This window comes from Pseudoalteromonas sp. CnMc7-15, from assembly GCF_022347925.1.
GTDB lineage: Bacteria > Pseudomonadota > Gammaproteobacteria > Enterobacterales > Alteromonadaceae > Pseudoalteromonas > Pseudoalteromonas ruthenica.
The window spans coordinates 401,592-632,277 of record NZ_JAKRFT010000002.1; the positions used below are offsets into that span (position 1 = coordinate 401,592).

The following is a 230,686-nucleotide window of genomic DNA, read 5'->3' on the forward strand; positions in this document are numbered from 1 at the left end:
AAGCAAAGATCCATGGAATGGCCCTTAAGCTTTCCACCCCACCATTAGGGTTGCGCTTAGAAGGCCGCGATCCCAATGGCAACTTACCCAACTCTTGCTCTGGTGTGGCACTGCGAAAGTAAGGTACAAATTCAGGGTTCTCGCGCACAGTCGCACGATAATGCTGGCACGATGCGTCGCTAATTTTGGCCATAACGTCACGCCACTTAGGCTCAGGCTCTGGAGGTGGCAGCAGGTTCCCCTCGAGTACTGCGCTGGCATATAAATGCAGACTTTGCTTTGCGACACTCGCCAGTCCGAACTTGAAGCGGATCATCTCACCTTGCTCAGTCACGCGCAGGCCATTTTTCAAACTCCCTGGCGGTTGCGAGCGCAACGCTTGCGCAGCTGGGGCTCCTCCCCTACCAACAGTACCGCCGCGCCCGTGAAACAGCACGAGTTCAACGCCCTGCTCCTCACTAAGCTGCACCAAGGACTCCATAGCGCTATATTGTGCCCAGCCTGCGGCCATCATCCCTGCATCTTTGGCTGAATCTGAATAGCCAATCATCACATACTGATGAGTGCCTAGATGTTGGCGATACACATCATCGCTATATAAAGCCTGCATCACTTCAGGCGCACGGTTGAGGTCATCCAGAGTTTCAAACAAAGGTGCAACCGGCATGTTAAACTGACAGCCTGCTTCTTGAAGTAATAACTTAACCGCCAGCACATCTGATGCCTGACGAGCCATGGAAATAATGTAAATGCCAAAGTTTTCGGCGCGATTTTGGGCGATCACTTTAAAGGTGTCGAGAACCTCTAGGCTTTGTTCGCTTGGTTGCCAATTGCGAGGTAATAACGGCCGCTTGCTGGCCAACTCTGCTTTGAGAAACTCTTGTTTGCCTTGCTCATCCCACTGGCAGTAATCACCTAGGCCTAGGTACTCGGTCAGCTCACCAAGCACCTGTGCGTGTCTATCGCTGTCTTGGCGGATATCCAATTGCGAGAGCTGCAAATCAAAACACCGACAGCGGATCAGCGTATCGCGCAGCTGCCCCTGGGCGATGATGGCCATATTATTGGCATTTAACGAGCGCTCACAGGCCTTTAACACATCCGTTATCTGGGTGATATCCGTGATGATGTTTTCGCCGCGTGACGACTGCCCGGTTATTTTGGCCTCGAGATACTCGTGAGTGAGTGTCAGCTTTTCACGTAGTTGCTTTAATACGGCACGATAGGGTTCATGGGCTCCTTCAGCCTGTTTAGCTAAAGCATCATCGCAGGCGAACATCGATAATTCACTGATCAGCAGGTTGATGTCTTTAATATACAAGTCCAATGCCATCCACCGGCCATGGTCGAGTACGCTCTGTGTCACACTCGACGTTACAAAAGGGTTGCCATCGCGGTCGCCGCCCATCCATGAGGTAAAACGCACCGGCTTAGCATCACTTGCTAAACCAACACCCAACTCTTGAGTCAGTGTGTCATCGAGCTCACGCACATATTCTGGCACCGCTTGCCACAGGCTATTTTCAATGACCGCGTAACCCCACTTCGCCTCATCCAAAGGCGTTGGCCGTTGTTGACGAATTTCATCGGTATGCCACGCCTGAGCTATTAGTTGGCGCATGCGCGCGTGGAGTTTTTGTTGTTCCTGCGGCAGCAAGTCGCCCAGCTCTAACAGGTTTAAGCAATCACTTAATTGCACATGTTTGTTAATCAGTGTGCGTCGTGTCACTTCCGTTGGGTGCGCAGTTAATACCAAGTTGATATCTAGTCGTGCGATTGCCTCTTTGATGGTGTGCTCTTGCACATGGCTTTGCTTGAGGCGCAGCAAAGTCTGCTTTAATGGGTCAAGTTCGCAAAAACCCTGGTTACCCGAGCGCGACACAGTATGGTACTGCTCAGCAACGTTAGCGAGGTTGAGGAATTGGTTGAACGCGCGCACAACAAGCAGTAACTCATCGTCGCTTAGGGATTGTAACTCGCTGATCAGCGCCTCACGCGCCTGCTCATCGCCACCGCGAGAAGTTTTTGCCAACTGACGAATTGATTCAACTTTGGCCAAAGCCGAATCACCCAATGCCTGGGCAATGGTTTGTCCTAGCATCTGCCCTAATAAACCCACATTACTGCGTAGTGCTGCGTATTGATCACTCATATCCTCACTCCTGTGTCTTTATTTTTATCTTTTGTAGCATGGAAGTGCCTCGCTTTGAAAGGCTAAGAAAAGGAGAAAAACTAATTTGATAATAATTCCTATTTGCACTTGACACATTAAGCTATGCTAGTAATAATCATTATCAACAAGACGAAACGGAGTCTTTTGCTTTCTCTTGGTCTTGTTCATACGCACTCAATGCGATGAAAACTTTACTTGCTACATTGCTCATATCGGTGACGGTAGATATGACCCCAAAAACCCAAGCCTTGCTTGGGTTTTTTTATGGCTAAGCTTTGGACCCATACCAATAAACAGGCTAGAATCATAAAGATACGAGCCATACGCGGAGAACACAGATGTTGCGATACACACTATGCGCACTGACACTGAGCAGTGCACTTGCACTCGCGCCCGCAGCACATGCGGGGTTAGAAGAAGGCATTGCTGCGGCCAATGTGGGAGATTTTGAAACCGCCCTCAGCGAGTTTCAATATTTAGCAGACATGGGCTATGCCCCTGGAATCTATCAACTGGCACAAATGTACGAAAGCGGCCACGGTGTAGCGAAGAATCAACGTAAGGCTGCTCAGCTATATCAGCAGGCCGTGGATAAAGACTATGCAGACGCGATGTTTTCCTTGGCGGTCATGTACCAAGAAGGCCGAGGAGTAAAGCTAGACTTGCAACGAGCGGTCAGTTTATTCAAAGGGGCTGCCGAAAAAGGGCTGGCTGCTGCGCAATTTAACCTTGGCGTTATGTACACCAATGGCGAAGGCGTTATTAAAGATTACCAAAGCGCAATCGATTGGTATCGTAAAGCGGCAGCGCAAAATTATACCTTGGCTCAGTTTAACCTTGCGCTAATGTACTACGAAGGCCTAGGTGTAGCTAAAAGTATCGAAAAGTCTTATATCTGGAACACCATCGCGGAATACAATGGCAATGACGATGCCAGTACCAGCCGCAAACTCGACGAGAAAAAATTGCAGCCTGAAGAAATTGAACGGGCAAAGCAAAAGGCCGACGACATCTATGAAAAGATCCTCGCCGGCCGTTATGCAGGAGAAGGTCGTCGCCTATAAGTAAGCTGAGAGTGACTTGTTAATCGAGTCACTTCGCTCTATTAGCTTCTGCGCTGTACGATACATGCGCTTTTGCATTAATGCATGCGCTTTCGACAAATATGCAGAAGCGAGCGATTTCTTCAGTTTTACCATGGGCTGAAAATCTTCTGGCACTTTTTCTGCCAACGTGTTCACTTCTTCTTCCAGAGCAATTAGCTCTTTATGGTCATCCATATTAGTAATAGATACTTCCCAAGCATCAAACTGATCTTGGTAATACGCCGTGGCAGCCTCGTAAGGATACGGTGTATCCGGGTTACTCTCACGTTTATTGAAGTACTGTGCTAGCACCGTCATGGCTTCGCGTTTCGCTTCACCTTGTTGCAATAATTGCGCAATCTGCTGATTTTGCGCAAATACGGCCTCACCGACTTCGGCTAAGGTATCTAAAGTCGCAACGTCGTCTGCTTCAACGGCTGCTTGGTATTGCTCAAGGTATAAAGTGACCCCAGCTTCCATCGGTTGATAATCAAATTCAGGGGCAATGAAGGCTAGATCTTCAGAAAGCTTAACCAAAGAGTTGTCACCGCCCTCGGTTAGACGTCCTTGACTCAATAACAAGTCAATTTTTTCAACCACACCATCGAGCACCGATTGCTGCTCTGTTCGCGTATCTTGAATAAGTTCAGCCAACGCTAGTGAGTCAGGGAAACGAGGTTTGGCTTGATCGTACACGTTAATAATTGCAGTGAAGTTCTTGTATTCTTGCTCTTTATTCTGGCCTGCTAACTTCGCTTGTTGCTCCAACTGTGCCAGTAACTGGGGCTGGTTTTTAACCACCAAGCCTTGTTTTAGTACTTGGTACTGTGGCGGAATTTCACCTAATTTACTGAATAGGTTACTTGGCCCCCATCCCATCCACTGGTTAAGTTGCTCATTTTTGGCAACAGCATTGTCGTATTTAGCTTGCAACAAAGCGTAATCACTTTGCGCTTGGGTATGATAAGTAAACCCTAACCCTGCAACTACAGCCACAGTTGCCACCGCAGCCACTGCCGGCATGTGGTTAACTGTCAATAATTTCGACTTGAGTTCGCTAAAGCTCTTAAACCCTGGCTGCGAAATTGATAATGCTTTTTTCAGCGCGCCCCAACGTAGCATCGGCATCGACGCTGGCTTTTTCAGAGTATAAGTCGCTGGCACCTCATTGGCGGCAACCCGGTCATAAGGGTGGTTACTCGAGATAAGTTCATAGGCGATACACGCGAACGAAAAAATATCATCTTGCGGTGTCGGCTCTTGGCCATCTAATTGCGATGCGCTGGCGTAAGCTGGAGTGTACCCGGCAACACCATCTTCTGCCTGAGCGCCTTGATAAGCGTAAATATCATCGCCGCGATGGGCGCGAGCAACACCAAAATCTAGAATTTTTACGTCACCTTGGCTGGTGACCATAACATTGGAAGGCTTCAGGTCGGTGTGCACAACACCGTGGGCGTGCGCATAAATTAGCGCATCAATCATTTGCGTGAGAATGGGTTTGGCGTTGGCAAATTTCATGCCCGTTGGCCGTGAACGCTTGATAATTTGCTCAAGTGTCTCGCCCTCAATCCACTCCATAACGATGTAGTGAATCCCGGCCACGCTTGCACAATCATAAACGCGGACAATATTTGGATGCGATAATTGCTGACAGCGCTGGGCTTCTTTTTTCAACAGCGCCAATGCTTGCTCTGATTCTGCAAACTGAGATTGTAACACTTTAATAACGACGTGATGTTCGCCATCACTGGTTGAGAGGTGTAGGTCTTTGGCGCGGTAGATATCACTCATACCACCTTGGCCGACAAGTTCCTCCAGCAGATACCGTGCACCTAATTTCAAACCCTGAAGGTTGGCACTTTGAGCATTCTTTTGTGGGGCGTTACCTGAGTTTGCGATACCAGCGATTTGCGTTTTATCTTGCTCGCTTGCATTTTGCGGCTTGTCATCCATATTGGCTGTCCTTTAATGCGTTCATCCATTCACTGAGCGTTAATATATTAGATTATTAAATAAAAGGCTATAACAGATTGCGGTTTAAATGACCTTTTATACGGTTCAATAGTATAACCATCAGTATAATTGCAAAAACCACCACAATCTCTTAAGACCACTACAATGGTTACTTGAACTTATGCCACACCGGAGTAAATGTAGCGCTATTAGATACCGTCACTTTTATTGACAAAATCTAACTTAATATTTATCCTCGTGAGCTATTAACGTCGTCTTATGGAATAGAGTAAAGCAAATGGAAGCGACCTTTAACGTTATCAGCTACCACCGCCTATCCCCTGAAATAGAAACATCAAAGACTACCCAAGATAGCTTGGTATTTGGTCGTTCACAGGAGTGCGACTGGCACTTGCCAGATCCTGAGAAAATAATTTCCAGCACCCATGGCCGTATTGAGCGCTCTGGGTCGAACTTCGTTGTTCATGATTTATCAACAAACGGCCTATTTGTTAACCACAGTGTGACTCCTGTAGGCAAAGGCAATCAACAAGCATTGCAAGACGGTGATGTGCTCAGTATTGGCGATTATGAAATCGAATTTAAACTGGCGCAAAGCGCCGTCGCCGCACAAAACGCACCAGTAGCTCAACCATCGCAGCCGAGTATACCTGCGCAGCAAGCTGCACCTGCTTCGAGCACGAATAACGATGATTTGTTTGCAACGCAGATGCAATCCGCAAACGAACTTGACCAATCTTTCCAGATGCCCGGTCTAGAAACACCAGCGAGCGCCCCAGCAACCGGCTCTCAATCCGCAGCCGAAACCATTCCCGAAGACTGGGGGTTGGACTTAGCATTCGGCCAACCTGAGAGCGCGTCCCCTGCAAGTCAGCCTGCGCCTCAGCCAGAGCCACAACCAGCTCCTGCTCCTACGCCGGCACCAACAGCGCAAACGCAACATAGCATCGCTCCGACCCCAGAGCCAAAGGCGCCACAGCAAGCTGCACCACAAGCTTCGGCTACGCCGCAGCCAGCTCCAGCAGCTGCAGGGCAAGGTGAATTGGCAGCTGCTTTTTTGCAAGGTTTGCAAGTTGACGCGCAGCTTGCGAATGAATTAAACAACGCACAAACGTGGCAACAGATGGGGGAGAGTTTACGACTTCTATTGTTGGGCTTAGTTGAATCACTTAGACAACGCTCCTCGGTGAAACAACAACTGCGCTTGAATCACACTATGTTCCAAGCACAACAAAATAATCCACTGAAGTTTTCAGCAACTTTAGAAGATGTAATCCAGAACTTATACACCCGAAATAGCGCCAGCTTTTTAAATGCTGAGCAAGCTATTGCCGAGGCGTTTAAAGACACTCGCGACCACGATACGGCAATGATGGCCGGGACCGTGGGGGCCATTGAAGGATTACTCGATACACTTTCACCAGATCGCCTGAAAAGCCAAGCAAACGAACAAGGCGGTCTGAAAAAGGTTTTACCCTATCAATTAGAAGCGAAAAGCTGGCGTTTATTTAGCGCTATGCACCAAGACATGGAAAGTGAAATTGAGCGCAAAGGCAGTGGCGCGCTCGCTGATGATTTTGTTAAAGCTTACGATAGTAAATTAAAAACGCTTTAGATTAGTTATCCTAGAGGAAACAACATGAACAACAAATTATTGTCCGTATTGGTCGTAATTTTTACCTTAGCACTGAGTGCGTGTACTGCGGTGAATAAGATAGTACCGCCCTCCACCGACGTCACCTTTAATGTCGCGGCTGATATCAACCCAGATATTAATCAACGTCCTTCACCTGTTGTGGTTAAAATCTTTGAGCTGAGTTCACGGACAGTATTTGATAATCAAGATTTCTTCACCCTTTATGAAGATCCTGAGTCGGTGTTGGGCCCTGATCTGTTAAAAAAGGACGAGTTAGAGCTGCAACCTGGAAGCAAACTTGAGTACCCGATGTCGCTAGATAGAAATACGCGCTATGTCGGCTTTGTTGTAGCCTATCGCGATATTGACCAAGCTCGTTGGCGTGCAGTGTTAGCGGCCGATCCAACTGGCTATGATGATGTAACTGTTAATGTTGAGGAAATTGCTGTTTACGCCAAAGACTAAACAGCACTAAGAGGGAATTTACATGAGCGACCACAGCGCAATCGCATGGACCGAGGGGATGTTCTTACGTCCCCAACATTTTCAGCAAGCTGAGCGCAGCATTCGTCGTGCGATCAACCACAGCAGCCAGCATGTCCACCACTACCCGTGGGGGACTGTGTCGTTGGAAATAGACCAATCCTTGCTACCTTTAGGGCAAGTTCGTTTAAGCAAACTGACCGCCACCCTAGCTGATGGCACCGCCGTTGATATGCCTACGATCGACCCGCTACCACAAGCACTGTCGTTAACCAGCGAAGTACGGGACGAAGTTATCTATTTGGCGATTGCCAGTGATAAAACCAATGGCACAAATATCAGCGCTGATGGTGACGGTATGATCACCCGATACCGTTTTGCTGACCACACCTGTGCCGATGTAAGCTTAGGCAGCGATGCTCAGGAATCAGTGCAAATTGCCGCACTGCACAGCCAACTTAAACGCCATAACGATGACCGAGCTGGTTATATTTGTTTGCCTATCGCACGGGTAATCGAAGTATCCGACGAGGGCAACATTAAACTTGATAGCAAGTTTATTGCTCCTACCTTGAATGCCAAAGCGGTTGCGCCATTAACCAGCGTGGTACGCGAAATTCATGGCATGATTAAGCAGCGTGCGGAAGCGCTTTCTGCGCGGTTAACTCAAGGGCAAGCAGGTTCCACTTCGGTGGCTGACTTTATGATGCTGCAAGTGCTAAACAAGTACCAACCGGTGTTTAGTAACTTTGAAAATATGGATATGTTACATCCATTTATGCTTTATAACCGGGTGATTGAATTAGTCGGTGAGCTCAGTACCTTCAGTACCCGTGATAAACGAGTTCCCGAGCTGCCCCATTACAACCACAGTGAGCTGACTGCTGTGTTTGGCAATTTAATGGTATTAATCAACCAAACGCTGAGCCAAGTACTTGAACAAACTGCACTGGAAATACCCCTTGAGAAAAGCAAGTTTGGTATTTATTTTGGCGCAATTAATGATAAGTCATTGCTTGATAATGCTCACTTTATACTGGCTGTAAAAGCGAACCTACCTAACGAAGAAGTGCGTCAGCGCCTACCCGCACAGACGAAAATAGGTAGCGTCGAGACAATCCGCGACTTAGTGAATAACCAAATCCCAGGAATTACTCTTGCGACCTTGCCTGTCGCACCTAGGCAGGTGCCCTACCATGCTGGCTACCATTACTTCCAGCTGGAAAAAGGTAATGAGCACTGGCTTAAGTTAAGCAGTAGTGGTGGTATTGCACTGCATATTTCTGGCAACTACCCCGAACTACAAGTGGCACTTTGGGCCGTTAAGGGATAACTAACCAACAGGATACAATCATCATGGACAAGACGATTTTAAAGCCCCGTCCAGGAAGAAGAGGACTGGCACAAAATAATGGCGAGCCAGCTCCTGCAGGTGCTGGTGCTTCTGGCGCAGCGGCTAGTGCAGACACCTCTAGCGGGGATAAAACTGTAGTCAATGTGAACCAGTCAAAGCCTGTTGCTCGAGTGCAAGGGAACGCACCTATTTTTCAGTCCAAGCTAGTCGATTACGGTGCTGATATTTTTTCGCTGACAGTGGCAATCAATCGCATGAGTCATTGCGATGATGTCGATAAGCTTAAACAACAAAGCATTGATGCTGTTAAGAATTTTGAACAGTCTTTGCGTAACGAGCACCTCGATAGCCAGCTTATTGAGTCTGCACGATATTGCGTATGCGCGCTGTTGGATGAGACCGTGCTCAATACGCCGTGGGGCAGCGAAAGTGTGTGGGTGAATGAAAGTCTCCTATCCATCTTTCATAAAGAAACCTTTGGTGGTGAGTACTTCTTCACTTTACTTGATGAGGCACTGCGCCAGTCGAGTCATAATATCGACCTACTCGAACTACAATATTATTGTTTGAATCTTGGGTTCCAAGGCAAGTATCGTGTCAGTGCACAGGGACAATCTGCGGTCGATGATTACCGTGATAAGTTGTATCGCGAGATAAGCCTGATCCGTGGCACTGGTTCAAGCCAATTATCGATTAATTGGCGCAAACGCATTGCTAACGGCCTAGAGCTACGCCAGCAATTTCCACTCTGGGTTATATTAACCTTATTTGCTGCCCTCGCCCTGGTGGTTTACACCCTTTTTTCGTACCAACTGAATCGTTACTCCGATAATGTTTTCACAGAGCTTGATGCCTTAGTTCCCTATCAATTAGGCGAACAAACCACTGGTGATAGCATGGAAGCCAGTGTGCTGAACCAGTTGTTGCAGACAGAAATTCAACGTGGCGTGCTCAGTGTTACGTCACAATCTGACCGTGTACGTATTCGTATATCCAGTGAGTCGCTGTTTGATTCCGGCAGTAATATTGTTCGTGCTGATATGAAGCCGATTATTGCTAAAATTGCCCGTGCCCTTGAAGGCACACAAGGTAAAGTGCTGATCACCGGCCATACCGACAACACGCCGATTTCAACGCCTGAATATCCCTCTAATTGGCACTTATCATTGGCGCGAGCAACGCAAGTTGCCAACGCAATGGCGCAAAATGCGTCGTTAAGTGGCCGCTTATGGCCAGAGGGGCGTGGCGAAGCGGAACCAGTTGAAAGTAATGATACCGCCGCACAGCGAGCCAAAAACCGCCGTATTGAAATTGATCTGCTGTTTTAAATTTCAAGGAAGAGATTATGTCTATCAAAGAAAAAGCGAGGCTGCTCTCGTACAAACTTAAATCTCGAGTTGTAGTAACAACTTTGGGCTTTTTAGCGCTTGCCTTATTGATATGGTTTGGCGGCCCACTCATTGCCATCGCCGGTGCCGTTCCTTTGGCTTCAGCAGCATGGCGGTTAGTGTTAATTTTATCCATTGTCGTCGTGTGGTTGCTAGTGACTTGGTCGAAACGAGTCAAACAGAACAAACGCAATGAACAAATGGCCAATGAGCTCATTGATGGAGATGCCGACGCCAACAGTGATGTGAACGAGGAAATCGACACACTGAAAAAGCGTATGAGTGATGCCATTGATACGCTGAAAACCGCAAAGCTATACAAAAACCAAAATGTATACCAGCTGCCTTGGTATATTATGATTGGTCCACCGGGTTCAGGTAAAACCACTGCTATTAACAACTCAGGCCTTGATTACCCACTGCGTGAATCCATGGGTATCGACATGATCCAAGGGGTTGGCGGTACTCGCAACTGTGATTGGTGGTTCACCAATAAAGCCGTGCTCATTGATACCGCTGGACGCTATACCACACAAGATAGTCATGCCCGACATGATGCTCGTGCATGGCAAGGTTTTTTAGGGTTATTGCGTAAAAACAGACCATTACGCCCCATCAACGGCGTAGTTATTTCCATGGGCATTAGCGAATTAATGCACCAGACTAAGACCGAACGAAATCTTCACGCCCGCGCCATTAAACAGCGTTTGCAGGAACTGCAAAACCAGCTTGGTATGTCGTTCCCTGTATACGTTATTTTGTCAAAAGCTGATTTGATTGCTGGCTTTAATGAATACTTTGAGTATTTAACTGAAGAAGAAGCAGAACAAGTTCTAGGTGTCACTTTTGAATTGAATACGGCGGATAATGAACAAGCACCGGTGAATCACTTTAACCGGGAATTCCATGCGCTTATTTCTAACCTTGCAGCCAAGCTCAACCAACGCTTGATGCATGAGCGCGACCCGAAACGTCGTGGCATTATTTTTGAGTTTCCTCGTCAATTGCGTGTACTGCAAGGCATCGCCGACACCTTCCTAAAGGAAATTTTTACCCCTAACGCCTACGAGCAGCTGCCTATTTTACGGGGCGTTTACCTAACCAGTGCGACACAAGAAGGTGTACCGGAAGATTTATTGGCCCACAAGAAAGGTTACAGTGCTAACACAGGCGGTGAAAGTAGCCGTGCCTTCTTCATTAAGCGACTATTAGAGGAAGTGGTCTTTCCGGAGCAAAACTTAGCCTCAACTAACCGCCACCACGATAAACAGAACAAGTGGATGCGTATTGGTGCAATATCCACCGCTGCTTGTGCCACTTTAGCGCTGAGTATTAGCTGGTATCTTAGCTACTCTTGGAACAAAGAACTCATCAAGTCAACGCAAGGCGCTATTGATGAGTACCAGCTGCTCACGGCTGGCGGGCTAAACGGACAAACCGATTTACTCACTCTCACAAAAGCGCTAAACCGCCTGCGTGATCTGCCTGCAGGATATAGCGACCATATTCCGCTTGCAGACCCATCAGCCGTAGGCTATGACAAAGGCAGCGATCTGAAACAACCATCGGTTGAAGCCTATAAACGGGCACTATTCGCACACCTCGCGCCTTATATGGGCGAAGCGATGACCACAGAGATGAGTGAGCACAAAGAACACTTAGGGTATCTGTATGAGACCTTACGCGCTTATCTTATGCTGTATATGCCAGAACGCTTTAAGGCCGAGGATATTCAGGCTTGGTTCGCCGCGTACATTGAACGCGAGATGCCAGGTGATGCATATATTGCCGACCGACAAGCTCTTAACTCTCATATCGCAACGCTCTTAGCTGAAGGCTTTGAAGGTGTCGACCAAGACCTTGCTGCGGTTAAAAATGCCCGTGTAGAGCTGACTAAACTCCCCTTGGTTGATCGCGCCTACCAACGCTTAAAGACCGACTTTATCGACTCTAGCGTGGCCGACTTCAAACTCAGTGATGTGATCAGCTACAACAGTATGTATGCGTTTAGCTTTAAAAGTGGTCGCGACATAAATACAGGGATTCCGGGGCTCTATACCCACAGTGGTTTCCATGGCATTTTTAACATTGAGAAAAAGAAACTATTGAGCAACTTACTGCATGATAGTTGGGTGTATGGTGATAATCTCAGTGAAGTCGGTGACGATGCCAAAGCACGTATAGAGAAAGACTTAGAGTATCGTTATTTCCGCGACTATATCTACTACTGGGAAGAGTTTTTAGATGACTTAACGCTGCGCCCTTACAGCACCACAGAAGAAGGTGTGCGCGTTACAGAAATACTTTCTGGTCCAGAAGCACCCATTAAGAATATTCTTGCTGCCGTGCAAAAAAATGTCGCGCTCACCAAGATGCCGGTGTCAAAAAACCAAAAAGCAGCTGCGGCTGTAGCGGCTAATGCCGCCGATGTGGCAATGCAAAGCAAGACATCGCGATTAAAGCGCTTACTGCCCAATGAAATGCCAGATATCGAGATGCAACTCCCTGGGGCTGAAGTGGAACAAGCCTTTACAAAAATCCTCGAGGTTGACCCGGATTCGCTAGAAGATATCCAAACCAACTTGCGTAGCCTTAATCGCTATCTTGATAAGCTCGCCAATGGCGATCAGCAAAAGCTAAGCTTTAAAACTAAGGTCGCCAGTAATACCGACCCGAAATTTATTGCGACATTGCGCTCACAAAGCCGCTCTCTGCCCTACCCGTTTGATAACTGGCTAGAAGGCATGACTCACAATGCCGATCGCATTACCAAGGCAAGCGCTAATCAGCACTTAAATGAGATTTGGCGCTCGCAAGTGGTTCGTGAGTACCGAGTTGCCATTGCCGATCGCTATCCGTTTAACCCTATTTCTTCGCAAGAAGTACGGATGCGTGATTTCAGCCGCTTCTTCGGCCCAGATGGTACATTGGATAAATTCTTCAAGCGCTACCTCGCGGCTAATGTTGATACCAGTACCTCTCCGTGGCGCTTTGAGCGTGATATCGGTGTTAGTCAACGCAGCCTAGCGATGTTTGAGCAGGCCTCGAAAATTCGCCAAGCATTTTTCAGCGGAGGCAGTGATAAGCCCAGCCTACAGTTCGGGTTGAAACCTATCTCACTGGACAAAAAGGTCAGTAACTTCCGTTTAGAAATAGACGGGCAAGCGCTTAACTATCGTCATGGGCCGCTGCGTGTAGTCAATATGACCTGGCCAGGGGACAGTGCAGAAAGTGAAACACGCATCGTGTTTACGCCACCAGAGGGCGGGCGCTCAACGAATACCACCTACTCGGGTGAATGGTCACTGTTCAGAATGCTTGACGATATGAGCCAGAAACGTCCAGAAACTAAGGATGATCATCAGTTACATATCGCTTTAAGCGGTAACGAAGCTAAAGTGCAACTGCTACCTAGTAGCACCATTCACCCATTTTGGAGTGCCAACATAGAGAGTTTCAGATGTCCGACCAAGCTGTAAATATGGGCTATTGCGGAAAGGTCCCCTCCCGTGGGGACTTTATTGCGCATCAACTTGAGCGTAGTTTTCAGGTACCTTGGAACGAGTGGTTACAATCAGTGGTGGCGGTAAGTAAAGAGCAGCTTGGTGATATGTGGACTGAGCGTTACCTCACCTCCCCAGTGTGGCACTTTGCCTTATCAAGTGGTGCCTGTGGCGCTAATGCCATGTGTGGCTCGTTTATTCCCAGTGTTGATGCGGTTGGGCGTCACTTCCCGTTTACCGTCGCTGCCATTACCAATAGTAAGCCGCTGGATTGTTACAACAATGACTTTGCAACGCAAGAGTACGAAGATGCGGTGCTCAATGTGCTAGAGGATTCGGTTGATTTGCCCAGTTGGTTTAAATCAGTTAATGAGCAATATCAGCAACCTAAAGCAGACATTGAAGAGCTTTTGCTGACGCGCTCTGGCGATCCTAGCAAAGAGTCGTTAAGCGTCATGCTGGCTCCCAGTGCGGACGCTAACACCTTATTACACAATTTACTGAGCTCACGGTATGCGAACTATTGTCTATGGTGGACACATGGTTCCTGCTTGGTTGAGCCTTGCTTGCTGGTTACGCCCGGATTACCGGCGATAAGCCAATTTTCCGCCATGCTTGATGGACGATGGCAGCACTGGGATTGGAACCATAGTCAAAAATTAGACAGGGAAACTGCATGAGTATTACCAGTTACGCGCAGAGCCACCGTGGTGTAGTGCGAGAGATAAATGAGGATGCGTTAGTTGAGCTTCCACAGCACAATGTTTGGGTCGTCGCCGACGGTATGGGCGGCCACGCCGCTGGCGATTATGCCAGTCAGCTGGTTGTTGATGTGTTAAAGCGCCACCTCGATAGTGTGGGTAGTGGCAACGTCAATTGTAACGTCATCATCGCGGCATTAGAGGATGCCAATACTCAGTTGTACCAGCACAGCCAAGAAAATATGGACGGTAAAACCATGGGCTCGACAGCGGTGGTGCTATTTCTTCACGAACAAAGCTATTACTTCGTATGGGTGGGCGATAGTCGCGGCTACCTATTGCGTCGCGACCGACTCGAGCAGCAAACACGTGACCACAGCCAAGTGAATGAGCTAGTCGATGAAGGTGTTATTACCGAAGAACAGGCTGCCGTCCACCCACTGTCGAATGTTATTACTCGCGCTGTAGGTGTAGCCCCCGAAGTACAGCCAGAGGTTATGCAAGGCAAGTTACAAGATAAAGATGTATTCTTACTCTGTAGTGACGGGCTCACTGGAGAAGTCTCTGATCTCGAAATAGAGAGTTCATTATCCCCACTGAATATTATTGATGCCGGCATGGCACTTATGCACTCTGCGCTGGTGCGAGGAGCGAAAGATAATGTCACCTGCATTTTAGTGAAAAATAATGAAAATCATGTACAAGAGACGAATCAGTGCGATCAGGGTGACAAAACCGTACCGCTCTTCTAATATTTAACTATTGCCAAAAGATAAATAATCACATTTATACTATATAACCTTGTTTTAGGCACACTTATTATTTATCATGCATAAGACGCAACTAAGTTAAGCAATCAAGGGATTTTGAGCGTATATGTCAGGGACCGATCTTTTCGATTTATCACCACTTGTTAACGCTATCAGCGACGAGCAGCCGACCGGGGTAGACCCGCGTGAGGATGTATCGCCAACGTCAACGTACTACACGTTAAAAGACTTACGTAACACGCTGCGCGCGAATGAGCGCAATGCCCTCATTGACGATGAAAGTATTATCGCTGTTGCGCGAGATTGGCGACCCTTACTTGAACAAATCCCCGACGTCCTTTCACAACAGTGTAAGGACTTAGAGCTAGTCGCTTGGTACATAGAAGGGCTTTGTCGCTTACATGGTTTTGCCGGTTTAAGTCATGGCTTTGAACTTGCCGCACAGCTGATCGAATTATATTGGGATACCCTCTACCCCACCCCTGATGAAGATGACATTGAAGAGCGTGTAGCACCGATTGTCGGTCTCAATGGTATTGACAGTGAAGGCGCACTCATCATCCCATTGAAGAGCATCGCCATGACCGAAGGAGTATCTCAAGGTCCATTCTCGTTATGGGAATATGAGCGTGCTGTTGATTTAGAGCGTCTAGATGAAGAAAAGCGAGAGCGCCGAGTTGAAGAAGGTGCGGTATCGCTAGAGCAAATCACGACCGCCGTCAAAGAAACTCCAACCGAGTACTTTGTTGCTCTTGATAAAGAGATTGATGACTGTTTACAGGCTTTCACGCACCTAAGTGAGGCCATGGACGAGAAAGTAGGTTCGCCCCAACCTACCAGCTACATCACTAAGACTCTCGAACAATGTAGAGCTGCTATCAAGCACCTGGCTGGAGATCGTATCGAAGCCGCAAATGCTGTCGATGAACCGGCTGATGATGAGCAAGCAAGCGATGGCGACGCAGCCGATAGCGAAGAACAGAGCACTTCTAGCGGCAGCAAAGACGTTATTCAGGCGAGCATTAACTCACGCCAAGACGCCATAAAACAGCTGCAAAAAATATCCGATTTTTTTCGTAAGACAGAGCCTCATTCGCCCATGTCTTACACCATAGAGCAAGTAATCCGCTGGAGTGAATTAACACTGCCGGAACTACTTAACGAACTGATATCTGACAATGATGCACGCACAGGTTACTTCAAGTTGTCAGGCATCAAAGTCGAAGATAGCGAAACCTAGAATAATCTGAAAGGAGTTCTCGATGAGTATCCATGATAAGTTGAAAAGAGTAAGGAAGCCTCGCGTCCACATTACCTATGATGTCGAAACTGAAGGTGCAGTGGTCAAAAAAGAGCTCCCTTTTGTTGTTGGTGTTGTCGGTGATTTTTCCGGCCACAATAAAGAGGCACTAAAGCCATTAAAAGATCGCCGTTTTATCCAAATTGACCGCGACAACTTTAATGATGTGTTGAAGCGCATGAGCCCAACGTTGAGTCTTAAAGTTGATAACACTTTGGCCGATGATGGCTCCGAAATTGGTGTTGATCTAGAGTTTAAATCGCTGTCTGACTTTGAACCCGCAGCCATTGTGAACCAAGTTGACCCGCTGCGTAACCTTATGGACACACGTAACAAGTTACGTGACTTAATGACCAAGGTTGACCGCTCAGAGGAATTAGAAAACATCCTAGAAGACGTGCTGAGCAACACTCAAAACTTGGACAAACTTGCCAAAGAGTTAGACGTTGAGGAGAAAGAATAATGAGCACGGACGTTCAAGAACAACAACAGGAAGGCGTGGAAGAGCAAAGCTTTTCACTGCTAGAGCAGGCAATTGGCGCTACCAAGCAAACTGAAAGCTCACGCGCTCAGGAGCTTATCAAAACCTTAACTGAAGAAGCGCTAAAAGGCACAGTACAGTGGAATAAAAACCTGACTGTCACCTTTAATGAAGCAATTAAAGTCATTGATGAAGCGATTTCTAAGCAGTTGTCGGCCATTATGCACAATGATGAGTTTCAAAAGCTTGAAGGCTCTTGGCGTGGTTTGCACCACTTAGTGAGCAACTCAGAGACCAATGCCACACTCAAAATTCGTGTCATGAGCTTGAAGAAGAAAGAGCTGCATAAAGATCTCTCTAAAGCTGTTGAATTTGACCAGTCGCAAACCTTCAAGAAAATTTACGAGTCTGAATTTGGTACCCCAGGTGGTGAGCCCTATGGTGCTATCGTAGGTGACTACGAGTTTACTAACCACCCAGAAGACATCGAAACTTTAAGCTTGATGTCAAACGTCTCTGCTGCTGGCTTCTGTCCATTTATTTCAGCGTCATCACCTTCACTGTTTGGTTTTGACTCATGGACAGAATTAAGCAAACCGCGCGACCTTGAAAAAGTATTTGAATCGCTAGAATACACCAAGTGGCGCTCATTCCGTGACAGTGATGACTCACGTTTTGTGACGCTTACCATGCCACGTGTGCTAGCGCGTCTACCTTATGGCGAATCGACTAAACCAGTTGAAGAGTTTGGCTACGAAGAATTTGACGTCGATCCATCGACTTCTCGCTCTGGTAATACTGAGCATGATAATTATTGCTGGACCAATGCTGCGTATGCAATGGCAACAAATATGACTCAGGCCTTCTCAAAATACGGCTTCTGTACAGCTATTCGCGGTGCTGAAGGTGGCGGTAAAGTTGAAGGCCTTCCTACACATATTTTCACCAGCGATGACGGCGACCCAGATCTCAAGTGCCCGACAGAAATTGGCATTACTGACCGTCGTGAAGCTGAGTTAAGTAAACTAGGCTTCTTACCACTGTGTCACTATAAGAACACTGACTACGCTGTGTTCTTTGGCGGCCAAACTTGTCAAAAACCAAAGATATATGACAACCCGGATGCCACAGCGAATGCTGCAATTTCTGCTCGTCTACCTTATATGATGGCAACCTCACGTTTTGCCCATTACCTCAAAGTCATGGCGCGCGACAAAATTGGTAGCTTCATGGAAGCAGAAGATGTGGAAATGTGGTTAAACCGTTGGATCCTCAACTATGTCAATGCTTCAGAAGGGGGCGGTCAGGAAATTCGTGCTCGTTACCCACTTGCTGATGCAAAAGTCAGTGTTAAGGAAGTTCCTGGGGCGCCAGGTTCTTATAATGCTGTGGCATGGCTCAAGCCATGGCTACAAATGGAAGAGTTAACCACCTCTTTACGTTTGGTAGCAAAAATTCCAGAGGTGGGCTAAGCCCTCCTCTATACAAACTCAGTATTTTTGCAAAGGATGATGTGAATGAGTGCTGGTGAGTTTTCATTTGTTAGTCAGGATGTGTTCGAGCAGCAGCAGGAATCTGCTTCTCGACGCCTGCCAAATGATGTCTTTATGGAGCGCTTCGTGCGCCAAAAAGATCCGACTCATGCTTTGCTTTTATGGCTTGAGAATGCGCCTAACGCTCCGCTTCAACGCAATAATGAAAAAGTAGTTGCCTACTTAAGTCGCACTATCGCACTGATTGATGAGCTGTTACAAAAGCAGCTCAATATCATCCTTCACCATCCCAAATTTCAAGCGCTTGAGTCCAGTTGGCGTAATATCAAATACCTCACAGAAGAGGCCGAGCAATACGACAAGGATGGTAAGGTCAAAATCAAACTACTTAATTGCAGTTGGCAAACTTTGACCAAAGATGTCAGCAAAGCCATTGATTTCGATCAAAGCGACTTCTTTAAACAAATTTACTCCAACGAGTATGATAATCCAGGCGGTGAACCTTTTGGTGTCATCATCGGAGATTATCGTATTTCTCATAAGCCACGACCCGGCGTCGCTGGCAACGACATCGATACCCTGCAAGAGATAGTGCGCACGTGCGCAGCTGCTTTCTCGCCTTTCATTACCTCTGCAGAAGCGAATATGTTTGGTGTCGATAACTTTTCCGAGCTCGGTTTTCACGTTGACTTAAGCTCTCAGTTCGAGCAAATCGAATATATCAAGTGGCGTAAATTGCGTGATATGAATGATTCTCGATTTTTAGGAATTGCCGTACCCCGTGTATTGATGCGCGCTCCCTATGTTGAGGATGGTCAGCGTAGTGAGGGGTTCAAATTTCGTGAGGTGGTTAATAACCCTGATGAGGATAATCTCTGGGGTAATGCCGCTTATCCGTTTGCAGCAACACTTATTCGTGCATTTTGTAGCTCTGGTTGGTTCGGACAAATTCGCGGAATGCAGCCTGGTCAAATAAACCAAGGAGTAGTAACAAACTTGGCGCAGAGCCCGTTTGAAACTGACTTGTACCAAAAACAGCCGAAGCCTCCCGTTGATTTATTGATCACTGACCGAGCCGAAAAAGCACTCTCTGATAGCGGTTTTATCCCTCTCTCGCCACTGAATAAAAGTGGTAATTTGGTGTTTTTCAGTAACTCTTCCGTTCAACAACCTGCAAACTACGATGGTATTGCTGCACGTATTAACGCCAAGCTGTCCTCGATGATGCAATATATTTTATGTGTTTCGCGCTTTGCTCACTACATCAAGGTGATGGGCCGTGACCGAATTGGTTCTTATGCAACTCCACAAGCTTGTGAGCGAGACCTGCAGTCGTGGATAAATAATTACACCACCGCATCAGACTCTGCGTCTGATGAAGTGCGCTCCCGTTACCCGCTTTCGAGCGCCCGGGTCAATGTTAAGGAACACCAGGCCAAACCTGGACATTATTACTCAGTGATGCAGCTTCAGCCCCACTTTCAGCTAGACCAGATGGTGTCTAGCATCAAGTTAGTGACCGAGCTCTCACCCACTCACTACGAATAAGGCAAATAGACAGGATTACTATGAAGGAAATATTCGATTACATTCAACAAGGCAAGCTACTTGAAGCGATCAGCTACTGTGAGCAACAGTTGAAAGATGATCCCGTGAACTTTGATATACGCAGCCAATTCATAGAGTTGCTTTGCCTTAACAATGAGCTTGAGCGCGCTGATAAACAGCTTGACTACATGGTTCAGAAAAACCCTGATTTTGCTGTTGGCGCTATGAACTTGCGTCAATTAGTACGTGCTGAGCAAGCGCGTCAAGACTTCTATCAAGGCAAAGCTGCACCAAAACTATTTCATGATAACGATGACCTAGATGCTATTTTCTTGGAGCTACGTATCGCCTTAAACGAAGGCGATAGTGATACTGCACAGCGCCTAGCCAAACAGCTCGAAGAGCAGCGTGCCAACCCTACCCTAGCGATCAATGACGCTCCTTGTACTGATTTTAGAGATCTTGATGATAGCCTGAATAACTACATCGAACTGCTCGGCACCAATGGCGAGTTTTACCTCGCTCGCAGTGAAGAAATTCTCAGCATCGAGTTTAAACAACCCGAGTCACTGGTTGAGCATCTTTGGTTACGCGTAGAAATTGATATTAAAGATGGCCCAAGCGGAGAAGCTCATATTCCTGCTATCTACGGTGGTGATAACAATGAAATCGAGCGTTTGGGACAAGCGACAGAATGGCAACAGTTAGGTGACGAGCTGTACATAGGTCGCGGTCTGAAAATGTGGTTTGTTGATGGTGAAGCCGTGGCTATTAATCAAATCACCACGGTGGCTCAACAATCTGAGCAAGCGGCCTAAAGGAATAAACGATGCGCGTTCGCAGTGACCATCAGCTACAAGCTTCTATTTTAGACAGACTCATCGATGATGAGCCTGATAATCAGCTGAGCACTAGCCGTGGAATGGCAATTAATCTAAAGACTCTGCGCGCTAGTGTGCGCCGAGACTTAGAGGCGTTGCTGAACGCGCGGATCCATTGGCATACGTGGCCAAGACAGTATGAAGAGCTTGCCACCTCAGTGTTGACCTACGGCTTGCCTGATTTTTCAAACATGCCTGTTAGCAGCACCGAAGGCCGGGAGCTACTGTGCCAAAAAGTGCGCGACACGATTTTACGCTTCGAACCTCGCTTTATTGAGGTCGAAGTGAGCTGCCTAGAAGATGACTTGCCGCTGGATAGAATCATGCGTTTGCGCATCAATGCGCTGCTTTGGGCAGAGCCAGAACCAGAGCTCATTAGTTTTGACTCAGAAGTGGAACCGATTAATTTGGGAATGACAGTCCAAGAGACCAGCTTATGAATGACGAATTACTAAAGTATTATAATCGTGAACTGGCCTATATTCGTCATATGGGGGCCGACTTTGCCGACAAATATCCAAAGATTGCCGGGCGTTTAAAGCTTTCTGAAGAACAGATTGAAGACCCCCATGTATCGCGCTTGGTTGAGTCTTTTGCATTTATGACTGCACAGATCAGGCAAAAACTAGACGACAGCTTCCCAGAATTAACTGACGCCTTGATGGGTCAACTCTACCCTGATTATCAAGCGCCTATCCCGTCAATGTCTGTCATTAAGATGACTACTGAGAACCTTTCAACAACCGGGGTGGTGCTACCGCGCGACAGTGATGTTGAGTCTGATGTTGAGGGCATGAAAACCTGTCACTTTCGCACCTGCTACGACAGTTATTTATGGCCGGTCGAAGTTAATAACGCACAGTTTAACAACGCCCCCTTTAGTGCTCCGCGCCCAATTTGGTCTACCACTGCCAAGTCTGTAGTAAAAATTGAACTACAGGGTGAATACAAAGAGGTCGGCCTTAAAGAAACCGAATTAAACAAGCTACGATTTTATATTAATGGTCAGTGGCACCATAGTTTGAGCATTTATGAATTACTCTTTAAAAGTGCTATTGGCTTTGCCATTGAGGCTGAGGGTCATGAAGCTAAATTCTTCTCAACGCGTCACCTGCAAGAGGTCGGTTTTAGCGATCAACACGCCACCATTCCCTACAGCGACAAATCAGCGACCGGCTATCGCCTGTTGGCAGAGAACTTTATTTTCCCTGAGAAGTTTCTATTCTTCGACTTAGAGGATATCAACCAGTTTCTACCTGAAGATAAAGCAAACTGTAATCTGTACATCTACTTCGATGAAAGCTCTCAAGAGCTTGAGAAACAACTCGGTAAGCAACATTTTCAACTCGGCTGCACGCCTATTGTTAACCTGTTTGAACAGGAACTAGAGCCTGTTCGCGTCTCACTCAGCCAGTACGAGTACAAACTGGTACCGCGCTATATGGACGCGGATATCTCAGAAGTGATTCAAGTTGGTGAAGTCAACGCCTACGACCACAAAGATAACAGTTATCAGGTAACGCCTTTTTATGGGCAAACTCACCCGGCTTATCGCGATCAAGATCGACTTTTTTGGCATATCCGCCGAGAGTCTGCATATTGGGCTGGCGGATTTACCGAGCAAGGCACCGATACCTTTTTCAGCTTGGTTGATAGAGAGTTTGAACATTTTGAGCCAGACAGCGAACATGAAAGTTGGTTAGTTACGATAAAAGCACTGTGTAGTAACCGCAACTTACCGGCCAATTTGCCTTTCGGCGGTGATGAACCGCAGATGCTCGTACCAGAGCGTGCGGATATTATTAAGAAAGTCCGTTGTTTAGTTGCTCCCACGCATGCAGTTCGCCCTGAGCTTAGCGATGCTACACGGTGGCAGTTAGTGTCCCACTTGTCTTTGGACTATTTCTCTGGCCCTGATGCGCTTCGCAAGTTAAAAGAAACGTTACGCCTGTATGATTTTAAGAATGCACCTGAATCGAAAGCGCTTATCGACAATATCCATGGTGTTAATATTGAGATGACCTCGGCGCGGCTTGTGCAAGGTGGGCGTACGTGTTTTGCCAGTGGCAGCGCTATTACGTTGACCTTTGCAAAGGATGACTTCTCCGGCAGCGGAATGTTCTTTTTTGCTTCGGTGTTAGATCATTTCTTCGCGCAATTTGCCGCCATTAATAGTTTTACTCAGTTGCGGATACGTTTTAAGGATCAAGACAGTATTTATCATAGCTGGCCTCCTCGCTCGGGTAAGGTACCGCTGTTATGAGTATCGATAGCTTATATAAAACCCCCGGCCAATTTGACTTCTATCAAGCGGTGTTTATGTTGCAAAACCGTGCTGGAAGTCGTGGTCAGAAAGTAGGAGCTGATGCCTTACCTAACCAAGAGTTAGTGCGGTTCAAGTCTGTACAGCACTTAGGCTTTCCCGGCTCCCCTGTTGCTAAAGTCAAACCAGTCGCTTGCGAACAAGGCGGACAATATCATCAAGTAGATGTGACCTTTATGGGGCTCACAGGCCCAAGCGGAGCGCTGCCCCAACACTACAGTGAACTGGTGCTTTCTCGTATTAAGCAAAAAGACACCACAATGGTGGACTTTTACGACATGTTTAATCATCGCTTAGTGTCTTTGTATTACCGCGCCTGGGAGAAATATCGCCAAGCAATCAATTACTCCACGCATAGTGAGCATTTTGACCCATTTACTCGCGTATTAGGTCACCTCAGTGGCGGCAATGCACCTTACCGTTTGCATATGGCGGGTTTATTTAGCCGCCGAGTGCGCAGCGCGGTACAGCTAGAGCGTTTGCTCACTCACTATTTAGAACTTGATGTCGACGTAAAACAATTTGTCGGTACCTGGCGACCATTAGCGTCATCAGAGCAGACACGCCTAGGGACAAGAGAAAACCCCGAAGGGCAATTTGCTCGCCTTGGCTCTGAGGCTGCGGCCGGTAAATCCGTATGGGATGTAAATAGCGCTATTGATATTACCTTCCATTGTAAAGATAAAGCCAAAGCACGCGCGCTGTTACCACAAGGCCCGTTAAATGGGTTGCTCAAAGATATGCTCCATAGCTATTTAGGCTATGCGGTCAAAGCTAACATTAATGTAAAAACGCAATTAAAAAACCTACCTGTTATGAGGTTGGGACAACAGTCTTCAGCCTTGGGCCATGGGGGCGTAACCCTCGCTCGGGAACGGGTACTATCGCGTGATGTTTGTATTCAATTACGCGGACAATAAGGAAAAGGAAAACACCTATGTCATCTATGACCCTCAATAAACTCGTAGAGAAGCTCTCGCCAGAATGTCGAGGCTCCTTAGAAGCAGCGGCTGCGCTATGCCATAGTCGCAGCCACTTTACTGTGGAGCTTGAGCACTGGTTGCATGCCATGCTGGATAAAAAACTCGATGATGTGCGTATCATATTGGCGAGTTTCAGTATTAATGCTGACAGATTAATGGCCGAGCTAAACCAAGCTTTGGAAAGCTTTAAAACCGGTAATGAGTCTGCACCCAGCTTATCACCACATGTGATCTCTTTATTGCGTCAAACCTGGCTTAACACCAGTATCGAGTTTAACGATACGCAAATACGCAGCGCTTATTTACTTTACACGCTGGTAAAAGACGACACGCTTGGCTCTTTAACAATGCGTCATGCACCGCAACTGGAAAAAATTGACCCTTCTCAATTACTGCATGCGTGGCCCGAATTGGCCGGTCAATCAAATGAAAGTAATCAGCTCGCTGCATCTACATCAAATTCTGACAAACCGGCAACGCAAGCTTCGGGTAAGACGCCAAGCTTAGATCAATTCACCATTGATCTTACTGCGCAAGCAAAGTCTGGCAAGATTGACCCTATTCTAGGGCGTGATGACGAAATTCGACAAATGATCGATATCCTGACACGTCGCCGTCAAAATAACCCTATTCTGACTGGTGAGGCAGGTGTGGGTAAAACTGCTGTTGTGGAAGGGCTTGCGCTTCGCATCGCCGAACAAGATGTGCCAGAAGCAATTAAGAATGTGCGTATTCATACGCTGGATCTCGCGCTCCTTCAAGCTGGCGCAGGAATGAAAGGTGAGTTCGAAAACCGCTTAAAGTCACTAATTAGTGAAGTGAAAAACTCGGCGCAGCCCATCATTTTATTTATTGATGAAGCCCACACTATGATCGGCAGTGGCGGTCAGGCAGGTCAAAATGATGCCGCCAACTTGCTGAAGCCCGCATTAGCGCGCGGAGAGTTGCGCACGATTGCGGCAACGACATGGGCCGAGTATAAGAAATTCTTTGAAAAAGACGCCGCTCTAACTCGACGCTTCCAAGTCGTCAAAGTCGATGAGCCTGAGCCAAGCAAAGCCATCGCCATGTTGCGCGGACTTGTACCCGTCATGGAAAGCCACCATAGCGTCTTCATATCAGAACAGGCACTGGAAAGTGCAGTGAATCTATCGCACCGCTATGTAAGTGGCCGCCAACTCCCCGATAAAGCCGTTGGTTTGCTAGACACAGCCTGTGCTCGCGTTGCTATGAGCCAAGCTGCTACGCCTGGCCCGGTGGAAAACTTAAACCGCAAAGTGCAGCGCCTTGATGATCAAATGGCCATGTTGACGCGCGAAGCGAATGCGGGCTTAGACCATAGCGCTAAAATTTCCGAATTAGAACAACAAAAGACGGATATCGAAGCGCAGTTAGCCCCGCTCAAAGAGCAATGGCAGCAAGAGCAACAAGCTATAGCCCGTGTTGGAGAAATTCTCAGTGAACTACAGCAAGAACAAGCGGATAAAGAGACGCTCGTTGCTGAGCTCAATGATATTAAGGCCAACCTGAGTGAATATGAGCAAAATATGGTTCACTGGCAGGTCGATGAAGCTCTCATTGCCCAAGTTATTGCTGATTGGACAGGTATTCCTGTCGGTAAAATGCATGAAGATGAGATCAATGCGGTACTTAACTTAGCCGACAGCATGAAAGAACGTGTGGTCGGCCAAGATCATGCGCTTGACCTTATTGCTAAAACCGTTCAAACATCACGCGCGCAACTTGCTGATGAGAACCGCCCCAATGGTATTTTCATGCTTACCGGCCCAAGCGGGGTAGGTAAAACAGAGACAGCGCTTACACTAGCAAGTGAAGTATATGGCTCAGAAGAAAACGTCACCGTTATTAATATGTCTGAGTTCAAAGAAGAGCATAAAGTGTCATTGCTATTAGGCTCACCGCCGGGCTACGTTGGCTATGGCGAAGGCGGTATTTTGACCGAGGCGGTGCGTCGCCAGCCATACAGTGTGGTACTACTTGATGAGATGGAAAAAGCACACCCTGGAGTTCAGGATATTTTCTATCAAGTGTTTGATAAAGGGATGATCAAAGACGGTGAAGGCCGTGACATCGATTTTAAAAATACCATTATCATCATGACATCAAACGTCGGCACTGACACCACCATGAACTTGTTCGACGATCCGGAAACAGCCCCATCTATCAAAGGACTGCAAAAGGCGCTACGTGATGATTTACTAGAAGCGTTTAAGCCAGCTTTCTTAGGAAGAATTAACATTGTTCCTTATGTACCTCTGACTGATGAAATGCTCATCGACATTGCCAAAATTCAGCTCGCGAAAGTCGAAAAACGCGTCGCCAAAAACTATGGCGCAGAGTTTAGCTTCGAAAAAGAACTTACAGATTATATCGTACAACGCTGTCATGAGCCTGGTTCAGGTGCTAGGAACATTCATAATATTCTACAAAATGAAATATTGCCGAAACTGAGTGAAGAGTTACTCAACAGCATGACCAGTAAAAAGGACATTAATTCAGTATCATTGACTATCGAAGGTGATGAGTTAGTGATTGAGGTGGCTTAACCCACCTCAAATCGAATTGCAAAAATCAGAATAATATAATTTCTTATTAATTATATTCTTGTGTTAGATATCGCAATTAAATATAATTTACTCAGCGCATATAAAGATGCACTAGAGAAGGAATTATTTTTTGCTGACAAAGGGATTTATCAGTACCCACCCTTTACTTGCAGTTCAAAAGATAATGAAGTCGAAGCTATAAATTTCCGGTTCGCCGGGAAGTACCCTATCCATTTATGGATGTTAGTAAAATGCAAAAAGGAGCATAAGAAATGCAAGCAAATACTTATCTAAAGTATGGTTCAATTGTAGGTGAAACTACTGCTGAGGATTTCAAAGACAAGATCACTGTTTTGTCTATGGATTGGAATATTAGCCGTGAAATTTCAGCTCACACTGGTACCGCAATGGACCGTGAAGCAAGCGCGACCCGCCTAGGTGATGTAACTATCACTAAACTTCAAGATAAAGCGTCTCCGGACCTTTTCAAAGAAGCAACGATTGGTAAAGGTGTTCCAGCCACTTTCCACATCACTAAACAAGGCGACAAAGTAGAAGAAATCATGAAAATCGACCTGACCGATGCCATGATCTCTAGCTACAGCGTGTCTGTACAAAACGATCGTCCTATCGAAACAATCACCATCAGCTACACAGAAATGATGATGACTGTTAAGCCTACAGACGACAAAAACAGTGTTACTGCGCCGCTTGTATACGGCTACAGCGGTGTTAAAGGTCAACAAATGTAATTTATTTGTTGCCCCACTCAGCTTCGGCGCTCACGCGTCGGAGCTTACTGTATTTTGGATAACAATTGAGGCATGGAATGCAAAAAGCGACACAAGACAAAAATGTAATTAAAATCACCACAGCGGCTGGCAAGGATGCGTTTTATCTCACTAGCTTTAATGCTGCGGAGAGTATGTCCGAGCTGTTTGTTATCTCTGCTAATATGTTTACCATTGGCTCGCAAGTAAGCCATGATGCCGTAGTAGGTAAAGCGGCTGTTATTGAGTTACGCAATGCTAAAGGCGGCGGTGCGGCTCGCCACTTTCATGGTATCGTAAGTCAAATGGTGTCCTTAGGCACACGCACAGCTGATAAAGATGAGCAAAAAAATTACATCGATTATCAGGTTACTATTGTGCCTGTTGCTGCGACAATGCAACATCGCCAAAATTATCGAATCTATCAGCAAAAGAAGGTTACGGAAATTGCCGCTGATTTATTTGGTCAACATGGCGTTGCTTTTAGCGATAAAACTAAAAAGAGTTATCCAAAGTACGAGTACTGTGTTCAATATCAAGAGAATGACTTGGAATTTATCCAACGCTTATTCCAGCAAGAAGGTATTTACTTCTATTTTGAGCACTCACAAGGCAATCACACTTTAGTTTTTGCCGATGATGAAACCGTCTATGCTGATGTAGCAGACTCACCCGTAGCCCACTCCTCGGGCCATCTTAGTGAATCTCATATCAGCGCTTGGCAAGGTGGTCTCTCTCTGGCTCCGGGTAGTTATAAACGTTTAGGTTATGACTTTGAAAAACCGAGCAAATACCCAGACGGTGAGCAGAAAAAGCCTGAGCTGCCGACACAAAGCAGCGGCGAGGTATTCGAGTACACCGGCGAGGCAGAGTGCAACAAACGCGCCTCGGATCTCGCTTCAATTCAACTGCAAGCATTACAAAAAGACATGAACCTCAGTAGCGGTAAAAGTGACTGTCGCTCGTTTGTGCTCGGTGGTATCTTTGCGTTTAAAAAGCATGAAGACCCCCGCCTAGAGGGTAAGAAGTTTGTAGTTACAAAATTACGTACCTCTGCCAATGTTCCTAACCAATCGGGTGCTGGCCAAAGTGAAGGCTTAGTCTACTCAAACAGCTTTAGCTGCGTACCTAAAGATACTGTTTATCGCCCTACCCGCAGTTACCAAAAGCCCTTAGTTCAAGGTATACAAACTGCACTCGTAACCGGTGATCCAGGTGATGAAATCCATATCGATAAGTATGGCCGTGTAAAGGTGCAATTTGATTGGGACCGCGAGGGTAAAAAAGACTCCAAGAGCTCATGTTGGATCCGTGTAGCTCAAAACTGGGCGGGTAAAAAGTGGGGCGCGTTTTTCTTCCCTCGCGTTGGACAAGAAGTCTTAGTTGAATTTATTAATGGCGATCCTGATCAACCCATTATCAGTGGTGCGCTCTACAACGCCGACTTGATGCCTCCTTATGCATTGCCTGCGGATAAAACCCAAAGTGGTATTAAATCAAGGTCCACCAAAGAAGGTGGCGCCGATAACTTTAATGAAATACGCTTTGAAGATAAAAAAGGCAGTGAGCTTCTCTACTTACAAGCAGAGAAAGACCATCACTTACATGTTAAAAACGATCAGAAAGACACCATACTCAATGACCGCTTAAGTGATATAACCAACAACGACACGATCAAAGTCGGCAAAGATCGCAGTACAGATATAGGTAAAAACGACACCCTGAAAGTAGGTGACGCACTTAATATTGAAGCTGGTAAAGAGATTAATATTAAAACTGGCGGCGCGTCTATCACCATGAAAAGCGATGGCAGCATTGATATTAAAGGCACCAATATCAAGATCAATGGCAGTCAAATTGCCCTTAAAGCTGGCGTGATTAAGTTGAATTAATATGAACGCTTACCTTAGCAGCCACAACCAAGAAGCCTTGTTTTCACAAGGTATCGTGGTGTACTGCTGTTTTGGCGAGCCTCACTTAATATGTCGTCCAGAACATATCCCTGATGATCCCATGCTGGGGCCAGCAATGGCCGAGTTCAGTGCGGGGGTGGTGTTTGCAGAGCAGTTCCTTCAAGACTTGGACCCGTGGCGAAATAATCACCTTATCATTAGTGCGCTTTACGACTATTTAAACTTAACCTTACTAAATGGCGGCTCAAAGCCCTTGCATGTACAGTTGTGCGATGTGGCGCAAGCGATGACAGACGGCCGACTAGTTGTTTATCCACTAGAAGATATTGCCCAGCATCCAAGCGTTGTAAAACGTCAGCTGCAAAAATCTGACAAGACTCGTTCACAGCAATCCAGCGCTGAGCAACCAAAACGTAGTAGTGGTGCAGATTTGGCCAGTCCTCAAGGTAAAAGCACGCCTTCTAGCTCCAAAGCTGCAGTTCCAGCCTCAAGCTCGGCCGGTGTAATAGACAGGCCTTCGACAAACACCCCATTACCCCAAGTGGCAGAGGCCCCTGAACAGTTTGATGCTGTCGCAGCTAGGCAACAACGTTATCAGCAAAGAAAGACTCTAATTGCCGATACCCGCTCGCTACCTGGAGCAGAGCCTGCAGCGCAGCGTCTTGACTTTAATAATGACAATGTCGTTCGTGCTGAGGCCGCTCAGTATGTTTATCGCGTTGATGAATACAACCGAGGGCATATAGACACGCTGCCAGAACCGCCTGTGGGTTTAAAACACCTTAACGCAGAAAATACACCAGAATTAGCGGACGCGGTATTTACTGATAATGATTCGGGCTTCGGAGCCGCGTTATTTGAATCTGATATTACTGGTGAAAAAATGTTAACGTTCCGAGGAACGAACAACGGTGTAACCGGTGCAGCAGATTGGAAAACCAACTTTATGCAAGGCAGTGGTATGGAAACGACCCAGTACAACCAAGCGATGGAACTTGCACGAAGAGCTGAGCAATTATATCAGGATGATGTCATTATGGTCGGTCACTCTCTCGGTGGCGGACTGGCAACATCCGGTGTGGCTGTATCGGGAAATAAAGGCTATACCTTTAACTCCTCAGGCTTACACCCGAAAACGTCGGCACGTGAACAAGGGTTGCCTTTAGAAGAAGTATCAAAACTGATTGTTTCTCAAGCGGTTGATGGTGATGTTCTCACCATGGCGCAGAGCTTACCAGTAAAAGGCATACTCACTGGCGCTGCGGGATATCTGGGAGGCCCTGTCGCGGGCCTTGCTACAGCTGCGGCAATTGCCGGTTTAGACCTAATCCCTAAAGCGTCTGGTGATATGCGCAGTCTGCCAAGCCTTCAAGGTGGCACACCCATAGACCGCCACGGTATGGACCAAGTAGTTGAGGGAATTGAGTCGCAGAAGCAAGAAGATATAAACACCCTCAATACCATTAAAGACAATTACTTAGGCTAGGTGAACATGAAGCTTCTTTTTATTGCTGTGCCTTTGGCACTGATACTGATAGCCTGCATGGCATTGCCTACTCAAGGAAAAAATATGAAAGCTGAACAATTTTTTGAGCCCTCCCATGTAAAGTTGCTCAACGCCATTAAAGCGGGTGACAAGCAAGCCGCGCAAGCTATCATTGATAATGGCGTTGCACTGAATGTACGCGGCGAGCACGGTATTACGCCACTATTTTGGCTCGCCATGGAGACGGACAAAGAATCGTTACAGCTTGCGCTAGAACTCGGCGCGAATCCCGACTACCCGGCCCTAGTTAAAAAAGACCGGAACGAGCCAAAGAAAGAACAGCTTCTTGCAGCTTTAGCGGGCAGCGACAAAACAGATATGATGCAGGCTTTACTAGAGCATAATGCCTCTCCTAACGGCGTTGATGCCCATAAAAAGCCAGCTATTTTCAATGCTATTGCCAACGATAAAGACGACCAAATAGAGTTACTGCTAAAGCATGATGTTGATCTTAATGCCACAGATGCGATGAACACCAACGCCGCCAACTATGCGGCGCTCATGCTAAAGTACAAATACGCTTTACTATTTATTTCCAAAGGCGCCGACTTCTCTACCCCTTCGACCACCGGCGGCACGGTTGCCAACAGTATAGAAAAAGACTTGCGTAAAAAATTGGTTCGCCCTGGCACTGATAACTATGAGTATGTAATGGAAATCAAAGAACTGCTGATGGAAAAAGGCGTTTCTTTTCCTCCCCCCTCACCGAAAGAAGTTAGAGCGGCTAATTAAGGCTTTGTGTAGCTAAAAGGCCGCAACTGAATCACTGCCCGCTCTACTTTATTTGCTACCGGAAAGGAGTGATAAATCAATAAGCCTATTAACCTTGTCACACTCATTGGCTCAGACTTCGCGTAAGACTGACATTGACGTTCTCCAACTTTAACGTGGCACGCACATGGCTGTATGCAGTGCTACTTATATTTATGGCCATGCCCACACTAGCGCAAGGTATGAAAGCTGAACAATTTTTTGAGCCCTCCCATGTAACATTGCTCAACGCCATTAAAGCGGGTGACAAGCAAGCCGCGCAAGCTATCATTGATACTGGCGTTGCACTGGATGTACACGGTGAGCATGGTATTACGCCACTATTTTGGCTCGCTATGGAAACGAATAAAAAATCATTAAGGCTTGCGCTAGACCTTGGTGCTGATCCTGACTTTCCAGCTTATGTAACCCTAGACCGAAATGGACCGACTGAAGAGCAACTATTGTCGGCTTTAGCCGGTAGCGACAAAACCGAAATGATGCAGGTTCTGCTTGAATATAATGCCTCCCCCAATGCAGTAGATGCAAGCTTAGAGCCGGCTTTATTCAATGCGGTTGCTAATGACAAAGATGAGCAAGTAAATTTGTTATTAGCTTATGGGGTTGATCTTAATGCCACAGACGCGATGAACAATAACGCCGCCAATTATTCGGCGCTCATGCTAAAGTATAAATATACTTTACTATTTATTACCCAAGGTGGCGACTTTTCTGCGCCTTCAGCCACAGGCGGAACTGTAGCTAATAGTATAGAGCGAGATCTGCGAAAGAAATTACTTCGGCCCGGAACCAGTAATTACGATTATGCGATGAAAGTGAAAGAACTAATGATAGAAAAAGGCGTTTCTTTTCCTCCGCCCTCACCGAAAGAGGTAAGAAATAATAACTAAAGACTTTTTATGAGCAATAAAAGTTCACTTCAATTGGTTAAGCAACACTGCAAAAAATGAGACCGATTTTTTAATTTTAAATAACTAAGGCCATTTTCTCATCTAGTTTTAACAAAACTCACCAAAAAGCAACTGCACATAAAATAAAACCATTAAAATCCCATATTAATCAACAATGCGGATATATTAAAAGCTACAAATAGAGAGATAAAAATAATATACTCTGAGTACATCCTAGATTCGGAAAAGTTATAGACTTAAGTTTAGGTTTTAAATAATACAATTAAGCCATGTCATAGAATGACATCAATCGTAAACAAGGAGAAAAAAATGTCCCAAACGATCGCACTTTCAGATTTAATAAGTGGCTTGGACGCAACTGAGTTCGCACCTGAAATACCATTTGAGCTAGGTGGTGATTGCCCCTTGGAAAAGGTGTCAGCTTTTCGTCTTACAGATCCATGCGAACATTGGCTATACATAACAACTGGTCTCGCACAATTTGGTCAAGAGCTCACTTTACGCATTAAATCTTCCGAAGAAGCGGCACCTGAATGGCCTTTCGAGCTGCTTAAAGCTGTAGCACGTCGTATTTTCGGTCGCGAGGAGCCTATTGAAGCAAATAGTTTCTTACCATTGGGTAGCCCAATTGTTCGTGAAGCAGATTGCTTTTTAACGACATTATTTTTTACTCAAGACTGCGAATTAAAGGGCATGGATAGCATTGACTTTTTGCAGGTTTGTGCCATCACTCATGACGAAGAAATGGCTGCCCGTGGTTGGAAATTAGATAAGTTTGCACAGTTACTAACCCTGCAGGTTCCAAAGAATATTATTGATCTTAAGCGTTTCTCTTTATTAAAGAACGAGAATATAAAGGCGGCATTTCAACGCGGCCGTGATAAAGACGGTTCAGATACACAATTAGTTCCCTGCGGTCAGATTATGTTTCAAGTAACTGACGCAACCACTGCTTATATCCAAATTGATGCGCTCGCAGCTGAATACCTAGAATCTGTGCTGCCTGGACGTTTACCCCACGGTCAAGATTTAATCATAATCAGTGAAGAACATAACATAAAATTAATCCCTAGCGACACAGCCATGGTTAAAGGTGTCGATGATTGCTGGGCAGAAATATACCTCACTCCGAGCATGTACCAACAAATGATGGAGCAACTTAAACTTCGGGTTCAGGCGTTCTTCTTTGATGAATTTGAGAACATACGTTTTAGCATTAATGACTACCGCATCAAAGACACAGAAGGCAGAACTGTCGGTGTGAAACAGTGGCGTTAGGATTTGCTTTATAGGGGCTACCACAGCCCCTATTCTATATTTTGAGTAAGAAATTATCATAGTAAGCCCACTATAAGAGATCTGTCTAAACTTTAAATCCTGAGCTGTTATTCTCGATGACTCCCCCAGCTCCCTTTCTTATGTGTTAACCTTAGCAACCAAAACCATTATATAGGGACATAAGCTATGGGCATTGATATTAAATATTTACAACGAATCGTTGATGAGGTGCTAAAAGCGTCAGCACTAAAAGACATTACTTGGTCAACCTTAGCTTTGGTTCTTACTCGAGAAGATAAGGGGTTTGCAAACGCTGGCTTCTACTACCAAGACGATGGTTCAGCCACGCCATTTTACGTCAACTCCAATGAGCATTTGGTTCTCTCAGATATGGTGCAGGATATGCAGCAGGAAATTACTCGCCAAGGCCCCTTGCAAATTCAGCAATTATTGGTACAAATTCAACAAAAAAGCGGCTTTTTCAAAGCAGACTTCGAATTTAAAAACCATCAGCGCTGGGACTTTAATACCACGGAGCTTGAGCCATTGCAGGCCTTGTTGAAGCCTGACTTTTCAGAATAATCGAGCTGGGCATTCAATATACTTGTCGACGCACTATTAATCGGCGATAATATAGCCTTTCAGCGATTAAAAGGATGTGATCATGGGAAAACCCGCTTCCACTTTGACTCATATGCATGTATGCCCCAAGACTAATCCCGGCCCAGTTCCCCATGTCGGTGGCCCTATAATCATGGGCTCAGGCAATGTATTGATTGGTGGCCTGCCAGCGGCCAGAAAAGGCGATAAACTTATTTGCGTAGGTCCGCCGGATACCATTAATTCAGGCTCAGGTTCTGTAAAAATCAATGGTAAACCCGCCGCACGTATGGGCGATGGGACCGCTCACGGCGGGAAAATAGTAGTTGGTAATCCAACTGTATTGATTGGTGGCTAGGCTAAAGGATTGCACTCACGCATGGAAGCTTTGAATACCGCTCAACGTTTGCAAGAACTGGTGTGCTTACAATCACATCCTTTGGCTAATCGTGCCAGCTTTTTAAGCGCAGTTAATCGCTTCACCGTCGAATTGCGGCAGGCCAGCGCGGGTTTGCGAGATTTTTCTGATCCTCATTGCCCTTTTTCACTGAGTATAGCCAGCAAAACGCTGCTCGATGCAGCTTTTATAGTTAGCGATGAAACCAACTTCGAGCAACGAGTGCTTTTTTGCCAGCTATTGATCAGGCTACAACGATTAAGTCTGAAATCTGCACTGAATCAATTGTTACTTAGCGAATCACCAGAGCATCATGCCATCGCTTTAGAGCTGGCTTGGCGAGAGGGGGTGTTAACACATATTCCCGAGTCGGTGTTGCAGCAAATCGACACGACAGACTACAGCGACTATCGCGCGTTGCTCACGGGGCAAACCTTAAGTTGGCAAGCAAACGATAAACAAGACATATTGACTGCTTGCGAAGAAATACTGGCCCGTTATTCGCTCACGCACCCTTTAGCCCAACTATTTTTCTTGACCTGTTCCAATGATGATATTCAGCGTATTGCCAATACCTGGTCAAAAAGCCACAGCCCACAAGACATTGCACACCTATTCATGCTCGCGGGGCTGACAAAGCAGCTTCCTTTGATTTACCAATTACTGTGTGAGGAGCCCAATAACGAGCTTATCAACACCTTCATGAACTGTTACGGCGAGCATGTAGAAACGCTATTTACGCAAGAGCAACTGACCGAAGCTTGGCTTGCTCCCGATACCTTGGGCGACTTTCAAGAGCAACTATCAACACAGTGGCCAACCTTTTGCGAGCAGGTCGATTTTGGCAATCGACTACTGGCAGGGAAAGACATCTACACGCACCCGCTTAAAGACTATCAGTTCGATGCTATTACGCCTTACTTGGTGGCGCAGCTGTTTAATTTAATGCACAAAAAAGAGAGCCATATAGTTCATCCACTCTCCTTGGGGGTCACATGGCAATAACACTCACAGAGTTCGATATCGCCCTTCCAGGGCTCGAAAGTACCGAAGCTGCACTTCTTCTTAGCGAGCCAATGCCTGTAAGCGAGCAGTCGCAACAGAGCGAGGCAATGCCCTGGCCTATTTCTCTTATTGCGCCACTGAATCAGTTTTTAGCCCGCTTTGAGTTTGACCTCGAGGAGCCTATTTTTTGGCTGCTGCCTAACCTCGCTTATGATGAGCAACGTCTAAATACGCTTATTTCAGCCTTAAACGAAGTGGCTCCCAATGGCCGGGTACAACCAGGCCACTCCCACCCGGTAAACGAGTTTTTCGCGCACGGTGAATCGGCACTGCACTGCGCGCTCATTAAAGCGATGCAGCTTGCTAAAAATGTCACATTCATTGCCTTAGATGAGCAATTTTTACATCTAAATGAAGGTATCACACACAATAACGGCGCCGCATTCGCATTAGCACGAGTAAAATTTGGTGAAACAGGGCTGCACGTGCCCTTTTGTCACGGTGAACCTTGTTTCGATATCGAACAACACAATCCCTTCCCTACTTTACTCAGCCAAGCGGTAAAAGAAGTGCCCGCCCCAATAGAGCACATTGTAGCCCCCGCCTTAGGGGAAGAGCCTTGGCCTAGTGCCTGGCTTGAGGGGTATTTACAACTAAACGGTAAAGTGGTTGAGCAACCAAAGGTGACTCAAAGTGAATACGTTCATGGTCAGCTCGGCGCAGTGTTTGGCCTTTATTCATTTATTGGTATCTATAATGACTACAATTCGAGCATGCATCGTGATATTATTTTACACCTTGGCAGCACGCCCAAACTCTACCAAGCAGCTTCTGTGTATCAATGGATTGATTAAGGAATAACGTAAGAATATGGATATTCGTTCAATTGCCTTTCGCTCAAAACGCGGCTCAGTGTTAATTACCCTAGCCAATGATAAAGCCCCTGGTGGCTACGATCCGGTGGCGATAGACACCCCAGATGCGGCAGGCGCCCAAGTCAATCTATTGGCCGAAGATCTGGTCGGCGATATTCATAAACGAATTCAATGTGTGCATATGCTGCGCGCTGCGGGCGTGCATTCGGTTAACACCGCCACCGCGCGGGAAGTCGCCCATGGCCTAAGCTCGGCGTTAGCATCAGGCTCCTTACTTTGTTATAACCAAAAACCTAAACGCAGCATTCAAGTTAGCGACAATACCAACTCGGCCAGTGCCAGTGGCGGTGCCAAAGCGCAAAAAGATAAAAAGTCCCAACCCAGCGTGGTCAAAAAAGGCGGTCAATCCGAGGGCAACCCTAACAAAGCCCAAGTCAATGACACGGCCACTGAGCAAAGTGTAGATGAACAAGAGTGCCGCTCTGATCCTATCTCCATGCTCAGCGGTGAAGAAATTCTTCCGTTGGTCGATTTTACCCTTAACGCCCCCATGCCTTTAAAGTGGCAACGCCTATACCGCTCCAGCAAAAGCGATACCAATGTGGGCTTGGGCTTTGGCTGGCGCCATCATTTTGCTCTCAGCATTTTTGAGCGCTACGAAGCGCCACCGAAAGTTGGCCCGAAAACACCCGGGCGCTATTGGCTAGAACTCGTTGATGAACAAGGCCGCATACACGAGTTTGAGAAAGTAAAACCAGGGCAAACCAGTTATCAGCTTAGCTCACAACTTGCTTTACACTACCAAAACGATGGCAAGCAAACCTTAGTACGCCCTGATGACAGCCATTATACGTTTTTTGCTGGTTCCAAGGCCTGGTTACTCGAGAAAATCACCGATGCCAAGGGGCAAACACTCAGCTTTTTCTACGATGCCAACGAACGCCTAAGCCGCGTTGCTATTAATGATAAGCGCGGTGTAGTACTGCAATATAACGGCGATGATTTATTAACTAAGGTTGCCGCTTATCACATGGATGACAAAGACAAACGTCACATCCATGAGCCGCTGCTTGCTTGTTATCAATACAATGACGCGAAACAACTGGTGGCAGTGACCGATAGCCAGGGCAATATTGAGCGTTACAGCTACCGTGGCGATAATGTTATTAGCAAGCGTACCCGCGCCAGTGGCTTTAGCCACCACTTTGAGTGGCAAGGTGCAGGCGTTGATGCAAAATGTATTCGCCAGTACGGTGATAACAACACCTACGAGTACAGCTTTGAATACCCACGAGAGGGAGTGAGCAAAAGTACCGATAGTCGCGGTAATACCGAAACCTTTGTTCACAACAGCGACGGTAAGCTGATTGAATACACCGACGCGCGGGGCCATAGCTGGCGATACCGCTATGATGCCTTTGGCAATCGTACTCACACCCAGCATCCAGATGGCAGTGAAGAGCGCAGCGAATACAATGATCATGGTCAAAAAGTGGCCCAGTACGATGCTCAAGGCAATAAAACCACCTTTGCTTACAACCAACTGGGACAGCATGTACTGACTCGCTATGCCGATGGCGGTGAACTCAAGCGCGCGTTTACTGCAATGGGTCTGCTGCAATCGCAAACTCTGCCCGATGGCCGCACCAGCCATTATCAATACAATGACAATAATCAATTGACCACAGTGGTGCATGGCGATGGCCGCAGTGAACAGTTTAGCTGGAGTGGCCAAGGCGAGCTCTTAGCGCATCAACAAGGCGATGTCCTAACGCGCTTTAGTTACGACGAACTAGGCCGTGTTAATGCAACTCTAACCAACACCGGTCTATTAACCCAATTCGAGCGCAATGCCGCCGGCCAACTGAGCGCCAAAGTCATGCGCCAAGAAGGCGATGAGCACGCGGCGATTCGTATTGAGTACCATTACGATGCTGCTGGTCGCTTAACGGCGACCACCAATGGCAATGGCGAGCAAACTAGCGCTGATTACGCTGGATTAGCGCAGCCCGAACAAGTGCGTTTTGCCGATGGCAGCCACTTGCGCTACCGCTATGATAAAGAGCGCAACTTGATCGGTATTACCCGCAGTGATGGTGCAGAATACCGCATTGATTACGACGCTAATGAAAACCCAATTCGCACCACGGGCTTTGACGGTCGCGTGCAGCGCTTTGAGTTTGATGCTCATAACCGTGTGGTCGCACTCAACGATGCCGACGAGCGCTTTATTAAATTAAAACGAAACGCGCTTGGTCAAGTCATAGAGCAACAGGCTGCTCACCCCAATGCCAAAGACAGCACCCTGTGTAACCTGTCCAACTATTTTAGTTATGACAGTCAAGGACGCCTTCAGCGCGCCCATAACGGTGCCACCACTCTGACACAAGGGTTCGATCAAGCCGGTAAACTACTGGTAGCGACCCAGGGCCAACATACCCTTAACTACAGTTATGATGCCTTTGGCCGACGCAGCGCCTTAACTTTAGCCGACGGCCAAATTCTTAATTATCATTATGACGCCCAAGGCCAACTGGCGCGCATCGATCTCAATGGGCACACCCATGTTGAGCTCAGCCATCGACATGGTCAACTCAGTGAAATTCACTACGCCAATAACATCACCACCAAACAACAGTTTGATTGTTTTGGCCGTCTTTGCGAGCAGGAGTTATCGCATCCAGAAAATGCGCTCTATGCCAAACAAAGTTACCAATACGATGGCAACAATCAACTTATAGCCAGTCAGCGCGAGAGCTCAAACAGCGAACTAAGTAGCGATAAGCAATATCAGTACAACGCCATCAATCAGCTTATTGAGGTCAACGGCGACCAATCGGCGCGCTACCACTGGGACAGCTTTGGTAACCCGGAGCAAGCGACCGCATCGGATGAACCAGCACTGCGTCCAGTTGATAAAGAGCACACTTCCCCTGCCCTTAATAACAGCGGCGAGGATGTCTTTACGGGCACAGCCTGTATTGATGACCGCCTATACCACCTTGGCCAGGACGAGTTTGACTATGATGCCTGTGGTAACCAAGTGCATGTGCTTGGCAAAGGGCAGCGCCAACGCTTGGAATACAACGCCTTAAACCAGCTCGCAAGCTTTTATCATAACGATCAGCTGACTCGTTATGAATATGACCCACTCGGTCGACGCTGCGCAAAACTGACCGAGCAAGGGCGCATTGACTATATTTGGGATGGTAACCAACTGCTTGGCGAGTGCCAAAACGGCCAGTATACCTGGTATGTATCACTGCCAGGAGAATATCAGCCATTGCTGCTAATCAACGACAGTGGTGTGTACTATTACCATTTAGACCAACTCGATACTCCGCAGTTTGTGACCAACGCCCACGCCGAAGTGGTGTGGCAAAATAATACCGATGCCTTTGGTTACAGTGAACAAATCGAGCTCAGCCCAGAGCATATTACCCAGCCCCTGCGTTTTCAGGGCCAGTACTTTGATGAAGAAAGCGGCTTGCACTACAATCGCTACCGCTACTACAGCCCCAAACAGCAGCGCTTTATTAACCAAGATCCAATTGGCTTGGTCGGCGGTATCAACCACTACCAATATGCGCCCAACCCCATCAACTGGGTAGACCCACTGGGATTGAGTTGTAAGGAAAAATATATAGTACTTGGTGAAGGGCAACATGCAGTTGAAATTTATGCTGACTTAATGAGGAGTAAGTTCCCTGACCTTGAATTTAGAACGATTGGAAATGATTGGAAGTCTATAGTAAGGAAGTCTGGTGCTAGTCGAGAAAGTTTTGGTTCTAAGGAGTGGGAGAAAAAAGCTGTCAATGGAAATATACAATGGATTAAGGATATGCATGAAGAGGGCTATGTATTTATAGATATTGGTAATGACTCCTTACCTAATCGTAGCTCTTTTTATATTGCTGAGAAAGAAACACTTAGAGAGGTTGATGCTAAAGTACTTAAAGGGAGCAAACGAAATATAACCCTTGCAAGAAGTAAAGCTAAACCAAGTCAACGACCTCCATCAAAGTTATAGTAGGAATGATAATGGAAAACAACTGCATTTTATTACCTGTTAGTGATTTAGAAAAGGCTGATTATTATTATGAAAAAATTTTAGGCTTCAAAATTTTAGAGGACTATTACAAGACCCCGGAAGGTTTTGGGGATAGTCCTTTGTTTTTACTGGCTCAAAACTTTAAAGGTGAAAATGTCCTGCAAAACGATAGACCTAAGTTGTTTCGTTTACATTACACCGGAGACATCTTGCAATTATGCAAGTTATACACAGAAAAAAATGTCGATATCTTGACATTTTCTGAGTATCCAGGTGGATATTATATGTTAATACAAGATCCATTTAACAATAAGTTTGAAATATTAGCTGACTTTTTGAAAAAGGAACAAACAATAGATCCATCAAAATGGTCATTTTTTAATAGAATTTGAACTTTTAAGCGACTCCACTATGGCGAAAAATTCAACATCAATACTAAAAAACACATAACATTATAATTAAAAATGAATATTAATTTACAAAACCATTTTTATAAAATACCCCTTAAAATCACTCACAGAATTCGGTTGATAATTGCATCACTCATGATTAAAGGGTTGTAGACGTTCAATTGTCTGTTGGTGGTATTTGACCTTTCCCCTGAATTAGTACCATTCATTCGATGAGATAATTCATATTAAGTCGAATTAGATACTGGTTTAGCTCCCTCTTATATAAGGGTTAAAAAGCCATACAAGAGATAAATATAGAGATTTCTCAATGAGCTTAGATTCAAAGGCTATTACAATTAGAGAGGACATATCTGATATGTTAAAAAAAGAAAAATAAAAAACATATCAAGAGTGAAAAATGACCTCGCTATGAAGAAAAGAAAGCAAAAGAATCCAACTATTGAAGACAGTGAGATGTTTACCTACATAGGTGATGATATCGTAGTAACTCTCGAAGACGACAAGGAAATTGTTTTCAAAACAAATACTTTAAAATACAATGTGTCAGTATCTTTAAAACATGAGGAACCTTATCACTCAGATTTTACTAAAGATAGCTACATAAGCTATAAAGACGAAAAATATTCAAATCCAAATAAATGGGAAAAATTAATAGATGATAAAGTAAAGAATATTACTGTTTTCTTAGATAGCCATAAAAAGCATAGAACAATGCATCCAGACAGCAACGAAGTCGCTATTCTCTTTGAGACAGAAAATTCTAATTTTATAATATCAATTGGTTCAAAAGGACTTAAGTACTCAACGGCGATGTCTATATTCCAGCTGGAAGATGCAGATAGTGGATTCTTTGAAGGGAGGAAAAAAGAAAATATAAGTCCAGACTCGACTATAAAGAACACAATAAAACCAATTATAACCTCCCATAGAGAGTAGCAAAATAAATAAACCGATTAGATCTATTCAGGTCCATATTTCAGTAAGAAGAGTTACGTAAAACGGAGCTCTATCACGGTTAAAGCACAATTTTAGAAGAATAATTAGGAAGCATTAGCTGCGCTATTAAAATTAAATTCATACTGAATTTTTTACCCCTATAAAGAAAAGAAATCTGCAATAGTGAATCTTAGCAAATTTTCAGCTGAAATTTCCTTTATCTTGGGGCAGAAATTAACAACAGAAGCTATAAAATACCCTGATATTGTAGAGAGCAAGGGGCAGCATCTATCCGCTGATTTTATTGATGAGAGCTGCTTCGAATAATGTTACTACTCTCAACCCGCTAAATCTCCAATACCGAAGAGTGGTGAATGGATAAAAAAGACAAGATTCTATATTTGCTGAAAGAAGAAGTCATTTACCTATTTATATCATTGGCTTTTGGTATAATGACATGCACCAATCATGGCCTCCCGAAGTCATTAGAGATGTTTTTATATACCTACTTATTTTTCCAGCTCATCATATTAATATCTAACTGGGGATTGATATTCAAAAATAAGAATAAGCTATAGAGAATAAATCGAAATTTTTTAATTTAACTTGTACATAGTTATGTTTCGGGATTCGGCTATAGAATCGATGGTCACAAAACTGGGGAGTGTTAGCTGTTTGTTATTCGCAGCTTCAAGCTATGCCGCTGCAAGTCATGTACAAGTTATCTTTGATTGCCGCGCTGACAATCCAACCCCAATTTATGTCGTTGCGAGCAAGGTAGATGACACCTATGCACTCACCCAATTTGAGCATCCACAATTAAAGCTCGATATTGGATCTACCGCTGATAGCGTCAATAAGTCGAGTTATCACCGTGCGTTGGTTTCGGAGCACAGTATGCGTTTTAGTTACGATGAAAATAAGGTTGTTATTAGCGACTATCATAGTGAAGAGCTTGGAACGCTAACCCAAGAGTACTCGGTGACATTCACCCAAGGTGATAACAAGCAATACTGGCTTTGCAATGACAAAAGTGAAAGCACACTTCCAGCGATTGAGGATTTCGACTAAAAAATGACTAAAAGACCACAGAAAGTGCCAACCTAAATTCACTTCAGGAAGACATAAGTAAGTGATAACTATATAAGGAAATAGCATGAATAAAATAAACGAGGATGTAAATTACAGAAAGATGGCGGGTAACTCTCGGTTATTTATTATCTCAGAGTCCAGTCATCATCCCGCAGCATATAAATACGAAGCTATTCGCGCTCTAAAGGAGCTCAAAAAAGCTGGCTTCACTCACTTTGCTATGGAAATGTTGCCTCTTTCCTTGAGGGAAAAGGTCAACACATATCAGCAAACCGGTAAAGGACTTGAAACACTAAAGCATCATTTTGATCAGAACTGGAGTTGGACCAGTGGTGCCGCTACAGGCTATTTAGAATTAGTTAAAGCAGCTTCCTCACTTGGGTTAAAAGTAGTCCCTTTGGATATGCCTATTGAATTAATGGATATAATTGAGAATAAATGTAATTGGAATCAAGTCGAAAGCGAAGGGTGCCGCGATTCCCATACGCACAGAAACTATCTATGGGCAGAAATAATAAATGAAACTCTATCTAAGTCTCCGCAATACAAGGTAGTTGCTTACATGCACAGGTACCATGCCTTCAAAGCTGGTGTAAAACATTTAGGTATGGATTCAATTATGCGAGCCTCTGGAGTGAATAGGATTAGAGTTGTTGATTATGTCGGGGGCTTAGCTTGCTTTAGCAAAAGCTATTGTGAAGGACAATCGGATGAAGAAGGCTCACTTTCACAACAATACTTTTACAAAAAAGGCAGTGCTATTGATTCTCGTTTACCAACCTTCACCGTTCATTTGCCTGAGAGGAAGGTATCACAAGAAGGAGCCCTATCATGGTAAGGGCATTAGCGATGTTCCTAGCATTATTACCCAGCACTCTAATCGCAGCGGGCCCTCGCTGGGATCACTCTATTAAGATTGACGACCCCAAGCTTACCGTGAAAGAAGCTGCGCAGCAGTGCCACAAAAGTTTGATAAATGCACCAGAACTCTTAGAAGCATGGTGTGAAAAAGCCTATGAGATGGGTTACTGGTCTGCTCTGGTACCTATAAGTTTGCATACAGGTGACGGTACTAGGCTGGTAGCAGAGGCCAGTGAAAGACTAAAAAATAAAGAGCCAAAAGCATACACAGTGTTGGCTTGGCTCTATGGCTCAGGGCAGTTTGTAGAGGAAGATATTGAACGCGCAATATCTTTAAATAAAGAGCTGCTAAATCTTGCTCATGCCGGAGTTACACCAGCAATAAGAACCTCTGCTCATAAAGAGTTAGCCGATTTATATCAGCTACAGGAAAATTGGCCTGCGGTAATCAAACACGCTAGCTACGTCAAAAAGCACAGCCGCTTTAAGTTTGATATTGATGCTGCTCAAAGACAAATAGCCAAAGCGAAAAAACATACCCAACCAAGCACTCAATGACAATGTAATTTATCGCAGTACTTGCTCATACTTAGGTAGTATCCTCGCTTGATTTTTGTAAACAAGAGTCAAGCGAATCACTCCATATTTATTCATAACCGAACAGTATGTTGGAGGCTCAAAGATTTAAGTGGGCGGGAAAAGCGTAAGATACAAGTTGTACACTTTATCGTTATCTATTGGTTACTAAGACAATAAGGCTTTCACATGGTAGTAAACGCTCCTTGGGTAACAGTACCCTTGCTCTTTATTTCGTGTTTAGCGCAAGCAAATTGGCAAGAACCTGACGAAAATGCTCCAACACTCACAGCCGACAAACTCATGAGACTATGCGATAAAAGCTTTTATTATCGTCCCGACAGGGTGCTTTTTTGGTGTGAAAAAGCAGCCGAGGCTGGATTTGCACAGGCACTGCTTAATATTGGTTACCACACCAAAGATGGTTCGCGTTACATTGAAGAGTTAAATAAACGCATTAAGGCAGGTGACTCCGTTGCCCTACTTTCACTCGCTTGGCTTTATAAAAGTGGTACGTTTGTGCGGCGCGACGAGAGTCGCTCCTTAGCTCTTTATAATGATTACCTAGAAGGTATTGATCCTTCACAGCCATGGTATGGGCAAACTCATCTGGATTTAGCCAAAATATATCAAAAACAAAACAATTGGCCTCTCACTCTAAAACACGCAAGTGTTGCGGCCAAGTATATAAACGATAGTAACAAACGAGAGTATGCAGCCTCTATTATTGAAGCAGCTAAAGCTAAAATACACAGTCAAAAAGATATCAACTAAGGCCTGTAGAATGTCACCTTCACTCGTTCTCTGTATTATTTTGTTCGCGTTATATACGCATATAGCTATGGCAGCGGGCCCTCGCTGGGATCACTCTATTAAGATTGACGACCCTGAGCTCACCGTCGAAGTGGCTGCGCAGCAGTGCCACAAAAGTTTGATAAATGCACCAGAGCTTTTAGAAGCATGGTGTGAAAAAGCCTATGAGATGGGTTACTGGTCAGCTTTGGTACCTATAAGTTTGCATACAGGTGACGGTACTAGGCTGGTAGCAGAGGCCAAAGAAAGGCTAAAAATTAAAGCGCCTGGCGCTTATACTACGTTAGCTTGGCTTTATGGGTCAGGCCAATTTGTGAAAAAGGATATCGCTAAAGCAATAGCACTTCGTGAGGAGTTACTGGTCTTAGATAAAAGTTTTACCCCTAATTAAATTGCTGCAAACCATATGAAGTTGGCAGATTTATATATACAAGATAGAAACTGGAAGAAAGTAGCTATCCACGCTAAACATGTTCTAAAGCATACCCAATCAAACTTTCAGAAAAAGTATGCTAAGAGAAAGCTGGAATCTGCTGAGCGGCATTTATCCTCAAACGAGCTCTAACTTTTTATGAAGCACTTTCCCCCTGCTAGTGTTGCGTGATAAACGCTTAGCTAGCAGGGTACACTTAGTTTAACAACTAAAATAATACGCATTTCATTATTTCAGGCGCTAAATTAAGCATTCGCAAAGAGATAACCTAGACACGACTTATCGCTGAGCGTTTATATAGTAGTCACCCAAATAGTAAATCTATAAGTCTGCTCTATCGTCATAAGTATATAGCTTGTATTTGCCCGTGCACTCAGAGCCAAACCTTCCATTACCTCACCCATTATTTGCGCTAGATCAAAGTCTTTGCTGAGCAAAGTTTTCAGCGGGTCTGGACCTGATATAGATCAAATTTTTACTGGCCGTATTTGCTAAAGTTTGACCAATACATATAAGAACTCCAAGGACAGACAATGGCGCACTCAGACTTTCATACCCCAGTTGAACCTATGCCGCAGGCTACCGTAACCCCTATTGGCCAAAGTAGTGGCGAGCCTTCCCTGAGTGAGCAACTGCACCTTTACAAGCAACTGTTACAAGAAAAAGAGCGGCAAATTAAGCAGCTAGAACAAGCTCATGCCCCTTTGGTTCAGCAGATAAACCAAGCGGAATCATTAAATAAAAAAGCCCTTGCGCATATGGATAAAATGGCAGAGCAGATGCAGCAAGTGCAAATGCAGGCCAAACGCGATGTGCAAATTGAAATGGCCGAGCTTGAACAGCAACTTGAGGAAGCGAGCACCAGTAAGCATGTAATGAAGCATCATTGCCGTGACTTACAAGAGCGCAACAAAGAATTACATGAATTACTTAAAGCGTCGAACAGCCAAGTTGATGAACTACAAAGTCGATTAGATAGCCAAAGTATTGATGTAAAAAACCTGCGTGAAGAAAAAGTAAAACTGAGCATGCAAGTTATTGAACAAAGCGAACAGCTTAAACGTTGCGAACGGCAATTAAACGAGGCACTGCACGGTTATTACTCGGGTGTAATGAATAAGAATAAAAAACTCAGTAAAAACTTACCAAGATAGCTAACACGCCCCCGATAAAGGCTCTTGCGGTCATTACCTACTTGATGGCTAAAAGAGCCTTTGCTATTTAAAGTACAGTTGCGCTACTGCGATGGTGTTGTTTACAATAGTGGCTTAAGGATAAGTTCACCCCCCGAACAAGGATATGTCATGCTAAACATTGAGCGCCCTACTACAATTTCTGAAATTGACGAGAAGATAAACACCAGCCGCAAAAAGTACCAAGACACCCTTAACTTCGTGCATGTGCAGCGCGATAACCTGATGTGGCTCGCTAATCACGCACTCACTTTAGCGCAGTACCTTTCATATGAGCAAAGCCCAGAGCACAACGCAGAGGCGAAACAAGCCATTGCTCACTGTGCGCAGGCCTATGCACTATTATTTAGCCTCGCGAACGACCCTGAACGTATTGTAGAGCTAGAATTTAATGGTGAACAGCACGACACCCAGTACAACGGCGTCGGCCTAGTTGACCAAGGCCGGATCAATGCACAGAATTGGCAAGAAGCCGTCTTTTGTGCGCTCACAGTACGCGACCACGATGCCCTTTCCTCACTGTTAGCGTTTGATTTGTCTCACTTAAGAGAGAGCCGTGCCGTGTGCCCGGAGGTTGAGCTTATGTTAGCCGAGCTGCTGCAAAAAGTGTTGCTGGGAGAAGAGGTCTCGCAACCAGAAATCATCGCTCTGAGCCAGCAAATTGCCGCCGACACTAACCCGCTAGTTCAACATTGCACCAATGCAAAATTAAGCCTGATTAATAATGCCTTGATCAGTAAAGCAACTGATCTAGATGAGACCTTCCTAGGTGCATTAAATCATTATTGGCAATACCAAGGTCAGCACCTTTACGCCGACCATGCCCACACTAACTTCTACATGCCTATTGAGCTTTTAGGCACAGCCTGTTTAGTGCAAGACCAAGGCCGCAGTGTAGATATTGATACCGATTTTATGCCACGTTTTTATATTGTTAGTTAGCGTATATTTTTTTGGATTTATCTCAACTGCGTTGACTATATCGCTGTGAGTAAGCTACAGTGCGCAGCTGTATCTAAAATTAAACCATTAACGAAGAGATCCCTGAAAGTTCGTACGAACCTACTAGGAAGTGAAGCCACAGTTAAGGAAAATCCATGAAAAAGCTATCTGTCCTTGCCCTGAGTTTAATGCTTGCAGCGTGTCAAAATACCCAAGCGCCAGCACCTGCTGAGCCACAGACTAATACCGAGCCAAAAGAGCAAGTTGTTGAGGTAGTCAAGCCTGAGATCACGCAGTTAACCGTGAATACCACCCCTTCGGATTCACGCGTAAGAATTATGAATATTCGTCCGAAATACCACGATGGGATAGAGCTGCAACCTGGTGAATATGAGGTTGAAGTGAGTAAACCCGGCTACGAAACCTTCCGCGAATGGGTCATGGTAGAGAATAACACCGTGATTGATATCGAAATTAAACAGCTATAAATACGCTTAGGAGGGGTAACCCTCCTATTTTTTTAAGTAAAGCCAAGTCACTATTTTTAATAACCAAGGCGAGCGATGTAACAACAACTTCGCACGCGGCCACCAATGGGGTGTTTTGAGAACCGAGCGCGCATGGGAAAAAGTATAAAACCCCTCAATACCATGATACTGGCCAAATCCCGATGCTCCTACCCCGCCAAAAGGTAAATCAGTTGCACTGACTTGCATGAGGGTGTCATTAACCGCCAACGTACCACTTTTTACTTGCTCACTCACTTTTTGCCAATGGGCCCGCTTGGTCGCGAACAAATACAATGCCAATGGTTTGGGCTGCGCTTTTAACGCTGCACAGGCGTCTTCAATATGCTCATAAGTTTGGATAGGCAATAACGGCCCAAAGATCTCTTCTTGGCAAACACGCATGCTATCATCGACATTTAAAAGCAGGGTTAACACATGTTGATCCCCCCCATTAATGAGCTCCAAAGCCTTGGCTCCTTTGCTGATTGCATCCTCTTTTAACGCCTTTAGGCGATTAGCCTGAGCCTGATTAATCACCTTCGTTGGGCGGTGGCCTAGCTGCGCCACCTCTGCTTTGATGCAAGTGATAAAAGAATCTAATTGTGAGGTATGTAAAAGGACAAAATCCGGAGCTACACATATCTGCCCAGCATTAGTCGATTTACCAAAGGCAATCTGGGTTGCCGCATGATTGACCTGCGCACAAGGCAACATCACCGCCGGCGACTTACCACCGAGCTCTAGAGTTAAAGGTGTGAGATTCTCAGCAGCGCTGCGCATTACCTTTTTGCCGATATGACCGGAGCCGGTAAACACAAGGTGATCCCAAGGCTTAGCGCTAAACGCGGCCCCTACTTGTGCATCTCCTTCAATGAAGGCCACATAGCGCTTCAACTCAGAGCTAAGCAATGTTTTTAATACTTGATTCACAGCAGGCGTATATTCGCTCAATTTCACCACCACTCGATTACCCGCTGCGAGGGCAAAAGCAAGGGGCGATAACGCCAAATTCACTGGATAATTCCAAGGCGATACAACGCCCACCACGCCTTTGGCCTCATAATGTACGTGTAATGACGAGGGAAAGTGCGCAAAACCACCCTGGCGCTTTTCCGGTTTAGCCCATTTAGCGAGGTTTTTACGGCAGTAGTCCAATGCCTCTATCGTAGGAAGAATGTCGCTCACCAAGGTGTCAAAGCGCTCGCGATAGCCAAAATCTTCGTTGGCTGCTGCAATCAATGGCTCTTGTGCATCAAGTAGTGCATGCTTCAGCGCTAATAGCGCCTGCTTGCGTTGTACAAGACTCATTATTGGCTCTTGTTCATGGGCTTGTTTAAACTGCGAAAACACCTTATCAAGCACACACAACTGCTCGCTCACTAGAATATCCCTGCTCTTTAAAACTGATAAGTATAGGTTAGACTGGACTGACGTCCGTACCCGGGTACGCGGCCATCAAACACGCGCGCATCGAAGGTATCGTAATCTTTATCGGTAAGGTTTTCTACTTTTAAGCTCAGCCGTGTATGTTCATCCATCTGCCAATGCAGCGCTGCGCCGAGCAACACATACGCATCTTGATAAAAGCGCTTATCGTTAGCACCGAATACTTCAACACTATCGCGCCACAGGGCATTCGCGCTAAGTATCAATGTCTCAAGCTGCATATTCACCGCCACACTCGCAAAGCGCTTAAAGCTTGGACTAATGGGATCATCAAATAGCTGGGTATAATTGATTCGCACATCACTATATTGGCCTAGCTGCGATTGAGCACTCATCTCAATACCCTGCATAGTGGTGCTGAATACATTCGCAAAGGTAAAAGCTTGCTGCTGCTCGTTGACCATCACCAAATCAATAAAATCCTCTAGGGCATTATCAAACAATACCACTTCGCTTTTCCACTGTGTGCCTTGGGCTAACCACACCAGCTCGGTTGTTTTGATCACTTCAGAGGATAAATTGGCATTACCTGAGGTGATATCATCGTTAGAGTAAAGCTCATTGGTGACCGGAGTACGAAACGACTCGCCGTATTGCGCTTTTAAAACATGGCGAGTGTCGCCGCTGGGCAGCTCGTAAATAAGCGAGGCTCGTGGTGACCAACGTGCATCAATACCATTGACATGATCATAGCGTGCCCCGAAAAAGGCAGTGAGCCCAAAATCTGGAAGCTGTTGTTTCACTTGCACATAGCCTGCTTGGGCATCAAAGCGATGCTCTAAATCACTGAACTCACGATAGCGACTCAGTACTCGCGAAGGGTTTTCATAATACTCACTATTGAGCTCAATAAAGCCTGATTGGTCATTGAAATAGCTGGTCACAACGCCGGCTTGAGTTTGTTCGTCTCGGCGCAGCTCAACACCTGCAAATAACATACTGTTGGCATGAAGCTGATGCTGATAATCGCTGACAAACTTAAGCTCAGAGCTTTGCCAGTTAGGACCAACAAAATACGGCATGTTTTCAGGTAGATTAAGGCCCTCTACTAAGCCTTGCGCTTCAATATGATGCTCGGCATAACTCAACTGGGAGGACAAATCGTGGTCGCCTTGCAACCACTGATAGGCAACACTGGCGGCGTAATTATCACTGCGATGACGATTCTGAGGGCTGTACCCGCCTAAATTCAAGAATTCATTCAGCTCAGTACGCTGATAGCGCGCATTGATGGTTAAGCGCTCGGTACTAAACTGGGTATTGGCAAAAACAGAATACAGTGGGTCACGAACATTATCGGCAACGTCGTAATCTTGACCATTGGTTTTTTCCACCGCGATATTAGCAGAGAACCGCCCTAGTGACGTCGCTTGATACAACTGCCCTGTTAATTGCTGGCGAGCATTCTCACCTATGCCAACACTCAAGGCATTGTTATCGTCACTTAGGATAATATTCATCACCCCTAAAAACGCATTGCTGCCATACAATGCAGAGCCAGGACCGCGAATAAACTCTACTCTTTCAATTAACTGCGCCGGAATATAAGGTGTGTACACTGAGGCCTTACCGAAGGAAACTTCATTTAAGCGCTCACCGTTAATCATCACTAGAATATTGCCACTGTCCAAATGCACACCGCGCGCATGCTCTTTTGGCACGGCCCCGACCCAGTCGCCCCGAGTCAGCTGCATGCCGGGCACATAATTCATTAATTGATAAGCGTTGTGGACACCCAACTGGGCAATTTGTTGGCGGGTAAATAAGGTCACCGAAGAAGGGGCCAGAGATTGGCTTTCTGCACTTTTTGATGCGATATCTACTTGAACATCAAGTAGTTGTTCAAAGCTTAGAGAAAAGAGCTCATCGCTGCTCGCTTGTTCAGCCAAGGCTGGAAAGACAAACGAGCCTACGAGCGTATAATAGAAACAAAAACGGAACATCGCACATACGGTGTAAATCACTCATAAATTAAATAATTACACCATATTTACATAAAAACAAATGTAGTTTCACGCCAAGGTGTGTTTATGAGGCGGAATGCGCCGCTGAAAGCTTACTGGCTTTACGCGCTTTAATGTATTTATAGATACCAATGAGTGACGCCGCTATCCAGAAAATTTCGATAACGAAGCTGGCCAAGTTAAAGTTATAACAAAGGCTTATTAACAATAAAATGGCGCCTGATAGGTTCATTAGGTTGTAACCTAAGCCAGTTGCAGGCAGCTTATTCAACTGCAACAAAAAAAATGCACCTACCACTAAAAAGGTGCCCGACATGCCAATAACATCGAACAAAATATCCATTGTTTACTCCAGATGAAAACCAAACCGGGTGAGCTTAACAGTGGCCATTCATACACTTTAAGGACAAATGCCCGTATCTCTTGCAGGCTTATTTCATAAATACTTTTTGGCCGATCATTTTCAATGCGGGGGTGCCCCTGATCATCGTCTCTCGTGCGAAAACCTGCTGACATTGCGGACAGGTGGCGAGCTGCTCAGTGAAGTCCTCAGTTATGCGCTCGATAAAACATTTAATAAGCGCGCCCTTGCCGCCTTTGCGGTATTTGTAGAGTTTAGTGCGGCACTGCGAACAATGAATATTCACGGTGCGAACGGGGCCCTTTTTGTTCGGTTTAGCCATGCTCCCTCCCTTAAGACAACACAGCCTAGTCTACCATTGTCAGGCGCGATGCTCTAATGCCATAAGCCCAGAATAAGCCCCATCAAGGTAAACTGCACAGTATGGTATCCGGCATTAACTAAAAACAGCTTTAGAGGTCGCTGCTCGAAAATATAGCTAATCCCAAAGGACGTAGCCACCCACCCTAAACCCGCAGCAAAGCCTGCACCTACCGCAAACCCGAGCTCGGGCCGAGGGCCTAAAAATAACGCAAAGATAAAAGCAGCCAAAAGAGAGAGTATAAAGGCGATGGTAAAGACCTTTCCCATTGCCGCATTTTGCAAATCTATGTCCGTTAACCCGCACCCATCTAACCAAGCATTTTTAAACATCAGTGGTGAATACCACACGCCACCTAAGATAAACGTGGCAAGGGCTGCGATTAGCACCGCGATAAAATTAAAATCTGCAAAATTCATAGCGTGGCTCACAAATAATACACCCTACTAAGCGTAGCTTGCGAACACCGTACCAGCAAAATTCGTGCGTTGATCACTGGAGTGCGACATATTGCCGCACTGTGGCGGTTTGTTATTGCACCTCGTCCCTAAGCAATTGAAAATTCAGACATGCTTTTCAATTCTCAGTGGATATTATGAAGATAAAATCAGCCCTTGGCGCAACCATCACCGCACTTTTCGCAGTCAATAGTCAAGCCATGGAAGTGATCACCGTGCACTCGCAACACCATGATACAGGTGCCCGTTTAATGCAAATACCGGCACAAAAGTTTGCAACCGACACGGCCGATTGGCTCGATGGTGTTGTTGGTGCGGGTGTAAACAAAAATGGCCCGATAACAGGGTTAGCGCAATACCGAGGTATGTTTGCCCAGCGCATTAATGTTGCCAGCAATGGCCTCAACTTTAGTGGTGCAGGCCCCAACTCAATGGATACACCGCTCAGTTACACCCCCGCCATCATCATTGCGAACATGGACATCTATCGTGGTATTGCCCCGGTCAGTGCCGGTATCGACACGCTTGGCGGGGCCATTGACGTAAACATGCGCCGCGCTGAGCTCGATAGCCCATTGACTGTAAATGGCCGCATCGATGCGCAAGATAATGGCTCAGGATTCAATGCTAGCCTCGCTGGGGGCGCTGGCAATAGCCAATTTGCTTGGCTTGCTTACGCAGATACGCGTAACAGTGATGAACAAGACGCCAAGGAACGTGCAATTCCGAACAGTGATTACCAGCGTCACCAGTATGGTGTGCTTACCACTTCGGCCCTAAATCAAGGGCGCCTCTTCGCTAATATTCATCGTACCGATACCAAACAAAGCGGCACAGCCGCGCTGCCTATGGATATTGATTACATCGACACCACACGATTTGAGCTATCGGGTGAACACGAAATCAGTGACACAACGCTATTATGGGGTGTGGGCTTTCAAGATGGCGAGCATGGTATGGATAACTACCAACAGCGCGCCCTCAGTACCGCGCAAAAAGCACGTTATACCTTGGCTTTAGGGCGCAGTACCAGCCTCTTTGCCCACATACAAACAGGGGCTTGGTTATGGGGCTATGATGGCAGTATCAACCGTCATGATGCGGACATCACTAATCCAAACAATGACGCGTTTTTCGTGGAAAACTTTAATAATGTTGCTGATGACCGCCATAGCCTATTCACCGAGTACACTTTTAGCCATCGTAAGCTCAACACAACAGTAGGCGCACGGTTGAAATACAATGTTGCCGATGCCGATAAGGTAAGCTCCACCATGGCCATGATGATGCCAGCGGTTGCAACCTTACAAACTCGTTTTAATGATGCAGACAAAAGCGTCAGTGATACCACCTTCGATGTGGTCATCAATAATCGCTATACGTTGAATTCACACTCAGACCTCAGTTACGGTGTCGCTATCAAAGAGCGGGCTGCAAGCTATCAAGCGCGTTATTTATGGCTTCCCATGCAAGCAACCGGGGGCCTTGCGGATGGTAAAACCTATGTCGGTAATATCAACCTTAAACCTGAAACGGCGTACCAAGCGAATGTGGGTTGGTCATACACCAGTGAGCGGCTCTCGATAAAGCCTCAGCTATTTTATCAACGAATTGATAATTACATCCAAGGCACCCCCAGTGAAGACAGTGTGGTGAATATGGTGGCGATGATGATGTCTGGGCAAGGCGCGCTTCGCTTTAGTAATATTGATGCTCACCTTTACGGGGCTGATATGAGCGCCGAGTATCAACTCTCTCGGCAGTGGCAAGTTAATGCTCAGCTTAGTTATGTGCGCGGTAAACGCAGCGATGAGGTGAACGACAATCTCTATCGTATCAGCCCACTTAACGGCCAATTGAGTGCCCATTACTATGCCAATGATTACCAAGTGGCTGCGCGTTGGCGCTTCGCCCAGTCGCAAACGCATGTGTCGCACTATAACAACGAGCTGAGCTCACCCGGCTATGGTGTCGTTGATGTGAGTGTAGATTATGATATCAACAGCCATTGGCAGTTCAATGCAGCGGTTAACAACCTGTTTGATCATAGCTATGCGCCACATCTCAACGGCATAAACCGTGTTGATGGCCGGGAGTTAGATAAAGGACAGCGTTTGCAGGCACTGGGCCGTACTCTCCATCTAGGCGTTAGTTTCTCTTTGTGATAGCTACCAAAGGCCACGTTGTTATTGGCCTTTTTTCTTTTCTAAAGCCTCCTCAGCAAGATTAATTTGCCACCGGTTTTTTCTGCAACTTACGTTGCAAGGTCCGTCGGTGCATGTTGAGTTGGCGCGCTGTTTGCGAAATGTTGCCATTGTTGCGCGTCAACACCGCTTGAATATGCTCCCACTCCAAACGCTCAGGAGACATGACCTCATCGTCGTGCGAAACGTGTGAATGCACAATATCATCCTCCAAAGTTGCCAGTAAAAGTGCCATAGACACCGGCTTAGCGAGGTAATCATCAGCGCCGAGCTTCACTGCTTTAACAGCAGTGGCAATACTGGCAAATCCAGTTAGCAATATGATTCGTGCACTCGGCAGCAAAGCGCGCAGCGGTGCAAGCAGTTGCAGTCCAGACTCATTATTTAAATTCATATCCAAAATAATGTGACTGGGGCGCAACTGTCGTGCTTGGAACAGGGCACTTTGCACACAATCAGCATGAGCCTGCGCTTGGGTGTGCGCTTCTAGGCGCCGCATGAGTGTTCGCGCAAAGGCCAGGTCATCTTCAATCAGTAACAGCTTCATAGCGCCTCTTAGGAATAGTGATATCAATGCATGCACCGTGTTCATTGTTGGCCAATGCCAAAGTGCCACCAATGCGCTCTATCGTGGCGTTGGTTAGCCACAGCGCCACACCAAAACCATCACTGCTCGCTATCACTGCGCTGCCCAAGGAGGCCTGCATCTCAGCGCTAAACCCTCGGCCTTGGTCCTCAATTCGCCAATGAAGAGCAGAGTCAGAGTCGCGGATGGTAATCGTGATACGCTCTGCCCCAACCTCTTCGTTTGCCCGCACTGCATTGGCCAATACGTTAATCACAGCGGCGCTCAACAATGGGTCACTAATAATTTCAATATGTTCACCTTGATGTGGTAGCTGGCAATGCAGTTGCTGAGACGGATAATTCAGCGTGAAGGCTTGGCGGATCTCATCAACGAGCTGTAATAGCGGCTGGTAATGTGGCGCTCTTTCATGAGCATCACGCAGCTGCTGCGCCCGAGCACGAAACAAATCCAACTGCCGCTGACACTGCGTCAAAGGCACCGCCATATCATCAACCACAGGCTGTAACGTCGGACTGTCGGCGCTTAGCTCCCTTGCTTCATCATGCAACAGCGCCAAATTTGCAAGCGGTGTGGCTAATTGGTGGGTCGCTTGCGCTGCAGCGCTGCCCAAGGACACAAGCTGCTCAGCGCGAAGCTGCTCTTCTCGGCTTTGGGCAATAGCGCGCTGTTGTTTTGCCAAAGTGCGAGATAATGCGCTAACCAGAGTGGCGACCACAACTGCACTGAGTACGAAGTTTATCCACATGGCGATAAAATGGTGGCGCATTTGCATGCCATGCTCACCTTGATGATGCAATGGCATCATAATCACTAAGGCCGAGTAAGCAGCAATTGCAATCACGGTTAATAACACCGTTAAACGCCCAGGTAAGGTCACAGCAGCAATCATAACCGGCAAAAGCAGCAACGACACAAAGGCATTGGTCGCCCCGCCACTGTGCATAAGCAGCAAGGTTAAGAACAGGATATCAGCTAATAATTGCCACACTACGGTGGCGGCGCCCACCGGTGCGCGACTGTGGATGCGTCGTCGTAGCACCACCACACTCAGCAGCTGAAATAGCGACTCCACGGCGATGATGCTCAACAGCGGCAAAAGTGCTAACGCAAAATCAAGTACATAGTAAGCAATGAGCACCGCCAGTAACTGCAGTGCAATGGCGACACTGCGTAGCAATAACACACGGCGAATACTGGATTGTAATAGCAGGTCCAAAATAACAGCGCTAAGAGGGGATGAATAACGAAAGTCTATCGCTATTCTGGCGTTGAGAAAAGCACAGAGTGGGTGACTACGGCGACGTTACCGGATTAACTGGAAGGCCTCACAAGGCGTGCCTTGGTGGTAAACTAAACGCCAATCTTGGTTGCTATTTAGACACCATATCGACATCCTTACAGAGTAGTGCCATTGCCCTCCTTTGATGCGTCTGAGCGCACCTCGGTAAGAGAGCTGGGCGACATCAGCGCACAGCATGCGCCCTTCAAAATCTTGGTTGTGAAAGGTGGGTTTACGTCCCTTGGCTTGCTCTTTTGGTAGCCGAGCCAGCACATTGTCCTTATCAAAGCGCCGGCCGTCGGCCGACACCTCGATAAAACGTTCATCAAGCAACTCATTTAATCGCGAGGCATTGCTGCGCACCTCCTCACTCATTAAAGTTCTTTCTAACTCAATTAGTTGCGCCAACGTTTGCGCTTTAATCTTGCTCATGATGTTTGATGACTTTCCCTTCTTTCATGACAAAGGTCACTGCGCTTAGTTGCGAAATATCCTTTAATGGCGACTGCGCAACAGCAATTACATCAGCGTAGTATCCGTTTTGTAATTTGCCAACTTCCTTGCTCATATTCAATAGCTTAGGTGCTTGCTCTAAACTAGTCGCCAACGCTTCACGGGGCGACATACCATACTCGACTAACAATGCAAATTCGCGGGCGTTATCTCCATGGCGGGATACCCCTGAGTCGGTACCAAACGCGATATTCACGCCTTCATCTAAAGCCCGTTGGAATGATGCTTTCACCACCGGGGCGACCTGCGTTATTTTGTCTACAATAGCCTGAGGAACCTTATCATTGTGCTTCACTTCCTCACTCACAGAGATCCCTGCTAACAATGTCGGCACTAAGTAAGCGCCCGTACTTTTAAACAGCGCCACCGTTTCGTCATTAGCATAAGAGCCATGTTCGATAGAATCGACTCCGCTGCGAAGTGCAGCTGCAACCCCCTGGGCGCTGTGTGCGTGAGCTGTCACAGGGCGACCAAGGTTATGAGCGGTATCAACAATCGCCTTCATTTCCTCATCGGTCAGTTGCTGATTGAGCCCCGCTTGAGTGTTACTCAATACCCCGCCAGTGGCCGTGATTTTGATAACTTGCGCCCCGGCTTTAACAATCTCGCGCACCGCCCGTGTGCAATCATCGGCGCCATTGCACAAGCCCATGCGTGGAGCAAACGCATCAAGCACCTCTTGTCTATACCTATGTAAATCACCGTGGCCACCTGTTGGAGTCACCGCCTCACCTGCAGCAATAATACGTGGCCCCTGTATTACGCCATTTTCTACTGCTCGTTGCAGCGGAAAAATCACCTCGTTATAACTGCCCAAATCACGCACGGTAGTGAACCCCGCGTTGAGGGTATTGCCAAGAAATTGCGTAGCACGTAACGCCTGATCGGCCTCGACCTCCTTCAACCACCTTTCAGGGTCAGCCTGGGGATCACGTTCAAAACTAATATGCACGTGCAAATCTATCAGCCCCGGCATTACAAATTGCTCTTTAAGGTCAATAATATGCGCGTCGGCCAAGCCTAACGTCTGAGCATTAACATAGCCTTCATGAATGCCCTGGACACGTCCGTCTACTACTTCGAGGGTTTGCCGCTCGAGAACATCGGCATTGGCCGCTGGGAGTATTTTACCGGCATAAATCAATGTACTTTGCGCCCAAGCGCTTGCGCTTGATAACGCCAATAGTAAGCTTGCACATGTGATGAGTTTCATTGTTTTTCCTTGGTTATTATTTTCTTTTACCTGAACATACTTTGCCGGTGCAAACCAGTATAACTCGACCAAAACGCTGCATTTTGGTATAAAGTTGCCATAGCAAAGAGATCGGGCCAGCTGAATAAACAAACGTCCGACGCAGCAACCTTAGGAATTTTTATGCACTATGCAGAGATCACTGGCTGGGGCAAATGTATCCCACCAGCACGCATTACTAACGATGACATTGCCACCGTGGTTGATACCTCAGATGAGTGGATCAGCTCTCGCACCGGTATTAAAGCTCGCCATATTAGCCACGTAAGCACTGCCGAGCTTGCAACCGTGGCCGCTCAACGCGCGTTAGATTGTGCTGGCGTTGACGCCGAGCAGCTTGACCTCGTGCTGGTTGCCACTTGCACACCGAGTACCATGGTCGCCAACACAGCCTCGGAAGTACAACAACGCCTAGGCGCCAAAGGGGCCGCTACCTGTGACAGTAACGCCGCCTGCTCTGGTTTTTTATATGCGCTGCAAATGGCCACGGCTCAAATCCAGGCAGGCATGATTAAAACCGCTGTTGTAGTCGCCGCCGAGCGCATGCTGTGGTATGTCAATTGGGCCCTGCGTGACAGTGCGGTGTTATTTGGTGATGGCGCCGGTGCGGTGGTACTGCAAGCCAGTGAGCAACCATTAGGGTTACTCGCGAGCAAAAGTGGCTGTGACAGCAGCGACCGTTCCATTTTGCATATTAGTAACTTTGGCACCAACGTGAATAAATACCAGACCATTGGCGGGTCTGATTTAAACTTTGTTGGCCCGGAAATCTTCAAACGTGCCGTCAAAGGCATGAGTGTAGCCTGCGACGATGTGTTGAGTCAGGCACAACTTAGCCTCGATGACATCGATGTATTAGTACCACACCAAGCGAACTTACGAATTATCCAGTCAATTCAACAGCGCTTAAAAGTAGACGATGACAAAGTGATGGTTAATATCGATGAATACGGCAATACCTCCGCAGCAACCATTGCCATTGCCTTGTGTGAGGCTGTAGAAAGAGGGATGGTCAAACCCGGCGCGAATATAATGTCAGCCGCCTTCGGCGCAGGCCTGACATGGGCAGCCAGTTACATAAAGTGGGGTGAGCGTGTAACTCCAGTGCGTGACAGTCAAGCGGCTTTACCTGAGTGCTCGCAAACTGGGTTAGAGCTCATTGCCGAGGCGGTAACGGCCTGCCAACAAGGGTAACGCGACTATGGGCTGCAATGGCGGCCCAATTACTTTAAAACTTTCATAAATACCGCTATGGTTACCTTGAGCGTAAGCTATATAGGAACAGTGTTATGGCTAAAGACGGTTTGAAAGTAGATATAGAGCGCCACCAGCAGCGCGTCTATATCGCCTTAGTACTGACCGGTACGTTGAATCATGAGCATTATCAACTACTGACGCCATTATTCGCTTCGGCCTTGGCTGATATTGACGAGCCCATTGTCGATGTTTTCATCGACGCCAGTCAGCTAGACGGTTTTACAACACGAGCTATGTGGGATGACTTCAAGTTAGGGGTTATTCATCGTAAGCAATTTAAACGCATAGCCTTGTACGGCCATAAACGGTGGCAAAGCTTCGCGGCAAGTGTTGCAAATTGGTTTGTTAGTGGCGAAGTTAAATATTTCGACGACCCCCGCGCGGCAATCGCCTGGTTTTCTGAACATTAAAAAAGGCCGCTTACGCAGCCTTTAGTGTAACTTTTTTTGCTTAGCTACCAAAGCGCTGTTGCAACATAGTGTATGCAGCACGAATACCAAAGGCCTCACCACCAACCGGGCGGCCTGGTAGTGCGCGCACATTCCACGCCATAACATCAAAGTGCACCCAAGGTGTTTCTTTAGCAACAAACTCTTGCAGGTAAAGCGCTGCGGTAATGGCGCCGCCAAATGGCCCTTGTGAGCAGTTGCTCATATCCGCCACGTCGCTTTTCAACAAGTTTTTATACTGAGCAAACAGTGGCATACGCCATACTGGGTCTTGGCTTTGATAGCCAGCCTCTGTCAACGCCTGAGCGATGCCATCATCGCTACTGAAAAAACCGGGTAACTCGGTGCCAAGAGCAATTCGCATAGCGCCGGTGAGGGTGGCGAAATCCATAATAAGATCGGGGTTATCTTGCTGCGCTTCATCAAGCGCATCGCACAACACTAAGCGACCCTCGGCATCGGTATTGTCAATTTCAACGGTAATGCCTTTACGAGTTTTAACCACATCACCTGGGCGAAACGCATTACGTGATACCGCATTTTCGACTGCAGGAATTAACACCCGTAGCTGCACGTTTAACCCAGCTGCCATAATCATATTAGCAAGGCCCAATACATGCGCTGCACCGCCCATGTCTTTTTTCATTAAACGCATGCCCGCCGCAGGCTTTAAATCTAAACCGCCGGAGTCAAAGCATACGCCCTTGCCTACTAAAGTGATTTTAGGCGCTTTTTTATCGCCCCAGCGCAAATCAAGCAATCGCGGCTTGTTTTCGCTCGCACGACCGACCAAATGAATGGTCGGATAGTTTTGCTCTAATAGCTCATCACCGATCCACTGTGAGAATTGGCCATCGTAACGCTCAGCTAAGTCGCTCATGACTTCACTTAAGTGTTGAGGCATCATATCCGCCGCAGGCGTATTAACAAGATCGCGTACTAAGTTTGTCGACTCAACACTGGCTACCAGCTCATTGAACAACGCCTTATCGGTTATGAGTAAACGCGCTTTCGGTGCATTCGTTTGTTTATAACCGGTGAATTGATAGCCACCGAGCGCAAAACCCAGGGCAATATCACGTTCGTTAGCGCAGTCAGTCAGTTGATAATCGCCCTCTGGCAACTTGTTCACACTGTCTCCAGCGGCCCACACACTTTGCTCATTATCGCTGACTAAGACTGCCAGTTTAGGTTCGCCATTGTCGGTATTTGGCACAACACATAGACCTTGACCTCCACCGAGTGAACGCAATACCCAAGTTCGGGTAAAGTCGTCCTGTTGCTCAGACCATGTCTCTAAGTTGTTTTGATTGATAACATAAAAAGGGATTGGCGCGTTATCCTTACGCGGCGTATTTACCAAAAGATTCATTGCAGACTCATCGTTGGTTGCTGATAATATTCAGCATATCAAGTTCGCCTTATAATTGGTATAGGATGAGTAATGGCGTCTTCACTTTCCAGCCGACGGTTGTTTTTTGCTCTGGGTTTAAGCAATGAGGCAAAGTCTTCACTCGCGCACTGGTTACAACACCATGTCATTGCCGATAAAGCCTTTACGCAACCACGAAACTGGCACTTAACCCTGTTATTTCTTGGCAGTACCTCTTTGAATACAGAGGCTGCGCTGATTAAAGAAGTGAGAGCCCTGCAGCTTAGGAAGTTTAACTTAAAGGTGGCTGACATCGATTGGTGGCCCAGTAATGGCATTTTTCACCTTCGCCCCATCTCACCACCTGATGCGTTATTCACACTGCACAATGACCTCAAAGAGATAGCACAAAAACATCATATTGAAGATCCGCACCGGCGCTATCGCCCCCACATCACCCTAGCAAGAAACTGCAAAGCGATGCCCACAGTTGCTCAACCGATGCCAGCTTTTGATATGCAAGTGCATAGTTTTACATTGTTTGAGTCGACCCGTGATGAGCAAGGCTTGGTCTATCGCCCGATTGAACATTTTACGCTGTATTAGCGTGCTTTTAAGCAAATACATTGAGACTCTGAGGATGGCACACTATGCTAAAGGTAACCGGTTCCCTACATCGCATTACCAGTCAGAACCACGACTTTGAATTATCTATTTTCAAGGATCCATCATGACGCGATTTATTTACTTTCTTTTACTTTTTTCTTTCGTTGCCCACGCAGAAAATGTGCATGTCGGCGATTTTGGCGCCACAGCCGATGATCAACAAGATGACAGCGTAGCGATACAAAGCGCCCTCGACTCACTGGCCAAAGGTGACACGCTTATCTTTGCTGAGGGCACGTACGATGTGTGCACCACCTTAGTGTTGCAACACAGTGAGCAAATCACTTTGCGCTCTTTTACACAGAGTAAATTAAAAAAGTGTGCAAACTTTTCTGGAGAATACTTGCTTTACGTTAAACCAGCGCAAGACTTCACCCTGAGCTCGTTACATTTTCAAGGGCTCCATAACGGTCACCAAGTTAGCACCTGGGGCAAACAAGGTGTGTATATCGCCTCGGCTACAAATGTAAAAATTATCGGCAATGAGTTTAGCAGCTTTGGTGATGCCGCTTTGCGCGTGACCTCTGGGCCTGAAGCCGATTATTTCACCACCAATACCCGTGAAGTCATGATCGCCAGCAACCGCTTTAGTCAGTGTCGGCAAGTGACAACAACACAAGCACAGACAAACTCTTACGTGGGAGGGGTGAATGATATTGTGGTGTTGGACAATGAATTTGAGAGTTGTACCCTTAAGCTTTCAACTCGTGCGCCAGCACAAACTGCGAATGTGTTGTTCAATACCTTTAAGGATATTAACAAGACCGCATTTGAGGTGAGCTACTACTCAGATTTGTGGGTCGCTCATAATCGCTTTATGAACATTGATGGGTTTGTTATGAACTTATACCCGAACTCTCAAGCTCCCCGACAAATCCCGTGGGATAACATTATGTTTGAGAAAAACTTTATTCATAACACTCGATTTGGTCTGCGCCTAAATAGTCTTGGCAGAGAGCAACTGCGCCCTGTGTACGCGTTGACCGTGCGCGATAACCGTTTTGAGCAAGTCCACTTCGCCGAGGAAACCAACTGGCGTGATATTGTGCGAACCTACAGCTACTCTGATCACGCTTCTTTCGATGGAGTACATATTTCTGGAAACGAATATGAACTCGCCCCGGACAGCGATTTCCTCTACATTGATCCCCTTAGTCGCAATGTGTATATCGACAACAACACTGCCCTCCCCAGTCAACCGGGCAGTTAGCTGAGCCCGGGCTAGTTGGGCACTCCAGTGTCTAAACTAGTCCTTAGGAGGGGAACTGTCATCGCAGCGGGATGAATTCTTAGCTGGTGGTTTAGGGTGACTGAACGAGCTAGGTAACACCTCAACCCCTACCAGCTTGGCAATTTTAACAACAAGGGGGATGGTAATAGGAGCAAATGGCAGTATTGCAAACACGCCTAAACCCAGCCCCTTTAAAATATCTACAAACTGTTCATTCGCCACTTTGAGTTCATGCTTAGTGGCGTTACCACGCGTGTAGCGTCGGTAAATATCCAGCATCTCTTTTGTTTCTTGGCGTTCTTGCGCCAAGGCCCACTTCACCGTCACCATCGCGCGACGTAATTTCAATTTTTGTCGCCGCCGAGAAATAAGCAGCACGCGGATTGGAGCGCGATGGAATAAACGATAGATGCGCATAAGGTCTTCACTAAGTAGTTACTAAATGATTGTCACACAGATAACTTCTAGACGCTAGCACCATGCAATTTCTCCCACTTAGGTCTAATATTTTGTAACAAAAGTTATTGTTGTGTTGAATCTATTGTAAACAACATGTATAGATACCTTATACACAATGACAACAAAGAATCATAAATCTGTATACTAACTGGGGGATACAATATGAAGTTGAAATACAGAACTCTGCAAGCAGCCGTTCGCTGCGCACTTCTTTCCACATCAACGGTAGCGCTGCTACACACCGGTAATGCACTTGCTGAAGACGAGAGCAACGCTGAAAAAACGAAAAATATTGAAAAAATTGCCGTCGTAGGGTCACGTGCTGCGCCACGCTCTATCGGCAGTTCTCCTGTTCCGGTTGATATTATCGGCGGTGAAGAGCTCAGTAAGGTGGGTAATTCCGATATGTTAGAAGTGCTTAAAGGCACTGTTCCATCATTTAATGTACATAGTAACCCTATCAGTGACGCAGCAACGCTTGTGCGCCCTGCTAACTTGCGAGGTCTCCCCTCAGATAGCACACTCGTCTTACTCAATGGTAAACGCCGCCATCGCGCCTCGGTCATCGCATTTTTAGGCGGTGGTATTAACGATGGTGCACAAGGCCCTGATATTTCAGTGATCCCAAGCATCGCGCTGAAACAAGTAGAGGTATTGCGCGATGGTGCTGCGGCGCAGTACGGGTCGGATGCAATTGCTGGGGTAATGAACTTCGTGCTGAAAGATGCCAGCGAAGGGGGTACGTTTGAAGTACGCCATGGGCAGTACTACGAAGGCGACGGTGATAGCACCCAAATTGCGGGTAACATTGGTTTACCGTTCACTGATAACGGCTTCGCTAACTTAAGCTTCCAATATAAAAATGCTGATGCGACAAGTCGCAGTACTCAGCGCGCTGACGCGATTGCGTTAACAGCGGCGGGCGTTCCGGATATTGACGACCCTGCACAAATTTGGGGTACCCCAGAGATTGAAGACGACATTTCCATTTTTGGTAATGTTGGCTTAGAGCTAACCAATGATGATGAGTTCTACATGTTCGGTAACTATTCTGAGCGTGATGTTCGTGGTGGCTTCTATTATCGTAACCCGCATACACGCCCAGGTGTGTACTCCAACGATGGCGGTGAAACGCTGCTGGTGGGTGATTTAACTGGCGATATGAGCGGCAACTGCCCAACCAATATCCAAATCGACGATAACGTACTGGACAACCCAGAGTACATTAATGGCGTTGCTAATAACCCTGATTGCTTTGCCTTTAATGAAATTCTTCCTGGTGGCTTTACGCCAAACTTCGGCGGTAATATCGTTGACACCTCATTCACGGCAGGTGTGAAAGGTGAGTTTAGCGATGGCTGGCTCAAAGGTTGGCTCTATGATGCCAGTGGCTCAGTGGGCTATAACGCCTCACGCTACTTCCTCTATGACACCGTAAATGCCTCTTTAGGTCCGCAAACACCACGCGATTTCTCACCAGGTAAATACGAGCAGCTAGAGAAAACATTTAACTTCGATATCACCCGAACCTTTGATTGGGGCTTGTATTACGATGCCAACGTTGCCGGTGGTATTGAGTGGCGTGAAGAAACCTTCACCGTGATCGCTGGCGATGAAGATTCTTTTGAAATCGGCCCGCTGACAGAGCAAGGCTTCAGTATTGGTTCTAACGGCTTCCCTGGCTTTAAGCCTTCACAAGCCGGTGAATTCACACGCCGCAACTATGCAGCCTATATTGATATCGAAACACCATTCACTGAGAACTTTTTAATGGGCTGGGCGCTGCGCTATGAAGACTACGACAGCTTTGGTTCAACAACTAACTACAAAGTAACGGGTCATTACACTATTAATGACATGTTCTCATTGCGTGGTTCATTAAGCACTGGTTTCCGTGCGCCTACTGTTGGGCAAGCGAACGTTAGTAACGTGCAAACGAACCTAAGCAGTGGCGTGTTGGTTGATTCGGCGCTATTACCACCAACTAACCCGATTGCGGTTCAACTCGGTGGTGAAGAACTACAACCGGAAGAGTCTGATAGCTATACCTTCGGTGCGGTTTACCAAAACGGTGATTTCTATCTAACCATGGATTACTACAACATCGATGTAGAAGACCGTATCAGCCAATCAGAAAAAATCGTGCTTAGCGATGAAGATAAAGACATCTTAAAACAAGCAGGTGTGCCGAATGTCGACCAGCTTGCACAAGTCAGTTTCTTCACCAATGACTTCGACACCACCACTGAGGGTGTTGATATCGTAGCCAACTACAGCACTGATTTACTCGATGGTTTCTCAACCTTTAGCTTGGCGTACAACTGGAATGAAACTGAAGTGACCAGCTTCAGTGATATTACCGGCGACTTTAAAGTACAACGCCTAGAGGAAGACCTACCTAATCATCGTGGTACAGCAACTTGGTCACAACAATGGGATTCATTCTCTGGCTTTGTGCGCGTGAATTACTTCGGTGAGTACCAAGGTGTTCATGTTGACTTCGACCAAACAGCAAAAATGGCCGATGCCGCAGTAACGGTTGATGCAGAGGTGACTTACTACCCCACCGAAGCCATCGGTCTATCTGTGGGCGCACAAAACATCTTCGACCAAGAGGCAGAGCCTTTAGATTTCGAGGACCGTACAGGTATTCCTAATAACAATTGGGGTGGCTTGTACTATGAAACCTCGCCGTTTGGTTTCAATGGTGGCTATTACTACGTAAAAGCGACTTATAGCTTCTAATAGAAGCACATTAACCACATCACAGGCGGGCGTAATGCCCGCCTTTTTTATGCTTGCGTCGACACAGGCCGCACGGTATGTTGAATTAAAAAGCTTTACCGAATCACTATGACTATTTTAGAGCGCGCTAATCAGCTGCTAAGTGAAAACAAACTGAAGGAAGCCGAGTTTCATTTTAAATCGGCGCTTGAAGCCGACCCGAATCAAGGCGAAGCACTGTTTGGTTTGGGTCGCATTGCTATCCGCTTAGAGAAGTACCCTCAGGCAGTCTATTTGCTACAAAAAGCCTGCCAAAGGCTTCCTAAAGTACTCGACCCTTTATTTGCGCTTGCCGATGCATTTGACGGCCTAGAGAAACGTAGTGATGCTTATGAAGTACTGCACTACTGCACCAAAATTGCTCCTCATAACGGCGAGTCCTTTTATCGCTTAGCCCTGCACCACCTTACCTATGGCTATATCAAAAAAGCTAAGCAGGCTCTGCTCAATGGCTTGGGCTGCCCCGATCACCCAGTCACCCCATACATATACTATGAGTTAAGCCAACTGAAAGGTAATAATGTCACTTCTAAACAGATTGCTCATATGCACACTCTGCTTAGCGCAAGCCGCAGCACGCAAGCCAAAGTGGTGCTGCATTACAGCTTGGCAAAAAGCTATCATAACAGTGGTGACAAAACTCAGGCCTTTGCTCACTATCGTTTAGCCAATGAAATGCAATATACCTTGTGTACGCCTTTAGGCGAGGGCTTCGAGCAGTACATCAACACGCTCATAGCGCAGTTTTCAACAACCTTCATTGCTGAGCAACAAGACACCTTAAAGGCCAGCTTTATTCCAGTGTTTATTGTTGGCATGCCACGGACGGGTTCCACCCTGTTAGAGCAAATGTTGTGTCAGCACCCAAGCATAGCAAGCCTGGGTGAAAACGACGTTATTAGCGCCAAACTGATGGCTTATTTGAGCGCGGTCAATGAAGCTCCTTTCCCACAATGCATGGCCAATACGAACACCGATATTCGTAACCGACTGCGGCAGATGTACGTTGATGAACTGACCAAGCATCAACTCGCTCACCGTGTCGTGATCAATAAACTTCCCGCTAACTTTCAAGCTCTCGGAGCTATTCAAGCACTGATGCCGAATGCCGTGTTTATCGATTTGAGACGTAATTTCCAGCCCATGGCTTGGTCTGTATTTTGTCATTACTTTGGCGCCAATGAGCCCTTTTTCTGCCATATGGACACCTTAGCTCGTTACTACGAAGGCTATGATAACTTGATGCAACACTGGCGAGACACATTGGGTGAGAATCTGATCACGATACATTACGAACAATTAGTGCAAGAACCTGAACAGTCGCTACGTAAAATATTCAGTAAATTGGAGTTAAGTTACACACAACAATGCTTGCGCTATTTTGAATCACATCACGCGGTGACGACCTTGAGTCGCCATCAAGTGCGTGAACCCGTCTATAAAGATGCGAACAAAGCTTACAAAGAATATGAGCAAGCCTTTAGCGAATGCTTTAGCCGTAGCGTGAAAACCAGGCCAGTACATCCTGAAACTGATCCCGCTGCGCTTGGGGATGAGTAAGCATGTCAATATGACCATAGTCATGGTGATGGCCATGACTGCGCCCGTACAACTTAAATTCTTGGATGCCACAACCTGACTCTTGCATAAACTTCTTTATATCTATGGGTTGTGCCAGCGCTTTATCCTTCACCCCTGCGATGTGCAACGTTGGCGGTAACGCCAAGCGTTTAATGGCATGGCCATAATCAAAACCATCGTCGCTATCAATCCAAGGCCTAACCTTTGCCCACTGCATACTTTGATAGTGTGATTTAACGGTTTCGTCATCACTGCCCCACTTCAGTTTACGCGCAGGCAAATAGCCATATTTCTTCGCTTTTTTTGGCGCCAACCAATACCACACCAAATTACCTTTAAGGAATTTACTAGGGTGACGGTTATACAATGAGCGCTTGGATCCAAAATATGCACAGGCGCTGACTTTCTTTATGTACTCAGGAAAGCGAGCAAAGACACTGTTGAATAACACGCCGCCCCAAGAGTGAGCAACCCAAAAACGAGGAAATTCACCGGCATGCTCCGTTATTTTGCTCAAAAACGCTGGAATTTCATGACATATGGCCTCGGTTTGCCCATAACTGGCCCCAGGGCCTATTGATGGCTTACTTTCGCCACGACCACATAAGTCGGCGACATAACATCGATATCCATGTTTAGCTAAAAAAGGCGCTAATCCTTTATTCGAATGCGTATAAAAAATCTTGCCATTTTCAACAGCACCATGCATAAAAAAGATGGCTGGACCTGTAGCGTTATCTTGCGCAATATAACGTAAATGAAGGGTTTGCTGCTCACTGTAATCAATATATACCGACTGTTGAATAATATCGCTCATACTTGATACTGCTTATTCTTTTTTACTCATCGTACCAGCATCAAATGTTATCAACAAGTAACATAATTCAGTCACTATTTAGCCACAACAGCTATGCTCGCATGATGAATAGGCCAGAGGTGTAAAGAAAAGCAATGAAAGTTGCATTAAGCTTCGCTAGCCTTGTTGCGGGTTTAGCCTAGCATGCTCAAGTTCAACCACCGGAGCAGGTGAAACAAGAAAAAGTTTATCATCAACACAAGCACCCGCAAGCGGTGCACGAACGAGAACGGTTAGAAAGTCGATTGCCAACGATGCTGGTGAACTCTACTTTAGGTTCAAGCGTCGAAAGTAAAAATAAAATACCTGTATCCGGTCGATTTCAAGGGTGCAGATTAATTGCGTTCGGTGGTAGCTGCTATGGACAACTGTGGAGTTGAAATGATCGCTTTCCCTTTCCCCCTAGACTATCGCAATTATATCACAACCGCTATCGAGGTGGAGCGTTATCAGATCCGCAAACTGAAGACGGTTAGGGGTTATTCCCAAATGAGAGCAGCTTACTTAAAATAATACATTGTCTATTTATAATAAATAAACAATGTCAATCCAGAATCGGAGTACAGCACTGTTTCTACTGACGATTCACTGCAGCAGTGTCCAAGGTAGGCAACCAGAGTTCTGAACGCTCTAACGGACACTTATCGCTTGGAAACCGAAGATTGCCCGTTAGAGACTGAGCTAAAAGCTCGCATACTTTACAATATTAGGCTAATGATAATTATTTTCTGACAAATAAATTTTATTGTTGATACTGATAAGAATATCTAAATCCCCATCTTGATCTATATCTGTTAGTAAACTGCTTCGAACTTCGGTATCTAATGTCGACAGCTTTATAACTGCTGTGATAACGGGACGTTTAAGAAGCTCATTATATTCGTAATGAGTTAACAACCCTTCGTTAATGTTAATATCGAAAAAGTACGGTGATTGAGTACCGTAAAGATCTATGAAATGAGATATGCGCTCAAAGTCGTTTGCTTCAGCAATACCGTCTTCTTTAACTTCATACCAACGGGCTTTGGTATCTAACACTCGCGAGGAAGAGTTGGTCTGGATAGGGCTAGATAAATCCACGACCAGTTCTTGAGATTCATCATTGTCCACATCTAGTAACCTGAAGTTACTATAACTCCCAAGTTGATTATCCAACTCTTTGGGTGATGCATAACTATTGTCCGCTAATTGTTTCCGCCAGCTTAAAGTTCCGCATACGAAATAATCATAACGGTCATACTCTGGACATATCTCCGCTCCACTAATTTGAACAATATCTGTATTAGAGTCTGAATCGATATCAAATAAAACTTTTTCTACCTCTGTACTGCTGGCGTCGGTGTTAAGCCTGACCCAACTACTATCATACAAATCGTCGGGCTCATAAGAGTTTTTGAGTTCATTATATAAGCTCCATATACCAGTAGTTTTTAAGTCGGCATATCCGTCATCATTAATATCTTTCACGTCCATCAGAGTCGTACTCTCAGGATAACCTTCGCAACCTAAATCGGCTATCACTTCAGGCCCCATAAAACCACCTTGATAGCCGTAGTTTACAATAATAACGCTTTTCCACTCATCTGGCATACAGTAACCCTTTGCCGAGTCATAGTCTTTGTAATCACTCAAAGCGTCGACCAAGCCATCATTATTGACGTCATAGAATAAACTAAAGTTAATGACAGTAGAGAAATCAAAATCGACATTTTCAATCAGCATACCGTTATGATATTTTAAAGATCTAAGATTATAACTATCATCATAGTAAATTAAACTAGAGAAGTCGTCAGATAAATCAACTATTTTATGGTCGGCCTCATAAATCAACTCAGGCTCTGATAAAAAATTAACAACAGGAGAACTTTCAACTTTTATAACTTTAGAAGTAGAGTTACCATCTTCGTCTTCTATAGTTAAATTTAAATTAGTAGAAACAGTTTCACTAAATGCTTTAGGAAAATTAAACTCAGCCTTATTATTATCAATTAACTTTATGTTAAATTCTTCTTGATAGTCAGTAGTTAAACTAATATCTGCAATGGGCTCCCCGTCGACGTCCCAAGTGAGCATCGTAAAAGCACCGCTTTTACCATTAATCTCTTCAGTGACAGTAACTACTGGTTTTCGTGATATGGGTTGAACTTCGACAACTAAATCGGCACTCGCAACCGCCCCCTCACCGTCGGTAACCAAAACTTCAAAAGCAAGCTTTTGCACCCCTTGAAGCAAGGAAAGTGAAGGTGCTTTGAAGCTGGCATTTTCTTGATTAGGATTAGTTAATGTCACCGGTAACCCAGACTTCTGCTTCCATAAATAGCTTTCAATTGATTCGTCATCTCTCGCAATCACAGACAGAAAAACCGTGCTTCTTTCATTCACTAACGGCTGATAACTAACGGTAATTACTGGTGGATTGTTTGTTGGCTCCTCTTTATCATTTGACCCGCCACATCCACTGATAAGAAAGACAATCAATAAAGATAAAAAACTATAAAATTTCATATTGTTGCACACTTTTCATTAATATATTATTGAATTAAGAACCGGGCTAAAAATGCAGGGGCGAGCAAATAGCCACCTCTCATTCTCGGTTCTAACAGTTAATTATTTCATGAGTTATAAAAAATTTGATATAAAATGGGTTTTAATCCTTTCCTAACAACAGCTTTGCTTTAGACCGAGCAATAATCACATGGTCTTTGCGCTCGTTTTTACACTATGGTAACTTGGTATTGTAAAGGAGGGGCTAGCACATCTTTAAAGTAATCTATGGTCAGCTCCTTGCTACTATCCAATGGTACCTTCCACGTAACTTGCTTATGTCTCTCTTTATTGTCTATTTGACACAGCGTACCATCATCAATATTCATCCTCAGTCCGCCTTTAACGACACAATTTAAATTACACTAGTAAAGAACAGGATTATTATTGAAATTATCTATAGAATAGTCGAACGACACGCTCACCGAGCCAGGCGTTTTGATCTCTCGAATCACATTACTAATAGTGGCTTCACTTTGCGGTAATGAAGAATAAGGTGAAGCGCAACCGGCTAATAAAGTAAACGGTATAAAAAATTGATTCGTTTGTACATATTACTTAGTCCCTTAAGAATAGACACTCCTACTCTAACCAAAATGATTGATATCCACAACACCTCCCAACCTTTGTCATTTCGCTCTTCTAATCGGTAGTTTACTGAAAAGGAAAGGGGCTACTCCTATCCAATAATAGTTATTAATAGACTTACCACTATTTTGATTTTTTTCGTCTATATGGAAGCTGTAACTAGAGGAAACAAGCGCAACAAAAGTATCGGTCAAATACTTATATCCCAACATACTTCTTTAATATGCTCTGTGGGTGGTGAAAATCAACTAATAATCCAAGGTGGGTCGCATAAAGTAAGCTTTACAAGGTAAATAGCGCTCAGCAGCGTCCCATATTAACTCACTATCTTTGCAATAAACTAACTTCATAAAATGTACCTTTTCCTTATCGATAAAGTCATCACGAAAATAGACCACAACCAGGTTAAAATCCATTTGGGCTTTATCTACTTTGATATATACGTTTAGGTAGGACCAGATAGGACGTTTTTCCTTGAAGTTTGAGTGACACAGCTCATGCCAACGTGAATCTAAACATAATTTACACTATAGATTAACCCGATACCGAATTTAACGCTTTGGTGTTGCTGTAACCATCACACACATAAAAGCTGAACCACTATCTCCTTAGCAGAAAAGCTTCCAACATCGTCCGTCACAAAGCACTATAGCAACAGAGTGATTTTCTCTATAATGGTGCTTTTAGCCGAATAGAGTTTGCCCTTGCATCCGAAGAACCGTCACGCCAACGGCTATGATTTCGACGCCTTGTGTCGAAGCTTACCTAGCTTAGAGAACCACATTATTACTCGGCGCGATGGCCAGCCAAGTATCGATTTCAGCGATCCGAACGCGTTAAAAACACTTAACCAAGCACTGCTCAAGCACTATTATCACATTGATATATGGGATTTACCCAGCGGCTTTTTATGCCCCCCGGTTCCCGGGCGAGCTGATTATGTGCACCACTTACACGACCTACTTGCCAACGACAGCGGCTTAGATGTCGCGCATCATAAAGTAAGAGTATTGGATGTGGGGACCGGCGCATCGCTCATTTACCCTATTTTAGGTCATAAACTATTTAACTGGCAGTTTGTTGCCAGTGATATCGACCCCCAGTCTGTCAAGCTCGCTAAGCAGTTAGCACAACTCAATCAATTACCTATCAAGGTACAACAACAAAAACGTCCAAGTAGTTATTTTAACGGCATAGTTAAAGCCCAAGATACCTTAGTCGCCACCCTGTGTAATCCGCCTTTTCACGACAGCGAACAAAGCGCGCAGGCTGGGAGTGAGCGTAAATGGCGTAACCTTAAAGGCCAAGCAAAGGGGGCACACCTCAACTTTGGCGGTCGTGCCAATGAGCTATGGTGCCATGGTGGCGAACTTGGCTTTGTGCGCGATATGATTTTAGAAAGCAGCCATTATGCCGAGCAGGTACTGTGGTTTAGCTCATTGATTTCAAAAAAAGACAACCTCAGGGCCCTCAAAAACATATTGCGTAAGGCTGGGGCCATCAATATTGAGGTGGTGAATATGGCCCAAGGGCAAAAAGTCAGCCGCTTTCTTGCTTGGAGCTTTATGCCACAGAGTGAACGTCAAGCACGCTTAGAGCAATTGCTTTGCTGAGTGGTACTCGGGTCATTGAGCGCTTGCTTATAATGTTTACGACACACGGAAACATAGCGCTCGTTACCACCAATTTGCACTTGGTCGCCACTGGCAACCACCGCTCCTTCGCTGTCATAGCGCAGTACGTGGTTGGCTTTGCGGCCGCAGTGGCATACGGTTTTCAGCTCCACCAGCTTATCGGCCCAGGCTAATAAATATTGTGAACCGACAAAGAGTTCACCAAGGAAGTCACTGCGTAGACCATAGCATAAAACGGGGATGCGCAACTGATCGACAACCTCGGTCAACTGCCACACTTGCTGCTTTGACAAAAATTGGCTTTCATCCACCAACACACAGTTTACCGGCTGGATTTGATGCTGCTGTTGGATAAGTGCAAACACATCAGACTCACCGTCAAAGACATAGGCATCGGCCTGCAAGCCAATTCGCGAGGCAACCTTACCAACACCTGATCGGTCGTCTATCGCGGCAGTCATAATCATAGGGCGCATACCGCGCTCACGATAGTTAAAAGCCGATTGCAGTAAGGTTGTAGACTTTCCAGCATTCATCGCCGAGTAGTAGAAATAGAGTTGAGCCATAGTGATTGTTATCCATTTTTTTCGCGCGCCAAGCTTACACTAAGGCTCTATGAAAGTCATATCTCCTCTCAGAGAGCTTTAAACAACAAATACTAATTGCGAATTTGTAGATAGCGTCGGTAAATAGCAGTGGTATCCAAGCCTTTTAGCGCATCCCATATACGTTCCACTCTGTGCGGATAGGCCTGGTAAAATTTTGGGGCGAAGATAAGATAGCCATAGTGCACATCAAAAGGCGGATAAAGTGGGCTCACCCCTTGGATATCGGCGGGCTCAACATATAGGTTCTGATTACCAACTTGGCAAAAATCCATCACTGCGTGTACACGCCTGTTAGCCAGTAGCCGGTATGCGTCTTGCTGCGAAAAAACAAAATGCACAAAAACTGGCTGATCGTTTAAGCGCTGGGCAATAGCGTAACCATGCGGCAAGGCAATCGCCACACCTTGCTGTTGCAAATAGTGTCTTCTTGGCCAGAACTCATGAAATTCACGATTGCCAATAAAACAACTTCCCACTTTACTCAGTGCACGATCTGTATCAACGTCATCATTAATCATAGGATAACGCAGCCGAGAGAGTCGTTGCTTTCGATAGCTGCCTATTAATGCTTGCGCTTCGCCCTTTTCAACCATATCTAAACAGCGCTTCCAAGGTCTGCGAATAAATGCAAAACGCACGTTCTCTAGACGTGACTGCAATTGTTGGATCACTTCTATGTTAGCACCGGGATTGTGGGTAGGCACCTCTCGGGTTTGTCCCATGTAAAACGGCACCACCTCTTTGTCCTCATAACAAAGGGTTATTCGCAGATTGCTGTTAGCTGCCAATGCTACGCGGCAACAAACAACTGTTATAACCACCATGAAAAGGAAGAACCGGACCATTTAAGACCACTTAGCTGGATTAATTGTGTTTTAGTTTAGTCGTCGTAATGGGCCTGTTCAAACGCTAGCAACCATTGTTTTTTGTCCACTCCACCGGCATAGCCAGTCAAGGTGCCGTTGCTGCCGATAACACGATGGCAAGGCACGATAATACTGATAGGGTTTTTGCCATTCGCCGCGCCCACGGCGCGCACTGCGTTAGGGTTATTTAATAACTTGGCAATATCACCATAGCTGCACGTAGTTGCATAACCTATCGTCATCAATGCATTCCACACCTGATTTTGAAAATCAGTGCCGGCGACATCAATAGTCACATCAAATGTTTGCCGAGTACCATCAAAGTACTGCTGTAGCTGATAGAGTGCCTGATTTAGCAGGTCGTTGTTACAACTAAGGCCACTTTGGGCACGGCCCATATCAAATCCGACATAACACAGGCCATGATCGGTGGCTTGGATTAACAAGGCGCCTATCGGCGTCTCTAGCGTTGTTTGGTACATAGTCATAATTGTTGCCATAGCTGAAAGGTTAAATAAGAACGAAACGGCGCACAGGCTTCGGGGTCTAGGCTCGGCAGATGTTGCAGCGCTTTTTTGACCCCCAAGTCCCCCCCTAAATAGATATCAGGGTCGCTCAGACCACGCATTTTCGCATAGTTTACAGTCCAAGGGCCGATACCTTTTATGGTTAACCAAGCGTCTACATCGTCAATGCCATGGCTGCTCACATGCCGGGCTAAATCAATAAGCGCCTGTTTACGCCTTACGGGCATTTTAAAAAAGCTAAGCTCACTTTGCGCCACTTGGTGAGCACTTGGAAAATAGCGCCCTTCATCACCGAGCGATGCCACCAAGGTTTTGCTTAACTGTCTTGCAGCACTAACGCTGACTTGTTGCCCTAACACCGCCCTGATGCCCGCTTCAAACGGCTCCCAAATGCCTGGCAGCCTGAGCCCTTGTTTAAGCGGCAGAGACTCCCCGAAAGCACGATGTAGTTGCTGATTTATCACCTCGGTATCAGCATCCAAATCTAAAACACGGCGAATGTTCGCCACTACAGCCTGTAAATGAGACCAATCCGTGAGGGTAATATCAACCCAAAAGCCTTGTTTGGCCCGGTCAAAAACAGCATTAAACTGGCCTTTACAGGATGCATACTCAAAGGTGCGACCATAGCTGTTGGCGTCAACCCACTCTACAGGGTCGACCGCCCGCTTTGCTAAAAACTGTTGCATAGAAGGCCAGTCATAAGGCGGGCGAAAACTTAAAAACAAATTAATATGCTGCTGCGTAGGCGACTTTCGGCTACGAATATCACTCGGAGTGAGCTTTAGAAGCTGTTTAAATGCATCATTGAAGCGCCGAATACTGTTAAAGCCTGAAGCGAATGCAATGTCAGTAATTTTTAGCTGTGTTTGCTGCAATAGCTGTTTGGCAAACTGGCACTGGACAAACTGGGCGTATTGGCCAGGTGCGATACCATAATGTCGTTTGAATAATTGACTTATATAACTTTGCGACACCCCTAGGCGCGCCGCCAGCGCGGGTAACCCTCCCTCACGCCATTGCCCTTGATCAATTAACTTTTTGCCACGCAGTGCGGTTGTTTGCGCGCCCAGCCAAGGATAACTGCCTGGACTGGCATCGGGGCGACAGCGCAAACAGGGTCGAAAGCCGGCTAAGGCTGCCTGATGTGCATGCTGATAATACTGCACGTTATGCTCTTTTGCCGCAGGGGCTGGGCAAATAGGCCGACAATAAATGCCGGTACTACGCACTGCAACGTAAAAGAGCCCATCAAAGCGCTTGTCACGGCTCATCCGGGCTGTTTGGCAGATATCTGGGGGATACATGCTCTACACTCACTTTACTTTAAGTCTTGTGATCAGCTTATCGTAAAATGCGCGAATACCTAGCCAGATTTTACACTCAATATAAAATTAACTTAGCGCCCTGTTGCTTGATGAAAAAGCGCCTCCACCGCTGGCCAATCTATGACCTCATAAAAGGCTTCAATATATTCTGGTCGGCGGTTTTGGTACTGTAAGTAGTATGCATGCTCCCATACGTCCAAACCTAGAATAGGCGTTAATCCATCCATTAGTGGGCTATCTTGATTGGCACTGTTGACCACTTGAAGTCGATGGCTACTATCAACCACCAGCCATGCCCAACCACTTCCAAACTGCGTTAATGCCGCCTGCGTAAACTGCTTCTTAAATGCCTCCCAGCTCCCTAAGTCACTTTTGATAGCCTTAGCTAACGCACCTTGTGGCTCAGTGCCACCTGAGGGGCTCATCACCTGCCAAAACAAGCTGTGATTGGCATGCCCACCGACGTGATCACGGACCGCAGGTCTCAGTGCCTCATCTATCTTAGCGATGTTACGCAACAACCAATGTGCCCCTTTGCCCTCATATTCGCTGTCTTTCAAGGCGTCATTGGCCTTATTGATGTAGGTTTGGTGATGTAAAGTATGATGAATTTCCATGGTACGGCCATCAATATGAGGCTCTAGGTCATCATAGCCGTAAGCTAATTCTGAAAGTTGAAATGCCATCGTCACTCCTTATTTAGTGAAAAGTGGGGTGTGTAACACTGTGCTGATTAAGCGCGTGTTGTAGTTGCTTATGAGTTTCAGGGTTGGGGCCATAGAGCTTGGCGAAGTGCATCAGTTGCGCATAGGTTTTATCACTATGGATAGCGCCAATGTGCATGACACTTGGATCAGAGTGCTGACGCAACGCCAGCATATTGGCATGCACTTGAGTAAGCGTGTGTGCAGCGCCACTTAGGTTACCAAGGCGAATGTAAGTATCTGCGAGGTTATGGGCGGCCACTACCATAGCAGGGCTACATTGCGCCAATGCTTGGCAACGCACACCCTCATCTTTTAACGTTAAAAATTGCGCCATCAAGCGATAGCTAAGTTGGTAAGCAACAGTGTATTTATCTCTGGCGAGGCGCCACTGCTTAGCGTTGAATGCGTGATTACCGGCTTGAATATCGACTTGCCAAGGGGTGAGTGCGGATTGCACCCACGGCAAGTCAGTTAATGGAGATTGGCTCATACTGATTTACATTCACGTCACTGTGGGTCATATCACTACCTTAAACACAGACAAACGTTAATGCAAATCATTTTTATTTATAAAGTTGATTTCCTAACCTCATTGCGCAAACTGGTGCAGCTGCTCACCATCTAAGCGATAGATAATCCACTCACCTTGTGCTTGCGCGCCGATACTCTCATAGAAGTCAATCGCTGGCTTGTTCCAATCGAGCACCACCCACTCAAAACGGCCACAGTCTTTTTCAATCGCGCGACGGGCAAGAAATTGCATCAATGCCTTGCCTGCACCTCGACCTCGCTTATCTTCGCTAACATATAAGTCCTCAAGGTACAGGCCATTGCGGCCCAACCAAGTGGAGTAATTGAAAAAGTACACTGCAAAGCCGATTGGCTCAGCATCAGGCGCCTCACTATCAAAGCAAATCACACTATGGGCGGTCGCTCCTTCACCGAACAATGTGCGCTCAATGTCCTGCTCCGTGGCAGTGACCGCGTCCGGCTCTTTCTCATAAATAGCGAGTTGATTGATAAAATGATAGATAAGCGGCACATCATTGATCACCGCATCGCGGATAAACACTTGACTCATAAAGGTTCCTTGGACTGTGAATACCCTTCCATCATACAAGTGCGAGTCCACCTTGCAAGTTATACACGTGCTCAAAACCTAAGGCTTTTAAGTTACTGATAGCCTGTCCAGAGCGATTCCCTGTACGGCAGATCAAAACATAGTGTTTACTTTTGTCCAGCTGTTGCGTCAGCAATGCATTCGCGAGCCGACTAAGTGGGATATTAATAAGCTGTTCTGGCGCTAACGTAAATAGGCTGCGAATATCCGTTGCTCCGTGTTCATAGGGTTCACGTACATCAAGTACTACAGTACTGTCGCTGTGCTCATGCAGTAACTGCTGCAACTGCTGTGCGCTCAGCTGTGCCCCACTTGCCTTGACGGGGGCTAGGCTAAAGCCACATAAGGCGCCGCTTTGCTCACCTTGGCGCTGATCTAATTGATCTTTACGCAAAGCAAACTGCTCATGGTCTACCTCCCCTTGTAATAAGGCTGCCAACAGCTCACTGGCTTGGCACTGTGCCTGCCAGGTCATGGCAAAGCACTGTTCGTAATCGTGCGCTGGGCAAATAACCGTGTTTTGTTCAAGTAGTTGACTGAGTAATGTCAGCGACTGCGCCATCTGCTCGCAATTGGCATCGTCGAATTGAGTACTGCCCAGGCCACCCCAAACAAGCAAATCGCCACAGAAACAGGCTTCAATATGCTCGTTTTGAGAAAGTAAATAACTGACACTGTCACTGCTGTGCCCTGGCGTGGTAACACGGCTTAATTGATGTGAACCAAGAGCAATAGCCTCACCATGAGACCACCCAAGCTCGCCACTTGCATCGACTTCTAAGCGCTGCGCCAACAGCGAGCGAGCGGAGTCTTTATCTTGATGTCGGTGAGTTTCTAGTACTGCTTTGACCCGCAGTTGCTGCTGCTTTACTAACCGAGTCAGGCGAGGCACCAATTCAACAATGGGGTCGACTATCACTGCGTCATTATTGTCAGCGACAAATAGCCAACAACAACTGCCTTGATGGCGCAATTGTGTGAGCCCCAATGCACAGACCTCTTGCTCTGGCTGATGAGCATCAGAGACAATGAGACAATGATTCCTAAGCACTGGTTTTAACGCACAAATACGCTCACAGGCCAAAGCGATATCCGCAGCGCTGGCAGCTGGACCAAAGGACATGCGAATGGCATTTTCGCTTTGCCAGTCGCTAACACCCATGGCATCAAGTACGAAACTGCGCGATGCGCCGGAGCTACAGGCTGAGCCGCCACTAACGCGGATCCCCGCAGCATCGAACAAATCCATCACCTCTTTTGAGGTCAAGCTATTCACGCAAAAGTTCAGTGTCGTCGGCACCGTTGATGCTAAAGGCGCATTAAAGGTGATATCACCAAAGGTTTGCTCTAAGGCACTAATAAGTTGGTCGCGGTATTGATGCAAGGTGCACACAGGTTTGAACAGCGCTTGCTTAGAATCTAGCAGTAGTTCAAATAGTTCATACAAACCGGCGATACCGGGTAGGTTCTCTGTTCCTGAGCGCATACCACTTTCTTGACCCCCTCCGGCGATAAATGGGGTATAGGGGCTACTTTCGCGAATATACAAAAAGCCTATTCCCTTAGGTGCGTAGAGTTTATGCCCAGAAAAAGGGGCATAATCAATTGTGGTATCACTTAAGGCCAACGCCTGTTTACCAAGAGCTTGAACGCAGTCGACCATCCAAGACACTTGCGGATTATGCGCTCGGATCACTTTCTCGAGTGCACCTAGGTCTTGATATACGCCGGTTTCATTATTCACCGCCATGGTACATATCATTAATGCTTGGCCCACGTGCTCTGCAATAAATTGGCTATCTAGCAAGCCATCTTTATCCACCGGAATCGCCAAGACTTTTGCCCCAAGCCCTAATACTTCGTTCCAGTGTTTCAGGGTATTTGGCACGGCCTTGTGCTCAGTCGCCCCATAAAGCAATACACTGTGCTCGGTGGCTTTATGACGGTTTGCCAGCAGCGTGGAGACCACTGCCGTTTGAATTCCCTCGGTCGCACCTGAGGTGAAAAGAATATCGCCACTTTGCGCACCTATCACCTGGCGTGCCTTATTGCGCGTTTGCTCCAATAAATATTTCGCTTGCACGCCGGTTATATGAGAGCTTGAAGGATTTCCAAAACACACTTGCATGGTATGTGACACCACATCGGCAATACACGGCAGCACCGGGGTGGTGGCATTGGCATCAAGATAAACCAGATCTTGGCTAGGCTGGGTGAAGAAACGCTGCGACATAAGACACTATATTACTATTAGCTATAACTTATAACCATTGTACACATAAGCACTCAACGCAGTAAGACTAATTTGTTCGAATAAACTGAGGTTTTATGAGTTTATCGTATAACTCATGCGGCAACAGGGGGAGCTTGTAAAGAGTAAAAGGAGATTGCTGCATAGAAGCAGCAATCTATCGATATTTTTAATCGTTGTTCATTTCCTCGACTAACGCTTTGGGCATGCTTTGATGGGGTTCATCAGCACTGCTAGACCACGCATTAATAAGCGCACGTACCAGTGACGCCAGTGGGATTGCGAAAAAGACCCCCCAAAAACCCCATAGGCCACCAAAAAACAGCACCGCGACGATAATAAAGACCGGATTCAAGTCCACTGCTTCTGAAAAGAGTAAGGGCACCAACACGTTACCATCAAGTGCTTGAATAATGCCGTAGGCCACGAGCACTGACCAAAACTCGCTACCGAGTCCAAACTGAAACAACGCAACGGCAGCCACAGGAATAGTCACCAACGCCGCACCAATAAAGGGAATAAGAACTGAAAAGCCCACTAACACACCCAGCAGCGCCGCGTACCGCAGGTCGAAAATGGTAAACACCACAAACGACACACCACCAACAATCACAATCTCAAACACTTTACCTCGGATATAGTTCATAATTTGCTGGTTCATTTCTATCCACACCTGATGGATTAAACGGCGTTGTTTGGGCAGCAGCGAACTCATGCTTTGGACCAGCTGCGCCTTATCCTTGAGCATGAAAAATATCAGTAGTGGCACTAATATCAAATAAATCAGCCATGCGGCCACATCTTTAAGTGAGGTTAAAGAAAATGACACCAAGGTTTGCCCAAGCTCCACCGCTTTAGACTCAACACTGCTGACCACCGAACGGACCTGTTCGGGCGAAATTAGAGTTGGGTAGTCTATGGGCAAGTGCAACAAATAATGTTTTCCTTGCTCAAGCATGGTTGGCGCCTCTTGTACTAGATTACTGGTTTGTTGCCACAACACGGGCCCAATCCCAAATAAGCTGCCAATAACTAACGAGCAAAATAAGGCCATCACCACCACCGTGGCCAAGAGTCGTGATAGACCCAAGCGCTGCAAGCGGGCCACTGGCCAGTCTAAAAGGTACGCCACCACCACTGCGACCAACGCAGGCATCAACAAGTTACCGAAGAAGTAGAGAATGGCAAACGCTGCAACGAGCAACAGCAGTAGGGTGACAGAGTGAGGGTCAGAAAACTTTCTTTGATACCACGAACGTACGTATTCGAACACGAATTTAAATCTCCACTATGAGGCGGTAAAACGATGGTTGACGCTGCAACGCATAGCTCAGCCCTTGTTTTTTCAAGTACCGTTCAATATCGGTAAATTCTTGAGTGTTGGTATTCAACAATAATAATAAACGACGATGGTCACCCTGAGCACGCTTTAGCGCGAGCTTAAATTGCACAAACTGCTGCGGACACCGTAACGACCGTAAATCAACTTCCACCATTATATTCACATTACCTTGCTTGGCGCTTAACACTTGTTATCGATGCCAATATGTCGCTGAGATTAAGCGTAAAAAGAAATAGTTAGTAGATGATACCGATTCCTTAATCATACCGTAAAAAAGCTTAAAAGGTTTACGACATTCGTTTATGCTTAATACTATAAGGCGAAAATGAAGGAAGCGTGTCATGGCAACGTCGCATAACAAAGCTAGACTGCCTGCCAATCCGACCTTAAAGGAAATCAATTGGTATAAAAAACAGCTTAACTGGGGTGAACTGCCGCCTTTTTACCATATGGTGTCACAAAGCCTCAGTGAGTCTGAAAACCTGCTAGAGCACGGGTTTGATACGGCTATCAAGCGCTTACTCGATAAACGGAATTGGAACCTGAAGACACTCGGTGGGCAGGAAGATCATAATGGCATTATCCACTGCGATAACAAGCCGCGTATCGGTTTACATCAAAGCTTTACCGAGCGAGGCTTTGAGCTCAGTGCTTATGCTTATGCTGGCGACGAAAAAATTCGTCATTACGTACGTGATAATGCCAAAATGGAATTCGATGTGTGGGATCCGGCGACTATGGAGCATGTGATCCGCATCGGCCAGTTGCACAAATTCATCGCATTTTTCTTTGATAATGGTGATGAAGCCGATAAAGCTCTGATCATCCATGCCCATAAAGTCGTACATAACACGGTTGAATTGTTACGTCGCGAATTGAACGTTCAAGCCTACAACGGAGTCTCAATAAAAGAGTTCTACAAAATGTGCGAAAAGCACCACAACGCTGGCGGTAGTGAGTTCGCACTGGCTAGGTTGATGGAGCCAGATGATTATAACCACAAGGAATAATATGCCTTTTAAACGTATCTTGTTGTCCTGTGCTTTATTGAGCACAACGTTTATGCCAGTAAAGGCACAAAATACCTTTGAGTTGCCAGATTTAGGCACCTCGGCTTTGCAGGTGCTGCCCATTGAAAAAGAGCGGGCTATTGGCGATGTGATGATGATGCAAATTCGCGGTTCATCGCCGGTCATCGACGACCCCGTGCTTGATGAGTACCTGACTACGCTTGGCAATAAGCTTGTCTCCCACGCCGACGATGTGCGTTTTCCATTTTCTTTTTTCTGGATAAATAACAAAGATATTAACGCATTTGCTTTCTATGGCGGGCACGTTGGCGTTCATACCGGGCTAATCGCTCAAGCGGATAACGAGAGTCAATTGGCGTCTGTGCTCGGGCATGAAATTGCGCACGTGACTCAGCGCCACCTAGCAAGGCGTTTGCAGCAGCAAAAAGATAACTCTGGGGTTACTATTGCCGGGCTGATTGCCGGTATACTAGCGACCGTTGTTGCCCCCGATGCCGGCATGGCCATTATTTCCGGAACCCAGACACAAAGCGCACTGAGCCAACTAAGTCATAGCCGGGGGGCTGAGCAAGAGGCCGATCGAATCGGCATGCGCACTTTATACGAAGCTGGATTTGACCCTCATGCTTCTGGCGAGTTTTTAACAAAACTGGCCGCGCAAATTCGTTACCGCCAAAAGCCGCCAGTATTTATTCTTACCCACCCATTACCACAAAGCCGGATCAGTGATGTCCGCTTGCGTGCACAGCAATATGAAAAGCGTCAATATGGCCAAAGCTTAGAGTTCTACCTTGCGAAAAGTCGCATTCTAGCCCGCTACGGTTATGACTCACAACAAGCGCAAGAGCAGTTTAATAAACTACTGCGGGAGAACGCCTATGGCGACAAGTCAGCATTGCACTACGGACTGGCGCTGACCTTAATCGACCAGAAAAAATTCGACCAAGCATGGCAATACCTCGCGCCCTTGTTGGAACGCGCCCCGAGTAATCTTTTTTATTTGGATACGCTAACCGATTACTATGTTGGCAAGGGCGAGCCCGACAAAGCCCTTGAGCATTTGCGCCCATTTCATCAATTGCGGCCAAACAACCAAGTTATAACCTTAAACTACGCCCACGCTGCAATTGAAGCCGAGGACTATGCGCTGGCCACTGAACTGTTGCGTAGTTTTACCCTGGAAAAACCAGACCACTTTTTGGCTAAGCAGCTGCTTACCACTACCTATCGACGCCAAGACGACAAAGCAGCCTACCATGAGGCTAATGCGGATTTAATGGCTCAGGTGGGGGCGTATATGAAAGCCGCTGATGAAGTTCAAAAAGCCCTTAATCATATTGAACCGAATGAAGCGATTAAACATAAACGGCTGAAGGCATTGTTAGCGCAATACCGGCAAATGCAAAAAGAGCTCGCTCGTTTATAACGCATATGCCCACCTCGGTGGCGCAAATTGAAGCAACAAGGTGTGCGCCTCTATCAACGGGCGCACGTATCTTTTACACTATAGGTATAAATTTATCGGCCCCGCCTGCACTGCCAAGGCCAATATGGTTGTGGCCAGCTCACAGCAATCAAGGGCAAAACATCCGCAAGAGGAAGCTATGTCTATCGTTATTTATCACAATCCACGTTGTTCTAAATCACGCCAAACCTTGGCCCTAATCGAGGACAAAGGTGTAGAGCCAGAAGTCATCAAGTATTTAGACGATACCCCCAGCGTAGAGCAACTAAACACACTGGTACAACAATTAGGCTTTAGCTCTGCCCGCGAATTAATGCGTACCAAAGAAGACACGTACAAAGAGCTTGATTTAAAAAACCAGCATGACGAACAGGCGCTATTAAATGCCATGCATCACAATCCAAAGCTTATCGAACGTCCTATTGTTGTAAATGGCAATAAAGCCGTTCTTGGACGTCCTCCTGAAAATGTCTTGGAGCTGCTGTAAATGGCACCTATTTTAGTGCTGTACCATTCTCGAGGTGGCAGTGTTCGCGCATTGGCCGAGGAACTTGCCGACAGCATTGAAGCACAAGGCGTTGATACGCTGATACGCTGCGTCAGTGAGGATGGGTCGCACCCTCAAGTAGACTTAGTCGAGCTCAGCCAATGTTCTGCATTGGCTTTTGGCACTCCGACTCGCTTTGGCATGATGGCCTCGCAAGCAAAAGCGATGTGGGAGCAAACCAGCGAGATGTGGCTTAAAGGCGAACTCATTGATAAGCCAGCCTGTGTGTTTACTTCTTCAAGTAGCATGCACGGAGGTAATGAGGCGACCTTGCTTAACCTGGCCACGCCGCTCCTGCACCATGGCATGTTATTGGTGGGGGTGCCTTATGACGTCCCGGCATTGAGTAGCACCACCTCGGGGGGCGCGCCTTACGGGGCAAGCCATGTATCTGGGGCGCACAATAACGCTCAATTGAGCAACGATGAAAAACAGATATGCCAAGCTCTGGGCAAGCGCTTAGCAACGTTAACGAGAAAGCTTAATGACTGATATTGCAAAAAAACCGATCACTAAACGCTACCAACTTTTGGCGTTGACCGGCTACATTGGCCTGCTAATTCTAATGCCGCTGTGGATGTTTGTCTTGGTACCACGCACTGACTATTCACTGGCATTTACGTTTGGTTTGTATATTCTGCCGTTGTTACTGCCATTGAAAGGCATTATTCAAGACAAACCTTACACCTATGCTTGGGCCAACTTTGTGGTCATGATTTATTTTATTCATGGTTTTACCTTGTTGTGGGTCAGCCCCGACGAGCGCCTTTGGGTCATTCTTGAGTTAATACTCTCAAGCATGATGTTTGTAGGTTGTACTTACTATGCCCGACATCGCGGTCAAGAATTGGGACTAAAAGTAGGTAAGCTTAAAGATGACCTAGCCCAGGAGAAGGCGGCACAAGAATATCATCGCCAAAATCACCACAAAGATAGTTAGTAAGCTCGCAAACATGCCAGAGTACTGCGCTTCGGCATGTTTGCATAATAACGACCTAAAAGTGCCTCTAGCCCGCCAGCTGGCTTAAAAACGCCAAGGCAACGACCGATAACAGGCCTAATTGGGCCACCAAGGATAATACCGAACCCATGCGAATAACCCCTAAACCAAAGGGGTGTTTTAGCTGTGGATACAACGCACAGCGCTTTAAGCTGATAGCAAAAAATATCGCCACCATGGAAAACATCGTCAACGCGATGGTGAGCTCGCTTTTATGCTCAATGCTCTCATCAAAAAAGAAAAACAGCTGCAGCGGTAGCAACATCACCACCAAAGCGTGCAATACATGCACCTTGGCAACACGCATGTACTGCCCCTGTGGTGAAAGCTCTTTAATTCCAAATTCACGCTCCATCAGGCGCACCAGCTCTTTTCGGTTGCGCTCTACGGCGTAACGATAACAACTGAGCCCAGCGTTATTTTTAGCGTGAAAGTTAGCCCCGGCGCGCAACAACAACTTCAAACATGCGCTGTTATCGGCTGCCACAGCATAGTGCAAAGCAGTATTGCCCTGCTCATCTTTAGCATCCATCGAGGCATCGCCGAGGATGGCTTCAAGCACCGCTACAAAGCCTTTCTCAGCGGCCAGCATCAGTGCGCTTTGTCCTTGCTCGTTATATTCGCTGCCTTTCGCACCTTGCTCAACAAAGCGCATAGCCAAGCTTTGTTTAGCATGCTCACTTTGTAAATGTGCCAATAGCGCTTGCTCGAGCAGATGCTGCAAATTATCGTCGGTCGATAGATGCTGCAATAAGGTGAAGAAGTCTTTACCTTGCACCAATTCGGCTTTGGCGGCATCGAGCACGGTGTCTTTATCCGCTGCGCACTGTGGTAAAAACGCTGAGAACTTAGCTCGAAAGTCTACTTCCTGCCAGACCAGCATAATGTCCGCACTGGAGAGCAGCGCGCCGCGAGCTAGCAACTGCTCCAACAGCGAAAAATAGCGCTGTTCAAATAACAATTGCGCCAATGACATCGGCGACTCTAGCGCCAATTGGGCATTTACATCGGCATATTGGCTCAAACGTTCAAGCAAAAACTCGCTTATTTGCTCGTTGGTGTATTCATTATTTAGAAAATACTCTCGTGCGGCATTAATATATTGATGGGCCTGCTCATCAAAGTCACTGATATGCTGGAAAGTACACTCGTCAAATGGGTCTCTTGGCGCCAACCATACCAAGTAATAAATAGGCGGTAACACCGTGGTGCTGACATTATCTTCGATTTTAGTACTACACGCCGGCCACGCCTCAAGGGCGTCTAAAATAAATGCGCCGTTTTGCTCAATAAGCCCCTTGAGTAATAACGGATAGTGTTCAGGCCAAATTAGTACCTTTTCCATTGCTTGGGAAAACTCCACTAAATGTTTGTTAATGTTGCATGGCAACGGTGGTGTCAGTTATAAAGGGCACAGCCTTACCCTTCACTTAATACATGAGCGAACAGTGCAATGCAAACTTGGCAAGTTATTCTAATTATCGTCGCCGTTTTTGGCTTCGTCGGGAGCAATATAGCGCTGCTCAAATACTCCGCCAAACTGGATATGAAACGCCTAAATCAAGACCCTGTTGAGAAAGCCAGACAGCGCCTGAAAGAAAAGCAGCGCAGTGCCCAAGATGAGCACTGCGACAAAGACTAAGCCACTAGCCAGTTTGCCATTAGCGTGATCACCGGTAAGGTGATCAGCGTTCGCAATATAAAAATAATAAATAGCTCAACTATATTTACCGGTATTTTACTACCCAATAGTAAGGCCCCCACCTCTGACATGTAAATCAGCTGCGTGACACTCATGGCGGCTATGATAAAACGCGTCACTTCACTGTCAATATTCGATGCCGCTAGAATCGACGGTATAAACATATCAGCAAAGCCAACAACGATGGTTTCCGATGCTTTGACGGCCTCGGGGATCCCTAATAACTCAAGGTAAGGAATAAAAGGCTTACCTAGCCACGTAAAGACTGGGGTGTATTCAGAAATGATCAAAGCAAACGTACCCACCGCCATCACCACAGGCAACACGGCAAAAACCATGTCTAATGCGTTGTGCACACCTTCTTGTACCGTGCCCTTAACCCCTTTAGCATGGCGCGCCTTGTGCAAGGCCATATCCAAAGACTGACGCCAAAGGTTTTTCTGCGCCGAGTGCGACTCATCATCTTGATTTTGAGTACTGCCGTCCACGTAGGTGTTCTTTTTCAAGCTCAGTGGTGGAATACGTGGGAGAATGAGCGCGCATACCACACCAGCGACACATACCGTCAGGTAAAACGGCGCAAATAAGTGTTCTAATCGTACCTGCCCAATCACCACAAAACAGAAGGTAATCGACACTGCTGAGAACGTAGTGCCAATAATAGCGGCCTCACGCTGGGTGTAATGCTTGTCCTCGTATTGGCGCGCAGTCATCAAAATACCGACACTGCCATCCCCTAACCAGGATGCCGCGCAGTTTACCGCGCTGCGCCCTGGCACGCCAAAGAGCGGCTGCATAATTTTCGTAAACAGCGTGCCCACCAATTCTAATAACCCAAAATTAAGTAACAATGGCAACAAAAAACCAGCCAAGATAAACACCGTGAGCAATAGCGGCAGCAGCTCATTCATAACAAATGCGCCGGTGTTCTCGGAATGAATCGCCACTGGACCTAATTCAAAATAGGTCATCACAATAAACACCATGCCCAAAAGGCGTACCACCAACCACACGGGCGTCACAACAAACAGATGCCGGATTAAAGTGTTATCAAACAACGACCGAGGTTGCGCGGTACTCATAAGTAAAGAGAGCAACCCGGTTCCACAGATAATTATTAGCAATAAGGTACTGGCTATTGGCGCTAACCACACACGCAGCATATCAGCCAATATCGCCACAGTGATTTTTATCTCCCCTTCCCAAGGAATGGGCACCATAAACAAAAATACCCCTATCAAGGAGGGGATAATAAAGGTCAGCAAAGTGCTGGCCATTGAACGGGGTTGGCTTGTTGTCATAATCGTTACTTGTTCATTGTTATTATTAGCCCATTTACTGGGCTCTATACATGAAAAAAGGAAAAGAGCACAACACTCTTTTCCTTCATGGCCTGCTTATCAGGCGTTATATTTGAATTCCTCGGGTTCGCAGCGCTTGCACCAACGCTTGTTGCAAATCGTTCATGGTGCCGGGTTGCAACACTTCACCCTCTTTATCCATCCAGGTAATGCTGGTGCCACCCTCGCGCGTAGTGCTCATCAAAATTTGATACTGCCCATCTTCAAGCGGTAGCTGCATGGCTTCCTCGCCCCAGATAGAGTCCCAAACGCTGGCTTCTGGCTTGGTGTAATCTGCAATGATTCGCCCTGAATCTACATCCACCTCGACAATGGTGAATTGCAGCCGCTCCAAGAAACCTGCAAAGCGTTCAAACACGACATTGTAAGCTTGCTCTGTGACCAGTGCCGCATTGCCTTTATTGTCAAAACCCATATCCAGAGAAATGATCCCTTGGCGCTGGCGCAGCTCTACTTTCAATTGACGATAGCGATAATCAAACTCCGAAATGACCGCGTTGAGCGCGCGGGTTTCAAGACGCTGTTGTAATAGTGGCGTCAGGGGTACATCGTCTGAGCGATAGTCCACCATTTCTGCGCGCAAAGCGGCAGTGCGCTGATGGTCTTTCTCCTCGATGATGAACTTGTAACGCTGCTCAGCGACTATCTCGTCATCCCATAACCACCCTTCTTCAACTCGCACGATTGAAAACCAATCGGTTTCCACGGTGCCGATTAACTTATCCGCACTTACTGCTCGCGTGTTGTAGTCAGATAAAACGCCCTCAATTGCGTGCCAAATAAATTCATCAAGATCTTCGATGCCTTCGTTTTTGTCAAAATATACACGGGCCAGCTTTTCGTTTTCATCCAGCCAACTGCCCTCAGCAAGCGGCATTATTTGCATTGGCGGCTTTGTTGCTTTTGCTTGTTCGCTATTATCGTAACGGGCAACATCCATTTTATAGGTTGGGTCTTGGCGCGGTGCATCAAGCCCTTCAGGGGCCACCACCGGTTCATTGGTACGGTAATTACGTGGATGATGTGCTTCGCTGGTAAAAATACCGCATCCGCTTAAACTGACTAAGGCACTTAACATCAATGCTTTAGGGATCCAATACTGCACGTTGTCTATCTCCTATGCTCACCTTTTTTTATTCTACGGACTTTGAGTCGGTGAGACGTAATTGGTTCAGTGTCAGGTTAAAACTTGGTGCACTTACAACTGATCCATTGACCATTGCAAGCGGTATTAAGCAGAGTATCGACACTCGCCACCGCTCATCTAAATCAGCGGTATGGCAAAAATTTTCACTATGGTACTTTTACATTGCTGTAAAAACAAGAAAGACGCCGTGCAAATACGAATAAACTCGGTCACGGCTAAAAGTTGCGCGTAACACCGCTGGTTGTGCTAAACTGCGCGGCCATTTAAAGGTTTTCGTTTTCTCTTAGCAAGGGTCGAACAACATGGCTGAATTAGCCAAACAACAACTAGTGATCACCGCTATAGGTGAAGATCAACCCGGTGTAGTCAGCGCACTAACGCAATTAGTCAGTGACTGTAACTGTAATATCACCGATAGCCGAATCGCTATTTTAGGCAATGAGCTTACTTTCATTATGTTGCTGTGCGGCGACATGGCGGCCATCAGCCGCGTAGAGCATACCCTGCCAGCCACGGGCATGGAGCTGGGCTTATTAACAATGATGAAGCGCACTTCAAGTCATAATGCAGAGCAATATGGTGGCGGTTACAACCTCGAATATCACGGCGTTGATACCCCAGGTACGCTGAGCCAAGTAACAGGCTATTTTGCCGAATACGGTATTAGCATCTGTTCATTAAAATCAGACACCTTCGATAAAGAAGAGCAGGCATACATGCGCTGCGAGCTTGAATTTAACGTACCGCAAGAATTAGATATAGACGCGTTTAAAGTATCATTTGAGGCGTTATCGCAACGCCTTGAAATTGATTACATTTTCAGACGAATAAGATAAGGAATCACTATGAATACCTTACAAGCAGGCGATAAAGCCCCTCTTTTCAACCTTCAAGACCAAGACGGCAACCCTGTCAGCTTAGAAGCACTCCTAAAAGAGCATCAGGTGTTAGTTTATTTTTACCCTAAAGCGCTTACTCCTGGGTGTACTGTGCAGGCCGAGCAATTGCGCGATCACAAAGCGGCTCTTAGCGAGCACAATACGGTTGCAGTCGGGATCAGCCCCGATCCGGTCAAAAAGCTGAAAAACTTTGAAACTAAAAAAGAGCTAAACTTCCAGTTGCTTAGCGATGAAGACCACAAAGTTGCCGAGGATTTCGGGGTGTGGGGCTTGAAAAAATTTATGGGCAAAGAATACGACGGCATCCATCGTATCAGCTTCCTTATTGGCCAAGATGGCAATATCAAACACGTATTCAACAAGTTTAAAACTAAAGAACACCACCAAGTGGTGCTCGATTATTTGCAAGAGCATAACGCGTAACGCAAAAAGCCCACGGTATGTGGGCTTTTTCATAACCTCAGTATGCTGCAGCACTCAGCTCGTGAGGGAAGTTAATTAATACCAATGTATTTATGGACTTGTACTGATAAACGCCAGTTTTTCTGAATGCAGGTATCAATTGCCAGCTTGGTAGCTTTCGCTTTTTGGCTAATGGGCTGTAGGTACACAAGCTTAGGTGTCACACCTGTTTGCGCAAATAGAGCCTCAAGCTCATCCACGTGTTTTTGCATCGCTACTGGGTGCTTAATTTCATCGGCGCGTTGCATGGCGCTGGCCAGCACATCGTACCCACCACGCATATTAATTTTCGGCGACACTGTCACCCAAGTTTGCGCCGGAGCCTTTATGGCAAAGGTACCGCTAGTTTCTATTTGCGTGGAATACCCATGTTCATGCAATAGCTCACACAGCGGGTTTAAATCAAATAAGCAAGGTTCGCCGCCGGTGATCACCACATGTTTGGCAAGATAACCGCGCTGTTGAAATAACGCCAGTACGTCTTCGGCGCTGGCATGGGCCCAATGTTGAGAATCTGCTTTTTTCTCCACTGTTTGTTCAAGGCTTACAACGTAGCTATCACTTGCATCCCATGTCTGTTTGGTATCACACCACGCGCACCCTACAGGACACCCTTGCAAACGCACAAAAATAGACGGTGTACCAGTGTAACTGGCTTCCCCTTGGATGGTTTCAAAAATCTCATTAATTTGGTACAAAAAACTTACCTACTGCTCATACTTTACATTAGCGTGTGACATTTACAGCCCCGTATTCGGGAATAATTGTGATCCACTCTCAAACCCTGTAGTATACCGCGCCCGAATGCAAACCTCTATGATAAAAGGCTAGAAGGCACCATGGCAGAAAAAGTTGTAGTTATTTATTCCGGCGGCATGGACTCATTCACTGTGCTTAATAAGGCACGCATGCAGGGGCACGAAGTGTATGCACTTTCCTTTAACTATGGTCAGCGCCATGTTAAAGAGCTTGAGGTTGCAAAAGCAGTCTGTGAGCGCCTTGGGGTGGATCATAAAATCGTTGATATTTCTGCCATAAATCAATTGATTGGTGGCTCGTCACTGACCGACGACATCGATGTTCCCGAAGGCCATTATGAAGAAGAAAGCATGAAAAGCACGATAGTGCCGAACCGCAATATGATTTTGTTGTCGCTCGCTGTCGGTTATGCTGTCTCACTTAAGGCCAATAAAGTCTATTACGGCGCTCACTCGGGCGACCATGCCATTTATCCAGATTGTCGTCCTGAATTTGTGAAGAAAATGGATGACGTATGCCGTATTGCTAATTATGACGAAGTCGAAATTGTCTGCCCCTACTTAGATAGCAGTAAGATAGATATTCTCCGTGACGGCTTGGCCATGGACTTGGACTACAGTCAAACATGGACCTGCTACAACGGCCGTGAACAAGCCTGTGGCAAATGCGGTGCTTGCCAGGAGCGCTTAGAAGCGTTTGCGGAAAATAACGCAACGGATCCTCTCCCCTACGAGTCTTAACCCTGCTTGTTGACCACTGATGATTGTAAAATTGTCAGTGGTCATACTGAATTTTCCCGTTATACTGAACAGTAGATCAAATTAATAGGGAATTATTTCATGTACATAGCGCTGATGTTGGTGGTAGCCGCCCTTGTTATTGTCGCCACGGTAATGGTAGTGGATGTTCGTAATAAACAAAAAGCGCTGAACGCACGTGCTGGTCGCGAAAATGAGCAGCTCACAACCATGAGCAAGGAGCTTTCCCAACTCAAAGAACGTGTACAAGTATTAGAAAAAGTTGTGACGGATAAGGGATTTAGCGTCGAACAAGAAATAAATAACCTTTAATGCACCCAGTTGTGTGCTATTTGTGGCTGCCGCTACCATGAGCGTCAAGCGTTTATACCTTTATATCTTTGCGAGCCTAGCGTATTTTTGCGTGGCTGGCTTTGGTATTCACCTACTCACTTCGGCATATTATGAAAAACAAAAAGCAGAGAGTGAGCAACACCTGCGCGAGCAAACCGCACTTGTCCGCAACAAAATAGAAACCACCATTTTCAAAGATGTATTCGCCGCTGAAAGCTTGGCAACCGTGGTCGCTCTAAACCCTGAGCTGGCCATTGCTAATTGGCATACCATCGCCGCTAAAACCCTAGAACAATCGCAATTGGTACGCAATTTAGGGCTTGCTCCCAATGATACTATCAGCCACGTATTCCCATTAGAAGGAAATCAGCGCGCCATTGGTTTTAACTTCAAATCCAGCCCTGAGCAATACGCCACCGTGGTTAAAGCGCGACGAAGTAAAAAGGTAGTCATTGCAGGCCCTTTAGAGCTAGTGCAAGGCGGCCAAGCGATCATCGCACGATTCCCTCTTTTTGATGACTACCCCGTCAACGCCCATTATTGGGGCACCCTCAGTGTGGTTATGGATTTAGCCACACTGTATAAACAGGTCGGTATCAAAGATACTGAGCACTTGCATATCGCTTTGCGTGGAGTGAATGCATCGGGTGCCGAGGGCAAAGTATTTTATGGCGATGCTAGCATCTTCAGTAATCCTGACAGCACCGCCAGCATCCAACTTCCTAATGGCCGCTGGCAACTTGCGGCCCGCTATAGCATCCCCAGCAACCACGATGACAATGCCCAACTACTCGGCGCCATCAGTATCGCTGCTGCCATTATACTGTATTTCTCTATCGCGATACTGGTGCGGGCATACCACCTCACTAAAACAATGTCTTTGCAGGATGAGCTAACCAAGCTGGCAAATCGGCGATATATCATGCAACGCCTTAATACCTTGGTCAATGACCCACAGCAAGAAAAGAAGTTTGCCATCATCAGTATTGATTTAAATGAGTTTAAACAAGTAAACGATAACTTTGGTCATGCGGTGGGGGATGCGCTGCTAGTTCATGTTGCCCGAGAACTAGAAACTGCACTACGCGACGCCGATGTGGTTGCCCGCCTTGGCGGTGACGAGTTTTTAGTGCTTTTATATCGTATAAATGATCCGGATACGGTCGCACAAATTGTCGAAAAAGTGCGCCGCCATATAGAAAGCACTCCCCTCGCCCATGGCGATTTGTTTATCTACCCTTCACTAAGCTGCGGTTACAGTTGCCATACCGACCAAACACTGGATATTGAAGCTCTGCTAAACGAAGCAGATCAACGTATGTACAGCGACAAAGCGCAGCAAAAATAATCAGTGGTTGATGAGCTCAGCCAAAGCGGCATCCATTTTCGCTATAAAATCATATTTAAAAGGGTAGTTGCCGCGTTCGTCCCGCGCATAGCCGATATGGGCTGAGCGTGTCATTAACACATGCTGCACAGTCAAATTCTGCGCCTTTATAGCAAGTTCAGGGTGTCGCTGCACTATGAGTTCTAATTCATACTCGCTTGAACGGCGGTCATTCACGTAGCACTCAATTCGTTGCTTTAGTAGCTTAAACAAGTTTGAGCGTGTATTGGCATTGCGCCATACTCGCACATCGCCGCGCTGCTGGGCTGCACGCACTGCATGGTCGAAAATTAAGTACCCAGCGTTGACACCAATATTAACCGCTGGGCCCGTTTTGCCAGCTAATGCTGATGGTAAATCAGTATCGTTGTGGCACAGTGCGACCACTGTTTCTTGCTCAAGTGGCAGAGAATACGTATCGATAAAGGGACGCTTTTCAAGGTGTTTATAGGGCGGTAATATCGCAAACGCAGCGCCTTGCTCAAGTTGCTGCAGCGCCCGTTTCCAAGGCATTGGCTTTAATACCACCTCATAGTCAGTAAGGGATTTAGCAGCGCTTTGCACCAATACAACGTAATCGCCTTGCAAAGTGCCTTGGCGAACATAAGTGTAAGGCGGATAGCTTTGATCAACCAGTATTTCAACGCGTTGCGGCTGCGCAAAAACCGGCGCCACGCAGCACATAACAGCGCAGCCGAGAAGTGAAAAACACGCTTTTAAAATCAACGTGTGCCAACCGCTTTTGCAGGAATAATATCCTTAGTTTATAGTCTCCAACGAACTAATATGCAAGGAGCCGATGGCCACTAGCTATGAATAAGCTGCTGCTGTAGTTCGTGCACTTGGTCGCGTACTTTGGCCGCTTTTTCAAACTCCAAATCACGAGCAAATTCGTGCATTTGTGCTTCTAGGCGACTAATTTCTTTAGCTATTTCACTGGCATCCATTGTTGTGCCAGCCTTTTTCGATGCCGGTTTAAGGCGTGCCTGCGCCGCTTTGTTTTGTACCTCTTCGCCGGTATCCATGACATCGGTAATACGTTTTTTCAGCGCTTGCGGGGTGATCCCATGGGCTTCGTTATGAGCTATTTGTTTTTCTCTACGGCGGTTGGTTTCATCCATGGCTTGACGCATTGAACGAGTGATCACATCACCATATAAAATAGCACGGCCGTTAATATGACGGGCTGCACGGCCAATGGTCTGAATAAGCGAGCGCGCTGAACGTAAAAAGCCCTCTTTATCGGCATCCAAAATAGCGACCAATGACACTTCCGGCATGTCTAACCCCTCTCGCAGCAGGTTGATGCCAACGAGCACGTCAAATACCCCTGCCCGCAAATCGCGAATGATCTCCATGCGCTCTACGGTATCAATATCAGAGTGTAAATAGCGCACCTTCACATCATGATCGCTAAGATAATCAGTGAGGTCTTCCGCCATTCGTTTAGTTAGGGTGGTCACTAAAACCCGCTCGTTCACTTCGACACGTTTATATATTTCAGAGAGCAAATCGTCCACCTGGGTGGCCACGGGACGCACTTCTATTTGCGGGTCGACCAAGCCAGTAGGACGGATCACCTGTTCAGCAACTTCGCCTGCGGACTTGTCTAGCTCATAATCCCCTGGGGTGGCAGATACATAGATAGTCTGGGGCATAATGGCCTCAAACTCTTCAAACTTAAGCGGCCGGTTGTCCATTGCCGAGGGCAATCTAAAGCCATACTCGACAAGGTTTTCTTTGCGCGAGCGGTCGCCACGATACATAGCCCCCACTTGTGACACGGTAACGTGAGACTCATCGATGATCATCAAAGCATCATCCGGGAGATAGTCCAGTAAGGTTGGCGGTGGCTCGCCTGGCGCCCGACCCGACAAGTAACGGCTGTAGTTTTCAATGCCACTGCAATAGCCAAGCTCTTGCATCATTTCAATATCGTACTGGGTGCGTTGCGCAATTCGCTGCTCTTCAATCAGCCGGTTGTCATCAAGCAAGCGTTGGCGGCGGCTTTTCAATTCGGTTTTGATATTCTCAATAGCCGCTAATATTTTCTCACGGGGTGTAACATAGTGTGTTTTTGGGTAGATGGTGGCGCGCACAAGGTTTTTTTCCACATGGCCGGTGAGCGGATCAAATAAGCTTAAGCGCTCTATTTCATCATCAAACATCTCGACGCGTACGGCAATATCATCGGACTCAGCGGGGAAAATATCAATCACCTCGCCCCGCACGCGATAGGTGCCCCGGCTGAAATCCATATCATTACGGGTGTATTGCAACTCAGCTAAACGCCGCAGCATATCACGTTGGTCTATGGTATCTCCGACTTTCAATAGCAGCATCATTTTCATGTAGGAATCAGGATCGCCAAGACCGTAAATGGCGGAAACGGAAGCCACAATCACCACATCGCGCCGCTCTAATAAGGCTTTGGTGGCCGACAACCGCATTTGCTCAATATGCTCATTAATGGAGGCGTCTTTTTCGATAAAGGTGTCGCTTGCAACTACATAGGCTTCTGGCTGGTAGTAGTCGTAGTATGAGACGAAATATTCCACAGCATTATTGGGAAAGAACTCTTTCATTTCGCCATACAACTGCGCCGCCAGCGTTTTATTGTGCGCCATGATAATAGTCGGGCGATTAAGCTCTGCCATAATATTAGCCATGGTAAAGGTCTTGCCGGTTCCTGTCGCGCCGAGCAAAGTTTGGTGAGCCAGTCCCGCTTCTAACCCTTCGACCAACTGGGCAATGGCACTAGGTTGGTCGCCACTTGGCGAGTAACCTGATACCAATTCGAACATATCTTTCACTAACAAGACTCCTTATTGTTGGCTGTGGCGTTTAAGCTCGTGTGTGAACCATAAGTACGCAACGACGGCTGTAAACAGATTACCCATTGCCGCGCCAATAAATAAACCGGTTAAGTCGGCGATTAAACTGCCAACATAGGCAATCGGCACATAAAAGACAAACAACCGAATTACGCTCAAAACGAGTGCATTCATTGGCCTGTGCAAGGCATTGAACGAGGAGTTAGTTAAAATAATAACGCCTTGTAGGCCATACGATAGCGGCAAAATGTAAATAAATAAGCTGATCAGCTCCCGTACTTGGCTCTCACTAGCAAAAGCAAGCGCTATCCAATGACCCACAGCTAACAGTAATAAGTAGATGAGCAATTGCCAAATAAGGACAAACTGCAAGGTCTTTTGGTATGCCTCAAGCACCCGCTCTATTTTCCCGGCTCCAAAGTTTTGGCTGATAAACGGCGGTAGTGTCATTGACAACGCCAACACCACCAACGACGCTATCGACTCTATCCGGCTGCCGACACCGAACGCAGCCACCGCTGGTGCACCAAAGGTAGCGACGATAGCAGTCATAACGGCCATCGCTAGAGGCGTTAGCATATTCGCACCCGCCGCAGGAAAGCCTATTTTTAAAATCTTCCGTGTTGCCCCATAAAAACTCTGACTGCGGCACTGACTGCTCAGTAGTTTACGACGCACAATGAGAATATGCAGCACCAAAATAACGCCAACAACCCAAGAAATTGCACTGGCAATGGCCGCGCCTTGGACACCTAGTGCCGGAATTGGGCCCCAGCCGAAAATCAACACAGGATCAAGTATGGCATTGATAAGTCCAGAGCCGCCCATGATCAGGCTAGGCGTCTTAGTATCGCCATTCGCGCGCAAAATAGCATTGCCAATCATGGGCGTGACTAATAGCACACTGGCTAGAAACCAAATATGCATATATTGGTCGATGATGGGTAGCAACTGTGCTTGGGCCCCTAGAAGCTTAAACAACGGTTCGCTAAAGAGATAACCTGCTACCGATAGCAAGAGCACAAGTATCGCTGAAACAATGAGCGCAACCGTGCCATCAAAGCGAGCTTGAGCATGCTCACCCGCTCCCAATGCTTTAGCTATCACCGCTGAGGTCCCAATCCCTAGACCAATAGCGAGGCTAATAACAGTGAATGTCACAGGGAAGGTAAAGCTAATTGCCGCTAAAGGTTGTGTACCTAGCATACTAATAAAAAATGTATCAACTAGGTTAAACATCATTAGAAAGATCATGCCAAAAATCATCGGCACAGTCATTTTCGTTAAAGTCGGTACAATGGCAGCATGAAGAAGCTGAGAGGGTTGCGCATGATCAGAAGAATGAGTTTCGGCTGTAGCCATATCGACGCTTATTGCTGCTAATTCCAAATCCCCATTCTAAAGCATCAAAGCATCCCTCGCTACGCCTAAATGGTGCATAAAAAATGATCTTTTTCTAAATTTGGCTGACTTGTTTGTGCAAAAGCATGTAAAAAACAAATTATTTACAGCATGTATACATTTTGGGGATGAAATGACTTTTTTTTACACAGTAAGATGAATACATCGTCAATTCAGATTATAACAAACGCTCTTTAAGTAACGCTAAAGAATATAAGAGTAAACCATTGATTTTAAATAAAAATATTTTTTATCCTTTTCCTCTTGCATTCTTACTCGCTCTCTGTCGATACCGATAGCTACTGCCCTTGCCCTATTCATAAACAGACTTATCCACAGATTTCGTGGATAAGTTACGCCACCCCTTTAATTATAAGGGGTTAAGCTAATTTGCTCGTTTTTTACTGAGTTTACGTTCATCTTCGGGTTGTTTGCGCTATGAGTCATGAAAGTATAAGTTACTGACAGATGTAGCCGCGTCGCCAAATTGATAAACACCACGGGGTAAATTGATAAATCACGTCGTTATCATTCAAGGCCGCGCGGGGTAAATTGATAAATCTGACACAAAAAAAAAGCAGCTAAGCTGCTTTTTACTTGATACTAGTCTTAGCCAGCTTAAGAAGTGCAGAGATTGGCTCAGACAGATCCTCGCCTGTTTCATACTGCCTATCAATGAGCTCCTCAGCCCCTCTAATGAGCTCAATGAACTCACCGCTAGGGTTACTTGTAAATCCGCTTAACTGCGTTGTACGGCTCACTAGCTTACGATTTCGGACCATTTCAACGAGTTCCTTAGGTACTCCCTCTTTCCTAAGCAAAGTACACAACTCATTTAATGAGTCCTCCGTCATTTTTTGCAGATGTCTCTCAGGTACTCTTATCCTGTACTGGAGATCAGACACCCGAAAAGAAAAGAACACTAGAGCAGCAATAACCCCAAGCAAGCAAAGTACAATGAAAAAATCCATACATTTCCACCCTGAAACGAACGATACAAGACCAACACTATGGCCAAAAATAAAAGATTGGCATTAATGACTAAACTATAAATATCCCATAAAAGCCATGAATTCTCAGAGCTTACGTTTGGGAGCGCAGAACCGTTTAAAGCATGCATGTTTCTGTCTATAAACATTAGGCAGTTCATAAATGCATTAATGGCCATTGTCGCTAACACCACACTGACAGCTTTGGAAAAAAGCTCTCCTCTAAGCCAGTGAAAAAAGATCACAAATAATGCCTGCAGGATGGACAGAAGCGCCCAAACCAAATACCAGAAATAGACTTGGTTATCAGAACCTAAAACTGATAAAACATTCGCATGTAAGACATCCCCACAAGCTAAGCCGACTGCCATTACACCTGCACAAATCAGTACAGAGGTATCTCTAGGTTTACTAAAGTAAGCCCCAAAAGAAGCTACAACAAAAGCCAAAAGCTCAGCTTTGTTAAGCCAATAAGCAGTTGCTAAGTCGAGAGTAAACCACGACATTAGTTCTCTTTTTTCTTACCATCTGGATGACCACCACCACCATTCTGGAGAGACACCTGATCATCAAGTAGCTTTGAAAAATTCTGTGTCACATCTTCTTTAATGGGTTGCGGTTGGCTTTTTAAGTTTTCAATTTTAGCTAGCTCAATCTGAGCATTCGTATTATTAATTTTCATATAAACTCCTTTTAAACTGTGACTTGAAACTACATTAATGTTTTCATAATCGCAACAACTCTAGACTAACACGCTATTACACTTCGACTTCAAAATATTGTAGGTCTGGTGCTGGGCCGATTATCCTGCCATCTTCTAAGTATGCTTTACCACTTGCCACCGATGATCCAATTGCTGTGGTCTCGCTGCTGTCAGTGTGGCGCACAGTTGTGGTGTCATTAGCATGAACTTGTACTACTTCAACAACTGTACGTTGCTTATTGGCGAGTACAGACGTTAGCCTACTTAATGGGTTAGACATTCTTCAATAGCTCCGCTGATTGCTTTATAGAGAGTGCGCCGTTTTGGGCAATGATCACATCGATGCTGATTGCATTGCATGTTGCTTTATAAAGGTACTGCTCATACTGAATACCAATTAATTGTCCAGGCCTTAAAGGAGGAAGCCAAGCCGCAATGCGTGTCTTGATAGAGCTTTGGGCCTTGGTTCCACTGTTGGCCAACTCTGCACTACCGCGCTGACGCAAGGCCTGCACATCGGTCATCAGGGGCTCTGTTACATCAGGGGCGTATCTATCACCCAAGGTCTCACGACGCTTTACCCGCCCGCTCACACCATCTTGCTCGCCACGCACATGGATGGCGTTATATTCTGGAGCCACCACTTTATTGGTATTGTGCTCTAAGATGACAGCCTCATTTAGAATGACATCACACGTTGCGTCTGCGGTATCCCAAGGCATCACGGGCCACAGCGGCACCACACTGACTGTTTTGGTTGCATCATCACATAAAAGCATGCCGCCAATGCTGCGCGCGACATGGTTGAGTGCCTCGGCTGGTGTTTTGTTTAACACGTTAAATACACGCTCCGGCACAGGAAAGTCGATCATTTTATTGTCGAGTGTCCAACCATCACTGAGTAAGCCGCTCATGATCCCCGCAATGGTTTTGGTCGTCGCGTTTGAGTAGTTCCTTGGCGCTTGATATGGCGTTGCCAGCTCTGCAATACGGCTGCGCCCTGTGGCTGTGTAGTTGTAGTTATTGAACTTCAATTGGCTGCTATCAACTTCGACAACGACATAGAACTCATAGCCATTGACTTGAATGCGCAGCAGCTCACCGATCGCACGCTCAAAGTCTATTTTGGTCATAAAGCGCATATTGGCCGTTGCTGCAAACTGGCCACGACTGTGTTGGTATTTGAATGATGACAAAATGATGGGCAGTTCGTCGCTTACACGCACACAACTAAAGGTAGGCTGCATTAGGTAACTCCTTGCAAGGGGTGCTGTAATAGGCACCTTTAAATCGTTTGTTGGTACATCGTCCCAGCCTCGCTGGTCGCCACCAGGCAAGCCCCAGTAGCACACTTTGTGTGGCTCATCGAAACGCATCGAGATTGCGCCCGTATGCGTCTGGCTTTGCTCATCAAAGCGCAGCTTAACAGCCCCTGCGAATGGGTGCGCTACCCAGTAACAAATCCACTGCCACGGATACGGCCCCCAGTGCATCAGCACTGATTGGCCAACTTCATGAGGGCTTAGCCACCACTCCATCGTTGCATCGATGCCGGTGAGTGGGCCTGCTTTCCAACGCCATGTAAAGTCTGTGCCGGAGAGTGGTGATTTGGTTCGCCAGCGCATGTGCCATGCTGTTTGCTCGCTCGGTAGTAGTGAAGCGTAGCGCCAGGTAAAGTCTGTGCCGGTGAGCGGGTGTGAACTTGAAAACGCTAATTGATAATATTTGCCAATGGGCTCTCCATTGAGCCATGCGCATTGTATTTGTTGGCCCACAGCCTCGGTAGTCTGCCAAGCGTGTGTGAAGTCGCGCTGCTCGGCCGAGCTTGTCCACCGCTGCGTTGTTGCAGACTCAATCGCCAGACCATTGCGCCACGGCACATGCCACTCTTGGCCTGTTTCAACAAGTACCGGCTCAGGCGGGTCAACCGGCCCACCATCATCGCCGAAGCGCATAATAAGGGGGCTAGTTTTAACCTCATAGCCGGCAGAAAAACGCAGTTTAACGAACATTTAAGCACCTTGTTCGGGAAACGGATCGGCTGGGTTAAAAGTGGCCAAGTCCACAGTGGTTGCTTGGACTAAGTCGAAAATCTTGCCGCTGTATTGCGCATCGTCATCGAGCATGACCACCATCAATACAGGGTCAACCGTGTAGCTCAACGGCACGAAGCGGTCAACAATGCCGGTGCCAGTGCCGCAATGAAATAAAAGCCCGCCTGTGTTTCTGTCTAAGAACATTAGCCGCTCAGCTTCTTGTTGTGCATCAACGCGGACAAACCCCACTTGAATCACATTTTCAGGGATGGCGTTCTTGATTGAAACAACGTGCATTTACCATTGCTCCATGTTGATCCAAAGTCCGCTATTGCGGTTACTATTCCCCGCTGGCACTTGCATGTACTGCTGGTTATCAATCGCTTTGGTGAAAGGTTGATACCCTACATTCCTGTATCCCACTTGGCCTGATACAAAAAAGCCAGGGAGCAGCGCGCGGCAATATGGCGATACGACGTTATTCATCGTGGGGGCGTTGCTATAGGAACCCTCGGCTACCACATACAGAGGACAAAGAGTTGTGATTTCTGGCTCCGCTGAATAGAGTGAAGAATCACCATTGCCACAATAAATTCCGAAGATACTGCTGGTAGTCATTAACACTGTCGTTTCACCGCCATCTGCAGGGTATAGCTTCATTAAAACCCCTGGGGATGCATCAACCAATTTGTAATTTAAGGTGCCGCTCCAGCGCGTCTGCAGGTTATCTCTTTCACCCGTGAAGGCCGTGAAGCGGCCCGGATCATTCGGGATTAATGAATGGAGGTCGCCTGCGAAGAATGAGGGGGAATAAGTGGTTTGCTGATAGTTTTGGTTTGCTCTATAAGGCGTAAAAGCATACATATAAAATGCTGTTGCCGTGCCTATAATCACCCAGTTCTTAGCGGTATAGTCTGGATTGGTTGAACCTGCGTCTATCGCAAAATAGAAGCCTGGGCGCGAAAAGCTGCCTCGACTGGCAAAGTCCAAAGCGCTCTGTATCTTTAATGGATCACTTGGCGCATTGCTTGGAGCATCAAGCATCAACGTGCCGCCTGTTCCGCCGCTCGCTGTATCATTTTGAAAGGCGATAAAAAGCGGTGCTGTTGATTCCTCGGCTATTGTCCACCCCAAAGGCTGCTTAGTGCCATAGCCCTCGACCAGGCACTTTTTGAATATCTCAATATACTCGCTTGGGCGGCCATCAACGACTTGCGGTGCGCCCACGTCATCCCAACGGTAAACGGTTACTGGTTGCGTCATAGTGAGTCCCTATTGCCTCGTAGTGATAGAGTTGATTTATCGTATTCGATTGAGCTGTGCCCTGGGTTCACCGCGCGACTGACCATGATGGGCGGTGCTGCAGAAAGCGTTTCAAATAAGAATGCCTCACCAGGTAACAACCCAGCCCCGAATGCTTCTTTGCGAATGATGAAGTACGGCGCTTGCACAAAGGGGTTCATCACAATGCAATCATTGAGAATGTCGCCCGAGTAAACCACACCTAAGTGCTCACCGATTACGCGATAAGCGGTTTCGCTGTCAAATACCACCGCCCAGCGCTGATTGATGGCGCCAAGGTTGGTGGTTTCAATTGGATACTGCGTGGTATTGAGTGAGGCACTGCCAGGCGGTGAGCTCGCCCCAAAATCGTTTTGCCATGCGGCAATGGTGCGCTCATCCTTCGGAAGCGCCTGTAAATCACCGAGGACATAGGCACTGGAAATGCGTGAACCAGGCGGGTATGTGCGCGTAAGCGGCGTTAAAAAGCGCAACTCTTTATCATTGATATGGTCGACTGTCACAAGCTCAGATTGCACACTGGTTATTGTGAATGGGCCAGTAAATGAACTAATACCCGCATTGATTGTGACAAGGCCCGAAGTCTTGTCATAGCTAAAGTTCGCATCATCGGGTGTGTAAAGCCGCTGCCAGTCTTTATCGTAGAGCTCAACGTGTGCCGCCTCTGTGAGCACTTGCACGGTGTCACCTGGGGCGAGTGACGGGCGCTCAACTGCGTCATGGTGCTGAATACGCACGATATTGTTCACATGAAAAATTGATACGCGCCCGTTATTCGGGAGGCTGTTCGGGTCAATGTGCAGCCAGTCAGCGTTGATCACATGCTCTTCTAGCCAATCAATGTCGTACTCGAGGTGCGTGATATCGACACCAGAGGCCGCTGATAAGCTCACATCGCCATTGGCGTTGATGGTGCCGTTGATGTTCGCGTGTGTGATTTCCCCCGTGTCTGTAGCGCTGACGCTAAACTGAGAGCCGTTTGCGAGTGTGCACCGCAAGTAAAACGAGTTCATCACAAACGACTCTGTGCCCACGTTAAATGAAAACTCGCGCCGATAGCCCTGGTTCGTTGCGTTGCGCATAAAAATCACTGCGCCCAAATCATCCGCTTGTGTCCCAACAGTGTCGACATTGGCCGCTGGCGAGAGCTCGCCGGTTTCATAGTTACCCTGGGCAAACGGCGCACCATCACTATCGTAAAACACGCCAAAGCCATTATCAGTGTATACCGTTGTATCTCCGGCTTTTTTAATGCGCCAGGTTCCAGGCACAATCGCCTCATCAGCACTGAGTGTCATTGTGTTATCAAGCGCGTATTGATGATAGCGATAGTCATCGCTTGAGTAGTAATAGAAGTAAAACGAATTACCCGCGCCCAGAGCTACTTGTAGCGTTGCACTCGCGACGCCATCGTTGACTGAAAGCTGCTCCGCATCCTGACTGCTGTCTATCGGCTCCAACCGCTTCATGCCGCCAAAGCGGCCGTAATATTCAGCGCGATAATACGGTTTTAGCGTGAATAGATCGGGCACTTCAAAACTAAAGAATGCAATATCATTCGTTGTCGGCGCTTCAAAGATGATCTGACGTAAGAACTCGGTGCCGTTGGTGCTCGCACTGTGCCGATACACTATGTTTTTAATCTTCGGCACCACGCGCTGCGTTACTGGCAAAAGCGGGGTCTGCGTTTTTTCAACTAAAGCCGATTGGGCGGAAGCCTCAGCTGTGGTCAGCGCAACACCGTGATAGCGTGTATCAGGGGCCGCCAGCAGCTGGCGCATTTCGGCCATTTCGGTGGTGTCATTGAGTGCCGGTGCTTCTATCACAAGCGTACTGACCAGCTCATCATCTGGCTCATCTGATACAAAGATGTGTGCATCTTGAAAGCGCGCTTGGTCAGCGGTGGCAACGGCGGGGTAAAGCTTCACTAAGTCGAAAGAGCCGCGCGCATGGTCAACATCGGAAATCGAGCTAAATATATCGTTAAGCTTGCCGTTCACGACTTCCTCAGGGGTGCGATGGCCACCGGCGAAAGGCGCATTGCCTAGCAATTCAGGTTTGAATATTTTAAGTGCGTTACGCATTTAAACCTCGTTTAAACAGTAATAAAGTGCAGTGTCACGTTGGCGAACCAATCAGGATCTGCATCAGAGTAAAAAAAGTCGGGATCAGTCTGAATGACCACTGCATTGGGGTTGTGATAGAACTTGACGGTGTAACTCACGCCATTAATAACCAGTGGAAAAGCGCCCAATGTCGTGCGCGCCAGCTCCATAAGCGGCATGATGCGCCCTGCAGGCTCAGCGGTTTGACTTGATAAGGTGATGGGTCTACCGACGTCTATTGGTGTCGATTCAATATGAAACGCGCCATTGAGCCCACGTTCTTCTTGCTGAGCGACACCCGAAAAGCCAAAACGGTTTGTCCACACGAAGTTATCAAGCTGATAATTTAAAAACTCAATCATAGGGTTGCCTTTAATTTCTCTAGTTCTTCAACCAAGATTTCAGCTGCATGCTGGCGCATGAATGCCTCGACATTGACGCCTCCTGGCAACGCCAGCTCAATACGCTGCATCGCGTTACCATCGCCCCCAAGTGTTTTTGTGAGCGCTTTAAGAGAGCGCACCAGTTCATTGATTTGTGTGTCACTAAATGACTGTGATTCAGACGTACTGGAGCGTGTTTGTGGGCGTGATGGCGTCGTTGGTTGTGACTGCTGAGTCTGGCTTTGTTGCGCTGCGCGTGCATCACGCTCTGCCTGACGGGCTGCTTTCAGTGCATCCCGTCGTGCCCGTATCATGGCGTTGAGCTCTGATTTCTGAGCGCGACCAACGTAAGTAAGCTGTTGATTAAGGCGTTTGTATACCTCATTCAGCGCATTGTTTGAGCTGGCCTCGTTGATGTTGCGCACGAAGCGATCATATTCAGCTCGCACCATACGCTCATGGTTTTGTTTCTCTTTTTGGGCTCTTAGGTCAAAGGTGCTTACAGAGCGGCTGGCACCCGAGACATTCGGTGTTGCGTAAGAACTTGCGCCACCGGCGCTGCCACTGCTGCTCCCGTAGGAGCTATAAGCTGAGCTTGCTCTGCTGGCACTTTGTGCTACCTGGTCCAGTGCTCGGCGCTGCTCTGCCAGGCTTCGCGCATTTTCGGTATTGGCCCTGGACTGCTCACGCGTCGCCCGGGTGTTACGCTCTGTTGATTTCGTCGCTTCATCCTGGGCATGTTTATAATCCCCCAATAAGCCGTCCACCGTGCGCAGCATCTCGCCGAGGCGCTCTTTCTGATATGTGTACTCTTCTGCAGTGATTCTGCTGTGCTCATACCGCGCGTTCAGCTTAAGCACTTCGCTATTGAGTCGTTCCTTCTCTTTTTTTAACTCGCCGAGGGTCGATATCTCCAAGGCCTGAACATGATTCAAATCCTCCGTGAGGTGAGTTAGCCGCTCCTGTTGCTCGCCCAGCGCTTCAGTTGCTTTTTTCTTGTCTTCTGCAGAGGCGGTGGCGCTATCAATTACGCGCTGGTTCGTGGCCATCGCTTCATTCGTGGCAGCAATTTCACGCTGGTAGCGCTTAACTGCTTCACTGTTGGTGTCGACGACAGGCTTTAACTTATTCGCCTGAGCAATCAGCTTTTGTAACTCGGTGGTCAGCCCCAGTGCGGCGGCAGCTGCTTGGACGCTTGCGGGGACAGTTTGGTCTGTGGCACTGGCAGCGGCCACGGCTGCGTCAGCCCAGGCTAAGAAGGCATCGCGTTGCAAAGCGACGGGCTCATTGGATTGCTGGATAAGCTCAAAGGCACCTTGTGCGCGCTCTGCTGCCTCTGTGAGCGCTTGACCCGCCGTCATCCCAAGCTCTTTGTAAGCGGCCCCCACATCATTGGCCAGATACGCTTGGCGCTTTAGGCTTTCATTGTGCTCGGTAAATTTAGCCTCTAGCGCATCGAGCACAGCGAGCTGCGATTGATACTGCGCACCAGCTCCTTGGACGGCCGTGCGAGCTGATTGAATACTTTGAATGAAGCCATCCACACCATCACGCACACCGTCTAAGTTTTGCGCTTGTTGTTCCAGTGTTTGAATGACGTTTAGCGCTTGCGGCAGGGACAGAGCCAGCATCTCTTGGCGTTGGCGTTCCGCCTCGGCAGCTTCGCTAGCTGATGCAGCCAGCTTGGCTTGATGGTCGGCCATGTTGAGGTATGCGCCGGTGGCTTCATCCATGATGATAAGGCCACGCTCCAGAGCTTCCTCTAGCTGCTCTTGGTTGGTGATATTGAGTCGTGTTTGGTCGCTGATGTATTTAAATTCATCGGCCAGAATACGGGCCTGGATAGCAGCATCGCGTTGGCTTTGAGCCAGCTTGGCCTCGATGTTGAGTAAGTTGCCATACTCGCCACCTAAATCAATGAGCTCGCTAATGAGGACGGTGTACAGTCCCGCGCGACCAATGCCTGCCGCCATTTTATTAAACTTGCCTGCAGCCACTGTGGCCGCTTCGGTGGCGGCTGTTGTGGTAACAATCGCCGCACGATACTGAGCAAACGCGGTCATTGCTGCTGTCGCGCCCTGGATAACATTACTGAAATAGCTGCCCACTTTCAGTGCGAGCCACACTTTGGCCACTGTGGCTATTTCTTCACGGTACTCATACAGCGTTTCGCCGGTGGCTTTGATGGCCTCGCCAGTGGTTACGATGGTATCACTGATACTTTGCGCCCATTCCTGTAAGCGCCCATCAGCGGCCATTTCTGCAAACTGCTCATTAATGTCGGTGAGTTGGCCTTTGAGCCAGTCCATCGCCCCTGACTGAGCGATGAGGTTATAAAACTGCTCCACGTTGTCGCGAGCGTTGGATACTTGGCCACTGAACAACGCCATTTGTGCGGCAGCGCTGCCCGTGCTCGCTTGCCCCATCTCGTCAATTAGCGCAGCAATTGTCTCGCGGCCTAATTTGCCCGCGCTAGATAGCTTTTCTAGTTCTTTAGAATTCTTGCCTGTTACCTCTGCGAGCATATCCCAGACAGGGACACCGCGCTCAACCAGCTGCAGAATTTCCTCACCTTGCAACTTCTGCTTAGCCCAGGCTTGGCCAAGGGCCAGTGAAATTCCTTCCACTTCTTCGAATGAGCCGCCAAGTTTTAGGGCACTATCGGTGATGGCCTGCAATGTGCCATCCATTGGATCTAACCCGAAGGCTTTGAGGCGTACAAACGCTTTACTGACTTCACCCAGTTGCAGCGGGGTGTTCTTGGTGAACTCTTTTACCCATTCGGTGGCGGTTTCCCCGCCCTCGATGCTGCCCATAAGGGCCGACATCTGGACACCCAACTTTTCGAACTTATCACCGGTGCGAAATACATCACCTACAGCCTGGGCTACACGGTCTAAGCCAACATACGCCGTCGCTAATGCTGCAACTTGGCCCGCAACATTGCCGAGGCTAGCAGCATGCGCTTGTTGTGCAGCACTGCCTTCGCGCAAGTCACGTGTTAAATCATCAACAGCGCGGCCAGTGCGATCACATTGAGCAGCAAGTCGCTGTTTTTCACGCTGCAGCTCTTTAGTGTTTACCCCTGACTTACTAAGTTGCTTTTGCAAGCTGAGGTGTTTATCAGCATGACTCACCAGTTCCAGGCGTAGTTGCGCCAGATCTTTCTCTGCTGCATCCAAAGAACGGCCCAAGTCAACAAAGGGCTTGTCGGTGTCTTTGGCGTCGCGCTGTAATTTCTCAAGCGCTGTGGCAGCGGCATACACCGCAACTTCTTGCTCTTCGAGTTCGCGCTTGGATTGCTCAAAAGAGCGGATCAAATCTGATTGGTCGCCGAGTTGGTCAAGCTCATTAGCTAGTTTGGCTGCAGCGGGGTTTGCTTCGTCAGCGCTATTGGCAATGCCTCGCAACTCACCAATTAATTCAGTGAGGTTTTGTTTTCCCGTTGCCTCAGCAACAACACGAAGGGCTAGCTCTAACGTTTTATTTGCCATGTTTAAACTCGGTTTAAAAAGAGGAAAAAGGGGCGAGCGCCCCTGGAGGTTTGCCAGTAATTAAGAGTCTGTTAACTCATCCACGACGTAAGGCTCATTTTTGCCAGGAGGCAGCTTGGCCGTTCCTTCTAAAGCGCCACTGACATAATCACTGCCGCTTAGGTCCATCTCACTGGATGGCATCATCGATGCGTCGTAAATATCAAACTTCATGCGCTTGCCGTTAGTGAGGTTTTCACCTTCACCAAATAGACGTAGGCGTGTTTGCGATTTCGTGCCGCCGCGAATGCGTTTGCCGGAAACCGCGTTGTACTGCCCTGATACGGTAATTGAGCCACCGCCATTCACAGCACCACCCGGCAGCGCACGGATCAAGCCCAACGCATAGTTGAACTCGTAGTCTGTGCCCATCACCAACTCCGTGGCGGCTTGTGAAACAACTAACCCCTCAGAGGCAAAGTTGTTGTGACCAACCGCCACCCACGAGTTATTGGCCGGAAGCGTGACCGGCTTATCTGTGAGTGTCCCTGACGCCTCATTAATGGTTTGCACTTCACCCATTAAGGCCATTGCCACCAGTTCAGCAGGTTGGTCGTCAAACTCCCAACCGATTGCTGCAGGCTTGGCTATTTTAATGTCATCCAGTGCCTGGCCTTTGGAGGCCTTCTTATTTGATATACGCGGCTTAGATTCCGCTTCTGCTTTGATAGAGAGCTTGGTGGTGTTAATGGGACCAATGATTTGGCCCATAGACTGACCTTGCTCGTTGAGACGATCAACAAAGACGTTGGCCGCTAGATAGATACCATCACTCATGGTTTGGCTCCTTTAATTCTCATTTCAGTGGTAAAGGCCAACGGATAATAGCCGTGGCTTTTGTCGTACTTCGGTTTGATTGGGGTATTCACTCGCTTCCACGGGCCGACAGGGCCAGTGCGTTTGCCAGCGAGTGCGCGAATGGTGTTTGCAATTAATTTTCCTGACTGGGCACGCTCTCCCATACGGTCAACGACTATCACGAGCCAGGTCTGGCGGAACTTCATGTTATTTCCAGCCATCACTGTCTCGTCTATGTGGTCGCCGTAGTAGAGGTAAAACAGCGCCGGTGCACGGGTAATGTTGTCCAGTTCGGTGAGGTTATTGAGGTGCGCCACATTAAAAACACCTGGCACTGAGCTCAGCGTTGTCTCAATATGTGGGGCAGCGGCAAGGTAATCATCTGCAATCTCAAACATTACAGCCACCCTTTGGATTTTTCACGCGAGAAGACACTGCCGCTGGAGTGTATGATGGCCGTATCGCCGGTATCAGGCTTTGCACCCGTGCTGCTCGTGCCTAAAGACAAGACTCCTTTGCCGACATCACGCAAGAACTTCAGCGCATTCTCATAACGCTCTTTGACCACTTCGGGCGCATGGTCACTGCCGAGGCGGTAGCGGGCAATGTCGCAACAGTGACTCACTAGGATGGTTGGCACCGAGGCCAGAGGCAGGGAGTAACGCCCCGCTAAGTACCCATCAATCTCCGCACTGGCATCACTTAGGGCTTGCTCGAGCACACTGACATTCACTTCATCAGGGTTGGAGGCCTCGCGAGCTGTGAGAATGACCATATCGCGCTTATCAAAGCGCTCTAACATGTCAGCCACTGTTGCATACGCCATGGTTACGCCCCTCCGTTGGCAGCAGCAACAGCATCTACGATGATTTGCCACGCTTCATCACGTTGCGCTGCGCTCGGTTTCACCGTTTTAGGCTCATCACCGTCGTGCTCGCCTGGGGCTGTGAATGCGACCTGATCAACATTGGGCTTTTTATCAAACGCCTTCTCGACCATGATGGCCACAATGGGCTTGAGTGCATCGTCTACTGTGTCCAGCTCTACAAGCTCACCCAAATTTGGGAGGTCCACGTGTGATTTCGATACAGCGCTTTGGCTCGCTTTTTTATCTTGCACAGTGATGTGTGGATCTTGGCCAAGAGCTTCAATTTGCTCGTCGGTGAATGCTGAGGCATCGAAGGTGTTCTTACCAGGTGCAAACTTGAACCCGCAGCGTCGATAGACTTGATCTCGTGGGTTGATAACGACAAGGCCAGCAGGCCCATCACTCTGAGTTTCTTTTGACATTTCATATCCTGCCTTTTGAATTAGGTTAAAAGCGGAGCGAGCCCCGCTTTAAATGAATAATCGCGTCGCTACGGGAGCCAAGGAACCACCAACACCTGAACCGCTTGGTAGTTGGTATTAGAGGCACCATTTGCCTTTTGCTGAGCTTCAATTAGCGCTTTGGCTTTGCTGCGATTTGAGGGACCACAAACTAAGACATCAGGATCAATGCCCAGCGGGCGGCCTTTATCTGATGTAAGGCCCATCATCTTCTCGACACCCGTATTAAAGTTGCTTTCGTTTAGTTCTGCTTTTGAGGCATAGGCTTGCTGCCAAAAGCCATAACCGGCATTCACACGGGCATCAACGCCGTAGAGGTATTCATCCGCCATGAACACATGATCTGATGTGCCCGCATCGGTTTTGGCGCTGAGCTTATAGTCTTTGCGTTTTTGGAAGATAAGCGGCTTTAGAGGGCGGCGAGTATCAAGCAAGTACCAGGGGCTACCAGTGCCGTCTTGCATATTGGAGACAAGCTTTTCGTTGTCGCCTTCGCCGACAACATGCTCAGTATCAAAGTAGTTTTGACCGTCATAGCACAGCGAGGTGAAGCCTTTGGCGAGGCATTCATACACCAGTTCGTCAGGGTGAGTACTTGCCGCATAGCCCATGTCTTGGAACTTGGGCATTAAGATACCGAGCTGATCATCTTCGATGTACTCAGAGGCAATGCCCTCAGTGGCCTCGAACTTCTCATTTTTAATCGAGTAAGAGTGCATCGCCATTTTGTTGACCTGACGATCACCAATCCATTTGCGCAACCGGCTAAATTCGCCAAGCCATGCATATGTCTCTGTGGCAGTCGTAGAATTAACTTCTGTCGCGATGCGCGTATAAGTCGGCTTATAGGTCTCTCGACCTTGTTTAAAAGCCGTTTTAACAGCGGTGTAAACCGCACGTAAGGTGTTGGCCGTGATTTGCATAGTGTCTTTAAACTCCCAGTTCCACCCACACACCGTTGCTCGCCACCTCAATAATGGTGCCAGCAGTGGAGCGGGTATTCGTTGCAGAATCGATAGACACTGTGTCTACCGCGCTAAAAAAAGCTGTCTCGCCGACATTGGCCTCAGTGATGTCACCGGCATTGCGAAATAGATGCTCGCCAATTTCCACCGTTGCCTTAGCTGCTTTGTCTACGCCCTGACTGTTATCAACCGCCAAGCGAGTGATACCAGCACAGATACCCACAGCGCCGACGTTCACCAGTAAGCCTGCTGCGTTTAAGATGGCAGGCTCTTCTCCTTGAAGGCTGACAGAGGCAGCCAGTGGATAAGCACGGTGCAAGCCCGCACGTTTTGCGATAGAGGACATAACTGCCTACTCCTTATTTATTTTGCTTGAATGTTTCTTCATCGAAGCCACAGGACTTAAGCACGGCAATGTCTTCTGAGCTCAGCTCAGAGTCATTACCTTCTTGCTTATTTTTGTCCTGAGACCCAGGAACCTGGCTGTGCTGTGCAGTCAGAGCGGCCACAGGCTGGCGGGCATCGAGCTGGGCCTTCAGCGCAGCTATGCCTTTTTGTTTGCCAAAATCGGTGAAGTACTCAACCTCGGCGGCAAGGATGCGGCCCTCTTGTTTAGCCGCTTCAATCGCCTGATCAACCGTGAGGCCATTGTTCTCGCCCTTAAGTGCGACGAACTCCTGGTGCAACGAGTCATAGGTTTTGCGGGGCACGTATTCGCCTAAATCCACAGAGCCGGTGCCCTGAGCTTTCAGCGAGGCGACTTGCTCATTCGCGTCTGATAGCTGCTGGCCAAGCGTCTCTACAGAGTCGGCTTTATCTTTCATGGCTTTGCATGCGGCCATCGCGGTTTGGTATTGCTCAGCCGTTGGTGATTGGCCTTCCGGCACAGTCACACCCAGCAGCTCGAGCAATTGCAGAGCTTCGTTCATGGTTGTTTCCTCTTTTGGAGTGGAGTTGTTTTTCAACACAGCAACGGCCTTCATGCCATCAACAGCAGGCTCGTTGGTCAGTGCGAAATGGAGTAGCTTGGTTGGTCGGCCAGTCTGCTTGTTGTAGGCGAACACCGGTGAGATATAGCGGTACTCATCATTGCGAAGGTACTGAGCAGCTCGTGATGTCCACTTAACATTGAGGGCAAAAAGGCCTTCGCCTGGTACGTACTCGATACCAGAGGGGCTGAACCACCCAGCAGCTGGAGCAGGTTGGCCATTCTCATCGGCATGCAGCGTCTGGTGTTCATAATCAAAATGGAATTCGTTTTTTCGTAGGTTGAGCTGCGCAAGAATCGCCTCGTAAGCAATGCTGTCGAGTAGCCATGAACCGGTAGGCACATCATGAGGGCGGCCATCGTGAGCACGAAACTCACCATCGGGCATGACTTGTACACGCTCGCTCACACCGTCGTCATCAACATCGGCAACAAAGCGACAAGCAGCAAAGCCAACGTGGTCATCATCGCGCGCAGTGAGTGCGGCGATTGGATTCACTTCCGTGTGGGCGGTTCCTGGTTGTTTAGGGAGGCATTGCTGTTTGCGAGTGGACATAAAAATACTGGCACCAAGGGATTAACTTGATGCCAGTATTGTTTATTTTTTCTTTTGGTTGGTGGTGCGACGCTTCGGGAAAGTGAGAGCGTAATTGAAGTGTGCTCCCTGATTTAAAGTTTAGCTAACCACACTTAGATAATCCAACACCGTTTAAAACGTGTTTAAAAGCCTCTGTAATGCAATAACTCTAAGAAAGCTTACACAGATACTAATTTCTTTCTTTGTACTCTTAGAGTGGCTTACAATAAAGTTAATTGAATGAAAGAAACGAAGCTATAACGTTGAATATGTCGTCCTCATTCTCAGCGTTAATCCCAAAGTACTCACGAGCTGGAATAGCCGCAGGGCCAGGAGCCATATCACTGGTTCCGCCAAAGTTATGAATAGCTGCGTAAGGCTTGTTGCTGCCAATCTCTGCCCAGAATGCGCCACTGTCTGCCTCAATGCTTGCAGCGAGGCCGCCAGCACTGGCCTGAAGTATTTGCCCACCCACACGCTTGGGGTTTGCTTTTAGGTAGTTGTCACTCAACGCTTCCCAGCGCTCACCTGTGACAGGGCTTGCCTCATCAGCAAATGCATCCTCCGTTGCACCTTCCATAATTGCTGCGACTTCATTCATCGGCTCGCTGAGGTCATCAAAGCTGTTAGCAATACTAAGCAATGTATCGATACTCTCTGCGCCTAGAATGTCGATGGCTATCTTTGACATTTCATATCCTTAAACTAAATTTAAAAGGCAACACTAATCTGCATTTCCTACCCTAAATCATCGCTGCTAGTGTGCTTTCAGCAGCTTTGACTCCCAACCTAAACTGTACGATAATTACTCATGGCGGTAGTGTACCCCGATTGGTAAGGGGCAGTTGCGCATCGACTGTGATGTGAGTTCGATTCTCACCCTACCGCCACACATCATAAAGCCCACCTTTGATACCCGCTTCAATCGCGTCGATATCCACCTTGAACATATTAATCACTGCATCCAGCCCAGTCGCTTTATCGTTAAAGCGCACGACAACTTTAATAGCACTTTGCCCCTGGCGAACAACATACAGTAATTCGCCTTTAGCCGGTTCCCACAACACTTGAGTGTTGGGGTCGTTGATGTAGCGGGCTAAGTTAGCGTATTCGCTCAAGCTCAGTGAGCGTTGCGCTGCCTGGTGCTTTTCACTGTGGGCATGCGCCAATGCGCGTTCACTGACCACCACGGTGCGCGCAGCATCCACTCCTTTTGCGCGCAGCTGTTCGTTAACCTCATCGGGTAGAAAGCTCACAACGGTTTTATGGCGTGGTCTTGGCCCATTGGCTTTTAACTGTGCAGTGTCGTTATCAACTTTCGCTTTTTGGAATCGCTCAACCCTGGCAATACTGTCTTGCGCCCAAGACTCAAATGCTTCATGACGGGCCTGTGAGTTGTTCAGCGCTTGGACTACCTCCGCACGAAGAAGGGGATCGTCGACGCGGCCAATCTTATTGGCGATGGCGACATCGGTGCCAAAGCTGCTTTGCGCAGGTGAATAGGCCCAACCTAAATCCGGTGTCATGACATCACCGCCTGGGAGCTTCACGCGAGCATGAGGCACGGTTTTAACCTCACCAGACTCTTTGCTGATCAGCTCAGCATCAAACTCTTGAATGTAGCCGCTTCCGTCTTCGACCGTTAAGCCTCGTTCACGAACCTGAGCTTCGGTGAGCGCACGCACTCGACAACGACAGCCCCACCCATTGGGCGGATAGATGACAGACCATATTGGGTCGTCCCATCGGAATACTCGCCCACGTAAGCGGGCATGCTCAGGCCGTGTTACCCCGTCATCAATGGCCACATACTGCCAATAAGGGTGGGTTTTACTGCGCGCTAATAGCCGCCGATAGCGCCCAGCCATATAGGCCGTTTGCATGTTAACGCGGTAAATCGTATCTAAGCGCCGAGGGCTACCCAGTTGGATCTCATCGCCCTGGTCGTTCTTGGTTTTGCCCCACCAACCCAGCTTCTGTAGCGTGGGCGTCAGCTGCTCTTTAAATTGCTTGGCTGTAAGCCCATCACTGAGTGCCTGATCGAGCTGAGAGCGAATCGCACTTAAAACGTCCATGCTTGATGCCCGTGCAACAGTGAACGCCTTACTGTGGGCATGGGTAAGCATATCGTGCCATTCGTCCGTCACGGCGTAGCCCTTAGATTTAAAATAGGCCACCGCGTCTGCAGGGGGCTTATCAAACGCGATACTAAGTAAACTAGGCATCTATAGAGCCCCATAGCTCACTAACAAAGAATAACCGCGTGAGCATGTCTGTCAGTGCATCTTGATCCATCATTGGGTACTGCTCAGCCAATTGGATTGCAGCAAGCTCTTCACTTTGGTTTAACGAGTCAATCAGCGGCTGCAGCAGTTGCGTATACTCTGGTTGTACATTGCCGGAAGTGATTTCATCAATGGCCGCATTAAGCTGCTCTTGGCTAGCCCCATCTTTATGCTCAGTACGTAGCACTGCCAATGCCTGTGACTTAAGTGCGGCATTACCCACAGAGCCACTGGGAAGCGGCTCGCTTGGCAGCTCAAGCACGTCTTCACCTTCTTTAGCACGCGGAATACCCAAGCGGTCATGTACATAACTTTGTGGTACTTTCATGCCAAGCTGCACCAGTGAGCGAAGAGGGTAAGCTAAATCGCGCATGGCTTCGGTGGTTGAAGTATCAAACTCAAAGCGCGGTAATCGACGGTTGCCGCTGTAGCTTTTGCCATTGAGCGCGTACATCGGGTAGAGAATGTCGCGGTTAATGGTTTGCTCTAATTGGTGAATGTCACTGGCTGTAATGCTGCTAAAAGCATTCTCATGCACATTCCCCAGGGCATTGGTGCTGGTCTTACCGTCCGCCTGGCTGGTTAGCGTACCTCCTAAAATGGACTTAGATTGTGTCAGCTCGCACCAACGGATCATGGCTTCAAAGGGATCGGATTGACCATTGGCTGCACTTTGAAAGTCTATCTCCATGCCCTTAGGAATGATCCCCCCAGCGTTATGGCCAATGGACATCACAGCTCGCAGCAGGGTCATTTTCTCTTTTTGGGTGGCACCACTTGGATACTTGCCCAGGCGCACCGGCAGGCCATAAATCTCTAGGAACTCGGCTAAATCGCGCACCGAGTAATTCTTAAATAGGAAAGGCCAGCTCAGCACCGACACCAGGCCGGTGCGGTGAATATACCCCGATTTACTTTTATGGGTATGCATTGCCCAGCCAAAGGCCCTGGGCGCTTCCCCTAGGTGAGAGCCATCATTTAAGCGCAGCTCATTACGGTTCTCAGGGTGTGTTTTGAAGAGGTTCTGGTCGCGAAACTCGTAGCCGGTGACTATTTGCTGCTTCTCGATGTAGTCCCACTGCAGCTCGTTTGCTGAAAAGCCTTTTAAAATAGCATCCGTAAAGTCGAATAACAGATCATAAAACCACGTTGCATCCTCTATGATTTCAGCCAGCATTTCTGCATCGCGTTTCTCTGCCGCATCAGCATTGCGCGGTGGGCGAACATGCCAATCTAAGCCCACAATGGCGCGGCGGCGCTTACCAATTTCACACGCCACGTGGCCATCTTTGTCCTCGATGTCTTTGGCTAAGTCGGCCATGGCCGCCAAGTTACCTTGCTCGGCTTCGCGAAGAAGGCGCGCCAGTTTGGCAGGGTTGAGTCCTTGTGTTGGGTGCTCTGCAAACGCTTGCATGAGCGCCGCAACGCGACTGTTGTTTTCGCTTTGAGGTTCGTTTAAGTCATCTAACGAAAGCGGATCACCATTAATATCTACTAGCATAAGTTCCTCACCAACACCCAGCGCCCTGGTAAGCGCTTAGGTCTTCGTAGTCAATGTCGTCGTTGTCGTCTGGTTCGTCGTGTTTGGAAGGGAGGCCTGTGAACTCGATGGCGCTGCCATCCATTTCGACAGCGCGGATCAACATGGCGATAGACACGGCGCTATCACCGTGACGCTTTTGGCCATCACTGCCTGTACTTTTCCCCTTATCCACCAATGGGATGCCGTCTTTAAGTTTGATATGACCGAGGTCATCAAGCACATCCTGGTCTTTGGGCAGTGTGATGGTGTTCGTTTCAAAGTAGTCTTTTAGCTTAGGCATCCACTCGCGATACCAGGCTTGAGAGAGGTGAACGCAGTCCACAAGCTCGGTGCCAAATTTAAGCGCTGCTGCCTCAGCGAGATAACCGCCATTGCCCGTTGCATCGAAAGCCATGCCGCGCTTGCGCGGTAGTCTTGTGGCGATATACAACATGATTTGCTTTTGTTGCTCGTAAGTCACATTGCGCAGCTCAACCATAAAGGGCACGTTTACCGAGGTATCTTGGTTTACTTCACCAATACTGAATACAGTTAAGTCGCCTGAGCGGGCAAAGTCTTCACCAAATGCATGGCTTAGATCAGGATTTAACTGACTCAACAAACTATCCAGGGTTTGCTCGCACCACGTATTCACTTCTGCAACGCGCTGCTCTTCGGTCCAGCTTTCAAAACCATCCGGCGCAGTAAAACGCTCAACAACACACTCATCACTTTGTGCTCGTGAACGTAAACGGCGACTTAGATACTGGCCAGCGCCTTGGCTTGGTACACAATAAAGTTCTTCGTTGGCGGCTTCCTTGGTGGGGTAAAGCGCCACTTGGGCCTCAAGCCATTGCTGCTCTTGTTCCTTGCTCCACCGTTGCCCACTGACCAGACAAATGCGTTTGTATAGGCCGTGCTCAAGTGCTTTATCAATAGGGATATGATGAACGGAGTATTTTTTATCACCTCTTCTGGCTGCTGTTATCAGCGTATTAAACAGGTTATCTACGCCGTTATGGGTCGAGATAATACGTACTTTGCCGCCCCACATTGTCAATGCCATTGCGGCCTTGAGCACTTCGTCTAATCTATCGTGAAACGCTGCTTCATCAATGACCACGTTACCTTGGCGGCCACGTAAGTTGCGTGGGTTGGAACTCAACGCGACAATCTTTCGACCAGAGCTTGGGAACTTCACCTCAAAGGTGTTAATGCTCTTCTTAGTGCCGTCCTCGTCTTCGTCCTCAAAAATCCCTTCCTCAATCTCGCCCATCACCATGTTGAGCTTTTGCGCCCAAAAGGCACAGGCATCAATAAACTCTTTGGCCATTTCTTTATCTGAGCCAAGATAGTAGGTGTTTTGGGCATTGGTGGGAGCCACTGCACTCATCACATCATCAAGCGCTTCGGCAAAGGTGAGACCAGTACGCCGCGACTTCTCAGCAATTTTTACAACTGCGTCATCTTCAATCCAGTCGCGCTGGTACTTGAATAAGATGTCCGTGCCCAGGGCAAGTGCCAAGTTACCTGTAATTTTATTTAGTTGAGCGTCGGAGTTTAAGAGTGCGTCATCAGCCATGCTGTAGCCCTAGAATGTCGCGTTTAAAGAATGCCAGCATTTCCTCTTGAGATTGCGGCAAGTGTTCATTCTTGGCTTTGTGGTCTAGCTCTTCTGCAAGCTTCTCAGCGTACGCCTTTTCGATTTCTTGTTGGCGCTTGTGTGCAGCCATCGCGGTTGACTCAAGACGCTGAGCGGCAAGCATGGCATCTTTAATCATGCCAATATCCACATCGTTATCATCGTCGGGGTTGAGCAGCTGGTGCTGCATGGCTTTGAACAACTGAGAGCGGCCCATTTCCAAAATAAGCTTGGTTGTATCGCCGGTTGGCTTATCGCCTAGCTCAGCAGTCAGCGCTTTAGTCGATTCACGCAGCTCTCGTAGCTTCTGGCCAATGGCTTCTGTTTTCTGCGCATGGCGTGACAGACCGCTTCGGCTGATGGTGGCTTCCTCATCAAGGCCTGCTGCGAGTATGAGACTGTTCACCTCGTCCAATATATCGGCTTGTGAATAGCTCTTATCACGCAGCATGGCATCAAGCTTGCGCTTAATGTCCTCGGGGAGCTGGTCAATCTTGCTGGACTTGCCTCGGGAGACTTTATCCATATTACCCCCGTGGCCCTGGGCGTTTAATTCCTGGCACAACGCTGTGACCATTGGCAACATCAATCCCGGCATGGGTGATTTTGGCAATCCAAGTATTATCGCTGAGTCGCTCTACCGTGACGTAGCCGTTTTGCTCAAGCCAGTTCACTTGGGTTTTAAGTTGGTCTCGGCTGCAGCCAAGGGCATAGCGTTGCAGAATGTCAGCCAGCATGCTGATATTCGCGCCATAGTCTGCAGATTCCTTCAATGAGATCAGAATGCTGATCCGCTGGTGTTCGGCCTGAACATCTTGTAAAGCCATAGTTATGTTCCTGTTGGGTGGTTAAGGGCTGGTATGGTTTCCTCTATGGGCTCACCGCAGTTCTCGCATCGATACAAGGTGTAACCCATTTCGCCATTGTTAAAATCGTCGGTAGTGACAACCTGAAAGTCGTATACGTGATAAAACGGCTTTGCCTTATCCAGGCCTGTCAGTTGGGTAACGGCTGCACCGCACGTGCATGTGTGTTTAGTTATGGCCACTGCGCTTCTCTCTGAGTTCGTTTTCCATGAGTAAGTCTGTGACACGTTGGAGGTTCCCCAACTGGGGCGACAACGAATCAATCTTGCCGCCCACTTCAATCAGCCGCTTGTCTAGTTCGTGAATGTCCTCCGCGCTGGGCATATCTGCCACGGTGTTCTCAACAGCGCTGAGCCGCGTTTTCAGTCCGTTGATACTTTCCTCATGTGATTTTTTAGTCACAAAGGTGGAGCGCAGCCAGGCCAAGGCACCGGCTCCGACAATGAGAAACCCCAGCGCGAGAAACTGCTTCCACCATTCCAAAATAAAATCCATGCGCTTACCGTCTATAATGCTGTGCGTTGATTTCAAGCAGTTCCTGGCATCCTGTGCAGGTACTGCAGTTTGGGATAGCTGCACGGCGCGCAGCGGGGATTTCAATGCCGCACTCTTGGCAGTGCGCAAAGCCAGCGCCGCTCGCTTGCGACTTAGCTAACTGGTTACTAATCGCGATGTCTTCAAACAAAGCGCTGGCCTTTTGGGCGTCATCCATTAAGCTCATGCCAACCCCGAGATAACAATTTCAGGGCCCAAGTGGCCTCGTGTCAGTGTTAGGTTCTTAGCCTCAGAGAAGTCAGCGGGTGTGTACTCATTGGATGGTAGGCTTTCATTGAGAAGCCCCAAAGCTTGGTAGCTTTCAGCCGACAGCTCAGAGCAAAAGATGGAGCTTAAACATTCTTGGTTAGCGCCAAAGGGCCCATCGTAAGCGCTGCGCAGTAATTCAAGCTGGCGCTGTTCATACGGGCGGCCCGCTAATTCTTTACGCAGCTGAATTAAGGCCTCATGGTTGAGCTCGGCCTGGTCGACGCCCTCAAGCTGGCGAATGGCTATATTCCCTTGGTAGGTATTCACACGCTCACTTAGCGGCACCAATTGCACTCCACGCACCGGCTCACCTGTGGCCAAGTCTGACAAGTTGCTTAATGTGGTCGACTCCCACACGCAGACAAACTCATACTCAGGAATAACAATGACCACGCCAACATGGGACCACTGGCTATTGGTGGCTAGCTTTATACCAGCACTGATTGGCCCACGCCCTGAGAAAAGTACAATATCGCCAGTTTTAAGCTGGCCTCGGATAGATTGATAGCTACGCTCTTTCATCGTTTTATACCTTGTTTATGGAGATGGTGCGGGAGTGCTCTCCCAGTAACTTGCCGACACGGCCACGGGCTTGCTTGTAGTGACTCAGGTTGTCTACACGCAGGCGAATATCTATTTCACTGACAGAGAGCCAGCCCTCTTTAAACTTGCTTTGCATCGTTCCGTCATGGCTGTGCAGTGGAATATCGTTGGGATTAAAAGGGTGGCTGCTCATGCGCGCCTTTACTTCTTGTTCCAGTCGCTGAGTGCGACCACGGTCATAGGACCAGGCCCAGTTATCAGCCATGACTCACCCCCGAGAATGAGCGCTCTGTGACATGCTCAAGACGGTTATACCAGCCCTCTAGGTTTGGTTTTTGTGATGGGTCATTGGCGCAGATGCGCGCATACTTTCGGCCACGGCCAATGCTCAAACGGGCAATGACGGTAGAGCTAGGCAGAGTGATAAGCTCTCGTAAGGTGTTGGGGCCAATGATGCCATCGGCCTGGGTGCCGAGCTTTCGCTGCAGCATTTTGGCAGCGGAGGCAACACCGTGCTGAACAGCCGCATCAAGCATCATTAGATTAATGCCTGGCGCAAGTTCATCACCGTGGATAGGTCGCCAATAATGTAGGTGATAGAGCCGTATTGCTTGCTCTAGCGTTAAGCTTGCAATATCCGTGTTGGGGAAGGCTCGCTGGCTGATACCAAATTTAGTGAGCCCACCTCTGTCTGAGGCTATATCGTTGATGCCGCCATCGTCACGCAGACCGCCTTCAAGGTGCAGGATTTCAAGCATGCACAAAGAGAAAGCGCGTGAGTATGGCGTTAGCTCTTCGCGTAGTCTTTTAGGTGCTTGTATTATTGAATGCATATCGAAAAACCAAATTGCTTTTCGATATTGTGGTTATTTCACCTAGATAATTGGGAGTGCGGGGTTTCGGGAAGATTTAAGAAACGTCACACTAAGCCGCAAGGTTACTATCTTGACTTGAGAGATTCAGGACTAAATAGCCTCTCAATCTAGTAAGTAAATCCAATTAGTGTGTTGAGTTCGGGGAGCCGCCGGTCACTTGCTGTATTGTAGCTGGTTCCCCATAATTCGAGGGTTTACTAATTTATAACTCTTCCCGCGAAAAATCAGTGATGCTATCACCGAACTGACTAATGGCTTTTGCCTTCAACGGGTTTAGTAATAGACGTAGTTCGACTAGATCGTTGCCTACTTCAGCGACTTCATCTGGATCCTCTGAAGCTTCGCATACCTCAGCCATTTGTTTTTCTAGCATTAATAGGCCTTCAAGCACATATTTAAGTTCTGACTCTACAAGTTCAAGCTTCAACTGATTCATACAACTTTTCCTTCCTTCTTGAACACCCGAGATGCTTTTAAAGCCATTTCCTCAAGGAGTCCTTTAAACTTGTCTACGGGCATATTACTAGTGGGTGCAATACAGTAATGATGAGGCTTATCCTGAACCATTTTTAACCCGTGAGGTGGCTGGGTGTTCGGTGGAAACCTCCATACCCAACCCGTCATTGGCGCATTGTTGATTCCCGCCTTATCGAACACGCTGATTCCTTTCCCGTTCGCAATAATAACCTTAATTCCATTTACGATTGTAACATCGACATCGCGAGCCCTCACATTTGACAAACGAGGACTTGAGGCGTTTCCAAGACGGAAAAGTTCTTCAGGTAGTAAGTAAAATTCTTTTGGGTACATAGTGATCTCCGTATCTTTAATAAAAGCTAATGTCGTTACAAAAGCCAAACAGAGGACGTAGAGGTCCGTTAAGATTGACATATTTTATTGGGTAAGACGAACCGAAGGTTTGGCTTTCTGTAACATTTTTTAAATTTATTTGTCGTGGACTGCGTCCTTTGGAGCCGTCCAACCATACATCTCTTCTGTTAAAACGAAGCGAATATCCTCAAGCTTCATTGCTTTGACATCAGAAGGTAGCCAATTAAATTTGTGTATTAAATAATAATAGACAGCTTCAATACCTTGCAGCTCCTTATAACCTTCCCTTTTAGCAATTTCGTCACCATACACATCCAACATATAATCTAAATTGGATTGTGCCTGATGACAATTCCACGTTACCTCGTAATGCTCTTTAGTTCTCATACAACCTCCTAAATAGTTTTGTGTAAGTCTGAAGTACCCATAGACTATGTGCCTATATTTACTAACCTGTAAAAAATGGTTATTTTTCAGGCTAAATCTTTGGGGCAGTATAGTAGTTACCATTCTTGCTCCAAAATTCCAAGTCCCCTTTGTGATTAATAATGAAGTGTTCCCCTCTTTCTTCACCAGATTCGCTTTGTAGTTTTATCCCTCTATCTGATTGAGATCTATCGTAAGCTTCATCCGAAGAGGAGCCATCGCCAAAAGTACTTCGAATATAGGTTTTATCCTCTTGCTCGTATGCAGTCACTTTATACTCATAACCCCAATGAGCTATCCACACTCCCAGTACCTCTCCATCTACCAAAGGCGCATTTTCTATCTTTTTGTGATCAGATGCGCTCTCACCTATTATATTTATTTCAAGAGTTGGATTGTAGTGGGTCGTTGCCCAATAACTTTGGTTTTTATGACTGCCAGCAATCCGATACCCAATAAAAGTACGTTCAACATCCACATTTGAGAGGCCATAAATTCTTTCTGCTAACAATTCCAGGTTTTCTGCGTCTGTCCGTGAGTGCAACTCCACCTCAACAGTACGTTTTATGTTCCCATTAACTTCATCTTCAATAATTCTGTAGTTTGGTAAATCGGAGTCTTTGCCTGCATCAGAGCAGCCGAGAAGCGTAAAAAATACTGTAACTGCAACTAAAAACTTTATTTCTTTTGTCATAATTCATACCTTTGGCGTAGAAGATAAGATTAACAAGCAAACGCGATAATCTTCGCGCAACGGCACCGCATCATATGGCTAGATTAGCCGCTAGCGGCAATTAAAATCAAACGGTAAAATTAATGTTAGCTCAGTACAGTGCGGCAGGGAGAATTTAATAGCTCAACATATTAATGAGCCAAGATGAGCAATTGACTTAAAGGACACCAGAGTGATGTGCTGACCAAACACAAGTTAAAGCTATGTAAAGCTAATCGCATTAGTTGTCATGTAATGGTAGTAGATGGCAGGCTGATGAAGTAATGTCATAGGCAGAACAACACTTTGCTGGCGTTAAATGGCCGTACTAGCTAGAAAAGAAGAGTCTGCTTTTTGCTCATATGTACTAGCTCATAACCATGTATTCGGTTTTATTCAAGCCTGTTATTGTAATCTATATAAGCGGCATGACCGCCACGTCGCCATGAGCTCGAAACAAAAAGAGGTTGTTATTAATTACTACTTGTTAACTGTCGTCCCGTTTAAGGTAAGTTTGTAACTCTTGAATACCTTCCAATAGTTTTTCAGGCTGATGTATGAGCATCTGCTCCAAGGTGCTGCGGCCTAGTGTTGCTAAAGCTGGGAGCTTTTTTTCTATCAATCTACAGCCGTACTCGTCGATAAATTTTGTCTCATCTTGCATTACGTGGAGCTGCACTTGAATGGAAGCCTCCCCAGAGCACAGTGAACCAAGTAACACATAATTGTCTTTATGATCACCATCTAACAAATCCTTGATTAACTCTTCCACATGATTCGGTGCAGTCATTGCAACTTTAATAGCTTCACTCATTAGAATAAGCTCCTTTGACGGCGAGCATTTTCTGCTTTTCGTTGTTCTTGAATAATTTCTAAAACTCTTCGTTCCGTTAAGCTAAATTTCACGGCTAGACACTCCACATTGTTACCTTTAAATTCTGACCAAATCTGTATATCTCTTAGCGCGGCCTTTAATCGCTGATCGGTAGGTAGGTATATGTCACGCCCACCGAAATAGTGGCTGAGCGCAAACGTTAAACCTTCAGCTACTTTGTCTGCGTCAGCAATATTTTTCTTTTTAAGCTCTCGCTTCAAAAGAATCACTAAACTTTGTAAGGTACTCGGCCAACGCTTGCGTACATCGTTTAGTTCTTGGCCTTCGAGGTTAGCCAAGCATGCTTGCAGTTGATCTACTTCACTGCCAAACAAGTCACTTTGCTTTTCCTCAGAGAGATTGGTCTTTGACTGGCTCATGACTCTTCACCTTTAAAATGTGGTTTAAAGTTCTTGCTATAGCGTTTCATCTGCTCCTCAAACGCTTTCTTGTTCTGCTCGTTAGTTAGCTCAACCCCCTGAGTCTTTACTTCAATGCTATTGCTTCGCTGCTCTTGGGTCGGGGCCGTGCATTGCTCAAGTACACTACTGAGCACTTGCTTCAAGTAGTTGTGATTTGCGAGTGGTTTAACACCTTGGTTGTTTAATCGCTTATTCATAATGGACTGCACTGTTTGGTCCATTGCCATTGCGAGCGCTTGGTGGTTTTGTGTAAGCGCTAGCGCTTCTTGGGCTAACTTGACTGCGCGACTGTTACTAAGGTCTTGCTTCGCTGGACGGAACAACCCCAAATAATTCACCATAGCTCGCCCTGAGTGTTTGCCCATTCCGGCAACGATAGCCAGCAGTTCTTTACCTGCATCGTCCTGAACCATTTGATCTAATGTGATGTGGCTCTTACATATTGGGTAACGACTTAGCTTCATTAATGCTGTACTCATAGATTTCGCAAAGCTGTTCATATCCATATTCAGGCAGCATGCTCATTGGGATTTTGGTGGCGACTATCCGTTGCGTCGCTTCGTCAAAGGTTTGCACATACACATCAAGCTCATTCAGCATGAGATGTTGAATCATTTCTCGCATATGCCATCTTTTAAGCGCTTCAAGCACTGGGTACGCTTGTTTATACGTCAAGAACTGAGTATGAAAACTCACGTTTTCACCAATTTTGCGGCGGTTAAGCATGCGATTAACGAATGCATCCAGTGCGGTTTCTGATCCATCATTCACAAACCCTTGCTTATGCATGGTGATCCAAATGGCGCGAACCTTAGTTACTTCACCTAGCTGACTAACACTTGTTTTTGGACTAATACGTTTTTTATTACCGTTTGAATGGCTTTTAAACCCGCATTTTTTTAAATAATCCAAGGTCTCCGAAAGCTGTCTTGAATCCATTTCCTTGCATGACTTCTTACCTGTCACACTAAGCAAAACGGCCCTATAGGTTTCATCATCAAGTGCAAGCTGGTTTTTTGCTATATGGATCAGTTGAATTAATTTCGATTTACTCATAGCTCACTCTTTATTTCCCTTTTTCCAAAAACTGTGCCAGCCAGTTTTTGGAAAAAAGCCGCATCCTTGCGGTTTTTTAAGGTTTGCCCTAACGCCTACATGGAGCTATTTCTTTTCCGTTTATTTTCATTAATTCACTTTTCACCGTGAACGTTAAACCTTGAAACTCACAATCTAACGTTGCTGCTCCCTGACGCTTTGCTATAGCGTTGATCAAATCTATCGCCATAGTTTTCTCAGTTATTTTTATTATCTGAGTCATTCCCCGTATCTCCTATAACTTGGCTATATCTAGTGAAACAGGAACTTCTCGTTCCCCCTCTGTAGTGTAAAAGCGAATAAAGCGCCGTGAATCGACCACTTCAATAGCATCTGCAATAATTGCCATTGCTCGCTCCCACTTTCCTGATTCGTCGTTGATATTTAGGCGGCGAAGGCCGAGCACGCGTTGAACACTCACCCGCCCTTGCCTATTCGTCGCAAAGGTCTGTTCAATAACAGCTTTTAGGTTTTCGTTTGCCCCCTCACTCCACTCGTTAAGACAATCAGTTATAAATTCTTTAGCAATAAGTAGCTCTGGTCCAAGCTCGATGCTCTCTTGTACTTGAAGCACTACCTTGTGTTTGTGATCAAAACTTCTTAGGGTAACGTTACCTTTTTTCCCACCCAAGTGAGCTCCGTACTCTTGACGCAGTAAGTCTATAAATGAATCAAATTCAGCTATTTGTTTTTTCTTGAATTCCGCTAAAGCATCGCGTTGCTCAATCGCTAGTTCTACTGCCTTACATGCGAACTCATGACGAACGACGTCAGCCGGACGAATATTTTTAGTTGGCACCTTCGCACCTCTATGATCGATTAAATAATCAGTTTGCATTTGCTTCCCCTTCAATGAATAAAATGACTTGACCAAACAACTTGGCGCTTTTTATTAAGCGAGTAACGCCCGCCCGTTTCTCTGTTATAATCGGTAACTCTTTCGGAGCTTGACCACGTACCTCAATTACGTTTCGGGAGATACCCTTTCGCATGGCTAAAACTTCAAAACCTCTACGCTCTAACTCAGCAATAATTGGATGTATTTTCATTATTTATTGACTCCTAATTTAGAGTTTGGGCATCCCGAGCGACACGCCTTGTAAAGCTGTACCCTTATGTGGTTTGTCGCTGCAAACTTTCGCCCCTGGTGATCAAGACAAATGTTTATTGCTATGTCCCCTAAAATTGGGCAACAAACCGACTGAGCCATAAACGTACCTCGTACTTTTTGCTCAATTGTGTGCGTATTGGCCTTGTACTTCCCATTTACAACCTGACTAACAGTCGCCTTTGAAACTTTTAACTTTTGAGCAACCGCCATCAACCCTAGGGCTTGAACTTCATTTTGTAAGATTTCTAACCAGCTACTGTTGTTCATGTACTTCTCCTGCGACAACCTTTTCCATGACCGGACTAGACTGCTTCACTTGAGTTCCGAATGGTTGTAGCCGCTGCTGATTCTCATCGAAGACACCATTAGCTCTTGGAATAGGCCGAGTGGGCCCCGTGTCTCTTAGCAGTCGATAAATAGTATCTTCACCAGCCCTTGCTATCGCAGTGCCCGTCCTAGGAGCTTGTTTGGCAACCATTAAATAGCCAGCCTTTTTTAATAAAGAAATATATGACTGCGCAGAATTAACTGTTACCTCGGCCGTAGCAGCCACTTGGGCAACTTCAAAGTCTCTTAAAATTCGCATGGATTGCCACATCTTTTGCCTTCCCGAATTAGCTTGTACAGCTTTAGATTTCGTCTTATCAAACGGCTTAGCTTTAGGCTTAATGACTGTGAAAAAGTCTTCGTCATAATCCTTAGTCCGTCTGACAATTCTTTTCCCTTCTAAGCGCTTAGCAAACGCCTTCAAACTATCCATGTTGGTATGCTGTAAAGCCGCGTTAACCTGACTTAAGCGGAAGGTTTTTAATACCGTCATGGCTTCCCAGGCTTCTTGTAAGTGTTTACGGCTCACAGCAACTCCTTATGCTTTTTTCAGAAATAAGTCTTGGTTGCCCCATTGCATCAAGTCGATTTCTGTCAAGTCATTTGCTTTGGCCATTGCCTCTATCTTTGATAGCCCTGTTACGATGCGCCGAACCTCACCGTCAGTCTCTTCAAGCAAGTGCTGTAGAAGGTCTTCGTTAATTGATATTTCTGGCTCAACGACAGCTGTGACTAAAGTCTTGAGATCATCGAAAGTAGCAGGTTTGAACTCCAACCATTCTGAGATTCGGTTGTAAAACTGTTTGTGACGTTGAAGCTTGCGGCGCACAGACTCCATACCAATAAGGATTACAGGGCAACTGGTTAAGTCGTGAATATCGCGGACACTCTCAAGCGTGTTTTTGTCATTAAGCAAGTAATCAGATTCGTCTATGAATAGAGGACGACTTTCCAATGCCATGCGCTCAACAATGTAGTTCAGCATTAGTTCTTTACTGTGGTACTCGGGGCCAGATAGCTCTTTAACTACTTGACGGAGCAATTGAGCCAAACTCATGCCCGAAGTTGCGCGAATATAGATACCGTTACAACGGTTGACCACAAAGGCAGTAGCTGTGGTTTTGCCTAAGCCTGGATCACCATAAATAAGGCCAATTCCAGGCACTCCGTACGCTCGACCAGAGAGGCTTTCAACCATCATCTGAGTTTCAACTACGTTATTTACAATTGCGATTTGTGTTTTCATGACTTATATTCTCCTAGGTTTTATTTCAGGGATTGGCGATGTTGTGAAGTGCTCGCCATACCCCTCTCTTCTATCAATGAATCTAAACGCGATGACATCGCTCTATTTTGTTGCTCCCAGATACTGAGCCAGCCTTTCTCTTTTCCAGTTAAATCACGCTCCAAGCGCTGCTGTTTCAAATACATTGCTTTGTCGTTCGTGTTTTTGAAAATAGGAGCAGGATTTATCGCGGCAGCCTCTGCCTCTCGCTGTAATTCCGCGCGTTTTCTATCTATTTCATTAAGTCTTTCTTCGCCTAAAGCAGGACGCTCCGCTTCTAGGGCCAATAAGGCAGAGTCCATCATTGGACTCTTATGTTCTACTCGCCTCTTTGGCATCGCAGTAATAGCTTGATTCTGACGCTTGTGGTGCTCCAAAACCTCGTTAGCAATGTTCGAGACATTTATGCTTTTAGCTATCCTTTTCGCTTGCTTTATCTTTTCTGCCGTGACGGCTTTTTGATTGCGTTTGGCAAGCTCAGCAATTTCTTGCCTTGTTAAACCAGCAGATTCAATTTCAGGGTCCACAGCTATACAAACAAATTCTTTATTGAGCCGATTGAAAACATAAATACGACCAGCATTTTTTGGATCCCATTTACACAAGACTTCATCACCAATTACTGCACCAAGCTCTGGAGAAATATAGATGCCGCCGCTTACCTTTATTCCTTCTTTACCTACCGTGCGGAGCCCTCGGTTTGAAGGAACAGGTTGCAACATGACATCTAGTAGCCGTTCATCATTAATAACCCGAATTTGATCACGGCTGGCTGCTAAAATCTCATGAGGGGTTTTACCTCCCAAGTTTCCGTGAGGCCTGTGCATGTAAAGGTTGGCTATCCAGTCATCAATGAATTGTTGTAACTGTTCCGACGTTAGATTTACTTTCACTGGCTCATTCTTTTTCCCTGGGGCAGCTCTCTTTGCAAGCCGTTCTGCAAACGTTTTTCTTGCCTCAATATTCTGCCGTTCAGCGACGTTATGCCCTATGTAACCAGTAAGTAGTTCAGCTATTCCGTGACTAAAGGTTCTAAAAAACCGCTCAATATACGGTTTTTCTTCACCTGAAAATGGACGTGTTGTCTGGTGCTCAATCTCGAGAGCATCAAATACACTTTCTATTTGAATGGATGTGTAGTCAGCACCGTTATCAGTTCTTGCTACGTCAGGAATACCCCAGTCTAGAATTGCCTTTCTTATCACCAAACAAATTCCCTCTGAGTTAGAAGTTGGATGCACGACTACTGCAGGGCGTCTAGTGTAGACATCAATTATTCCTATTAGAGAATGCCTTCCATCCGTAAGCATCACATCTGCAGGTGTAGAGTCGAACTCCCATAATTGATTTATCTTTGTTACACTTTCATCCATTTTCCCCATTGCTGACATAAACTTGTTCTTCCATGCATCTGGGTTTGTGAGTTTTGTATACAGTGAAGCGTTTTCTTTTTTCCATTTAGTCAACCAATCACGAATAGTTGTTTCTGCAGGTATTCCTTTATTTGTTTCACTAAAACGGGATAAAAGCCCCTCTCTTATGTGTGTAGCCTTCACGTGTGGATAGTCGCAAACCATTGCTACACAAAAATCTTTTAGCTCTTGGTCAGATTCAATGATTGACTTCCCACTTCGTTTTACCTTCACCGCCAATGCCGCAACTCCTCTTGTATCCACGGCTTTTTGCCATCGAATGAGGGTGATTCTAGACACTGAAGGAACTAAGCTTTTAAGTGGCAGACAGCTTTCAATTAAACCCTGGTTATACAACTCACTAAATAAGTCAAAACCGGCAACTTTAGGCTGACCATTTTCTTCAATGAAACACAGCGCAGCTTTAAGTAATTCATACTTAGCTTGTGCTTTAGGTGGTATATCTTGAGCTGCGATTAGGCCCTTTAAGTTTTCTTGCTTATTTCTTACTATCTCAGCTTTATCAAGCTGCTCCAGCTTTTTCTTCATGGCGGAATAGGCTGTTCCACTTTCAAAGGCAGAGCTTTGATTCTCCCTAATTATGGCCTCCATTAATTGCACACTAACGTGTGCAGGTAAATTCTCTATGATGTACTCCCGAATTTTTCCCCCTCTCCCTCGGACTTCCTCATATGCCCAGTTTTCTTCTTTTGCCTGTTTTAAAATGCTTCTTTTGCTTACGAGTAAGTAAGCCGCTATCTGCAAAGCTGTTAAAGTCTTCATTTAGTGATTCCTTTCACTGCGGTTCTTGCTGGTTTTCCTCGATTAGGATTACCCTTGTCGTCGTATCTATCAGGCCAAATTTCAGAGGCTCTAACTCCGATCACATCAGCAATAATTCTTTCAGCTTGAGGATACGGTCTATGTAAAGCCGTCTGAATAGCGTTAGACGTATATCCCCGACTAAAAGACAATTGCCGACAAGACCAACCTTCATCCTCAAGGGCCTCTTTTATCTTTGATGTTGTCCAACCCAATTCATTTAAGGTCTTCATAACTACACTCAAAAGTATCAATCTGTATTCATGCATACAAAGATACACACATATTTGTGTGCATACAACACAAATAAACACCTTTGTGTGCAAAAAGAGGTTAAACCATTGAATTTTAGTAAGCTATTCTTAGCAGAAGTCGTTTTTTTTTGAGGTTCACAGTTCACACTTTCAAAGTGCGCCCTTCACACTTTTCGTTTGGGCATGCGCAAAATGTTTTGTTTTGTATGCACTAAATTGTGTGTTTAAATAAATATATTCTTCATTCTAAAGTTTCTTTATTCATGTCTGCTTTTAATCAGTACCTTAAAAGACTTCGCTTAAAAGGTGGGATAGACATTGGCACGGCCGCAGCAAAAACAGGTGTTCATCGAAACACGCAGACAAAATATGAAGACTCTAGAGATCCATCTATCGATTACCTAATTGAGTTCTCTCAACTGGTTAACGAGCCTTTTATTAAACTGATAACCAAGCGCGTAGAGCTTTCGACGGCCTCATCAGAAGCAGTCTCGAAGGCTCTGGAATCTATAAATAGAAAAGCTTGGACACAACAAATGATTATTGAAGAGACAGGTAGTAAATACTCAACTAACTCGCATGTGATCATTGGGGAGGAATCACACAAACTCATTCCCTTGGGCACGACAGCAACTGTGGATCCTAATGATAAAGAAATTAGCGAGGGGTGTTATTACGCATTCTTGAACCCTATGAGCAAGGCTCATTTTGCAGCGCAATTGCGATCAACTAAAACGCTCCTCAAAATTACTTTCTCAAACCCCAATCGCGATGACATGAGCTTTCAACTTGAAGGTGGGGAAACTGAGATTGGCTATATACTGAAAACCCTGGGTATAGTTGGTAAAATCGTAAAAACGGAGCTTGAGCTGTAGGTTATCTTTTTGCCCCGCGCTTATCATTTTTTCTCACCTTAATTTATCACCCTAACGCACTTAATCTTTACACAGTTAAATTTTAACCCACTAACCTCAAACGCCCATGTTCTCCCGCATTTTCCCACGATTTCCCATTCTTTCCCTGATTATCAATTAAATCTGTTAGTTACAACAGACTCGATTATTTCCCTTTGTCAGTGTAATTACTGATGAAATCGCTCTGCGACAGGCGCAACGCAGCCCCAAATAGAGGCTGTTTTGCGCGCTAAGCAGTCAATTTGAGTGAAAAAGCGCCGAACAGTCTACTTTTTTTATTTTTAGAGTTTTTATTGGTTGACACTTTAGGGCGCGGTCATTAATATTTCGCCCCGTTGAAAGGCAGGCGCTTCCCCCTTAGCTCAGTTGGTTAGAGCGACGGACTGTTAATCCGCAGGTCCCCCGTTCGAGTCGGGGAGGGGGAGCCAAATCTTTCAGCAATAAAGTAATTGTTCCCCCTTAGCTCAGTTGGTTAGAGCGACGGACTGTTAATCCGCAGGTCCCCCGTTCGAGTCGGGGAGGGGGAGCCACTACTTACCTTTGAAATTGTTCCCCCTTAGCTCAGTTGGTTAGAGCGACGGACTGTTAATCCGCAGGTCCCCCGTTCGAGTCGGGGAGGGGGAGCCAATTTTCACTCATCTCCTCTTTCTAGACAAACTCATCTTTGTAAACTACTCTTTGTACTGTGTTTTTTCTCAAGCCGTGCTATATTATTGCGCCATTAGTCAATGATTTATAACAACTCATTGCACCAAGGTTGTATGTAATAACGGTTAAATTACACTAGTAGAGATTAGGCCGCTGTGATAATTCGCCGTCTCACATGGCACGCTCGCGCATGTGAATGGACTCTTTGCCAAAGTTCAGTCGCGATTAGGATTTATCGTTTAGCTGGTTAAATAATAAGGATAAAGCTAAGTTGAAACGGTTCACCCTCTTACAATTTTCTTTATGGCTACTGGCATTGTGTGCCGGTATTATCGCTAATGTGATGGTTTTTCACTCTTACAGTGTGGAAAAGCAAGAACACATGCAAGTAAGCTTGCAGCGGTATTTAGATAGCCATCCGCAAATTACCGTCACCGATGCTCCCGCTATGGCAGAGCAATTGTTTGCCACCATGAACTTGAAAAATCTATGGCTGAGAGATGCCGAAGGTGAAGTATTGGCAAACAAAACACATCGCCAGAATAGCGCACTACTTTCACAAGTTGCTCAGTCTCAGTTCAACAGTGTCCGCAGCCAGTATGCAGTCAGCAGTAATGGTGAGCTGCGCATAGAGTTTATTGCCGATTTAGACGATGTAGCGAAAACATTTGAAGTTGGGTTACTTTATTTTGTATTAGTCATTTCCCTGCTCGCACTGTTGCCTATTGCTAGTTTAAAAACGGCGTTTGTGGGATACCGCCGGCATGTGGCTGATATGATTTCAGCGATAATCGACCAATTCGTCAGCAATGGCGTGGTGCCAGATACCAGCAGCCGTGCATTCTCTGACGATAGCCAAAAGCAACGATTAGCCAGTCAAATCTCCCCTGCCCTCAATCGCCTATCAACATACTTAGGCTCGCAACTCGACAATATTGCCAGCTCGGCAGTGGAAATAAAAAAAGAGGCCTATAAAGACGTAGTCACCGAACTGGGGAATCGCAACATGTTCGTGGAGTATTACGAACGTCACATTGAACACGTTCAGGGCGATTGTTTTGGCTGTATCGCCCTGGTACGAGGCACCGAATTGCAGCACATCAACCAGCGCAGCGGTTATCAGCAAGGCGATGAGTACATTCGCAGTATTGCTGAGATGCTCAGCGCCGTGGTCGGCAGTTATCGTGGCAGCAGCGTATTTCGTCTTAACAGCTCAGATTTTGCCGTGGTGTTACCTAATATTCCGCTAAAAGAAGCGGAGCGCTTTGCTAATAATGTTCAGTCTAAGCTAAACCAGTATCAGAAAATCCATGATCTAACCTCTGTCGCTTACACCGGCATTGTCTCCTACGAGCAAAATAAACCCCTTGGCGAGCTACTGGCGAATGTTGATGTGGCGATGAATATTGCCCAGAGCAAACAAAATAACGCTTGGCACATTCAACGCCAAGAGGATATGAGTGCTAGCAGCAATCAAGGGTCGCAAAATTGGCGCAAAATGATCAACGACTTACTCGATAAGCAAAGCGTGACCTTAGTGATCCAAGCCATTATGCCGCTAGGTAAAAGCAACAATGCCTACTCAGAGATTCAGGCGCGATTTCGCGATGAGGAAGAGCATATCTTACCGACCTCTTCGTTTATGGCGATGGCCGATCAGTTAGGAAAATCGGTTGAACTGGATCAGATGATCATCGAACATGCTTTTCGGGCGATGAAAAGTAAGAACCTCAATGCGCAGTATTTTGGGCTCAACGTGTCAGCCGCAAGCGCCCATGACGATAAATTTGTGATTTGGCTTGAGCGTCGACTGATGAAAGAAGGCGAATTGGCAGCTCGTCTCATCTTTGAGATTTCAGAGCTAGGACTGCAACAAAACATCGGCGCAAGCAAACGCTTTATTACCATGCTGCATCGCGCAGGCGCCCGTATTACCGTAGAGAAGTTTGGCGTAGGGCTAACGTCATTTAAGTTTTTCCGAGAGTTAAAACCAGACTTTATCAAAATGGATGCCAGCTACACGCGCGGCCTAGAAGACGATAAGAATAACCAGTACTTCATGCGATTAATGGTTGATTTAGCGCACCGTATTGGCGTTAAAGTATTCGCTGAAGGCGTTGAGAGCCAAGAAGAGAAGCATATTATCGAGCAGCTTTGTCTTGATGGTGCACAAGGCTACTACATTGAAAAACCTCGGGAGCTGTAACACAGCTCCTTTCCTACACTTACCCCAGCCTCTAAGAGCAGACATGCAACATCGCGTGTTAAAGCAAGTTTGCTCTGCCCGCTGTGCATAAGTTACCGCGACTAAATGCATATGGTCGGATGACGTCTTTTTCACCTTGTTATCATTAGTGATATTAATTATCATTCGCCCCTCCATTTTAGTACAACAAGGACAACACGTGCGCTTTCCCTTTTCTCTAATTATGCTTGCTCTCAGTGGCAACGTCATCGCCAAACAAAATAACAATGAAAACTTAGAACATATTATTGTGACTGGTAGCCGTGTCATAGAAAATATTGACGAAGTGCCAGCATCGGTGACGGTGATCACTCGAGAACAAATTGAGGCCCAGCTTAAGGTTAATCCAGAATTACAAAACCTTTTGCAAATGATGGTGCCAGGCATGGCGCCAAGCACAAATAGTTCAAGTAACACCGGGCAAACGTTGCGCGGCAGAGCGCCCTTAGTGATGATTGACGGTGTCCCTCAGTCCACGCCGCTGCGTAATGGCTCTTTGGGCATACGCACACTCGACCCAAGCGTTATTGAACGCATTGAAGTCATCAAAGGGGCCACCTCAGTATATGGCAATGGCGCTGCAGGCGGAGTGATCAATTACATTACCAAAAAACCGACAACGGCTGATGATTTTAGTGCAGAGCTTGATGTGTCAACACGATTCAGTGCCGTCAAAGCGGATGAAACCTTAGGTGCACGCATTGAGGGCTCGATCAGTGGCCGGGCAGACAAGTTTTCTTATTTAGCGACAATCAGCTATGAAGAAAATGGCGTACAGCGCGACGCCGAAGGCGATATTCTCGGTTTGCAATACGGACTCAGTGACGTACAAACACACAATTACTTCACCAAATTAGGTTACGACTTTGATGCAGATAAGGCCCTCGCCTTTACTTACAACTACTATAAGTCGCAGCAAAAAACAGATTTAGGCGATGTCTTTGGTAACGTCAATTCTGGCGATAAATCCTACGCCATTCATGTGCCGCCAGCACAGCAAAAGCAAGGCCGTCCTCAAGGCCCAAGTGGCAACACCAATGCCATGCTTAAGTACACCGATAACGCTATCTTCGCGCACACCGCACTGACTCTAGACTTATATGCGCAAGATATTGAAAACGTTTTCTTCTTCTCTCCAAATCTTGCCAACCCAGATGAGGGTTATGATGGCGGTCAGTCGATCATTGCCTCGCAGAAGCAGGGCCTGCGCGCCACGTTGAATACCTTGATAGATTTTGACAACACCGAAGCCACCTTTATCTATGGTATTGATGCGCTGCAAGACACCACATCTCAACCCTTAGTTGATGGCCGTGAGTGGGTCCCAGAAATGGACATGAGCAACCTTGCCGGCTTTTTTCAAAGTAAATGGGTGATGTTTGATGACTATGTTATCAAAGCCGGTGTACGCCATGAGGACATCGACCTCGAAGTTGATGATTACCGTACCCTTAAACTGTGCCGCAACGCCCAGCAATGCTCTGTGGCGTTCGAAGTGCGTGGTGACACCCTCAATTACACAGCCACCACCTACAATGTCGGGTTAAAATATAATGCGTATGAGCAATTTAGTCCGTTTTTTAGTTACTCTCAAGGTGCAGATATCTCGGATATTGGCCGCTTGCTGCGTAGCGCTACCGTGGATGATATTGCTCTGATCCGCACTGAAGCCGCACTTATCGACAATTACGAAGTGGGCTTTACGTCGGTACTTGATAGCCTGCGAATTGAAGCGTCTTTATATCGCAGCACCTCTGATTTGGGAACCACTAACCGTTTTGATGAAGCCACTGGCGTATACATGCCTGTACGTGCTCCACAGGAGATTTGGGGGTATGAAGCGCTAGTGGATTACCGCTTTCACCCTGCTTGGCGAGCCACTGCCACCTATTCTTATGTCGAAGGCAAAAACACGGCTGAAGATATTTATCTCGGAGGCAAACAAATTAGTCCACCCAAGGCGACTGTGAACCTACAATGGCAAGCTACAGATGATGCCGCGCTCACGTTATCAACCTTATACGTGGGAAGCCGCAAACGGTTTACCGCCAACGATGCTGGCGAGTATGTTGGCGATCAAGGGCCGATTGACGATTATTTTGTCATGAACCTCAGCGGTAACTGGCAATTCAATTCAAGCGCCAACGCCTATTTCGGCATCGAAAACCTTCTAAACCGCGATTACTACCCAGCAAGAGCGCAAGCTTACACCTATGGCGGCTACATTATAAAAGGTTTAGGCACCACAATCACCGCCGGTATCCATTACCAATTCTAGGGCGGCAATAAGCAATCCAGTTGTACAAACAGTGCAAAGCCGGTTTACCGGCTTTTTTATTCGGCTTGTCTCACTGCGGTTAAAAAAGAATCACTCACAAGCATTAATCGAAACTTGAATGCGAATACTTTTTAATTGTAACCCTATGATTTATATATAAAAATTTGATTTATTCATAAGATCGACTACACTAGGGCTACATCTTTCTAAGGAGATTATGGCAAATGCAAGGTAAACAACGAGTTATAGACGCATTCAATAAGCTGCTTGCAAACGAGCTGGCCGCAATTGACCAATATTTCATTCATTCGCGCATGTACGAAGACTGGGGTTTAAATAAACTTTATGAGCGTTTGGAGCACGAGCGCGACGAGGAGACGCAACACGCTGACTGGCTTATCAAGCGTATTTTATTTTTAGAAGGCGTGCCCGATTTAACTAAACGTCGAGCTCTGCTTGTTGGTGGCAACGTCAAAGAGATGATGGCCAACGACCTTAAACTTGAGCTTGAGGTTGTACAGTGTGTTAAAGAAACCATCAAAATTTGCGAAGAAGAACAAGACTATCAATCTCGCGAAGTACTTGAGAAGCTCTTGTTTGATACCGAAGAGGACCATGTTTATTGGCTTGAACAGCAGCTTGGTCTTATTGAGAAGATCGGTATTCAAAATTATCAACAATCGCAAATGGGTGAGTCTGAGGCTTAATTATGAAAGGTGATAAAGACGTCATTGCAGCCTTAAACCAAGTGCTCGCAAATGAGCTAGTAGGCATTAATCAATATTTTTTGCATGCGCGCATGTTTAAAGATTTTGGTTTTAGCAAACTAGATAAAGCAGATTACAAGGTGTCTATCCAGAAAATGAAAAATGCCGATAGACTTATCGAGCGCATTCTGTTTTTAGAGGGGCTTCCTAACCTACAGGATTTAGGGCGCCTGCGTATTGGTGAAAATGTTGAAGAGATGATAGCTGCCAACATGCATTTTGAGCTGGAGTCATTAAAGGACTTGCAGGCAGCGGTAAAGCTTGCCGAAGAGCGTTTAGATTACATCAGCCGTGAGGCGCTAGATGCAATTCAAAATGAGCAGGAAGAGCAAATAGATTGGCTGGAAACGCAGCAACACCTAATCAAGGCCACGGGCCTCGAAAACTATCTGCAATCGCAGATGTAATCCTTGCCGCGCCTGATCTTCATTAAAAAAAGCCGCAAAGTTGCGGCTTTTTTATGTAAGTGTGGCCAACATAGCTGTGCTATAGAACATCTTCTATCGGCAATAAAGACATAAGCCATACTTTAAAACGCAACCATGCACTGGTATCAGGCTCAGTGGTCAATCGTTGTTGATTCTTTCTGTCTTGCCACACAATATCGCCCTGCTCATCTAGGCTTAGTTGCCACGCATATTTAGGCATTTCCGTTGTGATCCATCGACTTAATAAGCGATTCATACGCTCGGAGTGAATCAACAGCCCTTGCTCTGTGTTTAAATTAAACGAGCGCGGATCTAAATTTAGCGAACCTACAAATATTTTGTCATCATCCATGGTCATGCTTTTGGCGTGCAAGCTGGCAGTGGAAGAGCCTCGAAACCCTTTACGTTTCGGTTGCTGCGCGGCTAAGTCCAGATTACGCTTAAGCTCCCATAGTTCGACGCCCATAGCCAACAGCTGCTGGCGATAATCGGCATACCCAGCATGCACAACCGGCACATCGGTGGCGGCAAGCGAGTTGGTGAGAACAGTCACAGCAACCCCCTGCTCACGCCATTTCTTAATGAGCTCTAATCCTTTATCTTTGGGAATGAAATAAGGGGAGATAATGTTCACACGCTGGCGAGGCTCTCCCATGGCTGCAAACAGCTTCGGTGCCATGTGCGTACTATTATTACGGCTATCGGTTAACAGCTTATTAGGGTCATCAACATATAACTGCGCTTCTGCCCAGTCCATAGACAGCTTACCGTTAACCAATGTTTGTACCAAAGTGGACTCTTTAAGCCTTTGAATATAGGGACTTTCGTTGTGAAATGCGGTGCTAACGTAACGACTTAGACGGCTTGATAACTGCGCCAAATCTTGGCTGTCAGCACTGCCAGACAATTCATTGATATCCTCAGCGAGTGGATGATTCCAATATAAGTCGAAAGCCATGGTTGCCTTATCAACGATTGGGCCGACACCCAGTACGTCAAAGTCAACAAATTGTGAGTTATGATCACCGGAAAAATAGGCGTTGCCAATGTTCCGCCCCCCAGTAATGAAGAGCTCGCTGTCAACGATAAAGCTCTTATTGTGCATACGCCGCGATACACGGGAATAATCAGTGATAAAACTTAAGAACCGCAATCGCCTGTGATTCAAAGGATTAAACAGTCTCACTTCAACGTTGTTATGCACCGCCAAAGCACTTAAATCTTGCTCTAAGTTCGCTTGAGATAGGTCATCAAGTAACAGGCGAACTCGCACGCCACGCTCGGCAGCACGCAATAAATAGGCACTCAACAGCTGTGAGGTTTCTTCGCGATGATACAAATAGTACTGTAAATCGACAGAGTATTGCGCTGTCTCTATCAGCGCAATACGTGCAGCGAAGGCATCTAGGCCATCAATCAAGGGATAAAACCCCGACAGTTCAGGGCTGGGCTGTTCGTCTATAACATTCGATATCAAAGCTGTTCCCTTCGCTGGCATGGAATAACTGGCATTATCTAAGTTGTGCACGTTATACGCTTTAGGGGCTACGCAACCGGCAACCACCACCACGGCAAAGACAAGTAATAAACGCGCGTTGATAAGGGCATCCATTGTGATTACCTAAGCAACGTAGTCTATTGTTACTATAACAAATTCAGGGGGATATAAAAGGAGGTAGGAGGATCACACGTCGCTATGGGGATTAAGCGACGTCGTCAGTCACATCAACAATATCAATCAGCTTTTGGTTAAGGATTTTTTTGGTGCAATTGCAGCATTTGCCACACTGCGAACCAACCTTTAGTTCTTTTGTAAGATCGCGCATTGAACGGGCTCCATCATCAATCGCCTGCTCAATTTTTTTGTCTGATACACCATGACATAAACAGATATACACGAATACAAACCACTCTCAATTGCGTTATTGGCTTTAGTTTAATCTAAACAAAAATAGTTATCAATAAAAAATTGTTGCTGTTTTATTGCGCTATCTACACTTTGCTAACAAGCAATTAGACATCTAATCATTGGTGCTGATAAAAAAATTTTGTCTCTCTATTCTCGAGCTCAATCCGCCACCAAAAAAGCACTTTGGTAGAGCTGTAACTCAATGTTTTAAATCAATATTTATCAATTAACCGACCAGTGAAAATTAGCCTCCTAGTCAACATAGATCTTTGCCTACGTTTGGATCTGAACAAACTCTGAAGCTTGATCATTTCAGCTCAAACTATTAATCTTTATTTTAATTGAACGGTCAATTAATAAAAATATGCCTAAAGTCGGAATGGAACCTGTGCGGCGTCAACAGTTAATCGACGCCACTTTAAACTCAGTTGCTGAGCTTGGCTTACATGCCACCACCATCAACAGCATTAGCAAACGTGCCGGATTATCTTCGGGCATCATTAGCCATTATTTTGGTGGTAAACAAGGTTTGATTGAAGCAACGGTGCGTTACTTATTAACCCAGCTGAAAATTAACCTGCTGGCGAAGACCACCGCTGACGACACGCTCAGTCCACGAGAGCGACTAAACTTAATCGTTGAGTCAAACTTTGCCCCCGTACAGCAACAGCATGACAGCACCCGAACTTGGCTGAGCTTTTGGGCGCAGTCACTGCACGACCCTGCCCTATTCCGACTGCAGCAGGTCAACAGTCGTCGCTTACGCAGTAATTTACAGGTGTCGTTTAATACCCTGATGCCACGCGACAAAGCCAAGCAGGCCGCCGAGTTGGCCGCAGGCATGATTGACGGATTATGGCTACGCTGTGTACTCGGCCGCGGCGAAGCCGATGACTTTCATCACGCTGAGCAGTTAAGTAAAAGTTATATCGATACCCTGATAGCGCAATTTGGAGAACAGTAAATGTCTTACCCTCGCTTACAAAATTTTATTGATGGTGCCCCCATGGCCAACGCCAGTGGCGATGTGTTTGAAGTCATTAACCCAGCAACTGACGAGGTCATCTATCAGGTCGAAGTGGCCGATGAGCATATCCAACAAGCCGCCATCGACAGCGCTAAAGCTGGTTTCGCGCAGTGGTCAGCGATGCAGCCTATCGAGCGTGCCCGCATTTTGCACAAAGCGGTGGCGTTGTTACGCGAGCGTAACGATGAGCTGGCAAAAATTGAAGTATTAGATACCGGTAAACCGTGGCAAGAAGCCGAGTGCGTCGATGTAGTCACTGGTGCCGACGCCATTGAGTACTTTGCCTCATTAGCGCCCACCGTAGTCGGCCAGCAGCAAGAGGTTGCCGGCGATTTTTATTATACCCGCAAAGAGGCGTTAGGGGTGTGTGCCGGTATCGGCGCATGGAACTACCCCCTGCAAATCGCGTGTTGGAAATCTGCACCCGCCTTGGCCGCAGGTAACGCCATGATTTTTAAGCCTTCGGAAGAAACCCCAAAAGGCGCCAGCATGTTAGCGGAGATTTTCATTGAAGCCGGCGTTCCAGCAGGCGTTTTCAATGTCGTCCATGGCGCCGCCGAGGTGGGTCAGTGGCTTACAACCCACCCAGAAATCGAGAAGGTCTCTTTCACCGGCGAAGTGGGCACAGGTAAAAAAGTAATGCAAAGCGCCGCCAGCAACTTAAAAGACGTCACCATGGAGCTCGGCGGCAAATCACCGCTATTGGTATTTGATGATGCCGATATTAGCGAAGCGGTCAGTGCCGCGATGCTTGGCAACTTCTACACCCAAGGTGAAGTGTGCACCAACTGTACTCGTGTGTTTGTGCAGCGTGGTGTTTATGAGCAGTTTATGAGTGAACTGCTCGAGCGCACACAAAAGAATATTATTGCCGGCGATCCGTTAGACCCTGAAGTGAACTTAGGCGCGCTGATCTCGAAAAAGCATCAACAGCTTGTGCTTGAGTACATTGACAAGGGTAAACAAGAAGGGGCTACCGTTGCCATCGGCGGTCATGCACTGACCCCAACAAGTGCGCCGCAAGGCTATTTTGTGGCCCCAACCGTGTTTACCGATTGCGATGACAACATGACTATTTGTCGCGAAGAAATCTTTGGTCCGGTTATGAGTGTCTTAGTGTTTGATGACGAGCAAGAAGTCATTGAGCGTGCCAATAACACGCCTATGGGCCTGGCCGCTGGCGTAATGAGCCAAGATCTACGCCGCGCCCACCGTGTGATCCACCAGCTTGAGGCTGGTATTTGTTGGATTAATGCTTATGGCGCCTCCCCGGCAGAAATGCCTGTCGGCGGCTATAAGCTATCGGGTATCGGCCGCGAGAATGGCTTAGAGGCTATCAACCAATACCTACAAACGAAATCGGTGTACGTGGGTATGAACCAACTTGAGAGCCCGTTTTAAGGAGGTGTCATCATGAACAGCGAATTTGATTATATTATCGTTGGCGCCGGTTCAGCGGGTTGTGTACTGGCAAACCGCCTGAGTGCCGATAGTAACAACCGGGTGTTGTTACTTGAGACCGGCGGTAGTGATAAAAGTATTTTTATTCAAATGCCTACGGCGCTGTCTATCCCTATGAATACCAGCAAATATGCTTGGCAATTCCACACTGAGGCAGAGCCGTATTTAGACAATCGCAAAATGCATTGTCCTCGCGGCAAAGTACTCGGTGGCTCATCGTCTATCAACGGCATGGTGTATGTACGCGGTCACGCCAAAGACTTTGACGAATGGCAACAACACGGTGCACAAGGCTGGAGCTATCAGGACTGCTTACCTTATTTCAAAAAGGCCGAGCAGTGGTACCTCGGCGGTGACAGCTATCGTGGTGGCGATGGTCCATTGGGCGTAAATAACGGCAACGACATGAAAAACCCGTTGTATAAAGCCTTTGTTGATGCCGGTCAGCAAGCAGGCTATGCCTTTAGCAAAGATTATAATGGTGCACAGCAAGAGGGCTTTGGCCCTATGCACATGACCGTAAAAGACGGCAAACGTTGTTCGGCGGCGCGTGCCTATCTGGATCCGGTCAAAGAGCGTAGCAATCTCACCATCGTCACTCATGCGAAGGCGCAAAAAGTGTTACTAGAGGGCAAACAAGCTCGTGGCATTCAGTATCGCGTTGGTGGCAAAGTTCATAAAGCCATGGCCAACAAAGAAGTGATTTTAAGTGCCGGGCCCATTGGCTCTCCACATTTGTTGCAGTTGTCTGGCATCGGTGACAAAGCCCATTTAGATAATGCCGGTATTCCCTGTACACACCATTTACCCGGTGTGGGCCAGAACCTGCAAGATCACTTGGAGTTTTATTTCCAATTTAAGTGTAAGCAACCTATTACCCTCAATGGCAAGCTTGGGCTGTTTTCAAAAGCCATGATCGGGGCTCGCTGGTTATTATTCAAAGATGGCTTAGGGGCAACTAACCACTTTGAATCATGTGGCTTTATTCGCTCTAAAGAAGGGGTTGAGTGGCCTGATCTACAGTATCACTTTTTACCTGCGGCGATTCGTTACGACGGCAAGAGTGCCTTTGCTGGCCATGGCTTCCAAGTCCATATTGGTCACAATAAGCCGAAAAGTCGTGGTCATGTGTTGGTTAAAAACAGCGACCCTGACTGTGCGCCAAAAATTCAATTTAATTACCTTCAACACCCGGACGATATCGAAGGCTTTCGTGCCTGCGTGCGCCTAACGCGCGAAATTATCAATCAAAATGCATTTGATGCATTCCGCGATGAGGAAATTCAACCGGGTACTGACGTGCAAACAGATGAGCAAATTGATGCCTTTGTGCGCCAAGCCGTTGAAAGTGCCTACCACCCTTCTTGCTCGTGCAAAATGGGTGAAGATGAAATGGCCGTGGTTGATAGTCAGGCAAAAGTACATGGTGTTGAGGGTCTGCGTGTGGTTGACTCCTCAATTTTCCCGACCATTCCTAATGGCAACTTAAATGCGCCCACCATTATGGTAGCGGAAAAGGCAGCCGACCATATCTTAGGAAAGACTCCGCTTGCGTCGCAACATGTTGAAGTGGTCAACGACCCGCAATGGCAGCAGCGACAGCGTAGCCAAACTCTGTAACTAATACGATTTCACAAGGCTTTCTTGGTGCAGCTCAATAGCTGCGCCCTGGGCGCCTTATATTTTAAAAACAACAAAATGGAGAAAATATGAACTATTTCTACTTATATTGGGAGGGTGATAATGACTTTATGGCTTAGTGCTGGCATTTTATTTACCCTACTCGCTATCGTCTTTATCTTGGCGAAATGGGGGAATGTGCAGTGCGTGGGTGTCACCCCAGTACGAACCTTCACCTTTATTGCTATCTTGTTCACCTCCGGCCTGGATGTGGGACTGATCATGTTCCCATTGACCGAGTTTGGCGGTTATGCAGACATAAACGCAAGCCCAGAATATGCATTCACTAACCCGCTCGCCATTGAGTTTGGTTTTTGGGGCTTTTTCATCTGGAGTTTTTACTTCCTCACCTGCTTTTATTTCTGCGTAATTGAGCCCAAAGTAAAGTTCTTTGAGATCCCTTGGGTGAAGTTTATTAATAACGTGGTGATTATTGGCACTTGTGCCTTTACCGCTTCATTATTGTTGGCCAACTTACCATGGTATTTGCCTAGCATCGGTGATGGCGAGAGCATCATTCCGTTATTTTACCTCATTGTCTTTGCCGCTATTGCCTTTTCTGTTTACTCCAGTACCGACATTAAATATGTACGTGTATTGAGTGTATCCACGACGTGGGTCTTTATTGGTCTTATCGCCTTTATGTGGGGCAGCGCCTTCTTATGGGGTGATAGCGCCATGGGTGAGTACGCTCAGTCAGTGGCCATGCTGGGAGGCTATTTTGGCAACATCCACGAATTTATCTTCCCTATCAATGATTACCACGCCTTCTACCTGTTTTGGTGGTTCGCATGGAGCATCATGATTGGCCAATTTACCGCCCGCTTTGTCGGTGGTCTTAAAACCTATCAGGTGCTAGCAGCGATGTTGATCTTCCCCTCTATTCCAATTGCGCTGTGGTTTGCGGTGTTATACCACTATCACGATGCAGGGCTAGATACGACGGGTATCCGTAACTTCGCCATGGTGTTTGTCGGCATTATCTTCGTGATCAACTCGTTGGACTCATTAATCCGTCTTTATAGTGACAACCTCAATCTGACGACTAAGCGTCTGGGTAAATGGCGTTACATGGGCTTCCATTTTCTAGCCTTAGCAGCGCTGACACTGTTGTTTACTTTTGACTTCTTACAAATCCAATGGGTCGGTGCCTTGGTAATTGGTCTATTCTTTAGTTGTTTAGGCTACATTTTGTACACCAAATTCAAAACCGTGAGCAACATCGATAGCTCACCAAAAGAAAACCGTCTTGATTATAAAAAAATAGAATCCGTACATTAGGAGCAATGATGAGAAAAACAATTTACTCTTTAAGCGCAATCTCGTTAATGATGGCCTCACAGGTCGCATTGGCTGATTGGTCAGCAACAATTACTGGTGCTAGCGACTACACCTTTAATGGTGTAAGCCAAACTGAAAACGACCCAGCGCTGCAAGGGAGCATTGATTACGCTGCCGATAACGGTTTCTACGCCGGCAGCTGGGCGTCAAACGTCGACTTTGGCGATGGCACTGACTTAGAGTGGGATTTCTACGTCGGCCAATTTCGCCAGTTGAACAACCAGCTGTCTGTGGATTATGGTATCGCTTATTACAGTTATCACGGCGCATCTAGCTCCAGTGACGGTAACTATTTTGAAGCCTACACCAAATTTGCCTATGACTCGCAACTGGGTACTACCGAGGCCAACTTCTGGTACACCTGGGATTACTTTGGCACCGATGCCGGCCATGTTATCTCCATGCTAGCTCATAACTATGCACTGGCAGAGGGTCATAACTTGCGCTTAAGCGTAGACGCGTCAAACTCGCTAGATGGCGATAAGTTCGCGTGGCAAGCGGATGGCAAATCCTACGTACATTACCGTCTCGCCTATCAAACCTCCTATTCAGGCTTTGATTTCGAGTTAGCGGCAGAAGATACCAACCTTGATAGCGAATACGCTGATGAGCGCTTGGTACTGTCAGTGAGCAAAACGTTCTCACTGTAAATCCCCACAATGGGCGCCGACCATGGCGCCTATTTTATTAACGCTAAAACCTCTTTAAATTGCGGATGCTCGCAACTGTGCATCCATCCGAATATAGCCGTTTCTGCAGAGCATACCTGCACGCCAGCTTGACGCAGTTGCAAAAGCGCCCATTGTTTGTTTTCTTGTTTTCGTGAACACACCGCATCGGCTATCACACTCACTGTGTAGCCCTTAGCCAATAGATCCATTGCCGTGAAGTAGACACAGACATGACTTTCCATACCACACAAATAGATGTGCTGGTGCGAGCCTAATGCTTGCTCAAAATCTTTATGCTGGGCGGCACTGAACGTTGTTTTGGTAATATAGTTGGCGTTCCCTATTTTAAGTTGTGCATCGGTTGGCCCAAGACCTTCAGGGTATTGCTCTGTCACCACACAATGAATATCAAGGCAGTGACTGGCGCTAAGTAGCAACTGCACCTGAGCACGTATATGGGTGTACTCGCTCATAGCGGGTGCTAACTTAGCTTGCATATCAACAACCACTAAGGTTGCATTTTGTGCATTATTGTTCATTAAACGCTCCACTTTGTTCCTTTTTGTTTTCCGAAATTCATCATAAGGTGTGGTTTTTTCAAAGTAAAATTATAAAGATATAGTGACGAACCAAGGTTCTATGCTAAATTTATGTATTATTGTTAACGATTAGTTGATGCCTAAATGCCCTGAGGGATTTAAGGCTAATATGTTGGTTTCAACTTCAATTGGGGTCAGCCATTGCGTCGTCTACATAGCGCATGTATTACTGTGCTTTTCATGCTTTTGCATTTATTTGCTACACCCTCACAGGCACACGTCAACGATGCTGGATACGGCTATCAGCTCCAACGTTTATCCACTGATGAGGGCTTGTCTCAGGGCGCGGTTAGTGCCATAGCCCAAGACGATTTCGGCTATATGTGGTTCGCCACAGGGCGTGGTTTAAATCGTTACGACGGCTATAAGGTAACGCTTTTTGAGAGCCAACACTCGGCGCTAAGTAGTGACTTTATTTTGACCATGCTTAAACTAGCAAATGGCAAATTACTCGTGTCGACGCAGTTCAGCGGCGTGTACTTGGTCGACCCGGCCACACTCACTTCCAAGCAAATCATTGCCAACACCCTTAGTGAACACAAGATAGACTATGTTAGCGTCTCTGCAATCGCTCAAGATCCCCTGAACCCTGAGCGTGTTTGGCTTGGCTTAAATCATCATATTTTCAGTCTCGATTTAACCGATAACTCACTCACCCATGCCTTTAGTATTGCCAATGAAACCCATATCATCCGCGCCTTGCTGCCACATCAAGATGGGCTTTATGTCGGTGCATCTAATGGCCTTTACCATTATCAACAAGGCCGAGTGAAGCAAATTAACTACCTACCCAAGAGCGAAGCGCCGAGCGGCGATCAGCAAAACGTGAAACTGTTGCGCTTTGACAGTGAATTCGGCCTGATGATCGGCACGGTAGAAGGCTTGTACAGCATGAGCCTCTCAAGCCCCAATACATTTAGAACATTATTGCCAAGCTACAACATATGGGGCTTCCAACGCTATGGGCTTTATGACTTTATCGCCACAGATGAGGGCTTAAAACAATTTAATCGGCAATCTTTGCGCGCACAAACACTGGTCCAATTTAGTAAATCGCGCTTTGCCGTCAGCGACAACAGCATCCAAGTACTCTTTCGCGATAAAGGTGGCATGATTTGGCTTAGCTCTCGATCCCAAGGAGTCTACTCATGGTCGCCGCTGTCTATGCGCTTTCGCCAACGAACGCTTCCTAGCGGCCAGTATAAACATGGGCACATCGCTTGGGGCATGCATGAGCAAGCCGACGGCACATTGTGGGTGGGCAGCGATAACGGCCTCAATCGCCTCAGTGCCAATGGTGAGAGTGAAGCATACCTGGTCAGTAAAGACGATAAACTCGCCATTGGCCAACAAACTATCTATCGTATTTTTCCAGCCACACATCAGCCAGACTCGCTATGGTTGGAATCAAGCTACGGCAGTGAGCTATTTAACATCAAAACCAGTACCCTCGCCCGACCGTTAGAAAAAGCAGATAGGCCTCAAAGCTTCGACCCCCAGAGTTACTATGGCGGGCTTGTGCAGTTACCTGACAATCGGGCGTTTTTTATCGCCCCCAGTGGCTTTTATATGTATGACCCCGAGGCCAACCGCATTACCGATGTGCCAGCACTAAATCGTGCGCTTTTGCCTGATTTAGCCACGCACTTTCTATCGCCGCTGCCTAATCATCCGAACGACCCACTGCTCAGCCATAGCGGTACGCTTTATCGCTATGACACCTCGCGCCAACAAGTTGAGGTGGTTTATGAATCGGCCAACACGAACCCGCAGCACTTTAATTATATTGATGGCTGGACGGTCGATCAGAATAATTCCTTGTGGTTGAGCATCGATAACGAGGGCTTAGTTGCTCTTGATATGGAAACACTTGAGGTTCGCGCCCGAATAGGCCTAGAACAAGGATTAAAAAATCTTGGCGTGTATACGCCGGTGGTGGATGATTTAGGTTACTTGTGGTTTGGCTCCAACAACGGCTTGTATCGATTAAATATAAATTCTGAACACGTGCGCTACTTCACCGTAGAAGATGGCCTATCCGCATCGGAGTTTAATGCCTTCGCGGTACTTAAGCGAGGCAACGGCGAGCTGGTATTTGGGACTGTAAAAGGGTTATTGGAAATAGATCCGACGGACTTCGTCTCTGGCAACACCCAGTATATTGCACCACCACCGCAAATCACCAATATTGATTTATTATCTCGTTCAATCGATTACTCCCCTATCAGTTATATTGACAAGCCGCTGCAGTTACAACACGACGACCTCGGGCTGACAATATCCTTTTCTAGTTTTAACTTTTTACACCGCAGCCAAGTGCGCTACCGCATTAGTTTATCGGGTGCCAGCGACTTTACTTATAACGATTACAAAGACAACACCTTACAGTTTGCAAAACTCAACCCCGGACGCCATGAACTAAGCATTCGTGCTTTCGACCCCGTCTCCGGCAAGTACTCACGTGAGGCGCGTCTTATTGTTAATGTGGCCTACGCGCCATGGCGTTCGCCGCTTGCAAAAACCATGTATGCCTTGCTCGCCATTGCGATTATTGGCGCTTGGCTGATGTACTTACGCGCACAACAACGCAAACTACGTGACGCCCACAGTGTAGCGGTCAACTCGCAACAGCAAACCAACCTAGCTCTGCAAAGCAGTAACAGCGGTGTGTGGCACTACTATGTATCTGAGCGCCAATTTGCGCAGCGGCGTCTGAGTGACGAGCTCGGTTATGCTAACAGTTTTTTGAGCTGCTCATTTGAGCAACATGCCGAACTTATTCATCCCCATGATGTGGAGCGCTATCGTACCCAGTGGAAGCGCTTTTTAAAGCAAGGAGAGCAAGGCACTTGGGAGTGTACCTATCGCATTGCTCACAGCAGTGGTGAATGGCTGTGGTATCACGAAGTTGGACGCATTACCGAATGCGACTTACAGGGGCATGCGCGAGTAGTATCAGGCATCTATACCAATATCACCGACGCGAAAGCCTCAGCGCAGCAAGCCACAGTATTAGGTGAAGCCATCAGCCAGATCAGCGATTGGTTACTGATTTTAGATGAGCATATGCAGCCGTTCTCCGCCAATCATAGTTTCCTGCAAGCCTTTGCCAGCAAACAAGCGCCACAACTTAATATTCAGCCATTTGTGCGTGCTCTGGGTAAACACAAATATAAGAAGTACATGAGTATCATTGGCCGCTTAAAAGCGGGGCAGAACTGGCGTTGTGAAGAGCAGATCCGCACCAAGCATAACCGCCACCATCCGGTGCAGATAAGCGTCACTGCGGTGTGCCGTGATAATAACGACAACCGTGATGAGGTAAGCTACTACGTCATCGTGATCACCGATTTGACCGAGCAAAAGCGTGCTGAAGACGAGTTACGCTACTTGGCCAATTACGACCCTTTAACCGGGTTACCGAATCGCACTATGATGCGCTCAAAAATATCCCAAGCAATTGACTATGCGAAAGAAAATGCTTCCCTTTTGGCCCTATTATTTATTGATTTGGACAAATTTAAGCCGGTAAATGATTCGTTTGGCCATGCCGTAGGTGACCAAGTGCTGTGCTGCATTTGTGAGCGCATCAGCGAACAGTTAGACGACAATGCGCTGCTCGCGCGTCAAAGTGGCGATGAGTTCTTGTTACTGATAGAACATGTCCATTCACCACAGATGCTCAGTGAGTTTGCTGAGCACTTAGCCAAGGTGTTAGAGCAACCCATAAAAATTGGCAATATTACTATCAATATCTCTGTCAGTGTGGGAATTGCGTTGTCTCCTTTCGATGCGGATAACGCCGAAGATCTTATTCGTAATGCCGATATGGCGATGATCCATGCCAAGAATGCGGGCCGCAATGGCTATAAGTTCTTCACCGAACAAATGAACAACCGCATTACCCATAAGTTAATGCTAGAAAATGCGTTACAAGATGCCTATCGCGATGAGGTGTTACTCAACCACTACCAGCCCATTGTGCATGACTTCCAAAAGCGCATCGTAGGTGTGGAGCTCCTTCTGCGCTGGCCACATGAAGGCACTTTTATCTCTCCGGGAGAATTTATCCCCATCGCCGAGGAAATAGGCTTAATTGATGCCATTACCGAGCAAGCACTACACAGAGCCCTGCGCGATTTAAAGCCTTGGTTTGAGAGCTCTGATGATTTCTATTTATCTTTGAACCTGTCGCCTATTCATATCTTAAAGTCGAATTTAAGCGACCGCCTACAAGATATTTTGGCTCTTCACCATGTTAGCCCCACCCAGCTTCGCTTGGAGATCACCGAAAACACCCTACTAGAGGATAAAACCAAAGCGGCAGAGCAACTTAACCGCTTGCACAGCGCCGGATTCAAACTTTTCCTTGATGACTTTGGCACTGGTTTCTCATCACTGACCTATTTGAGTCAATTCCCCATTGATGTCATTAAGATAGACCAAAGCTTTGTACGGCAAATTGGGGTAAATCCAACTAATGAATCCATTATTCGCACCATTCACAACTTGGCGCGCAGCCTTGGCCTATACTGTATCGCCGAGGGGGTGGAGACCAGAGAGCAAATCTTTTTCCTCAATAAGTTAGGGTGTCACCATTTACAAGGGTTCTTCTTTGCTCGACCAGTGGACGCACAAACACTGCTATCGAGTGAGTTTATCGATGGCGTAATTGATAAAACCAAGAGTTTGTAGTGCTTGAGTGTCGTCGATGCTTTGAGTTTACGCCTAGTTAGTGGGAAATATTTAACACAGCGCGAAGACTGCGGTGCAACTCATGCGCTTGCAGTGGCTTGGAAACGAAGGCATTCATCCCCGCCGCCAAACAACGGTTTTTGTCCTCTTCATAGGCGTTGGCAGTAATCGCAATAACGGGCATGACCCCATATTTATGCGGCTCTTTACGAATATGTTGGGTACATTGATACCCATCCATGTGCGGCATTTGGCAATCCATGAGCACCACATCATAGCGATGCTGCTGGAGCATATCCAAAGCTTGCACCCCATCTTGAGCGATGGCCACCTCACAGCCCAAAGGTTCAAGCATCTTGGCAAGGACTAATTGATTTACAGCGTTATCCTCAACCACCAGGACGTGTCGCTCAGTTAAATCAGGCGCCGAAAGTTCGCTATGTTGGTTAACCTCGATGTCCTCACAGGCTGGCGCTTTGATGGTAAAACTAAAGCAGCTGCCTTCTCCTTCAGCGCTGGAAACGCAGATATCGCCGCCCATTTTTTGTACCAAGGAGCGACAGATTGCCAGCCCCAGACCAGTGCCTCCGTACCGCCGAGCTGTTGACACATCAGCCTGAGTAAATTCCGTAAAGATACGTGCTTGCTGCTCTTCGCTCATGCCGATGCCAGTATCTCGCACCGTCACTTGAAGCTCATCATCGCGGTATTGCACGCTAAGGACAATCTCTCCTCGCTCGGTGAATTTTTTCGCGTTGCTTAATAAGTTGGTGATCACTTGGTTGAGTCTGAGCTCATCAACACGAATACTAGAGGGCACATTCGCGGCTATATCGCACGCAAAGCACACCTCTTTGTTGTCGTTGGCGCTATTAAATACCTGCTCTACGTGAGTGAAAAATGCTCGGGTAGCCAATGGCTGTGCGTTCAATTCCAAGGCATTGGCTTCAATTTTACTAAAATCCAGTATGTCGTTAAGAATTTGCAGTAAGTTTTGTGCACTTGCACCCAAGGTGGCTAAATACTGGCGTTGCTGGGCGCTCAGTTGCGAGTCTTGCAGCAAAATGTCGGTGATCCCAAGCACACCGTTCATGGGTGTACGCAGCTCATGGCTCATGTTAGCTAAAAACTGTGACTTTGCTCGGCTGGCCTGGTTCGCCCTATGCACCGCAGTCTTAAGCTCTGCAGTTTGCTCTTGTACTTTACGCTCCAACTCTTGGTTAAAGCGCGTTAGTTGTTTGTTCAAATCGCGGTTGCGGTCATCGGATTGTGCTAACTGCTCAAAACTCTGCTGGAGTTGCACCACCAGCGAATCAAACTGTTCGTGTAGTTGCTGAACTTCCTGCCACTCGTGTTGGCTAAGCGGCGTCTTATTTGGCAGCATCGGGTAGCGCTGCATTACTTGGGTCAAAAAATTAAGTGGCGCCACCAATCTTTGGCTTAGCTGGCGAATGAAAATCCCTGCCAGCAGCAAGAGTACCAGCGTGAGCAGCAACACGTACAACCAGGTTGAAGCGACCACAGAGTTTACATGGAGGCGGTTCATCATAGCGATGACCGTCCAACCTGTTTGGGAGCTATTAAGTGACCGGCTGTAATACAGCTCATTGTTAGCAGAGCGGTATAAAGCGCTTGAATCACCGTTAAACTCCGCTAAAGCAGGTTGCTCGAGGTGGCTTAGAACTTTGAAAGTATTTACACTGCTATACACCACGTGATTGTTGGCATCCATTACCAGCAACTCCCCTTGTTGCTCAAACAAGAAGGGCCGAAAGCGACGAAAGGACTCTAATCGCAGCGAACCTTCAATCACGCCTGCAAACTGTTGTTTTTCGTATATCGGTGCAGAGATACCAACAATGGGGTTGTCACCTAAGCCACGACCGCGAAAAACACTGGAAATATAGCCGTTAGGGTGGCTATGCGCTTGCGTGAAGTAATCGCGGTCTGTCACATCTCGCTGCTGTGCGGAGAGCCCATCGAGAAGCGACTTAGGCCATCCCAAATACGCCACCCCTTGCTGATTGATCAGCACCGTAGAAATAAAGCCAGGGTACATTTGCCCTAAATGACTAAGCTGCCAACGCTCATCAACGCCTTGCGCCAAGGTATCGCGCGCCGAAACGATGGCATTTTGGTGCTGTTCTAGGTAGCTATCTATTTGTTGCGATACCCTATCTGCATGGGCGCGTAATTGTGTATTGACCTCATACTCTATACGTTCATAGTGGTCGTTAACCAAAATCACGGTCGTCAACAGCACCACCAATAGAATCAATACGCTGACCACGTAGCTGAGGATATGTTTGAGCGAGTTTTGCCGATAGTGCCAAACTATAAAGGGTAAAAAGTAGCTTAATAGGTCAACTACAGCTAATGAAATAATGGCGTTAAGTAAATACTTGAAAATAGCAGTGGTAAGCGATAACCACGGCAACTCGACCATCCAATGACCAAAAACCACCAGCAGCGGCAAGCCAACTAGCAACCAAAAGACCCCACCCCATGGCAATAACGGACGCCTTAAGCGGCGACAACAAAACCAATGCAGCCATATCAACTCGAGCAAAAATGCGATACTGGGCCAAGCATGTTGCCAGCGATAAAAGATAAAAGCAGAGGCAATAGCCAAGGTAATAACGCTGTAGCGTAAGCCCAAGGCAACGAGGCTCAGCAACACAAAAATTTGCCCGAATAAAAACTCGGAGCTGTCCAAAAACCATACAGGTATTAGGTGCGTCAACCCGCCAATCAGGCCGAGTAAGCAAGCCACCATGAACTTGTTGCTGCTTTGAAGTCCGGTGCGAATTGTGCTCATTTGTAGGAAAGCTTAAAAACTTATAGGAACTGCATAGTCTTAGTGTTGTACACAGTGATGCGCTTGTCCATCTTCGGAGTGCGGATGAGCCTCTATTTGCAGTACGCTGTGCTCAACATTAAAGCGTTGTTTTAACATCTGTTCGGCATTGTTTCGACAGACTGCATCATGAGCCGCGACAGTACATTGATGTTTCAACACGATATGCGCGCCAACGGCGAGCTGCTTGTCAATTCGAGATACGGTCAAATTGTGCACACTGTGTACGTGAGCGAGTTTAGTCATCGCCTTTTCAATAGCTTGTGCACTGGGCAAACGCCCTTCTTGATTCTGCAATCGCTTTATACACTGTACAATAAGGCGCAAACCGGTGAATAACACGAACACGGCTATCACCATGCTAAAAAGCACATCCAATTGCTGCCACCCAGTGAGCGCGATAGTGACACCGGCCACTAAGGTACTGACGGTGGAGAGCAAATCAAAGAACGTATGGAGAAACACCGCGTACACATTAATGCTGTCTTTGCGGCCCTTGTATAACACCCATGCGGCGCATCCGTGAAAGACAAAGCCAATACTTGATACCCACGCCATAATGGTGGTGTTAACGTCTTTGTGATGCCCCTCATGCATTTCAAAATACCGCTCAGAGCCAAGAAACAAAATGGTTAAGCTAATTCCCAAATACAGGCTGCCATTAATAAGCCCGCCCACTAATTCGGCTTTTTTATAGCCTTCATTAAAGTTGCGTGCCAAATGAATAGCGATAGAGGACGCCAAAATAGCGATAAATAACGTGCTGTTGTGCACAAATAAATGACCGGCATCGGCGAACACCGCTAGAGAGTTTGCGTGATAAGCCCCTATTAGCTGGATGACCATAAAGCTACAGGTTATAGCGAGCGCAATAAGTAAGCGTTTGCGAGAAGCCTGGTGTGTGGTGATGTCGGTCATGCGCGCCGGATGATACTCGGGAATGATATATAGTCGCAATTGTACTTGTTTTGCGACTATATTACACCCGTTTTCATCACCACCCGTTGTGAATGCACAAGAACTGCTCATAAAAGAGTGATAGGCGCCACTGCACGCTTTGGAACCAGTCACCGCTCTAATTTGCCAGTCATATCGATAACTAAATTTCCCTAAAAATCATCCATATGTAACTTTTTTGTTAAATAAACATTGAAACTATGCTTTTTTTAGCTAATCTCAAAGTCGCGTGGCGACACAACAGGACTGAAGGATTGCTCTTGTGTGTAACCAAAACGCAAAAACACATTTATATAAGGAAATATAATTATGAAACTAGTGAAATCACTCTCTACTGTGGCCTGTGTTATCGGCCTATCTCTTGCTTCAACTTCCTCTGTATTAGCTGCGTCTTCGACCTCGGTAGTCGGTACTTGGCGCAACCATGTCAATTGGAATTGTAATACTGCGGGCTCAACGCCGATTACCGCTGCGTTATTTACAATTAATGCCGATGGCACATGGAGCTACCCATACGGAGGCGGTAACTGGTGGCAAGAGGAGGGATTGGTGATCATCTCTTTCGATAGCTACCCGACTTTGCAGTACGTGGGTAATGTGACTAAAGATGCCGTTGTTGGCATTCAAGGCTACTCCGACAATCCAGGTTCTCGCGGCTGCTTCTATTTGTTGCGTGAACAAGCGGGTAAAGCCAGCGACGTTAAACACTACGTCGATGGTAAGGATGCGGTTACCAATCGTTGATCACTTTTATGGCGGTGCCCTATACACCGCCTTTTGCCCTTATTGCCCATTGCTGCGCAAATAAAATTCATGCTAAGTTGCTGAGGTAGTAATTAAAAGCGTATGCAGGGTTTTACCTATCTCCAATTCATCTCTAAGCCATGCCCTTGTTGTTGAAGGGGGCGCGATGCGTGGTATTTTTGCCACCGGCGTACTCGATACGTGGCTACAACAGCACTACCAGCCCTTTGATATGTATTTTGGAGTGTCCGCTGGTGCAACCAATATCGCTGCTTATTTGTGCCAACAACACCAGCGCAACTATAAGGTGATCACGGATTACTCGTGCCGCCCCGAATTTATTAATTACCTACGTTTTGCACGCGGCGGGCACCTGTTTGATTTGGATTGGCTATGGCAACAGACCATTGCTGATATCCGCTTAGATTTAGCGACATTTGCGAAGCAAGTCGCACCATTTTATGTGGTGGCCACCAACATCGCCAACGGTCAAGCCGAATATTTAAAAGCCAACGCCGATAATTTAGAAGCGATTTTAAAAGCCTCTTGTGCGTTGCCTTTGGCCTATCGCGATTACCCGCAAATTGGCGATAAGCAATATACCGATGGGGGTCTGAGCGATTCCATCCCCGTGCAACAGGCTTACTTAGAAGGAGCGAAACGCATTACCGTGATTTTGTCCCAGCCGTTGGGCTATCGCAAAAAACCGAGTCGCTCACACTGGGTAACACGACGCCTACTGCGCGACACCCCGGCACTGATCAGTGCCTCGAGCCGCCGAGCAGAGGGATATAACCAAAGCTTAGAATTTATTCATTCACCGCCGCCGGATTGTCATATCGAGGTCATTGCCCCGGAACCAGAGTTTGCTGTGGGCAGAACCACACGCAATGCGGCCAAATTACGCCACGGCTACACTCTAGGCTGTCAGCAAGGGCTAAACTATTTGCAGCGGCTAAGCATCACTTAGCGAGTACGTATTTAGACCACAAAAGCTTTCACTTGCTGTTGCAGGCTATCAGCGAGCTGCGCCAATTCTTTACTGGCATCGGCGTTTTGCTGTGAGCTTTGCGATACGCTGGTAATGCTGTCGTTAAATTCATTAATATTTTGGCTTATCTCCGCAGCCACTGTCGTTTGCTCTTCGGTGGCTGTAGATACTTGTAAATTCATGTCGGCAATGTCAGCGACCGCTTCACGAATACGGTTAATGGCGGTTGCCGATTCTTGGCTGTGATGCTCACTTTCTTTGGCGCTGTCATCGGCACTCTGCATCGCTGCCACCGCCTGGCCAGCCATATCCTGCAGCTTGGCGATCATGGTATTGATGTTTTCTGTGGCCTGTTGAGTATTGTGTGCCAGTGTACGCACTTCATCAGCAACCACCGCAAAGCCACGCCCTGAATCTCCGGCGCGGGCAGCTTCAATGGCAGCATTTAGCGCTAGCAAGTTGGTCTGCTCAGCCACCCCTTGAATCATGAGCACCACTTGATTGATCTCATTTGACTGGGCATTCAGCTCACCAATCAACTGAGCGTTTTGCGCAACAATACGAGATAAGGTGCGAATAGCCTCAAGGTTATCATCGATGGTTTGACTGCCCTGCTCTGCCAAGCCATCAGCAGATGCAGCATGCTGCGAGGTATTTTGCGCGTTTTGAGCCACTTCTTGAATCGCTGCACTCATTTGCGTTATGGCGGTGGCTATCATCGCACTTTGTTGCTCTTGCTGGGTTGCAGTCGAGGCCACCTGCGCACTGATCGCTTGCATTTGCTCTGACGCCGATGACAACGTCAGTGTCGCACCCGTGACGTCAGTAACCAAAGTGTGGATTCGGCTAAGCATATGGTTGAAGTGCTCAGCTGTGGTGGCTATTTCGTCTTTCCCGGTGACTTTGGCACGCAGGGTCAAATCGGCTTGCTCGGCAATGGTTTGAATGGTGCCCTGCAAGTGGCTCAAAGGCCCATGAATAGAGCGGTAGATAAACCAAGCCAATAAGGCCATAAAGGCAATGGTCAAGATGATAAAAACTAACAACAAGGTGGTGACGTGGGAAACTTGCTCATCGGCACTGTCGCGAAACCGCTGCGCTTCTGATAGCTGCAAATCGATAAGTGCCGCGTAGCTGCCACTGAGTGGGTCAAAAACACTGTAAAGGTCGGCTACAAACTGCGATTGGTCCATCGCTTTAAAGGTGCCATTTTCTATGGCCCGCATGTACGCATCAATTTTCTCAACCACCGGTGCGAGGTACTCATCCACGTCTTCGGTTAAGCGCTGCTCTTCGGTTGTGAGTTTGGTTTGTAAATAGTCCTGCCAATGCTGCTGCGCGGTGGCTTTCGCCTGTTCAATCAAAGATATAACTTGCGATTTGTCGATAACGCCAGCGCGATACTTATGCAATAAATCGACAATGTTGACCGCGTAATTATCTGACACCACTTTAATTTGCTTTAATGGCACCACCCTATCTTTATAAATACTGTCAACGCCCTCGCCAATGGTATTAAGTTGAGACATACTCAGCGCCGCTGAAATAATAAGTAATACAATTGGAATTATGGACAAAATAATCAGTCGCATCTTCACAGACATGGTATTGAGCATGGGACACCCTCGTAATTTAAACTAAGATTTTTGTGCCTATCCATGCACTTCATGCAACAGCAGTTGCTACTTAATTATTTTCGAAGATAAGCAAATGCGCCAATCCAGTTTAAAAAATTACTGTTCTCACCCCGAGATAATATGTAAAAAACGAGTGTGATTAGCGATTCGCGCTAACCCATATGTGATCAATACGATGGACGACAGTTGGTCTTTTAATGACCACGAACCCAACCAATACTTAACAAGTAACGATTGCCTGAGGTGACCTTAGTAACTGCATGCTCACTGATATCGGGGCGAAATAACTTGATTCGTTTAGAGCTATAAATAGGCGATTTACAAACAAACTGACCGCCACAGCGTGCTTGTTTGAGGATAATATTAAGCCGATAATGCCTGCCTGCGGTTACTTTGTCAGTGTGCGTGGGCACCTCACAGCCTTGTGGGAACTTGAGCAAGTAAACATCGAATTTTAGCGGCCACCATGCCCTTGCCAGCAACATTTTCTCATAACCGCTTTTCTGGCGGCCTTTTTGCCATCTAAAAAGTGTATTGAACATGCGCATAATCACCTTAGGAACTCACTTTCTTTTGCAATACTCAGTTATTAACTTATTTCAATACGGTCGCCATGGCGCGCAGGGGTAGAGGCGACAAAAGTGCAAATCAACCAAACTTGGCTGCCAGCCTTGGGCCAGGTGTTAAGCTTTGTTGAGCATCGCACAGGACTGACCCACTAAATAGCCATGTACTAGTTGCTTAATTTTATCTTGCAACCATCTTGGGCCATGATCCGAAAGATCATTATGGCGAGCGTCAGGTATTTGCACTATGCAGATATCGCTTTGCACTGTTTTTGTTGGTAACACTCCTTCATCGGCAGCAAAGTCGCTTGCCCGAATTGAGAATATGTTGATATCGGTATTTCTAGGTAAAGGAACGCGGCGGTGGTCCAATGTAATTATTGATTTAATATAAGGCTTTTTTTCATTTCCTAGCCACGAAGAAATATCGCCACCATTGGAATGCCCAATTAAAAGCAGCTCATTAAACGCATAGTTCGAATAGCGAGACTGAAACTGACTCTTAAGAAACGCCAATGTCTTGGCACCCCTGACCCAATTCTCGCGTCGAGTCTCGTATAAATTCCCTGTTACCGACAGTGGCGGATCTTGAGGGAGCTCGTGAGCGACAGAAACCACCATATAGCCTAACTCACGAAGCTGCTCCTCTAAAAAAGAATACTGGGTGTGAGCAACACCGTACCCCGCGCTGAGAAATGCGACAGCACACTTGCTCTCGATGGTGCAGTCCTGCTCATTAATTGGATAAGATATTTTAACAGGAATGCCTCTATCCCTAGCTTCATCATAGATAATCTCTGCTTGCACCAGGGGGATACAAAAAATAGGGATAAGTAGCCATATATACAGGTACTTCATTTTCTCTCCTTAAGGCCTCGCAACCTACTCAATGGGCAAAGTTACTCATGGTATTTTCTTATTACCGCAATTTTGCCGTCTTCAATTTCCAATACTTCCATCATGACTTGGCTATATTCTATCGGTTGATTATTTTCAGGGTGGGTGCCCTTAGCGTAGTTTTTATATCTTATAGCAACTGCTGAGTGGTTAAATGTAAATACATCCAATAGCTCTGCATTGTATTCGCTGTGGGCGCCAAGATAAAAAGTCATCCCTTTTCTCATTGCCTCTTTGCCATTTGGTAAGCGCGAATCATCTGTCACCCAAGGTAAGTGCGAATGCCCAACATCCTCTGTAAGTAAATTAAGATGAGTCTCCAGCTCTTTTTTCGTTGCTCCTGGGCTTTGCGTGGCAACCATGGTATCGAAATACTTTTGAGCAAGTTCATTTAGATCAATTTTTCTCTCTTTGGCGGATAACGATGCTGAAACCAAAATTGATACTGCAAAGAATAGGTATTTTTTCATTGAAAACTCCGTTTTCGGTTAATTCATATAACATGTTTATAAAGACCCAGTCGCGTTCCTCGAAGCCAGTAATGCGATTGAATTCAAGCGACTCATTGGCAAATTTGTCCAAAGCGAGCACTGAATGCCACCATAGGTTTGGGTAATGTGACGAGTTACACCATTGTACGATTACAGTAAGTGGCCATTTCAAAGTCACTGATGTTCATGGCGATATTCGGAACATTCGGAAATAAAGTTACCAGCTTTGATACCATTTGCTGCGATAGCATCGCCTTTTGCTCAGTCGTCCTGCCTTGCATGATGGAGGCGAAAACATGAATGAAGGGCTCTCGCTTATTACCTACAGAGTATTTTTCGAAAGAATTTATTCTGACTTTGATATCACGTTCATCAAACAAATTGGTAGCACAAGCTTGCAAAAAAAGTTGTTCAATAATAAAGGCTTCATCATGGGAGACGAAGATGTCCTGTGAGCAATCCATTACAAAATGTGGCATTAATCCTCCGCCGACGGTCTGACTAACAGGTATTGTCCCTGCTTTACACGCTAGCATACCTTGTAAAATTGAAATTCGCTAATGAAGGTAAAGCAATGAAAAATAAACTGAAAAATGACAGCTAACAACACCGGTAGCGCAGTATAAGTGGGCGGCATTCAAATAAAACCACTTAATCGGTAGAGGGACATGCACAATCAGCTTTACCGCTTGCAGTGGCAGCTGCTTTCAATTTCACAGCACAGGAAAAAAGCCGCTCATTGAGCGGCTTGGGGACTACACATCTGGAGATTTCAGGGTGTGTGCAGTATCTACTTTAAGCGGCATCACTTTGCGCTTGGTCATCGCTGTGACGAATTAAGTAATCAAAGGCGCCAAGACTGGCACTGGCTCCTGCGCCCATGGCAATAATGATTTGCTTAAAAGGCGTGGTGGTCGCGTCCCCAGCGGCAAAGACCCCAGGCAGGTTAGTCGCGCCTTTATCATCAATCGTTATTTCACCAAAAGAGCTTAAATCCAGACCACTGTCTTTCAGCCACTCGGTATTAGGCACTAAGCCGATTTGTACGAATACGCCGGCCAAGGCTACATGCTGCGATTGTTGTGTTTCGCGGTCAGTGTAATTAAGACCGGTCACCTTATTGCCATCGCCAACAATTTCGGTGGTCGCTGCATTGGTAATGATGGTGACATTAGTAAGGCTCTGCGCCTTTTTAACCAGCACGTCGTCAGCACGTAAGGTATCGGCAAATTCAAGTACTGTTACATGCTCAACAATGTTGGCTAAATCGATCGCTGCTTCAATGCCTGAATTACCGCCACCAATCACCGCTACCGACTTACCTTTAAAGAGCGGACCATCACAGTGGGGGCAATAAGCAACCCCGTGGCCTCGGTATTCACGCTCACCTGGCACATTCATTTCCCGCCAGCGTGCCCCCGTGGCAAGAATCAGGGATTTACTTTGCAGTGTGGCACCATTATCCAAGGTGATGGCGCGGTTATCGCTGTCTAAACGCGCGGCGCGCTGATTATCGATGACATCGACATTGTATTCTTTAACATGCTCTTCTAGCTGAGCTACCAGTTTCGGGCCCTCTGTGGCTTTGACCGAGATAAAGTTTTCAATGGCCATGGTATCGGCTACTTGGCCGCCAAAGCGCTCAGCGACAATACCGGTGCGTAACCCTTTTCGCGCCGCATAGATAGCAGCCGATGCACCCGCAGGACCACCGCCGACTACCAATACGTCATAGGGGTCTTTTTCATTCAATAGTTCAGCTTGGCGCGCCGCAGCTCCCTCATCGACTTTGTTAAGAATGTCATTGAGGCTGATAGCGCCTTGGCTAAATAGCTCGCCATTCAAGTACACCGTAGGCACCGCCATGATGTTGCGCTGCTCGACTTCCTCTTGGAACAAGGCTCCGTCTATCATGGTCACACTCACCTGAGGGTTCAAAGCCGCCATGGTATTGAGCGCTTGCACGACGGCTGGGCAGGTTTGGCAGCTCAGGGAGATATAAATTTCAAAATTAAGGGTTTTATCTAAGGCCTGGATTTGCGTGCGTTGCGCCTCATCGGCCTTGGTTGCCACCCCACCGCTGTGCAGTACTGCGAGCACTAATGAAGTAAACTCATGACCCATCGGGACCCCAGCGAATGTAATCGAGGTGCCTTGCTCGCCGAGTACTTGCATCGCAGGGCGTCGCGCTGCTTGGTGATCTTGTCGTATACTAATGCGCGGGCTCAACTCGGCCAAATCGTTGGCCAAGGTGTCTAATTCTTTGCTTTTGTTGCTTTCATCGAGGGCTAGAACCAGCTCTATATTGCCCGTCAATGCACTAAAATGGCTTGATAATTGATTCTTAATGGTACTGTCTAACATGGTTAGCCTCTTCAAGCGTTAGAAAAATAAGGCGGTGTTGCCACCGCCCGAGTGTTGCGATTTAGGCGTTATTAGATTTTGCCGACAAGGTCGAGCGAAGGTGCAAGCGTTTCTTCACCTGGCTGCCAAGAGGCAGGGCATACTTCACCGTCGTGAGTAGCGATGTACTGCGCCGCTTGTACTTTACGTACTAACTCTTTAGCGCTGCGGCCAATGCCTAGGTCGTGCGTTTCAACCACTTTAATTTCGCCTTCAGGGTTGATAACGAAAGTACCGCGTAGCGCTAGACCATCTTCTTCAATCATCACACCGAAGTTGCGCGTGATTTTGCCAGTTGGGTCGCCAATCATTGGGAACTCAATTTTATTAATGGTTTCAGAAGAATCGTGCCACGCTTTGTGGGTGAAGTGGGTGTCCGTAGACACTGAATAAACTTCAACACCCATTTCTTGCAATTGAGCGTAGTAGTCAGCCAAGTCACCTAGCTCCGTAGGACATACGAAAGTAAAGTCCGCTGGGTAGAAAAACACGATTGACCATTTGCCTAATAGGTCTTGCTCGCTCAGCTCAACGAAGTCACCTTGGTGATAAGCCGTTGCGTTAAAAGGTTGGATTTTGGTGTTGATCAATGAGTTGCTCATAAATTACCTCATGTTGTCTGTCATCAGTTTTAAATAATTAGCGGCGTGTGCCGCTGCGTTGATGAATAAGATAGAGGTTGTGCTTTAACAAATAAAACAGATTGATTCGATTACAACCATCGATAAATATGATTGACGCTTAAACTTACTGCGATTTCTCAGACCGTTAATGGCTTTTTCGCCTGAACTCATTGAACTCTTTAACCTGCGCCACGTACAATTAGGAAAAGCATCCGCGCTGAGGTCTACTTTGTCTATTGCCCGTTATATCAATCATATCCAATTAGGTTACTTAGGATTACTGCCGTTTTTAGCCTTGGTTGGATGGAGCATGCTCAGTGGTCGCACTGAGTACGCTGGCACTATGTTCATTTATTATGGCATCGCGATTATGAGCTTCCTTGCCGGTCAGTTATGGCGCCCCGGTGAGCAAAGCTATGGGCGCGCTATTGCTGCCGTTATTCCCACCATCCCGCTGCCGCTGTTGGCGCTGGGCAATGAGCTGTTTACATTGGCGTGGTTAAGTGCCAGTTTTTGGTTGGTGCTGGCCATTGAAGTAAAACAGCCGCAATGGGCAGAGCACCACAAGGACTATCGCAAGATGCGCTTTGTGCTTACCTCAGTGGTATTTGTGTGTCACTTGCTGATGATTGCCGCCATGCTCGACAGACCTTAGACAGCTTCACAGCAATACAGTACACTGCGCGCTCTGATTTTTCGGTGAGATGGCCATGATTGACGATTTACGCAGTGCCCTTGAGCAGTTGGGCGAACAGTTCAGCGAAAAAAACGCCGCATTCAAGGTAAAGGTGGTGCCGTTTTTTTGCTCGGTACGCATTAAAAAAGACCATAAGCACGAAGGCACCCTGCACTTTTATGCTAACCAATTTATAGATGCGTGGTTGGTGTGTTTGTTTATTTTATTCGGGGCATTAATTTATCAGCCTGAGCTTGGTCTTACCCACGGCCCTATCCACTTTGCCATTGCCGCTTTTGTGGCCCTGCGTTTAATTATCCGCCAGGTGGCCATTGAATCACTGAAAGCTCGGCTCTATTTGTTGCAACCCCGCTCCAATGCCCCGCAGAGTCACGAGTAACGATGTACTTAAGTGCTCAGTGGCGTATTTTAACGGTCGGCGACGGCGATTTAACCTTTACCCGGGCGCTTAAACGACGCTTTGCAGACGCCCATATCGTCGGCTCTGTGTATGACTCAGAAGCGGTACTGCGAGAGAAGTACTCCCATCACGGCATTGATGAGTTACGCCAAGCCCAGGTACCGCTGTATTTCAGCTTTGATGTGACCAACCAGGCCTGCTGGCAACGCCTTAGCACGGGCTTTGATGTCATCATTTTTCAGTTTCCATTGCTCAGCCAACTAGGCTCTAAAAGCGCCTTTGCCGCAGCGCAGCAACAAGGTGGCCTCAACACCTTGAATCGCGCCCTGTTACACCAATTTTTACGCTATGGTAGCGCCTATGGCCTAGCTAAACACGGCGCCGGGCTTTGCTATATCACCTCAAAAGACGTCAAGCCTTACAGTCATTGGGGTCTTGACCACGCCCTGTGTACTGGTCTTGATATACAGTATGTCGGTGAGCAGCCCTTTAATATTGATGATTTCCCCGGTTACCGTATCCGCAACGTGGACCGCAATAAACATGTCAAAGACACCAAAGGAGTCACCTACAGCTACGCGCTGAACCCCAAAAACCTTGACTTTCCCTATCACCGCCCGCGTTATTTAGATGATGCCAACTATTGCCCACTGTGCCATGCTGGCCCTTTTTGCAATGAAAAAGACCAGGCTCAACACTTCGAGAGTCGCCAACACCAGCTTATGCTGGGTTATCAGCAACACTGGCAAAATTGGCTTGCGCACGCTTACAAAGGTTATTCATGACTTGATGCTGCTGTTGCAGTTTCGCCACTTCATGACATAACAAGGTTTTGCGCATTCGCAGTTGGGCTCGTTCCCACAATAGCCAGGCACCATCCCGTTGCACTAATGCTCGTTGCAGTTGAATACGCAGTGCTTGGCGCTGCTCAGCATTGAGTTCAGCGTAATATAAAAGGTAAAACTCAACACTGGTGATATTAACCTCTTTTATAAAGGGCCCATATTGTTGCGCCTGTTTTAAATACTGCCACACCGAATCGTTGATTCCATCCAGAGAATAGCTCACTTTTGCCAACTCCAGCCAAGTATACGGCCAGCTCGGTCGCAAGCTCAGTGAGTGCAACAATTGTTCTTTGGCTGTTCTCAGTTCAACGCCATCAGCATAGCCATGCGCAAAGCCATACAATGATAGCTGCGCCTGAATCGTGTGGTATTGTGCATGGTTAGGAACGAGCTCAGCAGCGCGTTGCAGACGCATGTGGGCGCGCATGTAATGGGTCGAGCCGACGGCTGGCTCCAACTCATCTTGTTGCAGCTGCAAGTGCGACAGCAACGTTTTACCTTGTAAATAGGCTAGATTGCCCTGCAAGGCAGCAATGGAGCCCGCTGCCAAGCCAATACTGATCAGCATAAGCACGGTGGCTGCCAAGTGCCGAGGAGTTAACCGAGCTAAAATAGACCTTGGCATAGACGCCATGGGTTCTCCTTGGTGTAGCGTTGGGCCAGCTCCTTGCCGACCAGTTGCTCAGAGCGCTCACGGGCCTGCGCTAGGCGAAAAGGTCGACGTTCGCAACTGTGGGCATCACTGGCTATCAGGTCAACGTCACCCTGCTCTAGCCAATGCACTGCGAGTTTTTCACTGTCATCACCAAAATCCCCTAGCAAACTCCCTGCCGTCACTTGAATTAAGCACCCCAAGCGCTTAAATCGTGCCAGCAAATGTGGCTTCGCCTTAATTTCTCTATTGCGTTCAGGGTGCGGCAGCACCACTGTTAAGCCTTGGCGATTTAACCAAGTGATCAGCTTGTCGGCACCGAGAGGTACATGCGAGTGCGGCAATTCTAAGAGTATTGCCCGCTCTGGGCCTTGACCATGAAACAGCGCAATGAGGTCCCTGGCGAGGGCTGCCATAATTTGCGAGTCTATGCGCACTTCACTGGCAAAAGCAACGTGAATATCGAGCTGTTGCTCACGTATAGCTTGCTGCAACCGCGCAAAACTTTGCGCGACTACGGGTTGGGTGTTGTCAAAGCGACCAAAGTGCAGATGCGGTGTGACAACCACATGGGAGATCCCTTGCGCCTTAGCTTGTTCGAGCATGGCGATACTGTGTTGCCACTGCTGCGGTCCATCATCTATCCCGGCCAACACATGGTTGTGAATATCAATCATAGCAAGCCTTACGTTGGTGCATTTGCTTGGGTATATCCATGGCTATCGTAGTAGCCATAATGGGCATTATGACCCTGCTTTTGTTTGCCATTAACTTGGTTTAGCAGCACCCCACAAACGTTTGCTTTAGCATCAATTAAGCGGTGTAGCCCGGCCTTCACTAACCCCTGACGTGTCGATCCTGATTTAACGACATAGATCACTGAATCACTGTGCTGGGAAACAACAAGCGCGTCACTCACCGCCTCTAAAGGTGCCGTATCAAGCACGATATAATCGTATTGCTGGCGCAAGTGTGCCAACAGGGCCTTAAAGTTTTCGCTACTGAGTAGCTCTAACGGGTTAGATGGGATTTGCCCTGCACACAACACGTGAATATTCGACTGTTCATCAACGTGAATACACTCCTCAAGCTGCTGAGTGTTCGCAAGGACATTCGCCAGACCTGGCTGGTAAGCCGGAAGAGAGAAGCGCCCAGCCAATGAAGGGCGACGCATATCAGCATCAATTAATAATACTTTTTCCATTTGCCCGAGCGAGAAAGCGAGGTTGATGGATGTGGTTGATTTCCCTTCACCCGGCACCGATGAAGTCACTTCAATCACTTGATTGTCACGGTCCATCTGACTGAGTACCAGCGACGTTCTAAAGGTGCGCACCGCCTCCGCAAAAGCCAACTTACCTTTATCAAAGAAGGTGTGCGTTGGCAGCGGCTTACGTTTTGATGAGGGTAAACTCGGCAACACCCCTAGCAGTCGCTGACCGAGCTTATTTTCTACTTCTTCAGCGTTGTTCAGCGTGTCGTTTAGCGCGTCGGTTAGAAACGCCAGCACGATACCGAAACCTAAGGTCGCAACGAACGCCAATACGACGATTAACTTACGGTTTGGCTTCGCTGGGTTCGTCGGCTGGTAGGCATAATCGGTAAACCGAGCGATTGGCGAATTGAAATCACTGGTGACTTCGGTCTCTTTGGAGCGCGATAAAAAGGTATCATAGATATTGCGGTTGGTTTCCACTTCGCGTTTGAGCTGATGATACTCAGTTTCTTTACGCGTTAGCATTTGAAAACGCTGACGCAATTGCTCCACATCTTGCTGCAACGCTGACACCGTACTATTGGCGGTGCGCATCTCTTTTTCTAAGCCCATCACCAAAGAGCGAATTTGTGCCGATAAGTTTTCCTGCACAGTAGCAAGCTCCGCTCGCGCGGCAATCATTTTAGGATGTTTAGGGCCATATACTTGTCGTAATTCACTGACTTTGCGCTGCGCGGTCACAACCTCGCGCTTCACGTCTTGAATCACTTTGTGAGTGGTGATTTCGTTGATCGATTCCAACCTGGCAATGTCATCACGACCATACTCATCCACCACGCGCATAATCGCGTTGAGCTCGCTTTGGTTACGCTTCGCTTCCACCAATTGTTGCGCGGTTTGCTCTAATTCACGACGCACTAACCCTACAACGCCCTCAATATCAACTAAATCCTCACGCTCTCGGTAGCTTTGCAGCTTCTGTTCGGACTTATCCAAGCGCTCTCGCAGGATACTTAGGCGGTCGTTTAACCACCCCGAAGCCTGTTTAGCAATGCCCATTTTCGCTTGCATCGCATGAGTAATATACGCTTCACCAACGGCATTGGCGACATCAGCAGCCAGCGCCGGATCGCTTGACTCATAGGCGATAACCACCAACTGGGTTTTACGGATCGGATGAATACTCAGCCGCCGCGAAAACGCGGTGATAATTTTCTGCATTCGTTTTTCGTAAGCTTGCTGCGCATCGGCGGTGCTTGGCAATGTCTGTGGCTTTTGTGGAATATATTGCTTCACCCATTGCTTAATATCATTCATAACCCAACTGAGCATACTAGGCTTGGGTTGAAAATCTCGATGCTCAAGCAGGTTCAATTGCTCTATCACATCTCTGGCAATGGCTCTGGAGCGCAGAATCTCATATTGGGTTTGATAGTACTCTTTTTTTGAGGCATCTAAACCATAGACCTCTTCAAAACTGACCGCTTTACGCTGCTGCGCCTCAATAAGTAAGGTGGCGCTAGCACGGTATGAAGGAGTCAATTGCAGCGCCCACACCATAGCTAGGGTGGTAACTAAAATCGCCAAGAGCGCAATGCGCCACTTAAACTTGTTAATGACTTTTAAGTAATAGCCCAGAGTCACAACCTCAGCGGCGCCTGTATTGCGTGTTGCTGTTTTCATTCTCTACCCTGAAATTAGAAGAACCGTTGCTCTATTTTTATAGTGTCACCGGCGGCGACCTGAGATTGCAAAGACGCTTTACTGCGCTTTGCCTGTTGCTGCTGTTCACTGAGCAAAAAGATTTTGTCTGTGGAGGCTCGCTCAGTGAGGCCACCGGCCAAGGCGATAGCTTGATCCACCGTCAGTCCTGGTTGATAGGGGTAGGCACCAGGCTCTTCAACTTCGCCATGAATATAGAAAGGTCGGTAGCTGACCACTTGGGCGTAGACATTGGGCTCAACAAGGTAGTCGCCTTTCAAGCCACTGTAGATCAGCTGCTCCACTTCTTTTACTGTGAGTCCTGTCAAGGTAAGCTCACCCAAAAAGGGGTAGCTGACTACGCCACTTTTGCCTAATAAAGCATCTATATTAAGATCCGGCTGACCAAACACTCTAATTTGCACTTGATCGCCCGGCCCGAGCTTATAATCGCTGTTGGCAACCGCCCATTGACTACATAGTGCCAGCAGCACTGCAGCTAGCCACCGCATTAACGACTCCCCATCAACGCAAACTGTACAGTCAAACCAATGCGATTGCGGTCAAAGGCTAAATCGTCGCGAGTAGAGTTGTCATTGCGCAGTTCGTAATAACTTGATAGCACCACGCTTGGGCTCAATGCGTAATCCATCGCCAAAGTAAGTCCGCGTAGCGAGTCTTGACGGCTTACACCGACGAACTCATCATCGGTGTACGAATACGCCACCTTAGTTTGCAGGTTTTCACGCCATTGGTGCACCCACTGCGCCTCGTAGAACGTCTCACGAACATAATCGCCTTCAACTAAAGGGTCGCGCGCACTGCGTGAAGTGGTAAATCGGAAGTGGCTATAAGTCAGCGGCTGCCACTTAATCTTGGCCTGCCAACTGACCCCAGAAAAGTTCTCACGAGCAGCATTAGCAAAATCCTTTTTCTGATAACCGACTTTGATCTCACCTTCAGTTAGCGCCGTTGCTTCCCAGCTGTACCCAGCATAAGCCTGATAATCATCGGAATCGCGAGTGACACCATTGATGTCAACAATATCGTAGCGATAGTTGTTTTGATGTACGGAGACGAACACATCTGAGCGTGATTGTGAATTAAAGTAAAGTGTGGCGCCGAAATTTGCTTTGTCGTAGTCACGATACTGCGTAATGGTCTCAAAACGCGTGTAGTTTTTGTTGTAATAGCCCGCATCAAACTTAACACGGTACATCGCTGTTTGTGCGCCAAACTCATAGTCGGCGTGGTAATTTTGCTGCTCGTAAGTAAGCGGCTCAGCAAAGGCATTAGGTTGTCCTTCAGACAGACCTTCACCACGGCGCTCAACATTCCAATCGGCGTCAACACGCACATTGAAGCGATGACGTCGTGACGGTTCAAAGTGAGACAAGTAACCAATATGACCATCGGTATAATTGTCTGCACTACTTTGAATATAGGCCGCTGAACTTAACCGTGTAGTAAGCTGATGACGGTTAATGCCGTCATCATACGCCATCTCGAGCTCTGGCGTGGCAGTGTAAATCATACTGCTTTGTTCATTGTCGGGCGTACTGAAAATATTATCATCGTACATCGCGCCAACACTGAGCTTGGGCGTTAATTCAAGGCCATTTTGGGTGATATAGCTGCCTGGCTTTGGCATCGCTGCATGGGCTGTTGTCGCACTCAATAACGCTGCTGCCAGCATCGACTTTCTCATTATCCACTCCCTGATATTAATACGCATTTTTTCCAACGAAGCCTTTGAAAATAGTCATAAATATAATTTTTATATCAAACCACAAAGACCAACTTTTAATGTATTGGAGATCGAACTCCACCCGCTTTTCCATTTTCTCTAAGGTGTCTGTCTCACCGCGCCAGCCATTAATTTGTGCCCAACCAGTGATCCCTGGTTTAACCTTGTGGCGGATCATATAAAACTCGACTTTCTTACGATATTCCTCGTTATGTGCCACAGCATGCGGACGAGGGCCGACAATGGACATATCGCCGAATAAAACATTAAAAAACTGCGGTAATTCGTCCAAACTGGTGCGCCTCAAAAACCCACCGATGGGGGTAATGCGTGCGTCGTTTTTCGTCGCTTGACGCACCACAGCATCGTTTTCCATTACTTTCATTGAACGGAACTTCCAAACCCGAATACGCTCGCCGCCGAGGCCATATCGGTCTTGTACAAACAATACCGGCCCTGCAGAGGTTAATTTAATTGCAATTGCTATAGCGATAAGCAGTGGTGAGATGAGCAATAGGATTAACGCTGCGACGACGATATCTTCCGAGCGTTTGATAAATTCTCGCGCACCTAAATAAGGCGACTCAAACACGCTTAGGGTATCAAACCCACCGACGTGGTCGATGCGCGCATGAATCAAGTTCGAGAGTAAAAAGTCAGGGACAAAGTGGACGTCAACAGTGGTATCCCCAAGTTGCCGCAAGATATCGGCAATACGCTTGTCGGCTTTCATCGGCAGAGCAATGAACAGAACGTCGACTTCACCGCGACGAGCAGCGTTGACGGCCTCACAAATTGCTCCTTGAACATGGAAATGCAACTGCTCGAATACTCTATCTGGTTGGCGGTCTTCAAAAAAGCCCACAAAATCAAAGCCCAGCTCATCATGCTGACTTATTTCCCTAAATAAATTGGCCCCTGACTCGGTCGCGCCAATAATAGCGACTCGTTTTAAGCTAAAACCAAGCTTTCGTTTATTTACTTTATATAAACGAATAAACAACCGCCAACTAAACAGAAATATAAATGAACTAAGAAACCAAATAAACAAAGTTAAACGTGACAAATTTTCACTAAACTTAAAACCAAAAGCGAAGATGAATAATGCACCACTTGCAATAACTAAAGAGAGCCAAGACCAACTCACCATATGCTGAAACTTACCTGCTCGCCAACTGCGATAGACGTTAAAAACTTCCGCTGTGTAGAGGTAACAAATCATCAAGATAAGAAATGCTACCAGGTAATGCTGATTCAGCTCAACGCCACGTATAGCAGCGGCTATAAAGAGCCCGGCAGTGATCGAAAACAAATCCATCAAGCGGTAGAAAACACCGCTGGAGGTTGGGTTATTTTTAAATGTTTTATCGCTGGTCATGGGTGCTCCAAGCTTAAATTCAGCCATCCTAGTAACAGGTGAAATTATAATCCACAATCCCACCAAGTAAAATAGATTTAACTAACCTGTCTATAATAAACATTTAACCATGAACAACGGGTTAACTATAAGCGCTGTCATCTATTTGTCATGCGCTCTTTCATTAACAAATAAGCGAAGCGGCTATTGGTAAGAAGGTAGCGCTTCCACATTCTTCCGGGTTCTTGCAAAACGCGATATAGCCATTCCAACCCCGCATTTTGCATCCACTTTGGCGCCCGCTTTACCTTACCGGCAACAACGTCAAAAGTGCCGCCAACGCCCATAACAAAGTTGACCCCGAGCTGGTCTTGCCAGCGGTTGATAAAGTTCTCTTTTTTCGGCGAGGTGATGGCCACAAAAAGTAGCTGTGCACCGGATGCCTTGATTTTCTCAACCACTGCCTGCTCATCATCCCAAAAATAGCCATGGTGATATCCCGCTATGTTTAATTGCGGATTTTGCTTTTGCACCACCTCAGCTGTACGAGCCACCACTTCGGGTTTCGCGCCAAGTAAAAACACACTGAATTGTTGCTCGGCGCTCATTGCCAGTAGCTCATGGAACAGGTCAACGCCAGCGACGCGCTCTGGTATGTCATGACCACAGGCTCTTGCTCCCCACACCACACCCATGCCATCGATATTAATGATGTCGCAAGCTTTGACTGAGTCAGCGAGTTCAGCATCACGTTGCATATTGACTAATTTGGCGACATTAACCACCACGTGCTGAAGAAAGTGCCCGCCCTTAATATGATCGCGGATCACCGTTACCGTCTCCGTCATTGTGGCGCTATCCATAGGGGCATTTAAAAATTGAATTCTTTTCATGATTTCTCCTTAATATCCGGCAATATAGCGACTGTATCGCTTGCCGATAAGCCGTTGGCCAATAGTGAGCGCACCGCACGCAAGCGCAAGACACAGCGCCATTGCGACCACGGAGCTAAGTACATAGCTAATGTGTGCCAAGGGTTTGGTAAGTAGATACAACTCGTAGGTAAACAAGCCGTGAATAAAGAAGATGCCAAAGCTCATCATCGCCAATTGTGACAGCGGCTTGAGTAAACTGGGGTGTCGTTGCAACCACTGCTCTACGCGCAAATTGCTTAATAACAATAACAACACGCAACTGAGCATCGCTTTTTGCACAAACAGCCAATCAACAGCATACAACCCTAAGCGTGGATGGTGGGCATTGCCAAACTGCTGTAAGTGCAGGCTTTGATAGAGCCATACGCCAATAGCAGCCACAGCTAAGCTGACTATCAATGCTCTCGATACTGGTCGACAGCGCTGCAGCTTTTCACAGCTCAAACCCAGTAAAAAAGCAGGCAAAAAGTAGAGTAAATTATGTGCGAGATGGGTCAGCTCTTGCGGACGCCCAATACGCATGGAGAGGTAGCATAAGGGGATTAACACTAGGGCCTGCAACCACAGCGACTGAGCATGATACAGTTTGAGCATTGGCGTAAGCGAGAACATCACCATAATAAAAGGCACATACCAAAGCGGGAATAACGCTCCCCCTAAGCCCACCTCTATAAGCTGATAATCTTGGCAGTACAAACTTAAGGTGCATTTAGAATACGCTTTGGTAAGCGCCAATAAAGAGATGCACACAAAAGGTGGAATCAACAGCGCCTCTTTCTTGCGCATAAAATCAGTCCAGCGCTGCTTCGGCCAGCTGATATGCGCCGCTAAAAAAGCGGACAAAGCGACAAAGAATACCGATGAGTTAGCGACCAAATTTTTATATAGATAGTCAACGGCAGTTTTGTCGTCGCCCATCAATGAGGTGTGCTGCGCGACGACCAAAATAATCGCCAGTGAGCGCATTGCGTCAATCCCAGCAAGCCTCACGCGGCCTCCTGCTCAACGCGGGTACGCTGCTGCACAAGCGCCAATTCACTAAAGCTGTAATACACCCAGGCCTGGGTCCAACGCATATAATTGACTTTATTGGTGTAGCGTTTGCCTTTTTGATACACAAAACGGCCACTGCGCTGCTCGTAGAGCAAATCCACGCTGCGGGCCAGTATTTTATCCGCCAATGCCAGTTGCTCGGCATTGGGGTTCACCTTTAGCAAAGTTAATAGCGCCTGGCAGACGCTGTGCATATCCAGTGGGTAGGGATTATCGTGATAGTACTTCGCCGTGCCTTGGCTATCAAACAAGTGCTCAGTATAAAACTGCAGACCACGTTCTATCGCCGCGTCAAACTCTGTCGTTTGCAATTGCGAACGCACAATATCCAGCGCCTCGAGGTTATACCCGGTGTGAAAGCCGTCAATGAACTGATGATGATGACGTGTTCCATAGACCCACGCACCCTGCTCATTTTGTGCTTGTACTGATTGTCGCGCAACCTGCAAGGCTAAGTCGCCGTATAAGCTGTCATCATAGTACGCAGCGAAGGTGGCCACCCAAGCCGCAGCCCACAAACTGGCATTGTGTACGAATGCCGACTCACCTGGAATATAGGCAAAATAGCATTGCTCTCGCCCCTGTTCGTCCGTGGTCTGCGTATATAAATGGTTTACCATAAAGTGGGCGCTTTGCATTGCACACTGTGTATACTTATCTTGCTTCGTCACTTGCCCAAAAGCATGTAAGGCTTTGGCAACATACAGGGTGGTGATCACATTGGGCTTGCCTTTGGGCACATAAAACGCCCGGGCATTCCAGTCAAAGTGATACCCCCAGCAAGGCGCTCCCCACTGCTGCTCATCGCATTTCTGCGTCAGTAACCAGTCCGCTAAACGTTGTGCTTCATGCACGTACTTTTGCTCACCACTGCGCTGATAATCATTCACCAAGCCTAAGATAAATAATGCCACGCCTTTGGGGTTGCGTTTCTTGGGCACCAAGCATAAGGGCCTGAAGTTGATGGGCGAGCGTTTGAACAGCTGCGTCCATGCCAGCCCAAATACGCCCTTGCGCAATATAGGAGCAACAGAAAACAGTCGACTGTTCAGGCCATCAAAAGGGTCATAGCCGGCATAATCATCCGCTTGCGCTAAATTTAAGGTTTGCTGAGCCAGTGTATTAGCAGTCTTAGTGTTCATCGTGTAGCTCCCGGTACAGGGCGTCTAACTGCGGGATCACCGCCTGCTTGGAAAAGTTGTCTTCAAAGCGTTGTTTCGCATTAGCGGCTAATCGCGCGTTAAGGCCACGATCGCCAATGGCATTGATGAGCAACTGGGCCAACGCTTTAACGTCACCGGCAGGACACATCAAACCGCTATGTTGATGTTGCAAGGCGTCAGGTATGCCTCCGGCATTGGAGGCGACCACGACTTTTTGCGCAGACATGGCCTCGAGCACACCCATAGGGAAGCCTTCGTTGTAGCTAGGCAGGCAATAAATATCCGCTCGAGCAAGATAGTCGAGCTTTTGCTCACCACTGATCCACCCTAAAAAGCTAACATCCTGCTCTAACCCTAATTCAGCAACCTGAGCTTTAAAGATGGCCATATCACCATCGCCACCGAGTGCTAAGCGTGCGTTAGGACACTGTTTTTTTACCTCAGCAAATGCCGTAATTAAATCTCCAACCCCTTTGCGCTGGCCTAGACGGCCCAAAAATAGAATCAATCCAGGCTCGGTGCGCTCAGTCCCTAATTGCAAAGAGTCCACGGCGTTGTATATCACTTGCACTTTACTGGGGTCATTAACTAAGCTCTCAACCCAGCTTTGCCACTGTGTGGAGAGCACAATCACCTTATCTGCGAGCTCGTAGGTATGACGAATATGGGCTTGTTTTTGGGCGTCACATTCGTTTTCGAAGAATTCACGAAATTCGGCGCCATGCAAATGCAATACAACCTTCACTCGAAAGCGTTTTAGCAATCTAATAAGCAGCGATTTGCGTTGATAACTGCCCCGCGATGCCATATGAATATGCGCCACCGCCACACGGGAGCTCAATAGAGTCCACGCTGTTTGGATATAGGCGAAGAGAAAAGTAAACAGCCGTTTTAGGCCCAACTTTGACGTGTCACGCTGATGGGTGGCGATATGCTTTACATGCCAGCGGGAGAAAAACCCCGAAGATTCCAACGTATGCAAGACCGTAGCTATACCGCCTTGGCCGCCTCGCGCGGTGGCTAACGTAATGTTTTTGTACTGTTTCATCCTCATTCCTCAATGCTACAAAGCGCTTGGCGTACCTTGCCCGATGCGGTTTTTTCTAGTTGCGATACCGGTGTTACTTTCACCTGCATGCTTTGACCCAAGCGCTCCTTGGTATTGCTTATTAATTGCTGGCGCTGGTGCTCATCAAAGCGCCTATCATCTATTTGCACTCTAACCTCGAGCGCGCCTGGGCGGTGTTGCACAAACTGACACCCCAGTAAGCCGTCAACCCCTTTGGGAATATGGTTAAGCACGTAAACCTTCTGCCCTTGTTCAGCCACCAAGTAATCCCCTTGGCGGCCCTCAATGGCGCTGATAACAGGATAATGACGACCACAGGGACAGCTTTGTTCATCGCTAAGCTGGACAAAATCGCCCGTGCGATAGCGAATGAGTGGAAATAAAGAGTTGTTAAGGTTGCTACCGATCAGTTCATAACGATTACCATCGATATGGTGCAGCTCAACTTCAGCGTAATCGTTGAGAAGGTGATAGTTACCATGCTCACAATTGGCTATCGCTGCAACACGCTCAAATAGACCATACCAATCAAATACTTTGCACTTAAAGCGTGACTCAATCAGGGCTCTGTCTTCGGCGCTTAAAGATTCTGATGAAGTGATGACTGACTTTAATGGCGCGGGGTAGTAGGTATCACAACTTTGTAAATATTTTGCCAAGCTGACAATCGACGACGGGTAGGCTTGGATAACATCGACACCAAACTCGACCATGGCGTCGATGTAGCTCGCCATATTAGCTGTGGTTAAATGAAAGGAAGACAGCATGATCATATCTTCGAACCACGAATAACGCCAAAACGGCGCCTTTCGTTGCTCACTTGGGACGATCATATCTCCACGAAGCCACGCTCGCTTATCTCCTTTTTGATACCCCGCCCACTGTCGGTGGCGATTAGTAAAAGCTCGCTCACGCATGACCGATTCTTTCGATTGGTAAATCACTAAAGGACTGCCTGTGGTACCACTGGTTGCCCCTTTGATCTTGACCCCTTGATGTTCAGAGTCTAGAAAATCACGGTGCTGAGCTTTGACAGTGGCTTTATCAATCACACTGTATTGCCCTAAATCAGTGCCTTTATCGCGATAAAAAGGGACTCGGCGAGCCGCGTGTGTAAGCATCTTTTTAAGCCGCGCTTGGCGATAGGCATCGCATTTGTGCGCATCGTATTGCAACTGTTCAAGCTGCGCTGTTAGCGAGCGAGTGTGTCGGTTATCCCGCAGCTTCTGACGCAAACCACCATAGACCGAGGCCAACACATTTTGCAGCCAAATCGGACTGCGCTTGTACATACGAGAGGTATACATTTACACCGTCCCCCGCGCATCTGAGAGAGTGATAAATTGACCTTGACGCTGTGCTCGTTTAAGCGTGTATGCAAAAGGAGAAAACCATGAATAGTCTTTGGCATGTCCAATAAGTACGGTGGTAGACAAGCACTTTTGCTGCGCCAAAGCTAAAAATCGCTGTACTTGTGCTCGGCTACTTAGACACACATCGAAGTTACTGTTTGTCAATTTGTGTGGCTGCAAAGGGGCAGCCGGCTTAACGCTACGCTGATAACCAATGCGCTTTAATTTTTTATTAACTAACCGCGTGTATAGACGCGCCAGAGAGATTTTTCCTGGTAACGAGCTGCGCAGCGTAAGCAACGGGTACTCGATGACTTGTGTAGGTTCATCACTGCCGTGCATAGGATGAGGTAAGAATGAATCACAGTCGGTATAGTCGTATTGACACAAGGCCTTATTGGCATAAAAGCCCGGGCACAAAGATGATTCTGTATCAAAGCCTGCTGCGCTTAGTGCTTTCACACTCTGCGAATTAAAGCCGATATTGTAGCCACCGGCACGAAAGGCATGACAACGATATTCGCTGTTGAGGGGCTGAATTAATGCTTCCAGAAAGGCTTTACCGGCGAGCAATAAATCAAGCTGACCTGGGGTGCCATCAGCACTGGTGCGATAAGGCAAGGCAGAAAATCGCCACCAGTCAAAGTTGAGCTGCCATTGTCCTTGACGGTACTGTGCTTGATACCATTGAGGGTGCAGGTGTAATTGTAAGTCGTGACCTAGAGACACCATACGCTCGAGCTGGGCTTTAATATGCTTGGCATCGTCGATAAAAACAGGGTTGCCGCTGTCGGCCTCTTTAAAAATCGCTTCGAGCTCAAGATATTCGATGAAAAAAGTAGCGCGTATTCCCAAACGTTGCATGGTTTTGAGCATTTTGTCTGTAGGCGTGACCAAGTGCTTAAGCACATCGCCCTTGCCACTGCCAAACAACTCATAATCAAACGTCAAAATGTACTTCATTGGCTCTTCTTCCTTGAGATGTTTTGCGCGAATAGCTGCTGGCATTGCGGCAACAGTTTAGAGTTGTCGATAGCATAACAAGGCGAAACTAAACGCTGACTTAAGGTAACCAATTGGGGACAATGCAAATCAAAAAATGTGCTCGACTCCATCAGCGGCTCGCGAATGTCATGCACAAAAGTGGTTACGCTATGTTGTTTGCCTTCATTAATCACCGTGGCTGCAAAGGGCTTGTCACCATAGAGATACCCCATGTCTTGCTCGTACAGGTCTTCAGCGCAGTGCACCATCGAACAATTACGTACTCCCAAACCGATGGACTTGGAGTGCTCCAATTGTGCCAGCAAATAATAAGGGCTATGTGCATCATAAGGCGTCTGGCTGCGCTGGTGTTGAGCGGTAATTAGTCGGCTGTGCTGGCCCCAAGCGACAACGGCTTTGATAGGGTGGATGCTGATGTGACTGTGCTCATCATCAGCTAGAGTTTGCGCCAATACCCCGGTGCCACAGCGCACATGTGCGCTATCAAAAATACGCCCGGCCTTTAGCCAATCTTGCGACAACCCTGGCGGGTAAAATGGCATGGCCAAGGTCCCTGTAGGGCCGACAATTTGCTTTAGTAGCTCGAGCAATTGCTGGGGAGTAAAATCAGCATGCAAAAACCCAAAACCACAGTGCACTAACAATGCATCCCCTTGCGCTATGTGCAAATCGTCAAGCAACACCGCTCGCATCTGCGCCAGCGTGGTTTTAGGTTGCGCGTTTAAAGCCTGACGTTGGCGACGGTACTTTATTTGCCGTAAATGGGCATAAATAGACGATGACTTAAGTCGCGCAAGCATGTGGAGCTCCTTGGGCCCGAATGGATTGTTGGGCTTTTTGTTGAAGTTTTAAAGCACAGAACAAGGCACAGTAAAGTAGTAACAATACCGGTGTTTTTGTTGTTAATGAGTTATTGGTTACCCCCACAACCATAAACACGCCAATCGCGGTACGGCTGACTAAGTTCCCGTGATAAAAGAAATAACCTAGGGGCAAGAAAGCGGCGATAAAAAGCGGCACAGCCCCAATCAAGCCAAAATTAAAAATCCATCCTACGAGGTAGTTTTCAATAACCGAGATATCAATATAAAACTCGATAGCCGCCATCAAACTCGCTGAGGCGCCGAACACCCACTCTTTTGGGCTCAACTGCTCAAGCAGATAAAACACATCTAAACGCGCTGTAGCACTGTGATCGATATACATTTTCGAAGCGATACGTTCGGTGATCCCCGACTCAATAAGCACCACAATAAAAGCAATAAAGGCGAAATAGCCGAGCATCATAAGTACCGCTAGGTACCGCCTGTCAACGGCCACACCACGGGTTAAAAATCGCCACAATGCGGGCACGGCACACACTAAGGCGCCAAGGCAAAAGAGTGCTAACGCTGCCCGCCCACCAAAAGCAAACAGCGCCAAGATCACGAGCCCGATATAAGCAAAAGCCGGGAGTCGAGTGTAGGAGCAGAGCAACAAGGCTAAAGCCACGGTGATCAGGGCATTGTTCAGGGGGTGCGTCATCAATGCGGTTGAGCGAAAAAAAGCAAAGGAGTCAAACTCAACGCTTACTATACGAGTATTTAATACGTACTCCCCCACGGCAAGTAAGGAATTAAACAGCAACAAGTAAGCAAGTAGCACCAAAATACGCTGCAACTGCGAGTGTGATAATTGCGCTAGTAGTACTAACAACAACAATGGCGCTAAAAAGGTATTAACCATATAGGCCATGCCTGACGTGCCTTGTGTGGCTAGGCCATAGACGATAACAGCGCTTAGAGCGATAAATGACCACCACCAAATAGACGCTAACTGACCTAATTCAGCAACACTTGCTGCCATGCCTCTGCTCAACACCAATAACCCAAATAACGCCAGTAAAATGTATGCATAAAGGTGTATTTTAACCACCGGCGAGCCGCCTTCTGATACATAGGCGATACCGAGGTTTTCAAGCAGGTAGCCACCGAGTACCACTGCACTGAATAAGGCTAATTGTAGGTATTTTGCTAATTTAATCTCAGACACTGCGCCGCCTCCAGTTGAGGCTTTGGCTACGTATAGCGAAAGTATTGAGTAACCAGTGCATCAGCACATAGGTCGTGATCCCTGCCAGTACACCAATAACAAGCTGCTGCCAAGGCGCAAGTGATACAAGGGTGCTCAACAATGTATAAAGCACTGTGCCCATCACCGTTGTCGCCAGTAGCGTTTTATAAAGCTGTGCTGGCCAGGTAAAGTGGTAACGGTAATAACGCCCAGTTATCAACGACAGCAAGGCTGCAACACACATAGCAATAAGCAACGCCAATGCTGCACCTAACGCACCTAGCTTGGGTACCCATGTAAATGCTAAAGCGAGCTGCAAGGCAAAGCCTACAGCAGTGATAAGCGGTAGCCATTGAGTGCGCAACCTAAACTGTAAGCCATGGTCTAAATAGTGGCCGCGTAGATTCAAAATAAAGGTGGCGGCGGCAATAGCATAAAATACGCGTAAATCTAGCTGCTGATAGCGCTCACCTAAAAACACAGTGATCAGTGGCTGTGCCAGTAAACACAGCCCGGTAAGCGCCGGTATCGCTAACGCACACAAATACCCACCATAGCGGCTATGAGCCTGACGCAATTGCTGCGGTTTGTCAGTGAGTTTGGTCAGCTCTGGATACAACGGCAAAGCCACGACCATAAACACCAGTGCCATTAAGCCCACTAACAGGTTGGCTATGCCAGCGTAGAGCCCCGCTTGCTCTAACGAGGTAAGCTGAGCAATGACGATACGGTCACTGCGTGTTGCCAATACTCCGAGGGCACCGGTAAACATAAAAGGCAAACCATAGTGCAGAAACTCTCGGCGCAGCTCCGGTGTGCCCTTATGTCCTTGAGGATTTCTACGCAAAGTAAATAACAAGGCGATGGCGTTACTCGCTACCAAAGCAATTAAGGCGCTATTCAGGGCACCATCAAGCCACAGGCAACCTAAGGTAAGCACCACGGATAACACCGCTTGGGTCAAGGCCGCATAACGATAACGATTAACTTGCTCACACACTCGAGCGCGCTCAAGGTAGTAGGTGTATGTTCCTTTGGCAACGAACAGCAGAGCAACCCAAAGCATATTGCTCCATGAAAACAGCGAAAACACCCACAAGCATAAAGCTACAACCAGTACCGCTACCGCTGCAAATAACCATAACAACGAGCTACTGAGACACAAAAGTTGTTCACGCTCTGGACTTTGTGCACTGGGGTAAAAGCGTAGCAGTGCAGTGTTAATCCACTGCGCAAACATAGAGCGTGTGCTTTCCATGATCACCAGCAGTACTGCCAAAAGACCGTATTCGCTTACCGCGAGAAACCGAGTTTGTATGGCTATGAGCGCAAACACACTCAATGCTGAAAATATCTGTACTGGGGCGTAGCTGAGTAACTTATTAAACACCCGCTAGCTCCTTGTACAACTGCTGATACTGGGCATTGACTCGTTGCGCCGAAAAAGCGTCGGCAATGAGCTGAGGCTCAGCACTGCCCCGTCCCTCGAGCACCTGAGTAACCTTTTGCACCGCAGCGTCGATATCATTGCTATCGATAAAGGCGCCCCCCGCACTGATGAATAACTGTGGCTGCTCAGCCAATACACCCACGCGCGTAGAGACCACGTTAAGGCCAGCAGCGATCATTTCCAAAGGGGCCAAGCCAAAAGTTTCCTCTTGTGAACAAAACAAGCCCACATGTGCTTTGCCATAATGCTGCGCCACTTCAGACATTGATAAGGCACCGGTAAATTGCACGTTAGTCGAGATCCCAAGTCGCTCGATTTGAGCGTCTAACTCTGCTTTATAGTCATGATCACGTACCGGGCCGATAATGCACAAATTCACCACACGGCTTTGATTTAGCTTCGCCACAATATCAATAGCGACATGAATGCCTTTTTTCCGGTGGATCATTGCACAGGTCACTAAGGTGGGGGTGTTAAACTTCTCTATTGACGCTGTATTTACTACAAAAAAAGTGGGATTAATGGGATTTGCTACGACCTCTGCATTTATTCCCGTTTGCTGGGCAATACACAGTCGTAGCTGCTCGCCTACACAGGTAACTTTATTCGCCCTATGGCGTGACAAGCTCGGCAGAATACGCTCATAGAGCAAGTCATTGAGCATGGACACTGACTTACGCCCTAACTTTCCGAACGAATGCACTGTCACCATTTTCGCAATGTGCTTGGGCACGCCAAGCAACAGCGACCAATAATGACTGTGCACCACATCCGCACGGTGCGCCCGGAAAAACTTGCGCACTTGCCAGCACTGATAAATCACTCCAGGCACTGGCACACCCGCGATCTTGCCCTTGCTAGGAACAAAGGTCACATGCACTTGTTCGCTTAGGCGATAACGCGTGAAATACTCTGCTGAAGACTGACCAACTTTCAACGCGAGCACTTCGTACTGACACCCGGGCGTTGGCGTCGCTATGAGTGCTTGTAGTAACTGCTGGCACACACTATCGACGCCCCCAGCGTTATCGCTGCCCCATTCAATGGTGCTTAACGGTGCAACAATCATTACTTGGGTCATGAATTAACCTGCACTGGATTTGCAATATAGGTTGCCTCACCATGTTCGCGCACCACTTTAGCTGGGTTTCCGACAACGGTGGCATGAGCAGGTACATCCTTGATCACCACAGCTCCCGCTCCTACTTGAGCACCATCGCCAATGTGTACGTGTTCAACCACACTGGTGTGTGGTCCAATGTATACATTGTCACCAATATGCGCTGCGCGACCATGGTTTGAACCAATAACGGTATAAGGGCTTAAATTACAGTTAGCGCCAATTTTGGCGCTGGCATTAACAATAATGCCGGTGCCGTGACCTAAGTACAGTCCAGGCCCGACCTGCACTTCCTTGGGTAACTGAATCTGATACCGTACTGACAAATGTTTATGCATCAACCGCGCAAAGCCGCGCACCAGTGCGCTGCGAGCACGGCACAAGCGAAACCAAAACACATAGTTGAACGAGGGGTTCACTAATAAATGCTTGATCAGTAACCCCCTAGAAACCCGCCCGGTTTGCCGATATAAATCGGCCTTAATGAGCTGCTTAGGTGTCATCACGCCAACACACCTCGGGTATCAATCACCACTTTACGGGCAAACTCGGTTTTGTCGGCATTTTTAAATTGCTTATGATCAACCAGTACAACGACGATATTTGCAAGCTCTAGCGCCAGCTCCAAGGAGGTCAGTTCAACCCCTTGGGCACCAAGGTGACTAGGAAGCTCATCGATGTTCGGTTCAACAGCCAATACGGCACCGATTTGTTGTTGCGCTAAGTCACTGACAATGTCTAAAGCGGGGCTTTCACGTAAATCGTCTATATCAGCCTTAAATGACAGACCAAGGCAAGCAATAACCGGGCGCTTAAACTCATCCGCCGCTTGCTTTATTTGCTCAACCACATAGCTTGGCTTGCCGTCATTGACCAAGCGCGCTTGTTTAATCAGCTTTGCCTGCTCGGGAGCACTGCTAACAATAAACCAAGGGTCGACTGCGATACAGTGACCCCCCACCCCTGGACCGGGATTAAGGATATTGACGCGGGGGTGGCGATTGGCCAAGCGAATGAGTTCCCACACGTTGATTTTTAGCTTGTCACAGATCAACGATAATTCGTTGGCAAAGGCGATATTCACATCGCGGAAAGAGTTTTCGGTTAACTTAGCCATTTCTGCGGTGCGTGCATTAGTGATAATACACTCGCCGCGAACAAAGTTTTCATACAGCTCTACCGCACGTTTTGAGCACGCTTGCGACATACCACCAATGACGCGGTCATTGGAAACTAGCTCCTGTAGTACATAGCCAGGTAGTACACGCTCTGGACAATGGGCGATTTTAATATCTGCGTTGTCACCCACTTGCTGTGGAAAGCTCAAATCTGGACGCGCTTCGCTTAACCAAGCAGCGAGTTGTTCGGTGGCCCCAACCGGGGAGGTCGATTCAAGAACCACTAGATTGCCTTTTTCCAACACTGGCGCAATGGCTTTGGCCGCACTTTGGATATAACTTAAATCGGCCTCCACTGGTCCACTGTCATTGTCTTTAAAGGGAGTGGGCACCGCGACCATAAACGCATCCGCTCGCTGAGCTTCGGTCGTCGCACGCAGATTACCGGTGGCAACCACACCGCGTACCACAATGTCTAAATCAGGCTCAACGATGTGGATTTTTCCTTCATTAATGGTATCCACTGCTTGCTGATTTACATCAACGCCAATGACATTAATGCCACGCGAGGCAACAACGGCGGCGGTAGGCAGGCCAATATAGCCCAAACCGATAACTGAAACTGTTTCAAAATTCATAGTAACTATCCTTATTGGGCATGAAAGTGAGCGCCGATGGCATCGGCAATACGTTGACTGGCTTGACCATCACCGTAGGGGTTATGAGCACGGCTCATGCGCTGGTAGGCCTGCTCATCAGTCATTAAACGTTCAACGGCAGTGAAAATGGTTTGCTCATCAGTGCCTACCAGCTCGACTGTGCCCGCCGCCACCGCTTCTGGGCGTTCGGTGGTATCACGCATAACTAATACAGGTTTCCCAAGGCTTGGCGCTTCTTCTTGCACGCCGCCAGAGTCAGTTACAATAAGGTGCGCACGATTCATTAAATAAACAAAGGGAAGGTAATCCAATGGCTCAATAAGTGAGATATTTTCCAAGCCTTGGAGCAGACGATTAACCGGCTCACGCACTTGCGGATTCATGTGCATAGGATAAACAATCCGGCTTTGTGGAAAGCGCTTAGCAATACGCGCCAATGCCTGACAAATACGCTCGAAGCCGCCACCGAAACTTTCTCGGCGATGCCCGGTCACTAAAATCACTTTCTCGTCTGCGGCCAAAGCCAATTGCTGCTGCAACTGTTCGCTAAGACTTGGCTCGGTATTGACCTTATCGACAACATCCAGCAACGCATCAATCACCGTATTACCGGTTACGTGCACGTTGCTCGGGTCAATATTTTCCTTCAGCAAGTTGTTCTTTGAAGTGTCTGTTGGCGCAAAGTGCAGCTGTGTCAATGCGCCTGTAAGCTTACGGTTCGCCTCCTCAGGCCACGGCGAATATAAATTCCCGGTGCGCAGCCCTGCCTCTACATGACCAACGGGAATTTGCTGATAGAACGCCGCCAAACTCGCCGCAAAGGTGGTGGCGGTATCACCATGCACTAAGACGATATCGGGTTTAAATTCATCAAGCACAGGAGCTAAGCCCTGCAAAATGCGACATGTCACATCATTGAGTGACTGCCCTTTTTGCATAATGTCGAGATCATAGTCGGCTTTAATGGCAAAAAGGGCCATAACTTGATCGAGCATTTCTCGGTGTTGTGCCGTGATACACACTCGCGCTTCAAAGCGAGAGTCATTCGCCAAGGTTTTCACTACCGGCGCCATTTTGATTGCCTCAGGACGTGTACCAAATACACTCAGTACCTTAGTGGCCATATAAATCCTCTAATTTTTTAATTCGCTTAACAGGTGTTATGCCGATGCGCTGGCACTGTGCTTGGCTTGCTCGATAGCTAACATGCTTTCCAGTGCAGCTTGAAATTCGCTGCCAAACTGTTGGCTGCGCATGGCATAGTGCACATTGGCAATCATGTATCCGAGTTTAGAGCCACAGTCATGAGAGCGACCCTTCAAATGGAATGCCTCCACGGTTTGAAGTTGGCGAAGCTGATGTAGGGCATCGGTTAATTGGATTTCGCCACCGGCTCCTGGGGGCGTGTGTTCGAGCAGTTCCCACGTTTGCGCACTGAGCACATAACGGCCGGTTATCGCCAAACGGCTTGGCGCTTGTTGCTGTGAGGGTTTCTCTACCATGTCACGAATAACAGCGCTGTCACCCGCGTGAATAGTCTTACCGTCAATGTCAACGATGCCATATTTGTCAACATCAGTGGCCGCTACAGGCTCAACCATGATTTGCGAATGCTCACTGTGCTCATAACGTGCAATCATCTGCGCAAGGTTTTCGCTGCGCAAATTACACGCAAACTCATCAATAATCACATCAGGCAGTAACACCGCGAACGGGTTTTCACCAACGATCGGACGCGCTGCTAATACCGCATGGCCTAATCCTAGCGGCTTGGCTTGGCGTACTGAAATGATAGTGACATCGTCTGGCACAATGCTGCGCACCTCTTCGAGCAAGCTACGTTTGACTCGTTTTTCCAACGTCGCTTCGAGCTCAAAGCTGGTATCAAAGTGATTCTCTACCGAGTTTTTTGAGGAATGAGTCACCAGCACAATTTCCTTGATCCCCGCCTCAACGGCTTCACGGACCACATGCTGGATAAGGGGTTTGTCCACTAATGGGAGCATCTCTTTAGGGATGGCTTTGGTCGCTGGGAGCATACGTGTTCCGAGACCAGCGACCGGTAATACCGCCTTTTGCACTTTCATATATATTTCCTTTGAAAACGGTGTGAGTGGCAAAACACTCAGTGAGCCCACTCCGTCCTTGGCACTGCACATCTAGTCGATAAGTACTAAACATTGTACTTGTTAACAAATAGATTTCAATAACTAGCACCAAAGAATTAGATTAAGTTTTTATTTCGCGTGTACCTGTTGTACATTTAAGTGATATCATTCTGGGAATGAACGCAAACTTATAAGGGACTGCAAAATTGTAACCGGAATCAAAACAGCAGTAAGATTTGCTGTCGCAGTCGCCTTAAGTTGCACGGCTGCATTGACCTACGGACAATTGTTGCAGCCGCAGCAGCTCGTTGAGTACGTGCAAAATAAAGGGAACATTAGCGCATCAAGGCGGGCCCAACACTGGCTAGAGATGCTTGTTATGCAGCAACATGCAGATGCATGGCGCCAGCTGCAGAGCGTCAACCAGTTCTTTAATGACGTGGTGGCCTACCAAAGTGACGAAACGCTGTGGCATCAAAGTGACTATTGGGCCACACCGGCTCAACTGCTGATCCAAGGTGCCGGTGATTGCGAAGATTACGCCATCGCCAAGTTTTTTACCTTGGTTAGTTTAGGCATCCCCGATGAGCAGCTACGCTTAATGTATGTGCGCCATTTAACGCTTGATCAACCACATATGGTAGTGCTGTATTTTGATGGTCAAGATGATGAGCCTTACGTACTTGATAATTTTGATAATCGTATTGTCAAAGCCAGTGAACGCGAAGATTTAAAACCGATTTATAGTTTCAATGGCCAAGGATTATGGTTGGCTAAAGCGCAAAACCTCAGTGGCCAAGCCACTGGCAGTCGAGTGTCTGCTTGGGAGGAGTTGATTAAGCAGATCGAACAGGAATCAGCGAACAAGGAGTGAAAAGTCAATGAACAAACCAAGGATGAGTTTACAAACTCAAGTCTACGCCCTCATCGTGTTACTGGGAATAATCACTTTTGCAGTGAAGTTAAAGCTTAGTAGCGAACAAACCCAAGCCTTTTATCAGCAACAAATGGCGACTCACGCTCGTGATACCGCGACCAGTTTAGGTCTGGCTATTTCACCCTATTTAAATGAGCGCGACATGATGGTGGCACGCACCATGGTTCAAGCTATTTTTGACTCTGGTTACTATGCTCAGATAGAGCTTAAAGATGATCAAAATAAGTCGCTTGTTAACCTCAATCACAACCCCGAAATACACGGGGTGCCATCATGGTTTATGCGCCTATTTCAGCTCACAGCACCGACCTACACCAAGGAGCTCAATAGTGGTTGGAAAGTGGGAGGTTTTTTAAGTGTTACCACGCATCCAGGCGCTGCATACATCGAGCTTTGGCAGCAGGTGAAACAAGCGGCAATCAGCTCAGCAATGATTTTAGTGATTGCTCTAAGTCTTGCTTATTTCGTGCTGCGCTCGGTATTCAGGCCACTGCGCAAAGTAGAACAGCAGGCACAACGCATTGGCCAAAAACAGTTTGTTCAAAACAACGCGAGTCCGAAATCTCGAGAGCTGTTCTCAGTCACAAAAGCGATGAATGACATGGTGACAAGTATTCAGCGTACCTTTGATGCGTTAACCAAACAAAGCGATGCCTACTACCGCCAAGCATATCGTGATGAGTTAACTGGGTTGGGGAATCGTCGCGCCTTTGATAACCAACTTAGCGCAGTGACTGAACAGCTGCAAGATGAGCATACCCACAGCGTGGCAATGGTCACCTTGCCTAGCCTGCAATTAATTAATGAACATCATGACTACCGTCAAGGTGACGCCTACGTGCTCGCGGTGTTGGAAGTCATCAAACGCTACCTCGCCCACCTAGGTGACTACCACATCTATCGCATTAGCGGTGGTACATTCACTATTCATATGCCCTACCCTTGCGACTTTGTTGCTGAAACATTATCGCGCTTGCACCACAGCCTTCAAAAAGAGCAACACCATCGTTATGAGAAGGGCTTTGCACATCTGAGTATCGCCTCCGTTAACAGCTGCAGTACCGTGGGCAGTATACTTAGTGAACTGGATACCGCAATTTCAACAGCAAGCCCTGACAAGCCGGCAATGTGTCAAACACACAATTTAGTGCAATCGCAAAGCCAGTGGCGAGAGACCATTGTGAGAATTATCGAGCAAGGTAATTTTAGTTACTCATTTCAACCCGTTCGCAAACAACAACAGCAGCAAGCTCATTATTTTGAGACCTTTGTGCGCATTAGCGACCAAGGGAAGTCTATTGATAACCAACAACTATTCGCCATGGCTGAGCGCCTCGGCTTGGCGTGTGAGTTAGAGAAAAAGCTATTCCAAGCTTTTATTAACTTTCGTAATACTCATACGGAGTTAGCCCTTGCAGTAAACCTAAGTAAAGAGGCGTTTTACAATGAAGACTTTATTACTTGGGTGTGTCGTCAGGCACATCATTACGGGTGCTTACGCCACAACACGGTGTTAGAAATAGGTGAAGCCACCCTATTGGCCGACATCGCCATGGCCAAGAATGTGTTGGCGCGACTGAAAGCATTCAATATTAAAGTGTGTATAGAGCACTTTGGTTCCAGCCTTACCTCATTTAGGTATCTGCGTGACCTCAATATAGATTACGTGAAGGTGGATGCGGCCTATACCAAGGACTTACAGCAGAACGATGATGCACTTGCTTTGTTACGCTCCATTGTCACCACTTGCACAGGAATTGGAATAAAAACAATTGCCTGTCATATCGAAAACGCAGTGAGCTTTGACAAAGCTATGCAGCTGCAGTTTGACGGTCTACAAGGAAACTACATAAAGCCGCCGATGCAATTAGAAGAAGGCCCCGAACAGGCTATCTTCAACTTTCAAACACGAACATTATAGCGATAAAGGAGTAGATCATGAAAAAGACCGGTTTAGTGCTGTGCATAGGGATGATATGCGCCATGATGATAGGCAATGCGCACGCTGTCGAAGCGACCGCTAAAAGCGATGCGATTATTACTGAGGCTATCGACCAAGGGCAGCCACTCAGTGAACAAATTACCGCACTTATGAGCCGCTACCCAGCATTAAATGCGGCTTTGGTTAATTCTGCTATCACTGCTGTTGGGGCTGATACCAGCGCAGCCAATGAGCTATTTTCCCGAGCCCTAGTCCACGTGGGCGTGACCTCAGATGAGGCCATGAATATCGTTGCAGCGGCGCTCAGTGCTGGCATGAACCCTGATAATGTGACCGCGTTAGCTATTGCCAACAATATGGATGCAACCTTAGTGTCACAAGCAACTGCAGCAGGGCCGGCAACTGCCCCAAACTTCGCACCATCCCCCATCGTCGGTCTCGGTGGTTCAGGCGGGGATGGCGGAATTTCTGAGTCGAACCAATAAGCGTTGATTCTTCAGTGTTAAGCCTGTCTCTGAAGACATCCGAAAGCTCGGATAATCGCCTTAGAGCGCATGGTTCACGTGCTATCTTTGCGCTGCTACTCATCATCTTATTTATAGCCCCCTTTGTATTAGGGGGCTTTCGTCTTTGGGCCAGTGCATTATTGTGCCTAGCTATCGCTGTAGTCAGCGCTTTGCATTGTGCTTATGCTGTGACAACTCAACAACCGCTATGGAATATAAATAAGACGCACCGCTGGCTTATCATCCCCATGCTAAGTTGTGTGTTTGTAGTGGCTATGCAGGATGTACTAAAGCTGAGCGCCAGCCCCGGTGCGACCAGGCATGCTTTGCTGGTCACGGTAGCACTGACCCTCTACGCCGTTTTGCTGCTTACTTACTGCACTAGCTATCAACGATTGCGGGCACTGGTCGTGTTATTGGTGATAACTGGGTTGGTGCAGGCAAGTTATGCCTGTATTTTGGTGTTAAGCCCTGACTTACCTAGCCTAGTCTTACAGTGGCAGCGCAACGATAAAGCCTTCGGTAGTTTCACCTACCAGAACTTTTTAGCTAATTACCTTGGTTTGGTTTTAAGTTTAGGCGTTGGGCTCATCATAGCTCAGCTAAGCACCGGGCAAAATCCTCTCAGCTTTAAACGTCTGATCCAAGTATGGTTAAGCCCCAAACTAATGATTCGCTTAGCATTAATGGTTATGGTCATCGCACTTATCCTGACCCGTTCACGCATGGGCAATGCTGCTTTTTTCATTGCCTTGGCCTTAGCCTGTTTATTAGCCCTGTTTTTTTACCGCAAGCCCTCAAAGCAATTTAAATGGTTAATTTTTAGTTTTTTCGTGCTTGATTTCATTCTTATTGGCGCACTGTTCGGGGTTTCCCAAGTGAAGGAACGTTTGAGTAACACCGCTTTGCTTTTCGAAAGCCGTGATGAAGTGCTTCGTGACGCATGGACACTGCTGTTCGAACACCCTTTTTTAGGTCATGGTGCGGGGAGTTTCTACACTGTATTTCCAAGTGTCCAGCAAGGACCCTACTCAGGCTATTACGATAACGCCCACAATGACTATCTGCAGTTTTTAATTGAGCTTGGTTGGCCTGCTAGTATTGCCTTGGCAGTGGCGATTGGTGGTTGCTTATGGGTCTCGGTACAAGTAATGAAAAAGCGCAGAACGCGGCTTTATCAGGGGCTCGCATTCGGAGCAATCGCCGCCATTATATTTATGTTATTGCACGCAAGTGTAGATTATTCTCTGCAAGCAATGGCCAATGCGATCACTTTTATTACCGTGTTATGTATTGGGCTATTATGCAAAACCTTATCACCGCCCGTGCTTGCCCGTAATTAGCGTTTATACACTTGCTTACATTTGAATGTTGGCGAGGCATTAAAAGTTATGTCACTGTAAAGAAGTCATCTTGGGCCTGTACTTGCGTGAGTCGCTGGCCCCAAGGTAAATACCAGTGACAATACATAACAATAATGAGGTTTAACGTGACAGGAAGACACTTGCCAATTAAAAGTGCCATCGCCGCACTGCTTTTGCTAAGCAAACCAGTATGGGCTGACGCTTTTAGTGAACACCATCTTGATGTTGACTTTAACATTACTCAGGCCCCTATTAGCGCCGATATTTCGCCTCATCCGGGTAAAGAGATAATCGCTATCGGCCGTAGCAGCGCCAAAGCACAGCAAGTGGCCGTTCTGGCGTTGGTTGACGGGACACTAACCCAGGTGGACCGCTTTGCCATTGGTGAGCAGTATTTTGCCTATGACATTGGCAACGACCCGCAGGGCAAACAGACCCTGTATTTCCTCGCCAAAGACCATGTTGGTCGTTATCAGTATCCACAAGGCCCTTCAGAGCCAAGGTTATTGTCCTATCTCGAAGTCAGCTCCATATTCCAAATTCAACGCAGTAACTTTATGCGCCGCATGCCATTTATATTTGATTTTAATGGCGATGAAAGTGCTGATGTGATGCTGCCTAACTTTAATGAGCTACAGGTGTGGTTTAGCCAGCAAGGTAAAGCGCACAAACTCTCCAAATTGGCTATTACCGGCCAAAACGTATTAACTCGCGATGGCTTAAGTGTGACTCCGGCACAAACCTTTACCTTAGATATTAATAACGATGAGCGCATGGATATTGTTCATCTCACCCCCGGGCAGCTGCACATTTACACTGCTGCCAAGCGCCATTTTGGCCATCAAACAGTGGCCATTCGCGAGGATATTCACGCCATCGACTGGTGGGATCAACTCGATGATGATGGCCGCTCTTTGGACCAAAGCGATCTCAACTACCGTAAGTTGGAGCGCTTTGAAGACGTTAACGGCGATGCGATAGTGGATATGGTGGTGCGCTATACCCAAAGCTCCGGTGTGCTAGATAGAAAGAACGACTACGAGATATTTTATGGCAAAAACACCGCTGATGGCGAGCTTCGTTATGGTGCGCAGGCCGATACCACAGTGCGTGCAGAAGGAACGCTCACTGGCCTTGAGCTGCAAGACATTGATGGTGACGGTCGCAAAGAAGTGATGGTATCCAGTTTTGAGTTAGGGGTCTCGCAGGTAGTCTCTGCGCTGCTAGCAAGTAGCATTGACCAAGACGTGCTGCTCTATCGCCAAAATGCGCAAGGACACTACCCGGAACAGCCGAGCATGGACTATGAAACCGAAATGGGCTTTAGTATCAGCAAAGGCCGCGCCAGCGAACCCTTGGTGAAACTCGCCGATATTAGTGGCGATGGCATTCTTGATTTACTACTTTCTGAGGACAGTGATGAGCTTATTTATCGCTTAGGTAACAAAGACGGCGGCTTCTCCCGCAAAAGCAGTCAAGATATAGCCTTGCCACAATCCGCAGCACAGATTAGCCATGCCGATATCAATGGCGATAACAAAGCCGACCTTATCGCCTATTATGGCAAACTCGATAGTGCCAAGCTGCACAAGCGCTTAACCCTGTTGGTCGCTAAATAACTGGCTACGTAATCACAGGCAGCGCGTTATTTATGGCCGCGCTGCCTGAGAAAACCATTAAAAGTTAAGCACCATCGGCGCTATCACCAGAGTTGCCAGCGTGATCAGCACAATAGCAATAATATTCAAAGCAAAGCCTGCACGGATCATATCGGTAATTTTTATCTCTCCCGAGCCAAATACAATCGCGTTCGGTGGCGTGGCCACCGGCATCATAAAGGCGCAACTGGCGGCAATCGCAGCGGGCACCACCCAGACTAAGGGTGTACCAGTAATCGACTCTGCCACCGGCCCAAGTAAAGGCAAAAACCCGGCGGCAGTCGCCGTATTGCTGGTGATCTCGGTTAGGAAAGTAATTAACGCGGCCACCACGAGAACGCTTATCACCAACGGCATAGCACTGGCCCCACTAAGCAGATTAGCGATGTAATCAGCCAGGCCTGAACTTTTTATCTGCGCCGCTAAGGTCAAGCCGCCACCAAATAGCAACAAAATCCCCCAAGGCACGTTTGCCGCATTTTGCCAGTCTAAAACCCGCTCTTGAGAGTGCTTTTCTGCCGGTAACATAAACAGTAGTAACGCCGCAGCAATAGCAATACCGGTATCTGATATCGCCAGCCCGGTGACATCACCGAGCACTGGGCGCAACACCCAACTCACCGCTGCTAAGGCAAACACTGCGAGGACACTTTTCTCGGCCCGAGACATCGCTCCTAACTGCGCTAGTTGATTGCGAAACATGCCTTTGGTCTCTACTTGGCTGGCAGTTTTATCAACTTTATACATCACTTTCGTTAACCACAGCCAGGTTAACGTCAGCATCACTAAAGACAAAGGGACGCCTATCATCATCCAGGTAGCAAAGCCGATTTCAATATTGTAACTGTCGGCTAGATACGCAGCCATCAAGGCATTCGGTGGCGTGCCTATCAAGGTACCAATACCCCCAATGCTAGCGCCATAGGCAATACTCAATAGCAGCGCCTTGGCAAAATTATCACATTGGCTGCCATTATCCTTTAACAAATGGACCACCGATAAAGCTATCGGTAGCATCATCACGGCTGTTGCGGTGTTTGACATCCACATTGATAAAAATGCGGTCACCGCCATCATCGCCATGATTTGCAAGCTTGGTTTGCTGCCCGCCAGCAATAAGGTAGTCAAAGCAATGCGTTTATGCAGCCCCCAACGCTCCATGGCAATTGACAGTAAAAAGCCGCCTAAAAAGAGGTAAATAAGAGGATGGGCGTAAGGAGCTGCAACCGCCTTAATCGGTGCAATCCCAGCCAAAGGCACAATCACCAAAGGCAGCAACGAGGTGGCCGGAATAGGCACCACTTCGCTGACCCACCAAGATGCCAACCAAATTGTTAAGCCGGTAGTGCGCCAGGCAGCCACAGACATCCCCGCTGGTGGGTCGAGCAAACAGGTCAACAACATGACGCATGGCCCGAAGGCCAACAACAGTTGACCCCGAAGTTGAGTAAATTTCGAATCTGACATGCTAAGACCTCTTAGAATTTATATTTTAGTCCAATTGCAGTACTGGTATCGGAGACTTGGTTGAGCTCAAGTTTAGTCGCTAAAAAGTAAAAAGATGTTTGCTTATCAACTACGTAGTCAACACCCGCTGAAAGCTGCTCGCTATCGCTGTCGTGACGAAGCTGGCTGGTATCACGCGCATATTGCAATTTGGGTTGCCATGCGTCACTTGCATAATAGCGCAAACTCACAAGCACACTATTACCGTCTTTATCACCGGCTAAATTTTCACTGCGCTGCACCAGCACCCCACCTTGCAGTCGTTGCCATTGATACACCGCATTGACGCGCAACGCTTGAATATCAGCTAGGGCATCGGTGTAGCTTAGGGCTAAATAGTAAGGGGTCTGCTTTAGGGCGCGATCGCCATAACTCAATAAGGCGGCGACGCCGTTCTTTTCGGTTTTAGCGTCATCTTTCGGCGCAAAAGTCAGCGCCCATTGCCATTGCCCCCACTTTGGCGAGGTATAGGTAATGCTATCGGCAATACGGTCTTGACCGCCTATTGTTTGCGCTATATCACTTTGGGTCTCATTGAATTGGTCAATTTTGCCCTCACTGTACTTAAAGCGGCTGTCATTACGGCCAAATAGCACCGTGCCATAAGCTGATTGCACTCCTAAGTAGGTGTTGCGCGCACTGAATGGCTCGCTGGTGTCGTCGCTTTCAAAGCCTTTCACCTGCACTTCGTATTTATATACCACTTGGGCTTGCGCACTGATATCGTGCTTGCCTTTTACGCCAATGCGCGAGAATGGCGCATCAATATGGGTGCCCTTATCGGTGTAACGCATCAACCCTTTATCGGTGTGCTCAAGTTGCACCTGTGCTTTACCATAAATGCTGTAGTCGCCGGCCGCAGCGCCATGTGCAGCCACCCCAAGCATCACGCATGAATATAATGTTATTGGTCTTATCATAGTGTTGTCCTATTGTTGTCTGCAACACTACACTCAAGAACCTGACCAATTTTAATAACCTAATATAAACAATGAGTTATCATAACTTAAAGCATGTATAAGGCGTGACATGTGTGGATTCCCGCACATTCTTTTACTTATTTATCACCAATTCCACCCATTAATTAGGTTCGGTATAACTTGCTCGGGTGAGCTGGTACTTGGCCATTTTGTCATACAGCGTTTTACGTGGGATTTGCAACAGTGCCATGGTCTGTTTGATACTGCCTTGGCTTTGGGCTAATGCATCTTCAATGAGTGACTGCTCATAGTAAGCGACTTTTTGCGCCAAACTCAGTACTTCTTGCTGCGATTCAAGCGCTTGTATTGAGTGAGTGGCTAATTGCTCGCCAAGCAATACCGTACGCTCAGCATGGTTGCGCAGCTCACGTACATTGCCCGGCCAATCATATTGCATCAGTTGCGCACGCAGGGGCTCTGTTAACGCCATACTGGGTTTATGAAAACGCGTGGCGGCGATAGATAAGAAGTGCTGATACAAAAGGGGGATATCGGCTTTTCTTTGCCGTAGTGCCGGGATCGGCACTTTTAAAAGATTGAGGCGAAAGAACAAGTCGGCGCGAAACTGTCCAATATCCACTAGGGTTTGCAAATCGACCTTGGTTGCCGCAATCACTCGCATATCAAGATCAATGCTCTGGTTCGAGCCGACGGGGGTGACTTGGCGCTCTTCGAGCACACGCAGTAATTTAACTTGTAAGCTTGCTGACATCGCTTCGATTTCATCGAGAAAAACCGTACCGCCATTGGCGTAAGCGAACTTGCCTTCGCGTGCCTGATTAGCCCCAGTATACGCACCACTGGCTGCACCGAAGAGCTCACTTTCAATCAACTCTTCTGGAATTGCACCACAGTTGATTGCCACAAAGTGGCCTTGGTTGCGATCGCCATGTTCGTGTAAATAACGCGCGACGAGCTCCTTCCCGGTGCCGGTTTCACCTTCGATTAATACATCTGCGGGGGTGTCTCTAATCGCATCAAGTAACTGCATCATCTGCTGTATTTGTGGGGTTTCCCCCAAAATACGCACCCCAGGAGCACAATGATGCTCTATTTGCCGTTTTAATTGGCGATTCTCTAGCACTAGTTTGCGTTTATCCAAAGCCCGTGCCAGACAATCTAATAGCTGTTCATTGACCGGTTTTTCAAATAAATCATAGGCCCCTTGCTGCATCGCCTTTACTGCGGTACTCACATCGGCATAGCCAGTTAAAAACACCACCGGCAACTCAGAGTCAAACTGCTGAACCTGCTGCAAAAACGCCAAACCATCCAGTTTAGGCATATTAATATCGCTAAGCACCACACCGGCAAAGCTACGGTTAAGCTTATGCAAGGCTTTATTGGCATCGTCAAAACACACGACCTGATAGCCCTCAAGCTCTAACAATTGCTTTAAGGAGTCACGGATACTCGGTTCATCGTCAATAACGTAGATAGTCTGTGCATTGCTCATATTTGTGGCTCTTGTTGATGCAAACTAATTAAAAATTCAGCGCCGCCATCAGGGTGATTATGAGCGCTAAGCGTGCCTTGAAAGGACTCGATAATTTGCTTAGAAATGGATAACCCCAGCCCTAGGCCATGCTCGGATTTAGTGGTGTAAAATGGCTCAAAAATGCTGCTTAGCGCATGATGCTCTATCCCCGAGCCGGTGTCGATAATGGATAAATACACATTCTCGTCGTCACTATCAGCTTCAATACGCAACCGCTTCACCGCCTGTTTTTCCATGGCTTGGCAGGCATTAGCAAAAAGGTTCACCAGCACCTGCTCAAATTGATACGGGTCAACCCACACCGTCACATTGGGCGGGTGGTAGCATACCTCAACACCGTATTCTTTGAGTTGCGGCCCTGCAACCAACAAAGCGTTATCTATGGTTTGCGCCAATGACGTTGCTTGCATTTTATGCTCACGCTTTTGACTAAAAGATTTTAGTTGCGCCGCAATGGCATGAACGCGATTAACTAATTGCTCGATTAGCTGTAAGTTGCTGAGCGCTTTATCATATTGACCACGAGCAATAAGCCGTTTACTGGCGGCAATATACGCACTCATGGCACTGAGCGGCTGATTAATTTCATGGTTAACGCTGGCACTAAGTTGACCGATGGTGGCGAGTTTAGCGGTGCGTACTAGGGCATCTTGGGCTTGCTCCAACTCCTGACTTCGCTGCTTCACCTGCTCGGCAAGGGAGCGCTCGCTGTAAAGCAGTTGCCGATACCCCGCTACCTTCACCAATAAATACTCAACCAAGGCAATCAAGACCAATAAACACATGAGGGTGACACCAAGGCGCGCCACCAAGGTTTCATTAAGGTAATTGCGAGGCACGAGGGTCAATAGTTGATAAGGTGCACGCGCCAAAGCGGTGTCATCAATCACAAAGGTGCGCTTGCGCTTTGCAATGTAAACCTGCGCTTGACCTTGCCACTGCCAAGGCGCCAGTGCGATGGTGCGCTCAAGGAATTGCTGCGACTGCTTTAGTTGCTGGTGCTGCGGCGTCGTCATTGGCGACAACGAGGTTAATCGCCACGGTTCAGCGTTCGACATCAACACCACGTGATTCTCATCAACCAATGCAAATAGCGTATCTTGCACGCTATCGAGTGCCGCTTTATCGGCCTCAAACTGGCTGGCATTCACTTTAACAACGATGACGCCGGCCACCTCACCTGCGACTATGACAGCTTGAGAAAAGTAAAAACCGCGCTTGCGAGAGCGCTGCCCTAGGGCAAAATCAATGGCGCTATGGTGGCGCATAGCATCTCGAAAGTAGCCGCGAAAAGCAAAGTTATTGCCTTTGTAGCTGTAGGGTAAATGCCAATTACTGGTCGCAACCACAGTGCCTGATGTGTTGAGTAAATACACATCAGAGGCGCCACTGGCCAGTTGCATATCGTGCAGATAGCGGTCGGTATCTTGACTGGCTGCGCGCTTTATATCCAAGGCTTGGTGCACTGCTTTACTGCGACTCAAGGAATCGACAATACGTTGATAGCGGCTAAACTGCCTATCGATATAGTCACTGAGGTGCGCCCCTTGCACCCTTGCTTGCTGGTGCGCACGTTGCGCCTGCTGCTGCACGGTCACCTGCACGGTCAACACCATAGCGACCACCAGCACTACGCTATAAACAAGAAGCTTAATGACCAGCTTATTTGACACGTATTATTCACTTATTGATGGTGATATTCGCCCTCAGTGTACCAGTGTGACGACCACGATGGTAGCGGTGCAACAACAAGCGATGGGCGAGTTTAGCGCGCATTCGAGCAATAAAAAGGCCGCTAATGCGGCCAACAGGAGACACAGCGATGACGCTGAAAAGGCTATTTTTGTAGCACTAGAGCAATGGACTCTGGCGCCACGAAAGCATAGCTGGCATCTGCACTGACATCCCCACTGACACGGTTAAGGATATTATCCCAGCGCATCACCAAGCCATTGGACTTTTCTGCGAGGTATAAATCGCGCCCACTGAACATAATGTCTACTGGGTTTCCTAACATCGAATTAGGCCCGCTAATAGCAATATCAATGTTGGTTAGCCCAGAGGCCATGGCCGCGCTATTGAGCACATAAATTTTACCGTCGGTAGCATCGGCGGCGCTGCCCACATCTGTCACGATTAAGGCATCGCTCAGCGGGTCGTAGTCAATGCCATGAATATTGGTGGGCGCCGCCACAGCCATACCTGACATTGCCGGGACAATGAGTCGGTCTTCGCCGGCCAGGGTGCTCATTCCACCATACATCTTAGCGCTGACTTCATCGAACACGGCGATGGTGCCATTGGTTAAGGCCACAAAAGCGCGGTCGCTTTGGGCATCATAATCAACATCCCAAGGGCGTGCATCGTTGGCTGGCAGCAAGGTCATCAGCGGCGCCACATTGCCCGACGCACAGCGCGAAAAAACTTTGATACCGCGATTACTAGTCGAGAATTCGGCAACAAACATGAGCCCTTGCTTGGATGCGATATCGATCCCTTTCGGTGAGGTTAACGTGGTGTTGGTGCCACTTACCATACGATCCTGACTCAAGGTGAACATGCCGTTATCACGGGTGTTGGCAATACGGTTTGCGATGATAACACCGCCAGAGCTGCCATCACTGCTATCGAAAGTGGCGTAACCGTTACTCTCAATATCAAAGGTCACGCTTTCAATGGTCGCTTGCGTATCAAAGCCCATGCTCATAGCCGACAGCGGCGCATTTAGTTGCGCTATCATTCCGGTTGTCGGCCCAGCAGTTCCCGGATTAGATGACACCGCAACGCCACGCACTGTGGCTGGCCTATCAATATCTGAAGCATCAAGATGCGTGGTGTGTTGTTTGCGAGCAAGAGACTCGGGTTTGCTGGTCATGGTCACAAAATCAGGAGCGATATCACCGCTGGCACCATTGAAAATATTGGTGTACACCAAAATCGCATCGTTCGACTTCTCGGCCACTCGCAAGGTAGCGCCCTCTAGGAGAATATCAACCGGATTACCTAGGCGGGTGCTTGGGCCCGCTATCATACGGCTTACAGGGGTATTGCCATCAGCCATTGCCGCACCTTCAATGACAAACAGCGCGCCATCATCGGGACTCTGCGCACTGCCAACATCAGATAACACTAAACGGTTTTGGCTGCCATCGAAGGCGATGCCATGTAAATTTACGCCAATGGCGTCGCCGTTACTGTCGCTTGGAACAATCGTACGAGCTGGGGTGGCTGTCATGCCTGAAGCAATGTAATTGTCGTACACCGCGACAGTGCCATTGGTGAGTGCAGCGTAGAGGCGGTCATTAATATCGTCATAGGCGAGATCCCAAGGAGCGGCATCGGTGGCGGTTACGGCAATTGGTGCGTTATCACCACTTGCCATCGCACCAAAGGCGCTGATTTGCATAGCGCCAAAGTCAGCAACCAATAAAATCCCGTGTGCGCTGGCGAGCGTCATCCCCTTGGGGTTTACCAAGGTGCTATTGGGGCCAGATATTGCGCGATCCCAAGTGCTAGAGAAGCCATTGTTTTGCGCCCATAGCGATGTTGCGCACAGTGTTTTAATACTGCCAGTATCGGCATCCCCGGCTTGAATAAGCTGATCTTGATGGCCGTATACCAGCCCTTGATTGTTGGTAGTTTCTAGCGTGTATAACAGTTCACCGTATTCATTAGTGACATCAACGGTGCCGGCATTATCGCTGCCATTATTTGCACGTAAGAAGGTGCCTGCTGACAAGGCCGGACGGCCGTCTTCTCCGTCGTTACCATCACTACCTGGCGCGCCATCGGCTCCTGGCGCACCATCACTGCCATCATCACCGCTACAGCCAGCAATGAGTCCGGCGCAGGCCAAGGCGATGATACTCAGCTTTATCGCATTGGAGTGGGTAGAAGGTGTGAGCTGCTGCGATGCAGCAGAAGTATGTTGATTACGCATATCCATTCCTCGCAAGTTGTTAAACCGTGTTATAACGTGTCTTCGCTATACTGCTTCACGTCCTAGCCCTGACGTCGCTATCTTTAGTTACATCAGGGGCGTAACGGCTTAACCTCGCAATTGGATGCAAAATTATTCAAATTATCAGTGAAAAAATTATAACCATCTGATTTAAAAAGGGGTAATGATACCCCTTTTTCAGTAACTAAAACGCCTTAAGCGTCTTTGAGTACCAGTTGTACCTCAATATTATCTCGGGTCGCATTTGAGTAAGGGCAGACTTGGTGGGCTTTTTCAATCAATTGTTGCGCTTCATCTGTAGCCATATCTGGCAGATGGATCTCCAATTTGGCCTTGATGCCAAAACCGCCTTCAATCGGCCCTATTGAGACCTGCGCGTCAATGGCGGTGCCCTCAGGTAAAGAGGTATTTCCCTCGTTGGCAACGTGGCGCATAGCGCCGATAAAACACGCTGAATACCCTGCTGCAAATAACTGCTCCGGATTGGTCCCCTGGCCATCATCGCCGCCTAACCCTTTAGGCGTGGACAGGGTCACGTCCAAACGACCATCGTCTGATTGAGCATGGCCTTCGCGGCCACCTTCGGTATGTACTTTCGCGGTGTAAGCAACCTCATTAAGTGTCTTCATACTGTGCTCCTCTTTAGCAGTTGATGCTAAGTGTGATAAGCGAATTACCAAGTTTTCCTTGGGCCTAAAATGGGTGTTGCGACGCGAGCGATGGTTTTCAAGACCAATGACAATAAAAATGCGACCAGCAACCATTGGCCATGTTTACCCCACCAGCTCCCTTAGCTACACTAGCGCCACCTCATCAAACACGGATGATTGCTATGTTTTCTCCCCAATACCGTGTGCTACTCAGCGCTGTTTTTTGTGTTTTATTGGCCATGGTCACGATTCAATCGGGCGCTTCAATTGCCAAACAGCTATTTCCCCTAGTAGGCCCTGAGGGGACCACAGCCTTGCGCTTAGGCTTCTCAGCCTTGGTACTGTGTCTGGTTTTTCGTCCCTGGAAAGCGCTTCCCCAGGGCACCGAGTGGCGCAGTATTATCACCTATGGCTTGTGCTTAGGCGGTATGAACATCACCTTTTATTATGCTATCGAGCGTATCCCCTTAGGGATCGGTGTGGCGCTGGAATTCACTGGGCCTTTGTGCGTTGCATTGCTGAGCTCAAAACGTAAACGTGATTTAGTGTGGGTGGCATTGGCCATCGCAGGTATTGTGTTGCTGCTACCGGAGATAGATGCGCAAACGGGCCTCGACCCCGTCGGTGTTATTCTCGCATTAGCGGCCGGTGGTTTCTGGGCAGGCTACATCCTCTTTGGTAAGCGCACCGGAGGGCAAAGCTCCGGTGGACGCACTGTTGCTTTAGGCATGAGTGTAGCAGCCCTGGTATTAGTCCCCTATGGCGCAGCATTTCAAGGCATGGACTTACTGAGTTGGCAGGTGATCCCGCTCGGCCTATTGGTCGGTGTGATGTCCAGCGCCTTACCTTATACGCTGGAAATGATTGCTCTTAGAAATATGCCAGCCCAAGGCTTTAGCGTGATGATGAGTATGGAACCGGCCATTGCCGCTTTGGCCGGATTCATGATCTTGGGCGAATTGCTGACGCCATTACAATGGCTGGCCGTAGCCTTAGTGATCACCGCGTCCATTGGCTCATCATTGCAACCTAATAAAGCATAGCCAGGTATATTTCACTAGCCTTGAAAATAAAAGGTTAATCGATTTAAGCAAATTTGATCGTTTCTCATATGGCTTTCGTAATCGCCCTAGTTGGACACGCAGTAAACGTCCCTCTGTGAGCAATCAATTTACAGGAAGCCATTATGAGATACCTACTGTTACTGAGTAGTCTACTATTTGTGAGTGCCTGTAGTGATGACGATGACGACAACGTTACTACACCGCCTCCCCCTCCTCCCGCACCAGAATTTTCTGCCACACAAACTTATGAGCTAACGCTCAGCGCCAAGCAAGAAGTACCGATGAACGATTCTATGCAAAGCGCTGCTGCCACCGTTGAGCTTGATGAGAACCTGATGCAGTTTCGAGCCTCTCTCGATGTCAGTGATGTCGAAGGCTTTAGTGCTGCCCACATTCATGATGGAGATATCGGCGAAAATGGCGATGTCGCCTTCACCTTTAGCGCTGCCAGTGAAGGCATGTTAGAGGTGGCCATCACCGATCTAAGTGAAGACTTAGTATCGGACTTAATGGACGGCGACTGGTACATTAATGTCCACACCGACGCCTACCCAGACGGAGAACTTCGCGCCCAGATTGTGCCTGATACCACCTCCATTATCACCTTTAAGCTAAGCGGCGAGCAGCAAGTTCCCGCTAACGACAGCGCCGGTCTTGGTTATGGCTATGCTGCCTTTGACAGCACCAATAATGAGTTAGCGCTGCGCGCTGTAACCATGGGCGTGGACGATGCCACCGCCGCACATATTCATACCGGACGCATAGGTAGCAATGGTGAGGTGTTAGTGGTACTCGAACAAGATGATGAGGTCATGACCGATTGGGTTGCACCTGAGGGCACGCAAATCGACGCCGATACACTCTCTGTTCTGCTCTCTGGCGGCCATTATGTTAATGTTCATACCCCTGATTTTCCCGATGGTGAAATTCGCGGGCAAATTCTGACAGATAACTTTGTTGTCGCAACTTTCCCACTAACCGGTGCTCAAGAAGTTCCAGCGGTTGACACTATGGCATCTGGTGACGGTTATGCCCTAGTCAACACCGACGACTATAGCGTTGAGCTGAAGGTCAACACCACCGGCGTTGATGATGCCAGCGCGGCGCATATCCATACCGGCCGTGTAGGCACCAATGGTGAAGTGTTGGTCGCCCTTGAGCAATCTCTTGACGATGCCGGTACGTGGATGGCCCCTGAAGGCACACAAATCGATGCTGATATTTTTGCTGTGCTGGCCTCTGGCGGTCACTACGTCAATGTGCATACCCCAGCCAATGCCGGCGGCGAATTACGCGGACAAATACTGACCAGTAATTTTGCCTTGGCCACTTTTGCCCTCTCCGGCGCGCAAGAAGTGCCAGCTGTTAGTACGACCGCCACGGGTAGTGGTTACGCCTTGGTGAATACCAGCGATTACAGCACCGAAGTACGGGTTGTCACCGAAGGCGTCGATGATGCCACCGCCGCCCATATTCACACCGGTCGTGTAGGTACCAATGGCGAGGTCTTTGTTGCCTTGGAGCAGTCGATGGAGGATGCCGGGGTGTGGATGACCCCAGAGGGCACGCAAATTGATGCCGATATATTCGCGGTGCTGGCCTCAGGTGGTCACTATGTCAACGTGCATACGCCAGCAAACACCGGCGGCGAGTTACGCGGACAAATACTGACCAGTAATTATGCGCTGGCCACCTTCGCGCTAAGTGGTGCCCAAGAAGTGCCTGCGGTATCCACTTCCGCCTCAGGCAGTGGTTACGCCCTGGTGAATACCAGCGACTACAGCACTGAAGTACGGGTTGTCACCGAAGGCGTCGATGATGCCACAGCTGCACACATTCATACCGGCCGTATTGGTACCAACGGCGAGGTGTTTGTTACGCTCGAGCAATCCATGGATGATGCTGGGGTGTGGATGACCCCAGAGGGCACACAAATTGATGCCGATATTTTCGCAGTGCTGGCTTCAGGCGGTCATTATGTCAATGTGCATACACCGGCCAATACCGGGGGTGAGCTGCGCGGACAAATTCTTACTGACAACTATGTACTTGTCGCCTTTCCTTTGAGTGGCGATCAGCAAGTACCCATGGTGACCACAGACGCTTTTGGTGATGGCTATGCCCTAGTTAACACCAACGACTATGGCGTCGAGCTGCAAGTGCTTACCAGCGGTGTCAGTGATGCCACTATGGCGCACATTCACACCGGTAACCTGGGTGAGAATGGCCCGGTCTTAGTCGCCCTAGAGCAAGACATGGAGAACGCCAACCGTTGGATGGCACCAGCGGAGACGGCCATTACCGCAGAAATTTTTGCCATTTTAGCCAGTGGTGGCCATTACGTGAATATCCATACGCCTGCCTTTCCAGACGGAGAAATACGCGGACAGATTCAATAAAGCTTACATATTAAGGCCAGCAAAGCTGGCCTTTTTTATTTCCTCGCCGTGCTAATTCATTCTTTATCTACCTGCTGGCGCTGCTTAGTGGTTAATTCATCGGCTACGGTTGCCCCACGTTCTCCTCTTGAGCGAGGCTCGCCTATGGTGCTATCTGTCAAGGTTTGTTGCTCAATACTGGCGTTAATCGCTGCGCCCAGAATGACAATATAGGCGCTGATATAGAGCCACATCAACATGATCACCACACCAGCCAGTGAGCCATAGGTTTCACTGTAAGAGGCGAACCGTGAGACGTAAAAAGAAAAGCCAATCGAGGCGACAACCCACATGCAGGTGGCAATGAGCGCACCGCAAGAGAGCCATCGCCACTTAGCCGCTCGACGATGCGGCGCGTAGCGATAAATAATACTCAGTGACAATAAAAAGATGGCAGCCAACAGCGCCCACGTGATTAATTTTATAGTCCAGTCTATGTTGCGCTCGAAGCCCACATAATTGAGTATTACCGGTAATATACCAATGGTGGCAAGGGCCACCACCGCAATAATGATGGCGCCAAAAGCAAAAACAAAGCGCGTTAATAGGGCAATAAATAAATTGCGCTTTTTACTCTCGTGATAACTAATATTGCACGCAGTGATCATCGCTTGCGCGCCTTTGGAGCTACTCCAAATGGTCAACACGAAACCGACAATGGCACTGATGCTTAGGTTTGCTTGAGATTGCGCATTCAGCTCTTGTACTTGGCTCATGACCAAGTCTTGGCTCGCCGGTGCAAGTAAGCTCAGTACTCTATCAAGTTGTTCAACCATATCTGCTGCTGAGAAGAAATAGCCATACAGTGATAATAATGCCGCAAGAGCTGGAAAAATCGCCAACAAGCCATAAAATGCTACCCCCGCAGCGACGAGGGATAAGTTGTCTTGGCCTAAATTATGGACCAGCCGTTTGCTTATATCCCACCACCCCCGTAGTGGAACATCACTGGGCTTTTGAGCCTGATAACCTCGCTTTTTCAACATATTACTCCGTTATCTTGGCGGCACAGCCGCACCGTCTTCGTACTTTGTTAACTAGCAATAACAGCGCCAACATAGTGGCACTGGATTTGCTCGCGTATACCCCTATTCGTTCATTTGTGGGCTAAAAACACCATGAGTATTGACCTCACCACTGTGATTTTAAAGGCTGCTGAGCGCATTGCACCGCCAATGCCTGAGCCCTCTTGGCAAGCATTGAGTGAACAGTTTAGGCAGTTTTTACACAACGCTTGGCAAATGTTACCTAATCTCAGCCTTGGCCTCGCAGTCATGATCCTATGCTGCCTGCTCGCTCGCCCTGTGGCCTACCTGTTGATCAAACCTTTGCATCGGTTCAGCCAAAGCCGTTTAGTTCAGGTGGTCATGCGCCGTTTTATCAGTATTCTCATTATGCTGCTGGGTGTTTATGTGTTTCTTCGTCTGGCCGCACTGACTGAATTTGCTGTCGCAGTAATGAGTGGTACCGGCCTTATCGGACTCATTCTCGGGTTCGCCTTTAAGGACATTGCCGAGAATTTCATCTCTAGTATGCTGCTAAGCATACAGCGACCTTTTAAAATAGATGACGTAATCGAGGTGGACGGCCGTTTAGGCGTAGTGCGTAAGGTGACCGCTCGCGCGACCACTTTGGTTGACTTTGATGGCAACCATATTCAGATCCCCAACGCCACCGTGTACAAAAATGTGATCAAAAACTTCACAGCCAACCCCAAGATGCGGGGTCACTTTATTATCGGCGTTGGTTACGACAATAACTTAAGGCAGGCTCAACAGCTTGCTTTACAGTGTATTAGCAGTAAAACCATGGTATTGAGCGACCCACCACCACAAGTGTTAATTGATAATCTCGGTGCATCCACCGCTAACCTGCAGGTTTATTTCTGGGTTGATAGCGAACGCTTCAGTGTGCTCAAAGTGGCCTCGCACCTGATGCGCGAGGTGGTCGATACCTTTACCGAACAGGAGATCAGCATGCCTGACGATGCTCGAGAGCGCATTATTGTTAACCAACCTGACGCCTCAGCCGATGCTACGCATGCACAGCCACAGCAGGCAAAACCGAGTACTGGCGCCAGCAGCCATAATCAAGCGGTGGATGACATCAGTAGCGACGCCGAAGATATCCGTGAACAGGCGCAAAAATCCCGAGAGCCTGAACAAGGCAACAACATCATCTAGCTGAGCTCGGCTATCAGCGCATCAAGTTGCAGTGCCATGGCATTAACTTCTTCTCGCTGACACTGCAGAGATTGACTTAGGGTGTCTCGCCACTGCTTAGCGCTGCTTTGCAGCGCCAAACCCGCCTCAGTAAGCGCTATTTGCAATTGCCTTTCATCATCATCACTGCGCACTCGAGATAGCAGCTCCTGCTTTTGCATCCGTTTTAACAGCGGCGTCAATGTGCCTGAGTCAAGGTGCAGCTCTGCGCCAAGTGATTTAAGACTCATGGGCAATTGTTGCTGTTCATGGCGCTGCCAAAGCACCAAAAGCACTAGATATTGAGGATAAGTCAGGCCCAGCTCATTCAACATAGGTTGATAGCCCCGCACAACTAGCCGAGAGGCAGTGTAGAGCTTAAAACAAAGTTGATTTTGCAAATATAAGGTGCTGTTATCTGTCATTTAGGGTGCTAATAGTTGTTCAATATCGGCGCGTATAGCTTCGGGTTTTGTCGTCGGTGCGTAACGTTTCACTACCTGCCCTTGCTGGTCAACTAAGAACTTAGTGAAGTTCCACTTTATGGCCTTAGAGCCTAGCACGCCCGGCGCTTGTTGCTTTAAATAGGAAAACAAAGGGTGGGCATCGGCACCATTAACATCCACCTTAGTCATTACCGGAAACGACACGCCGTAATTAAGTTCACAAAACTCACTTATCTGCGCATCATCACCGGGCTCTTGAGCGCCAAACTGGTTACATGGAAAAGCGAGCACCACCAACCCCTTATTTTCAAAGTCTTGATAAAGCGCGTTCAACCCATGGTATTGCGGTGTAAAGCCGCACTTACTTGCAGTATTGGCGATCAGTAAGACTTTGCCTCGATATTGCTCAAGTGACACTTGCTCGCCACGGTTATTGACTGCGTTAAACTGATAAATAGACATAAAAACCTCGCAACTATATTGTGCGCAATATAATTGATCGCAATCTAAATGCTTTCAAGTTTTATTTATTGTATACAATATACATCAAGTGTATGGTCTAGTTAAACAATAAAAACTGATTCAGTATGAAGATAATAACGCTCATCCTTTTACTAATACTCATCACTGGGTGTGCATCACTCCCTCGTGATGAACCCGCTCTTGCCCCCGCAATCGATGGCTGGTCGAGTACGCCAAGGTTGGCCGAGGCAAAGCAAGCCGTTATCTTTTTGCACAGCCAAGCGAACCAGACACACCCACAGTGGCAGCAGATTAATGCGGTGCTTTATTTCTTACGCTCATACAGCTATCTCGGCGAACCCGATAAACTCAGCGAGCGCCTGCGAACTAAGCTCGCCAACTCTTTACAACGCTTGGCCAACAAGGCCAAAGAGGCGGATAGCGCCGAGTATGATCGCTTTATGGAGCATTATGCGGTGAGCATCTATCGCTTGCTTGATACCCCCGCATTGCACCCTAAGGCATCCTCTTGGATTAGCACGCTCACTGACTTTATTGCCATGCAGCCTGATACTACAACCATTCACGCTGACTATGCGCTATGGGAAAGTTATCGGGCACTGGCCTTTTTGGCTTTCAGCGCGCGCACCGAAGCGCCGCTGCAACACACTCTTGTCCGCTCGCCCTCAACCTTGACGGTGCTTAGTGATGCCCTTTCCCGCTCGCAATGGCAACAACAGCATGCACTTTGGGTATTGGGCTATTGGCATCAATTGTTACCTCTGCCACAACAACACGCGCTTGATGCCGCGATTTGGCGAGCAGTGCAACAAAGTACTGACGATGAAAACGAGCAACAGCGATTATTTTCGACCGTATATTTGGTCAACAGTTTTCGTGGTTTGAGCTACTGTAAAGAGGGCTTCCAAGCGCGCTGTGCGAGCCCCAATATTGATGATGTACTACCTATTAACCACCGGTGCAGTGAACGCTTGTTTATCCGCGCCACTTCCCTTAGCAGTGAGCAACTGCAATACAGCTGCCGCCGCTTAATCACCCAAGAACAAGATTTTCATAAACTATTCGCCAGCGACTATACGCCCGTGGCCAACGATCACAACCATGCCCTACGGGTGGTCATATTCGACAATTACAGCGACTACAATCGTTATGGTCAGCTACTGTTTGATATTCAAACTAACAATGGCGGTATGTACATAGAAGGGACGCCCAGCGATCCGCAAAACCAAGCAACGTTTTACTCATTCCGTGCGTTTTGGCTGGCCGATACTAATCGGGTGTGGAACCTCAATCATGAATATGTGCACTACCTTGATGGCCGTTATAATAAATATGGCGGTTTTGGCCACTTTGCCGAGCACCTAGTGTGGTGGAGCGAGGGCCTTGCAGAACTCATCGCCAAAGCTCAGCACAACCCTCGTGCAATCGAAGTCATAAAAGACACCGATGCCAACGAAAGACCAAGCTTACAGGCTATTTTTGCCACTGATTACAACGATAGCAGCGAGCAAATCTATCAATGGTCATACTTAGCCATGCGTTATTTACAGCAACATGATATTGATGCGCTGCGCTCACTGCAGCGCCACCTTAGGGGTGATTTTTATAAAGGCTATAAGCACACACTCGCACGTATCGCTAAGCAGCATCAAACGCAATTTGCGCGCTTTATCAATGCGATTGCAGCTACTGAGCCCAAGCAGCAACAGGATGAGACAAAAAACCGGCTATACCGATACCTTTATCGTGACTACCTAATGCCCTCACACCTAGGCTATGACGCGCATCACCGTCACTTGTTGTAATGTAAAGCCCCTTTACGCACGGTGCTAAGATAAGGTGTGAGCACCGTGATTGCCCCTCGCTTCTTTACCGTAGTAAAGCTATAACTTAATGTTTTATGGTCAGTTTTGTGAAAACATCTATACTGCTATGGGTAAGCAAGGGTGCGCGCCCTGTATCTGCACAACAATATCTTCTTGGAGGCGAAGTGACGTTCACACATAGGTTATATCGGCTTTATCATTTCGGTCTTCGCCTCGCAGCGGCGCTTTTGCCCATCCGCACGCCGCATGTTTATGCCGGGCAGCAAGCGTTGTCGCAATGGCTTTGTGAGGTTAAAAAGCAAAACCTGCGCACCTTGTTAGTGGTCAGCGACCCGGGCATCGTTGCTTTGAATTTGCAGCAGCCTATAATTGCGGCATTACATCAGCAAGGGGTTAATACGGTGCTCTACAGCGATGTTGAGGCCAATCCCGGGATACCTTGCATTGAGCAAGGGGTAAGTTGCTATCAGCAACACCTTTGCCAAGGTATTATCGCCATTGGCGGTGGCTCGGTGATGGACTGCGGCAAACTGATCGCCGCACGCATTGCTCGACCGAGTAAATCCCTGCAGCAAATGCAGGGGTTATTTAAGGTGTTGCGCCCCTTGGTGCCACTTTATGCAGTGCCAACCACAGCGGGTACTGGCTCGGAAGTCACGGTCGCCGCCGTAGTCAGCGACCATCAGCGACAAATAAAGTTCGCCATCAATGACTTATGTTTAGTACCAAAAGGGGTACTCTTGCTGCCTGAACTAACTCTTGGCTTGAGCCCACAGCTCAGTGCGACCACCGCCATAGACGCCCTCACTCACGCGATAGAGTCCTATATTGGCATTAATGCAACGCGCTTTAGTAAAGCAAAAAGCGTGGCTGCCACTAAACTGATCCTCACTCATTTACCCCTGGTTTACCAACAGCCCAACCACATCGATGCGCGCATGCACATGTTATGGGCGGCCTTTTATGCTGGCCAAGCCTTTACCCGCACCTCGGTGGGTTATGTGCATGCTATTGCCCATCAATTGGGAGCGCTGTACGGCATTGGCCACGGCCTAGCCAACGCCCTGCTGTTAGCGCCAGTGCTCAATGCCTATGGACAGCGCATCGATGCTCAGCTCACGGCGCTGGCACAACAAACTTTGGCAGCAAATAGCGATGCTCAAGATATGCGCGCGGCGATTGCCACCTTGCTACATGACTGCGCTATCCCTAATACAATTGCGCAACTGCGCCAAGAAGACATCGCCACAATAGCTAAACGAGCGATTGCTGAAGCCCATCCTGACTACCCGGTGCCCTGTTTTTTTAACCAGCACGACATCGAAACAATACTGTATTCGCTACTGCCACAACAGCAGCACTCCAAGCAAACAAGCGAGCAACAGTCGTTGGCAGGCCAGTACCGCTGAGCGTGAATGCATAACAACGTCCCCGCGCTTGCTAATATAAAGCCAGCGCGGCGGTGCCGCATGGCTATAAAGCATATATGAATTGACTCGGCCGCCGTATCGGTAGGTCAACAAATAAGGCCTGAGGCTCATCAGCTCCATAGGCATAGCCCGTAGGCTACGCCCCCGGGTGATTGTCAGTACTTCACAGCACTGCACTTTGACTTTAGCGGTCGCTGAGTTGCTGGTACACATAATTCGCCGCAATGAGGTCACTGAGCGCAGTCCCCACGGATTTAAATAAGGTGATGTCATTATCACCCTGGCGCGCCGGGCCATTGATGCTGGCTAAATCACTGAGTTGCCCTTGTATTTGCTCGGGTGAGAATACCCCCTCACTGATGGGGATTAATAGCTCCCCGGCTTCATTGAGCACGTTATCGCGGCTATCCACGTACACGCGACTGCGTTTTATCGTTTCGCTATCGCACTCACGAGCATCGCGATGATGATTGCCTATTAGGTCGATATGAGTCCCTGGTGTTAGCCATTGACCACGAAACAGCGGCGCGTGACTGCCGGTCGCACAGCAGATGGTATCGGCACTGGCAATAAGCGCTTCACTGGCTGAAGTATGCTCAAACTGACAATGAGCAAACTCTTGGCGCAGTTGCGCGAGGATGGCTTCGGCTTTGGCGGTGTTGCGGGCAACCAGACTGACTTGTTGATAATCTCGCACGCTCAGGTGCGCGCGGATCATAAACGGAGCGAGCTTGCCCGAACCAAATACCACCAGCTTTTTCGCCTGCTGCACAGCCAAATAACTGGCCGCTAATGCCGACACCGCTGAGGTGCGCCACAAGGTGATTTCGGTGCCATCCACCAGCGCTCGCGGCTCGCCATGCTGGCGCGAAAATAACATCACCTTGGAATACAAACTGGATTTACCATGGTGCTCATTATCTGGGAAATAAGTAAAAGCTTTAACCCCGATGACTTGATCATTCCATGCCGGCAGCACCGCGAACGCATCATGGTTATCGCTATCGGGGCTGAGCGGGTAGACATTGCGTCTGGGCATAGTGGCTTGACCAGCAAAGCCTTGTTGTAGCGCTTTTAACAATGGCGCATAGGCCATCACTTGCTGTACTTGCTGTTGATTAATAATCTTCATGTTCACTCCTTAGCGCGAATTGTTGAGGGGCCTGAGTCAGGCGCTGATAGCCCGTCTCGGTAACGACAATGTCTTCTTCTAAACGCACACCACCGTAGTTGGGAATGTAAATGCCGGGCTCAATGGTGATGACGTTGCCACTTTCTAGTTGATAGGGGGCATTGGCTTTAATAAAGGGCAACTCATGAAGGGTTAGGCCAACACCGTGCCCCAACCCTTCGCCGGCATAACGATGATACGGGCTCGAGGCCAACACTTGCTGAGCAGCGTGGTTTAACTCATGGCAACAAGTGCCTGCGCAGACCTGTTGCAGCGCTGCTTGTTGTGCCTTGGCTACGGTGTCAAACAAGGCTTGCTGCTCGCTAGTGGGCTCGCCCCACACATAGGTGCGGGTCATATCTGAGCGATAGCCGCTGCGCACAGCGCCAAAATCAATCAATATTAAATCGCCCTCGCATAAGCGCTTTGCTCCCGGTTCACCATGGGGTAAGGCCGTACGCTCAGCGAACAGTAAAATAGTGTCAAAAGACACCCCTTGCGAGCCACGTCGTTGCATTTGATAATCAAGCTCTATTGCCAATTCTCGCTCAGTTATGCCGCTTTCAAGCAAAGTGAGCGTATCGGCTAAGGCCGCATCGGCAATCTCAGCAGCGCCACGGATACAGGCAACCTCTTGGCTATCTTTAACACGGCGTAACCTCTCGACCACCTGTACTGTGGCAACACAGGTATTAGCGCGCAAATGCTCGGCGATATGCTGCCATTGACCAACACTAAAATGCTCTGCTTCAAAGCCCAAAACGCTGTGCTTGGCGCACACCCGAGCCAAACATTGCCCAAGGCTTTCGCGGTCGCGATCGCGCTGGATAACCTCCATCCCTGAGGTTTCCTCTAGCGCACGCAGGTAGTAACGGTAATCGGTGATCAGTAACGCGTGCTCGGCGCTGACAACCAAGGTGGCCCCATGCCCACTAAACCCGCTGAGATAAGCAATGTTTTCACCGCTGTGAATGATCAATACCTGTACTTGATGACTCTCAAGCTGTGCTCTTAAGCGCGCCATACGGCGCTGAAAATCAAATGTTACCGCCATAACTCCTCGCTCTGGTTCCTCTATAGTGATTGCCGCTAAGGCGCACATATCGCACCTTAGTCGTTAACGAAAAATGCCGAGCACCTAAGGTGCTCGGCGGGGTTGCGTAATAACGCAGTTCAGGGAATTAAAAACGAATACGCGCCACCAATGAGGCGTAACGCGCCGCTGGACGCCAGGTTGTCATGCCATAATCTGGGTTCAGCTCGAGCCCGTTGGCACCATATTGCGTGCGCTCTTCGTTAATGGCGATGGCGGTATCATCGTTCAGCACGTTATACACGGTGCCCTTAAGCATCAGCTCTTGACCAAATAGCTCGCCGTAGTAGCTTAACGACATATCTATTTGTGTACTCCAGGGCAAGTTGCCTTTGCTGCCACGCGGTGCTGGCTCACCGTTTTCATCATAATGCGAGGCATGATCGTAGTAGCGGCTGATACACGCATCCCAGGGGTTGCCTGGGGCACAACTATCAACGCCCTCGGGGTGCACACTGAAATAGCTTTTCGGGCGACCTGAGATGCCACGGGCAACCAGGCCAAAGGTTAAATTGTCGGTAATATCATACGTTCCCGAGAGCTTAATTGCGTGACGGTGGTCATTCGGTAGGTTGCCATAACCATGGTCCATTAAATCGCCGTAGTCATAAGAAGTTGTCCAACCGGGGTCGGCTTGATCGTTGTCGGTTTTTACCAAGCCTTCGGTGTTGCCCCAGCTGTGCGACCAGGTGTAAGAAGCGTCAATGCGCAGCTGCTCGGTGATGGCGCCATCCAAAGTGAACTCAAAAGCCAGGTATTTGCGCTCAGCCTTTGGCAATGCCAGCTCTTGGGCACTTAAGGTCACTTCATCAACTTGTCCATCCCCGTCGAAGTCATAGCTCATTTGTACACTCTCGCCGGGGTTATTAAGCACATAATAGGAGCCTTGACCGACATTATCGGCAATGCCTAATTCAGCCAGCTTTTTCGCCAGCACCGGCCCTACGTCTGTGTCCTCGACACTGCGCCCAAGCTTGCGATAAATGGCACGTGCTCCAAAGGTCATGTCGCTGAACACTTCTTGTTGGTAGCCAACAGTCCACTCATCGGAATACATAGGTTTAAGATTACTGGATGCAATCAGCCCCGGCTCAGTGATCCCGCGTTGACGCCAGCGTCTGTCGCGTAGCATCGCGCCCCGACTAGGAGAGCCATCCGCAAGTAAGATAGGCTCGCCCGAGCCATTGAGCTCGTCGAGCTCAAAGTATTCAAACCATTCCACCGATGCCGAACCTTGGGTAATGTTCATATTCGCCGACACGGGCTGAAAATAACGCCCATACGTGGCATAGACCTTGGCACTGCCATCGCCCCATAAGTCATATATGGCTTGCAGGCGCGGCGCTATCTGGTTGTCGATATCAACATAGGCGCGCCCGTCACTGACGGTGTTTTCAAATTGGCTATAGCGCAAGCCTAAATTCAGTACCAGCTGCTCGCTGACCTGCCATGAGTCGTTAATGTAAAACGCCAACGCACTGGTATCGGAATCAACGGCCCGGGTGCGTACTCGTCGCTCAATGTAATCTTCACCAGCGGCGGCACCGGAAATATCATTGTCTGCAGCGGTGGCAATGGTCCACCAGCCCATGGCATCACCTTCGCCATTTTGTCCGGAGAAGTAATCCACCTCGACCTTGGTGTAATCAACGCCAAACTGCAGCGCATGGGCGGCTAAGTCCCAGTTAAAATCTAGCCGCAGTTGGTCTCGGGTATATTCCTCTGCCGAGACATTGGCATTGGTGTGCTCGGAAAGCGTAATAAACCCATCGCGTTCGTCCCAAACTCCCGGGTTAATTGAAGCAACTACATTTTCAACATTCTCGGTAACGCGCCCGGCTACCGCCGACACAGAAAAATAATCACTGAGGTAGCCATTGTACGACAGGCTATACATGTTGCCGCCGTCCTCACCGGGTGCCGTCACTCCCTGCTGGTCGCCAATGCGGTCTTGCTGCCAGTTGTAGCCGTAGGTGTCCGTTTCCCATTCGCGCTTGTTGTTCATCGCCGAAAAACCAACGGCGTGGTCTTCGTTAATAAACCAATCCAATTTGCTGAACCAGCGGTCTTCATCGCGGGAGAAATCACTAAAGGTTGTTTGCCCTGCGCCCTCTGAGCTTTCGCGGCGCGGATTAAACAAAGCATAGGCAAATAAGGTGTCCTCAATCAGAGCGCCACTGGCCCATACTTGCAGCTCACTGAAGTCGTAGGCACTGCGCTGGGTATTGGTGCTGATGGTGCCATTACTTTGATAAATTGAGTCATGCTGGGAGCGCAGGCTATCCCCCTCCCAGCGCACCTCGGCGCCAGCGCTAAAGTCATTGTCACCGGATTTAGACACTGCATTGACAATACCCCCCATTGCGCCGCCAAATTCAGGGTTGATCCCTCCGGTTTTGACCTGGGTTTGCGAAATAGCCTCCCAAGGCAGGCGAATAGAGCCGAGCCCAGTGCGAATGCTGGTTACATTCAAACCATTAAAGTAATAGCCATTTTCCGCAGAGGATGCGCCGCCAAAGCTAGAAGCGCCATTAAAACTGCTGCCACCAGCGGCGGCGGTGCCCGGTGCCAGTAAAGCGATACTTTCAAACCCACTTTGCACGGGCATCACCTTGATTTCCTCATCAGAGAAAGTTAACCCAGAAGTCGATGAACCTAAATCGACACGACGAATCGCAGCACCGGTAACAGCAATGCGCTCCATGGGCTGCGCACCGGCCTGTAGCATTTGCGCATCTAAGATGATGGATTGACCAATGCTTACTTTCACGCCTTGCTCAATGACGTTTTGATAGCCCTCTTTGCTTATGGTGACGTTGTAAGTGCCCACCGGCACGTTCCGTAGAATGTATTCGCCATCGGCGTCGGTGCGGACTTCATAAGTTAACCCCTTGCTGATATGCACTAAAGTGATGGTGGCGCGGGTAATATCTTCACCGGCGCTGCTGACTATGGTGCCTTTAACGATACTGCTGCCATCCACCGCCATTGCAGGCGTGGCGCTGGCTACTGCAAGGGCCAAGGTACTAACTTGAAAAAGACGATTTAACGATGCCTGCATACCCTTGCGGGAGCGGCGCTTTGATGCTGTTGCCATGGTTTTATCCTGTTTGATGTTGTTGTTTTATTGCTCAAGGCGAACACACCATAGCGCTTTTACATATTGTATACAATATTAAATATACATAAAATACTTATATACTTAGTCAATTCTCTTATGAGTGAGAGATCATCGCGGCTATAGCAGCGGCTAGGACTGTTAGGGGATCACCGCAACCTGCTCAAATAGCTGAGCGAGGGCATCGGGCATAAATTTGCGCTGTGCGGTGATGGCGTAAAAATGCTCGTAAGCATCTGGCAGACTTTGATACTGACACAATATGCCTTGCTCTATTTCATCTTTTACCACCACCGGTGGTAGCACCGCCAGCGCACCGCTGTCCCGTGCCAATAGCCGAAGCATCGCCATATCATTTGCTTGTGCTTTAATATCAGGTTTGTACTGCCATCGCGCGCACAAGGCGTTAAAAGAGTCACGAATTTCTGAGTTTTCGCTCGGCACCACCCACTGCACCTGCTCGTACCCCAAGGGAAAATCACTGTCTATTTTAGTGCTTGGCGGCCCAACTATCGCCAAGGCTTGGCGGGATAGCAACCGGCTCTGCCAGAGATCGTCTTGATGATTTGGGCTGATGGCGCGATTGGTTAGCACCACATCCAGTTCATGATCAATCAAGCCATTGAGCAATCCCTCCATGCGCCGCGCAGTCAAAGAAAAGCTCACATCTTGATGATTCAGTAGTGGGGTAATAAAGCCCTCGATAAAGTTCCGCGATAAGGTATTAAGCACACCAATCGACAAATGCTGTTTCTCTTGCTGTACTCCTTTTAATAAAAACGACGAAAGCTCCTCACCTTTATTAAATATATCATCGGCATAGGCCAATACCCGCTTACCCATATCGGTTAACACAAGGTTGCGACCTTGGCGAGCGAACAACTTAATTGCCATTGATTGTTCGAGCTGCTTAATTTGTACCGATAACGCTGATTGCGATACATGCAACTCCTGCGCTGCTTGGGTTAGGTTTCCCAAACGAGCGACACGCCAGAAGTAATACAGGTGATGATAGTTGAGTCGATTCATTATACTTATATAAAATAGAACGGTTCGTTAAATTATATATATTTTTTTTACTTTTGCATCTTTGCCATACTAGCTGCACTCAACCAAGGAGCCATCGATGAGTGACATGTTAATTTCTGTTTTACTGGCCTTTATTCCTGTGAGCTTAGCGCTAAGTTCTTGGTATATAGGGACGCAGAAGCGTGCCAACAATGGCAAAGGAGCGTTTCGCCTTATCTCCCTACTTGGCTTTATATTCGCCGCCACAGCGGTGCTTTACAGCCAATTTGATGCCACTCCCCTTAGCGTATTAACACTGTCCCCTGCGCGCTTAATCGTCCTTGGCCTAATCCTTTTCATGAGTTTGATATTAATAAAGTTTTGCCGCAACTACATGGCCGGCGAGCAGCGAATCAACTTATTTTGGCGACGCTTAATCGCTACCTTAAGTGCGGTCTCCTTAGTGGTAATTAGTAACCACCTTGTGCTGTTTTGGCTGGGCTGGGTGGCCATTAGCCTCGCCCTCCACAGATTGCTGATGTTCTATCCTGACAGACCGCGTGCGGTGATGGCTGCCCATAAAAAGTTTATTGTGGCACGCTGCGCAGAAACCTCGCTGTTAGTGGCCTTTGCTCTGCTTTATTGGCATCACGATAGCTTGTTAATCAATGAAATTACCGCTTCTTATGTTAACAACACGGTGCCATTGACACTCATCGAACACTGCGCCGGGTTTTTTATTGCCCTAGCGGCCTTGATTAAGTGTGCACAGCTACCCATTCACGGTTGGCTGATGCAAGTAGTTGAGGCTCCTACCCCGGTTAGTGCGCTTTTGCATGCTGGGGTTATCAACCTAGGCGGCTTTTTGTTAATCATCTTCGCGCCCCTATTTATGCAAGCCACCGTGGGACAATGGTTAGTACTTATCGTTGCCGGACTCACCACAGTGATCAGCGCCCTTGTGATGACCACTCGGGTAAGCGTAAAGGTACGCTTGGCGTGGTCCACCAGTGCACAAATGGGGTTAATGCTGGTTGAATGCGCATTAGGGCTGTTTGAGCTCGCCCTGCTGCACCTTGTGACCCACTCAGCCTACAAAGCACACGCATTTTTAAATTCAGGCAGCGCCGTGCAAGAAGATATCGCTCGGCGGCTGTCACCAGGGCGCTCACCCAATGGCAAAGACTGGCTTGCCAGTGGCGTGTTCTCCTGCATTGCCGTAGCTTTGGTATACGATTTTAGCGGTTACTACGGCGCCATCAGTGTATGGGCGCTGGTTGCCCTCGCCTTGAGTGTGCTTATTGCTACTCGTCGTGGACTTATCACCAACGGCCACTTTGTCACCATGGCGCTGTTAGCTCTGGCTCTGGCCAGCTGTTATGCTGCCCTTAAATCGCTGTTTGCAGTTGCTGTGCCCGCAAGTAACTGGCGAGAGGCCCCCTTGAGTGCTGCCGACCTGTGGACCTTATTACTGATTGTCAGCCTGATGTGTTGCAGTTATGTTTTACGCTATCAAAACCATAAACCTAGAGTGCAAGCACTCTCAGCTATCTTGTTCGCAGGTTTGTACTTAGATGAATGGCTGACTCGACTCACTCTGAGAATATGGCCTACGCGCTTGCCCACCCGGCAAAATGCTAAAACTGCCTCACACTCGTCCGCCAGTTCAGCTAAGGAGAACTTTTAATGAGCGCTCAGCAACCCTCGCCTTCACCGCTATTTAGCTTGAGCAGCACGCAGCAACAGGCTATTACTCAAGCATGCCAATACATAGCGCCGAACTGGCCGTTAGATCAGATGATAGCGGTTAATCCGTTTTGGGAAATGCGCGGCCTTGCCATTGAAGATGTGGCTGCCCGGCTGGCAACCTTGGCCAATGTCGACTTGCTCATGCCTCGTGCGTATTATCGCCAGCGCTGGGCCGATGGCGACATCACCGATGCGCATTTGGCCATGGCCAACAGTCAACTAGGCTATGACTTCACCCCCGAGCAACTACACAGTGCTTTGGAAATCGCGCTGCCACAACAGCATTGGCACAATATCGCCGATTTACTAGACGCCCACCGCCCGGCCCACAAAATGGCGTGGCGGGATGAAATAATCCATCAGATCAGTCAGTTCTGCGCTGCTCATTACCAAAAGTTAAGGCCGATGCTGTACCGTGACGATGTCTCGTCAATGCCAGACTTATACCAACACTGGCTCAGTGTTATTCGTGCTGACAAAGGCATCAGTATCGTCATGGATGAAGCTGGTTTGCATGAATATTTTCAGCAACTACCGGAAACGGCTGATGAGCTGTTATCGCAAAGCCTGCGCTTATTAGAGCTGGATGATAATATGCTTGAGCCCTATGCTCATGCGTTATTGCTCGATATGAACGGTTGGGCCTCATGGGTGGCCTACATTCGCTGGCAAGGCCGGCTCTATCAACAACCGCAAGACGACATGCTGCAACTGCTGGCGATCCGCATGGCTTGGGATGTGGTCATTTGGCGCTATTTAAAAGCGCAACACACCAGCACATTCGCGGTGTTACATGAGCAATGGCAATGTGAAAAACAGCACCTTCCTGAGCGAACACAAGCGTTTAAAGCAGCGCAAAAACCTTTGTGGGTGTGGGCCAAAGCGTTAGAGGTCAATTATCAGCAAAACTTGCATGCCACACTCAAAGCAGCAGAGCCTGCTCCCCCTAGCGAAAGTGCGCTACAGGCTGTGTTTTGTATTGATGTGCGCTCAGAAGTGATGCGCCGTGCCTTAGAGGCACAAAGTGAGCATATTCATACTTTTGGTTTTGCAGGCTTTTTTGGCTTACCGCTGGAATATCAACCAGCGGACAGCGCGCTCAAACGCCCGCAACTTCCGGGACTGCTTAAACCTGTTATCAAAGTAAGTGAAGCGCAGGCGCCTAAAGGTGCAAAACGCAAACGCCACTTCAGTGCCCATTGGCAAGGCTGGTCAAAGGCGGCGCCGTCGTCATTTTCGATGGTGGAATCCGCAGGCTGGATGTACGCCCTGAAAATGCTGAAAAACTCATTTAAACGTGCCAAACAAGCCGCACACAATGAGCACATTGAGTGGCAACTGCATAAGGACGACCATAACCTAAGCTTGGCGCAGCAAGCTGAGTTCGCCTACGGCGTACTCAAAGCCATGGGCATACAGCGGTATGCACCCAAGGTGTTGTTAGTGGGTCACGGCAGCCACACCACCAATAACCTCCACGCTGCCGGCCTTGAGTGCGGTGCCTGTGGCGGACAAAGCGGCGAGGTGAATGTGCGTGTGCTAGCGCAATTATTGAATGACGAAAAAGTACGTGAACAGGTGGCAAGCAAAGGGATCACGATTCCTAGCGTCACCGAGTTTGTTGCCGCGCTGCATAACACCACCACCGACCATATTCAGATTTTTGATAGCGAATTGGACAAGCAAAGCCGTCAGTGGCTCGATAACGCCACGAACACAGCTCAGCGCGAACGGCTGATCAATATTGCCCCTGAGCTTAAAGAGCAAAGCGATAAAGACATCGACAAAGCCTATTTAAACCGCGCTGGCGACTGGTCGCAAGTGCGCCCAGAATGGGGGCTGGCTAATAATGCCGCCTTTATCGTCGCACCGCGTAGCTGGACACGCAATGCAAACCTGCAAGGGCGTAGCTTTTTGCACGACTACCACTGGCAACATGATGAAGCCTTTCGCACTTTAGAGCTTATTATGACCGCGCCAATGATAGTAACAAATTGGATCAACAGCCAATATACCGCATCGGTCACCGATAACTACAAATACGGCAGTGGCAATAAGGTATTGCACAATGCAGTAGGCGGTAACATAGGGATCTTTGAGGGTAACGGCGGCGACTTACGTATTGGCCTGGCGATGCAATCTATCCACAATGGCGAACGCTGGATGCACGAACCACTGCGTTTGAGCGTGTACATCGCCGCGCCACGAACGCCTATTGAGTCTATTTATGCGCGCCACGAAAGCGTTAAAAGCCTGGTTGATAACCGTTGGCTCAACTTAATGCGCTGGGACGACGACGGCCAGATTGAACGCTTTTGTGGCGGCGCGTGGCAAACATGCTAAGCATACACGCTGTTGTGCCATGAGAGCATAACAGCCAAAAGCAATAACAGCTGCGCTACTTGGCTTTTAGAGTCGCTCAGTGGTGATGCGCACCAGCATGTAAATTTGGAATAAGTGAAGTTGTCCACTAAGGTCAAAATGAGGCTCGTTATGCAGAACAGCTTTTGGCCCGAATAAGTAGAAAATCAGGCTAAAGCACTGAAAATATTAAAGTTACTATTTTACATACCGTGCCATTGTTAGGCTCGGATATCTCAATGCTCGTTTCCCACCACCCTATTCTATTTAGACATTGCCAATCCACTCTGGTAACTTTATGAATTCATGGAAAAATATTAAGTGTGCAACTAATTTTGTAACCCTAGCCAGTTGAGCAGAAGAGCACGGAATAACTCTGGAGTTATTAAGCTGGGCAAGCCGACAAAGACCTCATACATAGGACGGTTCAACCGGACTTACCGAGGTTTAACGGGAAACTGGATAACCAAATATAACGAAAAACGACCTTACACCATGGTAGTATTTAGCGAAGAATGAACTCTAATTACGGATGCAACTAATTAGAGGAGGTATACAACTCACAAAGTGTTTACATATCAGTGCGCTACCGAAAGTTCTAGCCCGCTGAGCACCACTAAATTAATAGTGGTGCAGATGTCATTAGAATTAGAGCTTTAATTTCTCTAAAATCTACCGCAAGTGTCGATCCAACTTATAGTTGATGTCCAGCACTGTTGGTTCCCCTCTTCATCATTTGAGCATATGTTTGTTTCTGCTTTGTATAAGCAAAATGAGTCTTGTGGCCACCCTGAACCACCGACAAATGGGTCTTGTTCAGTGCCTGTTCCTGTTCCTGGACCTTCATAGTTAGTAACATCCTCGGCTGAGTCCCGGATAAACTCGTCCCAACACTCAGACATTTTAGACGTATCTAATCTGAACTCTCCATTGTCAGGTTGAAACAAATCATTTACAGAAATACCATCAATTTTTGACAGCCTTTTATTTAGACTAAAATCAGCAAAGATTTGAACAGAATCGCCGTTGACTATTGAGGTTTTTACGCTCATATCAAATGTTAAATAATTTGCAAAATCATAAAATTTAGAAGCTGAATAGTTTTCTTCTAAGTATTTTAAAGAAACATTGATCCCTGCGCCTGATCTGCTTATCGAAACGCCACCTCCGCCAACTATGGCTTGATGTTTTATTTCTTCCCAAGTTTGTCCTGAAGCAAATTCGTTGAGACTAGCTGCTAACTCCATCTTAACTTCCCTCTTTTGAGCATTACCTCTGAAAAAATTAGTTGGGTGTTCAAGGCATGAAGAGCTTGTAGCTTCACTAAAAACTTTATCGAAGCTGCTAGATTCGTTGTATTGGAAAATATTTTCCGACAGTTTGAATGAGCTAGATTGATTAAGTCCTAACATCACAGATTCAAAGTCGTTTTGAAATTTGAAATAGTCGTATGCTGCTAGCCTTTCTGTGGGAGTAATTAACCCCGAGACTACGCTCACTGTGGGCCTGTCATAGGAATCAATAGCAGTATTTACGATAAATTTATAAATACTTTCATCATTCTGTGACAAAACTATGATCTCTTTCCTAACAGGCTCGCAATAAGTTGCTGGCGATCCATTTTCATATATACTGCAGTTGTTTCTGGGAGCTTCTAAAGTTGCTATTTGTTTAGCCTCCTCAAAATAGCAGCTTTTACAACCATATGCTTCTGTTAATGCAGCCAAAGACTGTGAGCTTATAAATAAAGAACTCGCCACGATTAAAGTTACGCTCAATGATTTCCATATCCTCATTAAATACACCTTATATATATTCAAAAATCAGAAGTTAAAACATTTCACAAAAAAAACAAAAATGCAACAACAAAAAATGTAATACATAAAACTTAACGAATTAACACTAATCTACTCGTTATCGTTCAGTATTGATACTGTGAATTTTCATCCAGCAAGCTTTTTAAAAAGCATAAAATACTATTGACTTTACTCCTTCGTCGCTTATTCTGGCCAATCAAATTTTTTATTATTAACAGGACGTTAGTGCCATAAGGACTTAGCAATGAGAAAAACAGTTACATTATCAATTTTTAGCTTTTTTTTGATATCATGTGTCTCAACGACTCCCCCTACTTCTCCTAAAGAGCAAATTCAGTATATTGATTTGACCTCAGACGATAAAAAGGAATTAGTTAATGAGTATTGGGTAGTAGAAAAAAGACAAGACCCCAAATACCCAGTTGATGCTGCTAAGGAAGGTCTATCTGGCTGCGTAGAGCTTGTTGTAGGCATCAAGGAAAACGGGAAAGCGGGAGGTTATAAAGTCAAAAAGTCATACCCTGAAGGGGTATTTGACAAGCATGCAGCAGCAGCATTAAATAATTGGCAGTGGTCAGCTTCAGATAAAAATACTGATAAAGCGCCAGTACTAACTACAATCAAGTTGGACTTTATGGTTAGTAATTCTAAAAATAAAGCTGAAGCAGAGAAGCAATGTGGATTCCCGCATAAGCAATAACCCTAACCATCTTCTAGGATAAAATACAGTTGGCTTAGCTTCTTCGTGGCTTATATAAGCCAACTATATTTTCATTATTAACAGGACGTTATTTTTCAGGAGAATATGCACGATGTAAGCTCCTTTTGGCAGAAGAGTATTAAGCTTGTGGAGAGTATTGGCTTACGATTCGCGCACTTGGGGAGCCGAAAAATGGCTTTACCGAATAGTTATTGCTACGCTCGGCTTTTATCGCCCTACTCACCTCACCCCTTATGACTCAGTGCTCGCAAGTATCTAAAATATCATCCGCTTTACAGTGCCTGTGCTCAGAAGTTCTTTGTGTAATGCAACAATTGAAAAATACGGTCTCTAACTATACTTGCCCGATAATCACCACGAGAAATCGCTGCAGAGCTACCAAAGCTTTTACGGTTCCAAGTATTCTTAATAAACTCAAATTCCGCATCACGGTACTTTACCCAGTTCAACTGCGCAGCTATCAACTCTGAACGTCTATTATCTGGCAATTTAGACGTCAGTTCTTGCGCAGCTTTCTCAAGCTCTTTATTCAAAAAGTTCAGGTAATGGTTATAGGCAACAAGATAGTCACTTGTACTATTTTTAGGGTCTTCAATCGCTAACAAATAGCTAGCCTCGCGTTTTACAAATTCTCCAATTAAGTCTGGTGCATCCGGATTATCGATTGCATGTGCCTTTACAACCCCCATAAACAGCCAAAATGCCAGAACAAATTTATAAACTATTCCTTTTTTGGTTTTTATCACTTTGCATAAACTCCTTTACTGTAGCTTTACCATTGTGCCTATCTTGTGCTTCTCAAGCCACGGTTAACTTCCCTTGATATTGATACTCGGCTTTTAAAGCAATCTCTACTTTTTATAAAGCTTTCTTATAAAAAACATTTATATTCAGCCTGTTAGGCATTGCTTTATCACCTTTAATCACAACTTTGTCACTCAATTTCTCGTCTTTATCACTTTTATTTGCGCTCATTCGCGCATCATCCAATGGTGTTTTACAACGAGAAAAAAAGATGAAAGATGCTCTAACCATTCAACGCTACTTTGTTAAGTTACTCATGTTATTTATTTGCTTACTAGGCACGCCAGTACAGGCAAAGTGGCAACAATTCACCCACACCGATACGCCCATTCCCAACTTAAAAAATAAACCCAAAATCGATGGCAAATTCGCTGCGGGTGAGTGGCGAGATGCAAAACGCATAGAGGACTTTGTCGTTTTTCGCCCAAATATAGGCGAGCGCCCCGATTATCCGGTACAAGCTTATATCAGCTACGATAGCGAGTTCTTTTACGTAGCGGCGAAGATCAGCCAGCCTGAGCAAACTCTCACCGACAGGGTGCTCACTCAAGGTGAGTACATGTGGCATGAAGATTACTTCGGTTTGGTGTTAGATACCAACTTCGATAAATCTGATGCCTACCTTTTTCATGTCACCCCCTCCGGTGTAAAAGAAGACGGCCTAGTCGATGGCACCCGCTATATTGGCGAGTGGAAGACCCTTTGGTATGCCAAAACCAGCATTGAGGCACAAAGTTGGTATGTGGAAATTGCTATTCCCATGCAGTCCATCTCATTTGAAAAAGATACCGAAAACTGGGGGCTACAGCTTCGCCATAGGGTTGCGAGCCCGAACACTCAGGTGTACTGGAACCTCAATAACCCCAGCAATTATGCCTGGCATACCAATCAATTGGCGCCCATTAGCGGTTTAACGGGCTTAGAGCAAGGGCTTGGAATTGAAGCAAAGCCGAGCTTGGCCTATAAACGTAACCAAAGTGAGAGCGACTTAGCGCCATCGTTGGACCTACTCTATAAACTGACTCCAAGTCTCTCGGGAATGTTAACCCTCAACACCGACTTTTCCGGCACAGAAGTGGACGAAGTGCCGCTTAATACCACGCGCTTTAGCCAGTATTTTACTGAAAAGCGCGATTTTTTCTTGCAGGATAGTCAGATCTTTCGCTTTGGCGGTATGGATGATAACTACGCGAACGGCATGGCGTTTTACTCCCGGCGTATCGGACAAGGTAAAGACTCGAACTTACTGGATATCAATTGGGGGACCAAGCTCACAGGGCAAATCGGCGACACTCGTTTAGGGATATTAAGCGTCAATCAAGATAGCGATACTTCGCGAGCACAACAAACGCAACTAAGTGTGGCGCGATTAACTCATCAAGTTGCCCCTGCGCAT

At 47.3% G+C, this 230,686-nt stretch carries 210 protein-coding genes, 4 tRNA genes and 1 pseudogene (2 of these 215 only partly in view); 93 read left to right on the plus strand and 122 right to left on the minus strand.

What is annotated here, in order from left to right; translation table 11 throughout:
* Positions 1-2,152, minus strand: the 5' portion of a protein-coding gene (gene ppc, locus MHM95_RS05590) for a phosphoenolpyruvate carboxylase (protein WP_239384619.1). 473 nt of this gene lie to the left of the window's left edge; only the first 2,152 of its 2,625 coding nucleotides appear in the window; its start codon is at positions 2,150-2,152; its stop codon lies off the left edge, out of view.
* Between the two features lie 359 nt (positions 2,153-2,511).
* On the opposite strand from ppc, the gene MHM95_RS05595 reads away from it, so the two are divergent.
* Entirely contained in the window at positions 2,512-3,237 is a 726-nt protein-coding gene (locus MHM95_RS05595; RefSeq protein ID WP_022944412.1) for a tetratricopeptide repeat protein, read from the plus strand.
* Here the strand turns inward: MHM95_RS05595 and MHM95_RS05600 are convergent.
* Positions 3,232-5,214, minus strand: a complete 1,983-nt coding sequence (locus tag MHM95_RS05600) for a serine/threonine-protein kinase (protein WP_138548375.1) — start codon at positions 5,212-5,214, stop codon at positions 3,232-3,234. The genes MHM95_RS05595 and MHM95_RS05600 overlap by 6 nt on opposite strands.
* A gap of 298 nt (positions 5,215-5,512) precedes the next feature.
* Here MHM95_RS05600 and tagH point away from each other — a divergent pair, with 298 nt between their 5' ends.
* The 37 genes from tagH to MHM95_RS05785 all read left to right on the plus strand — a co-directional run bounded on the left by tagH (position 5,513) and on the right by MHM95_RS05785 (position 48,510).
* A complete protein-coding gene (gene tagH / locus MHM95_RS05605) occupies positions 5,513-6,850 on the plus strand; it encodes a type VI secretion system-associated FHA domain protein TagH (RefSeq protein WP_239384620.1) in 1,338 nt (445 codons plus the stop codon).
* 24 nt (positions 6,851-6,874) lie between these two features.
* On the plus strand, positions 6,875-7,336 hold the full coding sequence (gene tssJ, locus MHM95_RS05610; protein ID WP_045980643.1) for a type VI secretion system lipoprotein TssJ: 462 nt from the start codon (positions 6,875-6,877) through the stop codon (positions 7,334-7,336).
* A gap of 22 nt (positions 7,337-7,358) precedes the next feature.
* Entirely contained in the window at positions 7,359-8,687 is a 1,329-nt protein-coding gene (tssK, locus tag MHM95_RS05615; protein ID WP_045980642.1) for a type VI secretion system baseplate subunit TssK, read from the plus strand.
* Between the two features lie 23 nt (positions 8,688-8,710).
* Positions 8,711-10,036 (plus strand): type VI secretion system protein TssL, long form, encoded by a 1,326-nt coding sequence (gene tssL / locus MHM95_RS05620; protein ID WP_022944417.1) that lies wholly within the window; start codon positions 8,711-8,713, stop codon positions 10,034-10,036.
* Positions 10,037-10,053: 17 nt separating this feature from the next.
* Positions 10,054-13,575, plus strand: a complete 3,522-nt coding sequence (gene tssM / locus MHM95_RS05625) for a type VI secretion system membrane subunit TssM (protein WP_053910763.1) — start codon at positions 10,054-10,056, stop codon at positions 13,573-13,575.
* Positions 13,557-14,279, plus strand: coding sequence for a type VI secretion system-associated protein TagF (gene tagF, locus MHM95_RS05630; RefSeq protein WP_022944419.1), 723 nt, complete (start codon positions 13,557-13,559; stop codon positions 14,277-14,279). The genes tssM and tagF overlap by 19 nt, the downstream gene beginning before the upstream one ends.
* Positions 14,276-15,052 (plus strand): Stp1/IreP family PP2C-type Ser/Thr phosphatase, encoded by a 777-nt coding sequence (locus tag MHM95_RS05635; protein ID WP_022944420.1) that lies wholly within the window; start codon positions 14,276-14,278, stop codon positions 15,050-15,052. Before tagF ends, MHM95_RS05635 begins: the two co-directional genes overlap by 4 nt.
* A 124-nt stretch (positions 15,053-15,176) precedes the next feature.
* A complete protein-coding gene (tssA, locus tag MHM95_RS05640) occupies positions 15,177-16,310 on the plus strand; it encodes a type VI secretion system protein TssA (protein ID WP_239384621.1) in 1,134 nt (377 codons plus the stop codon).
* Between the two features lie 22 nt (positions 16,311-16,332).
* A complete protein-coding gene (gene tssB / locus MHM95_RS05645; protein WP_022944422.1) occupies positions 16,333-16,833 on the plus strand; it encodes a type VI secretion system contractile sheath small subunit in 501 nt (166 codons plus the stop codon).
* Complete coding sequence (tssC, locus tag MHM95_RS05650) at positions 16,833-18,323, plus strand: type VI secretion system contractile sheath large subunit (protein ID WP_239384622.1); 1,491 nt, start codon at positions 16,833-16,835, stop codon at positions 18,321-18,323. Before tssB ends, tssC (MHM95_RS05650) begins: the two co-directional genes overlap by 1 nt.
* Positions 18,324-18,368: 45 nt before the next feature.
* Positions 18,369-19,892 carry a type VI secretion system contractile sheath large subunit gene (tssC, locus tag MHM95_RS05655; RefSeq protein WP_239384623.1) on the plus strand — a complete coding sequence of 508 codons (1,524 nt, stop codon included), beginning with the start codon at positions 18,369-18,371 and terminating at the stop codon, positions 19,890-19,892.
* A 20-nt stretch (positions 19,893-19,912) separates the two neighbouring features.
* A complete protein-coding gene (locus MHM95_RS05660; RefSeq protein WP_022944425.1) occupies positions 19,913-20,710 on the plus strand; it encodes a type VI secretion system accessory protein TagJ in 798 nt (265 codons plus the stop codon).
* A gap of 11 nt (positions 20,711-20,721) precedes the next feature.
* Positions 20,722-21,213: a type VI secretion system baseplate subunit TssE gene (gene tssE, locus MHM95_RS05665; RefSeq protein WP_045980635.1), complete on the plus strand. Its 492-nt coding sequence runs from the start codon at positions 20,722-20,724 to the stop codon at positions 21,211-21,213.
* Complete coding sequence (gene tssF, locus MHM95_RS05670; RefSeq protein ID WP_138509742.1) at positions 21,210-23,036, plus strand: type VI secretion system baseplate subunit TssF; 1,827 nt, start codon at positions 21,210-21,212, stop codon at positions 23,034-23,036. Before tssE ends, tssF begins: the two co-directional genes overlap by 4 nt.
* Entirely contained in the window at positions 23,033-24,016 is a 984-nt protein-coding gene (gene tssG / locus MHM95_RS05675) for a type VI secretion system baseplate subunit TssG (RefSeq protein WP_052698305.1), read from the plus strand. Before tssF ends, tssG begins: the two co-directional genes overlap by 4 nt.
* Positions 24,017-24,033: 17 nt before the next feature.
* A complete protein-coding gene (tssH, locus tag MHM95_RS05680; protein ID WP_053910769.1) occupies positions 24,034-26,646 on the plus strand; it encodes a type VI secretion system ATPase TssH in 2,613 nt (870 codons plus the stop codon).
* A 272-nt stretch (positions 26,647-26,918) separates the two neighbouring features.
* Positions 26,919-27,398 (plus strand): type VI secretion system tube protein Hcp, encoded by a 480-nt coding sequence (locus MHM95_RS05685; RefSeq protein ID WP_022944431.1) that lies wholly within the window; start codon positions 26,919-26,921, stop codon positions 27,396-27,398.
* A 77-nt stretch (positions 27,399-27,475) separates the two neighbouring features.
* Entirely contained in the window at positions 27,476-29,308 is a 1,833-nt protein-coding gene (gene tssI, locus MHM95_RS05690) for a type VI secretion system tip protein TssI/VgrG (protein ID WP_053910770.1), read from the plus strand.
* A gap of 1 nt (position 29,309) precedes the next feature.
* Positions 29,310-30,815 (plus strand): Mbeg1-like protein, encoded by a 1,506-nt coding sequence (locus MHM95_RS05695; RefSeq protein ID WP_239384624.1) that lies wholly within the window; start codon positions 29,310-29,312, stop codon positions 30,813-30,815.
* Positions 30,816-30,899: 84 nt separating this feature from the next.
* Positions 30,900-31,607 (plus strand): ankyrin repeat domain-containing protein, encoded by a 708-nt coding sequence (locus MHM95_RS05700; RefSeq protein ID WP_239384625.1) that lies wholly within the window; start codon positions 30,900-30,902, stop codon positions 31,605-31,607.
* 221 nt (positions 31,608-31,828) lie between these two features.
* Complete coding sequence (locus MHM95_RS05705) at positions 31,829-32,536, plus strand: hypothetical protein (RefSeq protein ID WP_239384626.1); 708 nt, start codon at positions 31,829-31,831, stop codon at positions 32,534-32,536.
* Positions 32,537-32,866: 330 nt separating this feature from the next.
* Entirely contained in the window at positions 32,867-33,835 is a 969-nt protein-coding gene (locus tag MHM95_RS05710; protein WP_239384627.1) for a suppressor of fused domain protein, read from the plus strand.
* Positions 33,836-34,021: 186 nt separating this feature from the next.
* Positions 34,022-34,417 (plus strand): hypothetical protein, encoded by a 396-nt coding sequence (locus MHM95_RS05715; protein ID WP_138509734.1) that lies wholly within the window; start codon positions 34,022-34,024, stop codon positions 34,415-34,417.
* Between the two features lie 82 nt (positions 34,418-34,499).
* Complete coding sequence (locus MHM95_RS05720) at positions 34,500-34,793, plus strand: PAAR domain-containing protein (RefSeq protein ID WP_026111034.1); 294 nt, start codon at positions 34,500-34,502, stop codon at positions 34,791-34,793.
* A gap of 21 nt (positions 34,794-34,814) precedes the next feature.
* Positions 34,815-35,837, plus strand: a complete 1,023-nt coding sequence (locus MHM95_RS05725) for a hypothetical protein (RefSeq protein ID WP_239384628.1) — start codon at positions 34,815-34,817, stop codon at positions 35,835-35,837.
* Positions 35,828-36,691 (plus strand): hypothetical protein, encoded by an 864-nt coding sequence (locus MHM95_RS05730; RefSeq protein ID WP_239384630.1) that lies wholly within the window; start codon positions 35,828-35,830, stop codon positions 36,689-36,691. Before MHM95_RS05725 ends, MHM95_RS05730 begins: the two co-directional genes overlap by 10 nt.
* 16 nt (positions 36,692-36,707) lie before the next feature.
* Complete coding sequence (locus MHM95_RS05735) at positions 36,708-40,742, plus strand: RHS repeat-associated core domain-containing protein (RefSeq protein WP_239384632.1); 4,035 nt, start codon at positions 36,708-36,710, stop codon at positions 40,740-40,742.
* Between the two features lie 11 nt (positions 40,743-40,753).
* The gene (locus MHM95_RS05740; protein WP_239384634.1) at positions 40,754-41,155 is read left to right on the plus strand and encodes a VOC family protein; all 402 of its coding nucleotides are present in this window, start codon (positions 40,754-40,756) and stop codon (positions 41,153-41,155) included.
* 429 nt (positions 41,156-41,584) lie between these two features.
* Entirely contained in the window at positions 41,585-42,112 is a 528-nt protein-coding gene (locus MHM95_RS05745; RefSeq protein ID WP_239384635.1) for a hypothetical protein, read from the plus strand.
* A gap of 645 nt (positions 42,113-42,757) precedes the next feature.
* Positions 42,758-43,183 carry a hypothetical protein gene (locus MHM95_RS05750; RefSeq protein WP_239384637.1) on the plus strand — a complete coding sequence of 142 codons (426 nt, stop codon included), beginning with the start codon at positions 42,758-42,760 and terminating at the stop codon, positions 43,181-43,183.
* A gap of 85 nt (positions 43,184-43,268) precedes the next feature.
* Positions 43,269-44,042, plus strand: coding sequence for a hypothetical protein (locus tag MHM95_RS05755; protein ID WP_239384638.1), 774 nt, complete (start codon positions 43,269-43,271; stop codon positions 44,040-44,042).
* A 98-nt stretch (positions 44,043-44,140) separates the two neighbouring features.
* Complete coding sequence (locus MHM95_RS05760; RefSeq protein ID WP_239384640.1) at positions 44,141-44,623, plus strand: hypothetical protein; 483 nt, start codon at positions 44,141-44,143, stop codon at positions 44,621-44,623.
* 207 nt (positions 44,624-44,830) lie between these two features.
* Entirely contained in the window at positions 44,831-45,415 is a 585-nt protein-coding gene (locus tag MHM95_RS05765) for a hypothetical protein (RefSeq protein ID WP_239384642.1), read from the plus strand.
* A 130-nt stretch (positions 45,416-45,545) separates the two neighbouring features.
* Complete coding sequence (locus tag MHM95_RS05770) at positions 45,546-45,845, plus strand: hypothetical protein (RefSeq protein ID WP_239384643.1); 300 nt, start codon at positions 45,546-45,548, stop codon at positions 45,843-45,845.
* 575 nt (positions 45,846-46,420) lie between these two features.
* Positions 46,421-47,041 carry a hypothetical protein gene (locus tag MHM95_RS05775; protein WP_022944450.1) on the plus strand — a complete coding sequence of 207 codons (621 nt, stop codon included), beginning with the start codon at positions 46,421-46,423 and terminating at the stop codon, positions 47,039-47,041.
* Positions 47,042-47,191: 150 nt separating this feature from the next.
* Positions 47,192-48,022 carry an immunity 49 family protein gene (locus tag MHM95_RS05780; protein WP_022944451.1) on the plus strand — a complete coding sequence of 277 codons (831 nt, stop codon included), beginning with the start codon at positions 47,192-47,194 and terminating at the stop codon, positions 48,020-48,022.
* A gap of 155 nt (positions 48,023-48,177) precedes the next feature.
* A complete protein-coding gene (locus MHM95_RS05785; protein WP_022944452.1) occupies positions 48,178-48,510 on the plus strand; it encodes a carboxypeptidase-like regulatory domain-containing protein in 333 nt (110 codons plus the stop codon).
* Between the two features lie 24 nt (positions 48,511-48,534).
* Here MHM95_RS05785 and MHM95_RS05790 read toward each other — a convergent pair whose 3' ends face one another.
* The 5 genes from MHM95_RS05790 to MHM95_RS05810 form a co-directional block, all read right to left on the minus strand.
* Positions 48,535-49,911, minus strand: coding sequence for an aldehyde dehydrogenase family protein (locus MHM95_RS05790; RefSeq protein WP_239384647.1), 1,377 nt, complete (start codon positions 49,909-49,911; stop codon positions 48,535-48,537).
* A gap of 17 nt (positions 49,912-49,928) precedes the next feature.
* Complete coding sequence (locus MHM95_RS05795; protein ID WP_239384654.1) at positions 49,929-51,920, minus strand: TonB-dependent receptor; 1,992 nt, start codon at positions 51,918-51,920, stop codon at positions 49,929-49,931.
* 85 nt (positions 51,921-52,005) lie between these two features.
* Positions 52,006-52,284, minus strand: coding sequence for a hypothetical protein (locus MHM95_RS05800; protein ID WP_022944455.1), 279 nt, complete (start codon positions 52,282-52,284; stop codon positions 52,006-52,008).
* An 88-nt stretch (positions 52,285-52,372) separates the two neighbouring features.
* A complete protein-coding gene (locus tag MHM95_RS05805; protein WP_022944456.1) occupies positions 52,373-52,624 on the minus strand; it encodes a hypothetical protein in 252 nt (83 codons plus the stop codon).
* A 53-nt stretch (positions 52,625-52,677) separates the two neighbouring features.
* Positions 52,678-53,082: a DUF1761 domain-containing protein gene (locus tag MHM95_RS05810; RefSeq protein ID WP_239384655.1), complete on the minus strand. Its 405-nt coding sequence runs from the start codon at positions 53,080-53,082 to the stop codon at positions 52,678-52,680.
* Between the two features lie 176 nt (positions 53,083-53,258).
* On the opposite strand from MHM95_RS05810, the gene MHM95_RS05815 reads away from it, so the two are divergent.
* Positions 53,259-55,286, plus strand: coding sequence for a TonB-dependent receptor (locus tag MHM95_RS05815; protein ID WP_239384656.1), 2,028 nt, complete (start codon positions 53,259-53,261; stop codon positions 55,284-55,286).
* Positions 55,287-55,347: 61 nt separating this feature from the next.
* On the opposite strand, the gene MHM95_RS05820 is transcribed toward MHM95_RS05815, so the two are convergent.
* From MHM95_RS05820 to MHM95_RS05835, 4 genes are all read right to left on the minus strand, one after another.
* Complete coding sequence (locus MHM95_RS05820; protein WP_022944459.1) at positions 55,348-55,872, minus strand: response regulator; 525 nt, start codon at positions 55,870-55,872, stop codon at positions 55,348-55,350.
* Positions 55,853-57,130 carry an ATP-binding protein gene (locus MHM95_RS05825; protein ID WP_239384657.1) on the minus strand — a complete coding sequence of 426 codons (1,278 nt, stop codon included), beginning with the start codon at positions 57,128-57,130 and terminating at the stop codon, positions 55,853-55,855. The genes MHM95_RS05820 and MHM95_RS05825 overlap by 20 nt, the downstream gene beginning before the upstream one ends.
* A gap of 87 nt (positions 57,131-57,217) precedes the next feature.
* Complete coding sequence (locus MHM95_RS05830; RefSeq protein WP_138590241.1) at positions 57,218-57,625, minus strand: nuclear transport factor 2 family protein; 408 nt, start codon at positions 57,623-57,625, stop codon at positions 57,218-57,220.
* The gene (locus MHM95_RS05835) at positions 57,612-58,919 is read right to left on the minus strand and encodes an amidohydrolase family protein (RefSeq protein ID WP_239384658.1); all 1,308 of its coding nucleotides are present in this window, start codon (positions 58,917-58,919) and stop codon (positions 57,612-57,614) included. Before MHM95_RS05835 ends, MHM95_RS05830 begins: the two co-directional genes overlap by 14 nt.
* A 162-nt stretch (positions 58,920-59,081) precedes the next feature.
* Between MHM95_RS05835 and MHM95_RS05840 the strand changes: the two genes are divergently transcribed.
* A complete protein-coding gene (locus MHM95_RS05840) occupies positions 59,082-60,152 on the plus strand; it encodes a ketoacyl-ACP synthase III (RefSeq protein WP_026111037.1) in 1,071 nt (356 codons plus the stop codon).
* Between the two features lie 95 nt (positions 60,153-60,247).
* Positions 60,248-60,625, plus strand: coding sequence for an STAS/SEC14 domain-containing protein (locus MHM95_RS05845; RefSeq protein ID WP_239384659.1), 378 nt, complete (start codon positions 60,248-60,250; stop codon positions 60,623-60,625).
* Between the two features lie 40 nt (positions 60,626-60,665).
* Here the strand turns inward: MHM95_RS05845 and MHM95_RS05850 are convergent, their stop codons facing one another.
* The gene (locus MHM95_RS05850) at positions 60,666-62,036 is read right to left on the minus strand and encodes a leucyl aminopeptidase family protein (RefSeq protein ID WP_138548346.1); all 1,371 of its coding nucleotides are present in this window, start codon (positions 62,034-62,036) and stop codon (positions 60,666-60,668) included.
* A gap of 72 nt (positions 62,037-62,108) precedes the next feature.
* Here MHM95_RS05850 and thpR point away from each other — a divergent pair, with 72 nt between their 5' ends.
* The gene (thpR, locus tag MHM95_RS05855; RefSeq protein ID WP_022944465.1) at positions 62,109-62,642 is read left to right on the plus strand and encodes an RNA 2',3'-cyclic phosphodiesterase; all 534 of its coding nucleotides are present in this window, start codon (positions 62,109-62,111) and stop codon (positions 62,640-62,642) included.
* A gap of 124 nt (positions 62,643-62,766) precedes the next feature.
* Positions 62,767-63,912, plus strand: coding sequence for a glycosyl hydrolase family 28-related protein (locus MHM95_RS05860; protein WP_239384660.1), 1,146 nt, complete (start codon positions 62,767-62,769; stop codon positions 63,910-63,912).
* Positions 63,913-63,948: 36 nt separating this feature from the next.
* On the opposite strand, the gene MHM95_RS05865 is transcribed toward MHM95_RS05860, so the two are convergent.
* On the minus strand, positions 63,949-64,350 hold the full coding sequence (locus MHM95_RS05865) for a hypothetical protein (RefSeq protein ID WP_045979008.1): 402 nt from the start codon (positions 64,348-64,350) through the stop codon (positions 63,949-63,951).
* A 204-nt stretch (positions 64,351-64,554) separates the two neighbouring features.
* Between MHM95_RS05865 and MHM95_RS05870 the strand changes: the two genes are divergently transcribed.
* Together MHM95_RS05870 and MHM95_RS05875 are read left to right on the plus strand one after the other, a co-directional pair.
* On the plus strand, positions 64,555-67,137 hold the full coding sequence (locus MHM95_RS05870; RefSeq protein ID WP_045979007.1) for a TonB-dependent receptor: 2,583 nt from the start codon (positions 64,555-64,557) through the stop codon (positions 67,135-67,137).
* A gap of 108 nt (positions 67,138-67,245) precedes the next feature.
* Positions 67,246-68,736, plus strand: coding sequence for a sulfotransferase (locus MHM95_RS05875; RefSeq protein WP_152441588.1), 1,491 nt, complete (start codon positions 67,246-67,248; stop codon positions 68,734-68,736).
* Here MHM95_RS05875 and MHM95_RS05880 read toward each other — a convergent pair.
* Positions 68,669-69,574, minus strand: coding sequence for an alpha/beta fold hydrolase (locus tag MHM95_RS05880; RefSeq protein WP_022944470.1), 906 nt, complete (start codon positions 69,572-69,574; stop codon positions 68,669-68,671). The two genes, MHM95_RS05875 and MHM95_RS05880, sit on opposite strands and share 68 nt — an antisense overlap.
* A 750-nt stretch (positions 69,575-70,324) precedes the next feature.
* Positions 70,325-72,118, minus strand: coding sequence for a hypothetical protein (locus tag MHM95_RS05885; protein WP_239384662.1), 1,794 nt, complete (start codon positions 72,116-72,118; stop codon positions 70,325-70,327).
* 1,331 nt (positions 72,119-73,449) lie between these two features.
* Here MHM95_RS05885 and rlmF point away from each other — a divergent pair.
* Positions 73,450-74,358 (plus strand): 23S rRNA (adenine(1618)-N(6))-methyltransferase RlmF, encoded by a 909-nt coding sequence (gene rlmF, locus MHM95_RS05890; protein WP_239384664.1) that lies wholly within the window; start codon positions 73,450-73,452, stop codon positions 74,356-74,358.
* Here rlmF and MHM95_RS05895 read toward each other — a convergent pair.
* The 10 genes from MHM95_RS05895 to MHM95_RS05940 form a co-directional block, all read right to left on the minus strand.
* Entirely contained in the window at positions 74,328-74,945 is a 618-nt protein-coding gene (locus tag MHM95_RS05895) for a thymidine kinase (protein WP_053910801.1), read from the minus strand. The genes rlmF and MHM95_RS05895 overlap by 31 nt on opposite strands.
* A 92-nt stretch (positions 74,946-75,037) precedes the next feature.
* Complete coding sequence (locus MHM95_RS05900; protein ID WP_239384665.1) at positions 75,038-75,724, minus strand: hypothetical protein; 687 nt, start codon at positions 75,722-75,724, stop codon at positions 75,038-75,040.
* Between the two features lie 143 nt (positions 75,725-75,867).
* Positions 75,868-76,335, minus strand: coding sequence for a methylated-DNA--[protein]-cysteine S-methyltransferase (locus MHM95_RS05905; protein ID WP_239384926.1), 468 nt, complete (start codon positions 76,333-76,335; stop codon positions 75,868-75,870).
* 2 nt (positions 76,336-76,337) lie between these two features.
* Positions 76,338-77,687, minus strand: coding sequence for an AlkA N-terminal domain-containing protein (locus MHM95_RS05910; protein WP_239384666.1), 1,350 nt, complete (start codon positions 77,685-77,687; stop codon positions 76,338-76,340).
* Between the two features lie 92 nt (positions 77,688-77,779).
* Positions 77,780-78,394, minus strand: coding sequence for a superoxide dismutase (locus MHM95_RS05915; protein ID WP_239384668.1), 615 nt, complete (start codon positions 78,392-78,394; stop codon positions 77,780-77,782).
* Positions 78,395-78,407: 13 nt separating this feature from the next.
* Complete coding sequence (locus tag MHM95_RS05920) at positions 78,408-78,905, minus strand: hypothetical protein (RefSeq protein ID WP_239384670.1); 498 nt, start codon at positions 78,903-78,905, stop codon at positions 78,408-78,410.
* Positions 78,906-79,004: 99 nt separating this feature from the next.
* On the minus strand, positions 79,005-79,496 hold the full coding sequence (locus MHM95_RS05925) for a GNAT family N-acetyltransferase (RefSeq protein ID WP_022944477.1): 492 nt from the start codon (positions 79,494-79,496) through the stop codon (positions 79,005-79,007).
* Between the two features lie 31 nt (positions 79,497-79,527).
* On the minus strand, positions 79,528-81,768 hold the full coding sequence (locus tag MHM95_RS05930) for an aminotransferase class V-fold PLP-dependent enzyme (protein WP_239384671.1): 2,241 nt from the start codon (positions 81,766-81,768) through the stop codon (positions 79,528-79,530).
* Positions 81,769-81,955: 187 nt separating this feature from the next.
* Positions 81,956-83,059, minus strand: a complete 1,104-nt coding sequence (locus MHM95_RS05935) for an AI-2E family transporter (RefSeq protein ID WP_022944479.1) — start codon at positions 83,057-83,059, stop codon at positions 81,956-81,958.
* 4 nt (positions 83,060-83,063) lie between these two features.
* Positions 83,064-83,282, minus strand: coding sequence for a sulfurtransferase TusA family protein (locus tag MHM95_RS05940; RefSeq protein WP_026111040.1), 219 nt, complete (start codon positions 83,280-83,282; stop codon positions 83,064-83,066).
* A 187-nt stretch (positions 83,283-83,469) separates the two neighbouring features.
* Here MHM95_RS05940 and MHM95_RS05945 point away from each other — a divergent pair, with 187 nt between their 5' ends.
* From MHM95_RS05945 to MHM95_RS05965, 5 genes are all read left to right on the plus strand, one after another.
* A complete protein-coding gene (locus MHM95_RS05945) occupies positions 83,470-84,138 on the plus strand; it encodes a hypothetical protein (RefSeq protein ID WP_239384673.1) in 669 nt (222 codons plus the stop codon).
* A 1-nt stretch (position 84,139) separates the two neighbouring features.
* A complete protein-coding gene (locus MHM95_RS05950; protein WP_045978996.1) occupies positions 84,140-85,585 on the plus strand; it encodes a M48 family metalloprotease in 1,446 nt (481 codons plus the stop codon).
* A gap of 178 nt (positions 85,586-85,763) precedes the next feature.
* Positions 85,764-86,111 carry an arsenate reductase (glutaredoxin) gene (gene arsC / locus MHM95_RS05955; RefSeq protein ID WP_239384675.1) on the plus strand — a complete coding sequence of 116 codons (348 nt, stop codon included), beginning with the start codon at positions 85,764-85,766 and terminating at the stop codon, positions 86,109-86,111.
* Entirely contained in the window at positions 86,112-86,663 is a 552-nt protein-coding gene (gene wrbA / locus MHM95_RS05960; RefSeq protein ID WP_022944483.1) for an NAD(P)H:quinone oxidoreductase, read from the plus strand. It abuts the gene before it with no gap.
* Positions 86,656-87,111, plus strand: a complete 456-nt coding sequence (locus tag MHM95_RS05965; protein ID WP_045978995.1) for a DUF2069 domain-containing protein — start codon at positions 86,656-86,658, stop codon at positions 87,109-87,111. Before wrbA ends, MHM95_RS05965 begins: the two co-directional genes overlap by 8 nt.
* Positions 87,112-87,178: 67 nt before the next feature.
* Here MHM95_RS05965 and MHM95_RS05970 read toward each other — a convergent pair whose 3' ends face one another.
* Positions 87,179-88,516: an ankyrin repeat domain-containing protein gene (locus MHM95_RS05970; RefSeq protein WP_045978994.1), complete on the minus strand. Its 1,338-nt coding sequence runs from the start codon at positions 88,514-88,516 to the stop codon at positions 87,179-87,181.
* 108 nt (positions 88,517-88,624) lie between these two features.
* Here MHM95_RS05970 and MHM95_RS05975 point away from each other — a divergent pair, with 108 nt between their 5' ends.
* Complete coding sequence (locus tag MHM95_RS05975) at positions 88,625-88,813, plus strand: DUF2897 family protein (RefSeq protein WP_022944486.1); 189 nt, start codon at positions 88,625-88,627, stop codon at positions 88,811-88,813.
* On the opposite strand, the gene MHM95_RS05980 is transcribed toward MHM95_RS05975, so the two are convergent.
* Positions 88,810-90,174, minus strand: coding sequence for a YjiH family protein (locus MHM95_RS05980; protein WP_239384677.1), 1,365 nt, complete (start codon positions 90,172-90,174; stop codon positions 88,810-88,812). The genes MHM95_RS05975 and MHM95_RS05980 overlap by 4 nt on opposite strands.
* Before the next feature lie 106 nt (positions 90,175-90,280).
* Positions 90,281-91,339: an outer membrane protein assembly factor BamC gene (gene bamC / locus MHM95_RS05985; RefSeq protein WP_022944488.1), complete on the minus strand. Its 1,059-nt coding sequence runs from the start codon at positions 91,337-91,339 to the stop codon at positions 90,281-90,283.
* Positions 91,340-91,683: 344 nt separating this feature from the next.
* On the opposite strand from bamC, the gene MHM95_RS05990 reads away from it, so the two are divergent.
* Positions 91,684-92,217: an ACT domain-containing protein gene (locus tag MHM95_RS05990; RefSeq protein WP_045978992.1), complete on the plus strand. Its 534-nt coding sequence runs from the start codon at positions 91,684-91,686 to the stop codon at positions 92,215-92,217.
* Positions 92,218-92,226: 9 nt separating this feature from the next.
* Positions 92,227-92,703, plus strand: coding sequence for a thioredoxin-dependent thiol peroxidase (gene bcp / locus MHM95_RS05995; protein WP_022944490.1), 477 nt, complete (start codon positions 92,227-92,229; stop codon positions 92,701-92,703).
* 71 nt (positions 92,704-92,774) lie between these two features.
* On the opposite strand, the gene queE is transcribed toward bcp, so the two are convergent.
* Positions 92,775-93,440 (minus strand): 7-carboxy-7-deazaguanine synthase QueE, encoded by a 666-nt coding sequence (queE, locus tag MHM95_RS06000; RefSeq protein ID WP_239384679.1) that lies wholly within the window; start codon positions 93,438-93,440, stop codon positions 92,775-92,777.
* 93 nt (positions 93,441-93,533) lie between these two features.
* On the opposite strand from queE, the gene queC reads away from it, so the two are divergent.
* From queC to MHM95_RS06015, 3 genes are all read left to right on the plus strand, one after another.
* Entirely contained in the window at positions 93,534-94,241 is a 708-nt protein-coding gene (gene queC, locus MHM95_RS06005) for a 7-cyano-7-deazaguanine synthase QueC (RefSeq protein WP_268743718.1), read from the plus strand.
* Between the two features lie 99 nt (positions 94,242-94,340).
* Positions 94,341-94,571: a hypothetical protein gene (locus tag MHM95_RS06010; protein WP_239384681.1), complete on the plus strand. Its 231-nt coding sequence runs from the start codon at positions 94,341-94,343 to the stop codon at positions 94,569-94,571.
* 37 nt (positions 94,572-94,608) lie between these two features.
* On the plus strand, positions 94,609-95,940 hold the full coding sequence (locus tag MHM95_RS06015) for a diguanylate cyclase (protein WP_239384683.1): 1,332 nt from the start codon (positions 94,609-94,611) through the stop codon (positions 95,938-95,940).
* Here MHM95_RS06015 and MHM95_RS06020 read toward each other — a convergent pair whose 3' ends face one another.
* The 20 genes from MHM95_RS06020 to MHM95_RS06115 all read right to left on the minus strand — a co-directional run bounded on the left by MHM95_RS06020 (position 95,941) and on the right by MHM95_RS06115 (position 116,613).
* Positions 95,941-96,654 (minus strand): transporter substrate-binding domain-containing protein, encoded by a 714-nt coding sequence (locus MHM95_RS06020; protein ID WP_239384684.1) that lies wholly within the window; start codon positions 96,652-96,654, stop codon positions 95,941-95,943.
* A gap of 131 nt (positions 96,655-96,785) precedes the next feature.
* Entirely contained in the window at positions 96,786-98,792 is a 2,007-nt protein-coding gene (gene uvrB, locus MHM95_RS06025; RefSeq protein WP_022944495.1) for an excinuclease ABC subunit UvrB, read from the minus strand.
* 12 nt (positions 98,793-98,804) lie between these two features.
* Positions 98,805-100,175: an MATE family efflux transporter gene (locus tag MHM95_RS06030; RefSeq protein ID WP_239384685.1), complete on the minus strand. Its 1,371-nt coding sequence runs from the start codon at positions 100,173-100,175 to the stop codon at positions 98,805-98,807.
* A gap of 961 nt (positions 100,176-101,136) precedes the next feature.
* Entirely contained in the window at positions 101,137-101,709 is a 573-nt protein-coding gene (locus MHM95_RS06035; protein ID WP_022944498.1) for a hypothetical protein, read from the minus strand.
* Positions 101,709-101,885, minus strand: coding sequence for a hypothetical protein (locus MHM95_RS06040; RefSeq protein WP_022944499.1), 177 nt, complete (start codon positions 101,883-101,885; stop codon positions 101,709-101,711). The genes MHM95_RS06035 and MHM95_RS06040 overlap by 1 nt, the downstream gene beginning before the upstream one ends.
* Before the next feature lie 76 nt (positions 101,886-101,961).
* A complete protein-coding gene (locus tag MHM95_RS06045) occupies positions 101,962-102,186 on the minus strand; it encodes a hypothetical protein (RefSeq protein WP_022944500.1) in 225 nt (74 codons plus the stop codon).
* On the minus strand, positions 102,179-103,918 hold the full coding sequence (locus tag MHM95_RS06050; RefSeq protein WP_239384687.1) for a hypothetical protein: 1,740 nt from the start codon (positions 103,916-103,918) through the stop codon (positions 102,179-102,181). The genes MHM95_RS06045 and MHM95_RS06050 overlap by 8 nt, the downstream gene beginning before the upstream one ends.
* Positions 103,919-104,239, minus strand: coding sequence for a hypothetical protein (locus tag MHM95_RS06055; RefSeq protein WP_239384689.1), 321 nt, complete (start codon positions 104,237-104,239; stop codon positions 103,919-103,921). It lies immediately after the preceding gene.
* Positions 104,240-105,205 (minus strand): hypothetical protein, encoded by a 966-nt coding sequence (locus tag MHM95_RS06060; protein WP_239384691.1) that lies wholly within the window; start codon positions 105,203-105,205, stop codon positions 104,240-104,242. It lies immediately after the preceding gene.
* Entirely contained in the window at positions 105,202-107,328 is a 2,127-nt protein-coding gene (locus tag MHM95_RS06065) for a hypothetical protein (protein WP_239384692.1), read from the minus strand. The genes MHM95_RS06060 and MHM95_RS06065 overlap by 4 nt, the downstream gene beginning before the upstream one ends.
* Positions 107,329-107,339: 11 nt before the next feature.
* Positions 107,340-107,711, minus strand: coding sequence for a hypothetical protein (locus MHM95_RS06070; protein ID WP_239384694.1), 372 nt, complete (start codon positions 107,709-107,711; stop codon positions 107,340-107,342).
* Complete coding sequence (locus MHM95_RS06075; RefSeq protein ID WP_239384695.1) at positions 107,708-111,226, minus strand: tape measure protein; 3,519 nt, start codon at positions 111,224-111,226, stop codon at positions 107,708-107,710. The genes MHM95_RS06070 and MHM95_RS06075 overlap by 4 nt, the downstream gene beginning before the upstream one ends.
* Positions 111,227-111,286: 60 nt before the next feature.
* Entirely contained in the window at positions 111,287-112,042 is a 756-nt protein-coding gene (locus MHM95_RS06080; RefSeq protein WP_239384696.1) for a hypothetical protein, read from the minus strand.
* Positions 112,039-112,461 (minus strand): hypothetical protein, encoded by a 423-nt coding sequence (locus tag MHM95_RS06085; RefSeq protein ID WP_239384697.1) that lies wholly within the window; start codon positions 112,459-112,461, stop codon positions 112,039-112,041. The genes MHM95_RS06080 and MHM95_RS06085 overlap by 4 nt, the downstream gene beginning before the upstream one ends.
* Positions 112,461-112,889: a phage protein Gp36 family protein gene (locus tag MHM95_RS06090; protein WP_022944660.1), complete on the minus strand. Its 429-nt coding sequence runs from the start codon at positions 112,887-112,889 to the stop codon at positions 112,461-112,463. The genes MHM95_RS06085 and MHM95_RS06090 overlap by 1 nt, the downstream gene beginning before the upstream one ends.
* A gap of 2 nt (positions 112,890-112,891) precedes the next feature.
* Positions 112,892-113,353, minus strand: a complete 462-nt coding sequence (locus tag MHM95_RS06095; protein ID WP_239384699.1) for an HI1506-related protein — start codon at positions 113,351-113,353, stop codon at positions 112,892-112,894.
* Between the two features lie 68 nt (positions 113,354-113,421).
* Positions 113,422-114,315 carry a Mu-like prophage major head subunit gpT family protein gene (locus MHM95_RS06100; protein ID WP_026111073.1) on the minus strand — a complete coding sequence of 298 codons (894 nt, stop codon included), beginning with the start codon at positions 114,313-114,315 and terminating at the stop codon, positions 113,422-113,424.
* 7 nt (positions 114,316-114,322) lie between these two features.
* Positions 114,323-114,703, minus strand: coding sequence for a hypothetical protein (locus MHM95_RS06105; RefSeq protein ID WP_022944657.1), 381 nt, complete (start codon positions 114,701-114,703; stop codon positions 114,323-114,325).
* Positions 114,704-114,716: 13 nt separating this feature from the next.
* Entirely contained in the window at positions 114,717-115,901 is a 1,185-nt protein-coding gene (locus tag MHM95_RS06110) for a phage protease (protein ID WP_239384701.1), read from the minus strand.
* 253 nt (positions 115,902-116,154) lie between these two features.
* Positions 116,155-116,613 (minus strand): phage virion morphogenesis protein, encoded by a 459-nt coding sequence (locus tag MHM95_RS06115; RefSeq protein WP_239384703.1) that lies wholly within the window; start codon positions 116,611-116,613, stop codon positions 116,155-116,157.
* A 123-nt stretch (positions 116,614-116,736) separates the two neighbouring features.
* Here MHM95_RS06115 and MHM95_RS06120 point away from each other — a divergent pair.
* Positions 116,737-116,811, plus strand: a tRNA-Ala gene (locus tag MHM95_RS06120).
* Here the strand turns inward: MHM95_RS06120 and MHM95_RS06125 are convergent.
* The 26 genes from MHM95_RS06125 to MHM95_RS06250 form a co-directional block, all read right to left on the minus strand.
* Positions 116,804-118,147: a phage minor head protein gene (locus MHM95_RS06125; protein WP_239384704.1), complete on the minus strand. Its 1,344-nt coding sequence runs from the start codon at positions 118,145-118,147 to the stop codon at positions 116,804-116,806. The two genes, MHM95_RS06120 and MHM95_RS06125, sit on opposite strands and share 8 nt — an antisense overlap.
* Positions 118,140-119,708 carry a DUF935 domain-containing protein gene (locus tag MHM95_RS06130; RefSeq protein ID WP_239384705.1) on the minus strand — a complete coding sequence of 523 codons (1,569 nt, stop codon included), beginning with the start codon at positions 119,706-119,708 and terminating at the stop codon, positions 118,140-118,142. Before MHM95_RS06130 ends, MHM95_RS06125 begins: the two co-directional genes overlap by 8 nt.
* 7 nt (positions 119,709-119,715) lie before the next feature.
* Complete coding sequence (locus MHM95_RS06135) at positions 119,716-121,311, minus strand: terminase family protein (RefSeq protein WP_239384706.1); 1,596 nt, start codon at positions 121,309-121,311, stop codon at positions 119,716-119,718.
* Entirely contained in the window at positions 121,304-121,897 is a 594-nt protein-coding gene (locus tag MHM95_RS06140) for a DUF3486 family protein (protein ID WP_022944651.1), read from the minus strand. The genes MHM95_RS06135 and MHM95_RS06140 overlap by 8 nt, the downstream gene beginning before the upstream one ends.
* 1 nt (position 121,898) lies before the next feature.
* On the minus strand, positions 121,899-122,198 hold the full coding sequence (locus MHM95_RS06145) for a hypothetical protein (protein WP_022944650.1): 300 nt from the start codon (positions 122,196-122,198) through the stop codon (positions 121,899-121,901).
* Positions 122,199-122,405: 207 nt separating this feature from the next.
* Positions 122,406-122,768, minus strand: a complete 363-nt coding sequence (locus tag MHM95_RS06150) for a DUF2730 family protein (protein WP_239384707.1) — start codon at positions 122,766-122,768, stop codon at positions 122,406-122,408.
* Positions 122,737-122,958: a TraR/DksA C4-type zinc finger protein gene (locus tag MHM95_RS06155; RefSeq protein ID WP_239384708.1), complete on the minus strand. Its 222-nt coding sequence runs from the start codon at positions 122,956-122,958 to the stop codon at positions 122,737-122,739. Before MHM95_RS06155 ends, MHM95_RS06150 begins: the two co-directional genes overlap by 32 nt.
* Positions 122,955-123,563 carry a hypothetical protein gene (locus MHM95_RS06160; RefSeq protein ID WP_239384709.1) on the minus strand — a complete coding sequence of 203 codons (609 nt, stop codon included), beginning with the start codon at positions 123,561-123,563 and terminating at the stop codon, positions 122,955-122,957. The genes MHM95_RS06155 and MHM95_RS06160 overlap by 4 nt, the downstream gene beginning before the upstream one ends.
* A gap of 4 nt (positions 123,564-123,567) precedes the next feature.
* Positions 123,568-123,849: a hypothetical protein gene (locus MHM95_RS06165; RefSeq protein ID WP_022944646.1), complete on the minus strand. Its 282-nt coding sequence runs from the start codon at positions 123,847-123,849 to the stop codon at positions 123,568-123,570.
* Positions 123,842-124,417 (minus strand): glycosyl hydrolase 108 family protein, encoded by a 576-nt coding sequence (locus MHM95_RS06170; RefSeq protein ID WP_239384710.1) that lies wholly within the window; start codon positions 124,415-124,417, stop codon positions 123,842-123,844. Before MHM95_RS06170 ends, MHM95_RS06165 begins: the two co-directional genes overlap by 8 nt.
* A 244-nt stretch (positions 124,418-124,661) precedes the next feature.
* Entirely contained in the window at positions 124,662-124,895 is a 234-nt protein-coding gene (locus MHM95_RS06175; RefSeq protein ID WP_239384711.1) for a hypothetical protein, read from the minus strand.
* Positions 124,892-125,269 carry a hypothetical protein gene (locus MHM95_RS06180; RefSeq protein ID WP_239384712.1) on the minus strand — a complete coding sequence of 126 codons (378 nt, stop codon included), beginning with the start codon at positions 125,267-125,269 and terminating at the stop codon, positions 124,892-124,894. The genes MHM95_RS06175 and MHM95_RS06180 overlap by 4 nt, the downstream gene beginning before the upstream one ends.
* Positions 125,270-125,404: 135 nt before the next feature.
* A complete protein-coding gene (locus MHM95_RS06185; RefSeq protein WP_239384713.1) occupies positions 125,405-125,677 on the minus strand; it encodes a hypothetical protein in 273 nt (90 codons plus the stop codon).
* Positions 125,678-125,768: 91 nt separating this feature from the next.
* Positions 125,769-126,410: a hypothetical protein gene (locus MHM95_RS06190; RefSeq protein ID WP_239384714.1), complete on the minus strand. Its 642-nt coding sequence runs from the start codon at positions 126,408-126,410 to the stop codon at positions 125,769-125,771.
* 505 nt (positions 126,411-126,915) lie between these two features.
* Positions 126,916-127,242 carry a hypothetical protein gene (locus tag MHM95_RS06195; protein ID WP_239384715.1) on the minus strand — a complete coding sequence of 109 codons (327 nt, stop codon included), beginning with the start codon at positions 127,240-127,242 and terminating at the stop codon, positions 126,916-126,918.
* A complete protein-coding gene (locus MHM95_RS06200) occupies positions 127,242-127,682 on the minus strand; it encodes a Mor transcription activator family protein (RefSeq protein WP_239384716.1) in 441 nt (146 codons plus the stop codon). The genes MHM95_RS06195 and MHM95_RS06200 overlap by 1 nt, the downstream gene beginning before the upstream one ends.
* Positions 127,679-128,188: a hypothetical protein gene (locus MHM95_RS06205; RefSeq protein WP_239384717.1), complete on the minus strand. Its 510-nt coding sequence runs from the start codon at positions 128,186-128,188 to the stop codon at positions 127,679-127,681. Before MHM95_RS06205 ends, MHM95_RS06200 begins: the two co-directional genes overlap by 4 nt.
* Positions 128,160-128,780, minus strand: coding sequence for a regulatory protein GemA (locus tag MHM95_RS06210; protein ID WP_239384718.1), 621 nt, complete (start codon positions 128,778-128,780; stop codon positions 128,160-128,162). The genes MHM95_RS06205 and MHM95_RS06210 overlap by 29 nt, the downstream gene beginning before the upstream one ends.
* 88 nt (positions 128,781-128,868) lie before the next feature.
* Positions 128,869-129,042, minus strand: coding sequence for a hypothetical protein (locus MHM95_RS06215; protein ID WP_239384719.1), 174 nt, complete (start codon positions 129,040-129,042; stop codon positions 128,869-128,871).
* Between the two features lie 12 nt (positions 129,043-129,054).
* A complete protein-coding gene (locus tag MHM95_RS06220; RefSeq protein ID WP_239384720.1) occupies positions 129,055-129,657 on the minus strand; it encodes a DUF3164 family protein in 603 nt (200 codons plus the stop codon).
* A complete protein-coding gene (locus MHM95_RS06225) occupies positions 129,647-129,868 on the minus strand; it encodes a hypothetical protein (protein WP_239384721.1) in 222 nt (73 codons plus the stop codon). Before MHM95_RS06225 ends, MHM95_RS06220 begins: the two co-directional genes overlap by 11 nt.
* A complete protein-coding gene (locus MHM95_RS06230; RefSeq protein ID WP_239384722.1) occupies positions 129,868-130,197 on the minus strand; it encodes a LacI family DNA-binding transcriptional regulator in 330 nt (109 codons plus the stop codon). Before MHM95_RS06230 ends, MHM95_RS06225 begins: the two co-directional genes overlap by 1 nt.
* Positions 130,184-130,786: a hypothetical protein gene (locus MHM95_RS06235; protein ID WP_239384723.1), complete on the minus strand. Its 603-nt coding sequence runs from the start codon at positions 130,784-130,786 to the stop codon at positions 130,184-130,186. The genes MHM95_RS06230 and MHM95_RS06235 overlap by 14 nt, the downstream gene beginning before the upstream one ends.
* A gap of 9 nt (positions 130,787-130,795) precedes the next feature.
* Complete coding sequence (locus MHM95_RS06240) at positions 130,796-131,503, minus strand: ATP-binding protein (RefSeq protein WP_239384724.1); 708 nt, start codon at positions 131,501-131,503, stop codon at positions 130,796-130,798.
* Between the two features lie 20 nt (positions 131,504-131,523).
* Positions 131,524-133,737, minus strand: a complete 2,214-nt coding sequence (locus tag MHM95_RS06245; protein ID WP_239384725.1) for a DDE-type integrase/transposase/recombinase — start codon at positions 133,735-133,737, stop codon at positions 131,524-131,526.
* Positions 133,734-134,009 (minus strand): helix-turn-helix domain-containing protein, encoded by a 276-nt coding sequence (locus MHM95_RS06250; protein WP_026111070.1) that lies wholly within the window; start codon positions 134,007-134,009, stop codon positions 133,734-133,736. The genes MHM95_RS06245 and MHM95_RS06250 overlap by 4 nt, the downstream gene beginning before the upstream one ends.
* 284 nt (positions 134,010-134,293) lie before the next feature.
* Between MHM95_RS06250 and MHM95_RS06255 the strand changes: the two genes are divergently transcribed.
* From MHM95_RS06255 to bfr (MHM95_RS06290), 8 genes are all read left to right on the plus strand, one after another.
* Positions 134,294-134,905, plus strand: coding sequence for an XRE family transcriptional regulator (locus MHM95_RS06255; RefSeq protein ID WP_239384726.1), 612 nt, complete (start codon positions 134,294-134,296; stop codon positions 134,903-134,905).
* Between the two features lie 390 nt (positions 134,906-135,295).
* Positions 135,296-135,372, plus strand: a tRNA-Asn gene (locus tag MHM95_RS06260).
* Positions 135,373-135,397: 25 nt separating this feature from the next.
* Positions 135,398-135,474: transfer RNA gene (locus tag MHM95_RS06265), tRNA-Asn, on the plus strand.
* A 20-nt stretch (positions 135,475-135,494) separates the two neighbouring features.
* A tRNA-Asn gene (locus MHM95_RS06270) sits at positions 135,495-135,571 on the plus strand.
* Between the two features lie 292 nt (positions 135,572-135,863).
* Positions 135,864-137,798, plus strand: coding sequence for an EAL domain-containing protein (locus tag MHM95_RS06275; RefSeq protein WP_022944626.1), 1,935 nt, complete (start codon positions 135,864-135,866; stop codon positions 137,796-137,798).
* Positions 137,799-138,021: 223 nt separating this feature from the next.
* Complete coding sequence (locus MHM95_RS06280) at positions 138,022-140,115, plus strand: TonB-dependent receptor (protein ID WP_239384927.1); 2,094 nt, start codon at positions 138,022-138,024, stop codon at positions 140,113-140,115.
* A gap of 224 nt (positions 140,116-140,339) precedes the next feature.
* Positions 140,340-140,822 carry a bacterioferritin gene (bfr, locus tag MHM95_RS06285; protein ID WP_045978988.1) on the plus strand — a complete coding sequence of 161 codons (483 nt, stop codon included), beginning with the start codon at positions 140,340-140,342 and terminating at the stop codon, positions 140,820-140,822.
* Positions 140,823-140,824: 2 nt separating this feature from the next.
* The gene (gene bfr / locus MHM95_RS06290; RefSeq protein ID WP_022944623.1) at positions 140,825-141,289 is read left to right on the plus strand and encodes a bacterioferritin; all 465 of its coding nucleotides are present in this window, start codon (positions 140,825-140,827) and stop codon (positions 141,287-141,289) included.
* A 79-nt stretch (positions 141,290-141,368) separates the two neighbouring features.
* On the opposite strand, the gene MHM95_RS06295 is transcribed toward bfr (MHM95_RS06290), so the two are convergent.
* Both MHM95_RS06295 and MHM95_RS06300 read right to left on the minus strand, forming a co-directional pair.
* A complete protein-coding gene (locus MHM95_RS06295; protein WP_239384727.1) occupies positions 141,369-142,922 on the minus strand; it encodes a phospholipase D family protein in 1,554 nt (517 codons plus the stop codon).
* Positions 142,923-143,013: 91 nt separating this feature from the next.
* Positions 143,014-143,208, minus strand: a complete 195-nt coding sequence (locus tag MHM95_RS06300) for a (2Fe-2S)-binding protein (RefSeq protein WP_022944621.1) — start codon at positions 143,206-143,208, stop codon at positions 143,014-143,016.
* 375 nt (positions 143,209-143,583) lie between these two features.
* Between MHM95_RS06300 and betI the strand changes: the two genes are divergently transcribed.
* The 5 genes from betI to MHM95_RS06325 all read left to right on the plus strand — a co-directional run bounded on the left by betI (position 143,584) and on the right by MHM95_RS06325 (position 149,378).
* Entirely contained in the window at positions 143,584-144,183 is a 600-nt protein-coding gene (betI, locus tag MHM95_RS06305) for a transcriptional regulator BetI (RefSeq protein WP_239384728.1), read from the plus strand.
* The gene (betB, locus tag MHM95_RS06310) at positions 144,184-145,647 is read left to right on the plus strand and encodes a betaine-aldehyde dehydrogenase (RefSeq protein ID WP_239384729.1); all 1,464 of its coding nucleotides are present in this window, start codon (positions 144,184-144,186) and stop codon (positions 145,645-145,647) included. It begins immediately after the preceding gene.
* A gap of 12 nt (positions 145,648-145,659) precedes the next feature.
* A complete protein-coding gene (betA, locus tag MHM95_RS06315) occupies positions 145,660-147,327 on the plus strand; it encodes a choline dehydrogenase (protein ID WP_239384730.1) in 1,668 nt (555 codons plus the stop codon).
* Positions 147,328-147,450: 123 nt separating this feature from the next.
* Positions 147,451-148,668, plus strand: a complete 1,218-nt coding sequence (locus MHM95_RS06320) for a BCCT family transporter (protein WP_022944617.1) — start codon at positions 147,451-147,453, stop codon at positions 148,666-148,668.
* An 8-nt stretch (positions 148,669-148,676) separates the two neighbouring features.
* Positions 148,677-149,378, plus strand: a complete 702-nt coding sequence (locus MHM95_RS06325; protein WP_138542787.1) for a TorF family putative porin — start codon at positions 148,677-148,679, stop codon at positions 149,376-149,378.
* Between the two features lie 29 nt (positions 149,379-149,407).
* On the opposite strand, the gene MHM95_RS06330 is transcribed toward MHM95_RS06325, so the two are convergent.
* Complete coding sequence (locus MHM95_RS06330) at positions 149,408-149,938, minus strand: isochorismatase family protein (protein WP_130145775.1); 531 nt, start codon at positions 149,936-149,938, stop codon at positions 149,408-149,410.
* 240 nt (positions 149,939-150,178) lie between these two features.
* Between MHM95_RS06330 and MHM95_RS06335 the strand changes: the two genes are divergently transcribed.
* Positions 150,179-154,693: an EAL domain-containing protein gene (locus MHM95_RS06335; RefSeq protein WP_239384731.1), complete on the plus strand. Its 4,515-nt coding sequence runs from the start codon at positions 150,179-150,181 to the stop codon at positions 154,691-154,693.
* Between the two features lie 37 nt (positions 154,694-154,730).
* Here MHM95_RS06335 and MHM95_RS06340 read toward each other — a convergent pair whose 3' ends face one another.
* On the minus strand, positions 154,731-157,511 hold the full coding sequence (locus MHM95_RS06340) for an ATP-binding protein (RefSeq protein ID WP_239384732.1): 2,781 nt from the start codon (positions 157,509-157,511) through the stop codon (positions 154,731-154,733).
* A gap of 39 nt (positions 157,512-157,550) precedes the next feature.
* Positions 157,551-158,468 (minus strand): cation diffusion facilitator family transporter, encoded by a 918-nt coding sequence (locus MHM95_RS06345; protein ID WP_239384928.1) that lies wholly within the window; start codon positions 158,466-158,468, stop codon positions 157,551-157,553.
* 348 nt (positions 158,469-158,816) lie between these two features.
* Here MHM95_RS06345 and MHM95_RS06350 point away from each other — a divergent pair, with 348 nt between their 5' ends.
* Positions 158,817-159,251 carry a hypothetical protein gene (locus MHM95_RS06350; RefSeq protein ID WP_022944611.1) on the plus strand — a complete coding sequence of 145 codons (435 nt, stop codon included), beginning with the start codon at positions 158,817-158,819 and terminating at the stop codon, positions 159,249-159,251.
* A 118-nt stretch (positions 159,252-159,369) separates the two neighbouring features.
* On the plus strand, positions 159,370-160,221 hold the full coding sequence (locus tag MHM95_RS06355; protein ID WP_343224298.1) for a patatin family protein: 852 nt from the start codon (positions 159,370-159,372) through the stop codon (positions 160,219-160,221).
* An 11-nt stretch (positions 160,222-160,232) separates the two neighbouring features.
* Here the strand turns inward: MHM95_RS06355 and MHM95_RS06360 are convergent, their stop codons facing one another.
* The 7 genes from MHM95_RS06360 to ahpC form a co-directional block, all read right to left on the minus strand.
* Positions 160,233-161,858 carry a methyl-accepting chemotaxis protein gene (locus MHM95_RS06360; RefSeq protein WP_152441568.1) on the minus strand — a complete coding sequence of 542 codons (1,626 nt, stop codon included), beginning with the start codon at positions 161,856-161,858 and terminating at the stop codon, positions 160,233-160,235.
* 215 nt (positions 161,859-162,073) lie between these two features.
* Positions 162,074-162,427: a 2OG-Fe(II) oxygenase gene (locus MHM95_RS06365; RefSeq protein WP_138548862.1), complete on the minus strand. Its 354-nt coding sequence runs from the start codon at positions 162,425-162,427 to the stop codon at positions 162,074-162,076.
* Positions 162,428-162,562: 135 nt separating this feature from the next.
* Positions 162,563-163,303 carry an alpha/beta hydrolase gene (locus MHM95_RS06370; protein WP_239384734.1) on the minus strand — a complete coding sequence of 247 codons (741 nt, stop codon included), beginning with the start codon at positions 163,301-163,303 and terminating at the stop codon, positions 162,563-162,565.
* Positions 163,304-163,344: 41 nt separating this feature from the next.
* On the minus strand, positions 163,345-163,812 hold the full coding sequence (locus tag MHM95_RS06375) for a nuclear transport factor 2 family protein (protein WP_239384735.1): 468 nt from the start codon (positions 163,810-163,812) through the stop codon (positions 163,345-163,347).
* A 155-nt stretch (positions 163,813-163,967) separates the two neighbouring features.
* Positions 163,968-164,312 (minus strand): 5-carboxymethyl-2-hydroxymuconate Delta-isomerase, encoded by a 345-nt coding sequence (locus MHM95_RS06380; RefSeq protein ID WP_130145786.1) that lies wholly within the window; start codon positions 164,310-164,312, stop codon positions 163,968-163,970.
* A gap of 316 nt (positions 164,313-164,628) precedes the next feature.
* Positions 164,629-166,197 carry an alkyl hydroperoxide reductase subunit F gene (gene ahpF / locus MHM95_RS06385; protein WP_239384736.1) on the minus strand — a complete coding sequence of 523 codons (1,569 nt, stop codon included), beginning with the start codon at positions 166,195-166,197 and terminating at the stop codon, positions 164,629-164,631.
* A 71-nt stretch (positions 166,198-166,268) separates the two neighbouring features.
* Positions 166,269-166,838: an alkyl hydroperoxide reductase subunit C gene (gene ahpC, locus MHM95_RS06390; protein ID WP_045978974.1), complete on the minus strand. Its 570-nt coding sequence runs from the start codon at positions 166,836-166,838 to the stop codon at positions 166,269-166,271.
* A 256-nt stretch (positions 166,839-167,094) separates the two neighbouring features.
* On the opposite strand from ahpC, the gene MHM95_RS06395 reads away from it, so the two are divergent.
* Genes MHM95_RS06395 through MHM95_RS06405 form a run of 3 tightly spaced genes read left to right on the plus strand, consistent with a single transcriptional unit; the run spans position 167,095 to position 168,741 of the window.
* Positions 167,095-167,514, plus strand: a complete 420-nt coding sequence (locus MHM95_RS06395; RefSeq protein ID WP_045979059.1) for a DUF3429 domain-containing protein — start codon at positions 167,095-167,097, stop codon at positions 167,512-167,514.
* A gap of 55 nt (positions 167,515-167,569) precedes the next feature.
* On the plus strand, positions 167,570-167,935 hold the full coding sequence (locus tag MHM95_RS06400) for a hypothetical protein (protein ID WP_026111246.1): 366 nt from the start codon (positions 167,570-167,572) through the stop codon (positions 167,933-167,935).
* Positions 167,936-167,937: 2 nt separating this feature from the next.
* Positions 167,938-168,741, plus strand: coding sequence for a Rossmann-like fold-containing protein (locus tag MHM95_RS06405; RefSeq protein WP_239384737.1), 804 nt, complete (start codon positions 167,938-167,940; stop codon positions 168,739-168,741).
* Here MHM95_RS06405 and MHM95_RS06410 read toward each other — a convergent pair.
* The 20 genes from MHM95_RS06410 to galU form a co-directional block, all read right to left on the minus strand.
* Entirely contained in the window at positions 168,677-169,435 is a 759-nt protein-coding gene (locus MHM95_RS06410) for a hypothetical protein (RefSeq protein WP_239384738.1), read from the minus strand. The two genes, MHM95_RS06405 and MHM95_RS06410, sit on opposite strands and share 65 nt — an antisense overlap.
* Positions 169,408-170,130 carry a CpsB/CapC family capsule biosynthesis tyrosine phosphatase gene (locus MHM95_RS06415; protein ID WP_239384739.1) on the minus strand — a complete coding sequence of 241 codons (723 nt, stop codon included), beginning with the start codon at positions 170,128-170,130 and terminating at the stop codon, positions 169,408-169,410. The genes MHM95_RS06410 and MHM95_RS06415 overlap by 28 nt, the downstream gene beginning before the upstream one ends.
* Before the next feature lie 8 nt (positions 170,131-170,138).
* Positions 170,139-172,352: a polysaccharide biosynthesis tyrosine autokinase gene (locus tag MHM95_RS06420; RefSeq protein WP_152441561.1), complete on the minus strand. Its 2,214-nt coding sequence runs from the start codon at positions 172,350-172,352 to the stop codon at positions 170,139-170,141.
* A 14-nt stretch (positions 172,353-172,366) separates the two neighbouring features.
* Positions 172,367-172,882, minus strand: coding sequence for a polysaccharide biosynthesis/export family protein (locus tag MHM95_RS06425; RefSeq protein ID WP_022945851.1), 516 nt, complete (start codon positions 172,880-172,882; stop codon positions 172,367-172,369).
* On the minus strand, positions 172,882-174,078 hold the full coding sequence (locus tag MHM95_RS06430; protein ID WP_239384740.1) for an outer membrane beta-barrel protein: 1,197 nt from the start codon (positions 174,076-174,078) through the stop codon (positions 172,882-172,884). Before MHM95_RS06430 ends, MHM95_RS06425 begins: the two co-directional genes overlap by 1 nt.
* A gap of 16 nt (positions 174,079-174,094) precedes the next feature.
* A complete protein-coding gene (locus MHM95_RS06435; protein ID WP_239384741.1) occupies positions 174,095-175,495 on the minus strand; it encodes an undecaprenyl-phosphate glucose phosphotransferase in 1,401 nt (466 codons plus the stop codon).
* Between the two features lie 137 nt (positions 175,496-175,632).
* Positions 175,633-176,367 carry a WecB/TagA/CpsF family glycosyltransferase gene (locus tag MHM95_RS06440; protein ID WP_239384742.1) on the minus strand — a complete coding sequence of 245 codons (735 nt, stop codon included), beginning with the start codon at positions 176,365-176,367 and terminating at the stop codon, positions 175,633-175,635.
* 9 nt (positions 176,368-176,376) lie between these two features.
* A complete protein-coding gene (locus MHM95_RS06445; RefSeq protein WP_239384743.1) occupies positions 176,377-177,399 on the minus strand; it encodes an acyltransferase in 1,023 nt (340 codons plus the stop codon).
* Positions 177,396-178,604, minus strand: a complete 1,209-nt coding sequence (locus MHM95_RS06450; RefSeq protein WP_239384744.1) for an aspartate-semialdehyde dehydrogenase — start codon at positions 178,602-178,604, stop codon at positions 177,396-177,398. Before MHM95_RS06450 ends, MHM95_RS06445 begins: the two co-directional genes overlap by 4 nt.
* Positions 178,594-179,673 (minus strand): glycosyltransferase family 4 protein, encoded by a 1,080-nt coding sequence (locus MHM95_RS06455; RefSeq protein WP_239384745.1) that lies wholly within the window; start codon positions 179,671-179,673, stop codon positions 178,594-178,596. Before MHM95_RS06455 ends, MHM95_RS06450 begins: the two co-directional genes overlap by 11 nt.
* A 2-nt stretch (positions 179,674-179,675) precedes the next feature.
* Positions 179,676-181,001, minus strand: a complete 1,326-nt coding sequence (locus MHM95_RS06460; protein WP_239384746.1) for a phenylacetate--CoA ligase family protein — start codon at positions 180,999-181,001, stop codon at positions 179,676-179,678.
* Entirely contained in the window at positions 181,002-182,009 is a 1,008-nt protein-coding gene (locus MHM95_RS06465; protein WP_239384747.1) for a hypothetical protein, read from the minus strand.
* Entirely contained in the window at positions 182,006-182,851 is an 846-nt protein-coding gene (locus tag MHM95_RS06470) for an AAC(3) family N-acetyltransferase (protein WP_239384748.1), read from the minus strand. Before MHM95_RS06470 ends, MHM95_RS06465 begins: the two co-directional genes overlap by 4 nt.
* On the minus strand, positions 182,835-184,082 hold the full coding sequence (locus MHM95_RS06475) for a VpsF family polysaccharide biosynthesis protein (protein WP_239384749.1): 1,248 nt from the start codon (positions 184,080-184,082) through the stop codon (positions 182,835-182,837). Before MHM95_RS06475 ends, MHM95_RS06470 begins: the two co-directional genes overlap by 17 nt.
* Positions 184,075-185,493, minus strand: a complete 1,419-nt coding sequence (locus MHM95_RS18860) for a lipopolysaccharide biosynthesis protein (protein ID WP_239384750.1) — start codon at positions 185,491-185,493, stop codon at positions 184,075-184,077. The genes MHM95_RS06475 and MHM95_RS18860 overlap by 8 nt, the downstream gene beginning before the upstream one ends.
* Positions 185,486-186,634, minus strand: a complete 1,149-nt coding sequence (locus MHM95_RS06485; RefSeq protein ID WP_239384751.1) for a VpsD family glycosyltransferase — start codon at positions 186,632-186,634, stop codon at positions 185,486-185,488. The genes MHM95_RS18860 and MHM95_RS06485 overlap by 8 nt, the downstream gene beginning before the upstream one ends.
* Positions 186,631-187,176, minus strand: a complete 546-nt coding sequence (locus MHM95_RS06490) for a serine acetyltransferase (RefSeq protein ID WP_275441894.1) — start codon at positions 187,174-187,176, stop codon at positions 186,631-186,633. The genes MHM95_RS06485 and MHM95_RS06490 overlap by 4 nt, the downstream gene beginning before the upstream one ends.
* Positions 187,176-188,429, minus strand: coding sequence for a UDP-N-acetyl-D-mannosamine dehydrogenase (gene wecC, locus MHM95_RS06495; RefSeq protein WP_239384753.1), 1,254 nt, complete (start codon positions 188,427-188,429; stop codon positions 187,176-187,178). The genes MHM95_RS06490 and wecC overlap by 1 nt, the downstream gene beginning before the upstream one ends.
* 11 nt (positions 188,430-188,440) lie before the next feature.
* Positions 188,441-189,574: a UDP-N-acetylglucosamine 2-epimerase (non-hydrolyzing) gene (wecB, locus tag MHM95_RS06500; RefSeq protein WP_239384754.1), complete on the minus strand. Its 1,134-nt coding sequence runs from the start codon at positions 189,572-189,574 to the stop codon at positions 188,441-188,443.
* Positions 189,575-189,610: 36 nt separating this feature from the next.
* On the minus strand, positions 189,611-190,537 hold the full coding sequence (gene galU, locus MHM95_RS06505) for a UTP--glucose-1-phosphate uridylyltransferase GalU (RefSeq protein WP_239384755.1): 927 nt from the start codon (positions 190,535-190,537) through the stop codon (positions 189,611-189,613).
* Positions 190,538-190,829: 292 nt separating this feature from the next.
* Between galU and MHM95_RS06510 the strand changes: the two genes are divergently transcribed.
* The 5 genes from MHM95_RS06510 to MHM95_RS18865 all read left to right on the plus strand — a co-directional run bounded on the left by MHM95_RS06510 (position 190,830) and on the right by MHM95_RS18865 (position 196,926).
* Complete coding sequence (locus tag MHM95_RS06510) at positions 190,830-191,432, plus strand: transglutaminase-like cysteine peptidase (protein ID WP_022945834.1); 603 nt, start codon at positions 190,830-190,832, stop codon at positions 191,430-191,432.
* Between the two features lie 7 nt (positions 191,433-191,439).
* A complete protein-coding gene (locus MHM95_RS06515) occupies positions 191,440-193,416 on the plus strand; it encodes an EAL domain-containing protein (RefSeq protein ID WP_022945833.1) in 1,977 nt (658 codons plus the stop codon).
* 17 nt (positions 193,417-193,433) lie between these two features.
* A complete protein-coding gene (locus tag MHM95_RS06520; RefSeq protein WP_138548842.1) occupies positions 193,434-193,922 on the plus strand; it encodes a hypothetical protein in 489 nt (162 codons plus the stop codon).
* Positions 193,923-193,936: 14 nt separating this feature from the next.
* Entirely contained in the window at positions 193,937-195,286 is a 1,350-nt protein-coding gene (locus MHM95_RS06525) for an O-antigen ligase family protein (RefSeq protein WP_239384756.1), read from the plus strand.
* 146 nt (positions 195,287-195,432) lie between these two features.
* Positions 195,433-196,926 carry a VCBS repeat-containing protein gene (locus MHM95_RS18865; protein WP_239384757.1) on the plus strand — a complete coding sequence of 498 codons (1,494 nt, stop codon included), beginning with the start codon at positions 195,433-195,435 and terminating at the stop codon, positions 196,924-196,926.
* 57 nt (positions 196,927-196,983) lie between these two features.
* On the opposite strand, the gene MHM95_RS06535 is transcribed toward MHM95_RS18865, so the two are convergent.
* From MHM95_RS06535 to MHM95_RS06550, 4 genes are all read right to left on the minus strand, one after another.
* Positions 196,984-198,432, minus strand: coding sequence for an SLC13 family permease (locus tag MHM95_RS06535; protein WP_235418712.1), 1,449 nt, complete (start codon positions 198,430-198,432; stop codon positions 196,984-196,986).
* 11 nt (positions 198,433-198,443) lie between these two features.
* Positions 198,444-199,391, minus strand: coding sequence for a porin (locus MHM95_RS06540; protein ID WP_138509588.1), 948 nt, complete (start codon positions 199,389-199,391; stop codon positions 198,444-198,446).
* A gap of 160 nt (positions 199,392-199,551) precedes the next feature.
* Positions 199,552-200,907, minus strand: coding sequence for a sigma-54 dependent transcriptional regulator (locus MHM95_RS06545; RefSeq protein WP_239384758.1), 1,356 nt, complete (start codon positions 200,905-200,907; stop codon positions 199,552-199,554).
* Positions 200,904-202,622 (minus strand): ATP-binding protein, encoded by a 1,719-nt coding sequence (locus tag MHM95_RS06550; protein WP_239384759.1) that lies wholly within the window; start codon positions 202,620-202,622, stop codon positions 200,904-200,906. Before MHM95_RS06550 ends, MHM95_RS06545 begins: the two co-directional genes overlap by 4 nt.
* On the opposite strand from MHM95_RS06550, the gene MHM95_RS06555 reads away from it, so the two are divergent.
* On the plus strand, positions 202,603-202,851 hold the full coding sequence (locus tag MHM95_RS06555) for a hypothetical protein (RefSeq protein ID WP_239384760.1): 249 nt from the start codon (positions 202,603-202,605) through the stop codon (positions 202,849-202,851). The two genes, MHM95_RS06550 and MHM95_RS06555, sit on opposite strands and share 20 nt — an antisense overlap.
* Here the strand turns inward: MHM95_RS06555 and MHM95_RS06560 are convergent.
* Positions 202,787-204,889: a collagen-like protein gene (locus MHM95_RS06560; protein WP_239384761.1), complete on the minus strand. Its 2,103-nt coding sequence runs from the start codon at positions 204,887-204,889 to the stop codon at positions 202,787-202,789. The two genes, MHM95_RS06555 and MHM95_RS06560, sit on opposite strands and share 65 nt — an antisense overlap.
* Positions 204,890-205,104: 215 nt before the next feature.
* Positions 205,105-205,539, minus strand: coding sequence for an organic hydroperoxide resistance protein (locus tag MHM95_RS06565; RefSeq protein WP_045979053.1), 435 nt, complete (start codon positions 205,537-205,539; stop codon positions 205,105-205,107).
* A gap of 203 nt (positions 205,540-205,742) precedes the next feature.
* Between MHM95_RS06565 and MHM95_RS06570 the strand changes: the two genes are divergently transcribed.
* Together MHM95_RS06570 and MHM95_RS06575 are read left to right on the plus strand one after the other, a co-directional pair.
* Positions 205,743-206,603 (plus strand): DMT family transporter, encoded by an 861-nt coding sequence (locus tag MHM95_RS06570; protein WP_239384762.1) that lies wholly within the window; start codon positions 205,743-205,745, stop codon positions 206,601-206,603.
* Between the two features lie 143 nt (positions 206,604-206,746).
* Positions 206,747-209,023, plus strand: coding sequence for a CHRD domain-containing protein (locus MHM95_RS06575; RefSeq protein WP_239384763.1), 2,277 nt, complete (start codon positions 206,747-206,749; stop codon positions 209,021-209,023).
* Between the two features lie 56 nt (positions 209,024-209,079).
* Here MHM95_RS06575 and MHM95_RS06580 read toward each other — a convergent pair whose 3' ends face one another.
* Positions 209,080-210,048 carry a YihY/virulence factor BrkB family protein gene (locus MHM95_RS06580; RefSeq protein WP_239384764.1) on the minus strand — a complete coding sequence of 323 codons (969 nt, stop codon included), beginning with the start codon at positions 210,046-210,048 and terminating at the stop codon, positions 209,080-209,082.
* Positions 210,049-210,237: 189 nt separating this feature from the next.
* Here MHM95_RS06580 and MHM95_RS06585 point away from each other — a divergent pair, with 189 nt between their 5' ends.
* Positions 210,238-211,245 carry a mechanosensitive ion channel family protein gene (locus MHM95_RS06585; RefSeq protein WP_239384929.1) on the plus strand — a complete coding sequence of 336 codons (1,008 nt, stop codon included), beginning with the start codon at positions 210,238-210,240 and terminating at the stop codon, positions 211,243-211,245.
* Here MHM95_RS06585 and MHM95_RS06590 read toward each other — a convergent pair.
* Positions 211,242-211,688, minus strand: coding sequence for a MarR family transcriptional regulator (locus MHM95_RS06590; protein ID WP_275441895.1), 447 nt, complete (start codon positions 211,686-211,688; stop codon positions 211,242-211,244). The two genes, MHM95_RS06585 and MHM95_RS06590, sit on opposite strands and share 4 nt — an antisense overlap.
* Complete coding sequence (locus MHM95_RS06595; protein ID WP_239384765.1) at positions 211,689-212,171, minus strand: glutathione peroxidase; 483 nt, start codon at positions 212,169-212,171, stop codon at positions 211,689-211,691. It abuts the gene before it with no gap.
* Positions 212,172-212,296: 125 nt separating this feature from the next.
* On the opposite strand from MHM95_RS06595, the gene MHM95_RS06600 reads away from it, so the two are divergent.
* Complete coding sequence (locus MHM95_RS06600) at positions 212,297-213,997, plus strand: collagenase (protein WP_239384766.1); 1,701 nt, start codon at positions 212,297-212,299, stop codon at positions 213,995-213,997.
* A gap of 185 nt (positions 213,998-214,182) precedes the next feature.
* A complete protein-coding gene (locus MHM95_RS06605) occupies positions 214,183-215,427 on the plus strand; it encodes an iron-containing alcohol dehydrogenase (RefSeq protein WP_239384767.1) in 1,245 nt (414 codons plus the stop codon).
* A gap of 205 nt (positions 215,428-215,632) precedes the next feature.
* Here the strand turns inward: MHM95_RS06605 and MHM95_RS06610 are convergent, their stop codons facing one another.
* The 4 genes from MHM95_RS06610 to MHM95_RS06625 form a co-directional block, all read right to left on the minus strand.
* Positions 215,633-216,580 (minus strand): ornithine cyclodeaminase family protein, encoded by a 948-nt coding sequence (locus MHM95_RS06610; protein WP_239384768.1) that lies wholly within the window; start codon positions 216,578-216,580, stop codon positions 215,633-215,635.
* Positions 216,567-217,673, minus strand: coding sequence for a Xaa-Pro peptidase family protein (locus MHM95_RS06615; protein ID WP_239384769.1), 1,107 nt, complete (start codon positions 217,671-217,673; stop codon positions 216,567-216,569). The genes MHM95_RS06610 and MHM95_RS06615 overlap by 14 nt, the downstream gene beginning before the upstream one ends.
* Before the next feature lie 127 nt (positions 217,674-217,800).
* Positions 217,801-220,809, minus strand: a complete 3,009-nt coding sequence (locus tag MHM95_RS06620) for a TonB-dependent receptor (RefSeq protein WP_239384770.1) — start codon at positions 220,807-220,809, stop codon at positions 217,801-217,803.
* A gap of 162 nt (positions 220,810-220,971) precedes the next feature.
* Positions 220,972-221,859: a LysR family transcriptional regulator gene (locus tag MHM95_RS06625; protein WP_022945812.1), complete on the minus strand. Its 888-nt coding sequence runs from the start codon at positions 221,857-221,859 to the stop codon at positions 220,972-220,974.
* A gap of 97 nt (positions 221,860-221,956) precedes the next feature.
* Here MHM95_RS06625 and MHM95_RS06630 point away from each other — a divergent pair, with 97 nt between their 5' ends.
* From MHM95_RS06630 to MHM95_RS06640, 3 genes and pseudogenes are all read left to right on the plus strand, one after another.
* Complete coding sequence (locus tag MHM95_RS06630; RefSeq protein WP_239384771.1) at positions 221,957-223,525, plus strand: NADH-quinone oxidoreductase subunit L; 1,569 nt, start codon at positions 221,957-221,959, stop codon at positions 223,523-223,525.
* Positions 223,525-225,930, plus strand: coding sequence for a DUF2309 domain-containing protein (locus MHM95_RS06635; RefSeq protein WP_239384772.1), 2,406 nt, complete (start codon positions 223,525-223,527; stop codon positions 225,928-225,930). The genes MHM95_RS06630 and MHM95_RS06635 overlap by 1 nt, the downstream gene beginning before the upstream one ends.
* A gap of 402 nt (positions 225,931-226,332) precedes the next feature.
* Positions 226,333-226,450, plus strand: a pseudogene (locus MHM95_RS06640) (IS3 family transposase); the annotation flags it as partial.
* Between the two features lie 163 nt (positions 226,451-226,613).
* Here MHM95_RS06640 and MHM95_RS06645 read toward each other — a convergent pair.
* Positions 226,614-227,744: a hypothetical protein gene (locus MHM95_RS06645; protein ID WP_239384773.1), complete on the minus strand. Its 1,131-nt coding sequence runs from the start codon at positions 227,742-227,744 to the stop codon at positions 226,614-226,616.
* A gap of 265 nt (positions 227,745-228,009) precedes the next feature.
* Here MHM95_RS06645 and MHM95_RS06650 point away from each other — a divergent pair, with 265 nt between their 5' ends.
* Positions 228,010-228,465 carry an energy transducer TonB gene (locus tag MHM95_RS06650; RefSeq protein ID WP_239384774.1) on the plus strand — a complete coding sequence of 152 codons (456 nt, stop codon included), beginning with the start codon at positions 228,010-228,012 and terminating at the stop codon, positions 228,463-228,465.
* 308 nt (positions 228,466-228,773) lie between these two features.
* Here MHM95_RS06650 and MHM95_RS06655 read toward each other — a convergent pair whose 3' ends face one another.
* Positions 228,774-229,232, minus strand: coding sequence for a lysozyme inhibitor LprI family protein (locus MHM95_RS06655; protein ID WP_239384775.1), 459 nt, complete (start codon positions 229,230-229,232; stop codon positions 228,774-228,776).
* 269 nt (positions 229,233-229,501) lie between these two features.
* Here MHM95_RS06655 and MHM95_RS06660 point away from each other — a divergent pair, with 269 nt between their 5' ends.
* Positions 229,502-230,686 carry the 5' portion of a DUF5916 domain-containing protein gene (locus MHM95_RS06660; RefSeq protein ID WP_239384776.1) on the plus strand. It continues 1,005 nt past the right edge of the window, so only the first 1,185 of its 2,190 coding nucleotides appear in the window; its start codon is at positions 229,502-229,504; its stop codon lies beyond the right edge, outside the window.

Excerpts from the sequence above, each read along its gene's own strand:
- MHM95_RS05595 (WP_022944412.1), top strand. The coding sequence starts at position 2,512 with ATGTTGCGATACACACTATGCGCACTGACACTGAGCAGTGCACTTGCA.
- MHM95_RS05600 (WP_138548375.1), bottom strand. The coding sequence starts at position 5,214 with ATGGATGACAAGCCGCAAAATGCAAGCGAGCAAGATAAAACGCAAATC.
- tagH (WP_239384620.1), top strand. The coding sequence starts at position 5,513 with ATGGAAGCGACCTTTAACGTTATCAGCTACCACCGCCTATCCCCTGAA.
- tssJ (WP_045980643.1), top strand. The coding sequence starts at position 6,875 with ATGAACAACAAATTATTGTCCGTATTGGTCGTAATTTTTACCTTAGCA.
- tssK (WP_045980642.1), top strand. The coding sequence starts at position 7,359 with ATGAGCGACCACAGCGCAATCGCATGGACCGAGGGGATGTTCTTACGT.
- tssL (WP_022944417.1), top strand. The coding sequence starts at position 8,711 with ATGGACAAGACGATTTTAAAGCCCCGTCCAGGAAGAAGAGGACTGGCA.
- tssM (WP_053910763.1), top strand. The coding sequence starts at position 10,054 with ATGTCTATCAAAGAAAAAGCGAGGCTGCTCTCGTACAAACTTAAATCT.
- tagF (WP_022944419.1), top strand. The coding sequence starts at position 13,557 with ATGTCCGACCAAGCTGTAAATATGGGCTATTGCGGAAAGGTCCCCTCC.
- MHM95_RS05635 (WP_022944420.1), top strand. The coding sequence starts at position 14,276 with ATGAGTATTACCAGTTACGCGCAGAGCCACCGTGGTGTAGTGCGAGAG.
- tssA (WP_239384621.1), top strand. The coding sequence starts at position 15,177 with ATGTCAGGGACCGATCTTTTCGATTTATCACCACTTGTTAACGCTATC.
- tssB (WP_022944422.1), top strand. The coding sequence starts at position 16,333 with ATGAGTATCCATGATAAGTTGAAAAGAGTAAGGAAGCCTCGCGTCCAC.
- tssC (WP_239384622.1), top strand. The coding sequence starts at position 16,833 with ATGAGCACGGACGTTCAAGAACAACAACAGGAAGGCGTGGAAGAGCAA.
- tssC (WP_239384623.1), top strand. The coding sequence starts at position 18,369 with ATGAGTGCTGGTGAGTTTTCATTTGTTAGTCAGGATGTGTTCGAGCAG.
- MHM95_RS05660 (WP_022944425.1), top strand. The coding sequence starts at position 19,913 with ATGAAGGAAATATTCGATTACATTCAACAAGGCAAGCTACTTGAAGCG.
- tssE (WP_045980635.1), top strand. The coding sequence starts at position 20,722 with ATGCGCGTTCGCAGTGACCATCAGCTACAAGCTTCTATTTTAGACAGA.
- tssF (WP_138509742.1), top strand. The coding sequence starts at position 21,210 with ATGAATGACGAATTACTAAAGTATTATAATCGTGAACTGGCCTATATT.
- tssG (WP_052698305.1), top strand. The coding sequence starts at position 23,033 with ATGAGTATCGATAGCTTATATAAAACCCCCGGCCAATTTGACTTCTAT.
- tssH (WP_053910769.1), top strand. The coding sequence starts at position 24,034 with ATGTCATCTATGACCCTCAATAAACTCGTAGAGAAGCTCTCGCCAGAA.
- MHM95_RS05685 (WP_022944431.1), top strand. The coding sequence starts at position 26,919 with ATGCAAGCAAATACTTATCTAAAGTATGGTTCAATTGTAGGTGAAACT.
- tssI (WP_053910770.1), top strand. The coding sequence starts at position 27,476 with ATGCAAAAAGCGACACAAGACAAAAATGTAATTAAAATCACCACAGCG.
- MHM95_RS05695 (WP_239384624.1), top strand. The coding sequence starts at position 29,310 with ATGAACGCTTACCTTAGCAGCCACAACCAAGAAGCCTTGTTTTCACAA.
- MHM95_RS05700 (WP_239384625.1), top strand. The coding sequence starts at position 30,900 with ATGAAAGCTGAACAATTTTTTGAGCCCTCCCATGTAAAGTTGCTCAAC.
- MHM95_RS05705 (WP_239384626.1), top strand. The coding sequence starts at position 31,829 with ATGAAAGCTGAACAATTTTTTGAGCCCTCCCATGTAACATTGCTCAAC.
- MHM95_RS05710 (WP_239384627.1), top strand. The coding sequence starts at position 32,867 with ATGTCCCAAACGATCGCACTTTCAGATTTAATAAGTGGCTTGGACGCA.
- MHM95_RS05715 (WP_138509734.1), top strand. The coding sequence starts at position 34,022 with ATGGGCATTGATATTAAATATTTACAACGAATCGTTGATGAGGTGCTA.
- MHM95_RS05720 (WP_026111034.1), top strand. The coding sequence starts at position 34,500 with ATGGGAAAACCCGCTTCCACTTTGACTCATATGCATGTATGCCCCAAG.
- MHM95_RS05725 (WP_239384628.1), top strand. The coding sequence starts at position 34,815 with ATGGAAGCTTTGAATACCGCTCAACGTTTGCAAGAACTGGTGTGCTTA.
- MHM95_RS05730 (WP_239384630.1), top strand. The coding sequence starts at position 35,828 with ATGGCAATAACACTCACAGAGTTCGATATCGCCCTTCCAGGGCTCGAA.
- MHM95_RS05735 (WP_239384632.1), top strand. The coding sequence starts at position 36,708 with ATGGATATTCGTTCAATTGCCTTTCGCTCAAAACGCGGCTCAGTGTTA.
- MHM95_RS05740 (WP_239384634.1), top strand. The coding sequence starts at position 40,754 with ATGGAAAACAACTGCATTTTATTACCTGTTAGTGATTTAGAAAAGGCT.
- MHM95_RS05745 (WP_239384635.1), top strand. The coding sequence starts at position 41,585 with ATGAAGAAAAGAAAGCAAAAGAATCCAACTATTGAAGACAGTGAGATG.
- MHM95_RS05750 (WP_239384637.1), top strand. The coding sequence starts at position 42,758 with ATGGTCACAAAACTGGGGAGTGTTAGCTGTTTGTTATTCGCAGCTTCA.
- MHM95_RS05755 (WP_239384638.1), top strand. The coding sequence starts at position 43,269 with ATGAATAAAATAAACGAGGATGTAAATTACAGAAAGATGGCGGGTAAC.
- MHM95_RS05765 (WP_239384642.1), top strand. The coding sequence starts at position 44,831 with ATGGTAGTAAACGCTCCTTGGGTAACAGTACCCTTGCTCTTTATTTCG.
- MHM95_RS05775 (WP_022944450.1), top strand. The coding sequence starts at position 46,421 with ATGGCGCACTCAGACTTTCATACCCCAGTTGAACCTATGCCGCAGGCT.
- MHM95_RS05780 (WP_022944451.1), top strand. The coding sequence starts at position 47,192 with ATGCTAAACATTGAGCGCCCTACTACAATTTCTGAAATTGACGAGAAG.
- MHM95_RS05785 (WP_022944452.1), top strand. The coding sequence starts at position 48,178 with ATGAAAAAGCTATCTGTCCTTGCCCTGAGTTTAATGCTTGCAGCGTGT.
- MHM95_RS05795 (WP_239384654.1), bottom strand. The coding sequence starts at position 51,920 with ATGTTCCGTTTTTGTTTCTATTATACGCTCGTAGGCTCGTTTGTCTTT.
- MHM95_RS05800 (WP_022944455.1), bottom strand. The coding sequence starts at position 52,284 with ATGGATATTTTGTTCGATGTTATTGGCATGTCGGGCACCTTTTTAGTG.
- MHM95_RS05805 (WP_022944456.1), bottom strand. The coding sequence starts at position 52,624 with ATGGCTAAACCGAACAAAAAGGGCCCCGTTCGCACCGTGAATATTCAT.
- MHM95_RS05810 (WP_239384655.1), bottom strand. The coding sequence starts at position 53,082 with ATGAATTTTGCAGATTTTAATTTTATCGCGGTGCTAATCGCAGCCCTT.
- MHM95_RS05815 (WP_239384656.1), top strand. The coding sequence starts at position 53,259 with ATGAAGATAAAATCAGCCCTTGGCGCAACCATCACCGCACTTTTCGCA.
- MHM95_RS05820 (WP_022944459.1), bottom strand. The coding sequence starts at position 55,872 with ATGAAGCTGTTACTGATTGAAGATGACCTGGCCTTTGCGCGAACACTC.
- MHM95_RS05830 (WP_138590241.1), bottom strand. The coding sequence starts at position 57,625 with ATGAGCAAGATTAAAGCGCAAACGTTGGCGCAACTAATTGAGTTAGAA.
- MHM95_RS05835 (WP_239384658.1), bottom strand. The coding sequence starts at position 58,919 with ATGAAACTCATCACATGTGCAAGCTTACTATTGGCGTTATCAAGCGCA.
- MHM95_RS05840 (WP_026111037.1), top strand. The coding sequence starts at position 59,082 with ATGCACTATGCAGAGATCACTGGCTGGGGCAAATGTATCCCACCAGCA.
- MHM95_RS05845 (WP_239384659.1), top strand. The coding sequence starts at position 60,248 with ATGGCTAAAGACGGTTTGAAAGTAGATATAGAGCGCCACCAGCAGCGC.
- MHM95_RS05850 (WP_138548346.1), bottom strand. The coding sequence starts at position 62,036 with ATGAATCTTTTGGTAAATACGCCGCGTAAGGATAACGCGCCAATCCCT.
- thpR (WP_022944465.1), top strand. The coding sequence starts at position 62,109 with ATGGCGTCTTCACTTTCCAGCCGACGGTTGTTTTTTGCTCTGGGTTTA.
- MHM95_RS05860 (WP_239384660.1), top strand. The coding sequence starts at position 62,767 with ATGACGCGATTTATTTACTTTCTTTTACTTTTTTCTTTCGTTGCCCAC.
- MHM95_RS05865 (WP_045979008.1), bottom strand. The coding sequence starts at position 64,350 with ATGCGCATCTATCGTTTATTCCATCGCGCTCCAATCCGCGTGCTGCTT.
- MHM95_RS05870 (WP_045979007.1), top strand. The coding sequence starts at position 64,555 with ATGAAGTTGAAATACAGAACTCTGCAAGCAGCCGTTCGCTGCGCACTT.
- MHM95_RS05875 (WP_152441588.1), top strand. The coding sequence starts at position 67,246 with ATGACTATTTTAGAGCGCGCTAATCAGCTGCTAAGTGAAAACAAACTG.
- MHM95_RS05880 (WP_022944470.1), bottom strand. The coding sequence starts at position 69,574 with ATGAGCGATATTATTCAACAGTCGGTATATATTGATTACAGTGAGCAG.
- MHM95_RS05885 (WP_239384662.1), bottom strand. The coding sequence starts at position 72,118 with ATGAAATTTTATAGTTTTTTATCTTTATTGATTGTCTTTCTTATCAGT.
- MHM95_RS05895 (WP_053910801.1), bottom strand. The coding sequence starts at position 74,945 with ATGGCTCAACTCTATTTCTACTACTCGGCGATGAATGCTGGAAAGTCT.
- MHM95_RS05905 (WP_239384926.1), bottom strand. The coding sequence starts at position 76,335 with ATGTACCAAACAACGCTAGAGACGCCGATAGGCGCCTTGTTAATCCAA.
- MHM95_RS05910 (WP_239384666.1), bottom strand. The coding sequence starts at position 77,687 with ATGTATCCCCCAGATATCTGCCAAACAGCCCGGATGAGCCGTGACAAG.
- MHM95_RS05915 (WP_239384668.1), bottom strand. The coding sequence starts at position 78,394 with ATGGCATTTCAACTTTCAGAATTAGCTTACGGCTATGATGACCTAGAG.
- MHM95_RS05920 (WP_239384670.1), bottom strand. The coding sequence starts at position 78,905 with ATGAGCCAATCTCCATTAACTGACTTGCCGTGGGTGCAATCCGCACTC.
- MHM95_RS05925 (WP_022944477.1), bottom strand. The coding sequence starts at position 79,496 with ATGAGTCAAGTGTTTATCCGCGATGCGGTGATCAATGATGTGCCGCTT.
- MHM95_RS05930 (WP_239384671.1), bottom strand. The coding sequence starts at position 81,768 with ATGTCGCAGCGTTTCTTCACCCAGCCTAGCCAAGATCTGGTTTATCTT.
- MHM95_RS05940 (WP_026111040.1), bottom strand. The coding sequence starts at position 83,282 with ATGGTGGAAGTTGATTTACGGTCGTTACGGTGTCCGCAGCAGTTTGTG.
- MHM95_RS05945 (WP_239384673.1), top strand. The coding sequence starts at position 83,470 with ATGGCAACGTCGCATAACAAAGCTAGACTGCCTGCCAATCCGACCTTA.
- MHM95_RS05950 (WP_045978996.1), top strand. The coding sequence starts at position 84,140 with ATGCCTTTTAAACGTATCTTGTTGTCCTGTGCTTTATTGAGCACAACG.
- arsC (WP_239384675.1), top strand. The coding sequence starts at position 85,764 with ATGTCTATCGTTATTTATCACAATCCACGTTGTTCTAAATCACGCCAA.
- wrbA (WP_022944483.1), top strand. The coding sequence starts at position 86,112 with ATGGCACCTATTTTAGTGCTGTACCATTCTCGAGGTGGCAGTGTTCGC.
- MHM95_RS05965 (WP_045978995.1), top strand. The coding sequence starts at position 86,656 with ATGACTGATATTGCAAAAAAACCGATCACTAAACGCTACCAACTTTTG.
- MHM95_RS05970 (WP_045978994.1), bottom strand. The coding sequence starts at position 88,516 with ATGGAAAAGGTACTAATTTGGCCTGAACACTATCCGTTATTACTCAAG.
- MHM95_RS05975 (WP_022944486.1), top strand. The coding sequence starts at position 88,625 with ATGCAAACTTGGCAAGTTATTCTAATTATCGTCGCCGTTTTTGGCTTC.
- MHM95_RS05980 (WP_239384677.1), bottom strand. The coding sequence starts at position 90,174 with ATGACAACAAGCCAACCCCGTTCAATGGCCAGCACTTTGCTGACCTTT.
- MHM95_RS05990 (WP_045978992.1), top strand. The coding sequence starts at position 91,684 with ATGGCTGAATTAGCCAAACAACAACTAGTGATCACCGCTATAGGTGAA.
- bcp (WP_022944490.1), top strand. The coding sequence starts at position 92,227 with ATGAATACCTTACAAGCAGGCGATAAAGCCCCTCTTTTCAACCTTCAA.
- MHM95_RS06010 (WP_239384681.1), top strand. The coding sequence starts at position 94,341 with ATGTACATAGCGCTGATGTTGGTGGTAGCCGCCCTTGTTATTGTCGCC.
- MHM95_RS06015 (WP_239384683.1), top strand. The coding sequence starts at position 94,609 with ATGAGCGTCAAGCGTTTATACCTTTATATCTTTGCGAGCCTAGCGTAT.
- MHM95_RS06030 (WP_239384685.1), bottom strand. The coding sequence starts at position 100,175 with ATGGCTACAGCCGAAACTCATTCTTCTGATCATGCGCAACCCTCTCAG.
- MHM95_RS06035 (WP_022944498.1), bottom strand. The coding sequence starts at position 101,709 with ATGTCGTGGTTTACTCTCGACTTAGCAACTGCTTATTGGCTTAACAAA.
- MHM95_RS06040 (WP_022944499.1), bottom strand. The coding sequence starts at position 101,885 with ATGAAAATTAATAATACGAATGCTCAGATTGAGCTAGCTAAAATTGAA.
- MHM95_RS06045 (WP_022944500.1), bottom strand. The coding sequence starts at position 102,186 with ATGTCTAACCCATTAAGTAGGCTAACGTCTGTACTCGCCAATAAGCAA.
- MHM95_RS06050 (WP_239384687.1), bottom strand. The coding sequence starts at position 103,918 with ATGTTCGTTAAACTGCGTTTTTCTGCCGGCTATGAGGTTAAAACTAGC.
- MHM95_RS06055 (WP_239384689.1), bottom strand. The coding sequence starts at position 104,239 with ATGCACGTTGTTTCAATCAAGAACGCCATCCCTGAAAATGTGATTCAA.
- MHM95_RS06060 (WP_239384691.1), bottom strand. The coding sequence starts at position 105,205 with ATGACGCAACCAGTAACCGTTTACCGTTGGGATGACGTGGGCGCACCG.
- MHM95_RS06065 (WP_239384692.1), bottom strand. The coding sequence starts at position 107,328 with ATGCGTAACGCACTTAAAATATTCAAACCTGAATTGCTAGGCAATGCG.
- MHM95_RS06070 (WP_239384694.1), bottom strand. The coding sequence starts at position 107,711 with ATGATTGAGTTTTTAAATTATCAGCTTGATAACTTCGTGTGGACAAAC.
- MHM95_RS06075 (WP_239384695.1), bottom strand. The coding sequence starts at position 111,226 with ATGGCAAATAAAACGTTAGAGCTAGCCCTTCGTGTTGTTGCTGAGGCA.
- MHM95_RS06080 (WP_239384696.1), bottom strand. The coding sequence starts at position 112,042 with ATGAGTGATGGTATCTATCTAGCGGCCAACGTCTTTGTTGATCGTCTC.
- MHM95_RS06085 (WP_239384697.1), bottom strand. The coding sequence starts at position 112,461 with ATGTTTGAGATTGCAGATGATTACCTTGCCGCTGCCCCACATATTGAG.
- MHM95_RS06090 (WP_022944660.1), bottom strand. The coding sequence starts at position 112,889 with ATGGCGTATGCAACAGTGGCTGACATGTTAGAGCGCTTTGATAAGCGC.
- MHM95_RS06095 (WP_239384699.1), bottom strand. The coding sequence starts at position 113,353 with ATGTCAAAAGAAACTCAGAGTGATGGGCCTGCTGGCCTTGTCGTTATC.
- MHM95_RS06100 (WP_026111073.1), bottom strand. The coding sequence starts at position 114,315 with ATGCAAATCACGGCCAACACCTTACGTGCGGTTTACACCGCTGTTAAA.
- MHM95_RS06105 (WP_022944657.1), bottom strand. The coding sequence starts at position 114,703 with ATGTCCTCTATCGCAAAACGTGCGGGCTTGCACCGTGCTTATCCACTG.
- MHM95_RS06110 (WP_239384701.1), bottom strand. The coding sequence starts at position 115,901 with ATGTCCACTCGCAAACAGCAATGCCTCCCTAAACAACCAGGAACCGCC.
- MHM95_RS06115 (WP_239384703.1), bottom strand. The coding sequence starts at position 116,613 with ATGTCAAAGATAGCCATCGACATTCTAGGCGCAGAGAGTATCGATACA.
- MHM95_RS06125 (WP_239384704.1), bottom strand. The coding sequence starts at position 118,147 with ATGCCTAGTTTACTTAGTATCGCGTTTGATAAGCCCCCTGCAGACGCG.
- MHM95_RS06130 (WP_239384705.1), bottom strand. The coding sequence starts at position 119,708 with ATGCTAGTAGATATTAATGGTGATCCGCTTTCGTTAGATGACTTAAAC.
- MHM95_RS06135 (WP_239384706.1), bottom strand. The coding sequence starts at position 121,311 with ATGGCTGATGACGCACTCTTAAACTCCGACGCTCAACTAAATAAAATT.
- MHM95_RS06140 (WP_022944651.1), bottom strand. The coding sequence starts at position 121,897 with ATGGATAAAGTCTCCCGAGGCAAGTCCAGCAAGATTGACCAGCTCCCC.
- MHM95_RS06145 (WP_022944650.1), bottom strand. The coding sequence starts at position 122,198 with ATGGCTTTACAAGATGTTCAGGCCGAACACCAGCGGATCAGCATTCTG.
- MHM95_RS06155 (WP_239384708.1), bottom strand. The coding sequence starts at position 122,958 with ATGAGCTTAATGGATGACGCCCAAAAGGCCAGCGCTTTGTTTGAAGAC.
- MHM95_RS06160 (WP_239384709.1), bottom strand. The coding sequence starts at position 123,563 with ATGAAAGAGCGTAGCTATCAATCTATCCGAGGCCAGCTTAAAACTGGC.
- MHM95_RS06165 (WP_022944646.1), bottom strand. The coding sequence starts at position 123,849 with ATGGCTGATAACTGGGCCTGGTCCTATGACCGTGGTCGCACTCAGCGA.
- MHM95_RS06170 (WP_239384710.1), bottom strand. The coding sequence starts at position 124,417 with ATGCATTCAATAATACAAGCACCTAAAAGACTACGCGAAGAGCTAACG.
- MHM95_RS06175 (WP_239384711.1), bottom strand. The coding sequence starts at position 124,895 with ATGAATCAGTTGAAGCTTGAACTTGTAGAGTCAGAACTTAAATATGTG.
- MHM95_RS06180 (WP_239384712.1), bottom strand. The coding sequence starts at position 125,269 with ATGTACCCAAAAGAATTTTACTTACTACCTGAAGAACTTTTCCGTCTT.
- MHM95_RS06185 (WP_239384713.1), bottom strand. The coding sequence starts at position 125,677 with ATGAGAACTAAAGAGCATTACGAGGTAACGTGGAATTGTCATCAGGCA.
- MHM95_RS06190 (WP_239384714.1), bottom strand. The coding sequence starts at position 126,410 with ATGACAAAAGAAATAAAGTTTTTAGTTGCAGTTACAGTATTTTTTACG.
- MHM95_RS06195 (WP_239384715.1), bottom strand. The coding sequence starts at position 127,242 with ATGAGTGAAGCTATTAAAGTTGCAATGACTGCACCGAATCATGTGGAA.
- MHM95_RS06200 (WP_239384716.1), bottom strand. The coding sequence starts at position 127,682 with ATGAGCCAGTCAAAGACCAATCTCTCTGAGGAAAAGCAAAGTGACTTG.
- MHM95_RS06205 (WP_239384717.1), bottom strand. The coding sequence starts at position 128,188 with ATGAAGCTAAGTCGTTACCCAATATGTAAGAGCCACATCACATTAGAT.
- MHM95_RS06210 (WP_239384718.1), bottom strand. The coding sequence starts at position 128,780 with ATGAGTAAATCGAAATTAATTCAACTGATCCATATAGCAAAAAACCAG.
- MHM95_RS06215 (WP_239384719.1), bottom strand. The coding sequence starts at position 129,042 with ATGACTCAGATAATAAAAATAACTGAGAAAACTATGGCGATAGATTTG.
- MHM95_RS06220 (WP_239384720.1), bottom strand. The coding sequence starts at position 129,657 with ATGCAAACTGATTATTTAATCGATCATAGAGGTGCGAAGGTGCCAACT.
- MHM95_RS06225 (WP_239384721.1), bottom strand. The coding sequence starts at position 129,868 with ATGAAAATACATCCAATTATTGCTGAGTTAGAGCGTAGAGGTTTTGAA.
- MHM95_RS06230 (WP_239384722.1), bottom strand. The coding sequence starts at position 130,197 with ATGAACAACAGTAGCTGGTTAGAAATCTTACAAAATGAAGTTCAAGCC.
- MHM95_RS06240 (WP_239384724.1), bottom strand. The coding sequence starts at position 131,503 with ATGAAAACACAAATCGCAATTGTAAATAACGTAGTTGAAACTCAGATG.
- MHM95_RS06245 (WP_239384725.1), bottom strand. The coding sequence starts at position 133,737 with ATGAAGACTTTAACAGCTTTGCAGATAGCGGCTTACTTACTCGTAAGC.
- MHM95_RS06250 (WP_026111070.1), bottom strand. The coding sequence starts at position 134,009 with ATGAAGACCTTAAATGAATTGGGTTGGACAACATCAAAGATAAAAGAG.
- MHM95_RS06255 (WP_239384726.1), top strand. The coding sequence starts at position 134,294 with ATGTCTGCTTTTAATCAGTACCTTAAAAGACTTCGCTTAAAAGGTGGG.
- MHM95_RS06280 (WP_239384927.1), top strand. The coding sequence starts at position 138,022 with ATGCTTGCTCTCAGTGGCAACGTCATCGCCAAACAAAATAACAATGAA.
- bfr (WP_045978988.1), top strand. The coding sequence starts at position 140,340 with ATGCAAGGTAAACAACGAGTTATAGACGCATTCAATAAGCTGCTTGCA.
- bfr (WP_022944623.1), top strand. The coding sequence starts at position 140,825 with ATGAAAGGTGATAAAGACGTCATTGCAGCCTTAAACCAAGTGCTCGCA.
- MHM95_RS06295 (WP_239384727.1), bottom strand. The coding sequence starts at position 142,922 with ATGGATGCCCTTATCAACGCGCGTTTATTACTTGTCTTTGCCGTGGTG.
- betI (WP_239384728.1), top strand. The coding sequence starts at position 143,584 with ATGCCTAAAGTCGGAATGGAACCTGTGCGGCGTCAACAGTTAATCGAC.
- betB (WP_239384729.1), top strand. The coding sequence starts at position 144,184 with ATGTCTTACCCTCGCTTACAAAATTTTATTGATGGTGCCCCCATGGCC.
- betA (WP_239384730.1), top strand. The coding sequence starts at position 145,660 with ATGAACAGCGAATTTGATTATATTATCGTTGGCGCCGGTTCAGCGGGT.
- MHM95_RS06320 (WP_022944617.1), top strand. The coding sequence starts at position 147,451 with ATGACTTTATGGCTTAGTGCTGGCATTTTATTTACCCTACTCGCTATC.
- MHM95_RS06325 (WP_138542787.1), top strand. The coding sequence starts at position 148,677 with ATGAGAAAAACAATTTACTCTTTAAGCGCAATCTCGTTAATGATGGCC.
- MHM95_RS06330 (WP_130145775.1), bottom strand. The coding sequence starts at position 149,938 with ATGAACAATAATGCACAAAATGCAACCTTAGTGGTTGTTGATATGCAA.
- MHM95_RS06335 (WP_239384731.1), top strand. The coding sequence starts at position 150,179 with ATGCTTTTGCATTTATTTGCTACACCCTCACAGGCACACGTCAACGAT.
- MHM95_RS06340 (WP_239384732.1), bottom strand. The coding sequence starts at position 157,511 with ATGAGCACAATTCGCACCGGACTTCAAAGCAGCAACAAGTTCATGGTG.
- MHM95_RS06345 (WP_239384928.1), bottom strand. The coding sequence starts at position 158,468 with ATGACCGACATCACCACACACCAGGCTTCTCGCAAACGCTTACTTATT.
- MHM95_RS06350 (WP_022944611.1), top strand. The coding sequence starts at position 158,817 with ATGAAACTAGTGAAATCACTCTCTACTGTGGCCTGTGTTATCGGCCTA.
- MHM95_RS06360 (WP_152441568.1), bottom strand. The coding sequence starts at position 161,858 with ATGCTCAATACCATGTCTGTGAAGATGCGACTGATTATTTTGTCCATA.
- MHM95_RS06365 (WP_138548862.1), bottom strand. The coding sequence starts at position 162,427 with ATGCGCATGTTCAATACACTTTTTAGATGGCAAAAAGGCCGCCAGAAA.
- MHM95_RS06370 (WP_239384734.1), bottom strand. The coding sequence starts at position 163,303 with ATGAAGTACCTGTATATATGGCTACTTATCCCTATTTTTTGTATCCCC.
- MHM95_RS06375 (WP_239384735.1), bottom strand. The coding sequence starts at position 163,812 with ATGAAAAAATACCTATTCTTTGCAGTATCAATTTTGGTTTCAGCATCG.
- MHM95_RS06380 (WP_130145786.1), bottom strand. The coding sequence starts at position 164,312 with ATGCCACATTTTGTAATGGATTGCTCACAGGACATCTTCGTCTCCCAT.
- ahpF (WP_239384736.1), bottom strand. The coding sequence starts at position 166,197 with ATGTTAGACAGTACCATTAAGAATCAATTATCAAGCCATTTTAGTGCA.
- ahpC (WP_045978974.1), bottom strand. The coding sequence starts at position 166,838 with ATGAGCAACTCATTGATCAACACCAAAATCCAACCTTTTAACGCAACG.
- MHM95_RS06400 (WP_026111246.1), top strand. The coding sequence starts at position 167,570 with ATGATTGACGATTTACGCAGTGCCCTTGAGCAGTTGGGCGAACAGTTC.
- MHM95_RS06405 (WP_239384737.1), top strand. The coding sequence starts at position 167,938 with ATGTACTTAAGTGCTCAGTGGCGTATTTTAACGGTCGGCGACGGCGAT.
- MHM95_RS06410 (WP_239384738.1), bottom strand. The coding sequence starts at position 169,435 with ATGGCGTCTATGCCAAGGTCTATTTTAGCTCGGTTAACTCCTCGGCAC.
- MHM95_RS06415 (WP_239384739.1), bottom strand. The coding sequence starts at position 170,130 with ATGATTGATATTCACAACCATGTGTTGGCCGGGATAGATGATGGACCG.
- MHM95_RS06420 (WP_152441561.1), bottom strand. The coding sequence starts at position 172,352 with ATGAAAACAGCAACACGCAATACAGGCGCCGCTGAGGTTGTGACTCTG.
- MHM95_RS06425 (WP_022945851.1), bottom strand. The coding sequence starts at position 172,882 with ATGCGGTGGCTAGCTGCAGTGCTGCTGGCACTATGTAGTCAATGGGCG.
- MHM95_RS06430 (WP_239384740.1), bottom strand. The coding sequence starts at position 174,078 with ATGAGAAAGTCGATGCTGGCAGCAGCGTTATTGAGTGCGACAACAGCC.
- MHM95_RS06435 (WP_239384741.1), bottom strand. The coding sequence starts at position 175,495 with ATGACCAGCGATAAAACATTTAAAAATAACCCAACCTCCAGCGGTGTT.
- MHM95_RS06440 (WP_239384742.1), bottom strand. The coding sequence starts at position 176,367 with ATGAAAAGAATTCAATTTTTAAATGCCCCTATGGATAGCGCCACAATG.
- MHM95_RS06450 (WP_239384744.1), bottom strand. The coding sequence starts at position 178,604 with ATGAACACTAAGACTGCTAATACACTGGCTCAGCAAACCTTAAATTTA.
- MHM95_RS06455 (WP_239384745.1), bottom strand. The coding sequence starts at position 179,673 with ATGAAACAGTACAAAAACATTACGTTAGCCACCGCGCGAGGCGGCCAA.
- MHM95_RS06460 (WP_239384746.1), bottom strand. The coding sequence starts at position 181,001 with ATGTATACCTCTCGTATGTACAAGCGCAGTCCGATTTGGCTGCAAAAT.
- MHM95_RS06465 (WP_239384747.1), bottom strand. The coding sequence starts at position 182,009 with ATGAAGTACATTTTGACGTTTGATTATGAGTTGTTTGGCAGTGGCAAG.
- MHM95_RS06470 (WP_239384748.1), bottom strand. The coding sequence starts at position 182,851 with ATGCTTGCGCGACTTAAGTCATCGTCTATTTATGCCCATTTACGGCAA.
- MHM95_RS06485 (WP_239384751.1), bottom strand. The coding sequence starts at position 186,634 with ATGACCCAAGTAATGATTGTTGCACCGTTAAGCACCATTGAATGGGGC.
- MHM95_RS06490 (WP_275441894.1), bottom strand. The coding sequence starts at position 187,176 with ATGACACCTAAGCAGCTCATTAAGGCCGATTTATATCGGCAAACCGGG.
- wecC (WP_239384753.1), bottom strand. The coding sequence starts at position 188,429 with ATGAATTTTGAAACAGTTTCAGTTATCGGTTTGGGCTATATTGGCCTG.
- wecB (WP_239384754.1), bottom strand. The coding sequence starts at position 189,574 with ATGGCCACTAAGGTACTGAGTGTATTTGGTACACGTCCTGAGGCAATC.
- galU (WP_239384755.1), bottom strand. The coding sequence starts at position 190,537 with ATGAAAGTGCAAAAGGCGGTATTACCGGTCGCTGGTCTCGGAACACGT.
- MHM95_RS06515 (WP_022945833.1), top strand. The coding sequence starts at position 191,440 with ATGAACAAACCAAGGATGAGTTTACAAACTCAAGTCTACGCCCTCATC.
- MHM95_RS06520 (WP_138548842.1), top strand. The coding sequence starts at position 193,434 with ATGAAAAAGACCGGTTTAGTGCTGTGCATAGGGATGATATGCGCCATG.
- MHM95_RS06535 (WP_235418712.1), bottom strand. The coding sequence starts at position 198,432 with ATGTCAGATTCGAAATTTACTCAACTTCGGGGTCAACTGTTGTTGGCC.
- MHM95_RS06540 (WP_138509588.1), bottom strand. The coding sequence starts at position 199,391 with ATGATAAGACCAATAACATTATATTCATGCGTGATGCTTGGGGTGGCT.
- MHM95_RS06545 (WP_239384758.1), bottom strand. The coding sequence starts at position 200,907 with ATGAGCAATGCACAGACTATCTACGTTATTGACGATGAACCGAGTATC.
- MHM95_RS06555 (WP_239384760.1), top strand. The coding sequence starts at position 202,603 with ATGACCAGCTTATTTGACACGTATTATTCACTTATTGATGGTGATATT.
- MHM95_RS06560 (WP_239384761.1), bottom strand. The coding sequence starts at position 204,889 with ATGCGTAATCAACATACTTCTGCTGCATCGCAGCAGCTCACACCTTCT.
- MHM95_RS06565 (WP_045979053.1), bottom strand. The coding sequence starts at position 205,539 with ATGAAGACACTTAATGAGGTTGCTTACACCGCGAAAGTACATACCGAA.
- MHM95_RS06570 (WP_239384762.1), top strand. The coding sequence starts at position 205,743 with ATGTTTTCTCCCCAATACCGTGTGCTACTCAGCGCTGTTTTTTGTGTT.
- MHM95_RS06575 (WP_239384763.1), top strand. The coding sequence starts at position 206,747 with ATGAGATACCTACTGTTACTGAGTAGTCTACTATTTGTGAGTGCCTGT.
- MHM95_RS06580 (WP_239384764.1), bottom strand. The coding sequence starts at position 210,048 with ATGTTGAAAAAGCGAGGTTATCAGGCTCAAAAGCCCAGTGATGTTCCA.
- MHM95_RS06585 (WP_239384929.1), top strand. The coding sequence starts at position 210,238 with ATGCCTGAGCCCTCTTGGCAAGCATTGAGTGAACAGTTTAGGCAGTTT.
- MHM95_RS06590 (WP_275441895.1), bottom strand. The coding sequence starts at position 211,688 with ATGACAGATAACAGCACCTTATATTTGCAAAATCAACTTTGTTTTAAG.
- MHM95_RS06595 (WP_239384765.1), bottom strand. The coding sequence starts at position 212,171 with ATGTCTATTTATCAGTTTAACGCAGTCAATAACCGTGGCGAGCAAGTG.
- MHM95_RS06600 (WP_239384766.1), top strand. The coding sequence starts at position 212,297 with ATGAAGATAATAACGCTCATCCTTTTACTAATACTCATCACTGGGTGT.
- MHM95_RS06610 (WP_239384768.1), bottom strand. The coding sequence starts at position 216,580 with ATGAAGATTATTAATCAACAGCAAGTACAGCAAGTGATGGCCTATGCG.
- MHM95_RS06615 (WP_239384769.1), bottom strand. The coding sequence starts at position 217,673 with ATGGCGGTAACATTTGATTTTCAGCGCCGTATGGCGCGCTTAAGAGCA.
- MHM95_RS06620 (WP_239384770.1), bottom strand. The coding sequence starts at position 220,809 with ATGGCAACAGCATCAAAGCGCCGCTCCCGCAAGGGTATGCAGGCATCG.
- MHM95_RS06625 (WP_022945812.1), bottom strand. The coding sequence starts at position 221,859 with ATGAATCGACTCAACTATCATCACCTGTATTACTTCTGGCGTGTCGCT.
- MHM95_RS06630 (WP_239384771.1), top strand. The coding sequence starts at position 221,957 with ATGAGTGACATGTTAATTTCTGTTTTACTGGCCTTTATTCCTGTGAGC.
- MHM95_RS06635 (WP_239384772.1), top strand. The coding sequence starts at position 223,525 with ATGAGCGCTCAGCAACCCTCGCCTTCACCGCTATTTAGCTTGAGCAGC.
- MHM95_RS06645 (WP_239384773.1), bottom strand. The coding sequence starts at position 227,744 with ATGAGGATATGGAAATCATTGAGCGTAACTTTAATCGTGGCGAGTTCT.
- MHM95_RS06650 (WP_239384774.1), top strand. The coding sequence starts at position 228,010 with ATGAGAAAAACAGTTACATTATCAATTTTTAGCTTTTTTTTGATATCA.